Below are 230686 nucleotides of genomic sequence, written 5' to 3'. Positions count from 1 at the left end.
ATTGCCCCAGCTTTGCACACCGCTGCTGACCGACATCCCAATCACACTCCGCTGCTGACTCATTCTGGGACCGCGCACGGTGCACAAGCCCCCAAATCAGCTCAGGACGTGCACCAGCCCGACCCTGTCGCCGCGCCCATCAGGCCAGGGGCAGACTCGCACATTCAGGCACAGATTCTTGCAAGTGCTGGCTATCGCAGCTTCCGCCGCCCGACCACAAACGGCCCGCGCGACGCGGTCCGCGCCTACGCTCAGACACGCCGCCGCCCGGGCGCCGTTTCCGCGGCACCCCGCCTGCAAGCCATCATCTAGGAAAAAGTGTGGAGCGCTGTCGGTCACAGCCCGAAGCGCTCCGATAAAATCAATCAGCCTTGCGGACCGGGGCCAAACGTCATGTCCCGACGCGCCCCGCGAATGGTGACCGAATAGCCCGCGATCACATCGATCAGCGAAATCACCATCAGAATGAAAAAGACCGACGTCGCGGTCTCGCGCACCAGCAGAAACTCGATCAGATACGCCACGAAGAGCAAGGTCGAGAGGATGTGATCGACGATAGACCCCATCCCCGTGCGGGTGGCCTTCAAGATTTCCACAAACAGCAAGATCAGCGCCGCGATAATCATCAGATCGCCCAGCGTCAACGTCCAGCGCGCATCCGACAGCATCTGAACGGTAAAGATCGGCGCGCTCCAGGGATCACCCACCCGCGCTCCCATCAGGCCAAATGCGAAGGCGTTGTAAACAAACAGCGGCGCAATAAGCAGCGGAATATTGAAGAGCATGAAAAACTCCGAAACGTGTCTGACGATGAACGGCCACCAAACATAACAGCAAAAGGTGACGGGAAAGCAACCCCTCCTCATGCTCTGCTGCGAACGCTGTCCTGCTCAAGGCATGCCAAACAGGTCCTTAAGGAAGCGAGCAAACAGCAGGCACAAAAAAAGGCCGGATCACTCCGACCTTTTTTAACTTTTATCGTCAAGGATCTAAAGAGGATTACTCTTTGATTTCCAGAACTTGACGACCACGATACATGCCGGTCTTCAGGTCGATATGATGAGGACGGCGCAGCTCGCCAGAATCCTTGTCTTCGACATAGACCGACTGTTTCAGTGCGTCCGCAGAGCGGCGAAAGCCACGCTTCATGCGGGTCACTTTACTTTTTGGCACAGCCATGGTCAAAACTCCGTCGTCAATAGTCCAGCTTTCGGGGGTGACCCCCGTTGCGGATCGAACTCTAATGTAAGAGATTGCGCGCCTTATACAGAACCCCAAAGCTCTTGACCAGAGCAATCTTAGAAAAAAGACTGCTTTTTCGAGATTCTTTGGGTAAAGCGAGCACGTCCCGGCACAGATAGCGCTTTTTACAACAAAAATCAAAGGCGGAATCGCCCTCGGCGGGCAAATTCGGTGGGAATTTACCTTGAAGAAAGGCTGGTCAGGTCTTCAGACGAATTTTGCCAGATGCTCGGACAACAGGCGAGCATTGTCTTCCATTGCCGACTTGCGCCGCCAGATCATGGCGAGTTCCCGCTCCTTGTTGCGCTCATCCAGCGGGCGAACAATGATGTCCAGGCCATCCACCAGGCCGGTCCTCAACGCAATTTCGGGCAACAGCGTCACCCCCAAACCATTGGCCACCATCTGCACAACGGTCATCAGGCTCGTTGCCACGATCTGCTCGCGCCGGTCTTCGCCGGGCATGAGATCCGCACGCTTGAGACTGGTGAGGATGTGATCGCGGATGCAATGACCATCATCAAGCAGGATCAGAGGCTCCGAGCGCAAATCGAGCGCCGATATCGCCGCCTTGCTGGCAAGCGGGTGATGATACGGCAACGCAACATGGAACTGATCGGCGCCGAGGGACTGCATTCCAAACCCGTCGATCTGATACGGCAGGGCGATCACCGCCGCATCGATCCGCCCCGCACGCACATCATCCAGCAAGTGCCGGGTCAGTGTCTCATACAGATAGAGCTTGAGATCGCGATGCATGTTGCGCAACTCGGGCAAGGCACGCGGCAGGAGAAACGCACCAATCGAGGGAATGACCCCGAGCCGAAACTCCCCCGACAGGGGGTCTTGTTGCTGCTGAGCCAGCGCCACCAGATCATCAGCATCGCGCAGCAGCCCTTGCCCGCGCTCCAGAATCTCCTCGCCAATCCGCGTCAGTCGAAAGGTCTCGCTCTCCCGATCAACAAGTCGGACCAGCAACAACGTCTCCAACTGCTGGATCCCGGCACTGAGCGTAGACTGGGACACAAGGCAGGCCTCCGCCGCGCCGCGAAAGGATTTCTTTTCAGCCAGTGCACAAAGATATTGCAACTGTCTCAAAGTGGGTCGAACCGTCATTTGATTGCCATTTTGAAGGGAATTGATTGTGAATGTTACTCTACACGAGCCAATCGAAAAAATCGATTGGGATATTCGAAATTTGAGGTTTGATTGATCACTCTAAATATGGTTGAACAAAACATCAGATTTTGAATAATTCTAAACTCGGGCAAGTCCTCCCACCTTGCCCGAAGCGAATGGAGAAAAGACATGCTTGGTATTGGCGATAAACTCCCAGAATTTTCCGTCACTGGCGTAAAACCCGGCTTCAACGAAATCGTCGAAAACGGAGAAGATGCATTTGAAGCAGTCAACGAGAAAAGCTTCGAAGGCAAATGGAAGGTCATCTTCTTCTACCCCAAAGACTTCACCTTCGTCTGCCCGACCGAAATTGCCGAATTTGCTCGCCTCAAGGATGAATTCGAAGATCGCGATGCTGTGGTCATGGGCGGCTCCACCGACAACGAATTCTGCAAGCTGGCATGGCGCCGCGATCATCCGGATCTCGACAAACTGCCAATCTGGATGTTTGCCGACACCAACGGCTCGCTGGTTGACGGCCTTGGCGTGCGCCACCCGGACGGTGTTGCCTATCGCTACACCTATGTTGTCGATCCGGACAACACCATCCAGCACGTCTATGCAACCAACCTCAACGTTGGCCGTAACCCCAAAGACACCTTGCGCGTTCTCGACGCCCTGCAGACCGACGAACTCTGCCCCTGCAACCGCGAAGTTGGCGGCTCCACGCTGGGCTAATCGTCCCCAAATGCTCTTGAGGAGGGCGCATAACGCCCTTCTCACCATTGCCCATCCGACAATTCCGACAATCCCCAGCCCTTGCGACCATCCGGGCGCGGCAAGGGGATCCTTATGTCTTAATTCCTCTCTTTCAAGGACGCACCAGCATGACCATTGACAGCCTCAAGTCCCAGATGCCGGACTATGCCAAGGATGTGAAACTCAACCTCTCCAACATCGCCTCCGACGAAGCCCTGACCGACCAGCAGAAATATGGCCTGATGGTCGCCTGTGCCATTGCCAGCCGCAACAGCACCGTGCGTGAGGCCTTCCTGGCCGAAGCAGATGGCAAGCTCTCCGCCGAGGCCCTTGCCGCTGCCAAGGGCGCGGCCACGCTGATGGGCATGAACAACATCTACTACCGCTTCGTGCATCTGGCATCCAACAACGACTACGGCTCCATGCCCGCCAAACTGCGCATGAATTTCATCGGACGCCCCGGCGTCGACAAGGTCGATTTCGAGCTCTGGAGCCTTGCCGTTTCGGCCATGAACGGCTGCGGCATGTGCATCGATTCCCATGAGGGCATCCTGCGCGAAGCGGGCTTGACCACTGACCAGATCCAGACCGCAATCCGCTTTGCCGCCATCATCCAGTCCGCCGCCATTGCAATCGAATCCCTGTAAGGGCAGCACCGGCAGACATGACATCAAAGGGCACCGCAGGATATGCGGTGCCCTTTTTTTGCGTCTCGGGACAAGCCTTTATTACGATCCTCAACAGTGCAGCAATCCTGACATGACCACCCTTTGCTTGTGATTCGGGCGTTTTTGCTTGACGCCTTGATGAAAAAAAGGCATCGCCTCCCTAACCCGTCAAGCAACCGCTCGACCCGAACCAGCGGCCAGGATGATGACCAACAGCGCTTCAGACACCACCACGGCAACAGACCGTTTCAAGACACAACTCGCGCAAAGCGCCGAGATGATCGAAGACGCATTGCGTGCCTATCTCCCCGAGCATCCAGCGCAAGGCGAGGATGAGGCTCCGGCAACCATTGTTGCAGCCATGCGCCACGGCGCGTTGAATGGCGGCAAACGCATCCGCCCCTTCCTGATGATCGAGACCGCGCGCATGCTGGGCCATGACGCGCCCGGCGTCCTCAACGCAGCCTGTGCGCTTGAATGCGTTCATTGCTACAGCCTCATCCATGATGACCTGCCGGCAATGGATGACGACGCTCTGAGGCGCGGCAAACCGACAGTGCACGTGGCCTACGGTGAGGCCATGGCAATCCTTGCCGGTGATGGCCTGTTGACGCTGGCTTTTGAAATTCTCGCCAAGGACGATGTCCATCGGGATCCGGCAGTGCGGGCCGAGCTGGTTCTGGGCCTTGCAAAAAATGCAGGCATCGGCGGCATGGTCGGGGGACAGGTTCTTGATATTGAGGCCGAACACAGAACAAGAACCGAAGAGGAAATCCTGCGTCTTCAGGCCATGAAGACCGGGGCCCTGTTGCGCTACGCCTGTGAAGCAGGCGCCATGCTCGCCAGCGCGGGGAGCAAAGAGCGCGCCATCGTCACACGGTTTGGCACCATCATCGGCCTTGCCTTTCAGCTTGCCGATGACCTGCTCGATGTCACAGCCACCTCGGAACAGCTGGGCAAAACCGCAGGCAAGGACCTGACGTCAGAAAAGGCGACGCTTGTCAGTCTTTATGGCGTTGACGAAACCCGCAAGAAACTGAAGGGACTGATCAATGAGGCCGAAACGCTGCTTTCGCCGTTCGGCAAGAAGGCTGAGGTGCTCATCAGCACCGCCCGCTTCATCGCTGACCGCACCCACTAGAGCGCGCCCGGCTTGAGCGGCAGGCGCGGGGCCAAGCATCAGGCCCCGAAGCGTTTCTCGATATAGTCGAGCACCATGGTGTGAAACTCCTTGGCAATATTCTCGCCGCGCAGGGTGGCTGCCTTCTGCCCGTCAATGAAGACCGGAGCGGCTGGCGTTTCACCCGTACCGGGCAGCGAAATGCCGATGTTGGCGTGTTTGGATTCGCCCGGCCCATTGACGATGCAGCCCATCACCGCGACGTTGAGCGCCTCGACGCCGGGATATTTCTCGCGCCACACCGGCATATTGGTGCGAATGTCGTTCTGAATGTCCTGCGCCAACTCCTGAAACACCGTCGAGGTGGTTCTGCCGCAGCCCGGACAGGCCGCAACAATGGGAATAAAGGAACGGAAGCCCATGCTCTGCAGCAGCTCCTGCGCCACCTGAACCTCGCGGGTTCGATCCCCGCCCGGTTCTGGCGTCAGCGAAACGCGAATGGTATCCCCGATGCCCTGCTGCAACACCATGCCCATCGCCGCCGAAGAGGCAACAATACCCTTGGTGCCCATACCCGCCTCGGTCAGGCCCAGATGCAAGGCATAGTCAGAGCGGCGCGCAAGCTCTGTATTTACTGCAATGAGATCCTGAACCGCGGACACCTTGGCTGACAGGATGATCTTGTCAGCACCAAGTCCCAGTTCCTCGGCCCGGGCTGCAGACAGAAGCGCGGACTGGATGATCGCTTCATGCATCACCTGTTGTGCGGCAAGCGGCTTTTCACTGGCCGAATTCTCGTCCATCAACCGGGTCAAAAGGTCCTCATCAAGCGAGCCCCAGTTGACCCCGATCCGCACCGGTTTGTCATACTGCATGGCCAATTCGATGAGCGTCGAGAATTGTTTGTCCCGACGATCCTTGAAGCCGACATTGCCCGGATTGATGCGGTATTTGTCGAGCGCCTCGGCACAGGCGGGATTGTCGCCCAGAAGCTTGTGGCCGATATAGTGGAAGTCCCCGACAATCGGCACATCGACACCAAGGCGCAAAAGGCGGTCCTTGATCTTCGGAACCGCCTTGGCGGCTTCATCCCGGTCAACCGTGATGCGCACCAGCTCCGAGCCGGCCTTGTGCAGCGCCGCGACCTGGGCCACAGTGCTGTCGATGTCTGCCGTATCCGTGTTGGTCATGGATTGCACCACGATAGGCGCACCGCCACCGACTGTGACGGATCCCACTTTCACCGCCTTGGTGATGCGGCGTGGCAAAGGTGCGGTCAACATGTCCATGTCAAGTCTCTTTCCCTTTGGATGGGCGCGTCATGAGACACACGCGCTCTCCCATTTTTACCGTCTATATGGCAAATGCGCACGTCAGGTGCAAGTTGCCAGCCTGATCCTGCACCGGATCACCGGTCACGAAGTCGGGAGCGCATCACCAAGCTCAACCACGCCTTCGCGACATTCGGCACAGGTGCCGCGAATCTCGAGCACAGGAGCATTGGCCTGAAACTGCACCTTGGCTGCGATGGTCTCGATCAGGCCACTGAGGCTGTCGCTCTGGAACTCGCCCGCCCGGCCACACTTGTCACACAACAGGAAGATCGTAACATCGCCATGTTCGCTGGACTGATGGGAACAGGCAACATAGGCATTGCGGCTCTCGATGCGGTGGATGATTCCGTTTTGCATCAGAAAGTCCAGCACCCGATAAATCGCAACCGGGGCCAACGCAGCCTCACCCCTGTCCTCTCGAATGCGATTGATGCGATCCAGAATGTCATAGGCGCTCGACGGCACATGGCTGGAGGCCAGCACCTCGAGCACAGCCTTGCGCTGATCCGTCAAACGAACTCCACGCTCCTGACAGATCGCCTCGGCTGCCGACAGGACATGGTCGATACAGTGGCTGTGATCATGTGCTTCCAGTTCAAACATCAATCCACCCTTCCATCGCCGGTGAGGTCAAAACCCTTAGCCACCCCACTTTCGGACTAAGCATATCCTTTGGGGCTTGCCAAGGGCCATGCGGCAATTATGCTGCTTTGCAACAAAGTCAAAAACAAGCGATCACGACCATCATTGTCATTGCGCGAACAATCAGGCGCGGACAACCAGAGGAGAGAGAAGTGGCATCTGCCAACAAACTTCATCAGGGACGCACGGTTCTCGTGACCGGCTCGACCAGCGGCATCGGCCTCGGTGTAGCCCGCGCCTTTGCCGCCGAGGGTGCCAATGTCGTGCTCAATGGCCTTGGCGACGCCGATGAGATTGAATCCCTTCGCGGCGCCATCGAACAGGACCATGGCACCATCGCCCGCTACAGTCCGGCCAACATGCTCAACCCGCAGGAAATCGCCCAAATGGTCGCAGAGGCGGAGGCAGAATTCGGCACCATCGACATCCTTGTCAACAATGCCGGCATTCAACATGTCAGCCCGATCGAAGACTTCCCGATCGAGAAATGGGACGCCATCCTCGCCATCAATCTCAGCTCCAACTTCCACACCATCCGCGCCGCTCTGCCCGGCATGAAGAAGAAGGGCTGGGGCCGGATCATCAACATTTCCTCGGCCCATTCGCTGGTCGCATCGCCTTACAAGTCTGCCTATGTGGCCGCCAAGCACGGGGTCGCAGGCCTCACAAAGACCGTCGCGCTCGAAGTCGCCGAACAGGGCATCACGGTCAACGCCATCGCACCGGGTTATGTCTGGACACCCCTTGTGGAAGCCCAGATCCCCGACACAATGGCCGCCCGCAACATGACCGAAGAAGAGGTCAAGCGCGACGTGTTGCTGCTCGCCCAGCCGACCAAGGAGTTCGCCACCATAGAACAGGTCGCAGATCTCGCACTCTACCTGTCCGGTGACAGTGCGTCAGCAATCACCGGGTCGACCATCTCCATGGATGGCGGCTGGACAGCGAAATAAAAAGCTCTCCAGACATCAGCAATACACACCGGGCAATTGCGCCCGCATCCTGCATCACGAGCATCATCCAAGCGAACCAACAATCGATGGCCCCAGCCAGATCAACTCACGGAAGCGTTGCTGGTCGTCTCTTTATCGGATGAAATGGTATTGGTGCCCTTGTCCCCGATATTGAGCAGATTGCGGATATCTCCCTCACGAGACGTGAGGTCAGCCAGCGTGTATTTGTCAAGCGCCTGAAGGAAGGCTTCGAGGGCGTCATTCAGTGCCTGATTGAAGTCGCACATCGACAACAGTGGACAATCATAGCTGCCCTCATCGAAACAATCGGCAAGATGGAAATTCTCTTCCGCCGCCCGAATGATCTGACCAAGGGTGATGTCCGCAGGCTCTTTTGCCAGCTGCAAACCACCATTGCGACCCCGGTGCGTGGTGATGAAGCCGTTTGATACAAGGATCGGCAGAATCTTGAAGAGGTGATATTCGGAAATATCATAGACTCGCGCAATTTCGCTGACTTTGGCGAATTGACCCTTTTTGGCAGCACAATACATCAATATGCGCACCGAATAGTTTGCCTGCTGAGTCAGTCTCATGATTGCACCACCTGTCTGTAGAATTCTTGCCCGTAATCTTCATGAATATATTTGAGCATGGTTTTACTGCTTTTCAACCCTTGCATCAATCCCGCTAATTGTCGGGTTGCGCAAATATCGCAATTCGGGGGACAGCCGTGACAGGTTTGGCAAGGAAAGCCCGCCCGATTTTGTCTCGTCCCATTCCAGAGGTTCGGCGTCAGATTCTCGCTACTGAGCCTAGGATGAAGTCTGGAGCAATTGCCAACATCAACAAAGAGCAATGTGACAGAATGTCGATCATGACCATTCGGCATCGGGCATTTCACCAAAAAACGGCCCTTAAAAGGCCAAGCACGCTCTTTTTTTGTTTTATTACCGGAGCCTATCGTGCATCTTTAGAGAAAAGCCAATATTTGAACCACCCCGCAACCCATAACAAAACCGCACATCCATGTTGAACTATTTGCCTTCCCTCTCAGCTCTGCGCGCTTTCGAAGCAGCAGCAAGACACCTCAGCTTCACCAAAGCGGCCAACGAGTTGGGTGTGACCCAAAGCGCCATTTCGCGCCAGATGCGCACGATGGAGGAACAGCTTGGCCTGCGCCTGTTCGAGCGAACCGGAGCGGGGCTTGTCCTCACCGAAGCGGGCGGCGTCTATGCCCAGAAAATCCGCAGCAAGCTGCAGGATATCGAAACGGCAACCCTTGAGCTTCTGGCCTACCGCGGACAGGGCGGCGAATTGACCATCGCCTGCCTGCCCACCCTTGGCGCGCGCTGGCTCGTACCGCGCCTGACCAAATTCACCACCGCTCATCCCGAAGTTCTCATTCACCTCATCACCAAGATTGAGCCGTTTGAATTTGCCGACAAGGAAATCGACGCGGCCTTTCATTTTGGCGAGGGCAGCTGGGCGGGCGCGCTTACCGATGTCCTGATGCCAGAATATATCGTTCCGCTCGGACATCCTGACCTGTTGACGGAGAAGGACGCCATTGGCCTTCAGGCCCTGTTGCTGAAGTATCCTCTGCTTCAGGCCAGCTCGCGTCCAAACTTCTGGATCCACTGGCTAAGAGAAACCGAATTCGAGCATCCAAGCCCCCACGCCGGCCCGCGCTTTGAACATTTTCACATGGTGATCCGGGCGGCTGCATCAAAAATGGGTATCGCTCTGTTGCCGCGCTTCCTGGTGGAGGACGAAATCCTCGCCGGTAATCTGGTGCCGCTGCATGATCGGTTCGTGCGCTCCAGTGGCGATTACTATTTTGCCTATCCTCAGGCCAAACGCGCCAATCCCAATCTTCAGACCTTCCGAACATGGGTCATGCGAGAGGCCCAGATCACCAAGAAAGAGCAGAACAAGGCCGCCATGGCATAACCGCTCTTCATGGCGATCTGCAAAATTCCCCCACCAAATCACGATAGCCATTACCAATTCTCATGGTGACCTGAATTTTCCTCGCTTTTCACAACGGCAGCACACGTCTAGGATGAACAAAAATGAAAAGGGTCATCCATGGGCCCGTTGCAGAAAAATCGAGGAACCCGGCATATGTGCGCCAAACCAACCTTCACTTGGGACGACCCCTTCCTGTTCAGCCAGCAATTGACCGAAGAAGAACGCATGATCGAGGATGCGGCGCGCGCTTATTGCGACGACCGCCTGATGCCCCGCGTGCTGGAAGCCAACCGTAACGAAAGTTTTGACGTTGCCATCATGAAGGAAATGGGCGAGTTGGGATTTCTCGGCCCGACGATCCCGGAGGAATTCGGCGGCGCAGGCGTCAACCATGTCGCCTATGGCCTCATCGCCCGCGAGATCGAACGCGTTGATTCGGGCTATCGCTCGGCGATGTCCGTGCAGTCCTCCCTCGTCATGCATCCCATCTTTGCCTACGGCACCGACGAGCAAAAAAAGAAATACCTGCCCAAGCTGGCCACCGGCGAGTTGATCGGCTGTTTCGGCCTCACCGAACCGGACCACGGCTCGGATCCGGCCTCCATGGCGACCCGCGCCCGCAAGGTGGACGGCGGCTTCTCGCTGACCGGCTCGAAAATGTGGATCACCAACTCCCCCATCGCCGATGTTGCCATCGTCTGGGCCAAGTCCGACGCCCATGACGGCAAGATCAAGGGCTTCATCGTTGATGCGGACACCAAGGGCTATTCCGCCCCCAAGATCGACGGCAAGATGAGCCTGAGGGGCTCCATCACCGGCGAAATCGTGCTCGACAATGCCTTCGTTCCCGACGCCAACCTGCTGCCCGATGTGCAGGGTCTCGCCGGTCCGTTCGGCTGCCTTAACAAGGCCCGCTACGGCATCGCCTGGGGCGTTCTGGGTGCCGCGGAATTCTGCTGGCATGCCGCCCGTCAATATACGCTGGACCGCAAGCAATTCGGACGCCCGCTGGCCCAGACCCAGCTCATCCAGCTAAAGCTCGCCGACATGATGACCGACATCACCCTCGGATTGCAGGCAACCTTGCGCGTCGCTCACATGATGGATGAAGGCACATGCCCGGTCGAGAATGTCTCGCTCATCAAACGCAACAACTGCGGCAAAGCCCTCAACATCGCCCGCCTTGCGCGCGACATGCACGGCGGCAACGGCATTTCGGATGAATTCCATGTCATTCGCCACATGGTCAATCTGGAGACCGTCAACACCTACGAGGGCACCCATGACATTCATGCGCTGATCCTTGGGCGGGCGCAGACCGGTCTGCAGGCCTTTTTCTGATGTCAGACCGCGCAAGCGAGACGAACGGGGAGACCAACACCGCCTCAAAAGGCGCGCTCTCCCATATGCGCGTGCTCGATCTCTCCCGTATTCTGGCCGGTCCATGGGCCAGCCAGATTCTGGGGGATCTGGGCGCGGATGTGATCAAAATAGAACGTCCGGAAACAGGTGACGACACGCGCGGCTGGGGTCCGCCCTATCTGGATGGCCCCAATGGAAGAGAAGGCTCGGACGCGGCCTATTTTGCCTGCGCCAACCGCAACAAGCGCTCACTGGCCATCGATATCACGTCGAGTGAAGGTCAGGCGCTCATCCACCGGCTTGTTGCCGAGGCCGACGTGGTGCTGGAGAATTTCAAGGTCGGGGGCCTTGCCAAATATGGCCTCGACTATGAAAGCCTGAAGGCGATCAAGCCAGATCTTGTCTATTGTTCGATCACAGGCTTTGGCCAGACAGGCCCGGACGCCATGAAGGCGGGGTATGATTTCATGATACAGGCCATGGGCGGCCTGATGAGCGTCACCGGCCAGCCGGAGGGAACGCCCGGCGGCGGTCCGGTCAAGGTCGGCGTGGCCCTCGTTGACATCATGACCGGCCTTTATGCCACCATCGGCATTCTTGCCGCGCTCGCCCATCGCCAACAGACCGGTGAAGGGCAATATATCGACTTGGCGCTGCTCGACGTGCAGGTCGCAGCGCTCGCCAATCAGGCAACGAACTATCTCGTCAGCGGCAGGGCCCCGACCCAGATGGGCAACAGCCATCCCAACCTGATGCCCTATTCGGCCTTTCCGTCGTCGGACGGCCATTTTATCATTGCCATCGGCAACGATGCCCAGTTCGCCCGCTTCTGCTCACTTGCCGGGCTGGAGGCCCTCGTGGCGGACGAACGCTTTGCAACCAACCGAGCCCGCGTCAAGCATCGAGAGGCCCTCGCTGCCAAGATCGCGGCGGTTACCGTGGATCATCCGGCAAAAGACTGGCTCACCCGTCTCAACCAAGCGGGGATTCCCTGCGGCCCGATCAATTCCATCGATCAGGTCTTTGCCGAACCACAGGTCATCCATCGCGGCATGCACATCGCTCTAGAACGGTCCGATGGAACGCGCGTTCCAAGCGTTGCCAGCCCGATCCGCATGAGTGCAACACCAGCGACATACACAACCGCACCACCACAACTGGGCGAACACAGCCACGCCATCCTTGCAGGAGAGCTGGGATTGAGCGAAGACGATATAGAAAGGCTGATCGCAGGCGGTGTCGTGGGCAAGGAAGGCTCGTGACAAGAACGGGCTGAAAAACAATGGGGAGGAGAAACAAATGAGCCGGACGACAGGGGCAAAGCTACTGGTCCAGAGCCTTGAGCAACAAGGCGCGACCAATATTTTCGGCGTTCCGGGTGAGAGCTATCTCGCCGTTCTTGACGCACTGTGCGACGCGCCATCATTAAGGTTCGTCAACGCGCGACAGGAAGGCGGAGCCTCCATGATGGCCGACGCCCACGCCAAACTCACCGGCGAGGTGGGCCTGTGCATGGTCACGCGCGGTCCCGGCGCAACCAACGCCAGCTCCGGCGTTCACGTGGCGTTTCAGGATTCTACCCCGATGATCCTCTTCATCGGACAGGTCGCCCGCGACCAGCTCGAACGCGAGGCCTTTCAGGAAATCGATTACCGCCGCATGTTCGGCCAGATGGCCAAATGGGTTGCCCAGATCGACGATGCCGCCCGCGTGCCCGAGTTCATCGCCCGCGCCTACCACACGGCCCTGTCCGGTCGCCCCGGTCCGGTCGTTCTGGCTCTGCCCGAAGACATGCTCCGAGACGAAGTGGCCAAACCGGCCCGGTTGCCCGCAAAGGCCAAACCGGCAGACAGCGCCCCCTCACCCGCAGCCCTTGAAGAGATCGGCACGCTGCTAGCCGCAGCCGAGCGTCCCTTGATGATCATCGGCGGTGGCGGCTGGTCACAAGCGGCGCGAGATGCAGTGGTGTCCTTCGCTGAAGCCAATGCCCTGCCGGTCGGCACCTCCTTCCGCTGTCAAGATTATTTTCCCAACCATCACCCCAATCATGCAGGCCATGTCGGCCTTGGCATCAATCCGGCACTGGCAGAGAAAATCAGGCAGAGTGATCTGTTGCTGGTCCTTGGCGCCCGCCTTGGCGACTGCACAACATCGAGCTACACGCTGATTGATAGTCCGGTACCAAGCCAGACGCTCATCCATATTCATGCCGACCCCGAGGAGCTTGGCCGCGTCTTTGATCCCACTCTTGCCATTGCCGCCCGTCATGAGACAGCCGCCATCGCTCTAGCCTCCCTTGGCACGGTGCGCTCCGAGCAGACAGCCGGCTGGGTCAGCGGGCTGCATGAGGATTATGAGGCCTTCTTTGCAGTTCCGGCACGCAAGAGCCCCGGCGCGGTTCAAATGGCCGACGTGATGAAGCATATCGAGGCCCAAACACCTCAGGACACCATCTACACCAACGGTGCTGGCAACTATGCGATATGGGTCCACCGGTTCCTCACCTACGGCGGCTGGCGCAGCCAGCTGGCAGCGACATCCGGCTCCATGGGCTATGGCCTGCCCGCCGCTGTTGCCGCCGCGATTGCCGCACCAGACCGCACCGTGATCTGCTTTGCCGGTGATGGTTGCTTCCAGATGACCTGTCAGGAATTTGCCACCGCCGCGCAGGAAGGCGCATCCATCAAGGTGATTCTCGTGAATAATTCGTCTTACGGCACCATCCGCATGCATCAGGAGCGCACCTATCCCACTCGAGTCTCTGGCACGAACCTCATAAATCCGGATTTCGCGGCCATGGCCCGCGCCATGGGTGGTCATGCCGAAACGGTGACAAAGACCGAAGACTTCCCCGATGCCTTTGCCCGCATGCTGGCCCATGACGGCCCGGCACTCATCGAAATCATCACCGATCCCGACGCCATCACGCCTGTCAGAACCATATCCGATCTCAGGTCTGGCGGCTGATTGCCCTCATTCCTCTCGACAGATCGCGTCTCAAGGCCCATTCTGGACCGGAATGACTGTTTGATTGGAAGGCTGTGCCGTGACGAAACTGGCCGATCATATCGAAACAAGGCAGGACGAGCTGATCGCCCTGACCCGCGACCTTATTCGGTTTCCAACCATCAATCCGCCCGGCGAAGCCTATGAGCCCTGCGCCCGCTATGTTGGAGACCGTCTGCAACGTGCGGGCTTTGACATCAACTATGTCCGGGCCACCGGCACTCCCGGGGACAGTGATCGCTACCCACGCGTCAATCTGATCGCCCGCAAGGAAGGCCGCGCACCCGGCCCCTGCGTGCATTTCAACTCCCACATCGATGTGGTCGAGGTCGGCAAGGGCTGGACCAAACCACCCTTTGACGGTGTCGTTGAAGATGGCAAGGTCTATGGACGCGGGGCCTGCGACATGAAAGGCGGCCTTGCCGCGTCGATCATTGCAGCAGAGAGCTTCATCGCCTGCTACCCGGATTTTTGCGGCGCCATCGAAATCTCCGCCACTTGCGATGAAGAGTCCGGCGGCTATGGCGGTGTCGCCTATCTCGCCGAGCAAGGATACTTCACCCCCGAGCGGGTCGATCACGTCATCATCCCCGAACCGCTCAACAAGGACCGCATCTGCCTTGGTCATCGCGGCGTCTGGTGGGCCGAGATCGAGACCCACGGGGCCATTGCCCACGGCTCGATGCCGTTCCTCGGCGACTGCGCTGTGCGTCACATGGGGGCTGTGCTCGAAAGCTTCGAGCAGCAGCTCTTCCCCGCCCTACAGCAAAAGCGCACCGACATGCCGGTGGTTCCCGAAGAGGCCAAGCAGTCAACGCTGAATATCAACTCACTACACGGCGGCCAGAGCGAGGATTATTCCGGCCTGCCCTCCCCTTGCGTGCCCGACAGTTGCCGCATGGTGATTGACCGCCGGTTTCTGATCGAGGAGGACCTCACCCACGTCAAACGCGAAGTCACGGATCTGCTTGACGCCTTGAAGGACAAGCGCCAGTCTTTCTCCTATGACATCCGCGACCTGTTCGAAGTCATGCCCACCATGACCGACCGCGAGCAGCCTGTGGTCAAGGCCGTCAAACAGGCGATGGGCACCATTCTGGGGCGGGAGCCGGACTATGTCATTTCGCCCGGAACCTATGACCAAAAGCATATTGACCGAATTGGCAAGTTGAAAGATTGCATCGCTTATGGTCCGGGTATACTGGACCTTGCCCATCAGCCCGACGAATATGTCGGCATCCGGGACATGCTCGATTCCGCCAAGATAATGGCCCTTGCCATCCACGGACTTTTAAGCAATACAAAGCATCAAAATTCTTAAAACGAACCCCAAACAGCACAGAACGCCGTTTAATGAAAAGAAACACTGCAATTACCGCAGATCGGGGAGAACCATTATGATCAAGACAGCATTGAAATGGAGCGTCGCGCTCGCTATAGCAACCGGCTTTCTGGCGTCCAGCGCGATGGCAGCTCGCAATGATATTGTCATCGGCGTGCGCCTGGAACCACCACATCTTGACCCCACGGCCGGAGCCGCAGCGGCGATTGACGAGGTGGTCTACACCAATGTCTTCGAAGGCCTCACGCGCATCATCGGCGATGGCTCCGTTGTTCCGGCCCTTGCCGAAAGCTGGACCATTTCCGGCGATGGCCTGACCTACAGCTTCAAGCTTCATGACGGCGTCAAGTTCCATGATGGCACGACGTTTGATGCCGATGATGTGGTCTTCTCGCTTGATCGCGCTCGCGGCGAGGATTCTGTCAACGCCCAGAAAGCCCTGTTCGAGCCGATCGAGACGGTTACCGCCAAGGATCCCCTAACCGTCGAGATCAAACTCAAACGCCCGACCGGCAATCTCCTGTTCAATCTCGCATGGGGCGATGCCGTCATGGTTGCGCCAGAAAGCGCCGAGAGCAACAAGACCGAACCGGTCGGCACCGGCCCCTTCAAGGTAACGAAATGGGTCAAAGGCGATTCCATTCTTCTTGAGAAGAATCCCGACTATTGGGGCGATTCGGTCAAGCTGGACAAGGCCACCTTCAAGGTCGTGCCGGACGCCTCCGCGCAAGTTGCCTCGCTGATGGCAGGCGATGTGGATGCCTTCCCGATCTTCTCGGCCCCGGAAATGCTGCCCCAGCTCGAAGCCGATCCGCGCTTTGATGTGGTCGTCGGCACCACGGAAGGTGAGACGGTGCTCGCAACCAACAACGCGCAAAAGCCTTTTGATGATGTCCGCGTGCGCAAGGCCATGGCCCATGCCATCGACCGTCAGGCGATCATTGACGGCGCCATGTTCGGCTACGGCACCCTGATCGGCTCGCACTTCGCGCCCCACAATCCCGCCTATGTGGATCTGTCCAAGGTCTATGACTATGACCTCGACAAGGCCAAGGCGCTGCTCAAGGAAGCTGGTCTGGAAAATGGCTTCAAGGCCCGCCTGCACCTGCCACCGACCGACTATGCCCGCCGCTCCGGTCTGATCATCGCTTCTGACCTCAAGAAAGTCGGCATCGATCTGGAGATCATCAATGTCGAATGGGGCCAGTGGCTGAAACAGGTCTTCAAGGGTAAGGATTATGACCTGACCATCGTCTCGCACACCGAACCCATGGACATCGGCATCTACGCTCGCGATGACTATTACTTCAATTACAACAATGATGAGTTCAACGCGATCATTGCCGAGCTCAATGCCACCACGGACGAAGCCAAACGCACCGAACTGTTGCAAAAGGCACAGCGCAAACTCAATGATGATGCGGTCAATGGCTTCCTCTTCCAACTCGCCAAAACCGGCGTCTGGAACAAGAAGATCAAGGGTCTTTGGGAGAATGCACCCGTGCAGGCAAACGATCTGACTAAGGTCGAGTGGATGGACTAAATGTCCCATTCACGCTAAAAGACTCAAAGGCATGGCACCCGTCGCCATGCCTTTTTAACATGATCCCTTTGCCGAACCGTTCCGGCGGACAGTCACTTCATGGTCGTTTATACGCTTCGCCGTCTGGCTTCCCTGTGCCTGACACTGATTGCAGCCTCCCTGTTTGTCTTTGCAGTGATGGAAATCCTGCCCGGCGATCCGGCCGAGCTGATTCTCGGCATCAATGCACAGGAAGACACCCTCGCGACCTTGCGTGAGCAGATGGGCCTCAATCTGCCCCTCGTGGAGCGCTACGGTCATTGGATCTGGGGCATGTTCCACGGCGATTTCGGCGTCAGCTATACCTATTCCGTGCCCGTAACCGAGCTGATCGGTGAGCGGCTGGTCATCTCCCTGCCGCTCGCTCTGATGGCTCTGGTCCTGTCCACAATCATCGCTCTACCCCTCGGCATCATCGCTGCGGGCAATCACGGTCGTTGGCCGGACGTCAGCCTCATCGGCGCCACCCAGCTTGGCATCGCCATTCCCAATTTCTGGTTTGCGCTGCTGCTGATCATGACCTTTGCGGTCACGCTACACTGGTTCCCCTCCGGTGGCTTCCCCGGCTGGCAGGAAGGCTTTTGGCCCGCGCTGAAGGCGCTCACACTGCCCGCCATCGCGCTGGCCCTGCCGCAAGCCTCGATCCTTGCACGGATCATGCGCTCTTCCATGCTCGAAGTGCTGCATGAGGATTATATGCGCACCGCCCGCGCCAAGGGCCTGAGCTTCACCGGAACCCTGCGCCATCACGGCCTGCGCAACGCCCTCATTCCGGTTGTCACCATCATGGGCCTGCAGTTCTCCTTCCTGCTGGCTGGCACCGTCATCATCGAAAATGTCTTCTCGCTGCCCGGCCTTGGACGTCTGGTCTTTCAGGCGATCAACCAGCGCGATCTGATCACCGTCAAGGCGATCATCATCCTGCTTGTCGCCTCGGTTATCACGGTCAACTTCCTTGTCGATCTGACCTACGCGCTGATTGATCCGCGCCTGCGCAAGGGGAGGACAGCATGAACAAGCCCCGGCTTTTTGCCCCCTCGCCTGATCGCCAACACGGCTTCTTCCGGCGCGGTCTGAGATCGCCATCCTTTGTCATTGGCAGTCTGATCACGCTGTTTTTCGTGACAATCGCCCTTTTGTCCTTTGTCTGGACGCCCCATGACGCCCTGTCGGTCAATATAGCCGAGCGCCTCAAACCCATCAGCACGACCTATTGGCTCGGAACAGATCACTTCGGCCATGACCTCTTCTCCATGATTATGCTGGGCGCGCGCAATTCCATCGCCGTTGCTCTGGTTGCCGTTGGCATCGGCATGGGCCTTGGCGTCCCCATCGGCACATGGGCGGCAGCAAAAGGCGGCTGGCTGGATGAGGCTCTGATGCGCACCGGCGATTTCATCTTTGCCTTCCCGGCCATCATCTCGGCCATCATGATCACGGCCATCGCAGGCCCCGGCGCAATCAATGCCATCATCGCCATCGGCATCTTCAACATTCCGGTCTTTGCCCGCCTGTCACGTGGCGCAGCCCTCAGCCTCTGGACGCGGGAATTCATCCTCGCCGCCCGCCTCTCCGGCAAGGGCTCGGCTCATATCACCTTTGAGCATATCCTGCCCAACATCGCCAATCTGCTCATCGTGCAGGGCACGATCCAGTTCTCCCTCGGCATTCTGGCTGAAGCAGGCCTTTCCTATGTCGGCCTTGGCACCCAGCCGCCGATGCCGAGCTGGGGCCAGATGCTGTCCGAGGCCCAGACATGGATGGCCCTTGCACCGCAGCTTGCCATCATTCCCGGCCTTGCCATCATCTTCACCGTCCTCGGGCTCAATCTTCTCGGCGACGGACTGCGCGACATGCTTGATCCCAAGACCCGCAGCAGCCTCGACATCGGCGGGAGCAAGATCACATGAGCCTGCTGGAACTGGACAAGGTCAGCCTGTCGATCGCGGGCAAGGAAACCCTCAAGAACGTCAGCCTGTCGTTGGAGGCCGGTCAATGCCTCGGCCTTGTCGGCGAATCCGGATCGGGCAAGAGCCTTACGGCCCTGTCAATCATGCGCCTTCTGCCGCGGCAGGCCCAGCTCACCGGCTCCATCCGCCTCAAGGGCGAGGACCATGTTGCAATGCCCGAACAGGCCCTCTGCGCCCGGCGCGGCAACATCATGAGCATGGTCTTTCAGGAACCCATGACCGCGCTCAATCCATTGAAGCCCATCGGAGCGCAGGTCGCCGAAAGCCTGCAGCTGCACGAGAACCTAACGCGCAAGCAGGCCGAAGAGCGAGCCCGCGCCTTGCTGGATCGCGTCGGCCTGTCGCCCGCAAGCATCAGCCCGGATCGCTTCCCGCATCAATTGTCCGGCGGTCAGCGCCAGCGGGTCATCATCGCCATGGCGATTGCCATGAAGCCCGCCCTCATCATTGCCGATGAGCCGACCACGGCGCTCGACGTCACCAGTCAGGCCGAAATCCTGTCGCTGCTGAAAGACCTGATGGCCGAAGACCATTGCGCCCTGATGCTGATCTCCCACGATCTGGCCGTCGTCGCCGACATGGCCGACAGCATCGCCATCATGCGCGAGGGGGAAATCGTCGAGGCAGGTCCACTGCCCGCGCTCTTTGATCAGCTCCGCCACCCCTATAGCCTCAGCCTGTTCGAAGCCTCGACCCATGTCCCGACCAGAGACAAGCCGCCGCTCTTCTCCGACGATCCGGCGCTCGAACATGAACGCCCGATCCTGCAAACCCGCGCTCTGGTCCGCACCTATCCAATGCCCCGCACCTTCCCCTATCTGGAGCGGCAACATTTCCGCGCTGTCGATCAGGTCGATCTGACGATCCACAAGGGCCAAAGCCTAGGTCTTGTCGGGGAATCCGGCTGTGGCAAGTCCACCCTCGCCCGCTCGCTGCTGGGACTAGAAGCCCCGCAGGAAGGCGCGATCACCGTCGGCAACCACGATCCCTATGCGGCAGGAAAAGCTGATCTTCTCGATGTGCGCAAGGACATCCAGATCATCTTTCAGGACCCCAACGGCTCGTTCAATCCGCGCCACAAGGTGGGCCGCTCAGTCGCCGAACCGCTCCATCTTTATCGCCACGGGCTTGAGAATGAAGAGCGCAACCGGCGCATCGCCGAGAGCCTGAAGCAGGTCGGGCTGGACCCGGATGACGCCGAGCGCTTCCCGCACGAATTCTCCGGCGGCCAGCGCCAGCGCCTTGCCATCGCCCGCGCCCTCATCACCCGGCCCAAGATCATCATTGCCGACGAGCCTGTTTCGGCCCTTGATGTCTCGATCCGCGCCCAGATCCTCGATCTTTTGACCGAGCTGCGCGAGGAGCTGGACCTGTCCTATCTCTTCATCAGCCACGATCTCTCGGTGGTCCGGGCCATCACCGACGAGGTCATGGTCATGTATCGCGGCAAGATCATCGAGCGCGGCAGAACGGAAACCGTCTTTGCCAACCCGCAAGAAGCCTACACCCGCACCCTGATCGCCGCCGCACCCAACCTCGAAGAGACCATCGCCCGGCGGCGAACTGAGGCTATCTAGCGAGCGCCCGAAACGAAGACATCTTGGCAAATTGCGTCAGCCCGTACGGTTCACAGGCCGCCTCTTTGCGGCGCCCCCCCTTTCTGCGCACCTATTCGAGCGATGGCGACAAAGCAAGAAACGGGTGTACGCATATGGTTCCGCCCGATAAACGAGGAGACAGAGCGAAACAAACGACCAAGGGGACGGCGAATGAAAAGCGGAGCGGTACCATCTGGCATCCAAACCAATATGGGATCGATTGAATGGGCCATGCTGCTCAGTCTGTCGCTCTTGTGGGGTGGATCCTTCTTCTTCGTCGGTGTGGCAGTAAAGGCGTTACCCACATTTACCATCGTCGTTTTGCGGGTGGGACTGGCCGCCGGTGCCCTGTGGGTCTATATCTTCATAACTGGCAGGGCAGTTCCCCGACGCGCCCCTGTATGGCTGGCTTTTCTCGGCATGGGAGCCCTGAACAATGTCATTCCCTTCTCGCTGATCGTCTGGGGGCAACAAAGCATTGCTTCGGGACTTGCCTCAATTCTAAACGCCGCCACACCGCTTTTCGGGGTCCTCGTCGCCGGTCTTCTGTTAGCAGATGAGAAAATATCAGCGCGGAAACTGGCCGGGGTCATCATTGGTCTTGCCGGTGTCGCAGTGATGATGGGGCTGGACGCGCTGCACGGATTGGGTGGCAATATCATCGGGCAAATGGCCATTCTGACTGCGGCCCTGTCTTATGCCTTTGCCGGGGTATTTGGACGCCGCTTCAAGGACATGCACATTGATCCGGTGGTAACCGCCGCCGGGCAGGTTACGGCCTCAACTATCCTGCTAGCACCGGTAGCGCTGATTGTTGACGCTCCTCTTTCCTTGCCGATGCCTGCGCTTACTGTTTGGGCGGCGCTTGGTGGACTGGCATTGATCTCCACCGCTCTTGCCTATGTGCTCTATTTTCAGCTTCTCGCACGTGCCGGAGCAACCAATCTGCTGTTGGTAACCTTGTTGATTCCAGCCACAGCCATTCTTCTGGGCTGGTTGTTCTTAAATGAGCGTCTGGGGCTGGTTCATATCGTTGGCATGGGACTGATCGGATTGGGCCTTCTGGTGCTGGATGGCCGGCTTCTGAACTTCTTTTCCAAGGTCAACAGAACCTAGCCGGTTGGTTGCTTCCAATAAAAAAGCCAGCCGGAACAGTCCGGCAGGCTAAAATTTGTCGTGAATGTAAGAAGCGAGACTATTTCGCGCGGTAGGCTTTGAGGCGATCAAGGATCGCCGGATCGCCCTCGCCGCGATCACCGGTTTTGACCGCAGGCGCCAGCTTGTTGGCCAATTCCTTGCCAAGCTCGACCCCCCACTGGTCGTAGGGATTCACGCCCCAGACGACGCCCTGCACAAACACCTTCTGCTCGTAAAGGGCAATCAGACGCCCCAGCATCTTCGGCGTCAGTTCATCATAAAAGATCAGCGAGCTCGGACGGTTGCCTTCAAACACCTTGTGCGGCACCAGCGCCGCGACCTCTTCAGCCGATTTGCCCGAAGCCTCAAGCTGGGCCTTGGCTTCCTCGGCGGTGCGTCCCTTCGCCAATGCCTCAACCTGCGCAAAGCAGTTGGCCAGCAGCAATTCATGCTGATAGTCGTCCGCATCAGTCGGCTTGGCCGCAACGAGGAATTCGCAAGGGATGATGTCGGTGCCCTGATGCAGTTCTTGATAGAAGGCATGCTGGCCGTTGGTGCCAGACGCGCCCCAGATCACCGGGCCACTGGCACGCGCAAGGGAAGAGCCGTCATTGTGAACCGACTTGCCGTTTGATTCCATGTCGAGCTGCTGCAGGAAATCGGCAAAATATTCAAGCCGCTGGTCATAGGGCAGAACCGCCATCGACGCGCAATCCCAGACATTGCGATACCACAGCCCAAGTGCGGCCATCAGCATGGGGATGTTTTCGCGGAACGGAGCGGACGCAAAATGGCTATCCATCGACCGGGCACCAGCGAGAAACTCTTCGAACCCGTCCGCGCCAATCGCGATCATCACGGGAAGGCCAATGGCCGACCAGACCGAATAGCGACCGCCGACCCAGTCCCAGAATTCAAACATGCGATCGGTGTTGATGCCGAAGCCTTCAACGCCTTCCTTGTTGGTCGACAGAGCCGCGAAATGATCGGCCACCGCATCATCCCCAAGCGCTGCCGTCAGCCACGCCTTGGCGGCACGGGCGTTGGTCATGGTTTCCTGCGTTGTGAAAGTCTTGGAAGCGACGAGGAACAACGTGCGAGCCGGTTCCAGTGTCTTCAGCGTGTCGCCCATGTGGGCGCCATCGACGTTGGAGACGAAATGCACGCGCGGGCCATCATGAAAGGCCGACAGAGCGCGGGTGACCATATGCGGGCCGAGATCAGAGCCGCCGATGCCGATGTTGACCACATCGGTGAAGGGCTGGCCATCCTTGGCCGCAATCGACCCGTCACGCACCCCGGTGGCGAATGCATAGAGACGCTTTTTCACGGCGTTGATATCATCCATGATCTTTTGGCCGTTGACCTCAAGATTGGCCGAAACCGATCCACGCAGGGCGACATGCAACACGGCACGCCCCTCCGTGTTGTTGATCGTCGCACCGCCTTTCATCTCGGCAAAGCGCGTCCGGACACCGGCGGCCTCGATGAGTTTTTCCAGCAGCAACATGGTTTTTTCATCAACACGGTTGCGCGAATAGTCGAGCGTCAGGCAGCCATCCATCTCAGTGGAAAAACGCTCGAACCGTGACGGATCGGCAGCAAAGGCTTCGCGCAGGTGAAAGGAATCGAAATCCTGACGATGATGGACCAGATCGGTCCAGATGACTTCCATAGAGCTCATGAATTTCCCCATTCACTTGATGATTAAGACGCATGTGTTTTAGGCGGAGTTTATGGCGGAAGTATATGATTAGAAACATGGAGTTTCCACCTAATGCTGCTTTTCCACCCCTGCCCGGGTCCGCAATCATACCATCAAGACCACAAAGTGAGCCGTTTCAGCGAATAAAACACCGCGCCAACCCAACAGTCGTTTGAAGCCAACCCTGCCATGCGGCTAGAATGAAATTGCTTGATTCGCTTGGCACGATCAGGCGGCGCAGCCCTTCGCGTTATTCAAGGCATGACACCATGGAACACAACAAACGAGAGACTGAATGCGTAACCTTTTGATTTCACTCGTTTCGACCTTGTTTCTGGTGCTTCTCGCGCTGATCGTCGTGCCCTACTTCGTTTCGACCGGATTTCTCAAGGCTCAGGTCCAGACCTTCGTTAAGGATCAGACCGACATGCATCTCGACATCGGAGGTGATGTCTCTCTATCCCTGATCACCGGTTTGAAGCTCTCCGCTGAGAATGTCGCTCTGCGTGATCCTGCCAACAACCCATTGTTTGATGTCGAGCGGATCGACTTTTCCCTCGCCCTCTCGCCGCTTCTTTCCGGCAAGGCGGACATCACCGGCATCACCCTGAACAAGCCCATCCTCACGCTCAGTCAAGCCGCGGCCATTGCCGACGACGTAACCAATGACGGGGCCGAGGCAACGAAGACCACCGAGGCAGAGAGCAGCACAGCACCAACCAGTCCTGAGCCGGGTCACCGCGAGCCGATTGATCTTTCCGCACTCAGCCTTCGTCGTTTGGCCGTAAGCGACGCGCAATTGGTCAGCCGCGATGCCAACGGCACCAGCACAACGCTCCTGTCAGGACTCGATGCCAGCATCAGCATCCCCGATTTCGATGGTCCGGCCACGCTCAGTGGTTCCCTGCCCTATCGGGAACAGGAGCTGGAGTTCAGCGGCGCGCTTGCCAATGCCAGCAGAGCCATCAACGGTGGATCGAGCCGCCTCGATATCAGCCTTGAAAGCCCGATTGTGAAGGCGCGCGTCGAAGGCGAGTTGGCGCTCAAGGGCGAGACGCTGCTTCTCGCGAACTTTGCCGCCAATGCAGGCGATCTCAAGAGCCTCGCCACATGGCTCGGCGGCGCCCCCGCACCGGTCCAGCCCGAAGCCGTCAGTCTGCAGGGGTCCGTAATCGTCGACGCGCGGGAAATCCGCCTGCCCATACTCAATGCCACACTGGGCGAGCAGAGCATAGAAGCAGCGGCCCGCGTCTTCACCAACACCGCGTCGGGACGCCCCCTCATTCGCGTCGCGCTGGATGTCGCGTCCCTCGATTTGAACAAATTGCTCGATCTGAAAGCCATCGAGACGCCCGAAACCGTGGCCACCAGCACCAATGATGAAGCCGGAGCCGCACCCGAGACTGCGAGCGAGCCGGAGCTCTCGGCGCTTTCCACCTTTGACATGACGATTGATGCAAGGGCAGAGACCCTCGCCTATCAGAACGAGGCGGTCCGCAATGCCGTGCTTCTGGGCCAGTTGCAGAATGGCAATCTCGCGATCAACCTCAAGAATGTCAACGTCGCCAAGGGCAGCCTCAAGGCCAGCCTTAACGGATCTATCGCCCAAAAGGTCTGGCAGGGATCACTGGAAAGCCACCAGCTGGACATCACCGATCTCGCCGAACTCGCCGGGCAGGCAAGCCCTCTGACCGGCATGCTCTCGACAAACATCAATTTTGCCGCTCAGGGTCTGACCAGCGAAGACATCCTCAAGAAGGGCAATCTGGCGGGCACCCTCACGCTCAGTGAGGGGGAAATCTCGCACCCGGCGCTGCAGTCGGCCATTCCGACCCGGGAAAGCAGCTCCATTTCCGAACTCACCAGCACCGTCACCATCTCCAGTCTGGATGCGCCGGTGGATGTGAAGGGCTCTTTCTTCTGGAATGGCGAAGTGCTGCGCTACGCCAGCACCCTGGGGCTGGGCCAAGCTCTTGCGGGCAACCCCATACCGACGAGCCTGTCGCTAGATGCGAGCCCCGTCTCCCTTGCCCTCACCGGCCAATTCGATCCCACCAAGACGAGCCTGTCCGGCAGCAAGCTGTCGATCCATTCTCCCTCCAGCCGTGCATTGCTGGCCTGGCTTGGTCAGGAGGTCACGACCGGCACGCCTGATCTGCCGATGCAGCTCACCACGCAGGTGATTCTCGCCCCGCAAAAGGTCGGCCTCAGCGACCTCACAGCATCCTTTGGTCAATCGAAAGGCAAGGGCGATGTCACACTCACTCTGTCCGCTGTTCCATCCGTCTTTGGCAGGCTGACCTTCGAAAAACTCGATGTGACCCCCTTCATGGGCGATGGCACTGCGACAGGGCGCACCACGCAGGCGGCGTCGACCGCCACCAAAGCGCCCGGCAACGCCAATGGCTGGGACACGAGCCCCATCGACTTCACCGGACTATCAAACTTCAATGCCGATCTGCAACTTGCCACCAACTCCTTGGTGGCGCGGGATATCGTCACCGGCCCGGTGACCATCACGGCCAAAGTCGAGAACGGTCAGTTGAACGGCTCACTTGATAAGTTGAGCCTCTACAACGGACAGGGCAACGGTGCCTTCTCGATCAACTCGACCAGCCAGCCGGCGCAGATGACCGCACGCTTCTCGATGGCCAACATGCAGATGAGAGGGTTCCTCAGGGACGCCATCGGGATGAAATCGCTCAGTGGCACAGGCGGTCTCGACATCGATCTCAACACGCGCGGCGCCAGTCAGGCCCAGATCATTCAAGCGCTTGACGGCACAGGGAGCCTTGTCATCCGGGACGGTGCCATTCAGGGCATCAACATTCCTCAGATGCTGCGCAACCTGAGAGGCAATATCTTGCAAGGCTGGGCGTCATCAGACGCACAAAGCACTGACTTTTCCGCCCTCACAGCCAGCTTCCAGTTCGACAACGGTCAAGTGACAAACAACGATCTCCAGATGCTCAGCCCGCTCTTGCGTCTTGACGGCAGCGGCACGATTGATCTACCGAACAAGCGCATCGATTACCGCGCGACACCGAAACTCATTGCCAAGCTGGAAGGTCAGGGCGGACCGGTCGATGCCAACGGTGTTCCCATTCCCATCATCATCCGCGGCAGTCTCGACGATCCGCGCATCTATCCCGACATTCCGGGCATTCTGGAAAATCCGGAAGCCGTGCTCAAGGGGCTCGAACAGATGGGCGGCGCAGGCAAGGCCGCAGCCAAGGGCATCAGGAAAATCGAAAAGAATGTGACCAAGGAGCTCCAGAAGCAGGGCGACAAGCTGGGCATCGATTTCAATAAGGTGCTGAACCCGCAGAACGACAATCAACAGAACAACAACGGCCAGCAAAAACCGCGCAGCCTTGAACAGCAGCTCCTGCAGGGCGTCACCAAAGGCCTGTTCGGCAACTAACACGCATCGATTCGCTCTCACTGACGATCTGCACAATTGCAGCAGCAAATTTGACATTTGGCAGATCATTTTTGCCAAACATAGCCCCTACTCTTTGCCGGCCCGTTCCGCTTATCTCACGCTAGAGCAACTCTCGGGAACACCCGTTCACGAGAATGCAATAACATACTGAGAAATAGCGTTTAAATCTAAACCGGCGACCCGGTTTATCTTCAAAGCGCTCTAACCGGAAACCATCGGCATGAGCAAAAGGGGCCAAGCAGTGAAGACCAATCAAGACATCTCTCCATCCATTGCGATTCTGGGCGTGCCCCTTGAGGACGGCACGCACGAAAAGGGCTGCCTGATGGGTCCCGATGCCCTGCGGACTGCGGGCATCATCGAAACCCTCGAAGGCCTTGGCCACCATACCGCCGACCACGGCAATCTGACCCCAAGACAGGTCACCGCAGCATCAACCCGATCCGGTTCTGCGCGCAATTTCGAAGCCATTGCCGGCTGGACGCAAGCCCTTGCGGACATGGCCTATGCTATGGCGCAGGACACATTCCCCATTTTTCTCGGCGGCGACCATGCCCTGTCCATCGGATCGGTTGCCGGGCTTGCGCGCCACGCCGCCGAATGCAGCCGCCCACTTTATGTGCTCTGGCTCGACGCACATCCTGATTTCAACACCCCCGCAACGTCCCAGAGCGGCAACATCCACGGCATGTCCGTCGCGGCCTTTTGCGGCGACCCGGACTTGGCGGGGCTTTATGCCGAACCACTGCGGCATCCGGTCCATCCGTCCCACGTCCACATGATTGGCATCCGCAGTGTCGACCTTGACGAACGCCTACGGCTTCAGGAGCAACGGGTGCTGGTCAATGACATGCGCGTGATCGATGAAGTCGGCGTCATCCGCCCGTTGCAGCAACTCATCGACGAGGTGAAGGCAACCAACGCCATGTTGCACGTCAGCCTCGATGTCGACTTTCTCGACCCGTCCATCGCCCCGGCGGTCGGCACCACGGTCCCCGGAGGCGCAACCTTCCGCGAGGCGCATCTGATCATGGAACTGCTCCATGAGAGTGAATGCGTCACCTCGCTTGATCTGGTCGAACTCAATCCCTTCCTCGATCACCGCGGCATGACGGCAGAGCTGATGACCGATCTCACCGCCTCGCTGTTCGGACGCAAGATTTTCGACCGCAGGACACGCCACCCCGGACCACAAACCGGACCACAATGATTGCTCCAGATCTGGCCCACACCGCCAAGGTCAGGGTTATGACGGGTGGACAGTCACGGTCCCTTCCATGTAATGTGGTGCAAACATAATCGGGTCGCCTGTTTTCAATCCGATCAATGACTTGCCGGTCATGATACAGACACTCATGATGCAGACAGTCGCGACCGAACAATCGAGGAAATGCATCCATGCAAGAGACCAAGTCCAATCCGAGCGCACCCTTGCGCATCGCCCTTGTTGCCCATGACGCCAAGAAGGACGATCTGATCGAATGGGTCGGTCATCATCTGTCCATGCTGGAAAATTCGGAACTGGTCGGCACCGGAACCACGGGCAGCCGAATCCTCGAAGCCTATCCGACCCTTAATCTGACCCCGCTGTTTTCCGGCCCGCTTGGCGGTGACCAGCAGATCGGCGCAATGATTGCCGAAAAGCGTCTCGACGGCCTGATCTTCTTTGTCGATCCGCTGTCCCCGATGCCGCATGACGTGGATGTGAAGGCACTCAACCGCCTCGCTACCGTTTATGACCTGCCAGTGGCCTACAGCCCCAGCTCGGCCAATTACATCATGCGTGGCCTCATCAAGGATAAACAGAAAAGCATCGCCGCGGCCTGAAGCCTCATCCCGAGAAGGGAAGCGCCGCATCACGCGATCCAACAAAAAAAGGCCGCCCCTAGATGGAGCGGCCTTTTTATTGTCTCATACGAGTGTGGGTCTAGGCCTCCCGGACCACATAGACCGAACAGTTCGAATGACGCACCACGCGCGCCGCGTTCGGACCGATGAGAAATTCCTTCAGGTCCGGCTTGTGCGCACCGATCACGATAAGATCGGTATTGATCTGCGTGGCCACCTCGAGAATCTCCTCATAGGCAGAACCGGTCGCAACGATATGGCGAATGGATGTGTTGCGCTCTAACCCGAGTATTTGTTCCACGCGCGTCTTGAGTGCGCTCTTGGCATCAGCCACGGCCTGCTTCTGGAAATTCTCGTCAAAGAAGCTTCCGACGAGGGTCATGCCGAAGTTTGGCACAACGGTGATGACGTCCAGACGGGCGTCATCCACCTTTGCCAGCTTGTCGGCAATTTCCAGAACTTTGGTATCGTTATCCTGCGAGATATCAATCGCACAAAGGATCGATTTGGTCATGAAGCTGGCTCCTCCTTACGGCCCGCGCGGGCGCGTTGCAGCAAATAGACCAGACCCAGCAGCAAAAGCCCCGGAATAAACAGGAGTTCTTTGGGCAGCTGGTCAGCCTTGACTTGAACCTTCTCGATCGACACCGGCGTATCGCCATAGAAATCGAACGAGCTGAGATCTGTAAAGAACGGTGTGCCGGGGAACGGCTCATCGAGTTTGACAATGCCATCCTCATCCAGAACAGCCAGCCCCATCGCCGACAGGCGTTCCTCACCACCCGTCTCATCACCGGCTTCAAGGACAATCGTCGTGTCCTTCACCCGTCCGCTGGTAAAGTCCGGCCCCGTCAGTTTCACACGCATTTCGTGGCCGGGAGTCAGTTTGGCAAGCGCCTGCGTAATCTGCGCCGGTTCGACCCGCTCATAGGGGGGCTGAATGCGGTCCATGAAGAAATCGGGACGGAACAGCACGAACGAGATCACAATGAGCGCGACGCTCTCGTAAATGCGGTTGCGCGCAACGAAATAGCCCATGGTTCCGGCGGTGAACACCAGAATGGCAATGGTTGCGATCACGGCCACAAGAATCCCCTGGAACCAGGTGACGTCAATCAGCAGAAGATCGGTGTTGAAGATGAACACGAACGGCAGAGCCACTGTCCGGAGCGAATAGAAAAAGGCCGTAAAGCCGGTCTTGATCGCATCGCCCCCTGACACCGCCGCCGCGGCAAAGGAGGCGAGCCCCACAGGCGGCGTCACATCCGCCATGATGCCGAAGTAGAAGACGAACAGATGAACAGCAATAAGCGGCACCACCAGCCCCGACTGCGCCCCCAGTGTGACAACAACGCCAGCCATCAGCGAGGAGACAACGATGTAGTTTGCCGTCGTCGGCAGCCCCATGCCCAGAACGAGTGAGAGCAGACCGACAAAGATCAGCATCAGGACGAGATTGCCGCCGGACATGATTTCGACCAGATTGGCCATCACCTGCCCGATACCGGTCAGCGTGACGGTACCCACGATCACACCGGCGGTTGCGGTTGCTAGGCCAATGCCGATCATGTTGCGCGCGCCATCAATGAGGCCGACGCCCAGATCCATCACTCCCGACTTGAAGGAGTTGACCATCTCGCTTTCACCGCGAAAGATCCCCTTGATGGGCTTCTGCGTCAACAGGATGACAAACAACAGGGAGGTCGCCCAGAAAGCCGACAGGCCCGGTGATTTCTGCTCGATCATCAGGAAGTAGACCAACACAACGATGGGCAGGAGATAATAAAGCCCGGTCTTGTAGATCTCCGACACGTTCGGCAACACGACCTCTTCGGCATTGGGGTCATCCGGCTCGAGATCCGGCGCAGTTGAGGCCAGCTTGAGCAGTGCCAGATAGGCAACGAACACAAGCGCCGCCAATATCCAGCTAGCCCCTTCAGGCACGACCGCCACGATCCAGCCAATGGGAAACTTGATGCCGTAGCAAAGAGCGGCAAATCCGGCAAAGAAGGCGAACATGCTCAGGATGGTGCGCATGGTTGAAACCGAACGGTCACCGATGGTCGGCATGTTCCGTTTCACCGCTTCCAGATGCACGATATAAACCAGCGCGATATAGGAAATCATAGCTGGCAGGAAGGCATGGGTGATCACCTCGACATAGGAAATGCCGACATATTCAACCATCAGAAAGGCAGCTGCCCCCATGACCGGCGGCATGATCTGGCCGTTCACGGATGAGGCGACCTCGACCGAACCGGCCTGCTCCGAGGTAAAGCCTACCCGCTTCATCAGCGGGATCGTGAAGGTGCCCGTCGTCACGACGTTCGCGATGGAGGAGCCGGAAATAAGGCCCGTCGCAGCAGAGCCCACAACAGCTGCCTTGGCAGGCCCCCCTTTAAGGTGACCAAGCGCCCCAAATGCCATCTTGATGAAATAGTTGCCCGCTCCGGCCTTGTCGAGCAGCGCCCCGAACAACACGAAGAGGAACACGAACTTGGTCGACACACCGAGCGCGATACCGAAGACTCCTTCGGACGTGATCCACATGTGGCTCATGGCTTTCTTCAGCGAGGCACCCTTCCAGCGAATGACCTCGGGCATCCATTCGGAAGCGCCAAAGAAGACATAAAACAGAAAGATCGTCGCGATGATCGCCATGGCTGGCCCGAGTGCCCGGCGGGCAGCTTCGAACAGGATCAGCAGGCCAGCGAGAGCGACCCACTTGTCGACATCATCTGCCAGTCCGCCATTGTTGACGATTTTCTCGTAGAAGAAAAAGCCGTAAAGGGCAATGAGAGCCCCCGCCACACCAAGAAGCCAATCCCCCGTGGGGATATGATGGCGCGGGCTGTTGGAGAAGGCCGGATACGCCATGTAGGCAAGGAAAATGGCAAAAGCCAGATGCAGCTGACGTGAGTTGTTGATGAGGTCGGCGGGCAGGATATAGGGGGATACGGGCGAAGCAAGAACGACCTGGAAGACAGACCAGATCAGGGCAACCGCAGCCAGAAACGTTCCAACTGCGCCAATCGGATTGCGCGACCCTGCATCGGAAGAGGCAACAAGATCTTGCAGCTCCTCTTCACTCAGGGGGCGTCCGGACGCATGCTTGTCAGACATCAATAGAGCTCCCGGCCATCACCTTCCAAAACAACAACGTCTTGGCGTGGCCGGAACCGAGCACAGCAACGAGCTGACAAATTGTCCAGAACGGCCGAAGATGGCTTCAAAAATAAAAAAACGTTGATCAGGCCACCGCTTCAATACGAAAGATGCAACGACCTCTGCGAAACAAAAACGGTCTCGGGGCAAGAGCCTCGAGACCGCACATCAATCAAGGCTTACTTGATCCAGCCCTGTTCTTTGTAGTATTTCGCAGCGCCAGGATGCAGCGGAGCGGACAGACCAGCCGTCGCCATTTCTTCAGGCTTCAGGTTTGCGAAAGCGGGATGCAGTTTTTTGAACGCATCGAAGTTTTCGAAAACGGATTTGACCAGCGTGTAGACAGTGTCTTCAGACACAGCCGCAGACGTAACGAAGGTTGCGCCAACACCAAAGGTTTTGGTGTCTTCGTCATTGCCGCGATACATGCCGCCTGGAATGGTCGCGGACCGATAGTAGCTGTTGTCCGAGATCAGTTTGTCGACAGCAGGACCGTCAACGGTCACCAGAACGGAATCACAAGCCGTGGTAGCTTCCTGAATGGAACCGGACGGATGGCCGACGGTGTAGACCATGGCATCGATCTGGTTGTCGCACAGAGCCGCAGATTGTTCTGCAGCTTTCAGCTCGGTTGCAAGAGTGAAGTCATCCATGCTCCAGCCAAGAGCATCCATGAGAACTTCCATGGTGCCGCGCTGACCGGACCCGGGGTTGCCGATGTTGACGCGTTTGCCTTTGAGGTCCTGGAAGTTTTTCACGCCGGAGTCGGCACGAGCCACAACGGTGAACGGCTCAGGGTGCACGGAGAAAACGGCACGCAGCTCTTTGAACGGACCTTTGTCTTCAAACTTGGAGGTGCCGTTGTAGGCATGATACTGCCAGTCAGACTGTGCAACGCCAAATTCCAGCTCGCCTTCGCGAATGGTGTTGATGTTGTAGACGGACCCACCAGTGGATTCAACGGAGCAGCGAACGCCGTGGTCCTTGCGACCCTTGTTGACCAGACGGCAGATAGCGCCGCCAGTCGGGTAGTAAACGCCGGTTACACCGCCGGTACCGATCGTAATGAACTCCTCTGCAAAAGCAGCCGGTGAAAAGGCCACCGTCGCAGCAAGCGCAGTTGCAGTGAGTGTCAGTTTTTTGAGCATTTTTTTCTCCCAGTTTAGCAAGAAAGTTAACAGCTTTTGTTTAGTCCCAGAATTCACCCAACCGGTGATTGCGGGTTTCGATGTTTTCAATCCGATCGCGCGCTAACGTTCCCGTTCGCGCCACCAGCATTCCTACCAATGTTTCAATTAGCACAAGTGTGGCTGCATAAGAAGAAAAGAATTGCGGGCTCTCGGTCGAAACAATGAAATGAGCGGAGGCATGTTCCAGAGCCGGACAGGAATGCCGATCCGTGATAACGATGACGTAAGCACCTGACTCTGAAGCCATTTCTGCGGCAAGTATCGCACGGCGCGCATAGGGACGCTTGGTCAGGATGATCACCGCATCCTCCTTGCCAAGCCCTACGAAGGCAGAACTGATGGACTCCCCCATACGGCCCGCCACTTTCCAGTTCGAGGTGAAATAGCGAGCAAGATAGGCAAAGTATTCTATCAGGCCTGTTGAGCTGAACGCACCGAACAACAGAACCTCACGCGCAGCAGTCAAATGGTTAACAACCGCATTGAGACGGTCGCGGTCCAGATCCTGACCAAGCTTTGATATATTTTCGAGACTTGCCGAAAGTTGCCGCTCGATGAACGGCATGCATGTGCCGTCCTCTTCCTCACTCGACAGCAGTTCAGCGCGCTGAGCAAAGGACATGGCCTGTCGCCCCAGCGCGTCGCGGCACATATCGCGCATGCGTTCATAACTGGAAAAGCCAAGGGCCTGAGACAATCTTGAAAAGGTTGCCGGGGCAAGTCCGGCGTTGCTGGCAACAGTGCGCAGGGAATGGGTCGCGACTTCGATCTCATGCTCGACGATATAGTCCGCAGCTTGCCTGAGACGCTCGCTCAGCTCGCCATATTGGCCCGCAATCCGGTCCTGTATCGTAGAAGTTCCCAGCATGCCCACGCCTCTTTGCGGGTGCCCCTTTTTGGGGTTCTACCCTGACCTATAAAATTCCAATTGTTTTACTCTAAGTCAATACTTGAAACATATGTTTCGATACTGCTAGAGTTCCATCCGAACAGTCCGTTTCTGAGCGGCGCAACCTCCGGAAATCAAACGTTTCACTATAGGCAATTTCATGTCACATTTGTTTCCACGTCATACCAAAGCCCTCCCCCCGACCATTGACCATGGAGAAGGCGTCTATTTATTTGATGTCAATGGCAAAAAATACCTCGATGGATCGGGTGGCGCAGCGGTCTCGTGCCTTGGTCACAGCGACCCTGATGTCCTCAAGGCAATCCACGAACAGATCGAAGTCATCCCCTTTGCTCATACAGGATTTTTCACCTCCAAGCCCGCCGAAGCCCTCGCTGACAAGCTGATCGCCCACGCGCCGGAGGGGCTTGATCGCGTCTATCTCGTATCGGGTGGGTCCGAGGCGGTGGAAGCAGGCATCAAGCTTGCACGACAATATTTCATCGAGATCGGCGAGCCGCAGCGGCACCGCATCATCGCCCGCCGCCAGAGCTATCATGGCAACACGCTTGGTGCCCTGTCTGCAGGCGGCAACATGTGGCGGCGCAAACCCTTTGCCCCCTTGATGATCGAGACCAGCCATATCAGTCCCTGCTACGAATATCGTGATCGCCAGCCCGGCGAGAGTGCGTTTGACTATGGCCAACGGGTTGCCAATGAACTCGAAGCGGAAATAAACCGCATCGGCGCTGATGAAGTCATGGCCTTTATTGCAGAGCCGGTGGTAGGCGCAACCTCTGGTGCGCTGGCCCCTGTCGAGGGCTACTTCAAACGCATTCGCGAGATTTGCGACAAATACGGCATTCTGCTCATTCTCGATGAAGTCATGTGCGGTATGGGCCGCACCGGAACATTGTTCGCCTGCGAGCAGGATGGCATTTCGCCGGACATCCTGACCATCGCCAAGGGACTTGGCGCTGGCTATCAGCCCATTGGGGCGATGCTCTGCACAGGTGCCATCTACAAGGCAATCGAGGACGGAAGCGGCTTCTTCCATCATGGCCACACCTATATCGGCCACCCCACGGCAAGCGCCGCAGCCCTTGCTGTGCTGACTAAGCTCACCGATGGCTGCCTTGCCGAACGCAGCCACGCAATGGGCATCAAATTGCGCGCCGCGCTCAACGAAGCCTTTGGCCAGCATTCCCATGTGGGCGACATCCGCGGACGCGGCCTGTTCATCGGCATCGAGATCGTCGAGGACCGGGAAACCAAAAAGCCCTTCGATCCCTCCCGCGCCATTGCCAAAGCCCTCAAGAAGGCGACCTTCGAAGCGGGGCTTATCTGCTATCCCATGAGCGGCACCATTGATGGCGGCAACGGCGATCACATCCTGCTCGCTCCGGCTTTCATCATCGAAGATGAGCACATCGCAGAAATCGTCGCCAAACTCAAAACCGCGTTCGATCAGGTGCTGCCTTGAGCAACCAAGATTACAGCGCCCTGCCCAAAATCATGGTCGCGCCCAACGGGGCGCGGCGCACCAAGGCCGACCATCCGGCTCTGCCTGTCACCATCGCCGAAACCGTCGAGGACGCGCGCGCCTGCTGGCAGGCCGGGGCCGACGGCATCCATGCCCATGTGCGGGATGCTGAGCAAAGGCACTGCCTTGATGCTGGTCTCTACCGCGAGCTGCTTGCCGAGCTGGCCCGCGCCGTCCCAGACATGCAGGCCCAGATCACCACAGAGGCCGTTGGCCTGTATAGCCCGGAGCAACAACGCAAACTGGTGCGAGACGTTCAGCCGCGTGCCGTCTCCATCGCGATCCGCGAAATGCTGAGCGAGGGAGAACTCCCAGACATAGCGCGCTTTTATCACGAACAGCGGGATCATGATGTCGCCATTCAGCACATCCTCTACTCCGAGACTGATATCGACTGGCTGGCCGATCTGTGCAGCCGCAATATTGTGCCAAGGTCCAGGCTGCAGTTCCTGTTCGTACTGGGACGCTACACCGCCGGCCAGCAATCCTCCCCGGAAGATCTTGATCCCTTCATGGCAGCGCTCGAACGCCTCGAAAACCATCTTGATGTCAGAGCGGATTGGGCCTGTTGCGCCTTTGGTCAGGGCGAGACCGATTGCCTTCTTGACGCGATGCGGCGCGGCGGAAAGGTGCGGATCGGGTTTGAGAACAACCTTCACCATTCAGATGGCCGCATTGCGCACGCTAATGCGGAGCGGATCGCGCAGCTGATCGCCGCGATGAAGGCCTGAAAAGGTTTCCGGCAAGGTTTTGCTAACCCTGAGGTCAGAAAGAGGACGCCCCTGTCCAAAGCCTAGGATTTGGCAAAGTTTTCCGCCCTAGAATGGTGCCTGCAAACCAACCGAAGCGCAGCACCGGACCGGCATGAAATCCTTCGCTCCATACCGATTCTTGGCCATATTGGCAGTTTTCCTCAGTTGCGCCATCGCAAGTGACAATGGGCTTTTCTACTATCTCGATCACTTTCTGGCCGAGAAGCGCATGCTGCTGGATAAAAAACCGGCATCCGGGCGCATCGCCCTGCTTGAAATCGACAACAAAAGCCTCACTGAAATCGGCACATGGCCCTGGAAGCGCTCCGTCTATGGCGAAATCATCGAAAAGACCTTCGCCGCGGGGGCAGAAGAGCTGGCTTTCGACATCGATTTCAGCGCCTCCTCCTCGCCCGAAGAAGACAAGGCCTTCGGGCAAGCATTGATCAACGCCGAAGGTCCTGTGACGCTCGCAATGTTTCAGCAGCACAACACCGCTGACATGAGCTCCGCAGAGGTTAAAACCAATCGTCCCATCGCAGCCCTTGAGGAAAACGCCTGGCTCGCAACAGTCAACATCCTTGCCGACGCGGATGGGGTCGTCCGCAACTTCCCGTTTGCTCAGGAAGTGGACGGCGCGGCTTACCCGTCGCTCTCCAGTCTTTTGGGCGGGGTCAATTCCATCGTTCCGGGCACCTTCATCGTCGATTATGGCATGGACCCCGACACCATTCCGACCTTTTCGGTCATTGACCTTTTGAAAGGTCAATTGCCTCAGGGCGCTCTTGATCAGCGCAAGGTTCTGGTCGGCGCAGGCGCTGTCGAGCTACGCGATATGATGACGGTTCCGGCTCTGGGCATGATCTCGGGGCCGAAAATGCAGATTCTGGCCGCAGAAAATCTGATCAATGGTCGCGCTATGAGCATGGCTCCGTCCTTCTGGACGTCGCTCATGTCGGCGTTTGCCCTCATACCCATCCTCTTTCTCACGCTCAGCCGGCGCGTCAATTCCTATTGGAAGTACGCAGGGCTCATCGGCCTCTCCTTATGCCTAGAGGTGGTCAGCTTCGTCATCTATCTCATTGAGCCGGTTCTCCTGCCAACGGCCATGATGCAGGCGCAGATCATCGGCTCGGCCATTGTTCTGACCCTGTTTGAAATCCGCTTCAAGGACCTGCTTCTCAGCCTGTCCCAACGCAGAAACGCAAGCATCTCGGCTTTCTTGCAAACGATCATCAAGGACAGCTTTTCCGGGATTGTCATCATCACGGAACAGGGACGCATTCTGGAAATCAGCGAGCAGGCCAAGGCCATCCTCCACCGGCTTGGCTATGAGCCAGAAGACGGCCTCTTCATCGATGACTGCATGCCGCTCGAAATGATCGATGTGCTGAATAAGGCACCGATATATTTGGATCTGAACGAACGGGATGAAGCCCTCAAAACCCTTGAGATCGGCGAAGGTGACGACTGTCGATATTTGGAATATTCCATCACCCCATCCGTCGTGACGACCAATCAGGACGAACATACGCGCGACCGGCATGTGATCACGATGATGTTCAACGATATCACCAATGCACACAAGGAGCAGCTGCGGCTGGAATATCTCGCGGACCATGATCCCGTGACGGACCTGCTCAACCAATCCGGCTTCTGCACCGCGGTCGACGAGCGGTTACGAACCCGGCGACAGGGCGATGCACGGGACAACAAAGTGCTTGTCTTCGCCTGTCAGGGCAGCCGCATGCAAAAGATCACGCAATCGCTCGGGCCCGGATATCTGGACGAACTGATGCGCAAGGTCGGTGCCAATCTCGCCCGATTGGAAGGCTTTGAGGTCGTTGGCTGCGCCGATCAGAAGACATTCCTGCTCTGCGCCTTTGGTGCCACGAGCGATCAGGCCGCCCGGTTGGCAACAGCCATTCGCGCCAGCAGTGTCGAGGCACGTTATTCAGTGCGTGGCCACGACGTCACGATCGGTTGCCACATTGGTGTCGCTGACCTGCATCAGAGCGGCATCAACACGGAAGACCTGGTCAGGGCCGCAACAGTGGCTCTGCTGCGCTCAAAGGAAACGGGAGCCGGCCACCTGCTCTACACATCCGATCTCGCCGCTGACGTGCTGCATCGGCGCGAGCTCGAAGGCGAGATCATAGGTGCCCTCGATCGCAGCGAATTCGAGCTGTACTACCAGCCGCAAGTCAACCTCAGAACCGGGGTCACGATCGGCTGCGAGGCCCTGATCCGCTGGAACCATGCCGACCTTGGGTCAATTCGTCCTGATATCTTCATTCCGATTGTCGAGGAGAATGGCATGATCGTTGAACTCGGGCGCTGGATCCTCGAAAGCGCCTGTCGTGATGCCATGACATGGCCCGAGGACGTCACCGTGGCGGTCAACGTCTCGGCGGTCCAGTTCACCCGGTCCAATATCCTTGACGACATCCGAACAGCCCTTGCACAATCCGGTCTTGCGAAGGATCGTCTTCATATCGAAATCACAGAATCCCTTTTCATCGCCGCCCCCGATGCCGTCATTACCCAGCTCAATGCCATCCGGGAAGAAGGCATCAAAATTGCGCTGGATGATTTCGGCACCGGCTATTCGTCGCTGAGCTACATCCACCAGTTCCCGCTCGACAAGATCAAGATCGACCGGGCCTTCGTCAAGGACCTGCCCCGGTCCCTTGATTCCCTCGCCATCATCAATGCGATAGTCGCGCTGGCACGCGGGTTCGACATCACAGTGGTCGCCGAGGGCATGGAAACCGAAGCGCAGGCCGAGGCGGTCAAGATCGCTGGCTGCCAGATCGGCCAGGGCTTTTTCTTTGGCAAACCGATGACCAACGATGACTTCACCGTCCACTTGTTCGATCAGCAGCATACACCCGCCGCGATCAACGTCGGCTGATCCCAAAAAGAATGGCCAGCAACCAAGGGTGCTGACCATGCCATGATCTTCATAAACGTGAGACGGTTTCAGGCACCGCGCCGATGCCCGGCGATCTCACTTTTTGCCAATCTTGATGGCTTTGCCTTTCTTGTAGGACTCCCATGCTGCCATGGCGAGTTCCTGAGCCCTGAGACCATCGATATGGTCCGGATAGTGCTCTTGCTCCTGCCCGGCCACAAGCCGACAGAAGGTCTGCAGCTCTTTCTTGTAGGCCAGTGCATAACGCTCCATGAAGAAATCGAGCAGCGGGTCACTGCGGTATCCTTCGTGGTTGGCAATCGTCACAGCCGTGCCGCGCAAGTTGTTGGCGCGCACCATGCCTTTCGATCCATGCACCTCGACGCGCTGGTCATAGCCATAGCTCGACCGGCGGCTGTTGGTGATCACGGCAATCTTGCCCGACTTGGACTTGAGGGTCACCGCGACGGTATCCAGATCACCGATTTTGCCGATTTCCGGATCCGTCAGCACCGAACCGGTGGCATAGACTTCGTCGATTTCATCATCCAGCACATAGCGCGCCATGTCGAAGTCGAGGATCATCATGTCGACGAAAATACCGCCCGATGTCTTGAGATAGTCGATCGAGGGAGCGGAAGGGTCGCGAGAGGTGATCTGCACCAGCTCAACTTCACCCACTTCACCATTCAGGATGTTGCGCTTGACCGCATCGAAGTTGGTGTCGAACCGGCGGTTAAAGCCCATCATCGCAATGACACCGGCCTTTTCGATTGCCTCTACGCACTCACGCACCTTGCTCAGGTTCATGTCGATCGGCTTTTCACAGAAGATGTGCTTGCCACCATTGGCGGCTTCCAAAATCTGCTCGGCATGATGATCGGTCGAAGAGGCGATAATCACGGCATCGATATCCGGATCGTCGACAATTTCCATGGTTGTGGCGCGGGCAGCCCCGGTCATTGCCTGTACCCATGCGGCAGCCTCGTCGCGCGGATCATGAACAGCGACAATCTCCACCTTGTCAAGATCACTCACTGCTCTTGCGTGCATTTGGCCAATGCGGCCGGCTCCCAGTAGACCGATACGGATCATATTATTTTCTCCAATGCGTACGTACAAATGGTGCGATAGCGTCGCTGCCATCCATGCAGCCAATCATTGCATATCCACCACGACCCGGCACCTATCCTCATAAACGGCCCACAGACCGACAGGACTTCACCTTTAGTCTCACCTCATTTGCACCAAACGCCGCTGTCAGTCAAATTCGTCGCACTTAAATTCCAATCAGACAGGTGGACAAGATGTCACACCCGATGTGAAAAAGGCGCTATTCAAGCGCATTTTTCAACCATATCCAAGAGCAGATCATCTGCCCAACCATCCACGCCGAACCCCTCGACAAAACCGCAATGCCCACCATAGGGGCGCACCTCAAGCGTCAGCCCGTCGAGGTCTGGCAGCAGCGCACTGGTGGCAACCGGAATGATCGGATCATCCCGAACCATAACCACATGACAGGGAGCATCCATTTGGCTAAGATTCTCCGCTGTCAGGGCATAGGCCCGAAAGTAGCTCGCGGCATCAGGATGCTCGGAAAAGCGGGGGATGAAGTCCTCGTGCATGGCATAGATGTCGTGATGTTGCAAAAGGGCCTCATGGGCGCGCAGATCTTCGAAACAGGCCATCTTATTGCGAAACGACTTTTGCCACTTGGCCGTGAAATAGCGATTGTAGACCGAATAGGAACGGATTGAACGCGCGGCGGCCTCCGGATCAATCGGAGGCGAAAAGGCCAAGGCCCCATCAAGCGGGATGGACCACGACCCGCTTACAGCTGCCGCCCGAACAACAAAATTGGCACCCAGCGAATAGCCGCAAAGATAAGTGCGTTCATGAGGAAAGCGCAGATTGATCTGTTCGAGCGCCTCCATCACCTCGTCCAGCCGGATCGCAAGAAAGGGTTCGGCATTGAGATGATGGGTCGGGCCGTGATCTCTCAGATGCAGACGAAAGATCGAATGCCCCTCAGCTTCAAGCCGGATCGCAGCCGACTGCAGATAGATCGACCAGGCAGTGCCCTCCCAGCCGTGGATCAGCGTGATGAGGGACTTTCCCGGGTCGCGACCGGGTGTATAGACACCGTGCAGCCGCACGCCATTTGAACAATCAAGCAAAACCTCATGGCTTCTGGCATTCATTGCCTTGGCGCGGTGTCGGATCAACCACTTACGCGGTCCGTGATTGGCAAGGATCGTGTTCACATGGGCATTGCTGAAGGGAAAGGTCGGTCTTCTGGTCATGGCACTCTAGAAAATCAAAGAAAAGGGCACCCGGCAAGACCGGATGCCCCCTTATACGCTGATACTGATGCGACCGATCAGCCGATGATCTCGTTCAGCGTTTCGCTTGCACGCATCACCGCTGTTTTTTTGCCGCTGTCGGGATGATAGTAGCCACCGATATCGGCAGGAGCACCCTGAACAGCCGCCAGCTCGGAGAGGATCGCGGCTTCGTTGTCAACGAGGGCCGCAGCAATCGGCTCGAAGTGGGTGGCCAGTTCCGCATCATCAGTCTGCTTGGCGAGCGCATCGGCCCAATAGCGAGCAAACCAATAATGGCTGTCACGGTTGTCCGGCTCGCCAACCTTGCGCGATGGCGACTTGTTCTGATCAAGAATGCCCTGAGTTGCCACTTCGGCAGCAGCACCCAGAATCCCGGCCTTCTCATTGCCCTTGCTGTCCGCAAGGAACTTGAGGCTCTCGCCAAGGGCACAGAATTCACCCATGGAATCCCACCGCAAGTGGTTTTCCGCCACCAGCTGCTGCACATGTTTGGGAGCAGAGCCACCAGCCCCGGTCTCGAACAGGCCACCGCCATTCATCAGCTGGACGATGGAGAGCATCTTGGCAGAGGTGCCCAGCTCAAGGATCGGGAACAGGTCGGTGAGATAGTCACGCAACACATTGCCGGTGATGGCGATGCTGTCTTTGCCTGCCGTGATGGTTTCAAGCGACTGGCGGGTCGCCTCGCGCGGTGCCATGATCTGGAATTTGTCTGCAACACCGGCTGCATCAAGCGCCGGGGTGACATACTTGATCAGTTCCGCATCATGGGCGCGGTTGGCATCGAGCCAGAAGATCGCTTCGGTCCCGGTCAGGCGCTGACGGACAATCGCCAGCTGGATCCAGTTTTCAATCGGAGCCTTGTTCACGGTGCAGGCACGCCAGATATCGCCACCCTCTACAGCTTGTTCATGCAAGATCTCGCCATTGGCCAGAACGATGCGGATCGAACCATCGGCAGGCGCTTCGAACGTGGTCGGGTGGGAGCCATATTCTTCGGCCTTCTGGGCCATCAGGCCAACGTTGGCAACGGCCCCGGCAGTCGCCGGATTGAGCGCCCCGTTTTCCTTGAAGAAGTTGATGGATTCGTCATAGATCGTTGCATAGCAATTGTCTGGAATAACGCAGTTGACGTCGCCCTTGGCACCGTTCGCATCCCAGCCCTTACCGCCAGCACGAATGAGCGCAGGCATGGAGGCATCGATGATCACATCGGACGGTACATGCAGGTTGGTGATGCCCTTGTCGCTATCCACCATATAGATCGCCGGGCGCTCTGCTTCAATCGCTGCGATATCAGCCTTGATATCGGCTGCGTTTGGCAAGGATTCGATACGTGCGAGCACATCGCCCATGCCGGAATTGGCACTGACACCGGCAGCAGCCAGAGCGTCACCATATTTCTCGAAGATCGGAGCCATCCACGCCTTGACCGCATGGCCAAAGATGATCGGATCGGACACCTTCATCATCGTCGCCTTCATGTGAAGGGAGAACATGATGCCGTCCTGTTTGGTCTTCTCGATTTCGTCTGAGAGGAAAGCAGAGAGCGCCTTAGCGGACATGTAGGTCGCGTCGGTCACGGTGCCTTCACCCAGCTTCCAGCCGTCCTTGAGAACGGTCACAGAGCCGTCCTTGGCCACGAACTCGATCTTGGCAGCGCCAGCCTGAGCCGCCGTGATGGTGGCGGATTTCTCATTGGCATAAAAATCGTCGCCCGGCATGGACGAAACATGCGTCTTGCTGTCCTTGGCCCATTTGCCCATGGAATGCGGATTCTTCTGCGCGAAATTCTTCACCGCCTTGGCCGCGCGACGATCAGAGTTGCCCTCGCGCAGAACCGGGTTCACGGCAGAGCCCTTGATGGTATCGTAACGGGCGCGGATTTCTTTTTCCTCGTTCGTTTTCGGCTCTTCGGGGTAGGCAGGCAGATCATAGCCTTGTGCCTGCAACTCGGAGATGGCGGCAACAAGCTGCGGAACAGAAGCTGACACGTTTGGCAGCTTGATGACATTGGCGTCCGGCGTCTTTACCAACTCCCCCAATTCGGCCAGATCATCGCTCTGGCGTTGTTCTGCGGTCAGCTTCTCGGGGAACGTGGCGATGATACGGCCAGCAAGAGAGATATCCTTGGTTCCGACCTCGATATCGGCGGCCGCTGCAAAGGAGCGGACGATCGGAAGAAGCGACGCGCTCGCAAGCTCGGGTGCTTCATCCACGATCGTGTAGATGATGTCAGGGGTAGATTGATCGGCCATGTGTTTACCTTTCCGGTTCCCGAATTCCGAATACCCGGCGTCCAACCAACTGGATGCGGGCGTCTTTGCAGCGATGCTGCCAAGCCCCGTATCAACAATCACCTGAAGAGGCGATCAGACGCGGGTGTGTGTAAGTGTATCTGTGCCCTGAAAACCTGCAGATCAATCAAACGATCCGCTTTCAGAGATCAAGCCGCTCGGCCCCCAAAATCGAAGCAAAGAGCAGCTGTTGCGAGCGCACTATGCGAAATCGACCATGGACATTCAAGCAAGGACTGCAAGGAAAGTCCGCGCTGACCAGAAAATTCAACGGTTTCCGCTCGCTGCAGTGTCTTTAGTCCTGAGACGACCCCATTGAAATAGAACATCTGTCGCATGAACCGGCGGGTATCCAGACAACCGTCAAGTTGCGAAAAACGCATCTCACATTCAGCAGATTTGTATCAAGACAAGCCTTCAGCACAGATTTTTAATCTATGTTGCTCAAATATCAATACCAGATCAAACTGAATTCTTGAGTTTCATTTTGAACAATTGTGAAATTCAGAAAAATCACGAACCGAAAATCAAGATGACATCTAACTATCATAAAAAAAATCACGTCAAATTCAGTACTTCCCAGCATCGTCCAATTACGAATACGAGAGAGAAAATTAATATCTCGAATTTACTTCATACCATGAAATAAAAATCCTAAACGCAAACTTGCAATACAAATTTAACAACTAGCCATTAAAAATGAATATATCTTTCTCCGCACAGCCCGTGATGATGGACAAAAGACCATGACATTCTCTCGTATGATGATTACAACAAAAATGCTGGTCGCCAGCATTGCAACCCTGACGATAGTTCTGGCCATTGGCATTGCCGTCATTGCCTGGCAGAGTTCATCGATCACCCAGAACCTGTCTCTTGAGCAAGCAAGATCGATTGCCAAAAGAGAAGCTGCCGAAGTCAAGAACACTCTGGAATACGGGTTGGTTTCCGCCTCAAACATGACCCATGCTCTCGCGGCCCTCAAGGAACAAAAAGATGTATCCCGCGAGGTATGGACAGCCATTCTGCAAAAAACCCTTCAGAACAACAATAAGCTGTCCGGAACATGGGGTGCAGTCATCGGCGACAAACTCGACGGCAAGGACGGGAAATTTATAAACACCGAGCATCATGATGCCAGTGGCATCTGGCGCCCGTACTTCTTCCGCAATCCAAACGGGTCCATCGGTTTTCGCACGATCTCGGACATGGACACAAAATCGGAAGGAGAGCTGGCTTGGTTCTATGGCGCCTATAACAGCGGCAAGCCCTACATGACCGATCCCTACAGCTGGGATATGGGCGGACGCACTGTGGTGGGGGTCTCGATCGGCATTCCCATCAAGGACGGCTCCGGAGACACGATTGGTGTGGCCGGCACAGACCTCATCCTCACAGATCTTTCCGAAATGCTCGCCAGTGAAAAGCCACTTGGCACCGGTTCGGTTCATCTCCTTTCAAAAAGCGGCAAATGGGTTGCCCATCACGATCAATCCCTGTTGGGCAAGGACTGGGCCGAACAACGCGCCTCTGCCGATCTGGAACATAAGAGCGCGGTGCTCAATGCGGTCAAGTCCGCATCCCCTTACAGCTACGAGGGCCATTCGAACACGCTGGGCGAAGACGTTGTCCGGATCATCGAACCGGTCACCTTCGGTGACACGGGGCAAGCCATGGCTCTGGTCATCAACGTCCCCATCAAGACCCTGTCGGCGGATAGCCAACATATCCTCAACGCTGTCCTGCTGGTCGGTTTGGTTCTGATGCTGGCAACTGGAGGCGCCTTGTTCATTGTCGGCAGGTCCGTCATCAGTCGGCCACTGACAACGACGATCGAAAGCATCCGTGCACTGGTCAATCGCGATTACAATGTCAAACTGAGCTACCTTGACCGTCAGGATGAAATCGGACAGATCAACCAGGCTCTGGAAGTCTTCCGTGACAGCTCCCAAAAGGCCGAACAGCTCAGCCATGAACAGGAACAGGAACAACGCGAACAGATCAAAAGGGCTGAACAGGTCAACACGTTGGCCCACGAATTCGACAAGCAGATCAGCGGCCTGCTACAAACCGTTGCCCGCTCCGTCGATGAGTTGACCAGCGCATCGATCACCTTGACCAATGGTGCCGATGACACCTCCAAACGCTCCAACGCCGTTGCGGCAGCCTCAGAGGAAGCAACGACCAACGTCGAGACGGTTGCCTCTGCAGCGGAAGAATTGTTCTCATCGGTCAACGAGATCGACCGTCAGGTCGGCCAGTCGAACCAGATCGCCGAGAACGCGGTCACGCAGGCCCTTCATACCAACGAGAAGATCGAGGGCCTGTCGACCGCAGCCAATCGCATCGGCGAAGTCGTCAGCCTGATCACGGACATCGCGGAACAGACCAACCTGCTGGCGCTCAACGCCACCATCGAGGCAGCCCGCGCCGGAGAAGCCGGCAAGGGCTTTGCTGTGGTTGCTGCCGAAGTCAAGGAACTGGCCAACCAGACATCCAAGGCGACCGACGAGATTTCACAGCAAATTCAGGCAGTCCAGTCCGAAACCAATGGCGCTGTGAACGCGATCAAGGCGATCACCGATACCATCGAACAGATGAACCAGATCGCCACGGCGATTTCCGAAGCGGTGCAACAGCAAGGTCTCGCGACGAAGGAAATCGCGCAGAACATTCAGGAAGCCTCCACCGGCACCAAGGAAGTCTCCAACAACATCGTCGGGGTTTCCAATTCGGCCAACGAGACCGGATCGGCAGCCCGCATGGTGAATCAGTCTGCATCCAACCTGAAGGTCGAGGCCGACAGCCTCAGCCATGACGTTCAGAAGTTTCTCGCGGACATCCGGAATACCGTCAGCGCCGCTTGATCCTTCAAAACGGCCTGTAGACGTGCAATCAGTGAAAAAGCCGCTCTTTGGAGCGGCTTTTTTGTATCCCAAGGCATGATAGCGTCAAAACGAGGCTCTCCGGTTGTCATGGATCGAGATCGACCAGAATGCGCATTCCGCAAGGATTAATGTGACAACACGTCAACAACAAGAACCCGTCCTTGGGCGGGTTTTCTCGTTGCCACCAACAGCCAAACATGCAAGGGAAGAGTTTCCAGCCAACCGGCCGCGAACCTGTCAGGCTAAACCAGCCTTGAAACGCCGCCTCAACCTGTCAGAAAGGCTCAATTCATGAGCGAGCTGCCCCCCTGCCCCCAATGCAACAGCGCCTACACCTATGAAGACGGCGCCCTTTTGATCTGCCCTGAATGTGCCCACGAATGGTCCGCCACAAGCGCCGCAGAAGAAGCCGAAGCCTCGGTGGTTCGCGACGCCAACGGCACGCCTCTCGCTGATGGCGACACCGTCACCGTGATCAAGGATCTCAAGATCAAGGGCACCAGCGATGTTGTCAAAGTCGGGACAAAAGTGAAGAATATCCGTATCGTCGATGGGGACCACGACATTGACTGCCGGATCCCGGGCATCGGCTCGATGGGCCTGAAATCGGAATTCGTCAGGAAAGTCAGCGAATAGGCCCGATCAACACCGGCTGAGAATGAGGATAGGCATGAAATACACCGCGGCGCACTGGGGCAGCTATGAAATCCACGGCGAGGACATCAAACCCCTCTCTGACGATCCAGCCCCTTCACGCATCGGCAAAGGCTGGGTGTCGGCAAGCCGCGATCGTCAAAGCCGTATCCTCAAGCCCGCCGTGCGCCGCGGCTGGCTGGATGGCGATGAGGGTGCGCGCCGCTGTGATGACAAATTTGTCGAAGTCTCTTGGGACAAGGCCGCCAACCTCGTGGCCGAAGAAATAGCGCGCGTAAGCCAGTCCCATGGCAATGGAGCAATCTATGCCGGCTCCTATGGATGGGCCAGTGCCGGACGCCTCCACCATGCCCAGAGCCAGATGAAACGCTTGCTCAATCTCACTGGCGGCTTCGTCACCGCTCGCAACACCTATTCCCATGCGGCTGGTGAAGTGATCATGCCGCACATCACGGGCCTTTCTCAGGGGGCTTTACAGCAGACATCGACCAGTTGGTCACTGCTGGCCAGACACTGCACCCTGCTCGTGTCCTTTGGTGGCCTGTCGGGGCGCAACAGCCAGACATCCTCCTCGGGAACCCTCAAGCATGAAACGGAAAGTTGGCTCGCCAGCATGAATGCCCGCAAGGTGAATGTCTCGCCGCGCAACAGCGACATGTCCGATGCTGACTGGCTGTCTATCCGTCCGGGCACCGATGTCGCCCTGATGCTCGCTCTGTGCCACACCTTGCTGGTCAACAATTGGCACAACGAGGCCTTCCTTGAGACTTACACCAGCGGCTGGCCGGTCCTGCGTGACTATCTGATGGGCATTCAGGATGGCATCGTCAAATCCGCCGGTTGGGCTGCCACCATCTGCGACATCGACGCGGTGGAAATCACAAGCCTTGCCGCCGACATGGCAAAAAGCGAAACCCTGATCAACGTCACATGGTCACTGCAGCGCGGCGATCATGGCGAGCAGGCGGTCTGGGCCGGACTGGCCCTGTCTACTTTGTTGGGACAGATCGGACGCCCCGGAACGGGCTTCGGCTTTGGCTATGGCTGCGTGGGCAATTTCGCCCGCCCCACCAAGCGCTTTGCATGGCCCGGCGTGCCGCAGGGCCAGAATGCCATCAAGGATTTCATACCTGTCGCCCGCATAGCAGACATGCTGCTCAATCCCGGTGGCGAGTATGATTACAATGGCGAGAAGCGCATCTATCCCGACATTCGCCTTGTCATCTGGTCCGGCGGCAATCCCTACCACCACCATCAGGACCTCAAGCGGCTGTCGAACGCGTGGAAACGGCCCGAAACCGTCATTGTCTGCGACCACAGCTGGACGGCGACGGCGCGGCGCGGGGACATCATATTGCCTGCAACGACCCCGCTTGAGCGCGCCGATATCATGATGAACAAGTCCGAACCGGCCCTGATCTACATGAGCCCGCTGTTCGCCACCATGGGCGAAGCCAAGGATGACCATGACGTCTGGCGTCTCGTCGCCAGCAAACTGGGTCTTGAGGATGTTTTCACCGAAGGCCGCAGCAAGGAGGACTGGCTGCGCTGGCTCTGGTCGGAAGCGCAGAAGATCGGCGCTGCCGATGGCCTCGAGCTTCCATCCTTTGAAACCTTCGTTGCCGAGGGTCGCTTCGACATCCCCGATGCTGAACAGGAACAGATCGCCTTTGAGGCCTTCATCAAGGATCCCAAAGCCAATCCGCTCGCAACCGAGAGCGGCAAGTTCACCCTGTTCAACGAAACCATCGCCAAGATGGATCTGATCGATTGCCCGGGTCTGCCAAGCTGGATGGAACCCGTCGAGAGCCTCATCTCGGCCCCCAAAGGCGCACTGCACCTCATTTCCGCTCAGCCCGATACGCGTCTGCACAGCCAGAACGACCGGGGCAGCGAAGCGCTCAGCGACAAGATCGAAGGGCGCGAATGCTGCCAGTTGCATCCGAAAACAGCCGTCAAGCGCGGCATCTCAGAGGGATCAATCGTCCGCATCCACAACAACCGCGGCGCAACCCTCGCAGGGGTCCGTTTCGATGCGGCCCTGAGGCAGGACTGCATCGCTCTGCCCACCGGAGCATGGTTTGACCCGGCGGTGATTGACGGGGAATGGATCGATCTGTCGGGCAACCCCAACGCGGTAACGCTCGATCAGGGCACGTCAGGACTGGCGCAAGGCAACATCGGCCACACGACGCTCGTCTTCGTCGAACCTTGGACGAAGGCTCTACCTCCGCTCTCGGTCAGCCACCCGCCAGAAATTGTCAGCGACTGACACTGCCCGGGCAAACAGGCAGACCCTAGCTTGGATGGTCTTGGATAGTCAAAAAGTCGGGAAATGGGCTCAAAGAGCGAGGGAGTGGCTTATGCCGCCATTGACCTGCAGCACTTCACCGGTCATGCCGCCGGACGCGTCACTGAGCAAAAACTCCACCGCACCGGCAACTTCTTCGGTCGTCACGGCGCGCTTGAGGAAAGACCGTCGGCTCAGCATCTCGTGAACCCGGCTGAAATCGGGCAACACGCGGGATGCAGGTGTCCGGACAGACCCGGACGAGACGATATTGGCGCGGATGCCCCGCTCTCCAAGCTCAGCCGCAACAATGCGGTTGGCATGTTCAAGCGCTGCCTTGGCAACACCAATGGCGTCATAGCCAGGCACGACCTTCTCACCACCAAGGAACGAAAGACCCACGATGGATTTGAGATTGGGATTGCGTTTGACCGCCTCGTTAACGACAGAGATATAGGAATAACAGCTGTCGAGCATCGTCTTGGAGAACTCTTCGCGGCTCGTCTCAAGCAGCCCCTTGGGGGACAAAACGCTTGATTTCGCGATGCAGAAAACCAGTCCGGTGACGTCATTGAGGTTATCAATATCGGCATAGGACTTGGTATAATCAAGCTCACGCACATCATGGCGTTGGGACACTTGCTCGAACTTGTCCTTGCGCCGGGTTGTCACCACGGTTTCCCAGCCATTGTCAGCGAGATGCTCAGCGATGCCGAAGCCGATCGAACGACGCGAGCTGACACCAACCACCAGAGCCTTGCCAACCGGATCAGGCACGTTGCCAGCGTCGACAACGGACTCTTCGATGGCCTCCGGCATGAGGTTCGAGATCACGGAAAGATTGTATCGCTTGTCAAGAAGAGAGCTGTATTTCAAGACGTGTCCTTGCCAACTCATCGCTGTTCAACCCGTTACTTTAAACCACGAAGATGCGTTTCCGGCATGGTTGCTGTGAAACTCGAAATCACTGCTGCCGGCACATCAACAAGGCCGTAGGACTTGGCGTTCACAAACATCAGAGTTTGTTCACCCTTTCCTATAAGATTATCCTTACTATCACGAATCTCATGCTTCAGTGTGACAAATTTTCTATTCAGTGCATCAACACGCACCTTCACAAGCAGCTCTTCGAACTCTCTGGTTTCCCGAATAAACTTGTGTGAAATGCTGCGAGTGAGGATATAAAACGGCGTTTCCTTGAGGTCGAACCCGGGCATGCAGCGCCGGAAAAACAACTCGCGAACCTTCCCTACCCAACTGATATAACTAGCGAAATAGACATTTCCGACAGAATTCGTATCGGAGTAGGTCGAGATCAGCTTGATGTTGAACCAGCGCTCGTCAAACCAGCCTTCGGTCCAGCTGAGCTTGGTCGGATCGGCGCTTTGTGGCCCCGTTTCTGTAACATTCTGGTGCGAAAGTTGATCGGCAAGCACCACGGCAGCGGCGCTTGAAGGCCCCCCAAGCGGTTGAGAAAGCTTCGAATCAACCATCAGGGGCGCCAATGCGTCCGCTCCGTCATCAGAGATCTGTTCAACCACCTCCGGACCACGCGGCAAAAGCGCCAAGAGGGCCACGAAGGGGGACAAGGCAACCAGCAAAGGCGCCTGACCAAGATATCCGGCAGCCAGAAGACACAGGGCCATCATCCCGAACAATCCCGCCTGAAACCCGTGCGCAGCCGACCGCCCAACAAGCAATTCGGAGACAAGGACCACCGAATAGGCAAGAAACAGCGACGCAAAGCACAGCATGTAATATTGCAGATCGACACCAGCAATCAGCCCGGTAGCCGCCAATCCGGCAGCAAGCACGAACAGCGGCGTTGAACTCTTGATCAGCCCTATCGGCAGGAAGGCCGCAAGAGGACCAAGCTTTTCAGCGGCCACTCGCTCCACGAGCCAGTTGAGCGCAAGGCGGCTGCTGTCGAGGGTCGCAAATAGCCCGACAAGACACCAAACGATCAGCGCCGCAATGACCACCGGATCGCCAAGACCGTGCACACTCTGAGCGACGAGTCCCCCGAGGTCCGAGCCGATCACACCCGGAGCAAGACCGCGAGCCAACTCTGGTTGAATGCCCAGCACCAGCGCGCCATTGGCGAGCAGCAGAATGAAAAAGACCAACCCAGCAAGCCCATAGCCCTTGGAAAGCGACAGACCGCGCTCCTCCATGGCCGCAGCCCGCTGCCATTGTTGCAAATCAAGCCAGGGGCCGAACAGCAGCCCCAGCGCAACAGGAGGCAAATAGGCCCAGAAGACCCCATCCTTGACCGCAAGACCGGACGTCATTTCGCCCGACCACGGCATAAAGCTCTGCAAGAGGATATAAGCGAGGACCATTACGAGAAGATAACCCGCATGCAGCCGGACAAGACCGGCCAGTGACATCCTGTCAGCCAGCGTCATAGCAGCGAGCAGCACGCAGACCATCAGCAACATGGGCGCCGGAACATCAAGCGGCACGAAAAGATAGCGCGCCAATGCAAACAGAGTGAGCGAGACGGCAAGAAACTGATACAGCATGAAGGGGCCGAAATAGCGGCTCGTCACACGTTCGGCCAGAGCGCGAAGTTTTGTCTTGTCCTTGCGGCGAGACAGGATGAAGCCAAAGGCCGCAAGGCCGCAAGCATTGGGAATGGCAAAGGCCAAAAGGCCTGCCACGCCATAGCTGGCCGTGAAGTGAAGCGAGAAGAACATCCCCAGCCCCCACAGCCACGCAATCGCACTTGATCCCGACCAGAAAAGAATGGACGTCATGTCACGCTCTCAAAAAACAAGGTTATTCTCCCTGAACGCTTTGAAGGAAGACCGGATCAACCAAAACGCTCAAACTCATTGGTTTGAACAGGCATCCGTCACCGCCAACCGATAACGGCCCGGCGCGACACACCTCAGATTCAAACCATGTAATCGTCACACGACTGTGACAGACGGTGCATTGATCCCCAGCCCACCCAAGAACAAAAAAGCACTGAGACAAGAATACGTTAAAACGGGTCAACACCTCAATGAAAGGCAACGCCAGAGATCAGGAACCAGACTGGCTCCGCAAGAGACGCGCATCCAATGTGACACGCTTCTGACCGCTTTCACGCGGCTCAGTCTACACACTTCCCAGACAATGACACCTCCCAAAGGCGCTATATCCACGTGTGTGAGGCCGTACGTCATAAAAACGCCGGCTAAAGCGGGCAAAGAAGCCCTTTTCAATCATGCATCACTTGCTTTCATGCAGAGAGCTGATCGAAGTCGACAGACTAAAATTGGCGTCTTCCAGCTTCTTGAGCTCTTCGGTCGTGATGTCCACCGCCGCCTGCAATTGCTCTTCACTATGCTCAGCTGTGATAAAGAAGCGCAACCGCGCCTCATTCATTGGCACTGCCGGATAGGTAATCGGGAAGGCATAGATGCCGCGCTCCAGCAGATTGTTGCTCAGCTTCACCGCCCGAAGGCTGTCGCCGACAATCACGGGCACCACACAAAAGCCCTGGCTGAGGCCGGTGTTCAAGCCAGCAGCCTTTGCTGCCTTGAGGAAATATTGGCCATTGGACTGTAGCTTTTCAACCCGCCACGGCTCCCGCTGCATGATTTCGATTGACTTGGAGCCGGCGACACAAAGCGGAGCGGAAAGTCCGACGCTGTACATGAACCCGGACGCAAAGAACTTCAGCACATCGATGAGCGCCTGATTGCCACAGATATAACCGCCGCAGCCGCTCATGGTTTTGCTCATGGTGCCCATCCAGATGTCGATCTTCTTGGGATCGACATTCTGCTCTTCGAACAGCCCCCAACCCGTCGCCCCGAGGATGCCCAGCGAGTGAGCCTCATCAACCATCAACCACGCACCGAAGCGTTCCTTGATGTCAACGAGTCGCGCCAGATCGGGCGTATCGCCATCCATGGAATAGAGCCCCTCGACAACGATCATCACCCGGTCATGCTTGTCGCGGGTTTCGGAAATGATCCGCTCGAGATCGTCAAAATCATTATGCTTGAACGAGCGGCGGGTCGCACCGGACAGTTTGCAGCCCGTGGTCACCGAATTGTGGCTGAAGGCATCAAACAGAACCAGATCCGACGCTCCAAGCAAGTCACCGATCGTTGAGACATTCGTTGCGTGACCAGACACGAACACCAGAGCCGCTTCGCTTTCGTAAAGCTCGGACAACTGCTGTTCCAACATCCCATGAAACGGGCGTTCACCCGACGTGGGGCGAGAGCCGGACACGGATGTCCCGAAGGTGTCAATCGCCTCTTTGGCTGCCGCATGCACTTCATCAAGCCCGTTGAGGCCGAGATAGTCATAGGAGGCAAAGTTGATCATCTCGCGACCATCGACAAGTGTCGTCGCGCCAGCACGCCCTTCATGAACAAGGAAATAGGGATCCCGGGTCTGCAGCAATTCCGCCATATCACGCTGCACCTTGATCTGCTGATAAAGCTCAAGGGTCTTGAAATCGGTTTTGGCGGGATCGACCTTGGAACGCACGCTCCGTTTGGATGCTGCCTTGGCGGGAGACTTCTTGGCCATGGATCGTGACATGTTGAGAATGGCATCGCGATCAACGGGCGACTTTTTCATGAAGGGCTCCAGTTCAGCACCAAATAGCGTGGACACACTGTTAGACATAAGTCTGCAGTCTGCAACGGACATCGCCAGTTACCGTTAAAGCCACGAACAGTCAAGACCCCAAGAGCGCGAAGTGATCAAAGGATCACCAGACATCCGATCTTCAGACGCGTTATACGGCCTGACGCAAATCAGACAATTTGCTCTTCATGCCTTCCACGTCATCATCTCCGCCAACATGCTGATGGATGAGCGTTTCTTCGGTAAAGCTGAGACCTTTGTCCGCTCCCTTGCGAATGCGCTGAACCACACTTCCTGCGATATCCTCAATGGTCGTGCCATCGGCAATTGCACCCATCGGAATTTCGATATCCAGCTTTTGCTGGGCTGCCGAACGCAACTCCATGCCCATCAGGCTATCCATGCCAATATCGGACAGTGACCGATTGAGCTGAACTTCCTCGACCGGCATGCGGAAAATGGCTGCAACTTCCTGAGCCAGAATCTTGGCAATCTCCGTCCGGGCCGTCACATCATCCAGCCCGTCAATCAGACTGGCAACATCCACCGCCTGCTGATCCCGGTTGGAAGATTGTGCCGCCTCGCGGGCGAGCAATTCATAGGCCGGGGTCTTGAGAACCGCGAGGTTGTCACGGGCAAAGCCCCAGTTCATCGGCGCGATGGTAATCGTCGCAGGCTGTGCGTCGGCTGGCTGATCGGCAATGAATTCGACCAGACGATCAAGCGCCTGACGGGCCTTGAATTCGGCCCCGCCGGTGGTCTTGGCAAGGATTTCCGCAGTCTGCGTATCCCGCGCCAGAATACCCACATCGGTGATCGGCCCCCAGCCGATCGAAAGGGCAGGCAAGCCCTCCTTGCGGCGGCGGCGCGCAATGCCATCGAGATAGGCATTTGCGGCCACATAGTTGGCCTGACCGGGGTTGCCCATCAAAACCGAGACTGACGAGAACAGCCAGAAATAATCCAGCGCATCATCGCGGGTTGCCTGATCGAGATTTTCACCACCGACCACTTTGGGCTTCAGGACCGCATCGATCTGATTGTCGCTCATGTTGGCGATGAGAATATCATCCAGAACTACAGCCGAATGCATGATCCCCTTGATCGGAGCCTCTTTGCGCAACGCATCGAGCAGTGTTTCAAGAGCCGTCATGTCCGTGACATCGCAGGCCTTGACGGACAGTTTGCACCCCTTGGCCGCAAGCCGAGCTTCAAGGGCTTTCGCCGCGTCCGTCATCTTTCCTGAACGGCTGGTCAGCACCACAGACTTGGCACCCTGATCGGCGAGCCATGAAGCGGTTTCAAGACCAAAGCCCCCGAGGCCACCAATGATGACATGATGCCCGTTAGGATCAATCATAAGGCCTGCGTCCTTGGCGGGCAGAATGGTCGGCTGCGGTGCCTTGACGACGATCTTGCCGATATGACCGGAGCGCTGCATCAAGCGGAAAGCATCAACAATGTCTTCGCTTTCGAACAGGCGATAGGACAGGAGCGAGAACTGCTTCTGCTCGAACAGGTCCGACAGCTCCGAGAACAGACGCCGCGCCCGCTTGGGCTGATGGTTGAGCAACTGGTCGGCATCAATGCCGAAATAGCTGATGTTACGCCGGAACGGTCTGAGGCCGATCTTGGTGTTGCCATAGAAATCGCGTTTGCCCAGCTCAAGGAACCGGCCAAAGGGCCGAACCAGCTCAAGGCTGCGCTCCATGGCCTCGCCAAACAGCGAGTTCAGCACCACATCCACGCCCTCTTTCCCCGGACCGTCGGCGGCACGGGTGATGGCGCGGACCTCATCGACGAAATTGAGCGACCTTGTGTCAAACACATAGTCCGCACCCAAGAGCTTGAGAAACTCGCGTTTTTCAGGGTTACCCGCGGTCGCGATCACACGTGCGCCGCGCCATTTGGCGATCTGAAGGGCGGCCAGCCCGACAGCACCGGCGGCACCATGGATCAGCACCCATTCGTCCTCTTCAAGCTGCGCCAGATAGTGAAGAGCATAGTAACTGGTCAGGAAGGCAACCGGCATGGTTGCGGCAGCCGTCAGGTCCATGCTGTCAGGAAGTCGAGACACTCCAGTCTCAACAACGGTCACGTGCGACGCGAAACAGGCCGGAGCCAGCGCCATCACCGGATCACCGATCTTGAAACGATCAATTCCCTCGCCAATCCTGACGATGCGGCCGGAACATTCAAAACCGAGCGTCGGCCCTGCGAACCCATCTTCAAGCGCTTCCTCGGGCAAGAGACCCTGCGCCCACATGACATCACGGAAGTTCAAACCCGTGCCGACAACCTCGATTTCCACTTCACCCGGACCGGGCAGACGGCGCTGAACCGGGATCCAGCTCAGACGATCAAAAGACCCGGTGCGCGGATGGTGCAGACGGCAAGCAGCCTCTTCAGAGCGCTCCTGTGGCTTGGCCGCAGGCTTGGCCGCGCCGCGCACGGCCCGCATGGCACGCAGCCCGCTCGTCTCGAGCAGCATTTCGCGTTCTTCGCCCGGCTCCAGAATGGTCTGAGCCAGTCGCACCGCTTGCTGATCGCCGGACAAGGCACTGGCGAAATCCACAAGACGGATGTCCTGATTGCCATATTCGTTGCTCGCGGTTCGGCCAAAGGCCCAGACACCGCTTTGTGCCGGATCGATGGCATGACCGTTGACATGCGGAAAACCGCCCGGAGCGGGGATCCACAAGCGCAGCTTCAACTCGGCCACATCCCGCAATAGACCGGCAAGGCATTTAAGACGTGGCGACAGGACAGCCATCGGATCTTGAGAGCTGTCAAAGGCCCCAGCAAGACAGATCAAATCGAGCGCACCACCCTTGGCGGCTTCGGCGATTGCTGTCACGCGCGCTTCGCGATCCGCGTCACTCTCCTTGGCGGAAAGAGCGATTTGGCGGCCATCCAGATCCCCAAGACCTGTGATCAGTGCCTTGGCAAAGTTTTTCTCCGCCGCGTTGCCCTTGTTCACCAGAATGATGCACTGGCGCTCGCCGTTCTCTGCCCCATTTGCTTCAGGCGCGACGGCTTCAGACTCGGCAGCATTGCAGCCCACCAGCACATAGGCCCCGGTGAGATCGGCATCGCCATCGTTGTTGGCGAAAGGATCGAGCGAGACACCTTTAAATCCGGCGTCCTCAATCCACCCTTTCCAGTCCTCGGCATCAGCATGCGCAGATACCGGCTGGGTCGGATCGAGACCATCGACGAACCATCGATCAGCCATGCCAAAGGTAATGTCCTGAAACACGTTGCTGTCCGACAGGCTGGCAAGCAGCAGACCGTCCCGGCCCACCAATGTTCTGAGCTGCGATATCAGATCGGCACCGCCATCCATCGCCTGCAGACCATTGGCCGACACGACCAGATCAAACGGCTCAAGAGCCGCAAGCTCGGACAGGGCATCCTTGATCGCAAGGGTTTTGAAATGAATGGACTGCGCAAACAGGATCTGCAGTCGATCCACGATCAGCTTGTTGGTATCAACCGAGACAAGCTGCCCGTCGAGGCGCTCAACCATCGGCAGAAGCACCTTGGTCAGGCTCGCACCACCTATACCGAACTCCAAAACACGCAAGGGACGTCCCTCGGGCCAGGCATCAAGCACGGCACCAACCGCACGGGATACCTGCTGAACATGCGCCTCCGCCAACGGCGAGGAGCTGTAATGCTGGTCATATTGATCCTGCGAATAGAGATTCTGCGGCAGTGGGGCCGTGCCGAACGGGCGGTCCATAGCCAACAGAGCATCCGGCAGGGTGTTGAGCGCATGATTGAGCATCACACATTCGGCAGACCATTTCGGGTCTTCGGTGAGCAGCAGCTGCAGCACCATATCCACGTCCGGCATGTCACTTTCGTCGCTGAGCTGCCAGCCCTCGTCAAGCGCCGTGGCGAGACCGGATTGCTCGCAAATCGCTATCAGGGAATGCACCAGTTTCAGGCGATGCTCATTGCGAGCACGCAGATCTTCAGTCGCAGCGTCCGCATCCAGTCCGTCAAGAAGGCCAAGTGCAGAAAGGGCATCCGGACGCAGGACCTTGTCGTCATCGGCCAAACTGAGGAGCACATCATAAGCCCCCCGCCGCGCCGCAGCCTGCAGCAGCAACTGCCCGTCTTCGGCCCGTTGACGATCAGGTTGAGACAGTTCGGCCATCGCAGCCCTGATCGCCTCGATATCGAGGGAAGGCACAGCCACCTGACCGGCAGGAGCTGGCACGCGGATGGAATCATAACTGTATGTCAGGCGATCAAGCCCCTGGCGCTGAACCAGAGCCGAGGAACGGAACCGACCATCACGCAGAGCAGCAACCAAGGTCCCGTCTTCCGCAAACAGATTGATGTCCGCCTGAATACCGCGATTGTTATGCCGGATGACATGAATACGCGCCGAGCGCACCGGTGTGGCCGCCTGATAGACCCGCAAAGATCCGAAGCGAACCGGGATGAAAGCCATCTTGTCCGGACCGGTGTCAAGATCTTCGTACAGACAGTTCAGACCGTGGAAGCTGGCATCAAAATCGAGCGGATGCAGCGCATAGGGCGACGCCACCAGCTCACCCTTGATATCGGTGGGGCCACGCTCATCAAGCACGATTTCGACGTAGTCATCACCATAACGCTCGCAATAGACCATGCGCTGGAACGCCGGTCCGAAATCAAGACCGAAATCCCGGGACGTCTGATAAAGCGCGTCGATCTCAGACTGATCCATGGGGCGATCAAGAACGGGGGCGACAAGGGCGTGATCGGCATTTTCAAGACCGACATTGCCCGGAATCCTAGCAACCCGGCACTTGGTGTGGAGTTGCCATTCGTCGTCCACTAACCGCTTGCGACTGAAAATCTCCACCACGCCGGTCTCTTCATCAAGGCGCGTGCGGACCGAGATAGGTTTTTCATCGGACAGCTGAAGGGCCTGTAACAGATCCATGTCCCTCAACTCGACCTGATCAGACTTGCAGACAATCCGTGCAGCACTCAGGCACATTTCAGCAAAGGCCGCGCCCGGCAGGATGACCTTGCCATCGACCCGGTGATCGGAGAAATAAGGAATGAGCGCGGTATCGAGTTCGGTATCCCAAACATGGTCATCGGGCCGCAGTTGCTGGCCAAGAAGAGCATGGGGAGCAACTGTGCTGTTGAAGATCTCGAAGGCTTCGCTGCTCGAATCGATCTTGAACGGTTTGATCTGCCATGGATAGGGCAGCAGCGACACATCTGGATGCGCCTTGGCTCCGAACACGGTTTCGCGCTCGAAATCGGCACCATTGACGATCGCGCGCCCCACAGCCAGAAGCAATGGATCGGTAACGCCGTCTGTCTTCTGCTGAAGGCTCTCGACAACACTGGCCGAATGGCCTTCGTCCCTCGCAATTTCGGAGACATAGCCCTTGAGGATCGGGCGCGGACCAATTTCAATGAACTGGCTTCGTCCGTCTTTGAAAGCGGACTGAATGGCATGGAAGAAATGCACCGGCTTGCGCACATTGTTCCACCAATAGCCGCCATCAAGCTTGGTGCCCGCCATTTCTGCGCCGGAAACCGACGAGAAGAAGGGAATGCTCGAGTCTGTCGGCTTAACGTCAGACAGATCCTTGACGACCCCCTCTTCGATGGGATCGATCTGTCTGGAATGGAACGGATATTCGATGTCGAGCAGTTTGCCCGGCAGGCGTTTTTTCTTGGCCGTCTTCATGAAGGCCTGCAGCGTCTCCGTCGGACCGGACAGGGTCAGGGAGTTCGCTGTGTTGATCGCGGAAATTTCGACATCGTCAAGCCCGGATTCCTCGATCTGTGCAAGGGCTTCTTCCTTTGACAGCTTGATCACAGCCATCTTGCCGACGCCACGCACCGCTTCCTGATGATGCGAGCGGACATAGATGACCTTGACTGACTGTTTGAGCGTCAACGCACCACACGCCCATGCTGCGGCAACCTCACCGACCGAATGACCGACCACACCGCTGGCACGAACGCCCATTTTGCGCAGAGCGTCAGTAATGGAAACCTGCAAGGCAAACAGAAGCGGTTGGGCAATCGAAGTGCTCTTGAGATCTTCCTTCAGATCGTCGCTGAACAGCTTGTCTTTCAAAGACCAGCCCGCAATCGGCTCGAACAGGGCGTCGACGGCATCAAACTGCGCCTTGAACACCGGATTGAGCCGATAGGCCTCCTGCCCCATGCCCGCGAACTGCGAGCCGTTGCCGGAGTAGACAAAGACCGGATCCTGAGCCGTTCTTGAAGCAGCCCCCGAAACTGTGCCTTCGATTCCCTTGTCAGCCGCAAAACGCGAAAGTCTGTCAGCCAGATCCTCACGAGAGCTGGCGACAACAGCAAGGCGCTCATCCATCAATTCGCGTTGCCAGGCGATGGCATTGCTCCAGTCGGCAACACTGGCGGTCTCATTGTGTTGCACCTGTTGCGCATACCCGCCAGCAAGACTGCGAAGCGCATCGGGCGTCCGCGCAGACACGACAACAAGCCGCGCCTGATCGTCGATCACGGCAGCCTGTCCGGATTTGGCTTTCGTCCTGACGGCCTTGCTTTTGCTGATGGCTTCAACACTGTCAGACACCACAACGTGGGCGTTGGTGCCCCCAAAACCGAAGTTGTTGATCCCTGCAAACCGGATCGCATCACCCCGTTCGAGCGGACGTGCCTTGCGCGTCAGGGACAGGTTGAGCTTGTCAAACGGGATGTCCGGATTGGGTGTCTCGATATGCAGACTCGGCGGCAGGATGTCATGCTCGAGAGCCAACAGGGATTTCAGTACACTCACCATGCCGGAAGCCGGTTCCAGATGGCCAACATTCGACTTGACCGATCCGATCGGCAAGACCGTCGTGCGCCCACCGCCAAGCACCTTGCCGAGCGCAAAGGTTTCGGCCGGATCCCCGACCCGGGTCCCCGTACCATGCGCTTCGATAAAGGCAAGCTGATCGGGCGTTATGGCCGCTGTCTTGTAAACCTTTTCGAGCAATTCAGCCTGAAACTCCGGTGACGGCAGGGCGACACCTGATGTCCGACCATCGGAGTTGATGCCCGCCTCGACGATCCGGCCAAAGCTCTTCTGCTCGCCACTCTTGAAGGCATCGCTGTTCTGCAGCACGAGAACGACCCCGCCCTCGGCGCGCACATACCCATTGGCATTTTCGTCGAACGGACGGCAAAGCCCCTCGGGCGACAGCATGGACGCAGCCGAAAACCCGACAAAAGGAAACGGCGACAAGAGCATATTCACGCCCGCAACAATAGCCGTGTCGATCTCGCCCGCCTGCAATCGTTTCAGCGCCAGATCCAGCGCCACGAGCGAAGAGGAACAAGCGGTATCAACTGTGAAGCTCGGCCCATGCAGATCATAAATATAGGAGATTCGATTCGAGACCAGCGACGTGGTGTTGCCGGTCATCATGAAACTGTCTGAACTCGCCGGATCAAAGAAAAAGCGGTTGGCGTGGTCACTGCCCGAGTTGCCGACGAAGACACCGACGTTGCTTCCAGCAAGGCTGGAGGCAGGAACGCCCGCCTCCTCGAGAGCCTCCCAGACCAGCATCAGCAAAAGCCGTTGCTGCGGATCCATCTGAAGGGCTTCGCGGGGCGAGAGCGAAAAGACGCTCGGATCAAACCCCCACACATCATCGAGAACACCAGCGCGGAAGGTGTAGGACTTGCCTTCCTGACCGGTCAGCGGATGCAAATAGCGAAATGTAGAAAACCGATCCGGTCCGATTTCGTCAACACTGCACGTTCCGGAAATCAGCAGATCCCAGAATTCAGCCACATTATTGGCTCCTGGCAGCCGACACGCGCGGCCGCAGCCGACACGCGCGGCCTATGACTTCGACGGTTTTTCTATTCATATCGTTTTTGCTTTTTTGCTTTCACGGTCCCGAAGACACAATACATCGCACAAAGTGAGCGAAAACTCAAAGTGCCAATTGGCTAGTAACACTTTTTGGACCAAACGAAATGGAAAGAAAAAGCGATCCCGACTAGCCCTTTGCGCGAGTTATGACAGATAGTCAACAACCCATTCCATTTTAGGACGGTTTTTGCTCAACAAGCACCCTTCTAGACATTACCAAGAGAATGATCCAACCACCCTCCAAATCACAGCACCTCATCATCTATTTATGACCAGTCTGCGACCTTTTCTTATTCAAGGCGCTCCGTCCCTCGGTCAGGCCAGATCGATGGAGATGGCCTGTCCTGCAACAGGCACCCGGTGGCCGGAACCAGCCCCTTGGGCGAAAGTCCCGCTCGCAGCCTCACAGCGCTCAATCTAAAAATGACGAGATAACCAAGCTTCTGCAACAAAGCCACCCCGACCCAGCTTTGACAACAAGAAGACGCGGCCTCCCCCCATACGGCCGTTCCGCAGTATCGCAGCGCTATTTTCCTCCACAACAAATTCCCGGCGCCCCACAACCCGACCGCGAAACACGACGGTAGCCCGCAACACCTAAGGAGCAACGAGTCGCTCGGATCGCAGCCAGACAGCCACATCCCCGCGTCCCTCTGAGACTTTTGTCCAAAAGCGCCCGCTCCGAACCGATCCACACATCACGACGCTTAAGCTTAACAAAACGCCAAGCAACCAATTCAAATTGTCAACATTGCATAATTGTCGTGCAACTTTCGACTGTTATCCTAAAAAGCCCTGAGGCCCCTGACAATCCCTACAGTTGCATAGAGTAAAGATGCGGCGCATTTCCCTGTTTAATACGCCGGTTTCCGAGGCATCAAATCACCCAAATTGTTCATAAAACGGATTTCACAAAAAAATTCTCTGGGGTCAATTGAAGCCCGTGAGAGAATTAGGTACAAAGATATCAAGATTTCTTTATATCAGAGAGTAGGTCCGTTGTGTCTAGAGAAGACTATCTTTTTACAAGCGAGTCCGTGTCCGAAGGTCATCCGGACAAGATTTGCGACCGGATTTCCGACGCCATCGTTGATGAGTTTCTGAAGCTGGACCCCTATTCCCGCTGTGCGGTCGAAACCATGGCAACCACCAACAAGGTGGTGCTGGCCGGTGAAGTCCGCGGCCCCAGCGAGCTTGATGCCCACACCATGGAAAAAACCGCGCGACGAGTGATCAAGGACATTGGTTACGCTCAGGATGGCTTCCATTGGGACAAGGCGGACATTGATGTTTATGTGCATGAGCAGTCTGCTGACATTGCACAGGGCGTTGATGAGTCCGAGGGCAAGGACGAAGGCGCTGGCGATCAGGGCATCATGTTCGGCTATGCGGTCAATGAGACCCCCGAGCTCATGCCCGCTCCAATCCTTTATGCACACAAGATCCTGCGTCTGATCTCTGAATCACGCCACGATGGCAGCGAAACCCAACTCGGTCCGGATGCCAAAAGCCAGCTCACGCTTCGCTACGAGAACGGCAAACCGGTTGAGGTGGCTTCGATCGTCCTCTCCACTCAGCATTATGATGGCAGCCTGTCGTCCTCCGACGTTCGCGACATCGTCACGCCTTATATCAAGACCGCCCTGCCAGAAGGCTGGCTGACCGACAACACGGTCTGGCACGTCAACCCGACGGGCAAGTTCGTGATCGGCGGCCCTGATGGAGATGCTGGCCTCACGGGCCGCAAGATCATTGTCGACACCTACGGTGGCGCAGCCCCGCATGGTGGCGGTGCCTTCTCTGGCAAGGACCCGACCAAGGTGGACCGCTCGGCGGCCTATGCAGCCCGCTATCTGGCCAAGAACGTTGTCGCCGCCGGCTATGCCGAACGCTGTTCGATCCAGCTGGCCTATGCCATCGGCATTTCCGAGCCACTGTCCCTTTATGTTGACAGTCAGGGCACCAGCACGGTTGATGAAAGCGTAATTGAGAAGGCGCTGTGGGAATGCATGTCCCTGACGCCACGTGGCATCCGTACCCATCTGGGCCTTAACAAACCGATCTATGAGCGCACCGCAGCCTATGGCCACTTTGGTCGTGAGCCCGAGGCAGACGGCGGGTTTTCCTGGGAAAAGCTCGATCTTGTCGAAAAGATCCGCGCTTCCATCGGCTAGAGCGGATCTGGCAACCACCAGACCTGACACACAAGCGCCCAAAGCAAAGTGCAAACAAGCAAAAACCCCGTTCGGTGAGCCGAGCGGGGTTTATTTATGCCTTCAAGGGCCGGATCTCTTACCGGCTACCCCCGCGCATAGACATCTTCATAGCGAACAATGTCATCCTCGCCGAGGTAGGCACCGGTCTGGATCTCGATGATCACCATGGGTAGCTTGCCGGGGTTCTCCATCCGATGGACGGAGCCAAGGGGGATATAGATTGACTGGTTCTCGGTCATCAGTTTGACCTCATCGCCAACGGTGACCTTGGCCGTGCCCTGCACCACGATCCAGTGTTCGGAGCGATGGAAATGGCTCTGAAGACTGAGCGCCGCGCCCGGATTGACAACGATCCGCTTGACCTGAAACCGGTCCGCCAGAATGAGCGTCTCGAACCAGCCCCACGGGCGATGATCGACCGGGAAGGTCTCGGCCTGACGCACATTCTTGATCTTGAGCGCATCAACCGCCTTGCGCACATCCTGCGCACGCGACATATCAGCAACCAGCACCGCGTCCGGCATGGCAATCGCCATGATATTCTCAAGCCCGACTCCGACCAGTGCCAGACCGCTGTCCTCGGAGCGCAACAGCGTGTTGTTGCAATCGATCGCGGTGGCATCGCCAGACAGGGCAACCTTGTTCTCGGTCTGCTCGCTCTCACGCCAGACCGCATCCCAGCCACCCAGATCGGACCAGCCAGCCAGAAAGGGAACCACCGACAGATTCTCCGCCTTTTCCATCACCGCATAGTCGATGGAAATATCATCGGCCTGGCTCCAGGCAAACGGGTCAAGCCGCAGGAAGCCAAGATCATGCTTGCCATTGGTGACGGACTGCTGAACCGGTTCAAGCAGATGGTTGGCCGAACGCTTGAACGCCTCGATGAGATGGCGCACCGAAAACAGGAAGATCCCTGCATTCCAAAGATAGTTGCCAGAAGCCAGCATGGCCTCGGCATTGGCCAGATCGGGCTTCTCGACAAAGCGGCTGAGCGGTGTTGCGCTCTGCCCCTGACAGGCGGAGGTGCCCTCTACCTCAAGGTAGCCATACCCCGTCTCAGGATAGGTCGGCTTGATGCCGAAGGTGACCAGATTGCCAGAGAGAGCGGCCTCGACGCCAGCACAGACCGCCTCGCGGAAGGCGGGCGCATCCGGGATGACATGGTCGGATGGAGCCACCAGCATCAGCGCATCGGGATCGCTCTGATGCAACCAGAAGGCAGCGGCAAGGATCGCCGGAGCAGTGTTGCGTCCTTCTGGCTCAATCAGGATCGCGGACGGGTCAACACCGATCTCGCTGAGCTGCTCGGTGACAATGAAGCGGAAATCCGAATTGGTCAGGATGAGTGGCTTGCCAAAGGACGACCCACTCAGCCGAAGAGCAGAGGCCTGAAACAGGGTCTGATCGCCAATCAGCGGCGCAAACTGCTTGGGATAGCTCTTGCGCGACAGGGGCCACAAGCGCGTGCCGGAGCCACCACACAGAAGGACGGGTGTAATTTGCTTGTCGGTCATGGTCACTCCTGTACGATCCCGAGCCTTGGCTGCCAGTGTCGGTCTACTTCTCGCGCAAACTGTCGTTGTTATTCAAGAACCAGTCATAGGTTGTGCGGACACCATCCTGCAAATCAATTGATGCCTGCCATCCCATGTTTTTGAGGCGCGACACATCCATCAGCTTGCGTGCCGTGCCATCAGGCTTGGAGCTATCAAACCCGATCCGGCCCTCAAAGCCAGTGACCGTGGCGATCATCGCTGCCAACTCGCAAATAGAAACATCCGTGCCCGAGCCGACATTGATATGGCTGAGCATCGGCTCGGTGTTGGCCTCATAGGTCTCCTTATCGAGATCCATGACAAACAGCGACGCTGCCGCCATGTCATCGACATGCAGGAACTCGCGCTTCGGTGTTCCCGTCCCCCAGATGACGACCTCTTCCAGACCGTCGCGCGCCGCTTCATGGAAGCGCCTGAGGAGCGCTGGCAGGACATGGCTGTTTTTGGGGTGGAAATTATCGCCCGGACCATAGAGATTGGTGGGCATCACCGAGCGATAGTCGGTGCCAAATTGCCGGTTATAGCTCTCGCACAGCTTGATGCCTGCGATCTTCGCAATGGCATAGGGCTCGTTGGTCGGCTCGAGAATGCCCGTCAGCAGCGCATCTTCGCGCATCGGCTGGGCCACCGCGCGCGGATAGATGCAGGATGAGCCAAGGAACAGCAGCGACTGCACCCCCGCCTCATAGGCCTGATGGATGACATTGGCTTCGATCATCAGGTTCTTGTAGATGAAATCCGCCGGATAGCTGTTGTTGGCAAGAATCCCGCCCACCTTGGCCGCCGCCAGAATGACCGCATCCGGGGTCTCGTCAGCAAAGAACTGCATCACCGCCTGCTGGTCGGTGAGATCAAGCTCGGCGTGGGTGCGCGTGATGACCTCTTCGCCCCGCGCCTCAAGCTGGCGCAGGATCGCCCCGCCAACCATGCCCCGGTGTCCGGCCACATAATATCGCATGATGCCTCCCGGCAATTGAAGCATTTCTTCTCAAGAGAAATGCGTGAATTCTTCTGAAGCGATGGCACGTCCCACACAGCTTGGCAGACCAATCTGACGGGATGGTGCGATCAGTTCTCGAGGCTGACCGGCAGGTCGAGCCCATGTTCCTTGAGCAGGGCAACCCGGCGGGCCGCCTTGAAGTCCTCGGCCACCATCTCGGCGCACATTTCCTCGGCCGTGATCTGCGGCACCCAACCAAGCTGCTCCTTGGCCTTGGTCGGATCACCCAGAAGTGTCTCCACTTCGGCAGGCCGGAAATAACGCGGATCGATCTTCAAGATCACATCCCCCTCTTTCAGAGCCGGGGCCATATTGCCCGTGATCGCATCAACGATGCCGATCTCGTCAAGCCCCTTGCCTTCAAAGCGGATTGTGATGCCCAGCTCCTTGGCCGTCCACTGAATAAACTGACGCACGGAATATTGCTTGCCCGTTGCGATGACGTAATCCTCGGGCGCCTCCTGCTGCAGCATCATCCACTGCATGCGGACATAGTCCTTGGCGTGCCCCCAGTCGCGCAGCGCATCAATATTCCCCATGAAGAGGCAGGATTCGAGCCCTTGGGCGATGTTGGCCATACCGCGGGTGATCTTACGCGTGACAAACGTCTCGCCCCGGCGCGGACTTTCGTGGTTGAAGAGGATGCCATTGCAGGCATACATGCCGTAAGCCTCACGGTAATTGACCGCGATCCAGTAGGAATAGAGCTTGGCAACCGCATAAGGCGAGCGCGGATGAAACGGCGTCGTCTCGCGCTGCGGTGTCTCCTGCACCAGACCATAGAGCTCCGAGGTCGAGGCCTGATAGAAGCGGGCCTTCTTCTCAAGACCAAGAAACCGGATCGCCTCAAGCAGGCGCAAGGTGCCCAGCGCATCCACGTCGGCGGTGTATTCCGGCGCTTCAAAGCTCACCGCCACATGGGACTGCGCCCCAAGGTTATAGACCTCGTCCGGCTCGATTTCGCCAATGATGCGCGTCAGGTTGGACGTATCACTGAGGTCGCCATAATGCAGCTTCATCTTGGGGTCGGTATGGTGCGGATCCTGATAGATGTGATCAATGCGCTGGGTGTTGAAGTTCGACGCCCGACGCTTGATGCCATGGACCTCATAGCCTTTCTCAAGCAGAAATTCCGCCAGATAAGAGCCATCCTGACCCGTTATACCGGTAATGAGGGCCTTCTTTGTCATGGGATTTTCCTTGAAATTCCTGCGAGCGAGCCTGTTTCAGGCCCAGACGATCCGCGGTTCCAGTCTGGTGCGTTGTTTCCCCTGCCCGCCCATTTGTCAAGATCAAGCGCGAAAAGGCAACAAATACAGTCTGGAAAAGTAGCAAAAAGGCCATTCCCCGAACCAAATGTTCGAGCAAGGCCTCCAAGCGTCTCCAACCTAGAAATCAAGCGGTGTCAAAAGCGGCTTACCCGCCATCATGGCCTCGATATTCTCAATCACCGTCATCCCCATATGCAAGCGTGTCTCATAGGTGGCACTGCCAATATGAGGCGCGAGCACTGTTTTGGGGCTGTCGATCAGGGCCTGAGGCACCTTCGGCTCCTCGGCAAAGACATCAAGACAGGCCCCGGCGATCTCACCCGCCTCAAGAGCGGCAATCAGATCATCCTCGACAACCAGCGTCCCCCGCGCGACATTGACGAGCAGCCCGTCCGGGCCAAGGCGCTTGAGGACATCCCGGTTGACAATATCAAAGGTTTCCGGCGTTCCCGGTGCAATGAGGATCATCACGCGGCTGTCCTCGGCCAGCGCTTCGATGGTCGGACGATAGCCGTAAGGCAGGTCCGGCTTTTCGCTGCGGGCACAATAGATAACTCTGGCACCAAACACTTCAAGCAGTTCGGCAATCTTCTGACCGATCCGGCCAAATCCGAAAATCCCGACCGTCTTGCCGCGAATGTCGAACCCGAGCGGCATCGGCCCGTCGAGCCAGTCCCCGCTGCGCACGAAGCGGTCCGCTGCAATCAGCTGCCGACTGCCCGCAAGCACCAGACCGATGGTCAGTTCGGCCACCGTATCCGTCAGACTGTTCGAGGTGGTGGCGATGGCCACATTGCGCGAGCGGGCCGCTTCCAGATCCACCTTGTCATAGCCGACACCATAGATCGAGATAAGCTTGAGATTGGGCAGGGCGTCCATCATCGCCGCGTCGACAGCCAGCGTTGCAACGGAGGCAATCGAGGTAATCCGCTCCCTGATCTCGAGAGGAATTGCGTCCACAGACCCGTAGTCGGACAGTTCGTGGACAGGCGCCAAAGCCTGCAGCTGTTCGTTAATGGTCGCAGGCCAGTACCTGGTCAACTGAAGTATGTCGCTCATATCGAAGACTCGCATGATTGAAACCGGTGGGCATTGCCTTCTTCATAGCAGTGCAGTGAAAACCGGTCAAAGCGTCTATCCACCGTTTACAGAGCTTCAACGAACAAAGGGCGCAAAATGCGCCCCTTGCTGCAATCATAGCAAACCTTGGATGTCAGATCTGGCATATCAGATCTTGTCCAGCCGGATCAGTCGGCCAATGCTTCGACCGCTCGCTGCGCCCCTTCTGCAGCAACCTTGACGTAGGCCAGATGAACAGCCGTGCGGAAATCGTCATTGCCAACCAGATCCTTCGGGAAGACCTCATCTAGCGCCAGCAGCGCGTCGACATAATGGGTTGCATCATCACTGAAGCGCGACACGATGTCGGCCAGTTTGCCGGCCATCGGATCGAGCACCTCATAGGACTCACCACCGCGCTTACCCTTGATGTAGTTCATCCAGCCGCCGATCCCCAACACGAGATGACGGTAGCTTGACCCGTTTTCAATGTGCCAACGCACCGAATTGAGCCAGCGCTGCGGCATCTTCTGGGTGCCATCAGACGCGATCTGCCAAGTTCGGTGTTTGAGCTGAGAATTGCTGAAGCGCTTGAGCAGCATGTCCGCATATTCCAGAAGGTCTACATCACCGGGCACATCCAGCGTCGGGCGTTGCTCATCTACCATCAGCTTGCGCGCTTCGGCATGGAACACCGGATCGGCCATGCAGTCGGAGATGGTTTCCTTGCCTGCCAGAAAACCGAGATAGGCGAGGAAGGAATGGCAACCGTTGAGGGTCCGCAGTTTCATTTCCTCGAACGGCTCGACGTCAGCCACGAGCTGGGCACCAGCGGTTTCCCATTCTGGACGGCCAGCCATGAAATTGTCTTCAATCACCCACTGGCGGAACGGCTCGCAAACGATGCAGTTGGGATCGGTCTGACCGCCAAGCACTTCGCTGACAAGTTCGATGGACTCGTCCGTCAGGGCAGGCACGATACGATCAACCATGGTAGAGGGGAAGGAGACATTTGCCTCGATCCAGGCGCCCAGTTCAGCGTCCAGAGTCTTTGCAAATTCCAGAATGGAAATCCGCGTCAGTTTGCCATTGTGCGGCAGGTTGTCACAGGACATGACCGTGAAGGGACCGCGATCAAGTTCGCGGCGCTTGGCAAGCGCGGCAACAATGACACCGATGGCGGATTTCGGAGCGTCCAGATTGGCAAGATCGTGCTGGATCAGTTCATTGTCCGTGTCCAGATGCTCGTTCTTGACGCAATAGCCCTTCTCGGTGATGGTCATGGAGATGATCTTCAGATCTTCTTCTGCCAAACCATCGATGATTGCGGCAATTCCATCCCGGGCCACGTGCTGTGTGTCGCAAAGGGCACCGAGCAGCCGTGTGCTCTTGCCTTCATCGCTGGTCTCGACAAGCGTGTAGAGACGATCATTGGCATCGAGCATATCAAATCGCTCGGGGCTGCCAAACAGTTCGACAGCACGCATGCCCCAGTCACTACCGGTCTCGGCAAGCGTTTCATGCAGATGCATCGCGATATGCGCTCGGGCAAAGGCGCCAAAGCCGATATGGGCGATGCGAGGCTTGAGAGCGGAGCGGTCGTAGGACGGCAGCTCCACCGCCTCAGGCAAGGCATCAAGGTTGAGCGTCACAAAGTCAGTCATAGTCGCTAGTCCAGTCTTTTAGGATTGATCGGACATCTGCCCGGCATCGTCAGCCATGAATGCCCGTCACTTGAAAAAATCAGAATTGCCCTTTGGCCCCATTTGCTTATCGGCCCCAAAGTGCCATTTGCCTGTCCAGACCGGCTCAGCTGATCCATACGGCCATCAAAGGAGCCGAAACTGCAGCGGCGTGCCGATTGCGAGCAGACATCTTTACCATTGACCATAGTCGCTTCGTGAATTTGGTCAACCAATTTCTCTTTTTGTCGACCAATCAAGCGCATTTTTCAAACACCATCCACCGATCACCCCACCGGGAAGCCGCATCCAGAGCATGCATTCGCTTCAAACAGCATAGTTCAGGCCATGCTCTCAGGTCATTTCTCCAGAAGGCTGCGATGGATCTTGGCGACAAATTTGAAGATCTTCATCGGCCCCTCTTCTGTCGCCACCAGCGGCCGGTGCACCTCCCCTGGATAAAAAATCGCAAAATCCATCGGCGCAAGCGTCAGAAGCTTTTCATTCTCGGAACCCTTGGTGAAGGCCACGTCTTTTTCCTTCAATAGGTCTTCGGTGATGCGGGTCGCAGGCGAGTGGCTCCATCCGATGATCTCGGCCCCTTCCGCAAGAACCTGAATATCAAGATAATTCCGGTGAAACTCTGGTCTCCGGTCTGCGAAAGGCTCGGTGTGATCCTCGACAAAATTGACGAAAAACTTGTCTCCGTCGATCTCGTGCCGCCCCAGAGCCGGTTTGCTCTCGACCAGCGCCTTGACCTTGCCGATGATCTCGGCCAGCTCGGGCTGCAGATAGGGGATGATGGACAGGTTGTTCAGATTGGCAGATAGCATATTCATTCCCTTTAGGATTGGATGGCCACAGGCTGTTTGGCGGGATTGCATGGGTTATGGCATGCGGCCGGACCGACAGCAGCGACGCCTTGAAGGTGCGCGGGGACATCCTTCGGGCGAGCCGATTGGCACGTCGATCTCGATCGTATCTGCGCCAGCCACAACCGCTTGTCAATGATCCATCACACAGTGCAAGCCATTTCCAACAAGGCTAAGCAATTGCCCTTAATGAGAATACACGAGCGCCGGGCGAGGAAGGCGAAACGGCAGCGCTTTCTGCCAACGCACCAGACGCCTAGAGCTCGACCGGTTCGATTTTTACCTTCTGCGCAAGCGCGTCAATCACCGAAACATCGGGCAACAGGGGCCCCACCTCGGTCAAAGCCCCGACAGAGCAGGCCGTTGACTGGCGCGCCATGTCTGACAGCGACAGGTCAAGCTGCAGACAATGCATGAGACCGGCAACCATCGCATCCCCGGCCCCGACGGTCGTGCTGACATCGACCTTGGGCGGGCGGGCCCAAAGCGCCTCTTCGCTGGTCACGAACAGGGCACCGCGCTCCCCGAGCGAAACCACCACGAGCGGCACATTGGAGCTGTCAGACAATTCACGCGCGACACGAACGATGTCTTTGGGCTTGGTAAGGGCATTCCCAGTGAGCTCGTTGAATTCATGCAGGTTGGGCTTGATGATATCAGGCCCTTTGAGCACCGCTTCCTTCAGCGCGGGCCCGCTGGTATCCAACACCACCCGTTTGCCCATGGCCTTGAGATGAGCGACGATCTCCGCATAAAGACCCGTCGACGTTCCAGCAGGCAGACTTCCCGCGAAGAGGAAACTCCCTACCCCTTCGGCACACAAGTCATCGATGGCAGCAAAAACGCCATCCACGTCATAGGAGCTCACTGATAGGCCGGGAAAGTTCACATCCGTCACACGGTTCTGAATCGTATCGACAATCTTGACATTGATCCGCGTCGATCCATGCGCCATGACAAAGCGGTTGACGATGCCGCAATCGTGAAACAGGCGCTCGAAAATCGCCGGGTTCCGCGCCCCGAGCAATCCAGTCACTGCAACCTTGTGGCCGAAGTGCGACAGAAAGGACGCCACATTGACCCCCTTCCCCCCCGCATCGGACTGCTCGCCGAGCACCCTGTTGACCCCTCCGGCGACAAAATTGTCGATCCGGATCGTCTGATCAATCGCGGGATTGAGCGTCACAGTGGCTATGTTCACTTTGGCAGACATCGAGCATCCATTTCAGACTGATGGGTTCTGCAGCGCGCCCCCCCCAAATGGCAGACGCAAGAAGCCCATGAAACAAAGTCACTCTTCATTTGGCTCGCCCCGCCGCGGGAGAATTGAAGCATCCCGTACGAGCGACCAGGACCGGCAAATCACAAAACAAAACCGGTTTGCGACTTCCCTATCAGGCACGCGGTCGTGACGAAAGCGATGATCCACTTATGCACCAAACGCTGTCATTCTCCAAACGGCAATGACGGTGCCGCCAACAGCCTCACAAACAAAAACCTCCGACAGGGAAGCACCCTGCCGGAGGTCTGTCAGTCAGGCATACGGAAAGAAACCGTAGCGATGTGAACCGGTCAACCGGCCTTAAGACTTGGAAAGCTCGCCAGCAAAGGCGCCGATCCGCTGATAGTCCTTGTAGAGTTCATCATAGATCTTGTGGGCTTCGGGATTGGGCTCAAAGACCTTTTCCACCGGACTGTGCATGGCATCCTTGGCGGCGTGGATATCGTCATAGGCACCAGCAGCCGTGGCCGCAAAGATCGCCGCGCCACGGGCACAGCACTGATCGGATTCGATCACATAGATGCTGCGGTTCATCACATCGGCACAGACCTGCGAGATCAGGTCGGACTTGCGCGCAATCCCGCCAATCCCGACGATCTTCTTGACCGGAATGCCCTGTTCTTCGAAGCGCTCGACGATCGCCCGCGAGCCAAAGGCGGTGGCTTCGATGAGGGCACGATAGATCGACGGCGCTGTCGAACCCAGATGTAGACCAGCAATGATCGCCTTCACGGTCTGATCGGCGTCCGGTGTCCGGCGACCGTTCAGCCAGTCGAGCGCACGCTCGCCATAGCCTCCCGGCGGCAGAAGGGCAGCTTCTGCTTCCAGTTCAGGCAACAAAGAGCCGGACTTGGCGCTGCTCTTGCGGTTCCATGTCAGAATCCGCTCAAACCATGCAAACACATCACCGAATGACGACTGACCGGCTTCAAATCCGATCGAGTCGGGCATCGCACTGCCCGGAACCTGACCACAGATCCCGCGCACAAGCGTGTCGCCAACCTCTTCGGGTGGCGCAACCAGAATATCGCAGGTCGAGGTGCCCATTACGCGCACCAGCGAATAGTCCTCGATACCAGCACCGACTGCGCCCATATGGCAGTCGAACGCACCGACAGCAACAGGAATACCGGCCTTCAGACCAAAGCGTCCTGCCCATTCCTCGCTCAATCCACCGGCGGACTGATCGGAGGTGCGGGTTTCGGTGAACATCGGATAGCCCAGATTGCCAAGGCATGGATCAAGCGCCGTCATCCATTCAAGGCTCGGCAGCCCATCGAATTCCGGGTTCCACAGGGCTTTGTGGCCTGCCGCGCAAACACCGCGAACAACATTGTTGGCATCGTCGACACCCGTCAGAACCGAGGGGATCCAGTCGCAGAATTCGACCCACGTGGCCGCGGCCTGAAAGACTTCCGGGTTGTTGCGGCCCACATTGAGGATCTTGGCCCAGAACCATTCAGACGAATAGATTCCGCCAACATATTTGGTGTAGTCGGGAAACTTGCCGGAATGACACAGCGTGTTGATGTCTTCGGCTTCCTTGACGGAGGTATGGTCCTTCCACAGGATGCACATGGCGTCCGGGTCGGTCGCGAAACCGTCCTTGAGCGCCAGAGCCGTACCATCGGCGGTCAGCGGCATCGGGGACGACCCGGTGGTATCAACGCCAATCCCGATGATGTCGGGCTTCTGATCTCCCATCTCGGCCAACGCGCCCTTGACGGCGCTGGTCATGGCTTCGAGATGATCTGCCGGATGCTGGCGAAATTGTTGACGGGTCGGATCGCAGAATTTTCCTTCCGCCCAGCGCGGATAGGTCGCGACGGCAGAGGCCAGTTCATCCCCATTTTCGACACTGACAATGACGGCTCTTACGCTGTCGGATCCAAAATCCAAACCCAAAGTGCAGGTCTGCTGATCGGTGGCCATGGCCTCACTCCTCCCTGAATGGCGTGCTTTTCATTGATTTGAAATGGTCAAAACCGCATGGACAATTCTACTTGATCGCCCAATACAGTCCCCCTTTTCAAAGACTCCCATAAAGTTTACAATATGGATGATCCTGATGCTTCACAAGGTAGCAAACCGCTAGACACATGGACGATCATTCTTATTTCAATCCAAGTGAAGATGCTGCCGTTCAGCGCATTTTTCGCAAGCTCGCCTATCGCTCCAACCGGTCGGATGACGACACGCAAGTCGCTCCTCTCTTTCCCGGCTTCGAGTTCGACGTGCGCCTTGTGGCCAGCATCACGCCGATTGAAAAGGACGGCCCGCTCGACTTCTACATTGACCGGCCCGACGGCATGCGCGGCTGGATCATCAACCTGACCGTCGACGGGGTCGGACGTGTCTTTGATGGCAAGAATTCCTTCACCGTCCATCCGGGAGATTTGCTGCTTTTCCCTCCCGGATCAAAGCATTTTTACGGGCGCGACTTCGACGCTGACAAATGGTGGCACCGCTGGATCTATTTCCAGCCCCGCGCCTTCTGGAAACCGTGGCTGCATTGGGAAACCAACATCGACGGCGTCTATCTGATGCGCAAGAATGAAGAGAGCAAGACCAGCGAACTGTTCCGCCTCTTCGTCGAGGTGGAAAAATGGGCTGATTCACCCGGCAGCCTCTCGGTAGACCTTGCCTTCAATCGTCTCGAACACATCCTGCTGCAATGCGCGCGCACCACACGCACCCCCAAAACCACCAGCCGCGTGCTGGACGAACGTGTCCTCGCCGCCTGCTCGATGATTTCCGAAAATCTGGACAAATCTCTGACCGTCAAGGAAATCGCCAGCCACGTCTGCCTGTCGCCCTCACGCCTGTCGCATCTGTTTCAGAAAAACATCGGCACCGGCGTCGTGCAGTGGCGAGATGGCCAGCGCGTGCAATATGCCATGCAGATCCTTCGGGTCACCAACGTCCCCATCAAATCCCTCTCGCAAATGGTCGGATATGATGATCCGCTCTATTTCTCGCGCGTTTTCCGCCGCCACACCGGCATGAGCCCACGCACCTTCCGCGAACGCAGTCTGCCACAAAATGGTGGTGGCCAGACCGACGAAGTGAACAGCGTCATTGGTTCGGATCAAGCCATGGGGCCGGAAAGTCTTTCCAAGCTACCAACATAGAACACTTGCCCTTTAAACAAACAATCCCCGGAAGGTGACCCTTCCGGGGATGCTTGTTGGCAACCATCTGATCTTTAGGCCGGGCAGCTAGGAACAGACAGCAGTCGCCAACTCACTTACCAGATCACTTACCAGATCACTGGCAATCAGGCGCGGATCCCTTTGGCGAAGTGCCAATAGATCTCGTTGTTGCGCAAGGTCTGCTTGAAGGCACCGATTTCGGTATCTTCGTCGATCACGCAAAGCTCGATCCCTGCGATTTCAGCAAAATCTTCGAGCATTTCCGTCGTCACATCATAGCTGTAGGCGGTGTGATGCGCGCCGCCCGCATAGATCCAGGCCGCACAAGCGGTTTTCAGATCGGGCTTGGTTTCCCATACAGCGCGCGCAACCGGCAATTTGGGCAGATCCGGATGATCGATGGATTCAACCACGTTGGCGATCAGGCGGAAACGGTTGCCCATGTCGATAAGGCTGGCATTAACCGCACGTCCTTTACGGGAGTTGAACACCAGACGGACCGGATCAGCCTTGCCACCAATACCCAGAGGATGGATTTCCATCGTCGGCTTGCCTTCGGCAATCGTCGGGCAAACTTCGAGCATATGCGAGCCAAGCACGCATTCCTGACCGTCAACCATGTTGTAGGTGTAGTCTTCCATGAAGGAGCAGGCACCGGTGAGGCCATGGCCCATGACTTTCAAGGCGCGGATGATGGCCGGGGTTTTCCAGTCACCCTCACCCGAGAAGCCAAAGCCCTGCGCCATCAGGCGCTGAGGCGCAAGACCGGGAAGCTGATTGAGCCCATGCAGATCCTGGAAAGTATGGGTAAAGGCCGTATAGCCCCCTTCCTTAAGGAAGGCTTCGATGCCCAGTTCCTGACGCGCAGCATCAAGAAGACTGTCGCGGCGCGCACCGCTCGGAGCCAGTTCCGGCATCAGAGTGTAGGCTTCGTCATACTCAGCCGCGCGGGCTTCAACCTCGGCATCTGAGAATTGCGCCATACGGGCAACCAGATCGCCAACCGCCCAACCGTCAACGCCCATGCCCAGCGCCATTTCTGCCCCGACCTTGTCCCCTTCGGTCACGGCGACATCGCGCATGTTGTCGCCAAAGCGGCAGATCCGGCCACCCTGCCAGTCATTCCAAGCGCGTGCAGCACGCATCCAGGCATCAATGCGGTCCTGAACGTCCGCTTCCTTCCAGTGACCGACGACCACCTTGCGAGCAAGCCGCATGCGAGTATGAATATGCCCGCCTTCGCGGTCGCCATGTGCTGCCTGATGCAGGTTCATGTAATCCATATCGAGGCTGTCCCAAGGCAGGTCAGCCCGATACTGGGTGTGCAGATGAAGGATCGGTTTGGTCAGCAGGTTAAGACCACGAATCCACATTTTTGCCGGGGAGAAGGTGTGCATCCAAACGATGACACCGCCACATTCGGGATCGTTGGAAGCCCGCTGGCAGACATCGGTGATTTCATTGGGCCTGGTGACCATGCCCGCAAATTCGACCGGCAGGACGAGACGCCCACTGTCATTCAAACCAGCCACGACCTCACGCGCATTGGCGCTGACCTGCTCGAGCGTCTCCGGTCCATAAAGATGCTGCGAGCCGCAGATGAACCAGAATTTGAGCGGTTTCAATCCGTACATGATATTGCCCTTTCGAATAAAATGTTCGCCGCTACGATGGCGCGGCTCCCATACTGCCATGCTCCGTGGCACGGAGAGATTTGGCAGGCGTTCGGTTGCGTCAGAAGAAGAGTGCGTCCGGCCTACTGGCCGTACCAGGCGTTTTTGCCGTGTTTGCGCTCATAGTGATAATCGAGCACATATTGCTCCAGCGGCTTGAGAGGGTTGGATATGGTCGCTGTCAGCGTTGCCATATTCGCAATCTCTTCAAGGATCACTGCATTGCGCACGGATTCCGCCGCATCCTTGCCCCAAGCAAACGGCCCGTGACCGGCGACAAGCACCATGGGTACGGCAACCGGATCAATCCCATCGAACCGGCGAATGATAGCTTCGGCGGTCGTGGTCTCGTAATCCCGATTGACTTCTTCTTCCGTCAGCGGCGCAGTGCAGGGCACGGGGCCAGAACAATAATCGGCCTGCGTCGTCCCAAGACAAGGAATGTCCCTGCGGGCCTGAGCCCAGGCGACAGCATGACGTGAATGTGTGTGGGTGACGCCACCAAGGGCGGGAAAGGCTTTATAGAGGGTCGTATGCGTTTTGGTGTCCGACGAGGGCTTCTTGTCGCCCCAGACAACATTGTTCTCGAGATCCACAACGACCATGTCATCAGCGGTCATATCCTCATAGGGAACCCCCGATGGCTTGATCACCACCAGACCCTGTTCCCGATCAATACCGCTTACATTGCCCCATGTGTAGACCACGACACCGCGCTCATTCAATTCAAGATTGGCGCGGAAAACGTCTTCTCGCAGTTCTGCTAGCAAGGCTTTTCCTCCCTTATTGCACCCCGCTCGGACGTTGCCGGACACACGGGATGTTTCCTCATAGAAAGTTTGATCATTTAGGCCAGAATATGCCAGAGGATATCAGGTTAATTATATGGATAATGATGCTGACTTAAACATACACGATATCATTGCCTCACACGGACACTATCTCAGAGGCAAGAACGCACCGAAACGCGAGCTTTCTGGCATTCCCACCTAAAAGACAAAGGGCAGACTGATGTCTGCCCCTTACTGTATTGCGCGCACCACTTGGTGATTTGTCCATGTTTCTTGGGACTATTGCGCTTTGTTTTTGTTGTATACGTCGAAGATGACGGCAGCGAGGAGGACGAGGCCCTTGATGACCTGCTGATAGTCGATACCGATGGACAGGATCGACATGCCGTTGTTCATCACACCCATCAGGAAGGCACCGACGATGGCCCCGATGACCGTGCCGACACCGCCCGACATGGACGCCCCACCGATGAACACCGCCGCGATGACGTCAAGCTCGAAGGTAAAGCCCGCTTTCGGCGTTGCCGTGTTGAGGCGCGCAGCAAACACCAGACCGGCAAAGGCCGCCAGAAGGCCCATGTTGGCAAAGGTCAGGAAGGTCAGCCGTGCGGTGTTGACACCGGACAGCTTGGCCGCCTTCTCGTTGCCACCAAGAGCATAGATGCGGCGACCGATGGTCGTGCGGGTGGTGATGAAGCTGTAGACACTCATCAGAACCGCCATCACGATCAGCACGTTCGGATAGCCCTTGTAGCCAGCCATGATATAGGTCAGATAGTTGATCGCAAAGACGATCAGAACCAGCTTGCCAAGGAAGAAGGCGAATGGCTCGTCAACCGAGGCCACCCTGGCCTGTTCCTGACGACGCTTGAAGCTGGAGTAGAGCAGATAGATGCTGATCGCAGCCCCGAGCGCGATGGTCAGGATATGCGGCCGGCCCGAGCCGATCAGATCGGGAATGAAGCCCGAGCTCATTTTCTGGAAGGCACTGGGGAACGGACCGATCGACTGGCCCTGAAGCAGCGCAAGCGTCAGACCGCGGAACACCAGCATCCCCGCAAGGGTCACGATGAAGGCCGGGATCTTGTAGTAGGCAACCCAGAAGCCCTGCATGGCCCCGATCACAGTCCCCACCATCAGGCAGACAATGACAGTCGGGACATAGTGAATGTCGTAGTTCACGATCATCACGGCCGCAAGCGCCCCGATGAAGCCAACCACAGAGCCGACCGACAGGTCGATATGTCCGGCCACGATCACCAGCAACATGCCGATGGCCATGATCACCACATAGGAGTTCTGAAGCACAAGGTTGGTCAGATTGAGCGGCTTCATCAGAATGCCGCCGGTCATGATCTGGAACGAGACCATGACGAAGATCAGGGCCAGTAGCAGGCCGTATTCACGCAGGTTGGCCTTGAAGTAGCTGCCGATGCTGCCACCTTGAGCGGATTTTTCCGTCTTTTCCATAGTCACATCACCCATTGTTCTTGATGATCATCCGCATGATCTTTTCCTGAGACGCCTCAGCGGTTGGCAGTTCGCCAACAACACGGCCCTCGTTCATGACATAGATGCGATCCGTCATACCCAGCAGTTCAGGCATCTCGGAAGAGATGAAGATGACGCCTTTGCCTTCTTCTGCCAGCTGGTTGATGATCGTGTAGATTTCGAATTTGGCATTGACGTCAATGCCGCGGGTTGGCTCGTCAAGGATCAGAACCTCGGGGTTGGCAAACAGCCACTTGGAAAGAACAACCTTCTGCTGGTTGCCACCAGACAGGTTGACCACTTTCTGAAGGATCCCAGAACAGCGCGTGTTCAGCTTGTCCTTGTATTCAAGCGCGACACGGGTCTCCTCGTTGTCGTCCAGAACCAAGCCCTTCGACACACCATCAAGATTGGACAGCGTCGTGTTGACCTTGATCGTATTGTCAAGAACAAGACCGAATTCCTTCCGGTCCTCGGTGACATAGGCAAGACCCCGATCAACCGCACGGTTGATCGTCGAGACATCAATCGGTTGCCCTTTGAGCAGGACATCCCCCGTGATGCGCTTGCCGTAAGACCGACCGAAGATGCTCATCGCAAGTTCCGTCCGCCCCGCACCCATCAGACCCGCGATCCCGACAATCTCGCCGGCCCGCACCTCAAGGTTCACATCCTTGATGATCTGACGATCCGAATGCACAGGATGGAAGGCATTCCAGTTCTTCACTTCCATCAACGTCTCGCCGATCTTCGGCTCGCGCGGCGGGAAGCGATTGGTCAGCTCACGGCCAACCATGTCCTTGATGATCCTGTTTTCCATCTCCTCGGACTTGTCGCAATCAAGCGTACTGACCGTCTCGCCATCGCGCAGAACCGTGATCTTGTCCGCGACCTTCACCACCTCATTGAGCTTGTGGGAGATCAGGATGGACGAGATGCCGTTGCGCTTGAACTCAAGCAAAAGCTCAAGCAGCGCCTCACTGTCTTGTTCGTTGAGCGAAGACGTCGGCTCATCCAGGATCAGAAGCTGAACTTCCTTGGAAAGCGCCTTGGCAATCTCGACAAGCTGTTGCTGGCCGACACCCAGGTTGGTCACCAGTGTGCCAGTCGTCTCGGTCAGACCGACCACCTTGAGCAGCTGTTCTGCCTCTGAATGGGCCTGTGACCAGTTGATGACCCCGCTCTTGGCCCGCTCGTTGCCCAGAAAGATATTCTCGGCGATCGACAAAAGTGGGACCAGCGCAAGCTCCTGGTGGATGATGATGATGCCCTTGTCTTCACTGTCGGAAATGCCGCCAAAAGACTGGGTATCACCTTTGTAGATGATGTCTCCTTCATAGGAGCCGTGCGGGTAAACCCCGCTGAGGACCTTCATCAGGGTTGATTTGCCTGCCCCATTCTCACCAACAAGGGCATGGATTTCCCCTTCGGAGACGGTCAGGTTCACATCACTCAAGGCCTTTACTCCTGGAAAGGTCTTCGTGATTCCTCGCATTTCTAGGATGGTGTTCATATCAGCCTCAAGGAACCAATCTGTTTGTCGAGCTGAAAGGAGCAGAGGGCGACAACAAAGCCGCCGCCCTCTTTCGGGAGGATCTTACTTGACCTGATCCATCGTGTAGTAACCGCTGTCGATGACGCGTTCTTCCCAGTTCGCTTTCGTGACAGGAAGCGGTTTCAGCAGGTAGGACGGCACAACTTTCACACCATTGTCGTATGTTGTGGTGTCGTTGATTTCCGGTTCGCCGCCTTCCAGAAGCGCATTCACCATACCAACGGTCACACGAGCAAGCTCACGGGTGTCCTTGAAGATGGTGGAATATTGTTCGCCAGCAAGAATGGACTTGATGGACTGAACTTCAGCGTCCTGACCGGTCACGATTGGCATCGGCATGTCGCCAGAGCCATAGCCAACGCCTTTGAGCGAAGACAGGATACCGATGGACAGACCGTCGTACGGAGCCAAAACGCCGTGGATTGTTTTGTCGGTATAGAAAGCAGAGAGCAGGTTATCCATACGGGCCTGAGCAACCGCGCCGTCCCAACGCAGGGTACCGACTTTGTCCATGCCGAACTGACCAGACTGAACAACGATTTTGCCTTCGTCGATCAGCGGCTGCAGAACGGACATGGCACCATTGTAGAAGAAGTAGGCGTTGTTATCGTCTGGCGATCCGCCAAACAATTCCACGTTCCAGGTATCAGCATCGCCATAACGTTCTTTCAGACCGTTGACGAGGTTGGTTGCCTGCAGCACGCCAACCTGGAAGTTATCGAAGGTAGCATAGTAGTTGACGTTACCGGAATCACGGATCAGGCGGTCATAGGCAATGACTTTGATATCATTGTCGGCAGCCAGTTCCAGAGCGCTCGACAGGGTCGTGCCATCGATGGAGGCGATCACCAGAACATTGACGCCCTTCAGGATCATGGTTTCGATCTGGCGCAGCTGGTTTGCGATGTCGTCTTCCGCATATTGCAGGTCAGTGGTGTAGCCGGCTTCTTCGAACTGCTTGACCATGCTCTGGCCGTCAGTGATCCAGCGAGCAGACGACTGGGTCGGCATTGCGATGCCAACAAAGCCCTTGTCGGCGGCGCTGGACGGAGCAACTGACATGGACAAACCCGCAGCCACTGCCAGTGCGCCAACGCTTAGCATTTTAAAGAAATTTCCAAATCTCATTTTGAGATCCTCCCTTAGAAACATGCCTTGACTGTCGTCAAGACCTCCCACTATCCCGCACGAAGCTGGGAAAGTAAATCTGCAAGGACGTCAGGAAAGATGAACAATAGTTGTGCTTTCGTGGCAGAAGGGTGCACAAAAGTGCGCTGCAAACCGTGAATGCAGCTTAGCCAAACGCGCCCAATGAGCTTTGAGCGCGGCCTGAAACCAGATCACAATTTGGCGAAATCCTCCAGCTGGAGCCGCGGCCAACCGACCTCAAGCTCCAATTCTCCCTTAAATCCTCCGACTATCATTGTGCTACAAATTGCGCCGGAAGGAAGACGGCAAACAGTTAAAAATATGGACGATATTGCTTTTCTCTTGCCGCAGGATCAAAAACCGCCCCAGCGAATGCTAATAGATGATTGGCATGGAGCCCATTTCTCGTGCAGCATCGCCTTTGCGGCATGGAATAAACCGGCGCGCGCTTGCAGGCGTTGATAGCGGTGCTAAAGAGCGGGCGAAAAAAGCAAATCCTGCGGAGCCCACCTCAGAGTTTACAATGCCGGTTTCGGAGCATTTTTCGCGCACTTTTTTCATGAAGCGATGGAACCATGATGAGGCATATGCAGTTGTGCCTGAAGATGAAAACCACACGCCATGGTCAAGCGCGGGCGACCCATGATCAGCTTATGTCGACGCGCCGCTCTGGTGAACCAGCACCATTGGATGACGACGACAAGATGACGACGACAACAAGCGCACGTGCGCAACCTGTCGCAGTTCCCTTGTGAGGGCTATGGCAATATCATAGGGTTCCCGTGTCCCCACCGGTCAAAGGGAGAGGATGTCAATTCTTCCCTGATCCGCAGCACCGGAACAACAGAACAATATACATTTGAAAGACCGAATTTGCGCCGCTAAGGAGGGCCAAAATGCAACTCAAGGACAACAGTCTTTTGGAAAACAGGGCCTATATCAATGGCGAATGGCTGAGCCTGCCAGACTCCTTTGATGTGACCAACCCGGCCACGGGCGACCTGATCACCAAGGTTTCTGACTGCGCTCAAGCGGACGTTAAGGAAGCGATCGACTCAGCTTATGTTGCGCAGAAGGAATGGGCCGCCAAAACCGGCAAGGAACGCGCCGGTCTCATGCGCAAATGGTTTGATCTGATCGTCGAAAATGCCGACGACCTTGGCGCCATACTCTGCGCTGAAATGGGAAAACCCTTTGAGGAAGCACGCGGCGAGATTCTCTATGGGGCCTCCTTCATTGAATGGTTCGCCGAAGAAGCCAAGCGCGTCTATGGCGACACCATCCCCGGACACCAGCCCGACAAGCGGATCATCGTCATCAAACAGCCGGTGGGCGTTGTCGGCTCCATTACTCCATGGAATTTTCCCAACGCCATGATCGCCCGCAAGGTTGCCCCGGCGCTCGCGGCTGGCTGTTCCTTCGTTGCGCGACCCGCCGAATTGACGCCGTTGTCGGCATTGGCGATGGCGGTGCTGGCAGAGCGTGCTGGCATTCCCAAAGGGGTATTCAACGTCATTCCCAACAGCCATTCGTCCATGACCGGTGAAGAACTCTGCACCAACCCCAAGATTGCCAAGATCACGTTCACCGGCTCGACCAAGGTAGGCTCGATCCTGATGCGCCAATGCGCAGATGGCATCAAGAAGATGAGCCTCGAGTTGGGTGGCAATGCCCCCTTCATCGTCTTCGATGACGCCGATCTTGATGCCGCCGTTGATGGCGCGATGATCGCCAAATACCGCAACAACGGCCAGACCTGTGTCTGTGCCAACCGGATCTATGTGCAAAGCGGCGTCTATGACGAATTTGCCAAGAAGCTCACGGAGGCCGCCAGCAAGCTCAAGCCTGGCAATGGCTTTGACGAAGGCGTGACCACAGGCCCGCTGATCAACGAAGCCGCGGTTGAAAAGGTCGAAGCCCACCTCAAGGACGCGGTCGAAAAAGGCGCGGAAATCATTCTGGGCGGCTCGCGCATGGAAGGCACCTTCTTTGAGCCAACCGTGATTGCCAATGTGCCCCGTTCAGCCCTGCTCTCCTCTGAGGAGACCTTTGGTCCGGTGGCCCCGCTGATCAGGTTCGATGCTGAGGAAGACGCGATCACCATGGCCAACGACACCGAATTTGGCCTCGCGGGCTACTTCTACTCCAACAATCTCGCACGTGTCTGGCGCGTGGCGGAAGCCATGGAAACGGGCATGGTAGGCGTCAACACCGGCCTTATCTCGACCGAAGTGGCCCCATTTGGCGGTATCAAGCAGTCCGGACTTGGGCGTGAAGGCTCGAAATATGGCATCGAGGACTATCTCGAGATCAAGTATATCTGCCTGGGTGGCATCTGAGGCGCAGCGTACTTGCCAATCAAAACAGAAGGGGCCCGCACTGACACTGGTGCGGGCCTTTTTTCGCATCTTTGGGCCTTTCGCGAATCGGTTTTTGCTTGTCATGCAGCGTGTTTTCCCATGTCACGACAGCAAGAAAATCCAGCTTTTTGCAGACTTGCACAAAATATTCGCCCTCCGGTTGGACAGTTGTTCACCAATTCTATAATGTTGCTGCCACGGAAACGTGAGGATAGCGACAATGCTCAATACGATCATGGTTCCGGTGGATTTGCGTCGGTCATCAATTGACCAGAAGGCGTTGACCATCGCGGCCACCCTGGCCAGGGCCAACGACATAAAAAAAATCCGCGGCCCGCACCAATCGACTGGTGGCGGTGCCCTGTGTCTGATTTGGGACCGGTCATCGCGCGCCGGGCGCATTTTGAATGCATTGCCTGCAATCACGCTCCATACAAGACAGCTAAATTCAAGACAGCAAAACCCATTTGATGACTGAATCGCGGACCTGTCCGCCTTTTTAACGCTGTTGGTTTTCCTGCACACCGGTAATCCTGTACCGGTATCAGGGACTTACAAGAACAAAATTGGAGAACATCGCAATATGTCGACAGAAGACGAAGCAACGGGCATCCCAGCCCCTGAAGGGATAACGGAAATCATCGATACCGATTATGAAATCGGTCAGGACAATGTTGAAGGTCAGGTTGGCCCCTTTGGCTTTGATGTTCACAACCCGGTTTTCATGGTTTCTGGCCTTTGCATTGTGGCGTTTGTTTTTTATGCCCTTGCTCTGCCGGAACAGGCTGCCTCCATCTTTGGCTGGCTGAGGCCTTGGCTTACTTCAACATTCGACTGGTTCTTCATTAGCGCGGCGAATGTCTTTGTTCTCTTCTGCCTCTTCCTGATCGTCAGCCCATGGGGCAAGATCCGGCTTGGTGGCAGGGAAGCCACTCCCGACTTTTCCTATTCGGGCTGGTTCGCCATGCTGTTTGCTGCAGGCATGGGCATCGGCCTGATGTTCTTTGGTGTGCTTGAGCCGGTCTATCACATGGCCATCTCCAGTCCGCTCGGAACCCCCTCACCGTTCGATGCTGATGGCAACCTGATTCCAGCCAATGTAGAATTGGCCAAGGAAATGGGGCTCGCCGGCACTATCTACCACTGGGGTCTGCACCCTTGGGCGATTTACGCCGTCGTGGCTCTGGCCTTGGCCCTTTTCTCCTACAACAAGGGCCTGCCACTGACCATCCGCTCTGCGTTTCACCCGATTTTCGGCGACCGCATCTGGGGCTGGACTGGCCACTTCATCGACATCCTTGCAGTGTTCGCAACCCTGTTCGGTCTGGCCACCTCGCTCGGCTTTGGTGCCCAACAGGCGAACGCCGGTCTCAATCACGTCTTTGGCATACCTGTCGGCATCCCGACACAGGTCATCCTGATCACCTGCATCACCGGTATCGCCCTTGTCTCGGTTCTTCGTGGTCTTGACGGCGGTGTCAAAGTCCTCTCCGAAATCAACATGGGCATCGCAACGCTGTTGCTGCTGTTCGTTCTGCTGGCCGGTCCGACCATGCTCATATTCACCGATTTTGGCGAAGGGCTGGTTGCGTATGTCAAGGATCTCGTGCCGCTGTCCAATCCAATCGGCCGGACCGACGATGCCTATCGTCAGGGCTGGACGGCCTTCTACTGGGCCTGGTGGATCAGCTGGTCACCGTTTGTCGGCATGTTCATTGCCCGCGTCTCCCGTGGCCGCACCGTGCGCGAGTTCATGATCTGCGTTCTGCTGATCCCGTCCCTCGTCTGCGTCCTCTGGATGGCCGTCTTCGGTGGTGTGGCGATTGATCAGGTTCTGACCGATCCGGCAAACTCCGCCGTCAAGGCTCAGGTGATCGACAGCTACAATCCGCCGTTGTCGCTGTTCGCCATGCTCGAAGGCCTGCCGCTGTCCTCCATCACGTCAGTCATTGCCATCGTGCTGGTGATTGTCTTCTTCGTCACCTCGTCGGACTCCGGTTCCCTGGTGATCGATACCATCACCGCCGGCGGTAAGATCGATGCACCGGTTCCACAGCGCGTTTTCTGGGCAACCTTCGAAGGGGCCGTCGCCATCGTGCTTCTGATTGGAGGTGGGCTGACAGCCCTGCAAGCCATGGTGATCTCCACCGGGCTACCCTTCACATTGGTTCTCTTGCTGATGTGCTGGGCGATCCTGCAAGGGTTGCGGTCCGAACCGCGCTAAAGCGATTCAAGGCACCGCCCAATTTTCAAAAAAGAAAGCCCTCCCGGCACCATCGCCGGGAGGGCTTTTGACTATCAGGCTCGGCGCTCGGAGCGTCGCCGGGTCTTATGCCGCCGACTTCTTGGGCTTGCGCAGCAACAGGATCAACGGAATGGACAAGGCGCTCAATACGGACATGAGCAGGAAGTCATCGATGTAACCAAGCATCGCGGCCTGCTGTGTCACCAACGAATTGGCCGTCTGGACAGCGCTGCTGGATCCTGATAGCAACCCCGGCAGATAGGCGTGCACCGCCCCCGAGGTCGAGGTCAGGCGCTCGGCCAGCTCGGCATGGTTGGCCTGTGTCATATGGACAAGAACGGCGGATACCATCGAAACACCGATCCCCTGCCCCATGTTGCGCATCAGCGCATACATCGACGTTCCGTCACCACGCAACTGCGTCGACAGGGTCGAAAAGGCCATGGCCGACAGGGGCACGAAAATGAAGCCCATACCGAACCCTTGCAAGACGCCGGTGACAACAATCAGATTGGAATCCATCTGAAGATTGAACCCGGTCATCATATAGAGCGACCAACTCATGACCACCGCCCCGAACAGCATCATGGCACGGCCATCCACCCGATGGCTGATGCGCGAGACAATCAGCATCGACACCATCGAAGCAATACCGCGCGGCGCCATCAAGGTCCCCGATGCCATAACCGGATAGCCCAGATAACTCTGCATAAGGGGTGGCAACAGCGCCAAGGCCGAAAACATCGTCATGCCGATCAGGAACATGAACACTGCAGCGAGCGCAAAGTTGCGATCCCGGAAAATTCGCAGATCGACAAAGGGAGACTCGGCCGTCATGGAATGGACCAGATAGACCCAAAGCCCGGAAATTACCAGCCCCAGCTCGATCCAGGTCTCGGTGGATTCGAACCAGTTGTTGTCCGAACCGCGGTCAAGCATCAACTGCAAGGCACCGATCCCCAAAGCCAGCATCGCAAAGCCGAAGAAGTCAAACCGCCGGTTTCGCTTATCGCTATTCGGCATATAGACCAGCAGAAGCGCAATGCACAGAATGCCGACCGGCACATTGACCAGAAAGACCCAGCGCCAGTTGACACTCTCGGTCAGCCAGCCCCCAAGGGTCGGCCCGACGATCGGGGCAACCATCACGCCCATGCCATAGATTGCCATGGCCTGAGAGACGCGCTCTTTGGGGTTGATATTGAGGATCACGGTCTGAGCCAATGGCGCGATCATCGCGCCACACAGGCCCTGCAGGATCCTGAAAGCGACCATTTCGGGAAGACTGGTCGCAATCCCGCATAGAGCCGACGCCAGAGTAAACCCGCCAACAGCCAGCAGAAACAGCAGCTTCTGGCCGATGCGATCGCTCATCCATCCCGTCACCGGCGTCGCGATGGCCGCCGCAACGATGTAGGACGTGAGCACCCACGTGATTTCATGCTGCGCCGCTCCGAGCGCTGCGGACATGTGCGGCAGCGCAACGTTGGCAATCGTGGTGTCGAGCACCTGCATCACCGTCGCCAGCATGATCGCAATGGTCAAGAGTGCCTTGTGCTTGACCACAACGGCCGGAGCGGAATCGTCTGGAATCTGTGCCATATCGTTCACTTGTCGGGACGGTCAGCCACAAGCGCCTCCCCGCCTGCTGCTGATCTCATCCGCCTTTGTCTCAAAGTCTGTTGAGAGTTGTCTTGCCGGTATCGATGCTGACAACGGCGCTCATGCCCGACCGCAACCGGTCGGAGAAACTGTCATTCTCAGGTTCGATGCGCACCGGCACCCGCTGGACCACCTTGACCCAGTTGCCCGTGGCATTCTGCGCCGGAATGAGCGAAAACTCGGCGCCGGTTCCCGAACTGATGCTGGCAACCCGGCCCTTGAAGTGCGTCCCCGGATAGGCGTCGAACGTCACGTCAACGGGCATGCCGATACGGATGTTCTCCAACTGGGTTTCCTTGAAGTTCGCGTCCACCCATGTCTTGTTGACTTCAAACAGGCTCGCAACCGCTGTACCCGCATCGATATACTGTCCGGTGTTGAGCTCGTCGATGTGATTGACGATGCCGTCATGGGGAGCCTTGACCGTTGCCTTGGCAAGATTGCGCTTGGCAAGTTTCAACGCCGCATTGGCCTGCCGAACCAACGGATGGTCGTCGGTCGCAATCTTGGGGTTACCGGCGAGAGCCGCCCGCGCCTTGTCGACCGTTTTTTCGGCAGAGGTCACCGCGCTCTTGGCCTGCAGCAAAGAAAGTTTCAGTTCATCAAGACTGTTGTTGGAGGTGACCCCCTTCTTGGCGAGGATCGCACGACGATCATAAAGCTCTTGCTGAACCTTGAGCGTTTCGCGCGAGGCATCCCGCATCGCAGTCGCCGTCTGGTAATTGACCTTGAGCTGTTCCACATCAAGACGGATCTTGCCAAGGGATGCCTCGGCCTGATCCACCGCGATCTGAAACGGCTCGGAATCCAGCTTGAACAGCACATCCCCTGCGCTCACCCTCTGGCTTTCCTCGACATCGACGCTGAGAATGCGGCCCGAAACGTCAGACGAGATGGCAACCTGGGCTTGCTGCGCATAGGCATTGTCGGTTTCCTCGAAGCGACCGCCCGTCAGCCAGAACCAGCCACCACCCACGACAAGCGCCAACGGCACAATCAGCATCAGGGCCAACCGCCCCGTCCGCTTTGATGATGAAGAGGATGCCTCTGCCGTCTCTTCATCATTGGCGGCCTTGGGCGGATTTTCATAATGCTGCGCTTCGTCAGAAACCTCCTCATCTTTCTTGATGAGGGATTTGTTCGCATATTTCACGTTTCTAACACTCATTTTACTTGGTCTCTTTGATCGGGGGACGTTGTGCTCAGTTCATCGCGAATACTGGTCAGACCAAGAAGCAAAGCATCCAGTTGGTCCTCATCCAGTCGGCAAAGGGCTCGATCATGCAGTCGCTTGCCGATGCCATCCGCCAATGCCCGAGCTTTGACAAAGAGGGAAACGCCCTCACTTGTCAGTGTTACCAGTTTGGCGCGGCTGTCCTGAGGATCAGGACTGCGCTCGACCAGATCACGCTTTTCCAGCCTGTCGAGAATACCGCTCAGCGTCATCGGATCACTGTCGATCTCGCGGGCAATGCTGGATTGGGACTGACCGGCCGGGTGCCGTTGAAGAAACCCCATGACCCGCGACTGCTGCAGCGTCAGGCCAAGGCTCTTGGCCTCTTCCTCGAACTGCCGGCGGATCAACTTGGAAACTTCGAAAATCAGATAGCCAATTTGGATTTCACTGGGTTTTTCGGTCATCGGGGGCTTTCACGTCTAACTAAGTACGCTTATTATAAGTACACATATAATAAGCTCACATAACATATTCAACCCGGCTGTCAATCGGTACTGTTACGGTAGAGTTAACAGAATGTTTGCGGCACCTTGAGAGGCAAGCGGAGGGCGCAACCAAGAAGCTTTAAAGAAAAATCGCAGGTCTATACAGGGCTTCGGACCCAACCTAATGTGATCAAAACACAAGAAAAACGATTGGAGGAACCGGCTTGAAGGTCGAGAAAAGAACGAAGGCGACAGAAGGCATCCTGATCATGTGTGTAGGCGTCGTGTGCCTGTGCATCAATGATGCCATCGCCAAGACCCTCACCGATGGCTATTCGCCGCTTCAGATCCTTTTCATGCGCAACGCCATCGCACTGCCTTTTGTCATAGCACTCGTGCTCAAGCTCGGCGGGCCACAAGCCTTGCGCTCCTATCGCCCGATGGCCCATCTGTTGCGCGGCATTCTCTGGCTCAGTGCTGCGACCCTGTTTTTCACCGGCCTGAGCTATCTAGGGCTTGCCGAGGCAACGACGCTGATCTTTGCCGCACCAGTTTTCGTCACAGCCCTCACGGCACTCGTCCTCAAGGAAAAGGTCGGGCTGGCTCGCTGGTCATTTGTTCTGTTGGGATTTCTGGGCGTGTTGATTGTTGTCAGGCCAGGAACCGCAACCTTCCAGATGGCCTCTCTCTTTCCGCTGGCAACCGCCTTCCTCTATGCCCTTTTGATGATCAGTTCTCGCTGGGTTGATCCCCGCGAGAGCGTCTGGACATTGATGCTCTATCTGTCCGGCTTTGGCGCTCTGCTCAGCGCCTTGCTTCAGCCCTTTGTCTGGCAACCGATCCAGACTGAGGATATCTGGCTGTTTCTGGGAATTGCACTGCTTGGCACCCTCGGTGTCACGCTGATCACTCAGGCTTTCCGTTTTGCACCAGCGGCAGTCGTTGCGCCCTTTGACTATACAGCACTCATCTGGGCAACGCTTCTGGGCTGGCTGCTTTGGGATGAAATCCCGGACGGGGTGACCTATATCGGCGCAAGCATCATCGTGCTCAGCGGCATCCTGATTGTTCTGCGGGAGCGAAAATTGGCACTGAAGGAAGAGCAGGAAAGCCCCGCAAGCGCGGAGCTTCAAGATGACCCTCAGTCTTCATAGACCATGGGCACGCCGGCAGCCTTGGCTCTGGCCACTCTTGGCGCCGGATCGACATAGGCTCCGCAACCATTGACCTGATCACCGGTAATCCGGCGGTAGAAGGTTTCCGCCGCCACTTTCTGACCGTCAGGATTGAACAAGCTGCCCTTCACTTGAAGGCTCGCAGCCAGAAGCGAAGCCGTCCATAGAGGCGGTCCTATTTTCTAGACCAGTTTGCGGCCCCAATAAGGTGGATCGGGTTTTCACATCAGGCTGCTAGTCTTTCCATGCCGTTCGTCGTGTCATATGCCTCTCTAGCGATCAAGATACCATGGCACTGAATGCGGACGCTCTGCATTTAAGGCAACCCCTTTGGCGCGCATCACCAAATCACATTGCATGGAGCAAGGTGAATGCGCCTCGCGTCATTCCGCCTTTTGCAAAACGGGCGAACATGAAGTTCTGATGGTCAGGCTGGGGGCGACGCGGACAATGCGCCGCGCTCCGGTATAGTCGCCATCGATCCGTTGCAAGAGCATTTGCGCGGCCTTGGTGCTGATCGCTTCGATATCCTGAGTGAGCGACGTCATCGATGGGTGCCACCCTTCGGCTGGATGAAATCCGTCGAACGAGACCACAGACACATCTTCAGGAACCCTGAGGCCAAGCTTTTCGAGACCGGCCATCGTGCCCATGAGCTGCGCAAGAGAAATACAGGCGATTGCCGTTGGCGGACTGGTTGAAAGCATCAATTGCTGAACAGCAGCATGGGCCTGTTCGGTCTTGTATATGGACCGCTTTACAAGATCTTCGCGCAGCGTGAATCCAGACTTTTGCATCGCAAGGGCAAAGCCGTCAAAACGCTCATACGAGGCGGAAATACCCGGTCGACCGACCAGAAACGCAATATCCCTGTGGCCAAGCTTCAAGAGATAGCGCGCCAACAGTTCTGCGCCTCTCACATTGTCGTCCGTCACCGCATCCAGATCGGCATCGGGCACTTTACGGTCAACGAGAATCGCGGGTGCCTTCACTGCCGCTGACAGGCGCTCGGCATAATTCTCGCCATGACTGGTCGGGGCAATCACCAACCCGGCCACCCGGTGGGCCATGAACAATCCAATTTCGCGGAACTCCCTGTCAGGATCATCATCACTGCTCGAGAACAGCATGTTGTAGCCAACGTCCGACAGGGCGCGTTGCATCGCCTTGGCAAGATGGGCAGCCCATGGGGTCGAAATGTCCGGTACGATCAGACCGATGGTCTTTGACTTGCCCATGCGCAGGTTCCGGGCGATCGGATCAGGCTGATAGCCTGCCTGTTCGATGGCAGCCCAGACCTTGGCTTTCATCTTCTCGCTAACCGGCGCGGTTCCGTTGATGGTTGCCGAAACGGTTGTCACGGAAACTCCAGCAATGCGTGCTACATCCTTGATCGTGGCCACTTTGGTCCTCCAGATTCTCGAAACGCAATTTACACGAAACGTTCCGCGCACGCTAGATAGGTCAAAAGACCGCACGTTTACAGCACGTTTATAGCGCCGATTCTGGTTTCTCTGAACCAAAAGCTATTGATCGATTCCTGAATTCGCGCTATAAACGTAACGTTACGTGTTCAATATCCGATGTTTTATGCAAATTTTTGAGGTGAATTTGCATTTAGCACGAAACGATTTGCGAACATATCAAATGAGCTTGGCTTTCAGGGAGGAAAGAATGAAGCTTTGGAAAACTCTATGCGGTGCCGCATTGGCGGCCCTCATTAGCGCAGCCCCGGTGAGCGCGCAAGAAACGCTTCGCTTGAGGATGAATGGTGACATCAACACCCTTGATCCGATCGCGACGACCAATTTCACAATCCGCAATGCCGCCTATCTGATGTATGACACCCTGTTTGCGCTGGACTCCAATTATGAGCCTCAGCCGCAAATGGCAGAAGGGTATACCCTGTCAGACGATGAGCTCACCTATACCATCACGTTGCGCGATGACCTGAAATTCCATGACGGCACCGATGTGACAGCCGAAGATGTGGTGGCCTCGATCAATCGCTGGGGCAAGGCTGATAGCCTCGGCAAAACGCTGTTTACAAAAGTGGACAGCTTCACGGCCTCCGATGACAAGACCGTTGTTTTGAAAATGAGCAGCCCCTGGGGTCAGGTCATCCCGGCGCTGGCAAAGATCTCGTCCAACATCCCGGTCATCATGCCGGCAGAGATGGCCGCACAAGCGCCGTCCGATCCGATCGCCATTCCAATGGGATCCGGTCCCTATATGCTGGTTCCCGATGAATGGGTACCGGGCAGCATCGCCGTTTTCAAGAAATTTGAAGACTATGTGCCGCGCTCCGAACCTGCCGATATGGCAGCGGGCGGAAAAGTCGCCCATTTCGACCGTGTCGAACTGGTCTATATTCCCGACACCATGACCGCCGTGGACGCGCTCATCACGGGCGAGATCGACTGGATGGAAGAAGTGCCGTCCGATTTATTGGCTCTGTTCGAGGGCGTTGACAGTGCCAAGACCATTGCTGCGCGTCAGTCAGGCAACTCTCTCCAACTCGTTGTCAACCACCTGAACCCTCCGTTTGACAATGTGAAAATCCGGCAGGCGCTGCAATTGTCGCTCGAGCAAATGCCGTTCCTGTTGGCGCAGTATGGCTCCAACCCGGATCTGTATCTGGAATGTGCAGCGGTATTCTTCTGTGACACGCCTTACGAGTCCGATGCCAACACGGATCGCATCCTGAAGCGCGACGTGGCAAAAGCCAAGGCAATGCTCAAGGAAGCCGGATATGATGGAACGCCCGTCTTCATCATGCATGTGACCGACATTCCCGCTCAGGATGCCTCCTATTCGGTTCTCAAACCGATGCTTGAAGAGGTTGGGTTCGTGGTCAAGGAGCAAATGGCCGATTGGGCGACCGTAGGCTCTCGCCGTGCAAGTAAAGAGCCTGTCGACAAGGGCGGCTGGAACGTCTTCTTCACTGGCTGGGGATTTGTTGACCAGTCCAACCCGATGACGAACGTCTATGTTGCAGGTGCTTGCGAAGACGGCTGGTTCGGCTGGGCTTGCTCCGAGGAATTGCAGGAACTACGCCGCAAGTTTGCAGATGCCCAGACACAGGAAGAACGCAAGAAGCTCGCCGAACGGATGCAGATCGTCACCCATGATCTGGTCAGCTACGTGCCTCTTGGTCAGAGCTTCCCCTCTCAAGGCATTGCCACCAATCTTGAGGGATATATTGAAAGCCCCGTGCCCTTCTTCTGGAACTTGAAACGCAAATAGTCCGCGTACAAACGATCGCTTCCCCCCCTCTTTTGCGGGGTGAAGCGTCCCAACAGGAGATCAGTGGTGTTTCGCTATATCGCGGGCCGAATCCTTGCGGCCATTCCAATCATCTGCCTTGTCGCAATCTTTATTTTCTCGCTTGTTCATCTCACCCCCGGTGATCCTGCCTTGTTGCTTGCTGGCGACAACGCCAGCACCGAACAGGTTGACGCCATTCGGGAAAGACTGCATCTCGACCAGCCGCTCATTGTCCAGTTTGGTATCTGGGCTGGCGATGCGTTGCAACTGGATCTGGGAAATTCGATCTATTCGGGACAGCCCGTGACCCGCCTGATTGCACAGCGGATCGAACCCTCGATGATGCTCGCAATCGTGACCTTGATGCTCACGGTTCTCATCGCCATTCCCCTCGGGGTCGTCGCGGCCTGGCGCGCCAACGGCTTTCTTGATCGCGCCATCATGGGATTTGCCGTCCTCGGATTTTCCGTGCCCGTCTTCGCCATCGCCTACATGCTGGTCTATGTGTTCGCCGTAAAACTGCGCTGGTTTCCTGTGCAAGGGTATAAGCCGCTTTCGGAAGGCATTTTGACGACGCTGCATTCCCTTGCGCTCCCGTCTTTCGCACTGGCGCTGGTTTTTGCGGCCCTCATTGCCCGCGTCACCCGCGCGGCCATGCTGGAGGCATTGAGCGAGAATTTCACCCGCACAGCCCGCGCCAAGGGCTTGGGTGTTTTTCGCATTCTGGTGGTCCATGCGCTGAAAAGCGCAGGCGTGCCCGTTGTAACCGTGGTCGGGATCGGTTTTGCCGCTCTGGTTGGCGGCATGGTCGTGACCGAGTCCGTGTTCAACATTCCCGGCGTTGGCCGACTGACAGTGGATGCGATCACACGGCGGGACTATCCGCTCGTGCAGGGCGTCATTCTGTTCTTCTCTGCGCTGCTCATTTTCATCAACCTGATCGTCGATCTAAGTTACGCGCTGTTTGATCCGCGTGTGAGGGGGTAATCATGCTCAAAGCAAAGTCCGCTGCCCCGGGCGATGTCACTGTGACCACGAAAGGCCACGCGTGGTATCAGGCTGACCCATTGACCTATTTCTGCCTTGCCGTGCTCATCGGGTTCATGCTGATGGCGATATTTGCTCCGTTCATTGCCGATGATCCCGTTGCGATCAATCCCGCGCTTCGTTTAAGGGGACCATCAGAGGACGCCTTTCTGGGGCGGGATCATCTGGGCCGGGATGTCTTTGCCCGTGCAATCTTCGGCGCGCGCGTCTCGCTTGCGGTCGGCTTTTTGGTTGCGATCGTCACCACTATCGTTGGCGTAGCAATCGGTCTTTACGCCGGTGTGTCTTCCATTGGCGGCGCCATCATCATGCGTCTCAACGACGCCCTGATGGCAATCCCGGCGGTCCTGCTCGCGATTGCCCTTGCCTCCCTGATGGATGCGGGCGTGACCACCGTCATTGTCGCAATCGCCGTTCCCGAGGTTCCCCGCATGGTCAGACTGGTGCGTTCAGTGACACTGAGTGTGCGCGAACAACCTTATGTTTCTGCTGCCATATCCATTGGCACGTCGGGCATTCCGCTGGTCTGGCGCCATATTCTGCCCAACACATTGGGGCCGGTGTTCGTTCAGGCAACCTACGCCTGCGCCTCGGCGATCATCGCCTCTGCCGTCCTGAGCTTTCTGGGCGTCGGCACATCGCCTGAAATTCCCAGCTGGGGCGGCATGATGGCAGATGCCAGGAGCTATTTCCGTATCCGTCCGGAACTGATGGCATACCCCGGTATCCTCTTATCCTTCCTCGTTCTGATGGTGAATATCCTTGGCGACCGGCTGAGCGACGCCCTTGATCCGCGCAAGCAAAAGAGGGGGGCGCTGTGATGCTTGAAGCACAACAACAAGACCTCGAAAGGCCGGTGTTGGAAGTTGACAATCTGTCGTTGGAGTTTCGCTCGAGCAGCGGCACCGTCAGGGCCCTTGATGACGTCTCACTGTCCGTGGGCAAGGGGGAAATTCTGGCCCTCGTCGGCGAGAGCGGCTGCGGCAAGAGTGTCACCGCGATGACCGTGATGGGACTGCTGCCGCGCCACAATGCTCGCATCCTGTCTGGATCGGTTCAGCTGTCGGGCGAAGAGCTGATCGGGGCGAGTGAAAAGACCATGCGCCAGATCCGGGGCGCGCGGATCGGGATGGTGTTCCAAGATCCGATGAGTTCTCTCAACCCGGTGCACACAATCGGACTGCAGATTTCTGAGGCGGTGCGCGAGCATTGGCAATGGGATTGGAGCAAATCCACGCAGCGAGCCAAAGACATGCTGGATTTCGTGCGCATCCCCGATGCCGCCAGTCGCCTCTCCTCCTACCCCCATGAACTGTCAGGCGGCATGAGGCAAAGGGTGATGATTGCCATGGCATTGGCTTGCGATCCCGAATTGCTCATTGCTGACGAACCGACAACGGCTCTTGATGTCACCGTTCAGGCTCAGGTGCTTGATCTGATCTCTGACTTAAGGTCCGAGTTCGGCATGAGTGTGCTGCTCATCACCCACGATCTCGGCGTGGTTTCCTCCCATGCGGATCGGATGATGGTGATGTATGCGGGCCGCGTGGTCGAGAATGCGCCCATAGAGGATCTGTTCTCACGCCCGTCGCACGGCTACACAGCCGGGCTCTTGGCCTCCTTGCCGGGCATCGGCTCGGCCCACCGTTCGATGTTGCATGAAATCGAGGGCGCTGTGCCCCGCCTTGAAGGGTCACTCCCCAGTTGCAGCTTTGCACCCAGATGTGCCTTCGCCAGCGAGCAGTGCCTCAGCGAGGCGCCCGCCATGCGCCAGATTGCACCGCACCATATGTCGCGATGCGTACATGACGCAGACGTCTTTCAAACCGTTTCGAAACTGGACATCGTGAGGGCCTGGTCATCATGACGGGAGAAGCCTATCTCTTGTTGGAGAATGTCTCCAAAATCTACCATCTCGCCCAAAAGAGATTTGGTGGCACGCGGCGGCAAGTGCATGCCGTAGACAATGTCTCGCTGAAGATGGCGCGGGGAGAAACCCTCGGGCTGGTCGGAGAAAGCGGCTGCGGCAAGTCTTCTCTTGCCCGTCTCATTCTGCGCCTTGAACGCCCGACAGATGGCAGCATCGAAATCGACGGGGTCGACATAGCACGCCTTGAAGGCCGGTCTCTGAAGGCAGCCCGCCAGCGCTTTCAGATGATCTTTCAGGACCCTTACGCCTCTCTCAATCCACGGATGAAGGTTCGCGCCATCATTGGCGAAGCCTTGCGAAATTACCGAGTGGGGACTCGTGCGGAGATCGACAAGAAGGTGGAGGCCATTGCAAAGCTTGCAGGTCTCAGCAGTTACCATCTTGATCGATATCCGCACGAACTCTCCGGCGGCCAATGCCAGCGCATCGGCATTGCACGGGCTATCGCTCTGGAGCCCGAACTGATTGTGGCCGACGAGCCGGTTTCCGCCCTTGACGTCTCCATTCAGGCGCAGATCCTCAACCTGATCATCCGCCTTCAGTCGGAAATGAACCTCTCGTTGATCTTCATCTCTCACGACCTGTCCGTCGTCTCTCATGTCGCTGACCGCGTGGCTGTGATGTATCTGGGGCGGATTGTCGAGATCGGCGACAATGCAACGCTTTTCGCAAAGCCGACCCATCCCTACACGCGAACCCTCCTATCGGCCATTCCACGACCTCATCCTACGGACAGGGGTAAAAAAGCTCAGGTGTCGGGAGAGCTGCCGAGCCCCCTCGCCCCTCCGCCGGGATGTCATTTCAAGCCCCGCTGCCCCTTCGCGCAGGACCAGTGCAGTCAGTCCGTGCCTCCGCTCAGAGAGATCGGCACCGATCACGCTGTTGCCTGCCACCGTGCCGAGGAGATCATCCACCAATTCTCGACAATCCAGCCGATTGCCGAACAGAGCCAATGAGTCAATCTGATGTTAGATCCAATTGTTTTCCTTCCTGGCCTTTTGTCCGGCGCGTCCTCCTGGAGCCTGCAGCTTCCTGTTTTCGGTAAAGATCGCGTCGTCACCGTTCCAAATGGCTATTATGACATGACCTCGATTGAGGAAATGGCAGATTGCATTCTTGAGCAGTGTCCAGAACGCTTTCATTTCGTGGCATGGTCAATGGGCGGCTATGTTGCGCTGCATCTTGCCCCCAAGCTCAAGGATAGACTGCTCAGTCTTGTCCTTGTTTCCACCTCGGCCCGCCCGGAAAATCCCGACAACACCCATCTTCGATTGGCCGGACTTGAGCTGGCCAAAGATCAGGGCATGGCGATCGCCCACGCCAGCTTGATGGAGAGCAGCTGCATTCATCTTGGCAAAGTCCCGGTGCGCATTCTCGGCGCAATCGCTGATGACGCCATCAAAATGGGAGTGAAGGCCTATCAAGCCCAGCTTGACGCCGTTATCGCTCGGCCCGATGGTCGCACCGGTCTCAAGGATATCACGGCACCCACTCTGATTGTCGTTGGCGAGGCAGACACAGTCACGCCGCCAGAAAGAGCACGGGAAATGCATGAAGCCATTCCGGACAGTCGACTTGTTCTGCTGCCGGACTGCTCTCATTGCCCGCCAATTGAACATCCTGATCACTTCAACAGGGTTCTCGATGAATGGGTAACGGAAAAGGCTACGCGGTGCGTTAGCGCCTGATCGAAAAGCTCCGTTGAAAAGAAATGACACGATCCAAGCACCAAAAGGATACAACCATGTCGAAGATTGCAGCTGCATATCTCGTCGCAAGCGGAGACTTGCGCCCCAGTGCAAACGAAACCTGCTGGCCTGCGCAAGAGAAATTCGAGCAGCAGCTGACCGCGATCTGTGAGCGTCTGGGCTGCGCCGTGACCCGTGCACATCCCTTCAAGCCAGAGCAGAAGCACGGTTTCATCACCTGCCAGAAAGAAGGATTGGACGTCTTTGCCAATCTCGACCGCAAGGCCCCGCTGATCGTTGCCGAGGCCGTCTGGCAATATTCGCAGAACATTCTGGCGGGCCTCATCGCCCATGAAGGTCCAATCCTGACCGTTGGCAATTGGTCACCCACTTATCCCGGCCTCGTCGGTCTGCTCAATCTCAACGGCTCGCTGACCAAGGCTGGCGTTCGCTATTCCTCGCTCTGGAGCGTTGATTTCGAGGATAAGTGGTTTATCGAGCATATGACCGAATGGCTCGAAACCGGGCATATCGACCATGACATGAGACATGTTCACCCCTTTGCCGGCACGAACAATGAGCAGGCTTTGTCCATTGCGGCAGACATAGCAGCCGACCTTGATCAGAAACGCTCCATCATGGGCATCTTCGATGAGGGCTGCATGGGCATGTATAATGCCATCATCCCGGACGAGCTCCTGTTCCCGCTCGGCGTGTTCAAGGAGCGCCTGTCTCAATCGGCCCTCTATTACGCAACCACGCAAGTCTCTGACGAGGATGCGCGCGAGGTGTTCGACTGGCTGATCAACAGCGGCATCACCTTCCATTTCGGCACCGACGGCGCAACGGAGCTGGTCGAGGCGCAGGTTCTGCTTCAGTGCAAGATGTATATCGCGGCTGTCCGCCTCGCCGAAGACTTCGGCTGCGAGAGCATCGGCATCCAGTACCAACAGGGCCTGAAAGACCTTCTGCCTGCCTCTGATCTCGTCGAGGGCCTGCTCAACAATGATGAGCGCCCGCCGGTCAAGGACCTTCAGGGAAACGTGCTGCGGGAAGGCAAGGCTGTCGTTCACTTCAATGAGGTGGATGAATGCGCGGGCCTTGATGCGATGGTCACCAACCGCATCCATCGTGCGCTCGGCCAGCCGGTCGAAACGACCCTGCATGACATCCGCTGGGGTGACCTTGATCGCTCCGGCACCACCCACGACTATGTCTGGACCTTCGAGATTTCCGGTGCCGCCCCTGCAGCCCACCATGGCGGCTATGACAAGAGCTCGTCCATGCGCCAACCTGCGGTGTTCTTCCCCTCTGGCGGTGGCACGCTCCGCGGTGTCGCTCAGCCCGGAGAGATCGTCTGGTCGCGCATTTTCATTGAGGACGGCAAGCTGAAAATGGACCTTGGCCGGGGCAAGGCGATCAGCCTGCCAGAGGCCGAGACCGAACGGCGTTGGACCCAGACCGATTATGCCTGGCCTATCATGCACGGCGTGCTTTACGGCGTGACCCGCGATCAATTGATGGCGCGCCACAAGGCCAACCACATCCAGATCGTTTACGCCAATGATACAGAAGCTGCGGATCTGGCCATGACCACCAAAGCCGCCTTGGCACAGAAGCTGGGTCTGGATGTCAGCCTTTGCGGCACCGCCGCCGATGGCGGCCCTCTGGGTCTCTAGGCTTATCATCTCGTCACTCAACCGGCAAACAAGAGCACCTTAAAAAATGACCCCGCCCGAGAAATCGGACGGGGCTTATTGCTTATCCCTCGTTACGGGCGAGGATGAATGGACTGGTGACCTAATCCAGTTGCACCCAAGCCGCATTGGCAGCGGAAGACCGGACACAGGCATCAACAAACTGAACGCCTTTGAGGCCATCCCGTACGGTCGGGTAGATCACTGCCGGATCAAGATCGGTGCCATCGCGCCTCGCCATGATGGCGTTTGCCGCCTCGGTATAGATATTGGCAAAGCCTTCGAGGTACCCCTCCGGGTGCCCCCCCGGAATTCTGGTCACACGGGCAGCCGCATCAATCGCACCACTGCCAGCACGGGTCAGAAGGCGCTTGGGCTCACCCAGCGGCGTATACCACAAATAGTTCGGATCCTCCTGAAACCACTCAAGGCCACCATTTTCACCATAGACCCTGAGGCGCAAGGCATTCTCGTTGCCCGGCGCGACCTGACTTGACCAGAGCATGCCGCGTGCCCCGCCTTTGAAGCGCATCATCACATGGGCATTGTCATCGACAGGGCGGCCATCGACAAAGCTCTGCAAATCAGCAGCGAGGCTTTCAAGCTCCAGATCGGTCACAAAACTCGCAAGATTGAAAGCATGCGTTCCGATGTCGCCGGTTGAGCCTCCCGCCCCGGCGCGGGCCGGATCGGTACGCCATTCCCCTTGCTTGTTGTCCGCAGGGCCGGAAAGCCAGTCTTGCGGATACTCCACCTGCACCACCCGGATGGCCCCCAGCATACCCTTGGTCACGATCTCGCGCGCCTGCCGGATCATCGGATAGCCGGTGTAATTGTGCGTCAGGATAAACAGGGCATCGGATTTTTCCGCTTCAGCAACCAGTTTCTTGGCGTCTTCAATGTTGGAGGTCAGCGGCTTGTCGCAGATCACGTGGATACCGCGACGCAAGAATTCGATTGCAGCGGCATAATGCACGTGGTTCGGCGTCACGATGGAAACGGCTTCTATCCCGTCTTCCCGAGCCGCCTCGGCACTGGCCATCAGGGTGTAATTGTCATAGATGCGATCCGGGTCCAGTCCAAGGGCCTTCCCGGACGCCTGCGCTTTTTCCGGTGTCGAGGATAGAGCCCCGGCAACCAGCGTATATTTGTCATCGATGCGCGAAGCGATTCGGTGCACACCGCCGATGAAGGCATCATTGCCGCCGCCGACCATGCCCAGACGGATCCGCCCGCCCAAGTCTTCGTTGCGTCCTGTGATTGCCATACGTCAGCCCTCCAGCCCCAGCATCTTGCGGTTCATTGCATCATCCGTTCCACCATCGGCGAAATCATCGAACGCTTTTTCGGTCACGCGGATGATATGATCCCGGACAAATTGTGCACCTTCCCGTGCGCCATCTTCAGGATGCTTGAGGCAGCATTCCCATTCGACAACGGCCCAACCGTCAAAATCCATGGCTGCAAGCTTGGAGAAAACAGCCCCGAAATCGACCTGTCCGTCACCGAGGGAACGGAAGCGGCCAGCACGATCAACCCAACTCTGATAGCCGCCGTAAACGCCCTGACGACCGGTGGGATTGAACTCGGCATCCTTGACGTGGAACATTTTGATCCGGTCTTTGTAGATGTCGAGATTATCCAGATAATCGAGGCACTGCAGCACATAGTGCGACGGATCATACAGCATGTTGGCGCGGGAATGATTTTTGACGCGCTCAAGGAACATCTCGAAGGTCACACCATCGTGCAGATCCTCTCCGGGATGGATTTCATAACAGACATTGACGCCGCACTCATCGGCAAAATCAAGGATTGGCAACCAGCGAGCGGCCAGCTCGTCAAAAGCAGCTTCCACCAACCCGGCCGGACGCTGGGGCCACGGATAGAGATATGGCCAGCACAACGCGCCCGAGAAGGTCGCATGATTTCCGATGCCCATATTGCGGGACGCGGCCAAGGATTTTTTCACCTGATCGACAGCCCATTCCTGACGGGCTTTTGGATTGTTGTGCACCTCAGATACTGCAAATCCGTCAAACGCTGTGTCATAGGCGGGATGGACGGCCACGAGCTGTCCTTGCAAATGGGTTGCCAGCTCGGTCACCGTCACGCCGTTCTGAGCTGCGATTCCCTTGAATTCGTCGCAATAGTCCTTGGAGCTGGAGGCTTTTTCCAGATCAATCAGGCGGCCATCCCAAGTGGGCACCTGAACGCCCCTGTAGCCGCAATCTGCGGCCCATTTGGTGATCGCGTCCCAACTGTTGAACGGGGCATCATCCCCCGCGAACTGCGCCAGAAACAGCGCCGGACCTTGTAGAGTTTTCATGGCTTTTCTCCCTGAAACTTGTGTGAGGCGAGAGCGGGCTGATGCAGCGGGAGCGGTCCGCCCTGAAAGGTTTGGTGTTCGATGTTTGGTGTTTGGTGGTCCGATGTCAGGCCCGCGCCGCAGCGCGAACCCAACGCTCGGAGAGTCAGGCACTTGGATCAGAAAGGAGAATCCGGATAGTAGAAGCTCTCGGCATTGTCCTTGGTGATCAGCGTTGCGCCCAGAATGTAACGACCGGCAACCGGACCGTTCGACTTGAACGAAGCGACGGTGACATCCATCGCGGTCGCGATCATTGCTGGCGGATAAAGAACATCGACCGGAACCAGTTCGTTGCCTTCCACGACGCCCTTGATGGTTTCTTTCATACCAGCACCGCCAACAACGAACATACCGTCACCATCACGGCCAGCCTGTTTCAACGCAGCAACAACGCCGATTGCAATGTCGTCATCCTGCGCCCAGACCGCATCGATATCGGGGAAGCGGGACAGGAAGTCCTGCATCACTTCAAAGCCATCGTCGCGGTTCCAGTTGGCATGCTTGTGATCGAGTATATTGATACCGCTGCCATCGATTTCCGCCATGAAGGCATCAAAGCGCTCATTGTCGATCACGGTTGGAATACCGCGCAGGATCACGATGTTGTCGCCTTTTTTCAGACGGGTCTTCATATATTGTGCAGAAACGCGACCCATTTCAGGGTTGTTGCCGGCGACATAGATGTCTTCGATGCCCGGTTGGCTGAGACCACGGTCAACAACAGTGATCAGAGCGCCGGATTTCTTCACATTCTTCACCGGCTCGGTCAGTGGCTCGGATTCGAACGGAAGCACGATCAGGGCATCGATCTGGTGAACCGATACCAGATCCTCGATAGCTGACGCCTGCTCGCTCGGATTGGGTGAGTTGACCAGAATGAGATCCACATCGGGATAAAGGGCTTCAAGGCGTTCTTCTGCCTTTTCAGCATGCCAGTTCATACCGGCGGCCCATGCGTGCGTCGGCGTGGGATACGAGACCCCGATCTTGATTTTGTCGGCGGCCAGTGCCGAACCGGCGAGCATCATCGCTCCGGTCAGCGCGGCCGCGAAAACTGTCTTGCTTCGTTTCATAATTTCCTCCCAAGTTCTAAACGACTTCTGCCTGATCGCGCGATCACGACAGGATTTTGGCCAAGCAGACCCTGCGCTGGTCCCTCCCTGCAGGTTCAGCTTGAGCCAATTCTGGTCTGCCCGGCCTCGCCGAGCAGGCATTCTTTTGGAAAAGAAGCGTTAGATCCTCAGACCTTGGCTTCCTTCTTGCGGCCAAAGTTGCCGCGCTGGAGCCATACAGCGGTGATGATGATCAGTCCCTGCATGGTGCCATTGAGATAGTTCGAGATCAGATCCGTGAAGTTCAGGATGTTGCCGATTGTCGTCAGGATCAAAGCGCCCAATATGGTGCCACCGATCCGGCCATAACCGCCCTTGAGCATGGTGCCGCCAATGATCACCGCAGCAATGGCTTCCAGCTCCCACAGCACCCCTGTCGAGGAGGACGCGGATCCCAAACGCGGCACATAGATGATCGTGGCAAGTGCAACACAGATGCCCTGAATGATATAGGTCCAGGTCTTGATGCGGTCGACTTTGATGGCCGAGTATTTCGCGACGCTCTCGTTGGAACCGATGGCGGTGCAATAGCGCCCGAAGGACGTCTTGTTGAGCAGGATCCAGCCTATGATCGCAACGCTAATGAACACCCAAACCGGCACAGGCAAACCCAGAAAGTCGCCATAATAAACCGGCCCATAAGTGCCGCGAATGTCATAGTTGAGCGACAAGGTGCCGCCGTCGGCAAAATAGGTCACCAGCGAGCGGAAAATACCCATCGTGCCCAAGGTAACGATGAAAGCCTCGATCTTGCCCTTTGTCGTCAGGAAGCCATTGACGAACCCTGCACTAAGACCAAGGAAAATTGCCGCCAAGCAGCCGATCACGACCGTTGCAAGGCCCGTGCCCGAGGTCTCCACCAGCGCGTTCATGATGATGATCATGACGCCGGAAATCACGGCGGCCATGGAGCCGACGGACAGATCAAGCCCACCGGCGGTGATCACGAAGGTTGCCCCCACGGCGATAATGCCGATGAAGGCCGAGCGGGTCAGCAGGTTGGTGATATTGCCTTCTGACAGGAAGGCCGCGTTCAGCGAAAACCCGACGATGCACAGAAGCAGCAAGGCGACAGCCGGACCCAATGTCTTCAGATCGGTAGAAAAGGGCAAGGATTTCATAGTTTTGCTCGCAGTGGTGTCCGTCATGATGTGGCTTCCTCCTTCAAGCCTGCGGCGAAGCGCACAATTTCATTTTCGTTGATGGCATCTCCGGTCAGTTCACCCATGACACGCCCCTCACGCATCACGATGACCCGGTGAGAGATGCCAATAATTTCCGGCATTTCAGAAGAGATCACCACGACAGACATGCCCTCTGCAGCCAGTGCTGCAATGAAATGGTAGATCTGTTGTTTGGTGCCAACATCGATCCCGCGGGTCGGCTCATCGACAATCACGATTTTCGGATCGATTTCCATGACCTTGGCGAGCAGCAGTTTCTGCTGGTTGCCGCCGGACATCTCACTGACCTTGCAGTTTTCGTCCCGCGCCCGAATGTCAAAGCGGCGAATGCCGCGCTTGAGAGCATTTTCTTCCGCTGACTTGTCCAGAAGCAGGTGCCTGACAAATTTAGGAAGGGCAAACAGCGTCTGATTGGGCTGCATTTTCTGCTCGACCAGTAGCCCTTTGCCTTTCCGGTCCTTGGTCAAATAGGCGATGCCCGCGTCCCTTGAATCGGCCGCGGTATGAAAATGCGCCACCTTCCCAAACAGCTTGACCCTGCCTTCCTTGATCGGGCGAAGGCCGCAGATGGCCTCAAAAACTTCTGTTCGTCCCGAGCCGATCAGACCGGAAAACCCGAGCACTTCCCCTTTTCGAAGCGAGAAGCTGACATTCTTGGCCAGATCTGTCGCAAGACCCTCGACCTCCAGCACGCGCTCGGCGTCTATGTCGGCCTCCACGATCGGCGGGTAGAGATCCGAGAGCTCGCGCCCGACCATCATCTGCGCCATGGTATCCAGAGTGAAATGCGCCGCCGGCTCGGTCGCGATCCACTGTCCGTCACGCAGGATCGTGATGCGGTCGGCAATCGCTTTTATCTCGTGCAGCTTGTGCGACACGAACATAATGGCGGTACCGCGTTCTTTCAGCCGTTTGACCTGTTTGAAAAACAGCTTGGTTTCTGCCTGAGAGAGCACAGCTGTCGGCTCATCCATGATCAGGATGCGCGCATTGCGGCTCATTGCCTTGATGATCTCGACCATCTGCTTCTGGGCAATCGACAACTCCGAAATGCGGGCATTGGGGGAAATCGACAAACCGACATCCTGCAACATGGCCAACACGCGGTCATGCATTTCGGCCTTGTTGAGAAAGCCACCCTTCTCAAGTTCCCGCCCCAGAAAAATGTTTTCCTCGACGGTCATTTGCTCGGCAAGGTTGAATTCCTGATGAATGAGGACGATGCCCAGATCTTCCGCCTGTCCATTCGGCGGCAGGATGATCGGTTTACCATCCAACTTGATCGAGCCGGACGTGTAGGGATGAAACCCTGACAGGATCTTCATCAGGGTGGACTTACCCGCTCCATTCTCCCCGATCACGGCATGCAGTTCGCCTGCATGAATGTCAAAGTTGACGCTGAATAGCACAGGCACGGTGCCAAAAGATTTGCTGATCCTCTCGGCCGATAGAATCGGCACAGCTTCGGCGCTGGTGTCCAACAAGTCACAGTCTCCTCCCAAGAGATTCTATGGGCCTCCCAACCCATTTTTTCAAAATGTAAACCTTTTCATTCTCGATGTAAACCTTTTCATTTGCATGTCGAAGGCGTATATTTCATGCATGGAAAGGACTGCTTTTGTGGAGTCCGTCGCGGTCGTGTCTTTGGACCATGACGGGATTTGCGCCACATTGCTGTATTGATCATTTGGAACATATCGGAAAAAAATCTGCAACCATCGAAGATGTTGCCAAGCTTGCTGGCGTATCCATCGCGACGGTTAGCCGCGCTATCCGGACACCGGAAAAGGTCGCCGAGAGCACCCGTAAAAAGGTCAATGCGGCCATTGCACGCACAGGTTATACGGCCAATGCCATGGCACAAAATCTGCGCATGCAACGATCGCAGATGGTCATGATTCTGGCGGAATCCATTTCCGATCCCAACTTTCCCGGCATCCTTATTGGCCTGGAGAAAGCCGCAAACGAACGCGACTATGGCGTCTTGATCGGCAACACCGAAGGCAATATCGCGCTCGAAGAAAAGTACATGCGTTTCCTCTCGACCGGCATGGCCGATGGCCTTTTGTTGCTGACCGGTCACCTGCCGGTTGCCGGCTGGCCGCAGTCTCCGGCCTCGTCCTATCCGCCTCTGGTCTCAGCCTATCATCCGGTCAACCGCGAAGATCTCTCTTATGTCGGCGTTGATGACGTCGCAGCGGCAAAAATCGCCACGGAATATCTCATCTCACTGGGCCATAAGCGCATCGTCTATATTACCGGGCCAGCGGGCAGTGCCACGTCGGAACTGCGATACAAAGGCTATTGCGATGCCATGCTGGAAGCCTATGACAAGCCCGAAATCTGGCGAATCCGGGCAGACGGAACCAGCGAAGGGGGGCGCGCGGCGGTGGAGCTTCTGTTCATCCGCGACACTTTGCCGACAGCATTTTTCTGCTTTAACGATGACAGCGCCATCGGGGTTATCAGCGCGCTGCAATCCCGCCGCTTCGATGTGCCAAAGGACTTTTCAGTTGTCGGCTTTGATGATGTCCCGATCGCAAGCCACGTGACCCCCTCTTTGACGACCATCCGGCAACCGAGAAACCGGATTGGTGAAATGGCAATGAAGCACTTATTGGACAATTTGCCATCCCGGTCGATCCCAACCCAAACCAGTCTGCTGCATGGCGATCTGATCGTGCGAGGATCATGTGGAGCGCCCAATCCTCTGAAGCAATAATCAGCAGCATGGCATCGCCGTTATCTGCGTGATGGCCCCTTCCAATTCAGGTGACGTATCAGGCAGGCAACTCTGGCGATCTGCGAATATGAAACGTTTCATTTATTGTATCTCCGACTGTTCAAATCTGCTATAAACAGCACCAGATTTTTAGTTCTGAATGAGGAGGAAAGCAGATGCTAAAAGGGATTGATCACCGGCTAAACAGCGATGTTCTGGGAACATTGAGGGCCATGGGGCATGGTGACACGATTGTGCTCGTCGACAGAAATTTCCCGTCGTCCTCAATGGCAAAGAGCACCGTCCATGGCTCCCCTTTGTTTATGGAGAACCTCTCTGCAGCAGATGTGGCAAAAGCCATCCTCTCTGTCATGCCTGTCGACAATTTCGTTGATGATTACGCCCTCGCCATGGAAGTGGTGGGCGCGCCAGACGAAACGCCAGACGTTCAAAAAGAAGTCGAAGCTGCACTGAAAACGGCGGAAGGATCAGACAAGGCGCTGACAAAGATTGAGCGATTTGCCTTCTATGAAGCTGCCAAGAATGCCTATGCAATCGTTCAGACCGGCGAAACCCGGTTCTATGGCTGCTTCATTTTCAAGAAAGGCGTGATCGCTCCGGATCAGCTATTCGAAGTGTGAATCAGTCGGGCGCCGGTGCAGTGGATGTGCGCACGATCAAACTGCAACTGGCGTCCAGACCGCCGTCTTCCTGAGCAATGTCGCACACGCGCCTCACCGCCATTTTTGCCATGGCTTCAATTGGCTGGCGAATGGTCGTAAGCCTTGGAACAATGATATTCGCCAATGTAATATCATCGAACCCAACAATCGACAGGTCATCAGGCACCGTCACGCCGATATCGCGCGCTTCCCTAAGTGCTCCGATTGCCTGCTGATCACTGGCCGCAACAATCGCGGTCGGCCGATCCTTGCTGTCATTGCCGAGCACGTCACGGGCCACTCTTTCCCCTGTTTCATAGTCAAAAAGACCGGATCTGATTTCCAGCCTGAACGATGGGTCACCTTGGCAAAGCTCCGTGATCCGGTCTTTGAAGCCTCTCTGACGAAGCTCTGAAACCACCGTTCCTTCGGGCCCCGAGATATAAACAATGTTCCTGTGGCCCAACGCAAACACATGATCAGCGGCCAGCGATGCGCCAGCTTCCTGATCAGCAAACACACCCTCGGATTCGCCTTTGACAGGTCGGTCAATTGTGATGATCGGGACATCGTCCGGCTTTTTGAAGAACCGCTCGTCGCCTGCAGGAATCACGATGATGCCCGTTGGAGCGCGATCCAGAATTGCATGAACCCGCCGGGCTTCCTTTTTGGGATCATCGAAAGAACTGGCAAGAATGACAGCAAGCCCATGCCTTGAGGCTTCCAGCTCTATTTCCTTGGCCAGTTGGGCAAAGAATGGATTGGTAATATCCGGAAGGACCAGGCCAAGAACCTGATCCTTGTTGGCCCTGAGGGCACGTGCTGCCAAGTTGGGCTTGTACCCCAAGGCCTCTATTGAGTGATTGACCCGAATGAGCAGAGGTTGCTTCACCGTCTCATTCTTGGAAAGAACACGGGAAACTGTGCCGACCGAAACATTTGCGTGTTTTGCTACATCTCTGATTGTTACGTTTTTTTTTCGTTCAGCCATGGGGTCATCAATTATCCATTCTATCGTGCAAGAATGTTCTTACACTATGGAAACAGCAATCAGCCACTTTTTTCCATGAATTCCCTGACCTCGTCTAGAGACGGAAGTGAACTCACGGCCCCTTGCCGGGTCGTTGACAAGGATGCTGCGTGAGAAGCAAACCGGATGGCCTTTTCATAGCTGACACCATCGCACAACGCAAAGGCGAAGGATCCATTAAAGCAATCTCCTGCCCCGACCGTATCAATAGCGTCCACTTTCGGGCATTCCATTTCTCCCGCACATCCCTGCAGATGCCAGGCGACACCCAAGTTGCCCATGGTCACGATCGCGCCAACCCGGCACAGGTGCGCCAGATCTTTGGCCGCCTTGGCAGCGTCTTCCAGTGTTCTGACGTTTCGATCCAGGATTGCACCCGCTTCACCACCATTGGGCGTGAGAATATCGAACGCGGCAAGCACGTCCCTGCCCCACGCAGGCGTTGGAGCAGGCGCGGGATCCATAATCGAAATCGTTCCGACAGCATGTGCCGTCTTGGCCGCAGCAACGGACGCTTCGACCGGAACTTCATTCTGAAGCAGCAGATAACCAGCCTTCTCGATCGGCTCGGACCGACTTGCGATGTCACTTGTATCCAGCGCCCCGTTGGCGCCAGCGGCGATGCGGATGATGTTATCGCTTTCAGGACCGACATCAATAAACGCCATACCGGTTGAATGATCATTCTTGACGATAATGGCAGTCTGCACGCCGATCTCTTCCAGAGTCTTTACGCACCCCCGCCCGAACTCATCATCGCCGATGGCACCGATCATCGTTACCGCTCCACCAAGCTTGGCAGCAGCGCAGCATTGGTTGACCCCTTTGCCGCCAATACCGATTTTGGTTTCGCGGGTTTTGATCGTCTCGCCTTTTTCTGGCCATCGGTCCAGATAAGCGGTCAGATCAAGGTTCACACTGCCGACAACGGCGATTGATTTTATCATGATGGTCCTCGCAGTCTTGAGCGGGCAATTGCCACAGTCCTATCCGGCAAACTTGGCGCGGTAATAATCCAGCACGACAGCGACGATGATGACAACGCCGGTGATCATCTGGCGCATAAAATCATTCAGGCCAAACAGGATGAGACCGTTCGCAAGCACGCCGATGATAAAGGCCCCAAGCAAGGTGCCGATCACCGAACCGCGACCGCCGAACAGGCTGGTTCCGCCGATAATCACGGCAGCAATGGCATTCAACTCAAAGCCAATCCCCGCGATTGGGCTGGAGATGTTCAAGCGCGCCATATAGATGATCGCTGCAACCCCTGCGCAAAGACCGCATATGACAAAGGCTGCGACCTTGTACCAGAACACCGAATGACCCGCGAGACGAACAGCTTCTTCATTGCTGCCGATGCCATAGATCAGGCGTCCAAACACCGTCTTGTTCAACACGAACCAGGCGACCAGAACCAACAGCATGGCCAACATGAACACCACCGGAATACCGTAGACCTGAGCGGAACCGAACTCCTCAAACGCAAAGGGGAAGGAGAAGATTGTCCGTGCTTCAGAAATATGAAGCGCAGCCCCTCGGGCAATGTTGAGCATGCCAAGCGATATGATAAAGGAAGGCAGCCCCCAATACGCACTGATGACACCGTTGAGCATGCCGCAAACCACACCGGCGAGCACCGCGGCAGCGGCGGCAAATGCGATTGCTTCCCCCGGGCCAATGCCCGCCGTCGTGATCGCCTTGCCCGCAACAACGGCCGCAAGGGCCATGACAGACCCGACCGACAGATCAATGCCACCGATCAGGATCACGAATGTCATGCCCACGGCAAGCACCAGATTGATTGTAATCTGGGTGAGAATGTTGGTGATGTTGTTTGGCGTCAGAAAATGCTCTGTCGTTGTCGCAAAAAAGATGACAAGTCCCAGCAGTGCCAGACCGATACCGGCCTGATTAATGACGTCTTTCAAGGTCAATTTTTGTTTTGCCACTTCACTCATTTTCGTTCTCTTCCCGTGGTCCCGTGTCCTGCTGGTAGGCAAGCTTGAGAATTCTCTCTTCGCTGAAGTCCGCACGCTGCAGGCTTCCTTGAATCTGGTGATTTGATAAGACCAACACGCGGTCGCATAGACGCATCAATTCAGGCATTTCAGACGACACGACCAACATCGCGACGCCGCTTTCCGCCAGGTCCCGCAAGATCGCATAGATCTCCGCTTTCGCTCCCACATCGACACCGCGCGTCGGCTCATCAAGCATGAGAACCGATGGCTGTGTGGCAAGCCATTTGGCCAACACGACCTTTTGCTGGTTGCCGCCAGACAGGCTGGACGCTGCATCGGCAATGGCACCATATTTAAGGCGCAGCTTGTCGCCGCCCTCGATGGCCAGATCATTCTCTTTTGCGGCGGAAAGAATGCCGCCATGAGAGACCTTTTCCATATTCGGGTAGGCGATGTTGGCCGAGATCGACATGGAAAGGATCAACCCCTCGTCTTTGCGATCTTCCGTCACAAAGCCGATACCGGCCTTGATGGCATCGGACGGCCCCTTGATGACAACATCCGTGCCATTTCTTTGAAGCGTCCCGGACAAGACGTCATTGACACCGAAAATGCCGCGCAAGATTTCGGTGCGGCCTGCGCCGACCAATCCAGCGATACCAACGATCTCGCCATACCGCAGATCGAAAGAGACACCTTCTTCATGCGGGCAATCGACCACCCGCAGATTTTTCAAGCTAAGAGCAATCTCACCTTTTTCCGGTCGCTCATCATTGAGGTCAACCGTATCAGACAGGCTGCGCCCCACCATATGGCGCACGACCTGCTCCGGCGTCGTGTCGGATATTTTCTCTGAAACGACCGTTTTGCCATTTCGGAAAATCGTCACCCGATCACAAATCTCAAACACCTCATTGAGATGATGGGTCACGAACACAACTGTGACGCCTTCTTTTTTGATCTCTTCAACGATCCTGAACAGCCTCTCCGTTTCCCGCTCGGTCAACGTGGCTGTCGGTTCGTCCAAAATCAGAATTTCACTGTCGGATTGCAGAGCACGGGCGATCTCGATCAATTGCCGATGCGCAACACCAAGGCTGTCCACAGTGGTGCGAACACTCACGTCGGTCAACCCGATTGCATCAAGGGCCACACGGGCGCGCTGCTCCATTTCCTTGCGATCCAGAAGCCCGAATTTGGTTCTCGGGAACGCTTCGATCGCGATATTTTCGGCCACACTCAAATGGTTGAGCAGGTTGAATTCCTGATGAACAACCTGAACGCCGTGGACCTTTGCGTCGTTCGGTGTGGCTGGCTTGTAGGGGCTTCCCTTAAGAAGGATATCGCCCACTTCGAACTCATACACGCCGGTCAGAACCTTGATGAGCGTGGATTTTCCGGCCCCGTTTTCTCCGACCAGCGCATGGACTTCGCCCGCTTCGAGGGAAAAATCAACACCATCCAGAGCCTTTACGCCACCAAAGAACTTCTTGAGACCAGAGACGCTCAATATCTGATGCGCATGGTCTGAAGATTGAGAGGAAACTGCCATTTGAAATTGCTTTCTCAGAGCGAGTTGCCCGGCCTTCGGCAGGCGATGGCCGAGCGTTTCTCTTCACTTATTTTTTGGTGACAAGCTCAATGGGTGTTTTGACCCAGCCTTTGAGCTCTTTGCCGGTTTCAGCAACTTCAAGAGCCAGATCGATTGAGTTGGCAGCCATGTCGGTGCCGAACTGATCAACGGTGGCATAAAGACGGCCGTCTTCGATCATTGGTCCCACTGCGGGAATGTTGTCGAAGCCGACAACAACAATGTCGTCACGACCAGCAGCTTCCAGCGCACGGACAACACCGATGGCCATGGAATCGTTGGCCGCCATAACGCCTTCGACATCCGGATGTGCCGTCAACATGTTGGAAAAGACGGTGTTGGCTTCTTCGGTTTCCCAATGGGCTGTGCGGCTATCGAGCAGATCAAGATCGTATTCTTTGACCGATGCTTCAAAGCCAAGGCGACGTTCGGTTGCGTTGTCAGCACCCGGGTTGCCCTCAATGATGACAACTTTGCCCCCTTTGCCGATCTTCTCGGCCAGAGCATCGCCTGCAAGCTTGGCGCCACCCCGGTTGTCAGGGCCAACAAAGGCCAATTCCAGACCCTGTTGTTTTTTCGCTCCTGCATCCAGAGCCACGTCGAAGTTGATAACAACGATACCCGCAGCAATCGCTTTTTTCACCGGGCGGACCATGGCTTTGGAATCAGCCGGAGCAATCACGATGGCGTCGACGCCTTGGGTAATGAAGTTTTCAACGGCGTTGATTTGAGATTCAAAGTCGGTTTCGTTTTTCATGCCGACCGCTTTGAGCACGTAGTCGCCGCGCTTTTTCTCGTGCGCTTTTGCGCCTTCCATCATGTTCTGGAAGAATTCGTTTGCCAGAGACTTCATCACCAGCCCGACGACTGGCTTGTCGTCTGCAAAAGCAGAGCCAGTCATGATCAAGCCGCCCAATGCAGCAGCAGCAATCGTCTTAAGAATTGTCATAATATCCTCCCTATATGACCTCGCTGGATTTAGTCCGAACTCCTATTGGACTAACCGCTCCAGAAACCTTAGCAGATGAAAAGCATCAGTCAATATGAAACGTTTCATTTTTTTAAATCGTTTCATTTAACGCGCCATTCTGGATACTGCTTTGGTTGTAAATACTGTGAAATCGCTAAGGTTTACGATGAATTTCAAGGGCAAAATACACTGGGGGATAGGCTTCTGAGCCACCAGGATTCTGTCTATTCAAGGCGTATCACTACAGAGAGCAAGACGCTTGATGCGAATTGCATCAGAAGTTTTCAACGGATGATTTCTGGATTTTCTCGGATAAGGAAGCAATCAGAACGAACCGGCTGAATCGATCGGCAAACGATCCTGTTGCGTCTGGATTATGATTTCTTTTCAAGGGGCTACATTGCTGCCCGAATGATTGCACAAGGATTTGCATGCTCCGTCCCTTTGGGAACTGACACCGCTAGCTTCGTAATTTCTACTCAGGCTTGTTGGAATTCGTCCTGCGAAATGCACTCATGCCTCATTGACAAAAGGCAAAACCCAATGCATTTTTAATTTGCGCAAACGGTAAACCAAGCGTGAGCAAACGTTTTCTCATTGCGAATTAGCGTGTTTTGCGCGAGGTGGAGGACAAGGTGGTTGTAGAAAAATGGTCGCGGCCCGGGGGAGTGGTTCATCGCACCACCATTCGTGATGTCGCGGCAAAAGCGGACGTAAGCGTGACCACCGCATCACGGGCCCTTAACGGGACTGGCCGGATGTCGGAGGAGACCCGGTCACGGGTTGAACGGGTTGCAAGAGAACTGGATTATCGCCCCAACTACATGGCGCGCGGTCTGGTACAGCAGCGCTCCTTCACGCTCGGCCTTCTGACCGATGACACCTATGGCCGCTTCACGCTGCCGGTTGCGGCAGGGCTTTCATCTGCGATGACGGATAAGGGGGTGTCGGTCTTCCTGAGTGCTGGCGAGCATGAAGCCCATCGACTGGAACTCAACCTCAGGGCCATGGAAGAAAAGAGAATTGATGGACTTGTCATTTCAGGCAAGAGAATTGATCGGGGACTTCCCATTGATGTGTCGTCTCTCGGGATGCCCGTCGTTTACGTCTACTCCCTTTGTCCTGAAGACGCCGTCGGCTTTGTACCAGATGACATCAATGCAGCCAGAACGGCGGTCCAGCATCTGATCGGTTTGGGCCGGCGCAAGATCGCTCACATTGCCGGGCGTCCGAGTTTCGAGGCATCCCACTTGCGAGAAACCGGATGGCGCATGGCGCTCGAAGAGAATGGCCTCACACCGTGTGGTGAGGCGCTCTATTCCAACTGGACCGAGGCGCACGGCTATGAAGCTGCGTTTCATCTCATCGCGACTGCAGGGGAGCGTCCTGACGCGATCTTTTGCAGCAACGACCAGATTGCCAGAGGCGTGATTGACGCCTTTGTGCAAATGGGGATCAAGGTTCCCGACGATATTGCGATTGTCGGGTTCGACAATTGGGAAGTTTTTGCCAAGGCGACACGCCCTCCCCTAACCACGATGGATATGGAGCTGACGGGCCTTGGCAAGAGTGCAGGATTGGCATTGCTGGATATGATCGAGGGAAAGCCGATTGAGGTCGGTGTCAGAAAAACCCCCTGTCATCTCGTCGTGCGAGAATCTTGCGGTGCGGGGAAGCCGGAATAAGACGGCGGAACAAAACCCAAGGGTGAGAAGAATTTGGTCTTGGGTACAGTCGGCGCAAACAGCGCAAACGTTATCTCAAAGACTCGCCTGCGTCTGACTGGCAGGCAAACTGGAGGAACTGAAATGAACATCAAAGCACTATATGGAAGCGTCGCGCTTGCGGCCTTTATCTTGCCAGGTATCGCGCAAGCCGAAACATTTTCCCTTTGGGTTCGGTCCGATGGATCCGAATTCATGCCCAAGCTGGTGAAAGCGTTCAACGCCAAGGGCGAAGACAAGGCCGAACTGCAGATCGTTCCTGTCAACGAACTGGTTCAGAAGTACGCCATCGCCGCAGCGGGTGGCTCGCAGCCTGATGCACTGTCGCTTGACCTGATCTACACGCCGTCCTTTGCCATGGCAGGCCAGCTCAAGGATCTCACCGATTTTGCCAAAGGTCTGCCCTACTATGAGCATCTGTCCAAAGCCCATTTGAGCGTTGGCACCTATGAGGACAAGATCTACGGCATGCCATTTTCTGCCGATGCGTCCGTTCTGATCTGGAACAAGAACCTTTTCGAAAAGGCTGGGCTGGATCCAGACAAGGCGCCCACCACTTGGGATGAAATCCGCAAGGATGCCGCAGCGGTCGCCGCTCTTGGCGACGAGACCTATGGCTACTATTTCTCCGGCAACTGCGGTGGCTGCAACATTTTCACCTTCACTCCGCTGATCTGGGCGTCGGGCGGCAATCTGCTTGAAGATAAAGGCGCAAAGGCGACGGTTAAAACATCGCAGATGAAGGATGCCATCGAATTCTACCGCGGCATGGTCAAGGATGGCCTTGTTCCGGCAGGCTCGCAGACGGATGCTGGCGTCAACTTCTTTGCAGCCTTTGCTGGCGGCAATATTGGCATCGCACCCTCTGGCTCCTTTGCCATCGGTGCCCTGAACAACCAGTATCCCGATCTCAAATATGGCGTGACCTATCTGCCCGGCAAGGATGGCGACTGGTCTTCCTTTGCAGGCGGCGACAACATTGTCGTTTCAGCCGCGACCGATGATGCGAAAATGCCAGCCATTCAGGCCTTCATCGACTTCGCCTATTCCGCTGAAGGTCAGACGATCCTTGCCAAGAACGGCTCTCTGCCGGTGCGCGCCGACGTTGCCGAAGTGGCCCTTGAAGGGCTCGATTCCCGCTATCTGATCGCAGCCAAGGCAATGGACAAGGGCCGCACGCCATTCAGCCCGGTCTTCAATGATCTCATCAACTCGCAGAATGGTCCGTGGATCACCATGCTCAACAAGGCCTTCTTTGCCGATAGCAGCGAAGAAGTGGATGAAGCAATGGACGAAGCTCAAGAAGAGATGCAGTCCATCATAGATAGCTCCCGGTAAGATCCTCCAAATCTACCGCTAGCAGCGCCCGCCGGCTGATATCAAGACGTCAGTCGGCGGGCATTCGCAGACCACTGCTCCAAAGGATCACTCCATGACTGACAGTCTCATGGCAGACCCCGAGACAGCTTTGCCGAAAAGGCGCAGGCGCCGCCGGCATACTCAATGGAACGGACTGCTTTTCGTTCTTCCTGCCCTGCTCCTCGTCATCGTTTTCTTTCTCGTGCCTCTCGGCATGGCGGCCTGGATGTCTCTCCACAAATGGCCGCTGATGGGGTTCCCGCGTTGGGTCGGGCTTGACAATTATGAACGCCTCTTGACCGACAAGAGCTTCTGGTCGTCTCTTCTTTTCACGATGCAATATACCATCGTTATCACCATCGGGCTGCTGGGCACTGCCATGGCACTCGCGCTCATCGTCCAAGGTCAGAGCAAGGCGATCTCATTCTACCGAACCGTCTTTTTCCTGCCGGTCGTCACGGGCTTTGCCTCGGCTGCTTTGTTGTGGGTTTGGCTGTCCAACGTGGATACGGGCCTGTTCTCACCTCTTGCGCAGGATATCGGGCTAACGTCGGGACGGGTGAACATTCTGGCCAATTTCACGCCAGCTTTCTGGTCGGTCATCGTCATGGTGATCTGGAAAATGGCGGGCTTCTTCATGGTGATCCTGATGAGTGGATTGCAGGCCATTCCAGCCGATTATATCGAGGCCGCCCGCATCGACGGGGCCAAATGGAACCAGAGGTTCCGCTACATCATCATGCCGCTCATCCGCAAACCCTTCGCCCTCGCGCTCATTCTGTGCATCTCGGGCTCGATGCTGGCCTTTGACCAGTTCTACATCATCCTCAACGGCGGGCCACAAAACAGCACGGTCACGGCCGTCTACAAGATCTTCAATGAAAGCTTCATTTCCTTCCGTCTCGGATATGGCGCCGCGCTCTCTATCGTGCTGCTCCTCATCCTGCTGGTTCTCAGTGTTATCCAACTCACGCTTCTGAGCGACAGGGGGCCGAAAGAATGAACGCCATCACCACTGAACATCATTCTGTTGCAGCGTCTGCGCCAACGGCTCGCAAAGGCCGGTATCGCTATCACAAAGTGATTTTTCATGTCACGGCAACGCTGGTGTCGCTGTTGTTCCTCGTGCCCCTTGTCTGGGTCGTATTGTCGAGCTTTCGCTCACCTATCGAATCCACGACACCGCCCCTGCCCCCTTGGCCGCGCGACGGTTTCAGCATCGATAGCTACGACAGGCTGGAGAATTTTGGCCAGTCGGTTCTGCATTATGCCGGAAACTCGCTCTTTGTTTCCGTCGGCACCTCCGCTCTGACGATCGTCGTTGCGCTCCTCGCTGGCTATGGCTTCTCGCGCTACCGGTTTCCCCTCAAAGGCTTCATTTTCGTTCTCATCCTGTCGACGATGATGATCCCCTTTCAGTCGATCCTGACACCCCTGTTCCTGCTTTTGGCAAAGCTGGGCCTTCAGAACACCCTCATCGGCCTTGTGTTGATCTACACGACACTGCAATTGCCCTTCTCGGTTTTCATGATGCGCAACGCTTTTGACGCGGTGCCCAAGGAGATCGAGGAAGCCGCCCGCATGGACGGGGTAAAGGGTTGGCGCATGCTTGTGCAGGTGATGGGTCCGCTGGTTCTGCCCGGTGTTGTCACAGTTGGCCTGTTTGCCTTTCTCAATGCGTGGAACGAGTTTCTCGCCGCTCTCGTGCTGCTCACGGACCAAAGCAAGTTCACCATGCCGGTGCTCATGACCGCCGTCCGGTATGGGCGCTTCGGATCTGTCGATTGGGGAGCCGTTCAAGCCGGCGTCACCTTGATGATGATCCCCTGCATGGTCCTCTTTCTCATTCTTCAACGATCCTACATTCGGGGTCTTACGGCTGGTGCCGTCAAATAGATTTCATCCTGCCCAAGGACAAGAAAATGAACGAATTCAACAAAACCATGATTGCTGACGCCATGCCGCCAAAGGCCAAGTTCCGTCCACTTGCGGTGAATCAGATCAAGGTCGACGGCTTCTTCGGACCCAAGATCGATGTCATAGCGACGACCACAGCCAAGCTTTTATTCGACCGCTGCATCGAAGCGCGCATGCTCGAACAGGTCGATCCCGATCTGCCCAATCCGGGGATCGTCATTCCCTTCCAGCACAACAACACCGTAACCACCCAGATGTTCTGGGACTCCGACTTTGGCAAAAGCATCGAAACAGCCGCCTATGCGCTCAATCGGCATCGTGATGCAGAGCTTGAAGCACGAGTGGATGACGTCATCGATGCCTATGGCCGCCTGCAAGCCGAGGATGGCTATCTCAATTCCTGGTATCAACGCATCGAGCCGGGCAAACGCTGGACCAACCTCCGGGATCGGCACGAGCTCTACAACGCCGGCCATCTGATCGAAGGGGCAATTGCCTACTTCCATGCGACCGGTAAGCGCAAGTTTCTCGATATCCTGTGCCGGTATGCCGATTGCATCGATGCGACGTTCGGCCCTGAAGAGGGCAAGAAGCGCGGCTATCCGGGACATCCTGAGCTGGAACTGGCACTTGTCAAACTGGGCCGCGTCACAGGTGAGCAACGCTATCTTGATCTGGCCAAATTCTTCGTCGACGTGCGCGGTGAAGACCCGAACTACTTTGACAAGGAGGCTATGGCGCGGGGCGAGACACCGGAGGATTTCCACTTCTCGACGCTGGAATATTGTCAAGCCCACAAACCGGTCCGCGAGCAGCGCGAAGTGGTCGGCCATGCCGTCCGTGCCGCCTATCTTTATGCCGGCATGGCGGATGTGGCGACCGAATTTTCTGACGCAACTATGGATCCGGCGCTAGAAGCGCTCTGGTCCCAACTCACGGATCGCAATCTTTACGTTACCGGCGGATTTGGCCCTTCCAAGGAAAACGAAGGCCTGACCTTCGACTATGATCTGCCCAACGACAGCGCTTATGCCGAGACATGCGCCTCTGTCGCGCTCGTCTTCTGGGCAAGCCGCATGCTCGGGCGCGAACCGGACAGCCGCTTTGCCGACGTCATGGAGCGGGCACTTTACAATGGCGTTCTGTCCGGGCTGTCGGCAGATGGAACGCATTTCTTCTATGACAATCCGCTGGAAAGCCACGGGCATCACCATCGCTGGCGGTGGCATCGCTGCCCCTGCTGCCCACCCAATGTGTCTCGTCTGCTCGCCTCGATCGGCACCTATTTTTATGGGGTCTCCGAGGATGAAATCGCCGTGCATCTTTATTGCGACAACAAGGCTGATCTGACTTTGGCCGGAACGAAGGTGACCCTCAAGCAGACAACAAGCTATCCTGCCGACGGGTCCATTGCCTTTGCCATCGAGCCGGAGAGTCCTTGCAGTTTCACGCTGTCCTTGCGTATTCCGCAATGGGCGAAGGGCTTCACGCTGATGCTCAATGGCGAGGCGATTGATGCCACAGCCGAGAAGGGATACCTGCGGCTCAATCGGTCCTGGCAGGCCGGCGATCACCTCACGCTTGAGCTTGATATGCAGCCGCTTCAGCTTTTTGCCAATCCAAAGGTGGCATCCGATCAGGGGCGCACCGCACTGCTGCGCGGCCCGTTCGTCTATTGCCTCGAGGAGGCCGATCATTCCGCGCCGCTCAACAGCTACCTAATCAAGGATGGAGCGGCGATCGAAACGACCAGTTTTGGCGCATGGCCTGACACTGTGGCATTGAAGATCAACGCCGAGGTCGAAGGTCGTGCCGATAACGCTCTATATTCCGATACGCCACCATCACGGGAACCGGCAACACTAACGGCCATTCCCTACTACCTCTGGGACAACCGCGAGCCGGGCGAAATGCTGGTCTGGCTGCGCAGGGAGGCAATAAAATGAACGAGCAAGTGAACCTTCAGCGCGTCCAGAGACAGGCCGGATTGTCTTTGCGCGGCGTCAACAAGACATTTGGATCGGTGCAAGTGATCAGGAATGTCGATCTCGATATCGAAGGCGGAGAGTTTGTCGTGTTTGTCGGGCCTTCCGGCTGCGGAAAATCAACGCTCTTGCGCCTGATCGCCGGTCTTGAAGAGGTAACGGCAGGAGATGTCCTCATTGCAGGAGTGGACGTTACGGAAGATGATCCGTCCGACCGCGGCATTGCCATGGTTTTTCAGACCTACGCGCTTTACCCGCACATGACGGTGGCTGAAAATATGGGCTTCGGGCTCAAGGTTGCTGGCCGCACCAAAGCCGAAGTTGCCGAGAAAGTCGGTCAAGCAGCAGACGTCTTGCAGCTCAACGATTATCTGGATCGCCGTCCGGGCCAATTGTCCGGGGGACAGCGCCAGCGCGTTGCCATCGGTCGGGCCATCGTCCGGGATCCGGACGTGTTCCTGTTCGATGAGCCCTTGTCAAACCTTGATGCCGAATTGCGGGTCGATATGCGCATCGAGATCGCCCGTCTGCACCAGAAGCTTGGCAACACAATGATCTATGTAACCCATGATCAGACCGAAGCCATGACCCTTGCTGACAAGATCGTGGTACTGCGGGCCGGACGCATCGAACAGGTGGGCTCCCCTGCCCAGCTCTATGACGATCCTGACAACATGTTCGTCGGCGGGTTCATTGGCAGCCCCAAGATGAACTTTCTGGACGGCATCATCCGCCCCGATGGGGTCGAAGTGGCGGGTATTATCCTTGAAACCCGCACCATCCAGAACCGCCCCGCGAATGGTACGGCGGTTCGCGTGGGCATCCGCCCCGAACACTGGCGATTGGCCGAAGACGGCCAAAAAGCAGTGCCCTTCACGGTTGGTTTCTCCGAATTTCTGGGCGGCGCGAGTTATCTCTATGGAACGATAGGAGAGAAACGCTGCACGGTGGATGTGGACCGTGAGACAATCTCCCAGCCTGGCTCCGTGCTCCATCTGACCGTCGATGAAAACCATATCTGCCTGTTCGGAGAAGACGAACAGCGCATCCGCTAAAGCAACAAAGCCACACCCGCATATGCGGGTGTGGCGATTTGACAGTCTCCTGAACTCCCACATCCAGCCAGTGAATTGAAGTTCGGTCCGCGTTAACGCATGGTTGCTTTATGTTGAGCGTAACGCTCGGAAGGCGCGCGCCGCGACAAAATCAGATAGCAAGAAGCACATGATCCAAACAAAGTTGGTGACGGGCTATTTTGTAAGAACACCAACCGTCTGGGATGTATCGCGGGTCTTTGTGGACACGACGCACTGTCCTTGCTTTGGATCTTGAATCCGGTCTGTTGAAACAGGTCGCTCGACAGTCTTCCCTCTACAGACAGGAACTTGAGTTACGGTGTAGCCCTTCCGGCGGAGGCACTGATTTATAAGGTCGTCTCGCAGTTCCTGATTGGCATCATAGGTGTATACGTCGCCACCTGTCACTTGCCCACCATAGCTATTGCAATAACCGCCAGAACAGTATGTGGTTGCGGGCGTGACGTAAACTGGCGTTGAACCGACACGCGTATTGCTGGGAACACGCTGTGCTCCTTGAAGCTTGCATTCAAGGAGGGCGTCCGCCTTCGTGCCGTAACTCGTATTTGGTTTGTACATATAATCTGTTTGCGTGACGCATCCAGATAATGCAATCGACATGAGTGCAGCGCTCATTGCCCCAAGATTTTTCATGATTATATCCGCAGTGGTTTGTTCGCCGCGAACATAATTTTGTGCTCTGAACAATGTCAATTCGCGTAAAAACGTAAGCATGAGAGTCGTGGCACCCTCTATAATTCAGCCAAGATTTCAACCAACAACCGACTGAACTAAAAGAAAAACTTCATTTTGCAAATTGGCTGGGGCAATGAAATCGGCTGATATTCAGGGCGATCTCAAAAGGTGTTTGCAATTGCATTCTGCATCCGTGGCTGACCAGAATTTGGCGTTCCCACAGTTCAAAAGACGGCATGAAAAGCTGCCAATCAATATAACTCATTAAAATCAATTAGATGAGAGAATTTATGGCGGAGAGAGAGGGATTCGAACCCTCGGAACGCTTGCGCGCTCAACGGTTTTCGAGACCGCCCCGATCGACCACTCCGGCACCTCTCCGCAACACTTTTCGGCGGCCAAGTCGTTTGCAAGCGCCTGAAAAGGTGGGCGGACCATACACAGACCGCCTCCCAAGCTCAAGCCATCAAACTGAAAAATCCCCATCCTCGCTCACTCTGCGGGGAAAAACCTGCCACCGTGCGCAGTTACGCCGAATGAGGCAGAGGATCACAAGACGGAAAAGCCCACCAGACCAAACAGAATGATCTGCGCCAGCACACCAACCATGAAGAAATAGCTCCGCAGACTGGGATTCTTGCGCGTCGCGACGAGATAATAGGTGATCATGTGCGCCAGTCGCGCGGCCAGATAGACCCACATCAGGATAGCCAACCACCCTGCATCCATGGCCACGAACATCGCGATGAACGCCAGCGCGACCATCAAGGGAACAGTCTCCAGCGAGTTCATGAATGTGCGGTGGCTGCGGAAGACGAAGGATTCCGGCCCCAGATTCTCATCAACGATGCCGGGCACATAGGATTCTTGCTTCCGATGCGCCCCGGCAGCAATAATCGCCTGAAGAAACACCATCAGCAGCAGAAGATAGATGGCAACAATCGCGAGTGAATAGTCTGGCAAGAACACGTCCAAGCGCCTTTCGTTCCGAACAAGGGGTCAATTAATTATTGCGCTAACGAATAGCACGACACAGCACGTCGGATCAATCACCCGCTTCGGTTTCTTCGGCCGGCCCGATCAATGGTCGCCTTTTGCAAAAGCACAACAAGTCAAGCAAATCCGCACCAAACGCCCTGTTTCCGCTCAGCTTTTCCTTGACAGCTCAAGCGTCCTGACTATAGTGCGCAGGAAATCTGGGCGTGGGGTCAATCCCGCGCCTCTTTGCTTGTTTCTCGCTTATCCTTCAATTCATTGAAAGATAAGTGAATTTCTCAAGCTCAACCCACTGACTGAAAAAAGACGGACCTGTCGGCCAAGCCGCGGAGCCCGGACGGAACGGAGAAAAAAATGTTCGCAGTCATCAAAACCGGCGGTAAGCAGTATACTGTTTCCCCCGAAGATATCATCAAGGTCGAACGCCTCGAAGGCGAAGCTGGCGAAACCGTTGTCTTTGACAGCGTTCTTCTCGTTGGCGGCGAAGGCGACGCACAGGTCGGCGCTCCTCTGGTTGATGGCGCAACGGTCGCAGCCGAGATCCTCGATCAGGGTCGCGGTCGCAAGATCATCATCTTCAAGAAGCGTCGTCGTCAGAATTCCCGTCGCCGCAATGGCCATCGCCAGCACTTCACCTCTGTCAAGATCACCGAGATCCTGACCGGCGGCAAGGCTCCGGCGAAAGCAGCCAAAAAGGCAGCACCGGCCAAGGCTAAGGAAGAAGAAGCACCTCAAGCCGCCAAGAAAGAGGCTCCCAAAGCAGCCAAGGCCGCCGAAGGCGAAACCGCGCCGCTCTTCACCGCGCCTGCCGAAAAAGACGATTTGAAAAAAATCTCTGGCGTCGGTCCGGTTCTTGAAGGTAAACTGAACGCACTGGGTATTACCAGCTTCGCTCAGATCGCAGCCTTCTCTGAAGAAGACATCGCAAAAATCGATGACGCCCTGAACTTCAAAGGCCGCATCGACCGTGACAACTGGCTTGAGCAGGCATCTGCTTTCGCCGCTGAGAAATAAGTCATGATCACCCGGCCGGAATGAGAATGAAGGCCGACAAACTGATCACAATGGAAAATCTCAGGGCATCATCGCGCTGAACAGCGGCGAGATGCCTTCGATGAGGAGACACCAAAATGGCACATAAAAAAGCAGGTGGTTCGTCCCGTAACGGTCGCGATACAGCAGGTCGTCGTCTGGGCGTTAAAAAATTCGGCGGTGAAACCGTAATCGCCGGCAACATCATTATTCGCCAGCGCGGCACCAAATGGCATCCGGGCGACAACGTCGGCATGGGCAAGGATCACACCATCTTTGCAACCACAGGCGGCAACGTACAGTTCAAAGCCAAAGCCAACGGCCGAACATACGTGTCCGTGCTCCCGGTGGCGGAAGCGGCAGAATAACACTGGCATGATAAAAACGATTTGCCGGTGTCCCAGACCCCGGTAAATCGAAAAGGCTCCTTCTGGTAAGGGCCAAAAGATTTCAAGGGGAGATGGGACACCATCTCCCCTTAACTTTTGACCCAACGATCAACCAACATTGTTGATCCGACCACACCAAACGAAGGAGGATCCGATGCCGGATATAGAAAAAGGCATACAGGAAACCGAGCCCGACTGTAGAACGGGTTCGGAAAGCAATTTCATCTTGCGGCGCCCGACCCGTCAGGACCTTGAGGCTCTTGTGGTCATGGCGAGCGATCCGCACATGGTGGCAAACCTGTGCACCAATTGGCTGCCCAGCACCATGCGTGCCGCCGACCTCTGGCTTGACGCGCTTCTGCAAGAGAGCAATCCAGACGCTTTTCCTTTTGTCATCAGTGACATGAAAGGCCGAGCAATGGGTGCTGCCTGCATCGTGCTTTTGGAGACCCCCGGCAACGCCGAGATCAGCGTGCTGGTTGAGCACAAGCATTGGTCCCAGGGCATTGCGACGCGGTCCATGCAGGCACTGGCCGATTTTGCTTTTTCGAACCCGACAAAAACACACAGCAAACTGGACAGCATGACCGCACGCTGCCGTGTATCCTGCGGTCGCTCCCGACGTATTGTCGAGAAAAGCGGCTTTCAGTTCTGTGGCTCCGGCATGGCCCACTCGCATTTTCAACGGGGCATGATCCCGATCGACCGCTATCGCCTCGATCGCAGCACCTGGCACGCCCTGCGCCACTGGGCGGGCGTCAGCCTGCTCGAGGCAACAGCAAACAAGAACAAAGAGGACCCCAGTGATCTAGACGTGAAAGGAGCAGCCTGATGCGCAGTCCAATACTCAGAAGCAAACGTCTTGTCCTGCGCATGCCGCAGCCACAGGATGCACCGGCCCTTGAACACTATCTCAGTGCCTATGAGGTCAGCAGCTATCTGACCGAGGTGCCCCATCCCTATCCGACCGGATCGGCGGTGGACTGGATCGAACGTCAACATAAGGGTATCTCCGGGCTCAACCTTGTCATCACGTTGGACTCCCGGCTGATCGGCGGTATCGGGCTCAAACCGTCGAGCCAGCGCGAACTGGGGCTCTTTGCACCGTCGATTGGCTATTGGCTTGCACCCCCATTCTGGGGTAAAGGCTTTATGCAGGAAGCGGCGCGCCGCCTGCTCGACTGGTATATGCCACTGGAGCCGACCGAACGCATCAGCGCAGCCGCCTATGAAGACAACAAACGGTCGCTGAAGGTTCTCTCCGGTCTGGGTTTCTGCGAAGTCGGACGCGGCGTGGTCTACAGCCCGGTCCGCGGCATCGAAGTGCCTCGGATCGAAATGGAACTGACCGCCGATATATATCTCGGACAGAGCGCGGCAGCATGAAGCGCCGCTCTGCACACACTAGACCTCATGCCGGCTGGCGCACCATGGCGCGTGCGTGGCAGGCATGGGGATCATGGAGCATTGCATGAAATTTCTTGACCAGGCCAAGGTCTACGTCCGCTCCGGCGATGGCGGGGCGGGCTGTCTTTCCTTTCGGCGCGAAAAATACGTCGCCCTTGGCGGCCCTGATGGCGGCGATGGCGGCAAGGGTGGCGATGTCATCGTGGAATGCGTCAATGGCCTGAACACCCTTATCGACTATCGCTTCAAGCAGCATTTCAAGGCCGAGACCGGCATCCATGGCATGGGGCGCAACCGAAACGGACACAACGGCAAGGACGTGATCCTCAAGGTGCCCGTCGGTACACAGATCCTTGATGAGGACAACGAAACCATTCTGGCCGATTTCACCGAAGTGGGCCAGAGCTACAAGCTCTGCAAGGGCGGCAACGGCGGCTTCGGCAACACCCATTTCAAATCCTCGGTCAATCAGGCACCACGGCGCGCCAACCCCGGCCAAGAGGGCGAGGAACGCTGGATCTGGCTGCGCCTCAAGCTGATTGCCGATGCTGGTCTGGTCGGCCTGCCCAACGCAGGCAAATCCACCTTTCTGGCGTCCGTCTCCTCGGCCAAGCCAAAGATCGCGGATTATCCCTTCACAACGCTTCATCCGAACCTTGGTGTTGTGGGCATCGATGGCCGCGAATTCGTCATGGCCGACATCCCCGGTCTGGTTGAGGGCGCCCATGAAGGCGTCGGAATCGGCGACCGCTTTTTGGGGCATGTGGAACGCTGCCGTGTGCTTTTGCATCTTGTCGATGCAACACAGGACGATTTCCTCGACGCCTATCGCGTGATCCGTGGCGAGCTGGAAGCCTACGATGAGGGTCTGAGCGAGAAGGACGAGATCGTGGCACTGACCAAGATCGACTCGCTGCTTGATGAAGACATCGCAGAACGCCTCAAGGCGTTTGAAAAGGAATTTGGCTTCAAGCCCTTTGTCATCTCGGCAGTGGCCCGCACCAACATGGACGACATCCTGCGTGCCATCATCGGCAAGGTCGAGGATGAAAACCGGCGCGAGGCAGAAGACCAACAGGAAGAAGAGGCCTGGCGCCCCTGAGCAGGGTGCCGGAAGCACATCATGACAAGCAAGATGAAGCTGCAGGATCAAAAGAGGATCGTCGTCAAGATCGGCTCGGCGACATTGGTGGATGCCAAGACCGGAAGACTGCGCGCCGCGTGGCTTCAGACCCTTGCCGATGACATCGCCATGCTCCGCAGTCGCGGTAGAGAAGTGCTCATCGTCTCCTCAGGTGCAATCGCGCTCGGACGGCGCAAGACCAATCTGCCTGCCCACGGCAAGCTCAGGCTGGAGGAAAGCCAGGCCGCAGCCGCCATCGGGCAGATTGCTCTGGGTGAGGCCTATGCCGATGCTCTGCACAAGGTCGATCTGACGGCGGGCCAGATTCTTCTCACCCTCGGGGACACCGAAGAGCGCCGACGCTATCTCAATGCTCGCGCCACGCTCTCAACTCTTTTGCAGCTTGGCTCTGTGCCCATCGTCAACGAGAATGACACCGTGGCAACCTCGGAGATCAAATATGGCGACAATGATCGCCTCGCGGCGCGCGTCGCCACCATGATCAGCGCCGACTGCCTCATTCTGCTCTCCGACATCGACGGTCTTTATACCGCCCCTCCTGCCAACAATCCCGACGCCCGACATATCCCCCTTATCGAGCATATCACGCCCGAGATCGAAGCCATGGCCGGCAGCACCGGCTCTGAATTCGCCAAGGGTGGCATGACGACCAAGATCGCCGCAGGAAAGATCGCCGTCAATGCCGGTACCTCGATGATCATCGCCAATGGCGGCGTCTACAATCCGCTCAAGTCCATCATGGATGGGGCCAAATGCAGCTGGTTCGTGGCCAATTCCAACCCGATCACCCAGCGTCGCCGCTGGATCAATGGCCATCTCGAACCGCACGGATGCCTGACGCTTGATGACGGGGCGGTTCGAGCCCTGCACAGCGGCAAGAGCCTTTTGCCTGCCGGGGTCATGTCGCTTGAGGGGAACTTTGCCAAGGGCGATGCTGTCATCTTGCGCGCGCCCAATGGCGAGGAGATCGCGCGCGGCCTGATCGGCTATGACCATTTCGAAGCCGAGAAGATCAAGGGGTGCCGGTCCAACCAGATCACCGAGATTCTGGGCTATGATGGCAGACCGGAACTCATCCACCGCGACGACATGGTTCTGCGTGACACCGAACCGGCCGAGCATTCGGAACATGCCGCGCAATGAGCGCTTGACCGGACCGGAAATTTACACCATATCCAATAACCACGGGCCACGGCCACACGCCTGAAACACGGAAATCAGGACGACAAAGGCCAGCAAAACGAAGGCCCGCAAGAAGGGGAAAAGCCATGAATGAAATGACGCGACCTGTCGCTGATGTCATGTCCGATCTTGGCGTGCAAGCACGTCAGGCGTCGTATGCGTTGGCCAATGCCCCGACCGAAACAAAAAATCTGGCGCTGAGTGAAGCAGCCAAGGCCCTGCGTGCCGATATCAATGGCATTCTGGAAGCCAATGCCAAGGATGTTGCCAAAGGAAAGGAAGTCGGCATGAGCGCGTCCTTTCTGGATCGCCTGACGCTGGACGCGGACCGCATCGAGGCCATGGCTGCCGGGCTTGAGGCCATTGCCGAACTCCCCGACCCCATCGGCGACATCATGTCCGAGTGGGATCGCCCCAACGGCCTTCATATCGAACGTGTCCGCACCCCGCTTGGTGTCATTGGTGTGATCTATGAAAGCCGCCCCAATGTCACCGCCGATGCGGGGGCCCTTTGCCTCAAATCCGGCAATGCCTCGATCTTGCGCGGCGGTTCGGACAGCTATCATTCGTCCCGCGCCATTCATGCCTGTCTCGTCAAGGGGCTGACGGCTGCAGGCCTGCCGGCCAGCGCCATCCAGATCGTGCCCACCACGGACCGCGCGGCAGTGGGCGAAATGCTCAAGGGACTTGGCGGCAATGTCGACGTGATTGTCCCGCGCGGTGGCAAGGGCCTTGTCGGACGGGTGCAGAGCGAAGCGCGCGTCCCCGTCTTCTCCCATCTTGAAGGCATCTGCCATGTCTATGTCGACAAGGCGGCAGACGCTGACAAGGCCAAAGCCATTGTCGTCAACGCCAAGATGCGCCGCACGGGCATTTGCGGAGCCGCAGAAACCCTGCTGATCGACCGCTCAATCGCTCAGACCATCGGCAAGGATGTGCTTGCCGCCCTCAGCGAGGAAGGATGCAGCATCCGAGGCAGCGCCGACGTGCTCGCCCTCTGCCCGGCTGCGGACGCAGCCAATGAGGATGACTGGTCGACCGAATATCTCGACAGCATCATTTCGGTCTGTCTTGTCGATGGGGTTGAGGGCGCGATCAGGCACATCGCAACCTATAGCTCGAGTCATACCGAAAGCATCATTACTGAAGACGCAGCGGCTGCAGATCGCTTCTTGAAGGAAGTGGACAGCGCCATTGTCATGCACAATGCCTCGACCCAGTTCGCCGATGGCGGCGAATTTGGCATGGGAGCGGAAATCGGCATCGCCACGGGCCGGATGCATGCGCGAGGACCAGTGGGCCTTGAACAGCTCACAAGCTTCAAGTATCGCGTCCACGGCACTGGCCAGACACGCCCGTAGAACGATTGGAACCAAGAGCAATTGCGCGATGTGCATCGCATCGAGCAGCGGCAGGAACAATGACCAGATCCAGACTTTATCCTCTTGACCTGCCCCCTGCCTCACCCGGCATGACAATCGGTCTTTATGGCGGCAGCTTCAACCCTGCCCATGCGGGCCACCGGCACGTGGCGCTGACTGCACTGAAACATTTCCAGCTTGATCGGATCTGGTGTCTGGTCACGCCGGGCAACCCATTGAAGGATACAAAGAATCTCCCTTCCCTCGAAACGAGACTGGAGGGAACGGCTTGTATGATGGATCATCCGCGCATCGACGTGACGGGTGCCGAGGCACGAGCCGGCACACGCTTCACGGCCGAGACCCTCGAATGGCTCGACAAACGCACGGTCGGAATTCGCTTCATATGGATCATGGGGGCTGACAATCTGCCCCAATTCCACCGTTGGCAGCGATGGCAGTCAATTCTCGAGCGCATACCGGTCGCCATCATAGACCGACCGGGGCACAGCCTCTCGGCCCTGTCTTCACCGGCCGCCCTGCATTATGCATGGGCACGCCTTCCAAGCCACAAGGGAGCTGCGCTTGCACGCATGAAAAGTCCCGTCTGGAGCTTTCTGCATGGCCCCAGAAGCAACCTTTCGTCAACGTATTTGCGTAGCAATACGACAACACAACCAAATGAAGTTGGCCAAAAGCCTTGAAAATGTCATATAGGATGACGTATTTTAAAAAGGCGGAGGTCTGACGACCAAATCAGTCATTCCCCTATCCATGTCTATCCATCATTGGAAACATGTGATGGATTGGCGAAAATGCCGGGCTTTGGCTCGGCGCATATTATCTACTCAGAAAGAGGTAAATTCCTGTCCACCGCAACCCAAATGGAGATGATGCCTGAAGGCCCTTCTCCGATGAGCCTTGTTTCGGATCGCATGGATCCTGAACAGGCCCTTGAGCTGATCCTCTCGAGCCTCGACGAAGCCAAGGCAGAGGACATCCTGTCGATTGATCTTCGCGGCAAGTCTTCCCTTGCCGACTTCATGATCATCACATCCGGTCGCTCCCATCGTCATGTCGGCGCCGTTTCCGACCGTCTTCTGAGAGATCTCAAGGACAACGGTTTTGGCAACGCGCACGTCGAAGGTCTGCCCAATTGCGATTGGGTGCTGATCGACACTGGCGACCATATCGTTCACATCTTCCGCCCCGAGGTCCGCGAATTCTACAATATCGAGAAAATGTGGGCTGCCGAGTCTCAGGACGACGTCTGAGATAGCGCGGCCAGTCACCCGACGGCACAGGACCTGATCCCAGCCCGACCGGTGACAGATGGAAAAGAACGATGAAGCTTATCATGGCAGCCATCGGGCGGCAGAAAGCCGGCCCGGAGACGGAGCTTGTCGCTCGTTACCAGGACCGCGCCGTCAAGGCAGGAAGAGCATTGGGACTATCCGGACCCGACATGGTCGAGTTCGCGGAAAGCCGCGCCCGCAATGCCAATGAACGCAAGGCGCAGGAAGCCACCCAGCTTCTTGGAGCGATCCCGAGCGGTGCCTTCATCATCGCGCTGGACGAGCACGGCAAGAATCTGTCCAGCGAGGCGTTTGCGCAGCTGGTGGACAAGGAGCGCATCAACAGCACCCCCGCGATGGCCTTTGTGATCGGCGGGCCCGACGGCCACGGACAGGACTTATTGCAAAAGGCCGATCTGAAAATCGCTCTGGGTGCCATGACCTGGCCACATCAGGTTGCCAGAATCCTTCTTGCCGAACAGATCTACCGCGCCATCACCATTCTGACAGGGCACCCCTATCACAGGGTTTAGCTGGCACAGGGTATAACTGGCACAAGGTGTAACTGGCCCAGAGGATGAATGGCTCGCGGGCATGACAGGACGGCAATCCGCCGTTTCTGCGTGAGGGTTTGCACAGCAGCAGGCAGAGAGCAAGTCGAAGCGGGACAACCGGCGCGTTCCTTGCCTTTTCCTCAAGCGGTGGATTCCACCGGCAGGACCCATGCACTACATTTCACCTCAACCCCTTTTCAAAGGTGATTCGGGTGCCCGTGAACCAATCGAAGCGATCGATGCCGAACAAACGCAATGCCATCAGCATCCTTGCCTTCGCGTCCCGCGTTCTGGCTGTTTGTTTCCTCGCTTTTTTGACCGTTACACCGGTGCAGCGCCCCGCTCTGGCGCAGTCAGATCCAGCATCTGAAGACGCGCCCGATCCCGCTCCTGAAATGTCGGAAGCCGAAGCCCGTGCCGCGCGCGCACTGGAAGCGCGTCTCAAGGCCAGAACGGATCAGGAAAAGGCGCTTTCGACCATCGAACAGTCGATCGCCATGTCGGAACAACGCCGCGACGAGCTCAGCCAGGAAATCGCCCGCCTCAAAGCAGACCGCCAGACAATCCAGACGGACCTGATTGACACAGCCAACCGCATCCAGACCCTTGAAAGCTCCATTTCAGAGCGTGAAGCCCGGCTCAAGATCCTGTTCGCCGACCAGACGGAGCTTCGGGTTTCCCTCGCCGAGCAGCGCGATTCCCTGTCGAAGGTTCTCGCCGCCCTGCAACGCATCGGCCGCAACCCGCCACCGGCCCTTGCCGTTCGGCCCAATGAGGCCCTTGATGCGGTCCGCTCGGCCATTCTTCTCAGCACCCTGGTGCCGGAAATCCGTCTCGAGGCCACCTCCCTTGCCACTCAGCTCGAGGAACTCATTCGCCTGCACACGGAAATTGAGGACGAAAAGGGCGCCCTTCAGGGAGGGCTGGCCAAGCTTGAGGAAGAGCAACAGCGCCTTGATCTTCTGATGCAGCGCAAAGAGAAACAGCAGAGCACCACTGCGCGGGCCGCTGAAGACGAGCAGAAAAAAACGGCCGAATTGGCGGCAAAAGCGGAAAGCCTTCAGGACCTCATCGAAGGCATGGAGAAAGAGATAGAAGCCGCCCGTCTTGCCGTTAGAGAGGCGAAGGATGCCGAAAAACGGGCTCTGGAGCAGAAGATTGAAACGAAAAAGCAGAAGATTGCGGCATTGAAAGATGCAGCGCGCCTTTCTCCTGCCATACCTTTTGATAAGATGAGAGGACTCTTGCGCCTCCCGGCGAATGGAACGATTCTGAAGCAATTCGGAACTAGTGATGGCTTTGGAGGCAGAATCAAGGGATTATCGATTGCGACGCGCGCCGGCGCTCAGGTAACGAGCCCTGCGGATGGCTGGATTGTGTATGCGGGTCCATTCAGATCCTTTGGCAAGCTCTTGATTATAAATGCCGGAGATGGCTACCATATCGTTCTGTCAGGTCTGGACGAACTTTTTGCGGAAGTGGGAAGTTTTGTTCTGGCCAATGAACCAGTCGGGACGATGCAAAAGACACGATTGGCGGCCTCGGATCTTTTAGATGCAGGAACCTCCAAACCGGTGTTATACATGGAATTGAGAAAAGATGGTGTTGCAGTTGATCCAGCACCATGGTGGACAGCAGTTTTGAAGGAAAAGGCAGACGGATGATCCGTAAACTTTCACTTATGTTTCTAGGTGCCTTGATGGGCGCAAGCCTCGTCATCACCTTCGCGGTGGCACCGTGGGAAACAACCAGCCCGGCGCACGCCGCTGGCAGCGACACCTATCGTAACCTGAGCCTGTTCGGTGATGTGTTCGAGCGGGTCAAACGAGAATATGTTGAACAGCCCGAGGACGAGGAACTGATCGCCTCCGCCCTCAACGGCATGTTGAGCGCACTCGATCCACATTCCAGCTATCTCTCCCCGAAGAATTTCGAGGATATGGCGGTGGAAACATCCGGCGAGTTCGGTGGGCTTGGCATTCAGGTCACCCTCGAGGATGGTCTGGTCAAAGTGATCTCGCCCATTGACGACACCCCGGCTCACAAGGCAGGCATGCTCGCCGATGATTTCATCACTCACCTCGATGGACAGCCAGTACGCGGCCTCACGCTTAATGAAGCGGTTGACAAGATGCGTGGCAAGCCTGGCTCCAAGATCGAGCTGACGGTGATCCGCGAAGGCATCGAGAAACCCTTCAAAGTGGAAATCACCCGCGAAGTCATCAAGCTCACCTCGGTTCGGTCCAAGGCCTTCGATGATATCGGCTACGTCCGCATCACCCAGTTCAACGGCCAGGCCTTTGCAGGGCTGAAAGACGCAATCGGCGAACTCGAAAAGGAAATCGGAGCCGACAAGATCAAGGGCTTCATTCTCGATCTGCGCTCCAACCCGGGCGGTCAGCTCGACCAATCGATCGCCATTTCCGATACCTTCCTCGATCAGGGTGAAATCGTATCCACCCGCGGTCGCAACAAGGAAGAGGACAAGCGCTTCTATGCCCGTGCTGGTGACATGCTCAAGGGTCGCCCGATGATTGTGTTGATCAATGGCGGCTCTGCCTCGGCATCGGAAATTGTGGCAGGGGCACTCTACGATCATGGACGCGCCACGCTGATTGGCTCGAAGAGCTTCGGCAAGGGCTCCGTTCAGACGATCATTCCGCTTGGCAACAATGGCGCCATTCGCCTGACCACAGCCCGTTACTACACTCCGTCGGGCAGGTCGATTCAGGCCAAGGGCATCGTGCCGGACATCTTCGTCAAGCAGGAGCTACCCGAGGAACTGAAAGATATGTTCCCGCAGGCCTCCACGACAGAAGCCACCCTCAAGGGGCATCTGGAGAATGAAGAAGACGTGGCCGACACTGAAGCAGAAAAGTCTGTAACCGAGGGTGATACCGAGGAAAAACTGCCCTACTCGCCGTCTTATGTGCCGGTAGAGGCGGAAAAAGACACTCAGCTTCAATATGCGCTCAAGCTGATCCATGGCGAGGAAACCAATGAGGCCTATCCTCCCAAGGTCAAGAAGAGCATCTAAAGATTGATGGCAGGCCCCGACATGGGGCCTGCCTCTTCCTCTTACAAAAGTCCGGAGCGGATCATGGCGGCGAATGATCTGAACAAGCCCCTTGGGCAAACGAACAAGCCTTCCCTTCGCAAAAGCCAGATCTTTATGTTGGGATCCCTTGCTGCGCTTGCCGTTGTCATAACTGGCCTTGCATCCTGGGTTTTCCTCGTCGATGACCCCTATGGCGGCTACGCCACCAAAGTCGTCGATCTATCCGGTGCCATGAATTCAGGCACCCAGATCGGGATCGAAGGCATTCGCCCCGGCCTCAAACCCGGCATACCCGAAACCAACATCGATGGTCAGCCCGACCCCGACGCTGACATGAACGGCCTGACCGAGCTCACGCCCGACGATCAGCTCGCCTCGACCGAGACCGACACGTTGGGCAATGGCGAGGTGCGCGTGCTGGATCCTTCGGACCCGACGCTCAATTCGGCCACCTCGGACATCAGCAAGGCTCCCTATCGATTGAATGCACGGGAAGTAAACAGCGACGCCATCGCTGGCCTGCCCAAGATTGCGATTATCGTCGATGGACTTGGACTGTCACAGACCACGACGCAGGAAGCGCTCAGCCTGCTCTCGCCCGACATCACTCTTGCCTTTGCTCCCTATGGCAATTCCCTTGCACGCTGGACCAGAAAAGCACGCGGCCAAGGCCACGAACTGCTCATTCAGGTGCCGATGGAGCCGTTCGACTATCCCAACAACGACCCCGGCCCGCACACCCTGCTGACCTCGGCCGATGCCAAGACCAACAGCGCCAGCCTGAACTGGGTGCTGGGACGCTTTGATGAATATGTCGGCGTGGTCAATTACATGGGGGCCCGCTTCTCGACCGATGAAATGGCCGGAACCGATTTAATGCGCGAAATGAAAGCCAACGGCTTGATGTATGTCGAGACGGGCGCATCAGGGCGCAGCCGCCTCAACACCCTCGCCAGCAATCTGAATGTGCCCAACCTGCGCGCCGATCTCATCATTGATGCCCGTGGCCGAGCTGCCGATATCGAAACCCGGCTCATCCAGCTCGAAACGATTGCACAGGAAAAGGGCGTCGCGCTCGGTGTGGCCTCGGCCTATCCCATATCCATCAGGTCCATATCGGACTGGACCCAAAATCTCAGACAGCGCGGCTTTGCGCTCGTTCCTGTCACAACACTCCTGCAACAATAGAGCCGTTCTCGCGCGCACCGGCTCCTGACCACGCGCAAAACGGCTCTGCTGAAGCGTCAGAATTGAATCCGGTCCCCCGGTTTGTATTCAGGGCGCTCCATCCAAACAGCAAGGCATCAAGACATGGTTTCACGTGAGGATCTCCCCTACCGCGATTGCGTTGGCATCTGTGTGCTGAACAAGGACAACAAGGTCTGGATCGGCGATCGCTATGGCTCCACCGAACTCGCCACAAGCCAGTTCACATGGCAAATGCCTCAGGGCGGTATCGACAAGGGCGAAGATCCCCTTGACGCGGCAAAACGCGAGCTGTTCGAAGAAACCACCATTCACAACGTCTCGCTTATGCGCGAAGCCCCGGACTGGTTCTACTACGACCTTCCCGACGATCTGTTAGGCATCGGGCTGAAAGGCAAATTCCGTGGCCAGCGCCAACGCTGGTTCGCCTTCCGCTTCGAAGGAGACGACAAAGAGATCAATATTCTCACCCCCGGCGACGGCAAACAGCATCAGGAGTTTCAGAACTGGCGTTGGGAAGAGCTTGCCAAAGTGCCTGACCTCATCGTACCGTTCAAACGGGACGTCTATACAGAGGTCGTCAAGGCTTTTGAGGACCTCATCGACTAAGGGGTCTTATATGCTTTTCCGGCGTCCTTCAGACACCGGCCATAGAAAAGGGCCACTTGCCACCCAAGCAAGTGACCCCACGCTCCGATCAGGACACAACCCCTATCCTGCCCTGACCTGAGTGACAAACTTCGCAACCTCCTCTTTCAGGAACGCCGACTGCTGCTCAAGCTCCGCTGCTGCGGACCGCACCTGCGCCGAGGCCGCGCCTGCATCCTTGGAGGCCGAGGAAACCGCCGAGACATTCTCACTGACCAGTTGGGTTCCTTCTGCGGCCTGATGAACGTTGCTGGCAATTTCCTGCGTAGCACTGTTCTGTTCTTCCATCGCGGAGGCAATCACCGCAGAAATCTCATTGACCGTCTGGATGACGTGGCTGACGTCCTCCATTGATGACGAGGCTTCTCGCGTCGCCGACTGGATTTCGTTGATCTTGGCTCCGATATCGCTGGTCGCTTTGGCGGTCTGCCCAGCAAGCGCCTTAACCTCGCTGGCAACCACCGCAAACCCGCGCCCGGCGGCCCCTGCACGCGCTGATTCGATCGTGGCATTGAGCGCCAGAAGATTGGTCTGCTCGGCGATGCCAGAGATCATTTCGACCACTTCGCCGATTTTGGTGGAGGTTTCGGCCAACCATTGGATCTGACCGTTGGTTTCTCCAACCTTCTCCACCGCATCCCGGGCGGCGTTGTTGGCCTGAACCACCTGCTGACTGATGTCGGCAATCGTGCTGGTCATCTCTTCAGTTGCAGACGCAACGGACCGCACATTGCTCGATGTCTGCTCGGAGGCAGCCGATGCCCGCGTCGCCTGGCTTTCGGTTTCGATTGACACATCTGCCATCGCCTTGGCCGTTGCACTAAGCTCTGTCGACGCCGTGGAGACCGCATTGACGATGGATCCGACATGAGCATCGAATTCGTCGGCCATCTTGACCATCAGCTCATGCTTTTCCTTTTCAGCCTCGATCTTCGCCTGCTTCTGCTCCTCTTCAAGCTGCCTTGTCCGGATCCCATTCTGCTTGAATATCTCAACCGCTTGCGCCATTGATCCGACCTCATCGCCCCGTTCACGCCCGGTGACAGAAACCGTAAGGTCATTGTTGGCCAATCGAACCATGACACCGGTCAGGGACACCACCGGTTTGGTGATGCTGCGCGCGATCAGGAAGGCAATAACAAGCCCGACGCTTGTTGCGATAATGCCCACAAGCATCATCATCAGCCTCAAGTCGTCAATCTGCTTGTTGACCCGTTCCTGTGTCGCACCTTCATCCTTCTTGGCGGACACGGTGATTGCCCGGGAGGCGGCGAGGATCTCTGTGGCTTCCGTATCAAGCACTTCCTGTCGCAGCCGGAAGGTTTCCTGGGTGGCCTCATGAAGACGCTTGAAGGCGTCCAGATAGTCCTTGGTATCGCGATTGGCGTCGCGCAGCGTGGACTTCTGCGCGGTGCTTATAACACTGTCTTCCAGCTGAACCAGCTTGTCTTCAAGATGCCTGAGGTTTTTCTCGACTGTTTCGGCCTCGGCTTCGCTGGTCGATGATTGATACTTCATCACGTTCAATCGAGCAAAAAGCAGATATTCCTGGGCCTCGCTGGCATAGCGTGCCGAGACGAGGTCAGCACTGGAGAAGGCTGCATCCCGGATGTGGCTCAGTTCATCCTTGATCCGATTGCCCTGCTCCGCCATTTCCACGCCGGCAAGGCGCTGCATCTCACTACGGTGGTTAGTGATGTCCAGAAACCCGTTCTTGTAGCTTTCCAACCGGGCATCAATTTGTTTCAGCAGGGCTACCCGTTCCGGCTTCTGCAATTCGCTTCTGGCAAGCTCAACATTCTCAAGCACCTTGGCAAAACTGTCTGAGAAGTCTTTCTTTCTGGCTTCCGCCGCCTCCTTTGTCACGGTTGCCAGATAAGCACGGGCCTCAAGCTGCGTCGCGACCACTCTGCGTTGCAGATCAGACAACAGCAGTGCATCTCCTGCCTTGTCGCCATAAAAAAGGATCCTGTCTTCAAGGTCTTTGAGATTGAGCGTTCCGTAGGTCGTCAGACCGACCAGCAGGAGAAGGATGAAAGCAAAACCCAAATAGATCCTGTGACCAATCCTGAGGTGGGACAGCAAGGATCGTTGAGGCTTGTCATGAAGAACGTGACCAGAATCCGGAGTTGTAGCGTCCGTATCGGGAAGGGTTGTGGCGGTGTTCATAATAGGGACCGTAAAACCTTTGGGTGTAAGTCAAAACGCGAATTACAACCAACTTTGTAAACCAAGGTTAACAATCCATTAAGTACAAATATGAATGAAATGGATTGAAGCTTAATTATTTGATAACTAAAAGAGAAAATCGGAACGAGAAAGGAATGAATTTATTTTGATTGGAGCGACCCAAAAGTCGTTTTTTACTCGGATCGTGCAAATGTGATTCTATACAACCATGACTATAGGCAAGTCAGGTATCTCACAGGCTCTATTCACAAACATTTCAATACTATGCACTTATAGAGAGAGTAAACCAGAATAGGGTTCGGAGAACGCAATCCCTTTTTAGGGAGAGCGAAACCTCCGCGCTCGACTGACTGCGTTCACGGTGCGCCCTGTCTCGATATAAAACAAAAAGGCCGCAGCAAATGCCACGGCCTTTCTATTCAATTCCTTAACAAACGAGCTTATTTCGTCGTCGCCAAACGCAACTTCTCGAGACGCGCAAGGCGGAGTGCCGCCTCATTCAAGACCTCGTCAGTTTCGGCATCTGCGACATCTTCCTCAGCATCCTTGATGAGCTGTTGCACCCGCTCAAGATCCAGCTCTACAACCGGCAGCGCCTGTTCAACCAGAACCTTCAGACTGGACGGCGTGACATCGGCAAAACCGCCACGGATATAAATATCCTGTTTGCTGCCATCCTCCAGTTCGGCTTCAAGAACACCAGGAGAAACGGAGGCAATCACCGGCGCATGGTCTTTCAGGACGGTGAAAAATCCGTCCATGCCCGGCACAACGACTGAGCGACAAGCGGCTGAAAGAACCAGTCTTTCCGGTGATACAAGTTCAAAGCTGAAAGCTTCGGCCATGTTGGATATCCTATTTTCTCAGGGCGTTGACGTCGCTTAAGCGGCGTCTGCTGCGAGTTTCTGAGCCTTCTCGATTGCTTCGTCCATGGATCCGACCATGTAGAAAGCAGCCTCTGGCAAGTGGTCATACTCACCTTCAACAAGACCCTTGAAGCCCTTGATCGTGTCTTCCAGAGAAACCAGCTTACCGGAAACACCGGTAAAGACCTCTGCCACATGGAACGGCTGGCTGAGGAAGCGCTCAATCTTACGAGCACGGGCAACCGCCATCTTGTCTTCTTCAGACAGTTCATCCATGCCGAGAATGGCAATGATGTCCTGAAGAGCTTTATAGCGCTGCAACGTTTCCTGAACACGTCGAGCGACATCATAGTGTTCTTGCCCAATGATGCGCGGGTCAAGCATACGAGACGTCGAGTCGAGCGGGTCCACTGCCGGATAAATCCCCTTCTCAGCAATGGCACGGTTCAACACGGTGGTTGCGTCCAAGTGAGCAAAGGAAGTAGCAGGCGCCGGGTCAGTCAAGTCATCGGCCGGCACGTAAATGGCCTGAACAGACGTGATCGAGCCCTTGTTGGTGGTGGTGATGCGTTCCTGCAGCAAGCCCATATCGGTTGCCAGAGTAGGCTGATAGCCCACGGCAGACGGGATACGACCAAGAAGCGCGGACACCTCGGAGCCTGCCTGAGTGAAGCGGAAAATATTGTCCACAAAGAACAAAACGTCCTGACCTTCATCACGGAAATGCTCAGCAACGGTCAGACCGGTCAAAGCCACACGAGCACGCGCTCCCGGTGGTTCGTTCATCTGGCCATAAACCAGGGCACATTTGGAGCCCTCGCCGCCGCCTTCTTTGTTCACGCCGGATTCGATCATTTCCCAGTACAGGTCGTTACCCTCACGGGTCCGTTCCCCAACACCGGCAAAGACGGAGTAGCCGCCATGCCCAAGAGCAATGTTGTTGATCAACTCCTGAATGAGAACCGTCTTGCCAACACCGGCGCCGCCAAACAGGCCAATTTTACCGCCACGGGCATAAGGAGCCAGCAGGTCGACAACCTTGATGCCTGTTTCCAGAATCTCAGCTTCGGTGGACTGATCCACGAAAGACGGAGCAGGCTGGTGGATTTCGCGGGTCTGGGAGCGATCCAGATCACCGGCTTCGTCAACCGGCTCGCCAATCACGTTGACGATACGTCCCAGCATGTGCTCACCAACCGGCACAGCAATCGCGTAACCTGTGTTTGTCACAGGCTGGCCACGAACAAGACCTTCGGTGCTGTCCATCGCGATGGTGCGAACAGTGTTCTCACCCAGATGAAGAGCGACCTCAAGCACAAGGCGCTGGCCATTGTTGTCGGTTTCAAGTGCGTTCAGAATGGGTGGAAGTTCACCCTCGAACTGGACGTCCACAACAGCGCCGATAACCTGCGTGACACGTCCGGTAGCTGCTTCATTTGCTGCCATTCGTCTATCCTCATCAATCGCCGTCAGAGCGCCTCAGCACCCGAGATGATCTCAATCAATTCATTCGTGATCTGTGCTTGTCGTTGCCGGTTGTATGACATTTCAAGTTTACCGATCATTTCACCAGCATTGCGTGTCGCATTGTCCATCGCGGACATACGAGCACCCTGCTCAGAAGCACCATTTTCAAGAAGCGCCCGGTAAATCTGAACCGACACGTTCCTTGGCAGAAGATCCGCAAGGATTTCCTCTTCACCCGGCTCATATTCATAAATGGCACCGGATTTTTTCTCACCGTCGGCCTTTTCTTCAAACACAGCCGGAATGATCTGCTGCGCGGTCGGCACCTGTGTCACCACAGACTGGAACCGGGCATAGAACAGAGTGCAGACATCGAACTCACCCTTCTCGAACTTGAAGAGAAGAGGCCGCCCAACACGCATTTCGGCGTCGTTGAAACGCAAGTGTTTCACATCGCGCATATCAACAACATCAATGATGTCATCGCCGAACTCATTCTTGAGTACGTCAAAGCCTTTCTTGCCGACGCACAGAATTTTGACTGTCTTGCCCTCAGCCTTGAGAGACCGGGCATGAGCGCGCGCAAGACGCGCGATCGAAGAATTGAAGCCGCCGCAAAGACCGCGTTCAGCAGTGCAGACCAACAACAGATGGTTCTGATCGGAACCAGTCCCGGCCAAAAGGGCCGGCGCTGAATCGTCACCAGCAACACTGGCCGCCACGTTGGCGAGAACCTCGTCCATGCGTTCGGCATAGGGCCGCGCATCCTCCGCCGCGCTCTGGGCACGACGAAGCTTTGCAGCCGCAACCATCTGCATGGCCTTGGTGATCTTCTGTGTCGCCTTAACCGAGGCGATACGATTCTTGAGGTCCTTAAGGCTTGGCATTCTTAGCCTCCGTTCCCCGTCAGTCGGGTTTTAAGCGAAGTTTTTCGCAAAACCGTCGACCGCCGCCTTCAGTTTCGATTTCAGATCGTCATCGAGAGATTTCTTCTCACGGATGGCATCCAGCACATCTTTGTGCTCGTTGCGCATCACAGCCAGAAGACCCTCTTCAAACGCGTGGACCCGGTTCACTTCGATGGTATCGAGATATCCGTTCACACCGGCATAGATCACAGCAACCTGTTCTTCCACGCGAAGCGGCGAGAACTGGGGCTGCTTGAGAAGCTCGGTGAGCCGCGCACCACGGTTGAGCAACCGCTGTGTGGTGGCGTCAAGGTCGGAGCCGAACTGCGCAAAGGCAGCCATTTCACGATACTGAGCCAATTCACCCTTAATCGGACCAGCCACCTGTTTCATGGCCTTGACCTGAGCGGCAGACCCAACGCGGGACACCGACAGACCAACGTTCACCGCAGGGCGCACCCCTTGATAGAACAGATCGGTTTCAAGGAAGATCTGACCATCGGTGATCGAGATCACGTTGGTCGGAATGAACGCAGACACGTCGTTGGCCTGAGTTTCAATCACCGGCAAAGCGGTCATGGAACCCGAACCATTGTCTTCATTCAGCTTCGCCGCACGTTCCAAAAGACGGGAATGCAGATAGAAAACGTCACCAGGATAAGCTTCACGCCCAGGAGGACGACGCAGCAACAAGGACATCTGGCGATAGGCAACAGCCTGTTTGGTCAAATCATCATAGACCAAGAGGGAATGCATGCCGTTATCGCGGAAATACTCGCCCATGGCGCAACCGGCAAAGGGAGCCAGATACTGCATCGGAGCAGGATCGGACGCGGTTGCCGCGACAACGATGGAGTATTCCAGAGCGCCGTTTTCTTCCAGCGTTTTCACGAACTGGGCAACGGTAGAGCGTTTCTGACCGATGGCAACATAGACGCAGTAGAGCTTTTCGCTTTCCGAACCGGTGTCGTTGATCGACTTCTGGTTCAAAATGGCATCAAGCGCAATTGCGGTCTTGCCTGTCTGACGGTCGCCAATGATCAGCTCGCGCTGACCACGACCGATCGGGATCAGAGCATCCACGGCCTTCAGGCCGGTCTGCATCGGCTCATGAACCGATTTACGTGGAATGATGCCCGGAGCCTTCACGTCAACGCGTCGGCGTTCGGTAGCCTCGATCGGGCCTTTACCATCAATTGGGTTACCAAGCGGATCAACGACACGGCCCAGAAGACCTTTGCCGACAGGTACGTCAACGATAGCGCCGGTACGCTTTACGATATCGCCTTCCTTGACGCCGCGGTCGTCGCCGAAAAGCACGGCACCGACGTTGTCCATTTCAAGGTTGAGCGCCATACCGCGCATCCCACCAGGGAATTCCACCATCTCACCAGCCTGAACATTGTCCAGACCGTAGATGCGGGCGATACCATCACCAACAGAGAGAACCTGACCAACTTCGGAGACTTGAGCGTCGGAGCCGAAGTTTTTGATCTGCTCTTTGAGGATTGCGGAAATTTCCGCGGCCCGAATATCCATCAGCCGACCTCTTTCAGTGCAATCTTGAGCGAGTTGAGTTTAGTGCGCACAGAGGAATCTACCATCTGCGAACCTACTTTTACGACAAGGCCACCCAGAATGTCTGCATCGACCTTGGCATCAATTGCAATATCCTTGCCCAATGCATCCTTGAGCGACGCTTTGAGCGCCTCCATTTCAGCATCATCCAACGGGCGGGCAGACGTGACGTCAGCCACTTGCTCACCACGCTGAAGAGAAAGAATTTTGCGGAAACCTGTAATCATCCCCGGCAGCGTGAAGAGCCGGCGATTGGAAGCAACGACACGGACGAAATTACCAACAATGCCAGTGATTTCAGCCTTGTCTAGAATAGCGGAAACAGCAGCGAGCTGTTCATCGGCGGTGAAAACAGGGCTATGAACAAGCCGCCTGAAGTCTTCACTCTCATTCATCATCGCTTCGATGCTGCCAAGCTGAGTCTCAGTTGCATCAAGCGCATTTTCTTCGGAAGCGAGGTCGAACAATGCACGCGCATAGCGTTCGGCCACTCCTGAAACTTCTGAATTGTTATCCGTCACCTGGTCGCTCTCTGACATTAGGAGATTACCCTACATTCGCAGCGTATTCCCACTTAGGAACCGCCATCTTCTAAGGGCGTCCGTATCATCCACCCGGGAGCGTCTCACTCCTAGGTCGATGCTCGTCTAGCACATGCCTTCCGACTGCGCAACATTACCTTCATGGCTATAAGTCGTAAAAGCCGTTTATACTGCGAAAGACGGATGAATGAATCTGTTTTTATTAGACAAAAGATACCGGATCGACATCAATTTGTACACGCAAAGAACCACTTGGCTTGGGACAAGCGGCCAACCAGCGCCGCAACCAGGGCGATAGGGGAAAGGCTCTTGGGGCGGCCACAAGCAGGCGAAACCGATAACGCCCCCGCAAAACGGAAAGCGGCGCTTCCGCCGGCCCCAACACCCGCACATCCTCCTCGCGCGGTACGCAGCGAACCATCTCCCGACCGTAGGACAAGGCAGCCTCACGATGCTCGGAAGACAGGATCACGGCGGCAAGGCGCCCGAAGGGAGGCATCATCGCCCGCTGACGCTGCTCCAGCTCATAGGTGTAAAACCCCTGACGGTCGCCCACCGCAAGGGCATTGATCACGGGATGATCCGGCGCATAGGTCTGAAGCAAGCCGCGCCCCTGCCCCTTGTGCCGTCCTGCCCGGCCCGTGACCTGAGCAAGGGTCTGGAACACCTTCTCCCCGGCCCTCAGATCCCCGTGGGCCAGCCCCAGATCGGCATCGATCACCCCCACCAGTGTCATTGAGGGAAAATTGTGCCCCTTGGCGACCAACTGTGTCCCGATCACGATATCGGCCTTGCCTGAGGAAATCAGCTCAAGCTCGGCCTTGAGCTGCTGCACCCCGTGGATGAGATCGCTTGACAGAATAACGATATGCCGGTCCGGCCAGAGGCTCGCGGCTTCCTCTGCGATCCGCTCCACTCCCGGTCCACAGGCGACGAGACTGTCCTCATTACCGCACTGCGGACAGGATGGCGGCACCGGTTCGCAATGGCCACAGTGATGGCACACCAGCTGCTTGCGGAACCGGTGCTCCACCAACCATGTCGAGCAACTGGGGCATTGGAAGCGATGGCCGCAGGTTCGGCATAGGGTCAAGGGAGCGTAGCCGCGTCGGTTGAGGAACAATAGGCTCTGTTCCTTGGCCTCCAGAGTCTCATTGACCGCATCGACAAGAAGCGGTGAGAGAAAGTTGCCGCGCTCGGGCGGATTGACCCGCATGTCGATAAGTTTGATATCCGGCATGGACTGTCCGCCGAAGCGATCAGGCAGACAGATATGCTCATACCGTCCCTGATCCGCATTGTTGCGGCTCTCGACCGATGGCGTGGCGCTGGCCAAAATCACCGGAAAGCCGCTGAGATGCCCGCGCACCACCGACATGTCCCGAGCATTATAGATCACGCGGTCTTCCTGTTTGTAGGCCCCGTCATGCTCCTCATCCACGATGATCAGACCCAAAGCGCGGAAGGGCAGCATCAGCGCGGAGCGCGCGCCCACGACCACGTCGACCTCACCGGTCGCCACGCCGCGCCAGATCTGGTTCTTGTATCTTTGCGACTGGCCGGAGTGCCATTCGCCCGGACGGGTTCCGAATCGGGCTTCGAATCGATCAAGAAACGCACTGGTGAGCGCAATCTCGGGCACCAGAATAAGGATCTGACGTCCCTGGCGCAGCGCTTCGGCAACCGCTTCAAAATAGACTTCCGTCTTGCCCGATCCCGTCACCCCATCAAGAAGGATGCCTGAGAACCGGGATTGGGCGACCGCATTGCGCAGCTTTTCGCCAGCCTCTTCCTGAGCCTTGGACAAAGCAGGTGGGGCATGATCGGCGTCGGGACGCTCCATCAGCTTGGGCGGGGGCAGAAGACAGGCTTCAAGCGTTCCGGCCTTTATGAGACCATCGATGACCGAGGCCGAAACACCGGATCTCTCAACGATTTCGGACTTTGTCTCGGCAAGCCCCCCTTCCATCGCCTCAATGACCCGCGCACGGGCCTTGGTCATGCGCTCTGGTGCAGGCCCCGTCAGGCGCAAGGCCGGTGTGGGCTTTGGCGGCAGAAGCGCCTCTTCCCCGCGCAAGACCATACGCAACACCATGCCCCGCTGTGCAAGGGTATAGCTGGCGATCCAGTCGACAAAGCGCCTGAAATCCTCGGACAGCCTCACCCCGTCATAGACATGCTCGATATCCTTGATCCGGGATTCATCCTTGAAGTCGCTTTCATCGTCCCAAACCACACCGATCACCGAACGCGGCCCCAGCGGCACACGCACAACCTGCCCCGGCTCAAGGTGCCCGAAGTCAGGATCCTCGCTGCCCAGAAGACTGGGAACCCCATAGCTATAGGTGCCCCCCGCGAAAACGGGGACCAGAACCGACACGATCTGACTAAACGAAGACACAAAGATCCCTTTATTTTAGACTTCTCGACAGAGGAAACGACTTTTCGCCATTCAGGGGGGCTGACGGATGGCCAACTTTGGTTTAAGGAACATATGCAAATCTGTCAGCGATTTCCATTCCGGAATTGGCGCAGGTTTGGCCGGGGCATTAATCGCGAAAGCATAACCCGATTCGATGCCACCGGGTTGACCAGGTAGATCAACATTTCTGCTTTCAGGCGGGCAGCTGAAGAAAATTTGATCTAGAACATTTCGCGCAAGCCCTCAAATGCGAGAAGTGTACAACCATTGAAACAGCGCGTTATCCTGTCGTCGTTACGAAGCACGACACAGTCCCGCGCGAATGGACTAGGGAGCACCGATTCCAATGAAATTCTTCGTCGACACCGCTGATACCAACGAGATCCGTGAACTGGCCGCTACCGGCCTGATCGATGGTGTCACAACCAACCCGTCCCTCATCGTGAAATCCGGTCGTGACTTCAAGGAAGTCATCGCAGAGATCTGCGAAATCACCGACGGTCCCGTTTCCGCCGAAGTTACCGCGCTGGAAACCGAAGCCATGCTCGCAGAAGCAGCAGAGCTGCTCAAGATCGCGAAAAATGTCTGCATCAAGCTGCCCCTCACCATTGATGGCCTGAAAGCTTGTAAAGCGCTGACCGATCAGGGCCACAAGGTCAATGTCACCCTCTGCTTCTCGGCCAACCAGGCCCTGCTTGCAGCCAAGGCTGGCGCGACCTTCATCTCTCCGTTCATCGGTCGCCTTGATGATCTGAACATCGACGGCATGGAGCTGATCGAAGAAATCCGCACCATCTATGACAACTACGGTTTCGAGACCGAAGTTCTGGCAGCCTCCATCCGCGGCGCGAACCACGTCAAGGAATGCGCTCTGGCCGGTGCCGATGTGGCAACCATGCCGCCAGCCGTCATCAAGGGCCTTTCCAAACATGTCCTGACTGACAAAGGACTCGAAGCCTTCTTGGCCGACTGGGCGAAAACCGGTCAGAAAATCGTTTAAGGCTCCACGCGATATTAAAATCGCGTTTGAAAGATCGATCGCATCGATCGGCCTTAAAAAAGGGTTAATCCTTATCCCCGATGCTTGGCAACAGGTGTCGGGGTTTTTGATTCGCTGAAGTCATAGTGCCGCTTGCCCCGCCCGACGACAGGAGACCCCGATGGCCCGCTCAAGTCAGGCTGCCACCAAGCCCCCCCATGCCCTGATCATTGCCACGAGACCCTTGCGCAAGGCTCAGGAGCAGTGGCTAGAAGGGCTGACGAACGAACGGCGGCTCTCTGAGGCAACCTGCGAAGCCTATGACCGGGATCTCGACCAGTACTTTGCCTTTCTGACCGATCACATGGGCGAGCCTGCCGACCTGTCCCATTTCCCGTCCCTGCGCCCCGCAGACGTGCGCTCCTATATGGCACGGCGCAGACAGGATGGCGTATCCTCGCGCTCACTCGCACGAAGTCTTGCTGGCATCCGGTCTTTTGTGCGCTATCTTGAAGAGCGCGGTCAGGCAACCTCAGCGCCCTTCAAAGCGGTCAAGCCGCCCAAATATTCGCGCTCCTTGCCAAAACCGCTGACGGTTGAAAAGGCGCAGCGGCTGGTGAACCCGTCGGAATCGCTGGCGACGGAACCATGGGTTACGGCACGCGACAGCGCCGTCTTTCTTTTGCTCTATGCGGTTGGCCTTCGCATCTCCGAAGCCCTCGCACTGACATTGCGCACGGCCCCCCAGCCCGGCCAGAACGCCATGACCGTGACCGGCAAGGGCAACAAGCAGCGCCGCCTGCCTGTGCTGCCGGTGGTCCAGACCGCTCTTACGGACTATATCGACCGTTGCCCGTTTGAACTGGACCCAGACGAACCGCTCTTTCGCGGTGTGCGAGGCGGCCCCTTGAGCCCGCGCGTGGTGCAGAAGACAATCGAGCTGCTGCGCGGTGCCCTTGGCCTGCCAGACAGCGCCACGCCCCACGGCCTGAGGCATTCCTTTGCCACGCATTTGCTGGCCAATGGCGGCGATCTAAGGACCATTCAGGAGCTACTGGGCCATGCCAGCCTGTCAACAACCCAGAGCTACACCGAGGTCGAAATGTCCGAGTTGATGTCGATCTATCAAAAAGCCCATCCCCGCTCCTGACAGTTTTTGCAAGAAATCAGCATAAATCCGCGTGATTGGCTCGGACTATAAGGGTTTACTTAACGAGCACGTAACGCATTTTTGTTACCCTTATACTTATCAAACCGTTGCGGTTTGGCGATCAACGGGCTTTCGGATTGAAAGCAAGCGCTCTTTTGAACGTTCTCTTGCGACCGCAAGAGCAAAGCATCGCAAAACCGGATCCGGCTTCGAAGATCGGGAACGGCCTGTTGCCCAGACCGATCAACAATGCGGAGAATTGGATATGGCATCCCTTCTTAAGGCGACCCTGCTCTTGTTCGGCCTTATGGGCCTGATGACAACATCCGTTGCGGCACAAAGCGAATCTTGTGTTCAATCGCGAACGATCGGCAATTGGGAGAATCCCTTTGCAGGCAATCGCTCTGACCTGACCAAGCTGGAAGTTCGCGCAATCTGCAACGATCAGACGGTTCCACACATCCAGATCAAGGCCTACACGGCTTGCGCACCCCGCGATTGCACGTGGGGGCGATCAATCGCTCATCGTTTCGACGACACCAGCTTTCAGGTGAGCTACCGCACCTTTTTTGCCAAACGCACAGTGACCGTTTCGATCAACGGCAAGCGCATGGATGCGCAGGTGTTTGACGACTATCATGATCGCCGCAAGCCCGACGAGATGCGCAAGTTCGTGCTCTGGAAAAAATAGCCCGAAGCGGGCGGACAAAATAAAAACAGGCTGCACGATGACAGCCTGTTGCAATGCTCATCCCGGCCCTCAAGGTTGAGCCGGGCAACTCCGGCCCATCACATGTGGATCGGACGCTTGTCGACCGCGAGCGCGGCTTCCTTGACCGCCTCAGACAGGGTCGGATGCGCATGGATCGTGCGTGCAAGATCCTCGGCAGATCCCGAGAAGGCCATCAGAACCGATGTCTCATGGATCAACTCGCCAACGCCGCCACCAATCATGTGAACGCCCAGCACCTGATCCGACGTCTTGTCGGCCAGCACCTTGATAAACCCGTCCGTGTGGCGCTGCGCCTTGGCGCGACCATTGGCCGAGAAGGGGAATTTGCCGACATTATAGGCGACACCCGCTTCTTTCAGCTGCTCTTCGGTTTTCCCAATCACCGCGATTTCCGGCATGGTATAGACAACGCCCGGCACGAGATTATAGTCAACATGACCAGCCTGACCGGCGAGGATCTCGGCCAAAGCAACCCCATCATCTTCGGCCTTGTGCGCCAGCATTGGACCCTCGATCACGTCACCAATGGCATAGACGCCGTCCACATTGGTCTTGAAATGCCCGTCGGTCTTGACCCGGCCCCGATCATCGAGCTCGACACCAACTGTATCAAGGCCCAGCCCGTCCGTGTAAGGACGGCGACCAATTGCAACCAGAACCACATCCGCTTCAAGCTCTGAAGCATCGCCGCCAGCCGCAGGCTCGGTCGTGATCTTGAGACCCTTCTTGGTCTTTTCGATACCGGTGACCTTGGTCCCCAGCTTGAAGTCAAATCCCTGTTTCTTGAAAATGCGCTGGGCATTTTTGACCACTTCGCTATCCATGCCGGGCAGAATGCGGTCAAGAAATTCGACCACAGTCACCTCGGATCCGAGACGACGCCAGACAGATCCAAGCTCAAGCCCGATCACGCCGGCACCCACGACAATCATCTTGCCCGGAACCTTGTCGAGCTCAAGACCACCAGTGGACGACACCACCTGTTTCTCGTCAATCTCGATGCCCGGCAGGTTCGCAACGTCCGAGCCGGTTGCAATCACGATGCCCTTGGCTTCGACGGTCTGCACGTCACCCTCGTCGGGAGTGACTTCAACCTTGCCCTGCGCGACAATCTTGCCTGCGCCATGGAACACATCAATCTTGTTTTTCTTGAGCAGAAACTCGACACCGCCAACGTTGGAGTCGATCACGTCCTGCTTGTGTTTCATCATATCTTTGAGGTCAAGCTCGGGCTTGCCGACCTTGATGCCCATGTTGGCAAAATCGTGCCCGGCTTCATCAAAAAGCTCCGAGGCATGCAACAAGGCCTTGGACGGGATACAGCCAACATTGAGACAGGTGCCACCGTGGGTCTTGCGTTTTTCGACCACAGCAACCTTCATGCCCAATTGGGCGGCGCGGATCGCACACACGTAGCCACCGGGGCCTGTACCAATCACCACAAGATCATAAGACATTTCATTCACTCCTGAAGGATTCCGGATCGAAAGAGCGTGTTGTGTTTCACCCAGGAAAAAATCACCACACTGAGACCGCACATCTGCAGAATCGCAAGATTGCGCACGCTTTCAAGATTGTTAAATTGAGAGGCAAGAAAACCGCTCGCATAGAGCCAGCCGATAAGAATGAGTTCAAGCGCTAACCACAGCGCAATCACTCGAAAGAAGGTCCGGCGCGACAAGACAAGAGTCACCGCGCCAACCACACCGATTGCCGATACAACGGCGCGAAAGGGCCAAAAGGTAGCAGGGATCAGATCAAGACCCGGCACCGTCCCCCCGGCATTGTTGGACAGGGCATTGGTTACCAGAAATCCGCCGACCAGCCAGACGATGGCCGAAAAAATCATGAAGATGGCACAAAGCCAGCTTCCAATTTTCAACGCGACGGCCAACGGCATCTCTCCTTGGGGTTCCCCTCATCGGGGGACCTAGAGCGTTTTTAAGACGATCCGGCTTAGCGGATGGGTTTGAAACGATGCTTTTCGGTGCTTTTTATGCATTTCTGCGAACAGGGTTCATGCCTTGCCCATATCATGCATCAGGCCTAAACGGAATTGGTCAATGGACGCCCAACCCCGGACAGGATGCAAATGGAAACGGGGCACACATGGCCCCGTCACCGAAAAGAGCATTCAACTCTAGAGATCCAGAACGAGACGCTGCGGATCCTCAAGAGCTTCCTTGATGCGCACGAGGAAGGTCACGGCTTCCTTGCCATCGACAACACGATGATCATAGGAGAGCGCCAGATACATCATCGGACGGATGACAACCTGACCATCGCGAACCACCGGACGCTCTTCAATGCGGTGCATGCCCAGAATACCGGACTGCGGTGCGTTGAGGATCGGCGTGGACATCATCGAGCCATAAACACCACCGTTGGAAACGGTGAAGGTGCCACCCTGCATTTCGTCCATGGTCAACTGACCATCCCGCGCCTTGCGGCCGAACTCACCGATTGCCTTCTCGATTTCGGCAATCGACATCTGGTCGGCATCGCGAACCACCGGCACCACAAGACCGCGCGGCGAACCGACGGCAACGCCCAGATGGACGAAGTGCTTGTAGATGATATCCGTGCCATCGATCTCGGCATTCACTGCAGGAATTTCCTGCAGCGCGGTGCAAACAGCCTTGGCAAAGAAGCCCATGAAGCCGAGACGAACGCCATGTTTCTTCTCGAACAGGTCTTTATATTCCTTGCGCAGGTTCATGACCGCCGACATGTCCACATCGTTGAACGTGGTCAGCATCGCAGCCGTGTTCTGGGCATCTTTCAGGCGGCGAGCGATGGTCTGGCGCAGCTTGGTCATGCGCACACGCTCTTCGCGTGCAGCATCATCCGGCTTCGAAGACGGACGCGCAGCCGCTGAGGGAGCCGATGCACCGGCCGGAGCCGTCGCACCCGATGCGATTGCATTGATCACATCGCCCTTAAGCACCTGACCGCGCACGCCAGAGCCCGAGACTGCGTCCGGATCGACCTTGTTCTCGGTCATCATCTTGGAAGCGCTCGGAGCGGGCGGCATGGAGGTCGACTTGGACTCTTCCTTGGCTGCTGGAGCGGGGGCTTCAGCAGGTTTTTCTTCCTTGGCTGGAGCCGAGGAGGAAGCTGCCGGTGCTGCGCCAGCCCCATCCCCTTCGTTCAGCATCGCAAGAAGAGCGCCCACCTCGACGGTCTCTCCTTCTGGCGCGACGATATCACCCAAGGTACCAGCAACAGGTGCCGGCACTTCGATCGTCACTTTGTCGGTTTCCAGTTCAACCAGCGGCTCATCGGCCTGAACGGCATCACCGGTTGCCTTGAACCACTGACCAATGGTTGCTTCGGTCACTGACTCGCCCAGAGTTGGGACTTTGATTTCCGTTGCCATTTTTCTTCTCACATTTCATTAAAGTCAGTCAGCCGTTTACTCGGCAAACGCATCGTCAAGAAAGGCCTTCAACTGAGCGAGATGTTTGCTCATCAGACCCGTTGCCGTAGCAGCGGATGCCGGACGACCCACATAGGACATTCGCTTGGTTTTCGCATCAATCTGATTGAGAACCCATTCCATGTAAGGCTCTACGAAGAACCAGGCACCCTGGTTCTTGGGCTCTTCCTGACACCAGACCATTTCTGCCTGCTTGAAGCGCGACAGCTCCTTGATCAGGGTCTTGGCGGGGAAAGGATAGAGCTGTTCGACACGAAGCAGATAGACATCGTTGATGCCGCGCTCTTCACGGTCTTCGTACAGATCATAATAGACCTTGCCCGAACACAGGATCACCCGACGGATCTTGTCGTCAGTGGTGAGCTTGATTTCCTGATTGGGCCGGATCTCCGCATCGTCCCACAGAACCCGGTGGAAGGTGCTGCCTGCACCCAGTTCCGCAAGGTTCGAAATCGCCCGCTTGTGACGCAGAAGGCTTTTCGGCGTCATCAGGATCAGCGGCTTGCGGAAGCTGCGTTTCACCTGCCGGCGCAGAATATGGAAATAGTTGGCCGGGGTCGTGCAGTTGGCGACCTGAATGTTGTCCTCGGCACAGGATTGCAAGAAGCGCTCCAGACGTGCCGAACTATGCTCGGGTCCCTGCCCTTCATAGCCATGAGGCAACAGAACAGTCAGACCAGACGCGCGAAGCCACTTGCGTTCGCCCGAGGTCAGGAACTGGTCAAACACCACCTGTGCGCCATTGGCAAAGTCGCCAAACTGGCCTTCCCACAAGGTCAGACCTTTCGGCTCGGCCAGCGTATAGCCATATTCAAAGCCCAGCACAGCTTCTTCGGACAACATGGAGTTGATCACTTCATAGCGGTTCTGGTTTTCATCGATATGGTTGAGCGGAATGTAGCGATGCTCGTCCACCTGATCATAAAGCACCGTATGGCGCTGAGAGAAGGTGCCTCGTTCGCTATCCTGACCGGACAGACGAACGGCATGGCCTTCCTTGACCAAAGAGCCGAAAGCCAGAGCCTCAGCGGTTGCCCAATCAATGCCCTCGCCCGTATCCATCATTTTGGCGCGGTTCGTCAGGAAGCGCTTGATGGTCCGGTGTACATTGAAGTCTTCAGGGATATCGGTCAGCTTCTTGCCGATTGCCCGCAGCTCGTCAACATCAAGACCGGTGTTGCCGGACCGGCGATCATCTTCGGCTGAAGCCGTCGTCAAACCCGCCCAGCGGCCATCAAACCAATCCGCCTTGTTTGGCGAGAAGCTTTGGCCTGCCTCGAATTCCTCATCCAGCGTCTTGCGCACATCCGCACGCATCTGTTCCAGATCATCAGGCGTGATCACACCCTCACCGATCAGCTTGTCTGCATAGAGCTGCAGGCTGGTCGGATGAGACCGGATCTTCTTGTACATCAGAGGCTGGGTAAAGGCCGGTTCATCGCCTTCGTTATGACCGAAGCGGCGATAACAGAACATGTCGATAACGACCGGCTTGCCGAACTTCTGTCGGAACTCGGTTGCGATCTTGGCAGCAAAGACGACAGACTCAGGATCATCACCGTTACAATGCAGGATCGGAGCCTCAATCATCTTGGCAAGATCAGACGGATACGGCGACGACCGCGAGAAACGCGGGTTCGTGGTAAAGCCGATCTGGTTGTTGATGATGAAGTGGATCGAACCGCCGGTTCTGTGGCCTCTCAAGCCCGACAAGCCCAGACATTCGGCCACGACACCCTGTCCTGCAAAGGCCGCATCTCCATGCAGCAACAGCGGCAGAACCGTTGTGCGCTGCACGTCTGTCGTCTCAATGAAGGTACCATTCGCGGTAGATGCATGCTGATCCTGCTTGGCGCGCGACTTGCCGAGGACGACCGGGTTCACGATCTCGAGGTGAGACGGGTTAGCGGTCAAAGACAGATGCACATTGTTGTCATCGAAAGAGCGATCCGAAGACGCGCCAAGATGATATTTCACATCACCCGAGCCTTCCACATCGTCGGGGGTATAGGACCCGCCCTTGAACTCATGGAAAATGGCGCGGTGCGGCTTGCCCATCACCTGACTGAGCACATTGAGACGTCCGCGGTGGGCCATCCCGAACACGATTTCCTTGACGCCAAGAGCGCCACCACGCTTGATAATCTGCTCAAGCGCCGGAATGAGGCTTTCGCCACCGTCAAGACCGAAGCGTTTCGTGCCGGTGTATTTCAGGTCGAGAAATTTCTCAAAGCCTTCTGCCTCGACAAGCTTGTAAAGGATGGCTTTCTTGCCCTGTTCGGTAAAGGCAATCTGCTTGTCCGGCCCTTCGATGCGTTCCTGAATCCAGGATTTTTCTGCCGGATCCGAAATCTGCATGAATTCCACGCCAAGGGTGGAACAATAGGTCCGCCGCAAGATCTCGAGCATTTCCGGGATGGTCGCAAATTCAAGCCCCAGAACATGATCAATGAAGATCTTGCGATTGTAGTCCGCCTCGGTGAAGCCATAGGACGTCGGGTGCAATTCTTCGTGATCTTTGGCTTCGGCAAGGTTCAGCGGGTCAAGATCAGCATGCAGATGGCCACGTGCGCGGTAAGCACGAATCATCATCAGGGCACGAACCGAGTCGCGAGTCGCCTGCTGAACAGCCTCGTCGCTGAGCTCGACGCCCTGCTCCTTGGCCTTGGTCTTGAGCTTGTCTGTGAGCTTCTTCTCGTCAACGAACTCGCCACCAAGAGCGGACACCATATCGCCGGACGCAGGCACCGGCCAATCAGGCCGTTTCCAGGACGCACCGCGCGCATTGGCGATCACTTCACTCTTGTTTTCTTGGAAATCCTTGAAGAACGTGTGCCATTCTTCGCTCACCGACGCGGGGTTTTCGAGATACCTTGCGTAGAGATCTTCGATGTAAGACGCATTGCCCCCATAAAGGAAAGAGGTCAATGCGAACGCTTCATTCGCATCCTGACGTGCCATCGCCACCTAACCGGGCTTTCACCCGGTGCTCTAGTTCATTAACCGGCACCATTGCCGGAGGATAAGGATTGGCGGCAGAAAGGAGCACCTTTCTCGCCGCCGTGTCACAATGTCGCGCTTTTACTTGCCGTTGAGCAAGTCAACCAAAGTGGTACCCAGGCTCGCTGGCGAGGGGGACACGCGAATGCCGGCATCTTCCATCGCGGCAATCTTGTCCTCGGCACCACCCTTGCCGCCGGAAATCACCGCACCGGCATGACCCATGGTGCGACCCGGAGGCGCGGTCCGGCCAGCAATGAAGCCGACCATCGGTTTCTTCCGGCCCTTTTCGGCCTGTTCCTTCAGCCACGCAGCGGCATCTTCCTCGGCGGACCCGCCGATCTCACCGATCATGATGATCGACTTGGTCTCGGGATCGTCTAGGAACATATCCAACACGTCGATGAACTCGGTGCCTTTCACCGGATCACCGCCGATGCCGACAGCTGTCGTCTGGCCCAGGCCTTCATTGGTCGTCTGGAACACTGCTTCATAGGTAAGTGTACCGGACCGGGAAACAATACCGACTGAACCTTTCTTGAAGATTGAGCCAGGCATGATACCGATCTTGCATTCTTCCGGGGTCAGGATACCGGGGCAGTTCGGGCCGAGAAGACGCGACTTGCTGTCTTCGAGGCGGCGCTTCACCTTGACCATGTCGGCCACGGGAATGCCTTCGGTGATGCAGGAGATGAATTCAACCCCTGCCTCGATGGCCTCGATGATGGCAGCACCGGCACCTGCAGGCGGCACATAGATGACGGACGCCGTGGCACCCGTGGCATCTTTGGCTTCTTTCACAGACGCGAAGATCGGCAGTTCGGCTCCGCCGTCCAGACCGCTGGACCAGGTTTCGCCACCTTTTTTGGGGTGAACGCCGGCCACCATCTGCGTACCGTAGTAGGCCAGAGCCTGCTCGGTGTGGAAGGTTCCGGTCTTGCCGGTCAGGCCCTGAACGATGATTTTGGTGTCTTTGTTTACAAGGATTGACATCGTTACGCCCCCTTCACTGCAGCGACGATCTTCTGCGCTGCATCGTTCAGATCATCGGCAGGAATGACGTTGAGGTCGCTTTCCTCAATCAACTTCTTGCCTTCCGCGACGCGCGTGCCTTCCAGCCGCACGACGAGCGGCACACTCAGGCCGACTTCCTGGACAGCCTGCAGAACGCCCTGCGCAATGATGTCACAGCGCATGATGCCGCCAAAGATGTTGACGAGAATGCCTTTGACGTTCGGATCGGACGTGATGATCTTGAAGGCTGCGGTCACTTTCTCGGTGGTGGCACCACCACCCACATCAAGGAAGTTGGCAGGCTCTGCGCCATAGAGCTTGATGATGTCCATGGTCGCCATGGCAAGACCGGCACCATTCACCATGCAGCCGATGTTGCCATCAAGCGCCACATAGGCCAGATCATGCTTGGACGCAGTGATTTCCTTCTCGTCTTCCTCGGTGAGGTCACGCAGTTCCATGATCTCGGGATGACGGAACAGAGCGTTGCCATCGAAGGACACCTTGGCGTCGAGCACGCGCAGACGACCATTTTCCATGACGATCAGCGGGTTGACCTCGAGAAGCGCCATGTCCTTTTCGACAAAGGCCTTGTAGAGAATGGGGAACAGCGTCATGCCATCGTCGCGCGCAGCACTCTCGAGCTTCAGCGCATCGCAGATCTTGGACGCATCCGCTTCGGTGACGCCTGCTTCGGGATCGATCGGCAGGGTCAGGATTTTCTCGGGCGTTTCTTCCGCAACAGCCTCGATGTCCATGCCGCCTTCTGTGGAGACAACAAACGCCACACGGCCACAGGAACGATCGACCAGAAGCGAGAGATAGAGCTCGCGATCAATGTCCGCACCGTCCTCAATATAAAGACGGTTCACCTGTTTGCCTGCGTCGCCGGTCTGGTTGGTCACCAGCGTGGCTCCGAGCATCTGACCGGCAAATTCGGTCACTTCCTCTTTCGAGGAGGCAAGGCGCACACCACCCTTTTCACCAGCTGACGATTCTTTGAATTTTCCTTTGCCGCGGCCGCCCGCATGGATCTGGGATTTCACAACCCAGAGCGGACCACCTAGCTTATCTGCAGCGGCAAGCGCCTCTTCTGCCGAAAAAATGGCGACACCGTCTGAGACTGGTGCACCATATTCCTTCAGAAGCGCCTTTGCCTGATACTCATGAATATTCATGGGAGCTCCCCTAAAAAAACAAATCTGCGCGGCGGTCGAAACGTGAGCGCGATCGACCGCCGGCTGATCTTCTTCTGTAGACTCAAAAAACCTGCCCCCGCATTCGGGCCAACGAAATAAGGCGGGGATCAGGTTTTCTTAGCCTATTACTCGGCCAGTTCCGGAGCGATGCGCTGGCAGGCTTCGATGAGGCCTTTCACGCTATCGACAGAATGGTCGAACTGAGCTTTTTCATCCTTGTCCAGTTCAATCTCGACAATACGCTCGATGCCGCCAGCTCCGATCACGGTCGGAACGCCGCAATACATGCCTTCAACGCCATACTCACCGGAAAGATGAGCGGCACATGGAAGAACACGCTTCTTATCTTTGAGATAGGACTCAGCCATCGAGATTGCCGAGGTAGCCGGGGCATAGAATGCGGAGCCGGTTTTCAGCAGTTTCACGATTTCAGCACCGCCATCGCGGGTACGCTGCACGATTTCGTCCAGACGACCCTGCTCGATCCAGCCCATTTTGACCAGATCGGTCAGCGGGATGCCGGCAACGGTGGAGTAACGGGTCAGCGGAACCATGGTGTCGCCATGACCGCCAAGAACGAAAGCGGTGACGTCCTGAACAGACACATCAAATTCGTCTGCGAGGAAATGACGGAAACGGGAGGAGTCAAGAACACCAGCCATACCAACAACTTTGTTGGCGGGCAGGCCGGAGAATTTCTGTAGAGCCCAAACCATTGCGTCGAGAGGGTTGGTGATGCAAATAACAAAGGCATCGGGAGCGTATTTGCCGATGCCTGCGCCAACCTGCTTCATGACTTTGAGGTTGATTTCAACCAGATCGTCGCGGCTCATGCCGGGCTTGCGTGCCACACCAGCGGTCACGATTACAACATCGGCGCCAGCGATCGATTCATAGGACTGCGTACCGGAGAGCTTGGCATCAAAGCCGTCGACCGGGGACGATTCCGCGATGTCGAGCGCTTTCCCTTCAGGAGTGCCTTCTGCGATATCGAAAAGGACAATGTCGCCCAGTTCATAGAGACCAGCCAGATGAGCCAGCGTGCCACCAATCTGGCCCGCACCAATCAGAGCAATTTTCTTCCTCGCCATATCAGGTATTTCCCTAAACGTTAGGTTCTCCCGGGCACTCGGCAGTGTCGGGAATGGATGGCTGTGAGTAACGCGAATCCGCTGCTCTTTCAAGTCTCACAAAGTTTTAAATCCCTAAAAAAGGCCAGACTTTTGGTGCACTTAACGATAACGTCAACGTAAGGATACGGCATCATCCTGCGACAAATAGTCACGTGACTGCATTTCTACTAAGCGCGACGCAGTGCGATGAAACTCGAAGGCTTCGGTCCCATTGTCATCCGTATAAAGATCAAGAGGTGACGCTGCGGCAGTTGCTATCAATCTGATATGATTATCATAAAGGGTATCAATCAGAATAATGAACCGTTTGGCCTCATTCCGGTTAAATCGGCCTAAGAGCGGAATCCCTTCGATAAACACGGTGTGATAGAGAGAACACAGGCGTAGATAGTCAGACGCACCCAACGGATTTGCGCATAAATCACCAAAATGAAAGCGCGCCATTCCGTGCCAGGCCTCAGGCACGTGAATGCTGCGTCCCTGATGAGCGACAGAGTCGCTCGCCGCCCGCGGAGCCTCGATCAGACTCTCCCACATGGCCTGAAACCGGCATTTCGCACTGTCATCATCCGGGTACAGAAAAACCTCTTCACCGCTCAGCTTTTCCATTCGGAAGTCCGTACGGGCGTCGAGGCAGACAATTTCACACTGCTGTTTCAAGAGCTCGATAAAGGGAAGGAACAACTGACGGTTAAGGCCATCCTTGTAAAGCTGGGATGGTTCCACATTGGAGGTGGCGACCACCACCACGCCTCGCTCGAACAGGCGCGTGAACAGCCGCCCCAGAAGCATCGCGTCCGCGATATCCGTCACGGAAAACTCATCAAAACACAACAGTTTGAGCTCATCCGCCAGATCATCAGCCACGGGCCGGATCGGATCCTCACCCTTGATCACCCCTGCCTTGATATCAGCCCGGGCGACCTTGATCCGCGCGTGCATATCGCGCATGAATTCATGAAAGTGGAACCGCCCCTTGCGCTTGACCGGTGCAATCTCGAAAAAGAGATCCATCACCATGGTCTTGCCGCGCCCCACGGCTCCCCAAACATAGAGACCCTTGACGATTTCCGGCGGTTGGCGCTTCGCAAACAGCCAGCCAAGGGACGAGGTCTTGCGTGACAGGCGCTTCTGGCTCACACGTTCCTGCAGACGGTCAAAGCGCTCGGCGAGGGCACGCTGCTGCGGATCGCCCTCTATCTCGCCATGCTCAACTTTGCTGTTGTAGAAATCCGAAACCGAATAAACGCCAAACTCGCTGCCCACAAAGTCATCCTTCTGTTACCTAAGCCGCAGGACGACACACACTCACGCAACCGCCCAAGACAGAATGCCCGGTTGCTGCAAAAAGCATCCGTCAGCCATATCGTCAGCGTCCTCTAACCCGCAAAGCCGATCCTACGCAAGCCCGCCAATGGAGGCATCCGGAGACAAGCCGCAAGAATGGGAAATTTTATCGGAACAGGGAAACCGCCCGGCCGTCCTGGCTTGCCAAACCGTCAAAGCGGGCAGGAGACGAGGAAAAGAGCTGTGCAATCGGCGTCGCACCGTCCTCGGCCAGCAAGACCACTTTTCGGCCTTCCAGCTTCCACGCATTGATGCGCTGCAGATCAGGTGATGCGCAGCCGCGCGTCGACGCACGATAGCCACCGGTCCAGTTTGTCAGATTGACATTCAGCTTGCACTGCTCGGCCCCCGACGCCAGCGTCCAGGCACCGAGAAGATCCGTGCGCTTGAGCTGTCGGGCTGTGGCAGGTGTCGCCATGTCGCCGGAAATCTGCCCCGGCTGGGTGATTTCGGCCTCGGCACCAAGGGCGTTGTTGATCGGCTGCCCTTGCTGGGTGTTGGCATATTGCTCATTCGGGATGAGAGGACTCAAGCTCTGGCTCTCGACAGGCGCCGTCGGCGCCGGATTAAGCCGCGTGTTCTGGCTGCCACCAAATCGGTCAAACCCGCCGGTTGAACAACCAGCCATCACCAAACCAAGGCAACCAAGTACGCAATACCGAATCATACCACTCTCCATTCGACACCCTGCCCTAAGTTTTGAATCTTCTGCAAACTTTATCAAGTCGATAAATGGCCCTAGAGGGTAATCAGATCAATTCACGTGATAGCTCAATCACGACAACTCCGCAAGCACCATGACTGCGGATCGCTTGGCAGGTGAAGAAGCAAACGGATCAAGCCGCCGCCTCATTGCCATCACTCAGGATTTTTCAAAGACATAGGTCGTGCCGTCCCGGCTCACGCCAACCCATATACCGGCCTCGCCGGAGCGCAACTGCACGATCTCATCCCCCATATGGTCCTTGAGCACAAGCCTGCCCTCAAAAGCCGCCCAACTATCAAGCATGAACAGACCGGTCGGGCAAGAAGAATTGCCCTTGGCCTTGTGGCCCGTTGCCCCCTCTTCTGCGGCCTCAAGCACCAAAACACACGCATCAGAAGGGGCTGCGGTTGTCCCGATTGTCCCGGCGGCTTTCACTTTGGGCGGTTTATTCAGCGTCCAGCGCCCGACAAACGGCTTGAGGTCAGCATGTGTTGTGGTGATCGCGGGCTGCTCCACCTGCGTTGCAGCAGCATAGGCCACCTTGTTCGCCTCAATCTCTTCTGGCCCATCAGTCTTGGCGACGACCTTGACGGCTTCAGTTTCGGAATGTTGGAATTTGCCCGAAGAGGCCACTTCATCAGCCGGCTCTACAATGGCAGGAAGCGAAGGCAGCTCCGCGCGGGACACCACCGGCTGTGTGTCTTTGCTCTGATCAAGGCCGCCGGACACGGCACAGCCACCAAGAACGAGAGCCATCATCGCAGCGGCAAGAGACCGCCGTCTCCCGAGAAACCTGAAGCCAAGCGCCAGTCTCTGACAGTCCAAAGTGGTACCCATACAAATCTTTTCACCCATAATAACAACATACCAAGAGCGCGCCATCATAGTCAGACAGCCCGCTTTCAGTGATACCAGCGCCCCCGGCCAAGAGCAAAAGCTTTTGCCGGTGGCATACGTAGCATCCCCGCAATGCCCCGTTTCCTTGTCATTCTTACGGATCAATGAGACAAAAAGAAGGGCCTGCAGGAAAAAATACCCACAGACCCCAACCAATTACAGGATGTGCAAAAGCTTACTTGCTGGCAACAGTTTTGCCAACAGAGCCCAGATCCTTCATGGCTTCTTCGACGCGGGCTACCATGCCCAGTTCGCCAGAACGCAGCCATTTGCGCGGATCGTAGAATTTTTTGTACGGAGTTTTGTCATCCGGGTCGACCTGATGGATGAAGGCAATTGCCTTTTCATTCATCTTCGCAGCAACCGCTTCAGCAAAGGCAAACTGGATGTCGGTGTCGACGTTCATCTTGAACACGCCATAACCGACAGCTTCTTCGATCTGCTCCTTGGAGGACCCAGAACCGCCATGGAAAACGAGGCTGAGAGGCTTGTCGCCGCCGCCGCGTTCCTTGGAAACCAGCGCCTGAGAATGCTTCAGGATTTCAGGACGCAGTTTGACGTTGCCCGGTGCATAGACGCCATGAACGTTGCCGAAGGAAGCAGCCACGGTGAAGTGACCGATCTTGGACAGCACGTCATAGGCATAAAGCACATCTTGAGGCTGGGTGTAGAGGTTCGGATTCTCAGCATCGCCTTCTTCAAGCTCTTTACCGATGCCGTCTTCTTCACCGCCGGTAACGCCAAGCTCGATTTCAAGGCTCATGCCCATCGGAGCCATGCGTTCGAGATATTTCGCACAGGTCTGAACGTTGTCTTCAAGGGATTCCTCGGACAAATCGATCATGTGGGACGTGTAAAGCGGGCGACCATGGGTCTTGTAGTAGGCTTCGCCATGATCCAGCAGACCGTCAACCCAAGGCAGAAGCTTGCGGTTGCAGTGGTCGGTGTGCATGACAACGCAGATGCCATAGGCCTCGGCGAGCAGATTGACATGCTGCGCGATGGAAACAGAACCGAGAACACGGGCCTGCATCGCATCTGGAGCACCCTGGCCAGCATAGAACTGTGCGCCACCGTTGGACATCTGAATGATGATGTCGGATTTTGCTTTGGCAGCAGCTTCCATCACCGCATTGAGACTATTGGTACCGGTGACATTCACCGCAGGCAGCGCGTAGCCACCTTCTTTGCAGGCTTCCAGAAGCTGCAGATATTCTTCGCCGGTGACGACACCTGGACGCAGTTTGATTCCGCTCACGGCTCAATCTCCTGTATCTTGAGATGGTAAGAGTCTTGCTATTCGAATAAAGCATTCCCTTTGCCCAGTCCAGCCAATAGGGCCGTCAGCAAAGGTTGAAATCCATCTTTTATTTAAACGCGTTGCCTGTATATCAGGCACGTGCTGACAAACGTTGATCACTATCAAAAACAGGCCGCCTAAAAGGCGCACTTTGCACGCACGCCCCATGGTTGCACAGCTGGGCCCGGATGAAAAGACTGCCCGACAGAGTAAACGACCAGCGGCAGACCATGAAATGCGCTCGTGAATGGTGCGATCAGGAGCAGCCGTTGAGGAAACAGATTCCGATACCCCTGATCATACTGCCTTTGCAAATCAGGCAGCTTGGGAACTGGGCAGCAGTCCCTTGGCCTTTGCCCGATCAATTGCCAGACCGACGTCGGCATAGCAGTCTCTGATGGCGCGTTTGCGCGCAGCTCCTTCGAACCCGCGATCAAGTGCATCCACCATCAGCTGAAGACTCGATGGATGATGCGGCAACATGGGAAGCCGCGCTCGAGTGTTTCCTGACCCGAAACCGACCACAAGATCAATTCTGGGAGAATAGGGCTGCAGAAAAATGTCGATGGGTTTCGGACAATAGTCATCGGGACGGATTCCCTTCTCGCGCATCACTTCATAGACCGCACGATCCAACTCGACATCCGGGTTCACGCCCGCACTGAAGGCCCTGACACTGATATCGCGACCCTGATTGAAATAGGCCTCAGCCAGAATGCTTCTATCATTGTTGGCCTCATCCACGAACAAAATGTTCGTCTGCAACATGTGAACCTCCCTCTCAGGTCAAAGATCCTCCTGCGAACTATCTGATCTTTCTGACACAGCCGTGACATTCGGAAAGTAACAAGCACTTACTCACCAAATCCATTTCACCCAACTAAGCGCTGCCATACACCAAGCGCGCGTGCGCGCTTTTCAACTGTGTAGCTTTGAACTTTTAATTAGGAATCAAATGTGGCGTCCGCAAGCCCCGTCGCAATGACGACTTTGTTATCGGGAGGGCGCACCACCCGCGTACGGCGTCATCAGGCACAAAAAAACCGCTCTCCAGAAAGACCCGGAAAGCGGTTTTCGTTTCTTCGGCGGATCGCTTTTGCGAACCGGTCGGAACGCTCTAGATGGCGCGTTCGACCATCATGCGTTTGATCTCTGCAATGGCCTTGGCCGGGTTCAGACCTTTCGGACAAACCTTGGTGCAGTTCATGATCGTGTGGCAACGATAGGCACCGAACACGTGATCGAGATGATCAAGGCGTTCGCCGGTATATTCGTCGCGGCTGTCGATGATCCAGCGATAGGCCTGCAGAAGGGCAGCAGGACCAATATACCGCTCACCATTCCACCAGTAAGACGGGCAGGAGGTCGAGCAAGAGGCACAAAGAATACACTCGTAAAGACCATCAAGCTTGGCGCGGTCTTCACGGCTTTGCAACCATTCGGTCTCCGGAGCCGGCGTGTCGGTCTTCAGATAAGGTTCGATCGAAGAATGCTGAGCATAGAAATTGTTCATGTCAGGGATAAGATCCTTGACCACTTTCATATGCGGCAAAGGATAGACCTTGACGACCTTGGACTTGCAATCGTCCATACCAAAGGTACAGGCCAGCGTATTCGCCCCGTCGATGTTCATCGCACAGGAGCCGCAAATGCCTTCACGGCAGGATCGGCGCAGGGTCAGGGTCGCATCAATCGTGTCCTTGATGTACAGAAGGCCATCAAGAACCATAGGGCCGCAAGCATCGCGGTCCACAAAATAGGTATCGATCTGCGGGTTTTTGCCGTCGTCAGGATTCCAGCGATAGATGCGGAATTCGGTCAAGTTGGTCGCGCCTTCAGGCTTCGGCCAGGTCTTGCCTTCTTTGATCACTGAGTTCTTCGGCAGCGCAAGTTCAACCATCTTTTCGCTCCGTTCATTCGGGTCTCGCCCGTCCCGCTGGTCTGGCGGTCATCCGGGCATCCAATTCGGAAAAGGTCGGACAGCTTGACGCTGTCCGACAACAAGGGCTGTTAGTAGACGCGGGCTTTCGGTGCAATTTTCGCCGGATCGATCCCACCTTCTTCAAGCGTGGTAAGCGGATCCAGAACCACCGGACGATAGTCGAGACGGACATCACCATCTTCGGCTACCCAAGCCAGCGTATGCTTGCGCCAGTTATCGTCGTCGCGACCACCCAGAGGACCATCTTTAAAGTCCTCACGAGCATGGGCACCACGGCTTTCCTTGCGGGCCTCGGCCCCGACAACGGTCGGAAGAGCGTTGATCATCAGGTTCTGAAGCTCAAGGGATTCCATCAGATCGGAGTTCCAGATCAGGGACCGGTCGGTGACTTTCATGTCAGCCATGTCGCCCCAGATGTCTTTCATCTCCTTGCAGCCCTGCTCGAGGGTTTCCTGAGTGCGGAAGACAGCTGCGTTGTTCTGCATGCTCTTCTGCATTTTCAGGCGCAGGTCAGCGGTCGACGTGCCACCATTTGCATGGCGGACCTTGTCGAAGTTTTCCATGACCTTATCGAAGCAGGCAAGGTTCGGTGTCGGCATCGCCGATTCGCGGTCGATGATGTGGCCCGCCTTGATGGCTGCGGCACGACCAAAGACCACAAGGTCGATGAGCGAGTTGGAACCAAGACGGTTGGCACCGTGAACCGACGCACAGGCTGCTTCACCAACAGCCATCAGGCCCGGAGCAACCGCGTTGGGATCTTCTGCTGTCGGGTTGAGCACTTCGCCCCAATAGTTGGTCGGAATGCCGCCCATATTGTAGTGAACGGTTGGCAGAACCGGAATCGGGTCCTTGGTCACATCCACACCGGCGAAGATTTCAGCTGATTCGGAAATACCCGGCAGACGTTCTGCCAGAATGTCCGGATCAAGGTGATCCAGATGCAGGAAGATGTGATCCTTGTTCGGGCCAACACCGCGGCCTTCACGGATTTCGATGGTCATGCAGCGCGAGACAACGTCGCGGGACGCAAGGTCCTTGGCGCTCGGTGCATACCGCTCCATGAAGCGTTCGCCTTCGGAGTTGACGAGATAGCCGCCTTCACCGCGAACACCTTCCGTGATCAGACAGCCTGCGCCGTAGATACCGGTTGGGTGGAACTGAACGAACTCCATGTCCTGCAGAGGCAGGCCGGCACGGGCGATCATGGCATTGCCGTCACCGGTGATGGTGTGGGCAGAGGTTGCCGAGAAGTAGGCGCGGCCATAACCACCGGTGGCCAGAACGACCATTTTGGCGTTGAAGCGATGGATGGTGCCGTCATCAAGGTTCCAAGCCACGATGCCTTCGCAGACACCGTCTTCGCTCATCATGAGGTCCATCGCGAAATATTCGATGTAGAACTCGGCCTTGTGGCGGATCGACTGACCATAAAGGGTGTGCAGGATCGCGTGGCCGGTCCGGTCAGCAGCAGCACAGGTGCGCTGCACAGCAGGACCTTCACCGTAGTTCTGCATGTGACCACCGAACGGACGCTGATAGATCTTGCCTTCTTCGGTACGCGAGAAGGGCACGCCATAATGCTCAAGTTCGTAAACAGCCTTGGGCGCTTCGCGAGCCAGATATTCCATGGCATCGGTATCGCCGAGCCAGTCCGACCCCTTGACGGTGTCGTACATGTGCCACTGCCAGCTGTCCGGCCCCATGTTCTGCAGGGAAGCAGCGATGCCGCCCTGTGCAGCCACGGTGTGCGAACGGGTCGGGAAAACCTTGGTCACGCAGGCCGTACGCAGGCCCTGTTCGGCCATGCCGAGCGTTGCACGCAGACCGGCGCCACCGGCACCGACCACAACAACGTCATGATAATGGTCGTGAACCTCATAGGCCCGACCGTTGATAGTGTAGGTATTGGCCATCGGATCATTAACCCCCAAAGGACACTTTTAGCACCGCAAAGACACAGGCGGCACAGGCAAACAGCGAGAAGATGGTATTGCCGATCTTCGCGAGGGTACGAAACAGCTGATTCTGCAGATAGTCCTCGGTGATGGTCTGAACACCTGAGTGCATGTGAAACCCGCCGACAACGAAAAACAGCAGCAGCAGCACAGCGACAATCGGATTGCCGACCAGCGCACGCGCGCTTTGATAATCAGAGCCAAGAGCGGAAATGATGATAAAGATGAAGGCAATGACGAGCGGCACGAGAAGCACGGACGTAATACGCATCATCCAGTGATGTTCGGTACCGTGGTGCGTTGTACCAAGGCCTCGAATGATTTTGGTTGGTGTTTTCATTTCTCTCTCCCGCCTACATTACCGAGTAACCGATGATCCAGATAAGCACGGTCAGAACCACGCCACCGATCACGGTTGCAAGATAGAGGAATTCGATCTGCGGCTTTTCCATCATCGCGGGGATATCCCAGATGAAGTGGCGCAGGCCACCCAGAAGGTGGTGTACCAAAGCCCAGGTGAAGCCGAACATCACGAGACGACCGAGGATAGAACCCCAGAGCATCTGCGCCGTTTCGAACGCTTCGGGGCCGGTCGCCAGAGCGAGCAGCCAATAGGCAAGAAAGAGTGTACCAGCATAAGCGGCCGAGCCGCTGAGACGATGGCTGATGGATACCGCCATCGACATGGTGACCTTATAGGCACCGTGCTGAACGTGAGGGGAGATCGGGCGTTTGCCCTTCAGGTCGACGTCTGTCATAATTTTTCGGTCCTCGACAGGTGACGCTTGCGAAAAGGTAACCAAGGATCTGGTTCGCATGCCTGTTGTCATAACGGCAAATTGACTCATGGTCAAAGCCATCGGCGAGTGAAATCAGGGAACTTCACCTAAAGTACCCCTAAGAACGAGACGCCCACTTAACGCCCCGTAAATCAAGCAAATGGTTAGTCCATACTATCAACGGGAAACATACCAGAACGCGGCGGATAGTAGGGTCTGTTATCTGGTCACGATATGACATTTCGCAAATCTGGCAGGCATTTTCACAATTGTCTCGCTTTGCGATCCGTGACGCTCGGCGGTGCTTGCCATCGCGCCCGTCTGCCGATCAGCGCGGCAGCAACACCCACAGATCCAGATCCAGAACAACAGAAGAATCAAAACCATCATCCGATTTATAAGGGAAACTGTCGCACGGATGGTCCTTCGTCGCAATCAAACGGAGGCGAAGCGCCCCGACATCTTTTCGAGCAGGCAGCTCTGCCTTGTCCAGAATCTCCGACCAGGCAAAGACCGTGTCTCCGGCAAACAGGGGCGCGACATGTCGTCCTCCATTGATGGCAGCAACATGGAAAGCATTGCCAAGCCCATTGAAGCTGAGTGCCCGGGCCAGCGAGATGACATGCCCGCCATAAATAAGACGGCGCCCGAACCGTCCCTTACCTTCCGTGAAATGGTTGAAATGTACTTTCGCCGTATTCTGGAACAGGCGCGTCGCCATCTGATGCTCGGCTTCCTCCACCGTCATGCCATCAACATGATCGATCCGTTCGCCAATCTCATAATCCGCCCATTTGAATAAGGAACCGGACAGATCCGTGTCATAGCCCTCCTTATCAAGCACCGGCACGGCATCGCCAAGTCCGTCTGCCTCAAGCGCAGCAGGCAGGACCGGAATTTCATCGTGACCGGTCGGCGCCGCCGGATCCTTCTTGCGCACCATCACCCAGCGCACATAGTCCAGCACTGTCTCGTCGCGCTGATTGACCCCATGGGTCCGGACATAGACAACACCGGTCTGACCGTTGGAATTCTCCTTCAGCCCGATAACGTCCGAGATCGCCGTGAGACTGTCGCCGGGAAACACCGGCAACAGAAACCGGCACCCCGCATAGCCCAGATTAGCCACGGCATTGAGCGAAATGTCGGGCACAGACTTGCCGAACACGATGTGAAAAACCAAAAGATCATCAACCGGAGCCTGCTCATAGCCGATGCCTTGCGCAAAGGCGTCCGAACTCTGCACGGCAAACCGCGATCCATAAAGCGCAGTATAGAGAGAGACATCGCCAGCAGTAATGGTCCGCGGCGTCGCGTGCCGGATCTCCTGTCCAATCGAAAAATCTTCGAAATAATTGCCCGGATTGGTCTTGCTCATGCTATTCCCCCTTGCGCCCGCTGCCATCGTTATTGTTCTGGCAAGCGCTCCATTGCCCCACAATATTGCAGCGCAGCATAGCTGTCATTTGGAGGAAAGGATGAGGCCACAAAAAAGCGGCCATTGGCCGCCTTAGATTTTAAGAGCTCTGATCTGAAAGATGGCTAAGCTACTTCTCGCCCAACATCACGTCGCGGCTGTAGTCGAACGGCTCGACATATTTGACGACCGCCTGCCCGCATTTCATCACGCCCGCAGTCCCGTCATAGGCCAATGAGGGCGAGCCATGCAGCTCCCACCCCTTGGACAGCGCCTCGGTGACCCGATGACAGAAGTCGGCATCATCCACACCTGTGAGAAACCGATAGATCTTTTGTTTTTCCTTCATGACTATTGCTCATCCCGCTTCGTGATGGCCTCGGCGATCTGAACCACCCGGCGCGCCATGTCCGCATGCAGTCGCTCGACCATCTTGCCGTTGATCGTCATGACATTCTTTGACAGATTTTCCGGCGCATCGAAAGCGGTAATGACTTCGCGGCTCCATTCAATTTCCGCTTCGTCTGGCGAGAAAATGCGGTTGCAGTCCGCGGCCTGTTTGGGATGGATCACGGTCTTGCCGTCCATGCCCATCTCGGCGCCCTGCTCGCATTCGGCAACAAAACCCTCAAGGTCGCTGAAATTGTTGTAGACGCCGTCAAGGATGTCGAGATCATAGGCGCGTGCCGCGGCGAGGCATTGCATCAGCCACGGCATCATTGGGGCACGTCCGGGCACCATCCGGGCGCGGGACTCCTTGGCCAAGTCATTGGTTCCCATGACAAAACAGGATAGACGACGGCCATGATACTCCATTGTTGCCCCGGCGATTTCAGCCGCTCGCAGCATCGCTCCGGGGGTCTCCATCATGGCCCAGATTTTCAGATCCTGCTCCGCTCCGGCGTCGTTCAGCTTGCGTCCGATGACATACACATCTTCGGCACTGCCGACCTTGGGCACCAGAACCGCGTCGGGCTTGGCCTTGATGATCGTTTCCAGATCGGCCTCCCCCCATTGGGTATCCATGCCGTTCATCCGGACAACAACTTCGCGATAGCCAAAACCACCGGACATCACCGCATCTGCAACCTGCTCTCGCGCTTCGTCCTTCTTGTCGGGCGCAACCGAATCCTCAAGATCAAGAAGCAGGACGTCCACATCGATACTACGTGCTTTTTCGAGTGCCCGCGCGTTAGATCCGGGCATATAAAGAGCAGTGCGGCGCGGTCGGAAGGCCATTGAAATTTCTCCAATCATCAAGACAATAGACGAGCGCGATTAGATAACCAACAATCTCGCCTTGAACCACCCCCCCTTTTAGGCCAATCACAGAACGTCAATCACCTAATAATAAGACGAACCAACAACAGAGCGGACCAAGAAAAACAATGACAAAAGCAGATCTGGTCATCATCGGCGGAGCCATCATGGGCTCGTGCCTTGCCTATTTTTTGAAAAAAGACCTCGGCTTTACGGGTTCGGTTGTGGTGGTGGAAAAAGACCCCACATACGCCTTCAGCTCGACAACGCTCTCGGCTGCGTCAATCCGCCAGCAGTTCTCGACCCCCGAGAATATCCTTCTCTCCCAGTTCGGCCTCAAGTTCATCAAGCAATTGAAAGAACGCTTCGGACCGGAGGCTGACATCGGTTTCCACGAAGGCGGCTATCTGTTGCTGGCCAGTGAAGCGGGTGTGCCGATCCTTGAAGGCAACCACAAGACCCAGATCGAGATGGGGGCAGATGTCGCTCTGCTCTCTCCTGATGACTTGAAGTCAAAATATCCATGGCTCAACACGGATGATCTGGCGGCGGGCAGTCTGGGTGTAACCGGCGAAGGCTGGTTCGACGCCCACATGCTGCTCGATCTGGTCCGCAAGGGCGCAATTGCCGCAGGCGCGACCTACATCAAGGATGAGGTGGTCGGCATTGAAAAAGAAGGCAACAAGGTCACCGCGGTCAAGCTTGCCTCCGGCGACACCATTGCTTGCGGTGCTGCAGCCAACTGCGCCGGCCCAAACGCCGGTCGTATCGCCGCCATGCTCAACATCCCATTGCCGATCGAAGCGCGCAAGCGCACGATCTTCGTGATTGACTGCAAGACCCCGCACCCCGGCATGCCACTGCTGGTGGACCCGTCCGGGCTTTATATCCGGCCAGAGGGCGACTATTTCATCTCAGGCATCGGCCCGGGAGCGGATCGCGATCTCGCCGTTGCCCTTGACGATGTCGATCCGCACTATGACCTGTTCGAAGAAGTCATCTGGCCAACGCTTTACGAGCGCATGCCCGGCTTTGATGCCATCAAGATGGTCAACGCGTGGGCCGGCCACTACGAATATTGCACCCTTGATCAGAACGCCGTGATCGGTGCTCACCCCGAAATCTCCAACTTTTATATCGCAGCCGGCTTTTCCGGTCATGGACTGCAACATGCACCAGGCGTGGGCCTCGCCGTTGGAGAACTGTTCCTGCACGGCGAATATCGCTCGCTTGATCCCTCGATTTTCGGTTATGAAAGGGTAGCAAACAACAAACCGGTCAAGGAACTCAACGTCATCTGAACGTCTTCCGTCCGGGCATCAAGACGGGTATCAGCATGATCGAAGGTCCGGACGCGGTGGGCAATCCGAACGGGAAACAAGGACAAGGGCCAGAACCAGCAAAGGCGGTTCTGGTCATCTCTTCCCATGTCATGACCGGTGCGGTGGGCAATCGCGCCACGGCCTTTGCCCTCGAACGACTGGGCCATCCGGTCTGGGAAGTGCCCACAGTCATCATGCCGTGGCATCCCGGCCATGGCCCGTCCACCCGCCAGCACATTGATCCCGCGCTATTCGCCCAAGGTCTTGAAGATCTTGGCAACCATCCCGACTTTGCTGATCTAGGAGCAATCTTGACCGGCTATATGGGATCGGTCGAACAGGTAGAAGCCACGGCAACCCTGATCGATAAACTCAAGGCCGCCAATCCGAACGCCCTTTATGTCTGTGATCCGGTGATGGGCGAGGAAAACGGTCTTTATATCCCCCAGCCGATTGCCGAGGCTATTCGCGAGCTTTTGATCCCGCGCGCCGACATCATCACCCCCAATCGCTTCGAGTTCAACTGGCTGACCGGCAGCGTTGAGGCCAACAACGACGGCCTTGCCAAACAGGCCGAAGCGCTGGGGCGTGACACGACGCTGATCACCAGCGCCTTCGCGCTCATGCGCAACGCAATGGCCAATCTTCTTGTGCGCAAGAGCGATGGGGACAAGGCGAGCAGCGTTTTGATGTGCGAACATCCGGCCATACCCAATCCACCGAGCGGCACCGGCGATTTGATCGCGGCCCTCTTCCTTGCTGGCAAACTCGCAGGTCGGAGCGACGAGCAGGCCCTCAAGAAGGCCTCCAGTGCCATTCTCGAAGTGGTCTCCCGCTCTGCCCGCAACGGCTACCGCGATCTGGAAGTCGCCCGCTTCTCCGATCGCTTCTGCCAGCCGATGGCGATGGTCCACATGCGCACCATCGGCGCGGGCCCAACCGTTACGACCCTGCGCAGACCACCCAAAAGCCACAAAAAGTAAACTGACCAGACGATGCACACACTTCCCACCCCCGACGATATCCGCAAGGCCTACGGGCTGATCCAGTCCCATATCCGCAAAACGCCCGTTATGGCGGTTGACGCCAACCACTATGGTGCAACGCAGCCAGTGACCTTGAAACTTGAAATGCTCCAGCACGCCGGATCCTTCAAACCGCGCGGGGCCTTTTTCAATCTCTTGAGCCGGGACGTCCCCGCCTCGGGTGTCGCCGCCGCATCAGGCGGCAACCATGGCGCGGCGGTTGCCTATGCCGCCAGCAAACTTGGCATCAAGGCCAAGATCTTTGTGCCCGACATCTCCTCCCCCGCCAAAATTGACCGCATCCGGGACTTTGGTGCCGAGGTGGTGGTCAAGGGCGAGCGCTTTGCCGATGCCCTCGAGCTTTGCACCACCTATCAGCAGGAAAGCGGCGCGATTGGCCTTCATGCCTACGACAGCTTCCACACCATTTGCGGACAAGGCACCCTCGGCCTCGAGCTGGATGAGCAGATGGGCGCGAACCTTCCCGACACTTTGCTGGTCGCGGTTGGTGGCGGCGGCCTGATTTCCGGCATCGCAAGCTGGTTTGCTGATCGGGTCAAAATCATCGGGGTCGAACCGGAGAATGCCTCAGCCCTCGCCACCGCCCTCACCCAAGGAAAGCCTGTTGATGTGCCTGTCAGTGGTGTTGCGGCCGACTCCCTTGGCGCAAAACGCACCGGCGATCTGGTCTTTAGCATCGCGAGCGAAACAGTGGACGGCATGATACGGCTCCCCGATGACGCCATCCTCAAGGCGCAGGCCGCGCTCTGGAGCGATTACCGCCTTGCCACAGAAGCCGGCGGTGCCACAGCCTTTGCGGCTCTGATGAGCGGTGCTTACAAACCGGCGAAAGGGGAAAGGGTCGGGGTGATCCTGTGCGGTGCCAATGTCGAGCTCAACAAGCTGGCAGACCTCTCCAATCAGGTCTGAGGCATCCCCTCAGGCCCTCTCTTGTGGCTCTCCGCCTGTTTGGAATGCGCAAATGATGCTATTTTGAGCACTTGGTGATATCAACTTGATATCAAACTCTCTGCCGCAGTGCAGCATAAAGCCTTGAAATTTATCCCAATCCGAGCGACATCAGATGTTGGGAATAGAAAAACAAGACAGAGAGACAAGAGGTTTCAATGGTTCAACTGCCAGAAAGACTTTTGAAGGGCTACGACAACTTCAAATCCGGACGCTTTGAAATCGAACGCGGGCGCTATGAAAAACTTGCCGACACCGGGCAGAGTCCAAGGATCATGCTGGTTGGTTGTTGCGACAGTCGCGCCGCGCCGGAAACCATTTTCGATGTGGGCCCCGGCGAGATTTTCGTGATGCGCAACGTTGCCAACCTTGTCCCCCACGCGACATCGCAAGACATGGGTGTCCATGGCACAACCGCAGCCCTCGAATTCGCGGTCAATGGCCTCCATGTCGACCATATCGTGGTGATGGGGCATGGCCGTTGCGGCGGTGTTAAGGCCTATATTCAGGACGATTCCGAACCTCTCTCCAAGGGGGATTTCATCGGCAAATGGTCCGCCCAGCTTCAGGGCGCCGACAATCCGATCCGTTACAAATCGCTCAACCGACCGGAGCTTGATCATTGCGGCCTACTCGAGCGGTCCTCGGTGATCCTTTCGCTCGAAAACCTCTATTCCTTCGATTTCGTCAAGGATGGGATCGCACGCAAGGCATTGTCCCTGCATGGCTGCTGGTTCGACATCTCAACCGGAGAGCTGGAATATTACGACGAGGAACAAGGCACCTTTTCCAAAGTGTGAGCCGCGTTTTATTCGCATCACAACGAGCATAAAAAAGCCGGTCTGGGAGCCTTCCAGACCGGCTTTTTCACATCAGCTCAAACCCCGGCGATCAGCCTTCGGAGCGCGGCTTGATCAGCCCCTTGTTGACCAGAGCCTCGGCAATCTGAACGGTGTTCAGAGCAGCGCCCTTGCGCAGGTTGTCAGAGACAACCCAGATATTGAGGCCATTGTCGATCGTCGAATCCTCACGGATACGCGAAATATAGGTCGCATCTTCGCCAGCCGCATCGACCGGCGTGATATAGCCGCCGTCTTCATGCTTGTCGACAACCAGACATCCCGGTGCTTCGCGCAGAATATTGGTCGCTTCTTCAGCAGAAATCGGATTTTCAAATTCGATATTCACTGCTTCCGCATGAGACACGAACACCGGCACACGCACAGCCGTACACGTCACCTTGATCTTCGGATCGAGTATTTTCTTGGTTTCGACGACGACTTTCCATTCTTCCTTGGTGGAGCCGTCATCCATGAATTTATCGATATGCGGGATCACGTTGAACGCGATGCGTTTTGGAAACTTATTGGCCTCGACCGGATCCGTGACAAACACCGCGCGGGTCTGGGTGAACAGCTCGTCCATCGCATCCTTGCCAGCGCCGGAAACGGACTGATAGGTGGAGACAACGACGCGCTTGATGGTCGCGGCATCATGCAGCGGCTTCAGCGCAACCAGCAACTGCGCGGTCGAGCAGTTCGGGTTGGCGATGATGTTGATGCGGTCTTTTTTCTTGGCCCACTCTTCAAGCACATGAGCGTTGACTTCCGGCACGATCAGCGGAATGCGCTCGTCATAGCGCCACTGGGAGCTGTTATCGACAACGACGCAGCCCATTGCGGCAATCTTGGGCGCCCATTCGGCAGACAGCGATCCACCGGCAGACATCAGGCAGAAATCGGTGTCGGAAAAATCATAATGATCCAGCACCTTGCATTTCAGCGTTTTGTCACCGTAGGACACTTCCCTGCCCTTGGACCGGCTGGATGCCAGCGCAACAACCTCATCGGCGGGGAAACCGCGCTCGGCGAGAATATCCATCATCTCGCGGCCAACATTTCCCGTTGCCCCGACGACTGCGACTTTATAACCCATTGTATGTGATCTCCTGATCTCGGCTCCCCCAAGCACCGCCATCGTTCGCTTTCGCTCCGACACGCGGCTTCGCTCCCCTCACAACCCTGGGGGAAGCGATCAGGGAGCAAGAGGGGCTTAAATCTTGGTGGTAGTAGTGGATGGTGTCAGTGTGACCAGGCCAGCAGCCGATGCACCGGTCGTGCGACCAATGATCGAAGTCTTCAGGATGGCTGCAACAGCAAAGGTCATCTTTAGCACATCTAAAGGCAAGGACTGCCTAACCCTCTCGGTTCCAAAGCATCAGCCCGACACCTGAAAATATCTGTGACAAGGCAGCTTTCTGGGTTGGTTTTTTGATCGAAGCGTGCGGGCAAGTCAAGACAAATCCGCAATTCCTGCTCAACTAAAGCACCACTCCACCCCGATGGACACACCATGGCCTTCGTTTTTCTTCGTATATACTTGAAAGCAGTCGAATTTCCGGGTTAAAGAAACAACCATGGCAGATGATCACAACCAGACACCGCAAACACGCCAAGACGCCCGGCAGAAAGAGGCCGAGCAGGTGCTCCGGCGTGTCGAGATGGAAGGCGAAGCCATCGGGATGTCCTCCTTTGCCCGCACGGCCAACAAGGCCAAGGATCATTTCGCCGCTGGCGATACCGATGCGGATGACCCAATTGAGAAATGGGGTACACGGATCGGGCGCGGCGCGGGAGCGATCTTTGCGATTATCCTCGTTATCTGGCTGGTTGATCATTTCACCCGATGACAAAACCGCCCCTTTGCTGTAATCAGAGGCCCAATTCTGGAAACAGAGCCGATACACACAGCGGCTCGGATCCTGACAACCAAGCAAGTTCACAGACAAGTTCACAGGCAAGTTCACAGGCAAGTTCACAGGCAAGTTCACAGGCAAGTTCATGAGCGCAAAAATCTTCATCGATGGCGAAGTCGGCACCACGGGACTACAGATCCGGAACCGCCTTGAGGGCCGCGACGATCTTCAATTCCTGCGCCTGCCGGAAAATCTGCGCAAGGATGCAGAGGCCCGCGCCCAGATGCTGAACGAGGCTGACATCGCCATTCTGTGCCTGCCCGACGCAGCAGCCATCGAGGCCGTTAGCCTCATTGAGAACCGTGACACCCGCGTCATCGATGCCTCCACCGCGCACCGGACCGCCAAGGGCTGGGCTTACGGTTTTGCTGAAATGGCCCCCGGACAGCGCGCCGCCATCGCCAGCGCCAAGCGGGTCGCCAACCCGGGCTGTTATCCGCAAGGCTACATCGCGATCATGCGTCCACTCGTGGAAGCAGGCCTCGTCCCGGCCACCTTCCCGGCTACGCTGAATGCCATTTCGGGCTATTCGGGCGGCGGCAAGGGCATGATCGGTGAGTATGAGCGCGAAGAAAATCCCGTTGATGTGCCCTTCTGGCCCTATGGCCTCAGCCTTGGCCACAAGCATGTGCCCGAAATGACCGCCTTTGCAGGTCTCGAACACCCCCCTGTTTTCCAGCCGGCCGTCGGCAAATATGCGCAAGGCATGATAGACGCCATTCCGCTCAATCTGTGGGCGCTCGACAAGAACCCGAGCCTTGCCGATCTGCATGCCTGCCTGTCAGACCGCTACGCGGACGAAATCTTCGTCAAGGTCGCGCCGCTGGAGACAGCAGGCAAGCTCGAGGCGATCACGCCGGAGCGCCTCAATGGCACCAATTCACTTCATATTCATGTCCATGGCAATGACGAGACCGGACAGGCCGTCCTGTTCGCCGTCTATGACAATCTGGGCAAGGGCGCGTCGGGCGCGGCCATCCAGAATATGAACATCATGATGGGAATCGACGAGACCACGGGTCTCACCGTCGCTTCGCTTTAACCTGAAGGACCGCATAGAGAATGGAAAAGTTCACGACCCTGACCGCCGTCGCGGCACCGATGCCCCTGATCAACATCGACACCGATATGATCATTCCCAAGCAGTTTCTCAAAACCATCAAGCGCTCGGGACTTGGCGTCAATCTGTTCCACGAAATGCGGTTTGAAGAGGATGGTTCCGAGAACAAGGACTTCGTCCTCAACCAGAACGCCTACCGCAACGCCGAAATTCTTGTTGCCGGTGACAACTTCGGCTGCGGCTCCTCCCGCGAGCATGCGCCCTGGGCCCTGAAAGACTTCGGCATCAAGTGCATCATCTCCACGAGCTTTGCCGACATCTTCTATAACAACTCCTTCAAGAACGGCATTCTGCCGATCATCGTCAGCGAAGAAAATCACGCCAAACTGATGGACGACGCCTCGCGCGGCTCCAACGCCACCCTGACCATCGACCTTGAAAATCAGGTCATTAAGGGCCCGGACGGCGGCGAAATCAGCTTTGAGCTTGATCCCTTCAAGAAAAAATGCCTGATCGAAGGTCTCGATGACATCGGGCTGTCGATGGCAAAAATCGACAATGTGCAAAAGTTCGAAGACAAGATGGCCAACGATCGCCCTTGGGTCTAGGTGTTTTGCTCCGCAAAACACACCAGAAGGCGCCACAGGCCGAGGCTTCGCAGCGACAGGTGCATTTTTCAGCACGCTGAAAAATCACCGAAAGCCTGACGCCTAGCGCGTCGCAAGACGCGCGGCGGTCTCGCCACTTGAGCTGACCATGCAGCGACAGGTATCTTTCTCAAAGAGAAAGTACCGAAAGCCTGAAGAGAGTTGAACGAGCGCCCTTATCAATCAGCCAGACCAACCGGTCTGGCTTTTTCATATCAACTGACCGTCTCAACCCTTTGATTGACTGCTTGGCCCTTGCATTCCACCGGCTTGAGTATTAATCGACTGGTCAGCGATCTCTTTCTTTTCGATCCATGCGCAACAGGCGCGGATCGACACGACTTGTTACCTAAACTGGAATCCTAATCATGTCCCATAAGCTCTTTCTTCTGCCCGGCGACGGCATCGGCCCTGAAATCATGAACGAAGTAAAGCTGATCATCGACTGGATGAACAGCAATGTCGACGTCACCTTCGAATGCGATGAAGGTCTGGTGGGCGGCTGTGCCTATGACGCCCATGGCGTCGCGATCTCCGAAGAAGACATGGCCAAGGCCATCACCTCCGACGCGGTTATTTTCGGCGCCGTTGGTGGTCCCAAATGGGCCGATGTTGCGTATGAAGCGCGGCCTGAAGCAGGCCTTCTGCGTCTGCGCAAGGATCTGGGCCTGTTCGCCAACCTGCGTCCGGCCCTGTGCTATCCGGCCCTTGCAGAAAGCTCTGCCCTCAAAAGGGAACTGGTCGAAGGCCTCGACATTCTCATCGTGCGCGAGCTGACCGGCGGTGTTTATTTCGGCGAGCCGAAAGAGATCGTCACGCTGGAAAACGGCGAACAGCGCGCCGTCGACACCCAGATCTACACCACCTCCGAGATCAAGCGCATCGCCCGCGTTGCCTTCGAGCTGGCCAAAACCCGCTCCAATCGCGTCGCATCCGCCGAGAAGCACAATGTAATGCGCTCCGGTGTGCTGTGGAAACAGGTGGTCAGCAAGATCGCTGCCGAGGAATATCCCGGCACCCCGCTCGAACATGTGCTGGCCGACAATTGCGCCATGCAGCTTGTGCGCAATCCCAAGCAGTATGATGTCATCGTCTGTGACAACCTGTTCGGCGACATCCTCTCCGACGTCGCGGCCATGCTGACCGGCTCGCTTGGCATGTTGCCATCCGCATCCCTTGGTGCACCGGACGTGGTCACCGGCAAGCGCAAAGCCATGTACGAGCCCGTACACGGATCCGCACCGGACATCGCTGGCAAGGGCGCAGCCAACCCGATCGCCATGATTGCCAGCTTCTCCATGGCTCTTCGCTACAGCTTCGAAATGATCAAGGAAGCCGAAATGGTCGATACCGCCATCGCCAACGTGTTGGAAAAAGGCCTCAGAACTGGCGACATCGCCAAGGCCGGCGACACCGTCGTCTCCACCAAGGAAATGGGCGCTGCGGTGATCGCCGAACTGAATGCCCTGAAATAAGGGCAAGGCTGAAATCATCATCAGCCCCTTTGAAATGCATAAAAGCCGGATGGATCCCATCCGGCTTTTTTCGTCTGTTCCGGCTGCGATAGGACCAGAAAGAGACAAACACTTCGATTGTTTGATTGAACGAAAGCGTCGCCTGTGTTCCCTTGATTGCAGAAAATGATTGCAGAAAAATGCACCTTGGTCTCACCGATTGCCAGCCCGTAAAGGCGGGCATCCTCAGACCACAAGGAACCAAGGCTGGCCGGAAGGGGTCTCACAATGACGCTGCTAACACGTTTGGTCGGTCTCTCTATCCTTGCCTGCCTGTCCCTGCTACCGGTCCAGCGCGCACAAGCACAGAACGTGAGCGACCTGCAACTCTGCATCTGGGCCTGCCTGTCCAACTCCCCCGGAGCAGCAAGCCAGCAATATAATACCTGCGTCGAGAGGCGATGCAGCGAAGTGTCCGACGAGATCCCCTCTTCCCCCCAAAAAGGCTGGTCCTTCACCCGTCTCGCACCCAACGATCCACCCTATCTTGACGGGGCAGCGGTAAACGCCGATGCGACCGATGGGCGGCTGGGTCTGAGCTACATTTGCGGGCGAGATGGTGCCAGCTATCTGAGCTTCGCAGGAACGATGGTTGATGGCTTGCGCCTCAAAGTGGCACAACAACAGCCTGTCTGGATGCGGATTGACAGACATCCAGGTTTCAAGGCCAGCTTTGGCGAGTATGAAGGCGCGCTGATCTCGTCGAAGATCTCTCCCCGATCGAAATTTATGGCGCAAATGCACAAGGGCACTCAGCTCAGCATCCGTATCGGCAACGATTCGGTTCGAATCATGCTCTCCGGATCGTCTCGCGCTCTGGGAAAATCGCTTGATTATTGCAACTAACCAGCGGATGCGTCAGGCGCTGCGTAAGCAATTGGACCAAGTCACGGCAATTTCAGGGAAATTTCAGAGCATGTCGCCATATCGTGACTTTTCACTGCCACACCCGTGCCCTACGATCATTGTAAAAATACGCAAAGCATTTGGCTTCTCTTTACTCAATTTGCCCTACTCTATTCTTTCCGACACAGAAGGTGGCAGGAATCCGGCTCATAAGGGCAGCAACTCACGACAAAGCGAAGCAGACAAAGATCAGGCTCGCTTGGAGGAAATGGCATGGCAGCGGAAAAGGACACCGGACACGAAAAACGGATGGCAGAGGCAAAGGCCCTTGCCGCCAAGAACAGCGAACTGGAAGCGGAGTTTCTCGAGCGGTTTTTTGCCATGGGCGACAAGGAAGATCTGTCGCGTTATTCGGCAACCGAAATCGCAGCGATCACACACCATTCCTTCGAGCGTTTTGCGGCCAGTTTCGACGGCAAGCATCGTGTCGAGTTGACCGATCCAACTTTCGCCAAAGACAAGAATGCCCTGCTCAACCAGATCACGGTTATCGAGCTGCACAATATCAACAAGCCCTTCCTTGTCGACTCGATCATGGGCGAGTTGCAGAATGCTGGCCTTGAAATTCATCTCGTGCTGCATCCGGTTCTTAATCTTGAACGCTCGGAAAAAGGCGAGCTGGTCGGCCTCTTTGACCGGCTAGACGTCCAGACCAATCCGAAAATCCGCCGCGAAAGCCTTATCCATGTCCACGTCTCGCGTCTGTCGAGCGAGGAAAGCCGCGCCGAACTGCTCGGCAACATCGACAAGCTGCTGGATGATGTCGATTCGGTCGTCGACGACTGGAAATCGATGTTGCTCCGCCTTGAGGAAACCATCGCCATCTACAAGATCACTCCGCCGCCCCTGCAGCAGGACGAGATCGACGAGACGGTGGAATTTCTACGCTGGCTGGTGAACAACAACTTCACGCTGCTTGGCATGCGCGAATATGCCTTTGACGGCTCCACCGAGGAAGGCGAACTCACACGCAGTCAGCGCCCCGGCCTGGGCCTCCTGCGCGACCCCGACGTCCGCGTCTTGCGCCGCGGCGACCAGATGGTCACCATGACACCGGAGATCAAGGAATTCCTGATGCGTCCGGAACCGTTGATCATCACCAAGGCCAACGTCAAGACCAACGTTCACCGCCGCACCTACATGGACTATATCGGCATCAAGCTTTACGGCGATCATGGTGAGTTGACCGGTGAGTTGCGCATCGTGGGCCTGTTCACCTCCACAGCCTACAACCGTTCGGCAACCAACATCCCCTTCCTGCGCCGCAAGGTGAAAAACACCCTTGAGGCCGCCGCCGTCGACCCGTCCGGCCATTCGGGCAAGGCTCTGCTGAACGTGCTTGAGGGCTATCCCCGCGACGAACTGTTTCAGGTTGATATGGAAACACTCCTGACCAACAGTCAGGAAATCCTGCGCCTGCACCAAAGACCACGCGTGCGCATCCTTTCGCGCGTCGACAAGTTCGACCGCTTCGTCTCGATCCTCGTCTATGTGCCGCGCGACCGCTACAACACGTCCATCCGCGTGCGCATCGGCGACTATCTGCACAAGGTCTATGATGGCCGCCTGTCGGCGGTCTATCCGGATTTCCCGGACGGACCTCTGGCCCGCGTCCATTTCATCATCGGCCGCTCGGAAGGCAAAACACCGAACCCATCTCGCACCGAGCTTGAAAATGCCGTCAATACCATTGTTCGCACATGGGCCGACGGTCTGATGCAGGCGGTGCGCGACACCCATAAGCTGAGCAAGGCATCGACGCTGATCAATCGCTATTGTGAAGCCTTCTCCTATGCTTACCGCGATACGTTCGAGCCGGAAATCGCCCTGCATGATATTTCGATCATGGAAGGGATGACCGGTTCAACCTCCACAGCGATCCAGTTCTACCGCAAGGAAGATCAGAACGAAAAGCATCGGATCACCCTGAAGATTTTCCATAAGGATACGCCGATTCCGCTGTCCGAGCGCGTGCCGATCCTTGAGAATATGGGTTTCCGGGTGATCGACGAACGCTCCTACGACGTCACACCGCTCGATGGCGAGAGCACCTACTGGATGCACGACATGGACATCGAGCGCGCCACTGGCGAGCCGATCGACATCAAAGCTCTGGCAGACAAGCTGCATGACTGTTTCCTTGCAGTCTGGAATGGCAACGCCGAGAATGATGGCTACAACCGGCTGACCATCGCGGCGGGCCTGCCGTGGCGCGACATCACGATCCTGCGCACCATCTCTCGCTATCTGCGCCAGATCCGCATCCCCTATGATCAGGACTACATGTGGGATACCCTCAACAGCTATCCCGATCTCGCGGCTATTCTGGTTGACCTCTTCCATGCCCGCTTCGATCCCGATCACAAGAAGCGCGAGGCGGAATGCACACGTCTTGAAAATGGCATCCTGACCGCATTGGAGCAGGTGGCCAACCTTGACGATGACCGCATCCTGCGCAAATTCCTGACTGTCATCAGGGCATCCTTGCGCACCAATTTCTACCAGCGCATGGAGAATGGCGACTTCAAACCGGGCTTGTCCGTCAAGCTCGACCCGCGCGCCATTGATGACATGCCTGAACCCAAGCCGTTCCGTGAGATCTTCGTCTATAGCCCGCGGGTCGAAGGCCTTCACCTGCGCTTTGGCATGGTCGCTCGTGGTGGCCTGAGGTGGTCGGACCGGCCGCAGGACTTCCGCACCGAGGTGCTTGGTCTGGTCAAGGCCCAGCAGGTCAAAAACGCGGTGATCGTGCCCGTCGGATCCAAGGGCGGCTTCGTGCCCAAGCACCTGCCCACCGAGGGCGGCCGGGAAGCCTTCATGGCCGAAGGCATCACCTGCTACAAGCTGTTCATTTCGTCTCTGCTCGACGTCACCGACAATCTCGATGGTCAGGAAACCCTGCCGCCACTTGATGTCATCCGCCACGACGAGGATGATCCCTACCTGGTGGTCGCAGCCGACAAGGGCACGGCAACCTTTTCCGATATCGCCAACTCGATCTCCGAGGACCGCGAATACTGGCTTGGCGATGCTTTCGCCTCGGGTGGCTCGGCCGGGTATGACCACAAGAAGATGGGCATCACCGCGCGCGGCGCATGGGAGGCGGTCAAGCGCCACTTCCGCGAAATGGATCGTGACATCCAGACCGAGCCCTTCACCGTGGTGGGTGTCGGCGATATGTCCGGCGATGTCTTTGGCAACGGCATGCTGCTGTCCAAAGAAACAAGGCTCATCGCTGCCTTTGACCATCGCGATATCTTTATCGATCCCGATCCGGACCCAGAAACCAGCTGGGAAGAACGCAAACGCGTGTTCGATCTGGGCCGCTCCTCCTGGCGCGACTATGACGAAAAGCTGATCTCGAAAGGCGGCGGCATCTTCTCGCGCAAGGAAAAATCCATCAAGCTGAGTAAGGAAATCCAGACTGTCCTTGGCATGAAGAAGGCGAGCGTGACGCCGCAAGAGCTGATGAAGGCCATCCTCATGGCACCAGCCGATCTGCTCTGGTTCGGCGGCATCGGCACCTATATCCGCGCCTCGAGCGAATCCGATGCGGATGCCGATGATCGCGCCAACGACGCCATTCGCGTCACGCCCAAAGACCTGCGCGTCAAGGTGTTGGGCGAAGGCGCTAACCTTGGGGTGACCCAGCGCGCTCGCATCGAGTTCAACCATCTGGGTGGCCGCAGCAACTCCGATGCCATCGACAATTCCGCCGGCGTCAACAGTTCGGACATGGAAGTCAACATAAAGATCGCTCTGGGCACTGCGGTGCGCGAACAGCGTTTGGACATCAAGGCCCGCAACAAGCTCTTGGCATCAATGACGGACAATGTCGCCAACCTTGTTCTGCGCAACAACTACCTGCAGACCCTGTCCATCTCGCTCACCGAACGCCGGGCGATGGAAGACTTCGGCTATCAGATCCGCCTGATGGAACGGCTGGAGGATGCAGGCGAGCTGGATCGCAATGTCGAGTTCCTGCCCGACAAGGAAGCGCTCACCGAAATGCGCAAGAAGGATCAGACCTTCACCCGTGCTGAGATCGGCGTGCTTCTGGCCTATGCCAAGAACACACTCTATGACAGCCTGCTCGAAAGCAGCCTGCCCGATGATCCCTATCTCGAACAGGAACTGGTGCGCTACTTCCCCGACAAGATGCAGGCGCCCTATGCCGACGAGATCGCGAGCCATCGACTGCGCCGGGAAATCATTTCGACAGCCGTCACCAACTCGATGATCAACCGCGGCGGCGCCACGCTCGTCCCGCGCATCGCGGACAAGACCGGTGCCACCTCGGCGGATATCGCCCGCGCCTATGTCGCTGTGCGTGAGTCCTTCGACATGCGCGGTCTTCATGATGCCATCGATGGCCTCGACAATGAGGTCAATGGCGAGGTTCAGCTGGAACTCTATCAGGAAGTCCAGCAACTGGCACTGACCGAGATTCTCTGGTTCATGCGCAACGTGCCCTCCTCGAACAGCATCAATGACACCGTAGCCCTCTATCGCAAGGGCATCACCGAGCTATCGACCAAAATCGACAAATTCCTGCCGCCCTATCTGTCGCAGCGGCTGAAGGAAGAAACCGATCGCTATGTCGAGCACAATGTGCCGGAAAAACTGGCGGCCCGCATTGCCCATCTGCCGCTGATCGCTCGCATTCCTGACATTGTTCAGGTTGCCGATCAGGCCGGCAAGAGCCACGAGCAGGCAGCGGAAACCTATTTCGCCGTTGCCGGGCACTTCAAGATCGGTCGCATTGATGCACTCGCAGAAAGTCTTGATGTGATGGATTATTATGAAGGGCTGGCACTCGACCGGGTGCGCGATTCGCTCTCGGCGGCGCACAGCCAGATGACCGTCAGCGTTCTCGCTCTTGCCACCGACAAGGACAACGGCCTTGAGAGTTGGCTCGAACAGGAAGGCGCTGCCGTCGACAGGACCCTCAAGTCGGTCGACACCATCACCTCCAGTGATTCCCTGTCGGTCTCCAAGCTGGCCGTTGCGGCCGGCCTGCTCTCGGACCTTGCCCGCGACGTCTGACTGAGCAAAAGACCGGGCAAAAGACCGAAGACACCAAAAAAGCTATCCCCCGGAGAACACATCGGTCTCCGGGGGATTGTTGTTTTCCTGCCATGACACTCGATCATGCAGATCGGACAAATAATCGCCCGCCAAACCCTTGCCTGATGACCGGTGCCGGCGCATCCTGATCAACACTTCGACGCTTCAAAGCCGGTTCCCGTCCGGCGCGCCGGAACAGGCAACCCATACATTCCCAATCCAATCCATCGACACATCAGCGCCAAAGCGGCAGCAAAAGTTAAAACTGCCTTAACCAACACACCGGTAAAATGCGAGCTGATTTATCGATGCGATTCATACGCTCGGAAAGGCTCATTGCGCGCATGCAAGACGAACGATCCCCCTTCCAGAAATTGGCAGATCTTCTGTGCGATATCGTACCGGCAAACCACGACCGTACGGCTCCGATCAACATGACGATCGGCGAGCCCGGCCACGCCTATCCCGCTTTCATTCCCGACGTGATCATCGACAACAAGGCCGATTTCGGGCGTTACCCGCCGATGCGCGGCACCGATGACTTCCGCAAGGCAGTAGAAGACTGGCTCAACGGGCGCTATGACCTTGGCGGTCTGCCCCTTGGCGAGAAAAACATCCTCCCGCTCAATGGCACCCGTGAAGGCCTGTTTCATGCAGTGATCGGCGCCCGCGACTGGGCCCGGTTCCATTTCGGCAAGCGGCTCGTCAATCCGGCGGTTCTGCTGCCCAACCCCTTCTATCACACCTATATCGGTGCAGCCCGTGCGATCGAGGCGGAACCGGTGTTCCTCAACGGCACCCCCGAGACCGGGTTCCTGCCCGACCTTGATGCTCTGGCCGAGGACACCAAACTGCTCGACCGCACAGTTGCCTTCTTCTATGCCTCACCGGCCAATCCGCAAGGCAACGCGGCCGACATTGCAACATGGAAGAAACTCATCGCCCTTGCGCGCAAGCATGATTTCCTCATCCTTGCCGACGAATGCTATTCCGAGCTTTATCGCGAAACGCCTCCGGCGGGGATTTTAGAGGCCTGCGAAGGCGATTTCAGCCACGTCGTCACCTTCCATTCCCTGTCCAAGCGCTCCAATCTGCCCGGACTGCGCTGCGGTTTTGCTGCCGGTGATCCAGCCTTCCTCACCGAATGGACGAAATATCGCAATCTCGTTGCTCCACAGGTATCCATGCCGTTGCAGGCCGCCGGAGCCGCCGCTTACCGCGACGAAGAGCATGTCATCGAGAACCGGCGCCTCTACAACGAGAAATTCGATTGTGTCGACCGCATTTTGGGCAAGGATCTGCCCCATGACATTCCGCTGGCCGGATTCTTCCTCTGGCTCGACGTGAGCGCCTTCGGCGATGATGTCAGCGTGACGGAGAAGCTCTGGCGCGAGGTTGGTGTACGGGTGATTCCCGGCTCTTATCTGGCCCGCCCGGATATCAGCGAAACCAACCCGGGCGATGGTTTCCTGCGCATCGCACTGGTTGGTACGCTCGAAGAGACCAAGGACGCGATGACACGCCTCCGAGCCTGCCTGATCGGTTGAGATCAGTCAGGTGCAAAGCACAGGCAAGACCGAGAGAAAAGCGCGACGAGACGTTAGGAACAGGGTGAAAAGACACGTTGCGACAACAGGTTAAATTGGAACTGAAGCACACATGACCGCATATGACGACTATGGTGCTGCGCCACGCGCACGGCACGCCAGCAGAAGACAGGCCAAGGACAGCGCCTTGCGCCAGGCTCTCAGACGCAATGTCTTTGCGGCCACGGGCCTGTTTGGCCTGTTGGTTTGCGCTGCCGTGGCAGCAAGCCTTGTAACCTGGCACGTCGGCGATCCCAGCCTGTCCAATGCGGTGGATCACGCGCCGCGCAACATTCTGGGCCGTCCCGGAGCGATTCTGTCCGACCTGCTCATTCAGGGGTTCGGTCTTGCCACCGCCTTCCTGCTCATTCCGCCCGTGGTCTGGCTGTGGCGTCTTGTGCGCTTGCTGCCAACTGGTATCACCAGAAACCGGGCCATGGCATGGTTTGGTGGGCTCGGCCTGATCGCCATCGCCTTTGCTGCCGTTCCCGCACCCAACAGCTGGCCCCTGCCGCTCAGTCTGGGTGGGATGATCGGTGACAGTTTCCTGTCCATTGTGGCTCGTTTCAATCCGACATTCATGAAAGGCCTCGGTGCCATTGGTGTTGCTGCCGTGGCTGCAATCGCAGGCCTTGCGATGCTGCTCAATGCATCCAATGCCAGCCTTTCAAGCCTCATGCTGAAGCGCAAACGCGCCGAGGTGCAGATCCACGATGATGCGGACACCGAGACCGCAGACGAGGATTGGGACGAAGAGGATTATGAGGACCAACAGGACTTCGACAGCGGAGCCGACCCCGAAGGGGCGCTTGATCGCACCAAGGGTCCAAACACCCGGCGCTCCTCAATCCTGTCAATTCCGCTTGGCGCTCTTGGCCACTGGTTGCTGTCGCGCAAAGCCAACAAGCTGCGCCGCCGCAAGCCCGCAGTTGCAGATGAGGCGCTCAACCATGCGCCGCCACCGATCCAGCCCAAACCGCGCAAGAAGGGACTTCTGACCAGCCTGCTCGGCGAAGATGACGACGGCCTCGATGAATTGGCCAATCGCCTTGAACCGCGCTTGGACGTTGCTAGTGCGCCCTCCTATCAGCAGGGCACAGGACTGCACAACCCCAGCTCAAGCGAGCTTGGCTACGCCGGGCCGGATGACTTTGCACCGCACCATCCGCAGAACGCAGGCGATGACTATGACACAGCACCGGTCTGGGAGGTCGAGGACGATTACGCGGATGCGCCATTGCTGGCGCACGGCCAATCCAAAGGCCAACCGCGCGGTCAGGCTGTCGGCATGGCCCCGCGCGAGATCGATCGTGCCACACAGGATCCGCAGCACCGCGCCATGACCAATGAAGGCGCGGAGACCAAACCCGTTGCCGCTGGCAAGAATTCCAAGCGCATGGTGCGCTCCGGTCAGGGCAATGTCTTCACCCGCAAAGATCCCTATCAGCTTCCGACCCTCGAATTCCTCGCCCAGCCCGAAACGCTCGGCCCGAATGCGGGTCTGACGCCCGATCAACTCGAACACAACGCCCGCCTGCTAGAAGGGGTGCTGTCCGACTTCGGTATCCGCGGCGAAATCATCAAGGTGCGCCCCGGCCCTGTGGTAACGCTTTATGAGCTTGAACCGGCACCGGGGATCAAATCCTCGCGCGTCATCGGCCTTGCCGACGACATCGCCCGATCCATGAGTGCCATCTCGGCCCGTGTGGCGGTGGTTCCGGGCCGCAACGCCATCGGTATCGAGCTGCCCAACGCCCGCCGCGAGACGGTCTTCCTACGCGAGATCCTGGCCTCCAAGGACTTCGACAAGTCCAAGGCCAAGCTACCGATTTGTCTGGGCAAGAACATTTCCGGCGACCCGGTGGTGGTCGACCTTGCGCGCATGCCGCACGTGCTCGTGGCCGGGACCACTGGTTCGGGTAAGTCCGTGTCCATCAACACCACGATCATGTCCCTGCTCTATCGTCACAAGCCGGACGAGTGCCGCCTGATCATGATCGACCCGAAAATGCTCGAGCTGTCCATCTATGATGGCATCCCGCATTTGCTGACCCCTGTGGTGACCGACCCGGCCAAGGCGGTGGTGGCCCTCAAATGGGCCGTCCGGGAGATGGAACAGCGCTACAAGAACATGTCCAAGATGGGCGTGCGCAACATCGACGGTTTCAACAAGCGCGTGCGGGATTCTCTAGCCAAGGGCGAGCATGTCACCCGCACGATCCAGACCGGCTTTGATCCCGAAACCGGCGATCCGATCTACGAGCAGGAAGAGCTCCATCTCGAGCCGATGCCCTACATCGTGGTCGTCGTCGACGAGATGGCCGACCTGATGATGGTCGCCGGCAAGGACATTGAAGGGGCGATCCAGCGTCTTGCCCAGATGGCCCGTGCCGCTGGCATCCACCTCATCATGGCCACCCAGCGCCCATCGGTCGATGTCATCACCGGCACGATCAAGGCAAACTTCCCGACCCGCATGTCCTTCCAGGTCACCTCCAAGATCGACAGCCGCACGATCCTTGGCGAAATGGGTGCAGAACAGCTGCTCGGTATGGGCGACATGCTCTATATGGCTGGTGGCGGGCGCATCCAGCGCGTCCACGGCGCCTTCATTTCTGATGAGGAAGTCGAAGAGATCGTCAATCACCTCAAGCGGCAAGGCACACCTGACTATCTCGAAGCGGTGACCGAGGAAACCGATGATGATCCGGTCGCCGGTGCATCAAGCGGTGGCGGTGGTGGCGGCAGCGACGCCGAGACCCTATATGACAAGGCGGTCGACATCGTCATCCGCGATCGCAAGGCCTCGACCAGCTACATCCAGCGTCGACTGTCCATTGGCTACAACCGGGCCGCGACCCTTATCGAGCAGATGGAAAATGAAGGGGTCATCAGCGCCGCCAACCATGCCGGCAAGCGCGAGGTTCTGGTCCCAGAAGAAGGCGCAACGATGTAGGCAACTGTACGCGAGGCCAACACAAAAACGTCATGGACCCATCGCCTTTTTGCCGTATTGGGTCGCTAGGGTCAGTCAAGCGTTGAGCATCCGGGTGCCATTTGCCGGTGCTCGCCAGTTCGAAGAATACGAGGAACCGCATAATGCAAACCCCAAGCCGTTCGAAGGCTCTTGCCAAATCCCGCGCTGAGCAACAGGCTCGTTTCCTGCCACTGATGCTTGGCAGTCTTCTGCTTGTACTGGCCCTTCTTGTCGCAAGCGCAGCAAACGCCATGACGAATGACGAAAAAAAAGCGCTCGACAAGATCTCGAAAGACTTCAACACCACCAAGACGATGAATGGCGAATTCATCCAGACCGCCCCCAATGGCGATACCCTGCAGGGCTATTTCTTCATCGAACGGCCTGGCAAGATCCGCTTCTACTATTCCAAGCCGTCCTATACCGACATCATCTCGGATGGGAAGACCCTGTCCATCGAAGACCGCAAACTCAAGACACAGGATATCTATCCCCTGTCCAAGACTCCCTTGCGCGTTCTTCTATCGGACAATCTCAACCTTTCCACGGACAGCCGCGTCAAGCAGGCCGTTGTCGCCGATGACATCATCAGCGTCGTTGTCGAGCAGGAAAGTCTCTTTGGCGATGGCATCCTGACGCTGATTTTCGACCGCGAGACATCCCTGCTCCGTCAGTGGACGATCATTGACGCCAACAACAACGAGACCACGGTTACCGTCTTCAACGTCGAATCCGGGCGCCCAATCAAACAATCCCTGTTCAAGATCAAATATGATGTCGGGCCGGGCAGCAGGAACTAGGCTGCCCTTACTGACCGGTTCCCCGACCGACCAAATGGCCAAGGCATCACGAAGCGCTCGTGATGCCTTTCTTGTCTGGTAGCCTGTTCGGTGTATTCTTTGCGCCCCACCGCCCTGAAAACTGATGATTGCCGCGCTTTGCAGAGATTTTCCTGCAGGAAAGGTCTCGAAACGGGTTCCAGCCTGATGTAAGGAAGGATAAGCTGAGTCCCGACAAAGCCCGTCGTCCTTTCCTTCCACATCGCTCACCAAAGAGATTTCCGTGCCGATCACCATTGCCACCTGGAACATCAACTCCATCCGCCCCCGCATGCATCATGTCGACCAGTTTTTTGCGGATCGGGCGCCCGACATTCTTTGCCTGCAGGAAACCAAGGTCATGAATGACAAGTTCCCCGGTGCGGCACTCAAGAAGATGGGATATGTCCATCAAGCCATCAATGGACAGAAGAGCTACCACGGCGTGGCCACCCTTTCGCGCCTGCCGCTGATCAATGTCGAGATGCGGGAATTCTGTGAAAAAGGCGATGCCCGTCACCTCGAGGTGACCGTTGAAACCGACGCCGGCCCTTTGCGCATCCACAATTTCTATGTCCCTGCGGGCGGCGACATTCCTGATCCGGCCGTCAACGACAAATTCCAGCACAAGCTTGATTTCCTCAATGAAATGAAAGCCTGGCTGACCGGAGATGAAACCAAGGGGTCTTCCATTCTGGTTGGCGATCTCAACATCGCCCCGCATGAGAATGACGTCTGGAACCACAAGCAGCTCATCAAGGTTGTTAGCCACACGCCCCGCGAGTGCGCGCTTCTCAATGAAGTACAGGCCGCCGGTCCCTGGCAGGACGTGGTGCGCAACCACATTCCTGTCGATCACCCCCTGTTCAGCTGGTGGAGCTATCGCTCGCCCAACTGGGACGCTGCGGACAAGGGACGGCGGCTGGACCATATCTGGGCCACAGATGCCATCGCCGACAAGGTCGACCATATCGAGGTCTATCGCACCGCTCGCGGATGGGAAAAACCCTCCGACCACGCGCCAATCATTGCGCGCCTCAATGTGAACCCGGTGCATAGTTAACCGCTCGCTAATGCCAACGCTTGCAACATTGCCCCCAATATGATCTAAGGCCGCGCCATGACAGAGAAAAATTCGAATGCCCCCAAAAAAAGCGGCATGGCGGCCCGTGCCGGGGCGCTTCGTCTCATTCACGCGGTCCTGAGCGACAACGCCTTGCTCGACGACGCTTATCGCGATGAAATCTCCAACGGCCCCTTGCGCAAGCTCACCGGCAGCGATCGTGCCTTTTCCAAGCGTATCGCGATTACCGTGCTGCAGCACCTTGGCGAAATCGACACGCTTTTGGCGCGCTTCATGGACCGAGGCATGCCGAAAAAATCAGGCCCCTTGCGCAACATCCTGCGCATCGGTGTCGCCGAGCTGATATATCTGGAAACCCCGCCTCACGCCGTTGTCGACTGTGCTGTGTCCCACTATCGCACATGGCGCAAATATGCCGGCTTCAAGGGCCTGACCAATGCCATTCTGCGCCGGGTTGCAAACGAGGGCAAAGAAGAGCTTACGAGCATCGATCCCGCCCGTGCCAATCTGCCCGATTGGCTCTATCGCGCCTGGTGCAACAGCTATGGTCTTGACGTCACCAACGCCATGATGGCTGAGTTTCTCAAGCCCCAGATCCCGCTTGATCTGACGCTCAACCCCACCGCCGACAAGGCCCACTGGGCCGCAGAGCTAGGCGCAGTGGAAACACCGACCGGATCCTTGCGCCTCATCGAGCACGAACGGGTTGATCGCCTGCCCGGCTTTGAAGAAGGTGTCTGGTGGGTTCAGGATGCCGCTGCGACTGTCCCCGTCACCCTGTTGGGTGATGTCAAAGACAAAGAGGTTCTGGATCTGTGCGCCGCTCCGGGTGGCAAGAGCTTGCAGATGGCAGCCAACGGTGCCCACGTCACCGCCGTCGACATATCCGCCAAGCGCCTTGAACGGGTGAGCGAGAACCTTGAGCGCACCGGCCTTACGGCCGAGCTTGTGACCGGAGATGTCTTCAAGCATGACTTTGGCCGTCAATGGCCGCTCGTTCTGCTGGATGCCCCTTGCTCGGCGACCGGCACCGTGCGCCGTCACCCCGAACTCATCCACCAGCGCTTTGCCGAGGACATCGCCCACTTTTCAAAACTGCAGACAAGAATGCTTGATCGGGTCGCCGGTCTAGTCGAGCCGGGCGGCATGATGGTCTTTTGCACCTGCTCACTCCAGCCTGAAGAAGGCCCCGACCTCATTGCCGACTTCCTGATGAGCAACCCCGAATTTGGCATCGAGCCGGTCAAACCGGGTGAATTTGAGGGCCTTGATCCCTTCATCCAGCTGGATGGCTCCATCCGCACCCGCCCCGATATCTGGGCCGAAAGCGGAGGCCTTGATGGCTTCTTTGCGATCCGCCTTAAACGCATGGGCTAGAGACAACAACAACAAGAAACGCGAATATACGCTTGGATCCGGATAGAGCTTGTTAACCCTGATTTGCTAAAATTCTAATCAGTATGCTTACCAAGATCACGGCTTTTCGGATCTGGACGGGATCCCAATCCTATTCGGCGTAATTCTCTCAATAAGACGGATAGAACCCGCGTGTCAGAAAAATGGCAAAACATTCAGTTGCATATGGCAACTCTGTCGCGACGCGCAAAGGCAGTCCGGATCCGGCGCCCCAACTGCCACAAGCGATACGTGCCCGGCTGTCCGGGACGTCTTCTGATTGCACCGCAGGATCTCAGAACCGCAGACCCAACCATAGCAGAAGACATTTATGCCGGACATTATGTCTTTGCCGGGCAGGTTGAAAACTGCGAGGGACGGTCGCCATTCCGGGTTTTGCCCCCCAGCAAAGAATGGTCCCGCGAGCTGCACGGCTTTCGTTGGCTAAGACATTTGCGCGCGTCGGAGGCAACACTCTCGCGCTCGAATGCGCAAAATCTCGTTGAAGACTGGATTCAGCAATCCACCCGCCTCGGTCAGGATGCGTGGGAGTTGCCCGTTGTGGCCGACCGGGTCATTGCCTGGCTCAGCAATTCCCCGCTGATCCTGCAACATGCCGACCACGATTTCTATCGTAATTTCATTCGCGCGCTCTACTTGCAGGTGCGTTATTTGCGCGCCTCTCAGGCTTTGATGCCCAAAAACGCCAACCGCCTTTATATGTTGATTGCGGAACTGGCTGGCTGGCTCTGTCTTTCCGGCAAGGAACGCTACATTCGGTCGACATCAAAGCGGCTCGTCAACGAACTTGAAGCGCAGATCCTTCCAGATGGCGGCCATGTTTCGCGCAATCCCATTGTCATTCTGTGGTTGCTGCTCGACTTGCTTCCCTTGCGCCAGACTTTTCTGTCCCGCGACATGGTGCCGCCTGAGGGCATGAATCGCGCCATCGAACGCATGATGCCGATGCTGCGTTTCTTCCGTCATCACAATGGTGCCTTTGCCCATTTCAACGGCACCGGTGCAACGCCCGCCGACCAGATGGCCACCATTCTCGCCTACGATGATACCCGCGGCACCCCGGTTGCCAACGCGAGCTTCTCGGGCTACCAGCGCATGGAAGCAGGGTCCACCCTGTTGATCATGGACACGGGCGACTGCCCACCCGTCGAACAATCGGTGCAGGCTCATGCCGGAACCCTGTCGTTTGAGCTGAGCATTGGCGCGGCCTTTTTCGTCGTCAATTGCGGCTCCCCCTCCTGTCGCCACGCAAGTTGGCGCGAGCTCGCACGCAGCACTGCGGCCCATTCGACCCTGTCGGTTCAGGACCGCTCGACCTGCACGGTAGCACCCAAGTCATTTGATCTGGGTGGCCGCCCACTTTTCTGTTCAGGGCTGAAAACCGTGGTTGACCGCTCCATGGATCAGGCACAGGAAACCATCATTACCAGCCACGAAGGCTATGGTGCGACCTATGGCATTCGCCATCAACGTCAGCTCTGGATGGCCATCGACGGGCGCAGGCTTGATGGTCATGACGAGTTGAAATCCATCGGCAAGGGCATCAGAAAAGGTCAGGACAGCTACGCCATCCGCTTCCACCTCCACCCCTCCGTCCAGATCGAAACCAGCGATGATCGCGATATGGTCTATCTTGGTCTGTCCAATGGCGAAATCTGGTCTTTCTCAGCCACGGAAATGGAAGTGACCATCGAGGACAGCGTCTTTTTGTCCGACATTCACGGCATCCAGCCCACCAAACAGCTCGTGCTCTATGGCTACGCCAGCCACATTCCCTCAATCAACTGGATGTTCGAGCGGGTCGCATCTGCCGAATAGCCCGCACGTACGCCGCTGCCTCACGCCACCATTTAATGCCAAAATAGCATCAATATGATGCCATAAACTGCAAAATGGATTGTTCCCCTAGCGGTCAAAACATGATATCGCCATGGCAGTCTTTCCCGAATAAACACCGCAGGATTTCCGATGTCTGTAGCTCCGCTTTCCGTCGACGCGCCGGAGGTTTCCCCCGTCAAACGCGCCCTTCTTTCCGTTTCCGACAAGACTGGCATCATCGATTTCGCCAAGGCCCTTCACGAAAAGGGCGTCGAACTGGTGTCCACCGGTGGCACCTGCAAGGCCATCGCCGATGCAGGCATCCCGGTCAAGGATATCTCTGAGATCACGGAATTCCCGGAAATAATGGATGGCCGCGTCAAGACCCTGCACCCGCGCGTGCACGGCGGTCTGCTCGGCGCCCGCTCTGTCGAAGCCCACACCTCCGCCATGAAAGAGCACGGCATTCCCAACATCGACCTGCTTGTGGTCAATCTCTACCCCTTCGAGGAAACCATCCTCAAGGGTGCCGACTATGCCACCACGGTCGAGAATATCGATATCGGCGGCCCGGCGATGATCCGCGCCGCAGCCAAGAACCATGCCTTCGTGACAACCTTGGTCGACCCGTCCGACTATGCCGAAATCATCACGCTTTTAAATAACAAGGGCGGCATTCCGCTTGATGCCCGCAAGGCGTTTGCTGCCAAGGCCTATGCCCGCACCGCAGCCTATGATGCAGCCATTTCCGGCTGGTTCGCAGCCGAGCTTGAGCTGCCCTCCCCGACCTATCGCGCCTTTGGTGGCGAACTGGCAGAAGTCATGCGCTATGGCGAGAACCCCCATCAGGCCGCAGGCTTCTACAAGACCGCCTCTGCTCGCCCCGGCGTCGCCACAGCGACTCAGGTGCAGGGCAAAAAGCTCTCCTATAACAACATCAACGACACCGATGCAGCCTACGAGCTGGTCAGCGAATTCGACCCAGCCCTCTCTCCAGCCGTTGCCATCATCAAGCACGCCAACCCTTGCGGTGTGGCCACGGGCGTGAGCCTGAAGGATGCCTACGAGAAAGCGCTATCCTGCGATCCGGTCTCGGCCTTTGGCGGCATCGTCGCCCTTAACGGCACGCTCGATGAGGAAGCCGCTGAGGAAATCACCAAGATCTTCACCGAGGTGATCATCGCGCCGGACGCCACCGAAGGCGCCAAGGAGATTGTCGCCAAGAAGAAAAACCTGCGCCTTTTGCTTGCTGGCTCCCTTGCCGACCCACGCGAGGAAGGCGTCACCGTCAAGTCCGTCTCCGGTGGCCTTTTGGTCCAGAACCGCGACAATGGCAATGTCGATGATCTTGATCTGAAGGTCGCGACAAAGCGCCAGCCCAGCGAGCAGGAACTGGCCGACCTTAAATTCGCCTTCCGCGTTTGCAAGCACGTCAAGTCCAACGCCATCATCTATGTCAAGGACGGTGTGACCGTCGGCATCGGCGCAGGCCAGATGAGCCGCGTGGATTCGGCCCGCATCGCTGCCCGAAAGGCAGAAGACGCTGCCGAAGCCATGGGCCTTTCCGAGCCGCTCACCAAGGGCTGCGTGGTTGCCTCCGATGCCTTCTTCCCCTTCGCTGATGGTCTTCTGACCGCCGCCGAAGCCGGTGCCACGGCTGTCATCCAGCCCGGCGGCTCCATGCGCGATGATGAAGTCATCAAGGCCGCCGATGAGGCAGACCTCGCCATGGTCATGACCGGCATGCGCCACTTCAGGCATTAGGAGCGCTTGACGCGGTCAAGCGTTCCTTATGCCTACCGACCGCGCCATACGCACGACGCCCTCAGCGAAAGGTGTCTTTTTCGCAGAAAAAGCACCGACAGCCTGCACCAAAACAAAAAGCCCGAAGCAACAATGCTCCGGGCTTTTTTGGCAATTCGTCCTTAAAAAAATCCGGCCATTGCCAAAGTTTGGCACCCGACCAGTCCGATCAAGATAACCTGACCTAGCTTGCTTTTGAGCCGATATTCCCCATATCAAAGGCAACAGAAAGGTTGGGGAAGCATAGATGGCAACCAAGCACTACACCGAAGATGATTTCGAACTGCTGCCGCCAGAGAAGGCCGCCGAAGACGAGAGCGGCCATCGCGACAAGGGCACGGCGAAGAAGGCCGCCGATGTGCGCAGGAAGTTCTGGACCGTGGTCAAGAAGGCCGCTCGGCAGATCCCGATCATCGAGGACGTCGTGGCCGGCTACTATTGCGCCTTTGATGCCAACACGCCCTTTCGCGTGCGCCTGACGCTCATCGGTGCGCTTGCCTATTTCGTCCTGCCTTTCGATGTTATCCCGGACATGATCATGGGTGTTGGTTTCACCGATGATCTGGCACTGCTCGCCTATGTGCTCAAGACCGTTCACGCCAACATCAGTGACGAACACCGCTTAAGAGCAAAGCAGGCCCTGTCCGAGCATGATATTCACGTCGAACGGTAAGGCCTAAATGGTGATGATCACCTTGCCGCGCACGTCCCTGTTGGCAATGGCGCGAATGGCCTTGGCCGTCTCTTCCAGCGGATAGCGCCGGTCGACATGAGGACTGAGCTTGCCTTCTTCCACCCACCCCATGATCAGGGCCATATTTTCGGCGTGGCCAACCGGATCCCGCCGGATCGCCTCGCCCCAGAAGACGCCGAGCACATCGACGCTCTTGAGCATCACCAGATTGAGCGGCATTTTGGGGATCGTCCCCGAGGCAAAGCCGATGACGAGAAAACGACCACACCAAGAGGTTGCCCGCAGCGCCGCCTCTGCCAAATCGCCGCCAACCGGATCATAGACCACGTTCACGCCGCGCCCGTCTGTCAGGCCCTTGAGCGTCGTCTTGAGATCCTGATCGGAATAAGTGACCAGCCTGCCCGCCCCGTGTGACTGGCAAAGAGCAAGCTTGTCATCAGACGAAGCGCAGGCGATTACATCCGCCCCCATGAGATGTCCGATCTCGACCGCCGCCAGCCCGACGCCACCCGACGCCCCCAGCACTGCAAGGCTCTCGCCAGCTCGCAAATTTGCCCGACTGCGCAAGGCGTAGATCGTTGTGCCATATGTGATCATCAGGCCCGCCGCCGCCTCGAACCCAAGCCCCTGAGGCATCGGCAGGGCCTCATCCGCAGGCACCACCACAGCCTCGCGCGCGCCGCCCCAGCGCACATAACTGAGCACACGCTCCCCGATCCGGGCAGCATCCACCCCCTCACCGACCGCATCAATCACGCCTGCAATTTCACCGGCCGGTGAGAAAGGCAAGTCAGGTGTATATTGATATTTGTTCTGGATGATCAGGGTGTCGAAGAAATTAAGCGCAGCGGCGGCAACCTTGATTCGCACCTCGCCCGGACCGGGCTCTGGCGTCGCAATCTCGGCCAGAACCAGATCCTCCGGCGGCCCGAACCTTTCACACAAAATAGCGCGCATCCCATCTCCTCCCAAGATATTCCGTAACGCATTGGCAGCACATAACCTGCCAAGAGAGCTACCATGCCGGAAAGGCCGCGAGAAGCAGGATCAAGTCAGCTTGCCGGAAAGTCGAAGCCCCATTCGCGCGAAAGACACGATCTTTTCCACCCCCGGAAGGTTCCCTTCGCCGCAGGCTTGGGCTAGAAAGGCGCAATTCAGAAGACAACAGCAATCAGGAAAGACAGCAATGCGCGGTTATTTCGCTATCGGCGTGGAGGGCCTGTCCAAGGAAGGCAATTTCGGCAATCTGGTGCGCACCGCTCATGCCTTCGGCGCAAGTTTCTTTTTCACCATCGCGGCAGAGAAGAGCTTTGCCCAGCCGGGCACCGACACGTCTAACAGTTCGGATCATCTGCCCTACTATCCATGGGCCTCGGGCGATGCCATGCAGCTACCCCACGATTGCCGGCTGGTTGGCGTCGAACTGACCGACGATGCGGTCGATCTGCCCTCATTTCGCCACCCCACCAAGGCCGCCTATATTCTCGGACCGGAACGGGGCAACCTGACGCGGGGCATGCAGGACCGCTGCGAATTCATCATCAAGATCCCGACCCGCTTCTGCCTCAATGTGGCAACAGCGGGAGCCATCATCATGTATGACCGTGTTCAGTCGATGGGCGGCTTCACCGAGCGCCCCGTGCGTGTCGGCGGCCCGAAAGAGCCCCGCGTTCACACCCACGGCTCACCAAAATTCCGGGCCGATATCCCCCAAGCACTCAAGGGATAAAAAGCTTTGCACCGCCTTGGGAGCAATGCCCTGCTATTGCCGCATTTGCCGACAATTGTGCAAACAGCAGGCCCGAACGGGCCGCCGAGACCTGCCAAACAGCACGAAAAATCAAGAAATTTCCCAAAATTCCTGATAGTTTCACGGTTTGGTAACCCCGATCTTGGTAAATGTTGAATGAATCAACTGGAGCCCATGGCTCCTTCTGGCATCCAGTCCAACAGCGACAGGTAGAGATGAAAAGCGTAACAATCCTTAGTGCAGCCACCCTTTTCGCACTTTCCGCCACCGCCGCCTTCGCGCAAGGCGCAGCAACTCGCGTTGAACAATACAAAGACTGGGGCGCTTACGTCTTCAACGATCCCCAGCGTGGCAAAATGTGCTTTGCGGTGAGCCAGCCGAAAACAACGGCTCCCTCCGGCGTCAATCGTGACCCGATCTATTTCTTCGTCACCACCCGTCCGCGGGAAGGTGTCCGGGAAGAAGTCAACGTGATTACCGGCTATCCCTACAAGGAAGGCTCCAAGACCACGATTCAGGTCGGCTCAGATAATTTCACCCTTTACACGTCCGGTGATGGCGCGTGGCTTGAGAATGCCGCCGAAGAGGCCCGCCTTGTGAACGCCATGCGCCGCGGTGCAACCATGACCGTAAAGGGCACGTCCCGTCGCGGCACCGTGACCACCGACACATATTCCCTGTCGGGCATTACGGCAGCCACCCGTCGCGCCAGCGATGAGTGCAAATGATCGATCGCCGAATAGGGCAGATCGCGCATCAGATACAGCGCCAATTGCAATGAAGAAAAAGCGGCTGACACAGCCGCTTTTTTGCTTTATACACCCCCACTCAACGCACCGATCCCGATGGCCGCGCTCAAAAGAGCGATGATGCCCCGGATTGCGTGCGGTAGAAAACAGATCAGAACACAACAATCGGATCACCCCCTGATGGCCACGCGCTAAAGGGCAAGGATCATGGCCTCGACCTGTCCGGCAGGCGTCGCGGTCGTTCCCGAATGGTGATCTTGCAAGGATTGCACCCCGCGCAATCGCCTTGAAAAGAGGAGACTGCAGTCAACGCTGCAGATGAATGCCATGGAACAGGCGACTCTCGTCGACACGTCCGAAAATGCTGTGACAGAAGCAGTCACAGAAGCCCCTGTAGAACAGGCTGAAATCTCCATCAGCCACGGCTATAGCTGGCCAGCGACAGATCCGGACAAGATCAACCTTGTCGGCATGGATCGCGCCGAGCTGGGTGAGGCCATGCGCCGTGTCGGTGTGGCGGATAAGCAGGTCCGGATGCGCGTCAGCCAGCTGTGGCACTGGATCTATGTGCGCGGCGCCACCTCGTTCGATCAGATGACCAACGTCTCCAAGGATCTGCGCGCCAAGATGGAGCTTGTTTACTCCATCACGCATCCCGAATTGGTCGCCGAGCAGATTTCCGTTGATGGCACCCGCAAGTGGCTGTTGCGTTTCCCGCCCCGCGGTGCAGGTCGCCCGGTCGAAGTTGAAACGGTCTATATTCCCGACGCGAACCGCGGCACCCTTTGTGTGTCCTCACAGGTCGGCTGCACCCTCAACTGCACCTTCTGCCACACAGGCACCCAGAAGCTGGTGCGCAACCTCACCTCCGAGGAAATCGTCGCCCAGCTTCGCGTTGCCCGCGAAATGCTGAACGACTTTCCCGAGCGTGAACCGGAAACCGGTGCCATCGTTCCCAAAATGGGCCGCTTTGTCACCAACGTGGTTATGATGGGTATGGGCGAGCCTCTGTTCAACTATGATCACGTCAAGAACGCCATGCTGATCATGTCCGATGGCGAAGGCCTGTCGATCTCCAAGCGCCGCGTCACGCTCTCCACCTCGGGCCATGTGCCCAACATCGAGCGCATCGGAGCAGAGGCTGGCTGCATGCTCGCCATCTCGCTGCACGCAACCAATGACGAGTTGCGCGACGAACTGGTGCCGATCAACAAGAAATGGCCGCTCAAAGAGCTGCTCCACGCCTGCAAGACCTATCCGGGCGTCTCCAACGCCAAGCGCATCACCTTTGAATATGTGATGCTCAAGGGCGTCAACGACAGCCTTGAGGATGCGCGCCAACTGGTCAAGATGCTGCGCGGCATTCCCGCCAAGATCAACCTCATTCCGTTCAACCCCTGGCCGGGCACGCAATATGAATGCTCTGACTGGGACCAGATCGAGATCTTTGCCGATTTCATCAACCGCGCCGGCTATGCCTCGCCAGTGCGCACGCCGCGCGGCCGCGACATCTTTGCGGCCTGTGGCCAGCTCAAGTCCGAGACCGAGCGCCTGCGCAAGGTCGAACGCGACAAGCTCGAGGCCGAACTCGCCGCCCTTGAAAGGTTGCGCCTTGCCAACCTTGCAGGCGACGGCCATGATGACGATATGGAAGAGGATGAATAGGGTGCAAGAAGCCTGCCCGATCCCCTCGCCTTTACGGAGTATAAAGTGAGCCTGTCCCGAATTCTCGCCCGTCTCATCATGGTGCCGGTGGGTTTGGCCTTTGCCATTCTGGCAGCCAGCCTTTTCCTCAGTTTCGCAGTTCTGTCGATGGAGCCGACCACGGTCGGAGATCCGGTTCTTGAGAATGTCTTCACGGTCTTCTCAGGCATCGCTCTGGCGAGCATCTTTGGCTCGGCGGTCTTCTACCCCACCATTCTGGGGCTCATCATCGCCGAGATCTTCTCCCTGCGCAGTCTCTGGCTCTATCTCATCTGTGGCCTTGGTATCGCCATGCTGGCAACCCGCGCCCCCGGTGAACCGATGGACCAGATTGCCATCGGCCTTGATATCCGCGCCCTTGCCTCGGGTCTTGTCGGCGGTCTTGTCTATTGGATCATCGCAGGCCGTGGAGCCGGCATTGTCAAACGCACACTCGACAACAAGCCCAAAAGCCTTTAGCCGAAAGCGCCTGCCCTAGCTGGCCTTACTCGGCCTCGCCAGCAAACAACTTCGTATTGTCAGAAAGAAGCGTTGAGATCCGGTCCAGCATGGTGCGGATCTCGGTCCGGTGGCGGTCATCATCATTGACCACGAGATGAAGCCTGACCGTCAGGTCTTCGATCACATCGCTCGCCCGCACCAGATCGGGCGCCGCGTCGCCGAGAAAACAGGGAAGCACACTGCGACCCTGACCGGCGCGGATCATCTGAAGCAGCACATGCGGGCTGTTGGTCCAGCCATAGATCCCCAGATCATAATGCTCAAATACCCAGCGCTCGGGCGGGAAATGGGCTTCTTCTTTCCCCAATGAGACCCACGGTCGATCCTCATCCCAGCCAAGATCGGGTGACTGATAGACCGCATAGGCCGCGCAAACCGAAGGGCGCACGGCGAAATTGCCTGTTTGCGGCGGATTGCTCAGGATCGCAATGTCGCTGTCGCGGTTGATCATGCTGAGGCCGTCCTGCGCATCAAAACAACAAAAGCGGAGATCCCCTGGACCGAATGACAAGACCTTGTTGTTTTGCGCCAGAAACATCGCCAACCACGAATCCCCGGCGATACCGACGAAGGGATCGGCAAAGGCACCGCTATGCCAATCGGTGATCTGTCCGGAAATCTTAGACATCTCACGCACACGCTCAAGCAGGCATATCCCGTCCGCAGCGAGCACATAACCGCGCCTGCTGCGCTCAAACAGAATCCGGTTCATCGTCCGCTCAAGCGTCAACATCCGCCGCCCGATGGTCGGAGCGGAAATGCCCGTGCGCACGGATGCCGCCGACAGGCCTCCGCCCTCGGCAACAATCAAAAACAGTTTCAGATCATCCCAACTTGCTTCCATAACCGGCATATTCGTTACCAAACGCGCTTTTTTCAACGCACACCAATGAAAAATATCTTTCAATCCATCCTCTACAGCATCATTGGGACAAGTGCTAGATTGCATGAAGACGCGGATGATGACGGCACAGAGACCGCATCGACGCCGACCCATTCTCTGGATAGATAAACCCCGCCCATTCCAAGGTTCCCTGCCAAAATCGCAGCGAGCCAATGATGAACTTTTGCAATCGATCAGGACAACACCCGTTCAACCAACCGGGTGAGCGGCCTCTATGTGCCTAAACAGGATAGGAGAAAGCGCATGCCAACCAGTGAAGCTCTGCTGCTATGGAACAGCAAAAAAACCGAAGGAACCAGAAAAGACGCCTTTGCAGATCCCCTTGAATCCGCCGAATGGCAACCATTTCTGCCATGGCTGAAAGCCATCGGTCTGCTCAAAGGCCAATGAGCCAATCACAATGAAGACAACAAGGCGGGGCTGATCACCCCGCCTTTTTCATATCCTTTTTCGCTTTCCCTGATCCGATTGCCCGCTTCCCTTTGGTGCAAAAATCAGCTACGACCGCCTTCAACCCGATGGCTCTCATGGCCAGATGCGACATGTCAGAGGAAGACCACCGCGAATGCTCGACGCCATAACGAAACAAGCTCGTCAGCGCCCGATCTATCTTGCGACCCTGCTCACCGCCCTCATCACGATTCCCTTTCTGATCGCCCCGGAACTCGACATCTGGGTCACGAGCCTGTTTCATGATGCAGCCGACGGCTTCTGGCTGAAAAGTCTATATTTTCCCTATCGCCTGCGCCGTCTGGGAATCGCCTCCTCTCGAATCATCATCATTCTCTTGGTACTGTTCGTGCTCGCGCGCCTGTTCTGGCCCGACCTCAAAAAGCTCTTCTCCCTCAAGCCCGTCCTCTATCTGATCGCAGTTGCGGGCATCGGACCGGGTCTCATCGTCAACGGCTTGCTCAAGGCCGGTTGGGGCCGCGCCCGTCCGGTCCAGACCGATCTGTTCGGCGGCGCATGGCCCTATTCCGAGGTCTGGGTCGTGGCTGGAAATTGCCAGAACAATTGCAGCTTCGTTTCCGGTGAAGGCGCCATGTCCTTCTGGATGCTCGGCCTCTTGCTGCTTGTCCCTCTGGGTTGGCGCAAGGTCTCTTTCTGGATCCTTGCCGCCTTCGTCATCGCCATTTCCTTCAACCGCATCATCTTTGGCGGCCATTATCTCTCGGACATTCTCCTGTCGTGGGCGATCACAGCCTGGACGATGGCACTTCTGTCGGTTTTCCTGCGCAAGCACAGCCCGCTTTATATCGACAATGCGCACCTTGAAATGCTTTGGGACAGATGGGGCGCGTCACTGCGTCACCATCTGCAACCGGCTCTCTCAGATCTCGCAAAGGGCCTTAAGGATAGCTTCAAGGCCATCTGGGGCTTCTTTGAAGGCGAGCTCACCGACATCCGCAATGCACTCGCATCCAGACGCAATCCAGACCAAAACGAGAAAAGAGAAGAGGATTGATGCCTGTTTGCAGCAGGATTTACCGCAAATCCCTCTTGCACAGGATATAAGACCGCCTATAGTGCCGCCAGATACATCGAGAGAAAACACTCTCTCTCCACCCTTCCGGACGCCCGGCGATCACGGCGTCCCTCAAGCTGATCAGGTGAAATCGCATGTCTAAAAAAGGCGATATCAAAAAGGTCGTGCTGGCCTATTCCGGGGGCCTCGATACGTCCATCATCCTCAAATGGCTCCAGACCGAATATAACTGCGAAGTGGTGACCTTCACCGCCGACCTCGGTCAGGGAGAAGAGCTGGAACCGGCGCGCAAGAAGGCCGAAATGATGGGCATCAAGGACATCTATATTGAAGATGTCCGCGAAGAATTCGTCCGCGATTTCGTCTTCCCGATGTTCCGCGCCAACGCACTTTATGAAGGCGTCTACCTGCTTGGCACCTCGATTGCCCGCCCACTGATTTCCAAGCGTCTCGTCGAGATCGCCAAGGAAACCGGCGCCGATGCCGTCGCCCATGGCGCAACCGGCAAAGGCAACGATCAGGTTCGTTTCGAGCTGGCAGCCCGTGCGCTGAACCCGGACATCAAGGTCATCGCCCCGTGGCGCGAATGGGATCTGACGTCCCGGACCAAGCTCTTGGAGTTCGCCGAGCAGAACCAGATCCCCATCACCAAGGACAAGCGCGGCGAAGCGCCCTTCTCGGTCGATGCCAACCTGCTGCATACCTCCTCTGAAGGCCGCGTGCTGGAAGACCCGGCTGTGCCTGCCGAGGAATATGTCTACTCGCGCACCCTCAGCCCGGAAGACGCCCCGGACAAGGCCACCATCATCGAGGTCGGCTTTGAAAAAGGCGATGCGGTCTCCATTGATGGCGTCAAGATGACCCCGGCGGAAATCCTGACCAAGCTCAACGAGCTGGGCCATGACAACGGCATCGGTCGTCTTGATCTGGTCGAGAACCGCTTTGTCGGCATGAAATCCCGCGGCATCTATGAAACGCCGGGCGGCACGATTCTCCTCGCAGCCCACCGCGGCATCGAATCGGTCACCCTTGATGGCGGCTCCGCCCACCTCAAGGACAGCATCATGCCGCGCTATGCCGAGTTGATCTACAACGGCTTCTGGTACAGCCCCGAGCGCGAAATGCTGCAGGCATTGATCGACAAGTCACAGGAATATGTCACCGGCACTGTCAAACTGAAGCTCTACAAGGGCAACACCGACGTCATCGCCCGCGACAGCAAATACAGCCTCTATTCCGAAGACCTTGTCACCTTTGAAGAAGGCGCGATCGATTACGATCACAACGACGCCGCTGGCTTCATCGAGCTGCAGGGCCTGCGCCTTCGCACCATCGGCTACCGCAACCGCAAAGCCAAAGGCTGAGCAACCGATTGGTCTGCTGCAAGACGCTAAAGACAGACTATGAGGCGGGGCTTTGGCTCCGCCTTTTCTTATCGAAAACGCGACAACAAACCGTTTTGAGCCGTGAATGAGCCATGAACAAGCTGATAGTCAGGGAAAACTTTACCGCTGAGGGTAAATCCTTTGCGATCTATTCGCCCTGCGAGACCTACCGCTATGCCCTCGAGCGGACATGGAATGACGGCGCGCCAAAGCTTCTCTACATCATGCTCAATCCATCGACCGCAACAGAGCTGAAAAACGACCCCACCATTGAGCGCTGCGAACGACGCGCCCGCACCCTTGGGTACGGCTCTTTTCGCGCCTGCAATCTGTTTGCCTACCGGGCGACCGATCCGCGCGACCTCAAGCGCGCCAAGGACCCCATCGGTCCGGACAACCTCTCCCAGATTCTTCAAGCAAGTCGTTGGGCCGACAGGATTTTATGCGCTTGGGGCACTCATGGCGCCCATTTGGGTCTAGGGCTTGCTATCAAGTCCCTTCTTCTCTCCGAGAGCCATGTGCTGCATCATCTGGGCCTGAGCAAGGAGGGGCATCCGCGCCATCCGCTCTATGTGGGCTACAGAACGGCGCCCGAACCCTGGCCTTAAGGGTATAAACCACCTCCAAATGCTCTGATAATTCAGCCTGAAGATTGGCCTATCCTCCTTCATTCCAATGTCACAGGACCCCTGTAGTCAGCTAACCAAGACTTGAATTGGACGGCAAAGGGGCCGAAGCGGCGCGAAACAAGGCTTTTCAAGCCGACAAAATTCGTATAGAGCTTTCGCCAACTCCCTAGCATGACACGGGCCATTGCGGCTGTCCGGTCCTGACCGGATCGGTTGTCGCTGCCTATTGTGGCGCCCGCACAGACAAGAGACAAACACATGAATTTGCGCAACATTGCGATCATTGCCCATGTTGACCACGGCAAAACGACCCTGATCGATGAATTGCTCAAGGCTTCCGGACTGTTCCGGGAGAACCAGCAGACCGAAGAAAGAATGATGGATTCCAACGATATCGAGCGCGAGCGCGGTATCACCATCTTGGCCAAGGTTACATCCCTTGAGCACAACGGCACCCGCATCAACATTGTGGACACCCCGGGCCACGCCGACTTTGGCGGCGAGGTGGAGCGTATCCTGCACATGGTTGATGGCGTGATCGTACTGGTCGACGCAGCTGAAGGGCCGATGCCCCAGACCAAGTTCGTGGTCTCCAAGGCCCTCAAACTTGGCCTCAAGCCCATTGTCGCGATCAACAAGATCGACAAGCCCGAACAGCGTGCCGACGAAGTGCTCGACGAAGTCTTCGATCTTTTCGCCAACCTTGACGCCAACGAAGAACAGCTCGATTTCCCCGTTCTCTATGGCTCTGCCAAGAACGGCTGGATGGCCACCGAGCCTGAAGGCCCCAAGACCGACATGGAGCCCCTGTTCGATCTGGTCGTCAAACATGTGCCAGCCCCGGTTGTCGAAGAGGGCGAATTCCGTCTCCTTGCCACAACCATTCAGGCCGACAACTTCCTTGGCCGCATTCTGACCGGTCGTGTCATCGCTGGCGAAGTCCGCCCGAACATGTCCATCAAGGCCCTGGACCGTGATGGCAAGCTCATCGAAAATGGTCGCATCTCCAAGGTGCTTGCCTTCCGTGGTCTTGAACGTCAGGCGATTGAAGTGGGCGAAGCAGGCGACATCGTCTCCATTGCTGGCCTGCAGAAGGCAACCGTCGCGGACACCATCTGTGCTCCATCTGTGACGGAAGCGATTCAGGCCCAGCCGATTGATCCACCGACCCTGTCCATGACCTTCCGCGTCAACGACAGCCCGCTCGCCGGCACCGAAGGCGATAAGGTCCAGAGCCGCGTCATTCGCGCCCGTCTGCTCTCCGAGGCAGAAGGCAACGTTGCCCTCAAGGTCGAGGAAGCTGTCGATACGGACGCTTTCATCGTCTCTGGCCGCGGCGAGTTGCTGCTCTCGATCCTCATCGAAAACATGCGCCGCGAAGGTTTCGAGCTTGGCATCGGCCGCCCGCAGGTGGTGATGCAAAAAGACGAGAACGGCAAGCTGCTTGAGCCGATCGAAGAAGTCATCATCGACGTGGACGATGAATATTCGGGCGTCGTGGTGCAGAAGATGCAGGAACGCAAAGCCGACATGGTCGAAATGCGCCCCTCTGGCGGCGGCCGCACCCGTTTGATGTTCCATGCTCCGACCCGTGGGCTCATCGGCTATCAGTCCGAGCTGCTCTCGGACACTCGCGGCACAGCAATCCTCAACCGTCTCTTCCACGGTTATGCCCTCCATAAGGGCGAAATTGCCTCGCGCAACACCGGCGTACTGCTGTCCAACGGCAATGGCGAAGCGGTGGCCTATGCCCTGTGGCAGCTCGAAGATCGCGGCCCGATGATGGTTTCTCCGGGTGCCAAGGTCTACACCGGAATGATCGTGGGCGAACACACCCGCGGCAACGACCTTGAAATCAACGTGCTCAAAGGCAAGCAGCTGACCAACATCCGCTCCTCGGGTAAGGACGATGCCGTGAAGCTGACCACGCCGCTGAAACTGAGCCTTGAAGAGGCACTCAGCTACATCTCCGACGATGAGTTGGTTGAAGTCACACCCAAGTCCATTCGCCTCAGAAAGATCTTGCTCGACCCCAACGATCGCAAGAGAGCCGAGCGCGCGTCGAAAAAGGCAAGCTGAGCCAGCAATCAAGACAAACCAAAAAGGGACGCATCGCGTCCCTTTTTTTATGTCGGCCAACTCCCGGCCATCGAACAGTCGTTGAGATCGACAGCCAGATGGAAAAGACACCCCAGCCCAATCGCCCGCACGCTGCGCACAGGTGCCAGCATCAGGACCAGATAGAGCGCCGCCGCCCAGCTTGTGTGCAGGGGATGAAAGCCGATGGAGCAGCGATTGGGATCAAAGATCGGATCGGCCAGGAGGTGATCAAGATCGATGGCGATGGTTGCGACCATGATCAGGCCCATCTGCCACCAGTGCTCCCGGCCAAACACCAGACGCGCCAGAAGAAACGGCAGCACGAAGTGCCCCGAATAATGCACCAGCGGGCGCAGGACGTCGTTGATGGCTGCAAGATCCAAAGCAGGGCTCCGTTGTACCTGATCACCCAACCATGATGCGACCGGACACGTCCGGTCAAGGCCGGACGACAATCGCCCGGCCCTTAATTGCTATTGTCAGCCAGCAAAGACGGCGGACACCCCGATGACAAGCGAAATGACCGAAAGAACGCACATCAGGTAGAACCAGAAGCGCAGCGGTATAAAGAAGAAGTTGTCACCGCGCTTGAGGAGGACCTCCTCGCCGCTTTCCTTGTCAATCACGACTCGACCCTTGTCGGTTCGTGCCAACAGGCGCATGACGACATAGGCACCAACTGTACCGAAGATGGTGACGATGGCTGGCATGAGTGCGTTGCTCTGCGGCCCCAGCACAGAGGTCGCCACAAGCATACCGATAAACGCGCCCAAAAAGACGCCCAGCGGGAGCAGGATGCCCCAGCCTCTCCAGATCATAAACATGCTGATTTCCTTATTTTCCATGCCGCTCCGTTCAGGAGCATGGTTGCTCCGGGCGGCATGATTTTGCGGGAGTGATGCAGCGGGATAGCAAACCAGCTCCGGTGAGGAAACAGCAAGAGGAAAATCCCTTGGGGAGAATTGTCAAAAACCAAGAAAAACCCGGCTGCAAGAGGGCGAGCGAAAACCCCTGATGGAATTGCCAAGGATGGAAGGGGCAAGAGGTGCGGGCTTTTGCAAGATCACTGGAAAAAGGTACCTGACCGGGTTTACCCCCAAGGCCCTTCCGGCTCGTCCCGGTTACCAGAGGGCGTGGAACCCCACGGGCCATCGTCCTCTACTTGCTGACGGCGCTGATTGGTGCCAAGCGTGCCCCCGTCACTGACCTTAAGCGGGCCATCGCCGCCATACCATTCCGCCTGAAGCACCTGCAGCGCATCGATACGGTTCTGGGTATCCGGATGGGTCGAGAAGAGATTGTCCATCTTCTGCCCACTGAGCGGGTTGATGATGAACATATGCGCGGTGGCGGGGTTCTGCTCGGCGGTGACATTGACAGTCCGGCCCGCCGCATTGGCGATTTTAGCAAGCGCCGAAGCAAGCCAGATCGGCTGGCCACAAATCTGTGCGCCCACCTTGTCCGCCTCATACTCCCGCGTCCGGCTGATGGCCATCTGCACGACGGAAGCAGCCAGAGGCGCCAGAATCATCAGGGCAATCGTACCGATAATGCCAAGCCCGCCACCTTCGCGATCCCGCCCACCACCAAAGAACAGGGCAAAGTTCGCCAGCATCGATACGGCACCGGCGAGCGTCGCCGTGACCGTCATGGTGAGAATGTCGTAATTCTTGATGTGCGCCAGCTCATGGGCCATCACCCCGGCCACCTCTTCATAGGTGAGGCGATTGAGCAGGCCGGTCGAAGCGGCCACTGCCGCATTTTGCGGATTACGCCCCGTCGCAAAGGCATTGGGCTGCTCGGAATTGATCACATAGACCTTCGGCATGGGAAGTTGAGCCTCAGCCGCAAGCTTCTGCACGATCTCATAATATTCCGGTGCAGAGCGGGCATCGACTTCCTGCGCATTATGCATGCGCAAGACCATCTTGTCGGAGTTCCAATAGCTGAAGACATTCATGCCAAGGGCAACAACGAAGGCGATTATCATGCCCCCCGAGCCACCGAGCAAATAGCCGATGGCCATGAACAATCCAGTCATGCCAGCCAGCAGCAACGCGGTACGGAAGAAATTCATGCCCTTATTATCCTCTCGATCAGTTTCATGCTTTGGATCGCGATCCAACTTCCTATATGTTAGGCGTGAAAATAAGATTTCAAGACGAAACAGGATCCGTCATGTCCGATCAGGAGAAAGACACCAAGGGCCCGGTCTTCCGCACCGCCGTGGACCACATGCCCCCCGAGCCGGAAACCGAGGAAAAACCGCGCCGCCGGTTTGAGGATTTGCCGCCTGCTGCCCAGCGCGCCTTGCTTGAGGCCGAAGAGCGCCGCAAGGAACGCGATGCCCTCAAGGTGAGCGCGGATCGTCCCGCCGAGGTTGGCGGCAGAGGCGGTCTCGATCCCTCGCGCTATGAAGACTATGAAATCGGCGGTCGCGCCATCGATTTCTAAGCGATGTTAAGGACAAAAAAGAGCGGACAACACATGTTGCCCGCTCAATCCAAGCTCTGACTGTTGCCATCCCGCCCCTAGAGGTCGGAAGACTTGGCCCAGATGTTGATATCTTCATCCTGCGCATATTGATCAATCTCGGCCAGCTCTTCAGCCGTGAAGTCGAGATTCTCGATCACCTTGGCACAATCCAGAACCTGTTCCGGTCGGGACGCCCCGATCAATGCGGTGGTGATGCCTTCATCGCGCAGCACCCAGGCAATGGCCATCTGAGCAAGGGTCTGACCGCGCCGCTTGGCGATGTCATTGAGCTTGTTGAGATTGGCAATCGCCTGTTCCGACACCATGGTCGGCTTGAGCGACTTGCCCTGTGTCGCCCGCGAGCCTTCCGGAATGCCTTTAAGATATTTATTGGTCAGCATCCCCTGTGCGAGCGGCGTGAAGGCGATCGAGCCGACGCCCAGCTCCTTGAGCGTGTCCTTCAGACCATCGCGCTCGACCCAGCGATTGAGCATGTTGTAGGCGGGCTGATGAATGAGACAGGGGGTGCCCAACTCATTGAGGATCCGCACCGCTTCCCGCGTCCGGTCAGATTTGTAGGACGAGATACCCACATAGAGCGCCTTGCCCTGACGAACCAGCGTATCAAGCGCACCCATGGTCTCTTCCAAAGGCGTATCGGGGTCGAAACGATGCGAGTAGAAGATGTCGACATAATCGACGCCCATGCGTTTCAAGGACTGTTCGCAGGACGCGATGAGATACTTACGGCTGCCCCATTCCCCGTAAGGTCCTTCCCACATGTCATACCCCGCCTTGGACGAGATGATCATCTCATCGCGATGCGCGGCAAAATCGGTACGCAGCAGCTCACCGAACGCAGACTCGGCTGAGCCTTTGGGCGGGCCGTAATTGTTGGCCAGATCAAAATGGGTGATGCCACTGTCAAAAGCCGCCCGGCAGATCGCCTGTTTGGTTTTATGCGGTGTATCATCACCAAAATTGTGCCAAAGCCCCAGCGAAACCACAGGAAGTTTCAGGCCTGACTTTCCACAACGGCGGTAAATCATCGTGTCATATCGTTTTTCGTTTGGAACATATGTCATTTGACCGTCCTTTATCTTCCGTGTGTTCGATCATATTGGTTCTTGGCTGGCGATGACCAGCCCTCTAGCGCATCATCCCGAGGCTTGTAGACCTCCATCAACAGCGGATGGCAGTTGGCTGTATCGCTTGAATGTTCCGATGAGCAATCGCCGCCCGGACAGGCGCTCATGACCGCCAGCAGATCAATCTCGGCAAACAGCTCGAGATAGTCGCCAGGGCGCACCGGGCTCTGTTTCATGAAATATTGACCCGTATCGCGCGTGAAACCTGTGCACATGAAGACATTGAGCACATCATGCACCAGCACCTCGGCTTCGATCACACCGAGACCAACGGCATCGCTGAGCGAGCGGATCAGGTTGGAATGACAGCAATGGTGATAATCGCGCCCATTGAGCAGGCGGCCGGTGTAGGGATCACATCGCGTGCCGATCACATCATGCACGGAGGCGCCAAATTCATCGATGCCATACCAGTCAAGCGTGTCCGCAACGATGGTGGCCATGGGCCGCATATAGGGAAATGAGGACCATAGCTGATCCCCGGTCGTCACGTGCGTGCCATGCAGCGCCCGTGTCTTGCCCGAATAGAAGCGCTCGGCAAGATCGGAGCCGCTGAATAGATTGAGATCGCCAACCTGCGGCCCCTCAATGCTGACAATCCTCAGGAAATGCCCTGCCGGGACCTCGATATAGGCGGCTTCACGCGGCGGCACCACCACGTCGCCCACTTTCGTAAGGCCCGATCGCGCTGCTTCATAGAGCGCCATGTCTGGCTTGGGCAGGGTGTCGGTCGGATAACAGATCACCGGTTTGACGGCACGCCGGGCGTCGGCGTCGACGGGGGCAATTTGGGTCATTGCAATACTCTTGAAAGGGAAATCGAAGCTGGAAGGTACTACATTCAGTGTCGCAAAGAACAGCACGAAAATGCAACACCTATCCCGGCACTCAAGACTTGAGCGCCGGGCAAATCATCGTCTAGCTCTTTGGCTCGTACGTCAGTTGGAGCAGAGGGAAGCCAGAATTGGGGTCAGTCACCTGCTTGTTGCCCGTAAACCCATAAGCGGCATAAAACCCGCGACCGATGGAATTATCGACGAAGACTTCAACAACCAGCGCGCCTTTCTCTTCGACGCCCTTGTCAACGAGGGCGCGTCCGATCCCCTTGCCGTGATGCAGCGGGTCGACGAAAAGGCCACCGACGAGATTGTCGAGAAGACCGATGAAGCCAACGACCTTGCCATCGATTTCATAGACCCAGGTTTCGGCCAGATCGAGATAGGTATCGCGGGTCAGCCGCTCGGCCTCTTCCATGAAGTCTGCAGGCAAAAAGGAATGCGCCAGATCACTGGCAGAGCGCCAAAGCGCAATTGCCGCGTCTTTGTCTTCTGATGTAAATTTTCGGATCATTGTATGATGTCCAGACAGTGCCGGAAGGCGCATGGCCAACCGGGCTCGTTATCTTTAAAACTGGGCGCACAGAAACACCCCGCTCGCGACCGGCGCGACCGGATCTTACGTGTTTCATGCCATTGGAAGCGCTTTTGGCTTCGCTCCTCAGCGGGACATCAAAACTCCTGTTTCTTCATCACTGCCTTATTTCATGCACCCTGACACAAGCCTTGTCAACAAACACAAAAACCCGGCGCGAAAGCACCGGGTTTCATGGATTGCAATCAGGAATGCCTACGACGCCAGATCCCTCAGCACATAGTGCAGGATGCCGCCGTTGCGATAATAGTCGAGCTCATCCTCGGTATCGATCCGGCACAGGGTGCTGATTGTCTTCTCGGACCCGTCAGCGAACTTGACGTGGACATCCACATCCTGCCGGGGCTTGAGTTCGGAAAGCCCCAGAATGGTAATCTCCTCATCGCCCTTGATGCCGACCGACTGCCAGCTCTCATCATCCTTGAACTGCAGCGGCAAGACGCCCATACCGACAAGGTTGGAGCGGTGAATGCGCTCAAAGGATTGAACCACCACGGCGCGGACGCCAAGCAGGTTGGTACCCTTGGCCGCCCAGTCACGGGAGGACCCGGTGCCATATTCCTTACCGGCAAAGACGACGAGCGGCGTGCCTTCATCCTTGTAGGCCATGGCGACGTCATACATCGGTTTGACCTCACCATCCTTCATCGAGAAGCCGCCTTCCGTGCCCGGAGCCAGCTGGTTCTTGATGCGGATATTGGCAAAGGTGCCGCGCATCATGATCTCGTGGTTGCCGCGCCGCGAACCGTAGGAGTTGAAGTCCTTGGGTGCCACTTGACGCTCGGTGAGATACCGGCCTGCCGGGGTATCAGGCTTGAAACTGCCCGCCGGAGAAATATGGTCCGTGGTGATGGAATCAAGGAACAGCGACAGAATGCGCGCGCCCTTGATGTCCTCGACAGGTTTGGGCTGCGGGTCCATGCCTTCAAAGTAAGGTGGGTTCTGGACATAAGTCGAAGAGCTATTCCAATTGTAGGTTTCGCTCGGCTCGACTTCGATCTGCTGCCACTTCGGATCGCCCTTGAAGACATCGGAATAGCGGCTCTGGAACATCTCGCGGGTCACGGCCTCGCGCACGATGGTGGCGATTTCCTCGTTGGTCGGCCAAAGGTCCTTGAGATAGACCGGATTGCCCTTGGGATCTTCGCCAATCGGATCCTTGGTGATGTTGATGTTGAGTGAGCCCGCAAGCGCATAGGCCACAACGAGCGGCGGCGATGCTAGGAAGTTCGCCCGCACGTCCGGGTTGACGCGGCCTTCAAAGTTGCGGTTGCCCGAAAGCACCGAGCAGGCCACCAGATTGTTGTCCTGAACCGCTTCGGAAATCTCGGGCGGCAGAGGGCCGGAGTTACCGATACAGGTCGTGCAGCCATAACCAACAAGGTTGAAGCCAAGCGCATCAAGATCGCCCTGCACGCCCGCCTTTTCCAGATAGTCGGTTACAACCTGCGAACCCGGTGCCAATGAGGTCTTGACCCAAGGCTTGACGGAAAGGCCTTTCTCCAACGCCTTACGCGCCACAAGGCCAGCGCCGATCAGAACGGACGGGTTCGAGGTGTTGGTGCACGAGGTGATGGCAGCAATGACCACATCGCCATTGCCCAGATCATGATCACGACCCGCAACCGGCACCCGCTTGTCCAGCTCGTTCGGCTGATTGAACTCGCTCTCCATAGCCTTGGCAAACGCAGTGTCGGCCTCGGTCAGGGCAATACGGTCCTGCGGGCGTTTCGGACCCGAAATGGAAGGAACCACATCGGCCAGATCCAGCGACAGCGTGTCGGTGAAGCTTGGCTCAACGCTGTTTGCGTCGCGGAACATGCCCTGCGCCTTCGAATAGGCCTCGACCAGAGCGACGCGATCACTGTCGCGCCCCGTGACTTCCAGATATTTCAAAGTATCTTTATCGACAGGGAAGAAGCCGCACGTGGCACCATATTCGGGTGCCATGTTGGCGATGGTCGCCTGATCTTCAAGGCTGAGATTATCAAGGCCCGGGCCATAGAATTCGACGAATTTACCAACCACACCCTTTTTGCGCAGCATTTCAACGATGGTGAGCACAAGGTCAGTTGCGGTGGTTCCTTCGGTCATCTCACCACTCAGGCGGAAGCCGACCACTTCCGGGATCAGCATGGTCACCGGTTGGCCGAGCATCGCAGCTTCGGCCTCGATACCGCCAACGCCCCAGCCAAGAACCGCAAGCCCGTTGACCATGGTGGTGTGGCTATCGGTCCCCACAAGGGTATCGGGATAGGCGATGACTTCGCCGTCCTCTTCCTTGGTCCAGACGGTCTGGGCCAGATATTCAAGGTTCACCTGATGGCAAATGCCGGTTCCCGGCGGCACAACGCGGAAATTGTCAAAGGCCTGCTGGCCCCAGCGCAGAAACTCGTACCGTTCGGCGTTGCGCTCATACTCAAGGTCCACATTCTGTTTGAAGGCAAGCGGATTGCCGAAATGATCAACCATCACCGAGTGGTCGATAACCAGATCGACAGGCACCTGCGGGTTGATCTTCTGCGGGTCGGACCCGAGCGTCTTGGAGGCGTCGCGCATCGCGGCAAGGTCAACAACCGCGGGAACGCCAGTGAAGTCCTGCATCAACACGCGCGCCGGACGGTAGGAAATCTCGGCCGAAGATTTGCATTCGACAAGCCATTCAGCACAGGCGCGAATGTCATCGGCGGTCACGGTCCGTCCGTCTTCGAAACGGAGAAGGTTCTCAAGCACAACCTTGAGCGAAAAAGGGAGCTTTGAAACGCCTTCAAGGCCATTCTTTTCCGCCTCGGGCAGGCTGAAATAGGTATAACTTTTGCCATTGACCTCAAGGGTCTTTCTGGCGTTGAAACTGTCGAGAGATTTGGTCACGGCTGATCCAGTCCTTTTGCTTAAACTTGAAACATCAAGGGTCTGTGTGTCGGTCTATCGGGGCAATGCCGACCAGCATTTTGTCAGAGGCCTGCCGGGAAAGACAGCCATACTTTCTAAGGCTGTGCTCAGGCCGCAAGAGCCTCGCAGACGGTCATATTTCTGAACTTCATATAAGGATTGTGCGCGAATTATAAAGTGGCGACAAGAGAATCCCGATCAGACGTGCCCTTGATCGATAGGGCTATCGGCGGGCGCCCTTGAAGCAAAAACGCCTAATAATGCAAGGCCGCACCCCAAAAATGAAAGAGGCGCTGGCCCTACATAATAGGGACACAGCGCCTCTCATTTTCGATATAGACTTTGGGAGCAGATCCCTAGAAGTGAACCGATCTGGCAGCCGCAGGTTTTTCCAGCGGTGGCGAGAATTTCGTCAGATTAATCCCCTCAACGGCGGCCTTATACTCGGTCATGTTCGGTGTCCGCCCAAGGATTGCAGACAGAACCACAACCGGGGTCGACGCGAGCAGGGACTCACCTTTCTTCTCCGAGGAATCCTCCACGACACGGCCCTGGAACAGGCGCGTAGACGTCGCCAGTACGGTGTCGCCCTTTGCTGCCTTTTCCTGGTTGCCCATGCAGAGGTTACAGCCCGGACGCTCCAGATAGAGAATATTCTCATATTCCGTCCGCGCGGTGCTCTTTGGCATCATGTCATCGAACTCGAAGCCCGAATAGTGCTGCAGGATTTCCCAATCACCCTCTGCCTTCAACTCATCAATGATGTTGTAGGTCGGCGCTGCGACCACCAGAGGCGCCTTGAATTCAACCTTGCCGCTTTCCTTTTCGAGATTCTTGAGCATCTGGGCGACGATCTTCATGTCACCCTTATGCACCATGCAGGAACCAACAAAGCCAAGATCCACCTTCTTGTCGCCACCATAGAAGGAAACAGGACGGATGGTATCGTGGGTATAGCGCTTGGATACATCGGCGTTGTTCACATCCGGGTCGGCAATCATCGGCTCGACGATCTGGTCCAGATCAACAACAACTTCGGCGTAATATTTCGCATTGTCATCAGGGGCCAGTGCAGGCTTTTCGCCAGACCGGATCTCGGTGATCCGTGCATCAGCCTTGTCGATCAGACCCTGAAGCGTGCCTGCGTCATTTTCCATGCCCTTGTCGATCATGGTCTGGATGCGGCTCTTGGCGAGCTCCAAAGACCCGATCAGCGTTTCGTCCTGCGAGATGCAGATCGAGGCCTTGGCCTTCATCTCCGCGGTCCAGTCGGTGAAGGTGAAGGCCTGATCGGCAAGCAAGGTGCCGATATGCACTTCGATCACCCGGCCCTGGAAGACGTTCTCGCCAAACTGCTTGAGCATCTGGGCCTGCGTCGCATGCACAACATCGCGGAAATCCATGTAATCGGCCATGGAGCCCTTGAAGGTCACCTTGACTGACTGAGGGATCGGCATGGTCGCTTCACCGGTCGCCAGCGCAAGCGCCACGGTTCCGGAATCGGCCCCAAAGGCAACGCCCTTGGACATGCGGGTGTGCGAATCGCCGCCGATGATGATCGCCCAGTCATCCACGGTTATGTCGTTGAGCACCTTGTGGATCACGTCCGTCATGGAGTGATAGGAGCCCTTCGGGTCACGCGCGGTGATCAGACCAAAGCTGTTCATGAATTTCATCAGCTTCGGAATGTTCGCCTGCGCCTTCAAGTCCCAGACCGATGCCGTGTGACAGCCGGACTGATAGGCACCATCAACCGTTGGTGAAATCACCGTTGCGGCCATCGATTCCAGTTCCTGCGCGGTCATCAGACCGGTTGTATCCTGAGAGCCGACAATATTGACCTTCACGCGCGCATCGGACCCGGCATGCAGCACAGTGTCCTTGTCCACGCCAACGGCATTGCTGTTAAAGATCTTCTCGACCGCCGTCAGGCCCTGCCCTTCGATGGACACCTCTTTGGACGGAGCGAACACAGGCGCTGCCTCAACGCCAAGGGTTTCAGCGGCAAACGTCTGCAGTTTCTTGCCAAAGACCACCGGGTAGGAACCACCAGCCTTCATGAACTCGACCTTCTGCGGCGTGAAGGACGCAGAAATGTCAGCCAGCTCATTGTCGCCTTCATACAGCGTCTTGGTCTTGGTGTTGATGGTCAGAACCTTGCCGGTTTCGACGGAATAGACCTGCTCCAGAACCGGATCGCCGCTCTCATTGAGCACGACCTTGCCGTCGGAATCAGTTTTCTTGACCCAGTTCTTCAGATCAAGCCCGATACCGCCCGTCACATCGACCGTGGTCAGGAAGATGGGCGAAATGCCGTTGGTGCCGGCAACGACCGGCGCGATGTTGACGAAAGGAATGTAGGGGCTAGCTTGTTTGCCTGTCCAGAGCGCCACGTTGTTGACACCAGACATGCGCGAAGACCCGACACCCATGGTGCCTTTCTCGGCGATCAGCATCACACGCGCTTCGGGATGCTTTTTCTGCAAGGCCTGAATCTCGGCCTGCGCTTCAGGCGTAATCATGCACTTGCCGTGCAATTCGCGGTCAGAGCGGGAATGCGCCTGATTGCCCGGCGACAGAAGGTCGGTCGAGATGTCCCCTTCAGCAGCGATATAGGTGACGACTTTGATCTCCTCATCAAGCTCTGGCAGCTTGGTGAAGAATTCAGCCTTGGCATAGCTTTCCAGAATATCTTTGGCAATCGGATTGCCGCCCTCAAAGGCCACCTTGATGCGGTCCATGTCGGCTTCATACAGATAGACCTGCGTTTTCAAGACTTCGGCAGCCTCAGTCGCAATCGAGGCATCATCGCCAAAGGCAAGATCGATCAACACCTTGATCGAAGGACCGCCCCGCATGTGAGCCAGCAGCTCAAAAGCAAAGCTTGGCGTGATTTCCTTGACATCGGCCTTGCCAAGAATGATCTCTTTGAGGAACTCGGCCTTCGCACCCGCCGCACTGGTCGTGCCCGGCAGGGTATTGTAGATGAAGAAGTTGAGGGACTCGGCCCGATGCTCGTTGTCCTGATCCCTGATTTGAGCAATGATCTCGTTCAACAGCGCTGCATCATCAATGGGCTTGGGGTGCAACCCCTGAATTTGCCGAGTTTCGATCTCGTCTAGATAGTCTGTATATAAGCTCATGTTGGTCCCGACCATTGGTTATCCATTCAGCCTGACATCCGAGCACGCCGGTTTTTTGCGAGCAGAAACAGGCCATTTGGCTGTCGTCGTAAATTAAATCATGACGACTTGCAATATATTCTACAGTAGCAGGCTGGTTGGACCAGCCCGGCGCCCGGCCGAAAGTGCAGCAAATCTGCCACGTCCATCTGGCGTGGGCCTGAGAAGGCATCGCGATAAGCTTAGCACGCCAACGAGGATAGTCTGCAAACTTCTTTTGCCTTTGCGCCCCATCGACGATAGAGATAAAACCATCTCGGAACAGGGCCGTCGAATGCTGCCAAAACCAGCCAAGGGCAAATCGCCATGCAGTTGATCGTTGAGGGATTGGGATGCACAAGGAGCGGCAGGCCCGTGCTCGACCACATCAGCTTTACGCTTGATGCGGGCAAGGCACTCGTCGTCACCGGCCCCAACGGTATCGGCAAGTCATCCCTGCTGCGAACCCTGGCCGGGCTGGTCCGCGCCCATTCTGGCGGCATGCATCTTGAAGGCGGAGACGGAGAACTCAGCGTCGGCCAGCAAGCCCATTATTTCGGCCATGCCGACGCCATCAAACCCGCCCTCAGTCTCAAGGAAAATCTCCATTTCTGGCGCGCATGGTACGGCAATCCCGCAAGATCTCCCTTTCAGGCCCTCAAGGAAGTGCACCTGGAGGATCTCATCGACATGCCTGCGGCCTATCTGTCGGCAGGTCAGCGCCGTCGCCTGTCGCTGGCCAGACTTTTGGTCTGCCACCGTCCCCTCTGGCTGCTCGATGAGCCCACTTCAGCGCTCGACACTGCCTCTGAAAAGAGGCTCGAGATTCTGATGGCCGAGCATTTGCAGGAAGGCGGCATGATCATTGCCGCAACCCATGCCCCGCTTGGCCTCATCAACCCCGACAAGCTCCATCTTGGTCACCACGCCTCTGAAGACACGGGCGAAGATCACGAGGAGACGATCCAATGAGCGCAATGGGTGCACTGTTCATTCGTGACATGAAGCTGTCTGTCCGCGTTGGTGGCGGCGCATTGATGGGCGTGCTCTTCTTCCTCATCGTGGTCACCGTCTTCCCCTTTGCCGTTGGCCCAGACCTCAATCTGCTCGCCCGCCTTGGCCCGGCCATTCTCTGGATCGGCGCCCTGTTGGCAACGCTTCTGAGCCTCGACCGTCTTTTTCAGGCCGATCAGGAAGATGGAACCCTCGACCTTCTGTTGCTTGGGGATCATCCCGTCGAGTTGATGGTACTGGTCAAATGTGCCGCGCAATGGGTCTCCACCGGACTGCCGCTCGTCATTGCCACCCCGGTTCTCTCGCTGTTCCTCAATCTGGAGCCGATTGGCGTAGCAGCCGTGACCGCCACCTTGCTGGTGGGAACTCCGGCGCTCACCCTGATCGGTGCCATCGGTGCCGCGCTTACTGTCATTCTGCGTCGCGGCGGACTGCTTCTGTCCATCCTCATTCTGCCGCTGACCATCCCGATCCTGATTTTCGGCGTCAGCGCGTCGGTTGGCGCGATCACGGACCCGGCTCCCTTTGACACACCGTTCTACTTTCTTTGCGCCATCTCCCTGTTGTCGCTCATTCTGGGACCGGTTGCCGCAGCAGCCGCCCTTCGCAGCGCACAGGAATAGCCCGGAAAGACCGAGACTTCGGGAGCCGTTGCTTACGAAATCGTAATCTCCCAAACTGAAAACTCGTGATATTGGTCAAGGCAACCTGCATGCTTACGCCATAATCATGTGTCACTTAGCCAGCCTGTCGCTGACCAGACCGCCGGACCGTGTCACAAAAGGCGAAACACAAAGCATGCGTTGCGCCGCTGGGTGCAACTGACCAACTGAATGTCGAGGACAGGGCATGAGTGCCACAGAGAAAAAATCCTTCAGTCTTTGGGATCTGGCAAACCCAACCCGCTTTCTGGCGATTCTCGACAGGGTGATGCCCTGGTTGATCGGCCTGACGGTTCTGCTCTTTGCCATTGGGCTTTATCTGGTCTGGTTCAAAGCGCCGGACGACTACCAGCAGGGCGCGACCGTCAAGATCATGTTCATCCATGTCCCCGCCGCCTGGCTGGCCATGTTTGCTTATATGATGATGGCCATTTCCTCGCTCGGAACCCTCGTCTGGAAGCATCCTCTCGCCGACGTTTCGGCCAAATCGGCTGGTCCCTTGGGCGCTGCCTTCACCTTCATCTCGCTGGTGACCGGTAGCCTCTGGGGCAAACCGATGTGGGGCACCTATTGGGTCTGGGACGCGCGCCTGACGTCGATGCTGATTCTTCTCATCATCTATCTGGGACTGATGGCCCTGTGGCGCGCCATCGAGGATCCGATCCGCGCAGGCAAGGCCGCTGCAATCCTGACGCTGGTAGGCACCATCATCATTCCGATCATCAAATTCTCGGTGGACTGGTGGAGCACGCTGCATCAACCGGCCAGCATCATCACGATGGAAGGCCCCAAGGTCCACATCTCGATCCTGATACCGCTTCTGGTCATGGCGGTCGCCTTCACCGCACTGTTCACCACGCTGCATCTCAAGGCGATGAAAAACGAGATCCTGCGCCGCCGCATTCGTTCCATGCAGATGCAGGCCGCCCGCAAGGGTGCTGGCAGCAAATCCGCATCAGGCAGCAAGATCTCTGCAGGGCAAAGCCCTGTGGGAAGCCAGTAGGCACCAGAAGGGAAAAGATCATGGAACACTACACAGGCTTCATCCTCTCTTCCTACGGCATGACCGCTGCCGTCGTCGCAATCCTCATCATCTGGGTGATCTGGGACGGCAAGCTTCAGGCCCGGGCGCTGGCCGAACTGGAAGCGCGCGGTATTCGCCGCCGCTCCGAGAAACCGGCAACACCATCAGACAAGGGCGCAACCGACCCCTCTGCCAACTGATATCAGGACGATACATCCATCATGAGTGACACACCCAATCCCTCTTCCACATCCAACGACTCGCAGGATGCCGGGGATGAAGAGACGGAAACGAAGAGCCGCTTCAACGTTCTGATTCTGCTTCCGCTGGTCGTTTTTCTCGCACTGGCCGGTCTGTTCATGTGGCAGATGGCGAGCGGCACGAACCCGAACCTCGTCCCGTCCGTTCTCATCAACAAGCCCGCTCCGCAGTTCGACCTTGAGCCGCTGGATGCCAGCTTCGGCATCCGCACGCCCGATGGCGGCCCCATATCCGGCTTCGACACCGAAAGCTTCAAGGGCAACGTTTCCGTGGTCAATGTCTGGGCCTCCTGGTGTCCGACCTGCCGAGACGAGCATCCGCTGCTGCTCAAGATGACCGAGGACAACCGCTTCGATCTGATCGGGCTTGCCTACAAGGACGAACAGGCCAACTCGGCTCGTTTCCTTGAGAACCACGGCAATCCGTTTGACAAGGTGGGGATGGACATCTCGGGCCGTGTTGGCATCGACTGGGGTGTTTATGGCGCACCAGAAACCTTCATCGTCGACCGGAACGGCATCATTCGCTACAAGCACATCGGTGCCCTGACGCCTCAGTCTCTGCAAGCATCCTTTTTGCCCAAGCTTGAGGAAATTCTCGCCGAGAAATGAATGCGATACCCACACCGATTTAAATCAGAAGGGCCCACAGAGGGCCCTTTTTCTTTGAACCGACCGCGCTCCAACCGCGTCCAATGACAAGACACCAAACGCGCACTGGAGCTTCGCATGCGATCGATTCTGCCCATCGTCATCTGTCTGGGATGTCTCCTTGCCATCACCTACCCCGCCTTTGCCATGGACAAGGGGAAGCAGCCGAAAACCACGATCAAGCGCTGCATCAAGGCCGACAAGCAAAGCTGCACCCAAAGGGCCGGTCAACGAAAATCCCGTGGCCAGCTCTATGAATTGGGCCAGATCTATGAATTGGGACTGCCAAAAGGCAACAGGGATGGCCGCACGCGAAAACGCATCAAGATCAAGTGATGGCGAACCGCCTACTCGTCATCCGGTGCATAGCGGGTGAGCAGCGGCATCTGGAACGCCCCGAACACCATGGTCAGGGGCATCACGCCGAAGACCTTGAAATTCACCCAGATGTCGGTCGAGAAATTCCGCCAGATCACCTCGTTGATGAGCGCCAGCACAAAGAAGAATACCCCCCAGCGCATGCTGAGAATCCGCCAGCCTTCCGCATTGAGCTGAAAGACCGAATCGAACACATAGCCCAAGAGGCTCTTGCCGAAAAACAACCCGCCCAGAAGGATTGAACCAAACAGCAGATTGACGATCGTTGGCTTCATCTTGATGAAGGTGTCATCCTGCAGATAGAGGGTAAGACCACCAAAGATGCAGACCACACCCCCCGAGACCATGGGCATCACCGGCAGCTTGCCGAACTTGATGCGCGACAGGACCAGCGAGATCAGCGTCGCAACCATGAACAGGGCCGTGGCGATGAAGATCGACTTCATGCCCTCCAGAAAGGGCACCCATCTGGCAATCATGTCCCCTTTTGCGTTGGCAAAGAAGAAGACTGCAAGAGGCCCAAGCTCCAGCGCCAGTTTCAGCACCTGCCCCTTTTCGAGTTGAGGCTCGGCGGATTGATCAGTGGACTTTTCGTTCGGGCTCATGAAACTCTTCACCTTGGCAAGCTTGGTGCAAATAAACGTCCCGGCTCCCGGGCCATCAACGGCATGAATTCGGTGTATATCAGGCGTCCGCCAGACCAGCAATCGCGCGCGCGAAATCTCTCGACTGGAACGGCTCCAGATCCTCGACCCGCTCGCCCACGCCAATGAAATGAACCGGCACCTTGTGCTTGGCCGAAATGGCGACCAGAATGCCGCCGCGCGCCGTGCCATCAAGCTTGGTCATGACCAGCCCCGTCACGCCCGCCATCTTGGTGAAGACCTCCACCTGATTGAGCGCATTCTGGCCCGTGGTGGCATCAAGCACCAGCAACACCGAATGCGGCGCCTCCGGGTCGTGCTTCTTGATCACGCGCACGATCTTTTCCAGCTCGGCCATCAGTTCGGTCCGGTTCTGCAAACGGCCAGCAGTGTCGATCATCAACACGTCCATGCCCTGCGCCTTGGCATCCTGCATGGCGTCATAGGCAAGCCCGGCAGCATCCGCTCCCACGTCGCGCGCGATCACCGGCGCCCCTGTGCGCTCGCCCCAGATCTTGAGCTGGTCGATGGCAGCGGCCCGGAAGGTATCTCCTGCGGCCAGCATCACCTTCTTGCCCTCGTCACCGAGCTTTTGCGCCAGTTTGCCGATGGTGGTGGTCTTGCCCGCACCATTCACCCCGATCATCAGAATCACGTGAGGGCCATTGTCGGGCTTGGTAATCTCAAGCGGCTTTGCAACAGCGGACAGCACCTTGTCGACCTCATCGGCGAGAATCTCCTGCACTTCGAGATTGCTGACTTCCTTGTTGTAACGCCCCTCAGACAGACGATCCGTGATCGTCATGGCCGTTTCAACACCGAGATCAGCCTGAATGAGGATGTCTTCAAGCTCTTGGATCGTGTCGTCATCAAGCTTGCGCTTGGTAAAGATCGAACTTATGCCCTCACCGAGCGCCCCGGATGAGCGTGATAGTCCCTGTCTCAGTCGCTCGAACCAGGACAGTTTCTTCTCAGGCGCAGGTTCAGGTTCCGGCTGAGAAACCGCTTGGGTCAGCGGCTCCGGCTGAGGCTCTACCACGACGGGCGCATCAAAGGCTTCAGCCTCGATCGCATCATCAGACGGCGAGTCTTCGGACACGGCATCCTTCACCAAAGCGTCCTCTAGAACCGGTTCCGACAAGGATTGGGACTTAGGCTCAGAATAGGACTCGGGCTCAGAATGGGACTCCGGCTCAGCCTCGGCAACAGAAGAGTCCTCGGCCTTTTCTTCCTCGGCTCCCTCGGGCAATGCATCGTCCGGCTTGGTCTGTGCTTCGTCTTTCGAGGATCCGAACAGAAAACGCGATAACCGTCCCTGTTTAGCCATGATCCTGCTCCTTTCAATTCGAGCAATATCCGCGATCATTCAATCGCGGCAATAGTATGCGCCACCAGTGCTAAGCGCCATCCGGTCATTCCTCAAACCGGCCCGAACAAAAGTTCGGCGGCGTCTCAAAGCCCCACGGCCATCAAATGGCGATGGGTTGCGTCGACGATGCGGGCCGGTACGATCTCACCCGGCGCTCCGGTCGTGATTTCGGTCAGCGTGAACTGCTCGGTGCGGGCAAGACCGTTGCGCTCCACAAGCAATTGCACCTTCTGGCCCACCTGATCGTTGAGATGACGGGCAAGTGCCGCATCCCCTGCTTCGCGCAGCCGCGCAGCCCGCTCGCGGATCACCGGTCCCTTGACCGCAGGCATCCTTGATGCCGGTGTACCGGGTCTGGCCGAGAATGGAAAGACATGCAAATGGGTCAAGCCGCATTCCTCGACAATATCGAGGCTGCGCTGGAACATCTCTTCGGTTTCCGTCGGAAAGCCAACGATAATATCCGCCCCGAACACCATGTCGGGCCGCAGAGCACGAACATCATTGCAGAATTTGATCGAATGATCCCGGTCATGCCGCCGCTTCATGCGCTTGAGGATCAGATTGTCCCCCGACTGCAAGGACAGATGCAAATGCGGCATAAGACGCGCGTCATTGGCAATCGCGTCCATCAGATCGGGATCGGCTTCGACCGAGTCGATGGACGAGATACGCAAGCGCTCAAGCGCGGGCACATGTTTGAGGATCGCCTTGACCAGAGCACCAAGCTTCGGCGTTCCGGGCAAGTCCGCTCCGTAGGAGGTGATATCCACCCCGGTCAGCACAACCTCGCGATAGCCATTGTCCACGAGCTTGGCGATTTGATCGACAATCGGCCCCATGGCAACAGAGCGGGAATTGCCCCGCCCGAAGGGAATGATGCAGAAGGTGCAGCGATGATCACAACCGTTCTGGATCTGAACGAAGGCCCGCGCGCGACCCTCCAGTCCGTCAATCAGATGCAGCGCTGTCTCGCGCACGCTCATGATGTCATTGACGCGGATCTTCTCTGGCGCGGGAACGCCAAAGTCCGGCACGGATTTGTAGCTTTCCGATTTCAGCTTGTCGTCATTGCCAAGAACCAGATCCACCTCGTCCATTTCGGCGAATCGTTCCGCCTCGGTCTGGGCGGCGCAACCGGTGACGATGATCCGGGCATCGGGATTCTCGCGTTTGGCCCGGCGGATCTGCTGGCGCGCCTGACGCACCGCTTCTCCCGTCACCGCGCAGGTGTTCACCAGAATGGCGTTCTCAAGGCCAGCTTCGCCAGCCTGCTTTTTCATGACTTCGGATTCGTATGTGTTCAGCCGACATCCGAAGGTTAAAACCTTGATGGTCATATCCGCTTACCCCGCACTGCCGTCTGGAAGCCTTAGCCAGCTCAGATCATCAAGATTGATCTGGCCAGCATATTCAAGCTCCGTTCCACCGGTCATCAGAATATGATCGTCGCCCTCGCGCCATTCGATGGTGAGATCCCCACCCGGCAAATGCACCAGAACCGTCCGATCACAAAGCCCGATCCGATAGGCCGCGACCGCCGCCGCACAGGCCGCCGTGCCGCAAGCCCGCGTCAGACCGACACCCCGTTCCCAGACCTTCAGAGTTAATTCACCCTTGTTGTGGATCTGAGCCAGCGAGACGTTGGCGCGCTCGGGAAAGATCATGTGATTTTCCAGCATCGGGCCGTTCAGCTCGAGCTGATAGCTCTCGACATCATTCTTGACCCAGAAAATCGCGTGCGGATTGCCGACATTGACCACAGACGGAGTATGAAGGATCGGCGCATCGATCGGCCCGATCTGCAACTCGATGGCGCGCGTATCCTCGAAAGGCTCGGCCAGAGGGATATCCTGCCAGCCGAATTTCGGCACGCCCATATCGACGCTCACCCGATCAGGGTGACCGGTATCACGCGCATTGAGGATGCCGACAACGGTTTCGATGGAGACCGCCGGTCGGCCGGTGTCATCCATCAAAAGCCGCCCGATACAGCGCGTGGCGTTGCCGCAGGCTTCCACCTCGCCGCCATCCGCGTTGTGAATGCGCATGAAGACATCCGCCCCACTGTTTGATGGCTCAAGCGTGATGAACTGATCGCATCCCGGCCCTGTCTCATGGCTAGAAAGCACGCGCACGGCATCGGCCCCCAAATGGGGCTTGGTCTTTCGGGCATCGATCACGATAAATTCGTTGCCAAGACCATTCATTTTCAGAAACTGCACATGCGAGGCCATCGAAGCGAGCCAATCCGGTATTTCGCGTGAAGGGTGAAAGAAATGTCGCGTCCATTCGCGCCATCATTCGCCCTATATGGCGAAGTTCTGCGCAAATTTCCAGCCTTTTCGGCAGAT

The 230686-nt window shown here is 56.9% G+C and carries 186 protein-coding genes, 1 tRNA gene and 1 pseudogene (1 of these 188 only partly in view); 97 read left to right on the top strand and 91 right to left on the bottom strand.

Annotated features, from left to right (window positions below; all coding sequences use genetic code 11):
- On the top strand, window positions 1-312 hold the 3' portion of the coding sequence (locus CPH65_RS04805) for a hypothetical protein (protein WP_096172371.1). The gene continues 15 nt to the left of window position 1, outside the view; only the last 312 of its 327 coding nucleotides appear in the window; its start codon lies beyond the left edge, outside the window; the stop codon is at window positions 310-312.
- A 53-nt stretch (window positions 313-365) separates the two neighbouring features.
- On the opposite strand, the gene CPH65_RS04800 is transcribed toward CPH65_RS04805, so the two are convergent.
- The 3 genes from CPH65_RS04800 to CPH65_RS04790 form a co-directional block, all read right to left on the bottom strand.
- On the bottom strand, window positions 366-785 hold the full coding sequence (locus tag CPH65_RS04800) for a hypothetical protein (protein WP_096172370.1): 420 nt from the start codon (window positions 783-785) through the stop codon (window positions 366-368).
- Window positions 786-999: 214 nt separating this feature from the next.
- Window positions 1000-1179, bottom strand: coding sequence for a 50S ribosomal protein L32 (rpmF, locus tag CPH65_RS04795; protein WP_096172369.1), 180 nt, complete (start codon window positions 1177-1179; stop codon window positions 1000-1002).
- Window positions 1180-1449: 270 nt separating this feature from the next.
- Complete coding sequence (locus tag CPH65_RS04790; RefSeq protein WP_096172368.1) at window positions 1450-2358, bottom strand: hydrogen peroxide-inducible genes activator; 909 nt, start codon at window positions 2356-2358, stop codon at window positions 1450-1452.
- Between the two features lie 192 nt (window positions 2359-2550).
- Here CPH65_RS04790 and CPH65_RS04785 point away from each other — a divergent pair, with 192 nt between their 5' ends.
- From CPH65_RS04785 to CPH65_RS04775, 3 genes are all read left to right on the top strand, one after another.
- Complete coding sequence (locus tag CPH65_RS04785; RefSeq protein WP_096172367.1) at window positions 2551-3099, top strand: peroxiredoxin; 549 nt, start codon at window positions 2551-2553, stop codon at window positions 3097-3099.
- Window positions 3100-3248: 149 nt separating this feature from the next.
- Window positions 3249-3767 (top strand): carboxymuconolactone decarboxylase family protein, encoded by a 519-nt coding sequence (locus CPH65_RS04780; protein ID WP_096172366.1) that lies wholly within the window; start codon window positions 3249-3251, stop codon window positions 3765-3767.
- Between the two features lie 226 nt (window positions 3768-3993).
- The gene (locus CPH65_RS04775; protein ID WP_244574542.1) at window positions 3994-4929 is read left to right on the top strand and encodes a polyprenyl synthetase family protein; all 936 of its coding nucleotides are present in this window, start codon (window positions 3994-3996) and stop codon (window positions 4927-4929) included.
- Window positions 4930-4967: 38 nt separating this feature from the next.
- Here the strand turns inward: CPH65_RS04775 and ispG are convergent, their stop codons facing one another.
- Together ispG and CPH65_RS04765 are read right to left on the bottom strand one after the other, a co-directional pair.
- Complete coding sequence (gene ispG, locus CPH65_RS04770) at window positions 4968-6197, bottom strand: flavodoxin-dependent (E)-4-hydroxy-3-methylbut-2-enyl-diphosphate synthase (protein WP_371359433.1); 1230 nt, start codon at window positions 6195-6197, stop codon at window positions 4968-4970.
- Between the two features lie 126 nt (window positions 6198-6323).
- The gene (locus CPH65_RS04765; RefSeq protein WP_096172365.1) at window positions 6324-6845 is read right to left on the bottom strand and encodes a Fur family transcriptional regulator; all 522 of its coding nucleotides are present in this window, start codon (window positions 6843-6845) and stop codon (window positions 6324-6326) included.
- A gap of 191 nt (window positions 6846-7036) precedes the next feature.
- On the opposite strand from CPH65_RS04765, the gene CPH65_RS04760 reads away from it, so the two are divergent.
- On the top strand, window positions 7037-7837 hold the full coding sequence (locus CPH65_RS04760) for a 3-hydroxybutyrate dehydrogenase (RefSeq protein WP_096172364.1): 801 nt from the start codon (window positions 7037-7039) through the stop codon (window positions 7835-7837).
- A gap of 101 nt (window positions 7838-7938) precedes the next feature.
- On the opposite strand, the gene CPH65_RS04755 is transcribed toward CPH65_RS04760, so the two are convergent.
- Window positions 7939-8433, bottom strand: coding sequence for an Rrf2 family transcriptional regulator (locus CPH65_RS04755; RefSeq protein ID WP_096172363.1), 495 nt, complete (start codon window positions 8431-8433; stop codon window positions 7939-7941).
- A 433-nt stretch (window positions 8434-8866) separates the two neighbouring features.
- On the opposite strand from CPH65_RS04755, the gene gcvA reads away from it, so the two are divergent.
- The 10 genes from gcvA to CPH65_RS04705 all read left to right on the top strand — a co-directional run bounded on the left by gcvA (window position 8867) and on the right by CPH65_RS04705 (window position 21787).
- Window positions 8867-9790, top strand: coding sequence for a transcriptional regulator GcvA (gene gcvA, locus CPH65_RS04750; RefSeq protein WP_096172362.1), 924 nt, complete (start codon window positions 8867-8869; stop codon window positions 9788-9790).
- 174 nt (window positions 9791-9964) lie between these two features.
- The gene (locus tag CPH65_RS04745; RefSeq protein ID WP_096176242.1) at window positions 9965-11152 is read left to right on the top strand and encodes an acyl-CoA dehydrogenase; all 1188 of its coding nucleotides are present in this window, start codon (window positions 9965-9967) and stop codon (window positions 11150-11152) included.
- The gene (locus tag CPH65_RS04740; protein ID WP_096172361.1) at window positions 11152-12435 is read left to right on the top strand and encodes a CaiB/BaiF CoA-transferase family protein; all 1284 of its coding nucleotides are present in this window, start codon (window positions 11152-11154) and stop codon (window positions 12433-12435) included. Before CPH65_RS04745 ends, CPH65_RS04740 begins: the two co-directional genes overlap by 1 nt.
- A gap of 37 nt (window positions 12436-12472) precedes the next feature.
- Window positions 12473-14140 carry a thiamine pyrophosphate-binding protein gene (locus tag CPH65_RS04735; RefSeq protein WP_096172360.1) on the top strand — a complete coding sequence of 556 codons (1668 nt, stop codon included), beginning with the start codon at window positions 12473-12475 and terminating at the stop codon, window positions 14138-14140.
- A gap of 79 nt (window positions 14141-14219) precedes the next feature.
- On the top strand, window positions 14220-15500 hold the full coding sequence (locus CPH65_RS04730; RefSeq protein WP_096172359.1) for an acetylornithine deacetylase/succinyl-diaminopimelate desuccinylase family protein: 1281 nt from the start codon (window positions 14220-14222) through the stop codon (window positions 15498-15500).
- A gap of 76 nt (window positions 15501-15576) precedes the next feature.
- Window positions 15577-17064 (top strand): ABC transporter substrate-binding protein, encoded by a 1488-nt coding sequence (locus CPH65_RS04725; protein WP_096172358.1) that lies wholly within the window; start codon window positions 15577-15579, stop codon window positions 17062-17064.
- A 99-nt stretch (window positions 17065-17163) separates the two neighbouring features.
- Window positions 17164-18117 carry an ABC transporter permease gene (locus tag CPH65_RS04720; RefSeq protein WP_096172357.1) on the top strand — a complete coding sequence of 318 codons (954 nt, stop codon included), beginning with the start codon at window positions 17164-17166 and terminating at the stop codon, window positions 18115-18117.
- Entirely contained in the window at window positions 18114-19013 is a 900-nt protein-coding gene (locus CPH65_RS04715) for an ABC transporter permease (protein ID WP_096172356.1), read from the top strand. Before CPH65_RS04720 ends, CPH65_RS04715 begins: the two co-directional genes overlap by 4 nt.
- Complete coding sequence (locus tag CPH65_RS04710) at window positions 19010-20650, top strand: ABC transporter ATP-binding protein (protein WP_096172355.1); 1641 nt, start codon at window positions 19010-19012, stop codon at window positions 20648-20650. The genes CPH65_RS04715 and CPH65_RS04710 overlap by 4 nt, the downstream gene beginning before the upstream one ends.
- A 192-nt stretch (window positions 20651-20842) precedes the next feature.
- Entirely contained in the window at window positions 20843-21787 is a 945-nt protein-coding gene (locus CPH65_RS04705; protein ID WP_244574541.1) for a DMT family transporter, read from the top strand.
- A gap of 79 nt (window positions 21788-21866) precedes the next feature.
- On the opposite strand, the gene pgi is transcribed toward CPH65_RS04705, so the two are convergent.
- Complete coding sequence (gene pgi / locus CPH65_RS04700; protein WP_371359432.1) at window positions 21867-23504, bottom strand: glucose-6-phosphate isomerase; 1638 nt, start codon at window positions 23502-23504, stop codon at window positions 21867-21869.
- A 304-nt stretch (window positions 23505-23808) separates the two neighbouring features.
- Between pgi and CPH65_RS04695 the strand changes: the two genes are divergently transcribed.
- The 3 genes from CPH65_RS04695 to CPH65_RS04685 all read left to right on the top strand — a co-directional run bounded on the left by CPH65_RS04695 (window position 23809) and on the right by CPH65_RS04685 (window position 28785).
- Complete coding sequence (locus CPH65_RS04695; protein ID WP_096172352.1) at window positions 23809-26937, top strand: AsmA family protein; 3129 nt, start codon at window positions 23809-23811, stop codon at window positions 26935-26937.
- Window positions 26938-27199: 262 nt separating this feature from the next.
- Window positions 27200-28168 (top strand): arginase, encoded by a 969-nt coding sequence (rocF, locus tag CPH65_RS04690; RefSeq protein ID WP_371359431.1) that lies wholly within the window; start codon window positions 27200-27202, stop codon window positions 28166-28168.
- Window positions 28169-28356: 188 nt separating this feature from the next.
- The gene (locus tag CPH65_RS04685) at window positions 28357-28785 is read left to right on the top strand and encodes a methylglyoxal synthase (protein ID WP_096172350.1); all 429 of its coding nucleotides are present in this window, start codon (window positions 28357-28359) and stop codon (window positions 28783-28785) included.
- 100 nt (window positions 28786-28885) lie between these two features.
- Here the strand turns inward: CPH65_RS04685 and CPH65_RS04680 are convergent, their stop codons facing one another.
- The 4 genes from CPH65_RS04680 to CPH65_RS04665 all read right to left on the bottom strand — a co-directional run bounded on the left by CPH65_RS04680 (window position 28886) and on the right by CPH65_RS04665 (window position 34029).
- Window positions 28886-29320: a universal stress protein gene (locus CPH65_RS04680; protein WP_096172349.1), complete on the bottom strand. Its 435-nt coding sequence runs from the start codon at window positions 29318-29320 to the stop codon at window positions 28886-28888.
- Window positions 29317-31929, bottom strand: coding sequence for a TRAP transporter permease (locus tag CPH65_RS04675; protein ID WP_096172348.1), 2613 nt, complete (start codon window positions 31927-31929; stop codon window positions 29317-29319). The genes CPH65_RS04680 and CPH65_RS04675 overlap by 4 nt, the downstream gene beginning before the upstream one ends.
- Before the next feature lie 221 nt (window positions 31930-32150).
- Complete coding sequence (locus tag CPH65_RS04670) at window positions 32151-33119, bottom strand: TAXI family TRAP transporter solute-binding subunit (protein WP_096172347.1); 969 nt, start codon at window positions 33117-33119, stop codon at window positions 32151-32153.
- 40 nt (window positions 33120-33159) lie between these two features.
- On the bottom strand, window positions 33160-34029 hold the full coding sequence (locus CPH65_RS04665) for a MurR/RpiR family transcriptional regulator (RefSeq protein WP_096172346.1): 870 nt from the start codon (window positions 34027-34029) through the stop codon (window positions 33160-33162).
- A gap of 181 nt (window positions 34030-34210) precedes the next feature.
- On the opposite strand from CPH65_RS04665, the gene CPH65_RS04660 reads away from it, so the two are divergent.
- From CPH65_RS04660 to CPH65_RS04650, 3 genes are all read left to right on the top strand, one after another.
- Window positions 34211-35533, top strand: a complete 1323-nt coding sequence (locus CPH65_RS04660) for an aspartate aminotransferase family protein (protein WP_096172345.1) — start codon at window positions 34211-34213, stop codon at window positions 35531-35533.
- Window positions 35530-36324, top strand: a complete 795-nt coding sequence (locus CPH65_RS04655) for a 3-keto-5-aminohexanoate cleavage protein (RefSeq protein ID WP_244574539.1) — start codon at window positions 35530-35532, stop codon at window positions 36322-36324. Before CPH65_RS04660 ends, CPH65_RS04655 begins: the two co-directional genes overlap by 4 nt.
- Before the next feature lie 160 nt (window positions 36325-36484).
- The gene (locus tag CPH65_RS04650; protein ID WP_172891452.1) at window positions 36485-39259 is read left to right on the top strand and encodes an EAL domain-containing protein; all 2775 of its coding nucleotides are present in this window, start codon (window positions 36485-36487) and stop codon (window positions 39257-39259) included.
- A 96-nt stretch (window positions 39260-39355) separates the two neighbouring features.
- Here CPH65_RS04650 and iolG read toward each other — a convergent pair whose 3' ends face one another.
- The 3 genes from iolG to CPH65_RS04635 form a co-directional block, all read right to left on the bottom strand.
- Window positions 39356-40354, bottom strand: coding sequence for an inositol 2-dehydrogenase (gene iolG / locus CPH65_RS04645; protein ID WP_096172343.1), 999 nt, complete (start codon window positions 40352-40354; stop codon window positions 39356-39358).
- A 242-nt stretch (window positions 40355-40596) separates the two neighbouring features.
- On the bottom strand, window positions 40597-41565 hold the full coding sequence (locus tag CPH65_RS04640) for a YheT family hydrolase (RefSeq protein WP_096172342.1): 969 nt from the start codon (window positions 41563-41565) through the stop codon (window positions 40597-40599).
- 77 nt (window positions 41566-41642) lie between these two features.
- The gene (locus CPH65_RS04635) at window positions 41643-43865 is read right to left on the bottom strand and encodes an NADP-dependent isocitrate dehydrogenase (RefSeq protein WP_096172341.1); all 2223 of its coding nucleotides are present in this window, start codon (window positions 43863-43865) and stop codon (window positions 41643-41645) included.
- Window positions 43866-44650: 785 nt separating this feature from the next.
- On the opposite strand from CPH65_RS04635, the gene CPH65_RS04625 reads away from it, so the two are divergent.
- From CPH65_RS04625 to CPH65_RS04615, 3 genes are all read left to right on the top strand, one after another.
- On the top strand, window positions 44651-46771 hold the full coding sequence (locus tag CPH65_RS04625) for a methyl-accepting chemotaxis protein (RefSeq protein WP_096172339.1): 2121 nt from the start codon (window positions 44651-44653) through the stop codon (window positions 46769-46771).
- 312 nt (window positions 46772-47083) lie between these two features.
- Window positions 47084-47428 carry a zinc ribbon domain-containing protein YjdM gene (locus tag CPH65_RS04620; RefSeq protein WP_096172338.1) on the top strand — a complete coding sequence of 115 codons (345 nt, stop codon included), beginning with the start codon at window positions 47084-47086 and terminating at the stop codon, window positions 47426-47428.
- A 34-nt stretch (window positions 47429-47462) separates the two neighbouring features.
- Entirely contained in the window at window positions 47463-49718 is a 2256-nt protein-coding gene (locus CPH65_RS04615; protein WP_197703960.1) for a molybdopterin-dependent oxidoreductase, read from the top strand.
- A gap of 69 nt (window positions 49719-49787) precedes the next feature.
- Here the strand turns inward: CPH65_RS04615 and CPH65_RS04610 are convergent, their stop codons facing one another.
- The 5 genes and pseudogenes from CPH65_RS04610 to CPH65_RS04595 all read right to left on the bottom strand — a co-directional run.
- Window positions 49788-50612, bottom strand: coding sequence for an enoyl-ACP reductase (locus CPH65_RS04610; protein ID WP_157747503.1), 825 nt, complete (start codon window positions 50610-50612; stop codon window positions 49788-49790).
- A 35-nt stretch (window positions 50613-50647) separates the two neighbouring features.
- Window positions 50648-52495 carry a thioesterase family protein gene (locus tag CPH65_RS04605; protein ID WP_096172335.1) on the bottom strand — a complete coding sequence of 616 codons (1848 nt, stop codon included), beginning with the start codon at window positions 52493-52495 and terminating at the stop codon, window positions 50648-50650.
- Window positions 52496-52955: 460 nt separating this feature from the next.
- Window positions 52956-54323 (bottom strand): aminotransferase class I/II-fold pyridoxal phosphate-dependent enzyme, encoded by a 1368-nt coding sequence (locus tag CPH65_RS04600; RefSeq protein ID WP_157747502.1) that lies wholly within the window; start codon window positions 54321-54323, stop codon window positions 52956-52958.
- 160 nt (window positions 54324-54483) lie between these two features.
- Window positions 54484-54984, bottom strand: coding sequence for an acyl carrier protein (locus CPH65_RS24820; protein ID WP_256385219.1), 501 nt, complete (start codon window positions 54982-54984; stop codon window positions 54484-54486).
- A 171-nt stretch (window positions 54985-55155) separates the two neighbouring features.
- Window positions 55156-62145: pseudogene (locus CPH65_RS04595) on the bottom strand (SDR family NAD(P)-dependent oxidoreductase); the annotation flags it as partial.
- Window positions 62146-63209: 1064 nt separating this feature from the next.
- On the opposite strand from CPH65_RS04595, the gene metK reads away from it, so the two are divergent.
- Entirely contained in the window at window positions 63210-64382 is a 1173-nt protein-coding gene (metK, locus tag CPH65_RS04590; RefSeq protein WP_096172332.1) for a methionine adenosyltransferase, read from the top strand.
- A 125-nt stretch (window positions 64383-64507) separates the two neighbouring features.
- Here the strand turns inward: metK and CPH65_RS04585 are convergent, their stop codons facing one another.
- The 9 genes from CPH65_RS04585 to CPH65_RS04545 all read right to left on the bottom strand — a co-directional run bounded on the left by CPH65_RS04585 (window position 64508) and on the right by CPH65_RS04545 (window position 75081).
- Window positions 64508-65941 (bottom strand): mannose-1-phosphate guanylyltransferase/mannose-6-phosphate isomerase, encoded by a 1434-nt coding sequence (locus CPH65_RS04585; protein WP_096172331.1) that lies wholly within the window; start codon window positions 65939-65941, stop codon window positions 64508-64510.
- 43 nt (window positions 65942-65984) lie between these two features.
- Window positions 65985-66941, bottom strand: coding sequence for a GDP-L-fucose synthase (locus CPH65_RS04580; RefSeq protein WP_096176240.1), 957 nt, complete (start codon window positions 66939-66941; stop codon window positions 65985-65987).
- A gap of 110 nt (window positions 66942-67051) precedes the next feature.
- On the bottom strand, window positions 67052-68173 hold the full coding sequence (gene gmd / locus CPH65_RS04575) for a GDP-mannose 4,6-dehydratase (RefSeq protein WP_096172330.1): 1122 nt from the start codon (window positions 68171-68173) through the stop codon (window positions 67052-67054).
- A 198-nt stretch (window positions 68174-68371) separates the two neighbouring features.
- On the bottom strand, window positions 68372-69313 hold the full coding sequence (locus tag CPH65_RS04570; RefSeq protein ID WP_157747501.1) for a 2-hydroxyacid dehydrogenase: 942 nt from the start codon (window positions 69311-69313) through the stop codon (window positions 68372-68374).
- A gap of 188 nt (window positions 69314-69501) precedes the next feature.
- Entirely contained in the window at window positions 69502-70977 is a 1476-nt protein-coding gene (locus CPH65_RS04565; protein WP_096172328.1) for a mannitol dehydrogenase family protein, read from the bottom strand.
- A gap of 5 nt (window positions 70978-70982) precedes the next feature.
- Entirely contained in the window at window positions 70983-71261 is a 279-nt protein-coding gene (locus CPH65_RS04560) for a hypothetical protein (RefSeq protein WP_096172327.1), read from the bottom strand.
- 93 nt (window positions 71262-71354) lie between these two features.
- Entirely contained in the window at window positions 71355-71828 is a 474-nt protein-coding gene (locus CPH65_RS04555; RefSeq protein ID WP_157747500.1) for a YhcH/YjgK/YiaL family protein, read from the bottom strand.
- Between the two features lie 295 nt (window positions 71829-72123).
- Entirely contained in the window at window positions 72124-73080 is a 957-nt protein-coding gene (pfkB, locus tag CPH65_RS04550; RefSeq protein WP_096172325.1) for a 1-phosphofructokinase, read from the bottom strand.
- A gap of 369 nt (window positions 73081-73449) precedes the next feature.
- Window positions 73450-75081 carry a ribulokinase gene (locus CPH65_RS04545; RefSeq protein ID WP_096172324.1) on the bottom strand — a complete coding sequence of 544 codons (1632 nt, stop codon included), beginning with the start codon at window positions 75079-75081 and terminating at the stop codon, window positions 73450-73452.
- A 167-nt stretch (window positions 75082-75248) separates the two neighbouring features.
- Here CPH65_RS04545 and araC point away from each other — a divergent pair, with 167 nt between their 5' ends.
- Window positions 75249-76280, top strand: coding sequence for an arabinose operon transcriptional regulator AraC (gene araC / locus CPH65_RS04540; protein WP_096172323.1), 1032 nt, complete (start codon window positions 75249-75251; stop codon window positions 76278-76280).
- A gap of 146 nt (window positions 76281-76426) precedes the next feature.
- On the opposite strand, the gene araA is transcribed toward araC, so the two are convergent.
- From araA to chvE, 5 genes are all read right to left on the bottom strand, one after another.
- Window positions 76427-77935 carry an L-arabinose isomerase gene (araA, locus tag CPH65_RS04535; RefSeq protein ID WP_096172322.1) on the bottom strand — a complete coding sequence of 503 codons (1509 nt, stop codon included), beginning with the start codon at window positions 77933-77935 and terminating at the stop codon, window positions 76427-76429.
- A 122-nt stretch (window positions 77936-78057) separates the two neighbouring features.
- Window positions 78058-78744 (bottom strand): L-ribulose-5-phosphate 4-epimerase, encoded by a 687-nt coding sequence (locus CPH65_RS04530; protein WP_096172321.1) that lies wholly within the window; start codon window positions 78742-78744, stop codon window positions 78058-78060.
- A gap of 300 nt (window positions 78745-79044) precedes the next feature.
- Window positions 79045-80250, bottom strand: a complete 1206-nt coding sequence (mmsB, locus tag CPH65_RS04525; protein ID WP_096171612.1) for a multiple monosaccharide ABC transporter permease — start codon at window positions 80248-80250, stop codon at window positions 79045-79047.
- Window positions 80243-81769, bottom strand: coding sequence for a multiple monosaccharide ABC transporter ATP-binding protein (gene mmsA, locus CPH65_RS04520; protein WP_096171613.1), 1527 nt, complete (start codon window positions 81767-81769; stop codon window positions 80243-80245). The genes mmsB and mmsA overlap by 8 nt, the downstream gene beginning before the upstream one ends.
- Before the next feature lie 84 nt (window positions 81770-81853).
- The gene (gene chvE / locus CPH65_RS04515; RefSeq protein WP_371359430.1) at window positions 81854-82939 is read right to left on the bottom strand and encodes a multiple monosaccharide ABC transporter substrate-binding protein; all 1086 of its coding nucleotides are present in this window, start codon (window positions 82937-82939) and stop codon (window positions 81854-81856) included.
- A 403-nt stretch (window positions 82940-83342) separates the two neighbouring features.
- Between chvE and CPH65_RS23735 the strand changes: the two genes are divergently transcribed.
- From CPH65_RS23735 to CPH65_RS04495, 4 genes are all read left to right on the top strand, one after another.
- A complete protein-coding gene (locus tag CPH65_RS23735; protein ID WP_157747499.1) occupies window positions 83343-83606 on the top strand; it encodes a hypothetical protein in 264 nt (87 codons plus the stop codon).
- 250 nt (window positions 83607-83856) lie between these two features.
- Window positions 83857-85299, top strand: coding sequence for an NAD-dependent succinate-semialdehyde dehydrogenase (locus CPH65_RS04505; protein ID WP_096172318.1), 1443 nt, complete (start codon window positions 83857-83859; stop codon window positions 85297-85299).
- Between the two features lie 241 nt (window positions 85300-85540).
- Entirely contained in the window at window positions 85541-85798 is a 258-nt protein-coding gene (locus tag CPH65_RS04500) for a hypothetical protein (RefSeq protein ID WP_096172317.1), read from the top strand.
- A 105-nt stretch (window positions 85799-85903) separates the two neighbouring features.
- Entirely contained in the window at window positions 85904-87544 is a 1641-nt protein-coding gene (locus tag CPH65_RS04495) for a BCCT family transporter (protein ID WP_096172316.1), read from the top strand.
- Between the two features lie 105 nt (window positions 87545-87649).
- Here CPH65_RS04495 and CPH65_RS04490 read toward each other — a convergent pair whose 3' ends face one another.
- From CPH65_RS04490 to CPH65_RS04480, 3 genes are all read right to left on the bottom strand, one after another.
- A complete protein-coding gene (locus tag CPH65_RS04490; RefSeq protein ID WP_096176239.1) occupies window positions 87650-89167 on the bottom strand; it encodes a DHA2 family efflux MFS transporter permease subunit in 1518 nt (505 codons plus the stop codon).
- A gap of 70 nt (window positions 89168-89237) precedes the next feature.
- Window positions 89238-90395, bottom strand: a complete 1158-nt coding sequence (locus CPH65_RS04485) for an HlyD family secretion protein (RefSeq protein ID WP_096172315.1) — start codon at window positions 90393-90395, stop codon at window positions 89238-89240.
- On the bottom strand, window positions 90392-90868 hold the full coding sequence (locus tag CPH65_RS04480; protein ID WP_096172314.1) for a MarR family winged helix-turn-helix transcriptional regulator: 477 nt from the start codon (window positions 90866-90868) through the stop codon (window positions 90392-90394). The genes CPH65_RS04485 and CPH65_RS04480 overlap by 4 nt, the downstream gene beginning before the upstream one ends.
- A 245-nt stretch (window positions 90869-91113) precedes the next feature.
- On the opposite strand from CPH65_RS04480, the gene CPH65_RS04475 reads away from it, so the two are divergent.
- A complete protein-coding gene (locus CPH65_RS04475; protein ID WP_244574538.1) occupies window positions 91114-92043 on the top strand; it encodes a DMT family transporter in 930 nt (309 codons plus the stop codon).
- Here CPH65_RS04475 and CPH65_RS23730 read toward each other — a convergent pair.
- Window positions 92031-92195, bottom strand: coding sequence for a hypothetical protein (locus CPH65_RS23730; protein ID WP_172891451.1), 165 nt, complete (start codon window positions 92193-92195; stop codon window positions 92031-92033). The genes CPH65_RS04475 and CPH65_RS23730 overlap by 13 nt on opposite strands.
- Window positions 92196-92447: 252 nt before the next feature.
- Window positions 92448-93467: a LacI family DNA-binding transcriptional regulator gene (locus CPH65_RS04470; RefSeq protein ID WP_172891450.1), complete on the bottom strand. Its 1020-nt coding sequence runs from the start codon at window positions 93465-93467 to the stop codon at window positions 92448-92450.
- A 271-nt stretch (window positions 93468-93738) separates the two neighbouring features.
- Between CPH65_RS04470 and CPH65_RS04465 the strand changes: the two genes are divergently transcribed.
- From CPH65_RS04465 to CPH65_RS04435, 7 genes are all read left to right on the top strand, one after another.
- Complete coding sequence (locus CPH65_RS04465) at window positions 93739-95310, top strand: ABC transporter substrate-binding protein (RefSeq protein WP_157747497.1); 1572 nt, start codon at window positions 93739-93741, stop codon at window positions 95308-95310.
- Window positions 95311-95376: 66 nt separating this feature from the next.
- Window positions 95377-96318, top strand: a complete 942-nt coding sequence (locus CPH65_RS04460) for an ABC transporter permease (RefSeq protein WP_096172311.1) — start codon at window positions 95377-95379, stop codon at window positions 96316-96318.
- Between the two features lie 2 nt (window positions 96319-96320).
- Window positions 96321-97199 (top strand): ABC transporter permease, encoded by an 879-nt coding sequence (locus tag CPH65_RS04455; protein ID WP_096172310.1) that lies wholly within the window; start codon window positions 96321-96323, stop codon window positions 97197-97199.
- Window positions 97199-98245: an ABC transporter ATP-binding protein gene (locus tag CPH65_RS04450; RefSeq protein ID WP_096172309.1), complete on the top strand. Its 1047-nt coding sequence runs from the start codon at window positions 97199-97201 to the stop codon at window positions 98243-98245. Before CPH65_RS04455 ends, CPH65_RS04450 begins: the two co-directional genes overlap by 1 nt.
- Window positions 98242-99264: an ABC transporter ATP-binding protein gene (locus CPH65_RS04445; RefSeq protein ID WP_096172308.1), complete on the top strand. Its 1023-nt coding sequence runs from the start codon at window positions 98242-98244 to the stop codon at window positions 99262-99264. Before CPH65_RS04450 ends, CPH65_RS04445 begins: the two co-directional genes overlap by 4 nt.
- A 9-nt stretch (window positions 99265-99273) precedes the next feature.
- Window positions 99274-99996, top strand: a complete 723-nt coding sequence (locus CPH65_RS04440; protein ID WP_096172307.1) for an alpha/beta fold hydrolase — start codon at window positions 99274-99276, stop codon at window positions 99994-99996.
- 56 nt (window positions 99997-100052) lie between these two features.
- Window positions 100053-101675, top strand: a complete 1623-nt coding sequence (locus CPH65_RS04435) for a fucose isomerase (protein WP_096176237.1) — start codon at window positions 100053-100055, stop codon at window positions 101673-101675.
- A gap of 121 nt (window positions 101676-101796) precedes the next feature.
- On the opposite strand, the gene CPH65_RS04430 is transcribed toward CPH65_RS04435, so the two are convergent.
- The 5 genes from CPH65_RS04430 to CPH65_RS04410 form a co-directional block, all read right to left on the bottom strand.
- Window positions 101797-102960, bottom strand: a complete 1164-nt coding sequence (locus tag CPH65_RS04430; RefSeq protein ID WP_096172306.1) for a Gfo/Idh/MocA family protein — start codon at window positions 102958-102960, stop codon at window positions 101797-101799.
- A gap of 3 nt (window positions 102961-102963) precedes the next feature.
- Window positions 102964-104022, bottom strand: a complete 1059-nt coding sequence (locus CPH65_RS04425) for a sugar phosphate isomerase/epimerase (RefSeq protein ID WP_096172305.1) — start codon at window positions 104020-104022, stop codon at window positions 102964-102966.
- A gap of 158 nt (window positions 104023-104180) precedes the next feature.
- On the bottom strand, window positions 104181-105137 hold the full coding sequence (locus tag CPH65_RS04420) for a substrate-binding domain-containing protein (RefSeq protein WP_096172304.1): 957 nt from the start codon (window positions 105135-105137) through the stop codon (window positions 104181-104183).
- Between the two features lie 167 nt (window positions 105138-105304).
- On the bottom strand, window positions 105305-106324 hold the full coding sequence (locus tag CPH65_RS04415) for an ABC transporter permease (protein WP_096172303.1): 1020 nt from the start codon (window positions 106322-106324) through the stop codon (window positions 105305-105307).
- Entirely contained in the window at window positions 106321-107841 is a 1521-nt protein-coding gene (locus CPH65_RS04410) for a sugar ABC transporter ATP-binding protein (protein ID WP_096176236.1), read from the bottom strand. The genes CPH65_RS04415 and CPH65_RS04410 overlap by 4 nt, the downstream gene beginning before the upstream one ends.
- A 206-nt stretch (window positions 107842-108047) precedes the next feature.
- On the opposite strand from CPH65_RS04410, the gene CPH65_RS04405 reads away from it, so the two are divergent.
- Entirely contained in the window at window positions 108048-109082 is a 1035-nt protein-coding gene (locus CPH65_RS04405; RefSeq protein WP_096172302.1) for a LacI family DNA-binding transcriptional regulator, read from the top strand.
- 176 nt (window positions 109083-109258) lie between these two features.
- On the top strand, window positions 109259-109723 hold the full coding sequence (locus CPH65_RS04400) for an RbsD/FucU family protein (RefSeq protein WP_096172301.1): 465 nt from the start codon (window positions 109259-109261) through the stop codon (window positions 109721-109723).
- 1 nt (window position 109724) lies between these two features.
- On the opposite strand, the gene CPH65_RS04395 is transcribed toward CPH65_RS04400, so the two are convergent.
- From CPH65_RS04395 to CPH65_RS04375, 5 genes are all read right to left on the bottom strand, one after another.
- Window positions 109725-110735, bottom strand: a complete 1011-nt coding sequence (locus tag CPH65_RS04395; protein WP_096172300.1) for a LacI family DNA-binding transcriptional regulator — start codon at window positions 110733-110735, stop codon at window positions 109725-109727.
- 59 nt (window positions 110736-110794) lie between these two features.
- Complete coding sequence (locus CPH65_RS04390; RefSeq protein WP_197703958.1) at window positions 110795-111721, bottom strand: ribokinase; 927 nt, start codon at window positions 111719-111721, stop codon at window positions 110795-110797.
- Window positions 111722-111760: 39 nt separating this feature from the next.
- On the bottom strand, window positions 111761-112735 hold the full coding sequence (locus CPH65_RS04385) for an ABC transporter permease (RefSeq protein ID WP_096172299.1): 975 nt from the start codon (window positions 112733-112735) through the stop codon (window positions 111761-111763).
- The gene (locus CPH65_RS04380) at window positions 112728-114290 is read right to left on the bottom strand and encodes a sugar ABC transporter ATP-binding protein (protein WP_096172298.1); all 1563 of its coding nucleotides are present in this window, start codon (window positions 114288-114290) and stop codon (window positions 112728-112730) included. Before CPH65_RS04380 ends, CPH65_RS04385 begins: the two co-directional genes overlap by 8 nt.
- A 67-nt stretch (window positions 114291-114357) precedes the next feature.
- Window positions 114358-115278 (bottom strand): sugar ABC transporter substrate-binding protein, encoded by a 921-nt coding sequence (locus CPH65_RS04375; RefSeq protein WP_096172297.1) that lies wholly within the window; start codon window positions 115276-115278, stop codon window positions 114358-114360.
- A gap of 656 nt (window positions 115279-115934) precedes the next feature.
- Between CPH65_RS04375 and CPH65_RS04370 the strand changes: the two genes are divergently transcribed.
- From CPH65_RS04370 to CPH65_RS04345, 6 genes are all read left to right on the top strand, one after another.
- Window positions 115935-116984 (top strand): LacI family DNA-binding transcriptional regulator, encoded by a 1050-nt coding sequence (locus CPH65_RS04370; RefSeq protein WP_244574537.1) that lies wholly within the window; start codon window positions 115935-115937, stop codon window positions 116982-116984.
- A gap of 129 nt (window positions 116985-117113) precedes the next feature.
- Window positions 117114-118361 carry a sugar ABC transporter substrate-binding protein gene (locus tag CPH65_RS04365; RefSeq protein ID WP_371359447.1) on the top strand — a complete coding sequence of 416 codons (1248 nt, stop codon included), beginning with the start codon at window positions 117114-117116 and terminating at the stop codon, window positions 118359-118361.
- A gap of 94 nt (window positions 118362-118455) precedes the next feature.
- Window positions 118456-119385, top strand: a complete 930-nt coding sequence (locus tag CPH65_RS04360; protein ID WP_096172295.1) for a carbohydrate ABC transporter permease — start codon at window positions 118456-118458, stop codon at window positions 119383-119385.
- Entirely contained in the window at window positions 119382-120278 is an 897-nt protein-coding gene (locus tag CPH65_RS04355; RefSeq protein WP_096172294.1) for a carbohydrate ABC transporter permease, read from the top strand. The genes CPH65_RS04360 and CPH65_RS04355 overlap by 4 nt, the downstream gene beginning before the upstream one ends.
- A 26-nt stretch (window positions 120279-120304) precedes the next feature.
- Entirely contained in the window at window positions 120305-122245 is a 1941-nt protein-coding gene (locus tag CPH65_RS04350) for a glycoside hydrolase family 127 protein (protein WP_096172293.1), read from the top strand.
- Window positions 122242-123339, top strand: a complete 1098-nt coding sequence (locus CPH65_RS04345; RefSeq protein WP_096172292.1) for an ABC transporter ATP-binding protein — start codon at window positions 122242-122244, stop codon at window positions 123337-123339. The genes CPH65_RS04350 and CPH65_RS04345 overlap by 4 nt, the downstream gene beginning before the upstream one ends.
- Before the next feature lie 1008 nt (window positions 123340-124347).
- On the opposite strand, the gene CPH65_RS04335 is transcribed toward CPH65_RS04345, so the two are convergent.
- Window positions 124348-124437: transfer RNA gene (locus CPH65_RS04335), tRNA-Ser, on the bottom strand.
- 168 nt (window positions 124438-124605) lie between these two features.
- On the bottom strand, window positions 124606-125019 hold the full coding sequence (locus tag CPH65_RS04330; protein ID WP_197703957.1) for an MAPEG family protein: 414 nt from the start codon (window positions 125017-125019) through the stop codon (window positions 124606-124608).
- Window positions 125020-125406: 387 nt separating this feature from the next.
- On the opposite strand from CPH65_RS04330, the gene CPH65_RS04325 reads away from it, so the two are divergent.
- From CPH65_RS04325 to CPH65_RS04260, 14 genes are all read left to right on the top strand, one after another.
- The gene (locus CPH65_RS04325) at window positions 125407-126066 is read left to right on the top strand and encodes a 50S ribosomal protein L21 (RefSeq protein WP_096172290.1); all 660 of its coding nucleotides are present in this window, start codon (window positions 125407-125409) and stop codon (window positions 126064-126066) included.
- 116 nt (window positions 126067-126182) lie between these two features.
- Window positions 126183-126452 carry a 50S ribosomal protein L27 gene (gene rpmA / locus CPH65_RS04320; protein WP_096172289.1) on the top strand — a complete coding sequence of 90 codons (270 nt, stop codon included), beginning with the start codon at window positions 126183-126185 and terminating at the stop codon, window positions 126450-126452.
- Between the two features lie 175 nt (window positions 126453-126627).
- Window positions 126628-127305: a GNAT family N-acetyltransferase gene (locus tag CPH65_RS04315; protein ID WP_096172288.1), complete on the top strand. Its 678-nt coding sequence runs from the start codon at window positions 126628-126630 to the stop codon at window positions 127303-127305.
- A complete protein-coding gene (locus CPH65_RS04310) occupies window positions 127305-127859 on the top strand; it encodes a GNAT family N-acetyltransferase (protein ID WP_096172287.1) in 555 nt (184 codons plus the stop codon). Before CPH65_RS04315 ends, CPH65_RS04310 begins: the two co-directional genes overlap by 1 nt.
- Before the next feature lie 85 nt (window positions 127860-127944).
- Window positions 127945-128982, top strand: a complete 1038-nt coding sequence (gene obgE, locus CPH65_RS04305) for a GTPase ObgE (RefSeq protein WP_096172286.1) — start codon at window positions 127945-127947, stop codon at window positions 128980-128982.
- A gap of 18 nt (window positions 128983-129000) precedes the next feature.
- Window positions 129001-130167, top strand: a complete 1167-nt coding sequence (gene proB, locus CPH65_RS04300) for a glutamate 5-kinase (RefSeq protein ID WP_197704037.1) — start codon at window positions 129001-129003, stop codon at window positions 130165-130167.
- Window positions 130168-130292: 125 nt separating this feature from the next.
- Window positions 130293-131567, top strand: a complete 1275-nt coding sequence (locus CPH65_RS04295; protein WP_244574536.1) for a glutamate-5-semialdehyde dehydrogenase — start codon at window positions 130293-130295, stop codon at window positions 131565-131567.
- A 59-nt stretch (window positions 131568-131626) separates the two neighbouring features.
- The gene (locus CPH65_RS04290; protein WP_096172284.1) at window positions 131627-132271 is read left to right on the top strand and encodes a nicotinate-nucleotide adenylyltransferase; all 645 of its coding nucleotides are present in this window, start codon (window positions 131627-131629) and stop codon (window positions 132269-132271) included.
- A 189-nt stretch (window positions 132272-132460) separates the two neighbouring features.
- A complete protein-coding gene (rsfS, locus tag CPH65_RS04285; protein ID WP_096176232.1) occupies window positions 132461-132841 on the top strand; it encodes a ribosome silencing factor in 381 nt (126 codons plus the stop codon).
- A 71-nt stretch (window positions 132842-132912) separates the two neighbouring features.
- Window positions 132913-133395 carry a 23S rRNA (pseudouridine(1915)-N(3))-methyltransferase RlmH gene (rlmH, locus tag CPH65_RS04280; protein ID WP_096172283.1) on the top strand — a complete coding sequence of 161 codons (483 nt, stop codon included), beginning with the start codon at window positions 132913-132915 and terminating at the stop codon, window positions 133393-133395.
- Window positions 133396-133655: 260 nt separating this feature from the next.
- Window positions 133656-135080, top strand: coding sequence for a murein hydrolase activator EnvC (locus CPH65_RS04275; RefSeq protein ID WP_096172282.1), 1425 nt, complete (start codon window positions 133656-133658; stop codon window positions 135078-135080).
- Window positions 135077-136453 carry a S41 family peptidase gene (locus CPH65_RS04270; RefSeq protein ID WP_096172281.1) on the top strand — a complete coding sequence of 459 codons (1377 nt, stop codon included), beginning with the start codon at window positions 135077-135079 and terminating at the stop codon, window positions 136451-136453. The genes CPH65_RS04275 and CPH65_RS04270 overlap by 4 nt, the downstream gene beginning before the upstream one ends.
- Before the next feature lie 63 nt (window positions 136454-136516).
- Complete coding sequence (locus CPH65_RS04265) at window positions 136517-137662, top strand: divergent polysaccharide deacetylase family protein (protein ID WP_157747496.1); 1146 nt, start codon at window positions 136517-136519, stop codon at window positions 137660-137662.
- 123 nt (window positions 137663-137785) lie between these two features.
- Window positions 137786-138289: an RNA pyrophosphohydrolase gene (locus CPH65_RS04260; protein ID WP_096172279.1), complete on the top strand. Its 504-nt coding sequence runs from the start codon at window positions 137786-137788 to the stop codon at window positions 138287-138289.
- 102 nt (window positions 138290-138391) lie between these two features.
- On the opposite strand, the gene CPH65_RS04255 is transcribed toward CPH65_RS04260, so the two are convergent.
- The 7 genes from CPH65_RS04255 to CPH65_RS04225 form a co-directional block, all read right to left on the bottom strand.
- Complete coding sequence (locus CPH65_RS04255) at window positions 138392-140497, bottom strand: methyl-accepting chemotaxis protein (RefSeq protein WP_096172278.1); 2106 nt, start codon at window positions 140495-140497, stop codon at window positions 138392-138394.
- A gap of 461 nt (window positions 140498-140958) precedes the next feature.
- Complete coding sequence (locus CPH65_RS04250) at window positions 140959-141363, bottom strand: F0F1 ATP synthase subunit epsilon (protein WP_096172277.1); 405 nt, start codon at window positions 141361-141363, stop codon at window positions 140959-140961.
- A gap of 36 nt (window positions 141364-141399) precedes the next feature.
- Complete coding sequence (gene atpD, locus CPH65_RS04245) at window positions 141400-142830, bottom strand: F0F1 ATP synthase subunit beta (RefSeq protein ID WP_096172276.1); 1431 nt, start codon at window positions 142828-142830, stop codon at window positions 141400-141402.
- Window positions 142831-142853: 23 nt separating this feature from the next.
- On the bottom strand, window positions 142854-143738 hold the full coding sequence (locus tag CPH65_RS04240) for a F0F1 ATP synthase subunit gamma (RefSeq protein ID WP_096172275.1): 885 nt from the start codon (window positions 143736-143738) through the stop codon (window positions 142854-142856).
- 30 nt (window positions 143739-143768) lie between these two features.
- On the bottom strand, window positions 143769-145298 hold the full coding sequence (atpA, locus tag CPH65_RS04235; RefSeq protein ID WP_096172274.1) for a F0F1 ATP synthase subunit alpha: 1530 nt from the start codon (window positions 145296-145298) through the stop codon (window positions 143769-143771).
- Window positions 145298-145858 carry a F0F1 ATP synthase subunit delta gene (locus CPH65_RS04230; protein ID WP_096176231.1) on the bottom strand — a complete coding sequence of 187 codons (561 nt, stop codon included), beginning with the start codon at window positions 145856-145858 and terminating at the stop codon, window positions 145298-145300. Before CPH65_RS04230 ends, atpA begins: the two co-directional genes overlap by 1 nt.
- 223 nt (window positions 145859-146081) lie before the next feature.
- Window positions 146082-148280, bottom strand: a complete 2199-nt coding sequence (locus CPH65_RS04225) for a primosomal protein N' (protein ID WP_244574535.1) — start codon at window positions 148278-148280, stop codon at window positions 146082-146084.
- Window positions 148281-148647: 367 nt separating this feature from the next.
- Between CPH65_RS04225 and fsa the strand changes: the two genes are divergently transcribed.
- The 3 genes from fsa (at window position 148648) to CPH65_RS23725 (ending at window position 151121) form a co-directional block, all read left to right on the top strand.
- Window positions 148648-149301 carry a fructose-6-phosphate aldolase gene (gene fsa, locus CPH65_RS04220; RefSeq protein ID WP_096172272.1) on the top strand — a complete coding sequence of 218 codons (654 nt, stop codon included), beginning with the start codon at window positions 148648-148650 and terminating at the stop codon, window positions 149299-149301.
- Window positions 149302-149461: 160 nt separating this feature from the next.
- Window positions 149462-150430, top strand: coding sequence for a tyrosine recombinase XerC (locus tag CPH65_RS04215; protein ID WP_096172271.1), 969 nt, complete (start codon window positions 149462-149464; stop codon window positions 150428-150430).
- Window positions 150431-150695: 265 nt separating this feature from the next.
- Window positions 150696-151121 carry a hypothetical protein gene (locus CPH65_RS23725; RefSeq protein ID WP_157747495.1) on the top strand — a complete coding sequence of 142 codons (426 nt, stop codon included), beginning with the start codon at window positions 150696-150698 and terminating at the stop codon, window positions 151119-151121.
- Between the two features lie 98 nt (window positions 151122-151219).
- Here the strand turns inward: CPH65_RS23725 and lpdA are convergent, their stop codons facing one another.
- The 19 genes from lpdA to CPH65_RS04115 form a co-directional block, all read right to left on the bottom strand.
- Window positions 151220-152620 (bottom strand): dihydrolipoyl dehydrogenase, encoded by a 1401-nt coding sequence (gene lpdA, locus CPH65_RS04205; protein ID WP_096172269.1) that lies wholly within the window; start codon window positions 152618-152620, stop codon window positions 151220-151222.
- A gap of 5 nt (window positions 152621-152625) precedes the next feature.
- Window positions 152626-153057: a hypothetical protein gene (locus CPH65_RS04200; RefSeq protein WP_157747494.1), complete on the bottom strand. Its 432-nt coding sequence runs from the start codon at window positions 153055-153057 to the stop codon at window positions 152626-152628.
- A gap of 246 nt (window positions 153058-153303) precedes the next feature.
- Window positions 153304-154542 carry a 2-oxoglutarate dehydrogenase complex dihydrolipoyllysine-residue succinyltransferase gene (gene odhB / locus CPH65_RS04195; protein WP_096172267.1) on the bottom strand — a complete coding sequence of 413 codons (1239 nt, stop codon included), beginning with the start codon at window positions 154540-154542 and terminating at the stop codon, window positions 153304-153306.
- 36 nt (window positions 154543-154578) lie between these two features.
- Window positions 154579-157563: a 2-oxoglutarate dehydrogenase E1 component gene (locus CPH65_RS04190; RefSeq protein WP_096172266.1), complete on the bottom strand. Its 2985-nt coding sequence runs from the start codon at window positions 157561-157563 to the stop codon at window positions 154579-154581.
- 120 nt (window positions 157564-157683) lie between these two features.
- Complete coding sequence (gene sucD / locus CPH65_RS04185) at window positions 157684-158595, bottom strand: succinate--CoA ligase subunit alpha (protein ID WP_096172265.1); 912 nt, start codon at window positions 158593-158595, stop codon at window positions 157684-157686.
- 2 nt (window positions 158596-158597) lie between these two features.
- Window positions 158598-159794 (bottom strand): ADP-forming succinate--CoA ligase subunit beta, encoded by a 1197-nt coding sequence (gene sucC, locus CPH65_RS04180; protein ID WP_096172264.1) that lies wholly within the window; start codon window positions 159792-159794, stop codon window positions 158598-158600.
- Between the two features lie 146 nt (window positions 159795-159940).
- Window positions 159941-160906: a malate dehydrogenase gene (mdh, locus tag CPH65_RS04175; protein ID WP_096172263.1), complete on the bottom strand. Its 966-nt coding sequence runs from the start codon at window positions 160904-160906 to the stop codon at window positions 159941-159943.
- 153 nt (window positions 160907-161059) lie between these two features.
- Window positions 161060-162214 (bottom strand): cell division protein ZapE, encoded by a 1155-nt coding sequence (zapE, locus tag CPH65_RS04170; RefSeq protein WP_096172262.1) that lies wholly within the window; start codon window positions 162212-162214, stop codon window positions 161060-161062.
- A gap of 187 nt (window positions 162215-162401) precedes the next feature.
- Complete coding sequence (locus tag CPH65_RS04165; RefSeq protein ID WP_157747493.1) at window positions 162402-162962, bottom strand: AprI/Inh family metalloprotease inhibitor; 561 nt, start codon at window positions 162960-162962, stop codon at window positions 162402-162404.
- Window positions 162963-163157: 195 nt separating this feature from the next.
- Window positions 163158-163838: an AprI/Inh family metalloprotease inhibitor gene (locus tag CPH65_RS04160; protein WP_157747492.1), complete on the bottom strand. Its 681-nt coding sequence runs from the start codon at window positions 163836-163838 to the stop codon at window positions 163158-163160.
- Window positions 163839-164073: 235 nt separating this feature from the next.
- Window positions 164074-165156 carry a class II fructose-bisphosphate aldolase gene (fbaA, locus tag CPH65_RS04155; RefSeq protein ID WP_096172259.1) on the bottom strand — a complete coding sequence of 361 codons (1083 nt, stop codon included), beginning with the start codon at window positions 165154-165156 and terminating at the stop codon, window positions 164074-164076.
- A gap of 357 nt (window positions 165157-165513) precedes the next feature.
- Complete coding sequence (locus tag CPH65_RS04150; protein WP_096172258.1) at window positions 165514-165966, bottom strand: low molecular weight phosphatase family protein; 453 nt, start codon at window positions 165964-165966, stop codon at window positions 165514-165516.
- 349 nt (window positions 165967-166315) lie between these two features.
- Complete coding sequence (locus CPH65_RS04145) at window positions 166316-167098, bottom strand: succinate dehydrogenase iron-sulfur subunit (RefSeq protein WP_096172257.1); 783 nt, start codon at window positions 167096-167098, stop codon at window positions 166316-166318.
- A gap of 110 nt (window positions 167099-167208) precedes the next feature.
- Window positions 167209-169056, bottom strand: a complete 1848-nt coding sequence (gene sdhA, locus CPH65_RS04140; RefSeq protein ID WP_096172256.1) for a succinate dehydrogenase flavoprotein subunit — start codon at window positions 169054-169056, stop codon at window positions 167209-167211.
- Window positions 169057-169063: 7 nt separating this feature from the next.
- The gene (gene sdhD / locus CPH65_RS04135; RefSeq protein WP_096172255.1) at window positions 169064-169438 is read right to left on the bottom strand and encodes a succinate dehydrogenase, hydrophobic membrane anchor protein; all 375 of its coding nucleotides are present in this window, start codon (window positions 169436-169438) and stop codon (window positions 169064-169066) included.
- Between the two features lie 13 nt (window positions 169439-169451).
- Window positions 169452-169856: a succinate dehydrogenase, cytochrome b556 subunit gene (sdhC, locus tag CPH65_RS04130; RefSeq protein ID WP_096176230.1), complete on the bottom strand. Its 405-nt coding sequence runs from the start codon at window positions 169854-169856 to the stop codon at window positions 169452-169454.
- Between the two features lie 349 nt (window positions 169857-170205).
- Window positions 170206-171255, bottom strand: a complete 1050-nt coding sequence (locus tag CPH65_RS04125; RefSeq protein WP_096172254.1) for a MaoC family dehydratase — start codon at window positions 171253-171255, stop codon at window positions 170206-170208.
- Window positions 171256-171424: 169 nt separating this feature from the next.
- The gene (locus CPH65_RS04120; protein ID WP_096172253.1) at window positions 171425-171643 is read right to left on the bottom strand and encodes a DUF1737 domain-containing protein; all 219 of its coding nucleotides are present in this window, start codon (window positions 171641-171643) and stop codon (window positions 171425-171427) included.
- A gap of 2 nt (window positions 171644-171645) precedes the next feature.
- Window positions 171646-172533 carry a CoA ester lyase gene (locus CPH65_RS04115; RefSeq protein ID WP_197703956.1) on the bottom strand — a complete coding sequence of 296 codons (888 nt, stop codon included), beginning with the start codon at window positions 172531-172533 and terminating at the stop codon, window positions 171646-171648.
- Between the two features lie 149 nt (window positions 172534-172682).
- On the opposite strand from CPH65_RS04115, the gene CPH65_RS04110 reads away from it, so the two are divergent.
- The 4 genes from CPH65_RS04110 to CPH65_RS04095 all read left to right on the top strand — a co-directional run bounded on the left by CPH65_RS04110 (window position 172683) and on the right by CPH65_RS04095 (window position 176670).
- Entirely contained in the window at window positions 172683-173855 is a 1173-nt protein-coding gene (locus tag CPH65_RS04110; protein ID WP_096172252.1) for an FAD-binding oxidoreductase, read from the top strand.
- Between the two features lie 35 nt (window positions 173856-173890).
- Complete coding sequence (pdxY, locus tag CPH65_RS04105) at window positions 173891-174859, top strand: pyridoxal kinase (RefSeq protein ID WP_096172251.1); 969 nt, start codon at window positions 173891-173893, stop codon at window positions 174857-174859.
- Window positions 174860-174871: 12 nt separating this feature from the next.
- Window positions 174872-175831, top strand: coding sequence for a threonine/serine dehydratase (locus tag CPH65_RS04100; protein ID WP_096172250.1), 960 nt, complete (start codon window positions 174872-174874; stop codon window positions 175829-175831).
- 197 nt (window positions 175832-176028) lie between these two features.
- Window positions 176029-176670 carry a carbonic anhydrase gene (locus CPH65_RS04095; protein ID WP_096172249.1) on the top strand — a complete coding sequence of 214 codons (642 nt, stop codon included), beginning with the start codon at window positions 176029-176031 and terminating at the stop codon, window positions 176668-176670.
- A gap of 91 nt (window positions 176671-176761) precedes the next feature.
- On the opposite strand, the gene CPH65_RS04090 is transcribed toward CPH65_RS04095, so the two are convergent.
- On the bottom strand, window positions 176762-177805 hold the full coding sequence (locus CPH65_RS04090) for an aspartate-semialdehyde dehydrogenase (RefSeq protein ID WP_096172248.1): 1044 nt from the start codon (window positions 177803-177805) through the stop codon (window positions 176762-176764).
- A gap of 481 nt (window positions 177806-178286) precedes the next feature.
- On the opposite strand from CPH65_RS04090, the gene CPH65_RS04085 reads away from it, so the two are divergent.
- From CPH65_RS04085 to CPH65_RS04015, 14 genes are all read left to right on the top strand, one after another.
- Window positions 178287-178559, top strand: coding sequence for a hypothetical protein (locus CPH65_RS04085; protein WP_096172247.1), 273 nt, complete (start codon window positions 178287-178289; stop codon window positions 178557-178559).
- Window positions 178560-178710: 151 nt separating this feature from the next.
- Window positions 178711-179667 carry an N-acetyl-gamma-glutamyl-phosphate reductase gene (argC, locus tag CPH65_RS04080; RefSeq protein WP_096172246.1) on the top strand — a complete coding sequence of 319 codons (957 nt, stop codon included), beginning with the start codon at window positions 178711-178713 and terminating at the stop codon, window positions 179665-179667.
- A 20-nt stretch (window positions 179668-179687) separates the two neighbouring features.
- Window positions 179688-180293, top strand: coding sequence for a 3-isopropylmalate dehydratase small subunit (gene leuD / locus CPH65_RS04075; protein ID WP_096172245.1), 606 nt, complete (start codon window positions 179688-179690; stop codon window positions 180291-180293).
- Between the two features lie 407 nt (window positions 180294-180700).
- Entirely contained in the window at window positions 180701-181807 is a 1107-nt protein-coding gene (gene leuB / locus CPH65_RS04070) for a 3-isopropylmalate dehydrogenase (RefSeq protein WP_096172244.1), read from the top strand.
- A gap of 267 nt (window positions 181808-182074) precedes the next feature.
- A complete protein-coding gene (locus tag CPH65_RS04060) occupies window positions 182075-182692 on the top strand; it encodes a hypothetical protein (protein WP_096172242.1) in 618 nt (205 codons plus the stop codon).
- Between the two features lie 273 nt (window positions 182693-182965).
- Window positions 182966-187798 carry an NAD-glutamate dehydrogenase gene (locus CPH65_RS04055; protein WP_096172241.1) on the top strand — a complete coding sequence of 1611 codons (4833 nt, stop codon included), beginning with the start codon at window positions 182966-182968 and terminating at the stop codon, window positions 187796-187798.
- Between the two features lie 329 nt (window positions 187799-188127).
- A complete protein-coding gene (locus tag CPH65_RS04050; RefSeq protein ID WP_096172240.1) occupies window positions 188128-189366 on the top strand; it encodes an aminotransferase class I/II-fold pyridoxal phosphate-dependent enzyme in 1239 nt (412 codons plus the stop codon).
- Window positions 189367-189478: 112 nt separating this feature from the next.
- On the top strand, window positions 189479-192361 hold the full coding sequence (locus CPH65_RS04045; RefSeq protein ID WP_096172239.1) for a DNA translocase FtsK: 2883 nt from the start codon (window positions 189479-189481) through the stop codon (window positions 192359-192361).
- 143 nt (window positions 192362-192504) lie between these two features.
- Window positions 192505-193182, top strand: coding sequence for an outer-membrane lipoprotein carrier protein LolA (locus tag CPH65_RS04040; protein ID WP_096172238.1), 678 nt, complete (start codon window positions 192505-192507; stop codon window positions 193180-193182).
- 262 nt (window positions 193183-193444) lie between these two features.
- Window positions 193445-194263 (top strand): exodeoxyribonuclease III, encoded by an 819-nt coding sequence (gene xth, locus CPH65_RS04035; RefSeq protein ID WP_197703955.1) that lies wholly within the window; start codon window positions 193445-193447, stop codon window positions 194261-194263.
- 57 nt (window positions 194264-194320) lie between these two features.
- Window positions 194321-195661, top strand: a complete 1341-nt coding sequence (locus CPH65_RS04030; protein ID WP_096172236.1) for an RsmB/NOP family class I SAM-dependent RNA methyltransferase — start codon at window positions 194321-194323, stop codon at window positions 195659-195661.
- 204 nt (window positions 195662-195865) lie between these two features.
- Entirely contained in the window at window positions 195866-197518 is a 1653-nt protein-coding gene (locus CPH65_RS04025) for a heparinase II/III family protein (protein WP_096172235.1), read from the top strand.
- A 150-nt stretch (window positions 197519-197668) separates the two neighbouring features.
- Entirely contained in the window at window positions 197669-199282 is a 1614-nt protein-coding gene (gene purH, locus CPH65_RS04020; protein ID WP_096172234.1) for a bifunctional phosphoribosylaminoimidazolecarboxamide formyltransferase/IMP cyclohydrolase, read from the top strand.
- A 286-nt stretch (window positions 199283-199568) separates the two neighbouring features.
- Window positions 199569-199994: a YkvA family protein gene (locus CPH65_RS04015; RefSeq protein ID WP_096172233.1), complete on the top strand. Its 426-nt coding sequence runs from the start codon at window positions 199569-199571 to the stop codon at window positions 199992-199994.
- Window positions 199995-199997: 3 nt separating this feature from the next.
- Here CPH65_RS04015 and CPH65_RS04010 read toward each other — a convergent pair whose 3' ends face one another.
- Window positions 199998-200972, bottom strand: coding sequence for an NADPH:quinone oxidoreductase family protein (locus tag CPH65_RS04010; protein ID WP_096172232.1), 975 nt, complete (start codon window positions 200970-200972; stop codon window positions 199998-200000).
- A 229-nt stretch (window positions 200973-201201) separates the two neighbouring features.
- On the opposite strand from CPH65_RS04010, the gene CPH65_RS04005 reads away from it, so the two are divergent.
- From CPH65_RS04005 to CPH65_RS03990, 4 genes are all read left to right on the top strand, one after another.
- Window positions 201202-201744 (top strand): RNA methyltransferase, encoded by a 543-nt coding sequence (locus CPH65_RS04005; protein WP_096172231.1) that lies wholly within the window; start codon window positions 201202-201204, stop codon window positions 201742-201744.
- A gap of 236 nt (window positions 201745-201980) precedes the next feature.
- Complete coding sequence (locus CPH65_RS04000; protein WP_096172230.1) at window positions 201981-202493, top strand: invasion associated locus B family protein; 513 nt, start codon at window positions 201981-201983, stop codon at window positions 202491-202493.
- Window positions 202494-202841: 348 nt separating this feature from the next.
- The gene (rlmN, locus tag CPH65_RS03995; RefSeq protein WP_096176228.1) at window positions 202842-204179 is read left to right on the top strand and encodes a 23S rRNA (adenine(2503)-C(2))-methyltransferase RlmN; all 1338 of its coding nucleotides are present in this window, start codon (window positions 202842-202844) and stop codon (window positions 204177-204179) included.
- 45 nt (window positions 204180-204224) lie between these two features.
- The gene (locus CPH65_RS03990) at window positions 204225-204677 is read left to right on the top strand and encodes a hypothetical protein (RefSeq protein WP_096172229.1); all 453 of its coding nucleotides are present in this window, start codon (window positions 204225-204227) and stop codon (window positions 204675-204677) included.
- Window positions 204678-204702: 25 nt separating this feature from the next.
- On the opposite strand, the gene CPH65_RS03985 is transcribed toward CPH65_RS03990, so the two are convergent.
- Window positions 204703-205572 carry a LysR family transcriptional regulator gene (locus CPH65_RS03985; RefSeq protein ID WP_157747491.1) on the bottom strand — a complete coding sequence of 290 codons (870 nt, stop codon included), beginning with the start codon at window positions 205570-205572 and terminating at the stop codon, window positions 204703-204705.
- Between the two features lie 294 nt (window positions 205573-205866).
- Between CPH65_RS03985 and CPH65_RS23720 the strand changes: the two genes are divergently transcribed.
- From CPH65_RS23720 to typA, 5 genes are all read left to right on the top strand, one after another.
- Window positions 205867-206013: a hypothetical protein gene (locus tag CPH65_RS23720; RefSeq protein WP_157747490.1), complete on the top strand. Its 147-nt coding sequence runs from the start codon at window positions 205867-205869 to the stop codon at window positions 206011-206013.
- A 175-nt stretch (window positions 206014-206188) separates the two neighbouring features.
- The gene (locus CPH65_RS03980) at window positions 206189-207088 is read left to right on the top strand and encodes a phosphatase PAP2 family protein (protein ID WP_157747489.1); all 900 of its coding nucleotides are present in this window, start codon (window positions 206189-206191) and stop codon (window positions 207086-207088) included.
- A 155-nt stretch (window positions 207089-207243) separates the two neighbouring features.
- On the top strand, window positions 207244-208473 hold the full coding sequence (locus tag CPH65_RS03975) for an argininosuccinate synthase (RefSeq protein ID WP_096172226.1): 1230 nt from the start codon (window positions 207244-207246) through the stop codon (window positions 208471-208473).
- A 113-nt stretch (window positions 208474-208586) separates the two neighbouring features.
- Complete coding sequence (locus CPH65_RS03970; RefSeq protein ID WP_096172225.1) at window positions 208587-209102, top strand: DUF1643 domain-containing protein; 516 nt, start codon at window positions 208587-208589, stop codon at window positions 209100-209102.
- Window positions 209103-209381: 279 nt separating this feature from the next.
- The gene (gene typA, locus CPH65_RS03965) at window positions 209382-211202 is read left to right on the top strand and encodes a translational GTPase TypA (RefSeq protein ID WP_096172224.1); all 1821 of its coding nucleotides are present in this window, start codon (window positions 209382-209384) and stop codon (window positions 211200-211202) included.
- A 47-nt stretch (window positions 211203-211249) separates the two neighbouring features.
- On the opposite strand, the gene CPH65_RS03960 is transcribed toward typA, so the two are convergent.
- From CPH65_RS03960 to htpX, 3 genes are all read right to left on the bottom strand, one after another.
- Window positions 211250-211606, bottom strand: a complete 357-nt coding sequence (locus tag CPH65_RS03960) for a DUF6122 family protein (protein WP_096172223.1) — start codon at window positions 211604-211606, stop codon at window positions 211250-211252.
- Between the two features lie 96 nt (window positions 211607-211702).
- Window positions 211703-212047, bottom strand: a complete 345-nt coding sequence (locus CPH65_RS03955) for a hypothetical protein (RefSeq protein ID WP_157747488.1) — start codon at window positions 212045-212047, stop codon at window positions 211703-211705.
- A gap of 266 nt (window positions 212048-212313) precedes the next feature.
- Window positions 212314-213300 (bottom strand): zinc metalloprotease HtpX, encoded by a 987-nt coding sequence (gene htpX / locus CPH65_RS03950; RefSeq protein WP_096172221.1) that lies wholly within the window; start codon window positions 213298-213300, stop codon window positions 212314-212316.
- 158 nt (window positions 213301-213458) lie between these two features.
- On the opposite strand from htpX, the gene CPH65_RS03945 reads away from it, so the two are divergent.
- On the top strand, window positions 213459-213677 hold the full coding sequence (locus CPH65_RS03945; protein WP_197704032.1) for a DUF1674 domain-containing protein: 219 nt from the start codon (window positions 213459-213461) through the stop codon (window positions 213675-213677).
- Between the two features lie 77 nt (window positions 213678-213754).
- Here the strand turns inward: CPH65_RS03945 and mgrA are convergent, their stop codons facing one another.
- The 5 genes from mgrA to CPH65_RS03920 form a co-directional block, all read right to left on the bottom strand.
- Complete coding sequence (gene mgrA / locus CPH65_RS03940) at window positions 213755-214783, bottom strand: L-glyceraldehyde 3-phosphate reductase (protein ID WP_096172219.1); 1029 nt, start codon at window positions 214781-214783, stop codon at window positions 213755-213757.
- 11 nt (window positions 214784-214794) lie between these two features.
- Window positions 214795-215643, bottom strand: coding sequence for a DUF1989 domain-containing protein (locus CPH65_RS03935; protein WP_172891448.1), 849 nt, complete (start codon window positions 215641-215643; stop codon window positions 214795-214797).
- 121 nt (window positions 215644-215764) lie between these two features.
- Window positions 215765-216196, bottom strand: a complete 432-nt coding sequence (locus CPH65_RS03930) for a GNAT family N-acetyltransferase (protein WP_096172218.1) — start codon at window positions 216194-216196, stop codon at window positions 215765-215767.
- Window positions 216197-216472: 276 nt separating this feature from the next.
- Window positions 216473-219148, bottom strand: coding sequence for an aconitate hydratase AcnA (gene acnA, locus CPH65_RS03925; protein WP_096172217.1), 2676 nt, complete (start codon window positions 219146-219148; stop codon window positions 216473-216475).
- Window positions 219149-219525: 377 nt separating this feature from the next.
- Window positions 219526-222312, bottom strand: a complete 2787-nt coding sequence (locus tag CPH65_RS03920; protein ID WP_096176226.1) for a bifunctional aconitate hydratase 2/2-methylisocitrate dehydratase — start codon at window positions 222310-222312, stop codon at window positions 219526-219528.
- Between the two features lie 345 nt (window positions 222313-222657).
- Between CPH65_RS03920 and ccmA the strand changes: the two genes are divergently transcribed.
- The 6 genes from ccmA (at window position 222658) to CPH65_RS03890 (ending at window position 226277) form a co-directional block, all read left to right on the top strand.
- Window positions 222658-223302, top strand: coding sequence for a heme ABC exporter ATP-binding protein CcmA (gene ccmA, locus CPH65_RS03915; protein WP_096172216.1), 645 nt, complete (start codon window positions 222658-222660; stop codon window positions 223300-223302).
- A gap of 5 nt (window positions 223303-223307) precedes the next feature.
- Complete coding sequence (ccmB, locus tag CPH65_RS03910; RefSeq protein ID WP_096176225.1) at window positions 223308-223967, top strand: heme exporter protein CcmB; 660 nt, start codon at window positions 223308-223310, stop codon at window positions 223965-223967.
- Between the two features lie 226 nt (window positions 223968-224193).
- On the top strand, window positions 224194-225009 hold the full coding sequence (locus CPH65_RS03905) for a heme ABC transporter permease (RefSeq protein ID WP_096172215.1): 816 nt from the start codon (window positions 224194-224196) through the stop codon (window positions 225007-225009).
- 20 nt (window positions 225010-225029) lie between these two features.
- Window positions 225030-225230, top strand: a complete 201-nt coding sequence (gene ccmD, locus CPH65_RS03900) for a heme exporter protein CcmD (protein WP_096172214.1) — start codon at window positions 225030-225032, stop codon at window positions 225228-225230.
- Window positions 225231-225251: 21 nt separating this feature from the next.
- Window positions 225252-225902: a DsbE family thiol:disulfide interchange protein gene (locus CPH65_RS03895; protein WP_096172213.1), complete on the top strand. Its 651-nt coding sequence runs from the start codon at window positions 225252-225254 to the stop codon at window positions 225900-225902.
- 117 nt (window positions 225903-226019) lie between these two features.
- Window positions 226020-226277 (top strand): hypothetical protein, encoded by a 258-nt coding sequence (locus tag CPH65_RS03890; protein WP_096172212.1) that lies wholly within the window; start codon window positions 226020-226022, stop codon window positions 226275-226277.
- 11 nt (window positions 226278-226288) lie between these two features.
- Here CPH65_RS03890 and CPH65_RS03885 read toward each other — a convergent pair whose 3' ends face one another.
- The 4 genes from CPH65_RS03885 to dapF form a co-directional block, all read right to left on the bottom strand.
- Window positions 226289-226924, bottom strand: coding sequence for a septation protein A (locus CPH65_RS03885; protein WP_096176224.1), 636 nt, complete (start codon window positions 226922-226924; stop codon window positions 226289-226291).
- Window positions 226925-227003: 79 nt separating this feature from the next.
- Window positions 227004-228290, bottom strand: coding sequence for a signal recognition particle-docking protein FtsY (gene ftsY, locus CPH65_RS03880; protein WP_096172211.1), 1287 nt, complete (start codon window positions 228288-228290; stop codon window positions 227004-227006).
- A 125-nt stretch (window positions 228291-228415) separates the two neighbouring features.
- A complete protein-coding gene (gene mtaB / locus CPH65_RS03875) occupies window positions 228416-229672 on the bottom strand; it encodes a tRNA (N(6)-L-threonylcarbamoyladenosine(37)-C(2))-methylthiotransferase MtaB (RefSeq protein WP_096172210.1) in 1257 nt (418 codons plus the stop codon).
- Between the two features lie 6 nt (window positions 229673-229678).
- Window positions 229679-230569 (bottom strand): diaminopimelate epimerase, encoded by an 891-nt coding sequence (gene dapF / locus CPH65_RS03870; protein ID WP_096172209.1) that lies wholly within the window; start codon window positions 230567-230569, stop codon window positions 229679-229681.
- Between the last annotated feature and the right edge of the window lie 117 nt (window positions 230570-230686).

The organism is Cohaesibacter sp. ES.047 (genome assembly GCF_900215505.1).
GTDB lineage: Bacteria > Pseudomonadota > Alphaproteobacteria > Rhizobiales > Cohaesibacteraceae > Cohaesibacter.
The sequence above is the reverse complement of the archived record's forward strand: the minus strand, read 5'-3'. Positions and strand labels throughout refer to the sequence as shown.

Bases quoted from the DNA above. Each gene is read 5' to 3' on its own strand.
- CPH65_RS04800 (WP_096172370.1), bottom strand. From the start codon at position 785: ATGCTCTTCAATATTCCGCTGCTTATTGCGCCGCTGTTTGTTTACAAC.
- rpmF (WP_096172369.1), bottom strand. From the start codon at position 1,179: ATGGCTGTGCCAAAAAGTAAAGTGACCCGCATGAAGCGTGGCTTTCGC.
- CPH65_RS04790 (WP_096172368.1), bottom strand. From the start codon at position 2,358: ATGACGGTTCGACCCACTTTGAGACAGTTGCAATATCTTTGTGCACTG.
- CPH65_RS04785 (WP_096172367.1), top strand. From the start codon at position 2,551: ATGCTTGGTATTGGCGATAAACTCCCAGAATTTTCCGTCACTGGCGTA.
- CPH65_RS04780 (WP_096172366.1), top strand. From the start codon at position 3,249: ATGACCATTGACAGCCTCAAGTCCCAGATGCCGGACTATGCCAAGGAT.
- CPH65_RS04775 (WP_244574542.1), top strand. From the start codon at position 3,994: ATGACCAACAGCGCTTCAGACACCACCACGGCAACAGACCGTTTCAAG.
- ispG (WP_371359433.1), bottom strand. From the start codon at position 6,197: ATGGACATGTTGACCGCACCTTTGCCACGCCGCATCACCAAGGCGGTG.
- CPH65_RS04765 (WP_096172365.1), bottom strand. From the start codon at position 6,845: ATGTTTGAACTGGAAGCACATGATCACAGCCACTGTATCGACCATGTC.
- CPH65_RS04755 (WP_096172363.1), bottom strand. From the start codon at position 8,433: ATGAGACTGACTCAGCAGGCAAACTATTCGGTGCGCATATTGATGTAT.
- gcvA (WP_096172362.1), top strand. From the start codon at position 8,867: ATGTTGAACTATTTGCCTTCCCTCTCAGCTCTGCGCGCTTTCGAAGCA.
- CPH65_RS04745 (WP_096176242.1), top strand. From the start codon at position 9,965: ATGTGCGCCAAACCAACCTTCACTTGGGACGACCCCTTCCTGTTCAGC.
- CPH65_RS04740 (WP_096172361.1), top strand. From the start codon at position 11,152: ATGTCAGACCGCGCAAGCGAGACGAACGGGGAGACCAACACCGCCTCA.
- CPH65_RS04735 (WP_096172360.1), top strand. From the start codon at position 12,473: ATGAGCCGGACGACAGGGGCAAAGCTACTGGTCCAGAGCCTTGAGCAA.
- CPH65_RS04725 (WP_096172358.1), top strand. From the start codon at position 15,577: ATGATCAAGACAGCATTGAAATGGAGCGTCGCGCTCGCTATAGCAACC.
- CPH65_RS04720 (WP_096172357.1), top strand. From the start codon at position 17,164: ATGGTCGTTTATACGCTTCGCCGTCTGGCTTCCCTGTGCCTGACACTG.
- CPH65_RS04715 (WP_096172356.1), top strand. From the start codon at position 18,114: ATGAACAAGCCCCGGCTTTTTGCCCCCTCGCCTGATCGCCAACACGGC.
- CPH65_RS04710 (WP_096172355.1), top strand. From the start codon at position 19,010: ATGAGCCTGCTGGAACTGGACAAGGTCAGCCTGTCGATCGCGGGCAAG.
- CPH65_RS04705 (WP_244574541.1), top strand. From the start codon at position 20,843: ATGAAAAGCGGAGCGGTACCATCTGGCATCCAAACCAATATGGGATCG.
- pgi (WP_371359432.1), bottom strand. From the start codon at position 23,504: ATGGGGAAATTCATGAGCTCTATGGAAGTCATCTGGACCGATCTGGTC.
- CPH65_RS04695 (WP_096172352.1), top strand. From the start codon at position 23,809: ATGCGTAACCTTTTGATTTCACTCGTTTCGACCTTGTTTCTGGTGCTT.
- CPH65_RS04685 (WP_096172350.1), top strand. From the start codon at position 28,357: ATGCAAGAGACCAAGTCCAATCCGAGCGCACCCTTGCGCATCGCCCTT.
- CPH65_RS04680 (WP_096172349.1), bottom strand. From the start codon at position 29,320: ATGACCAAATCGATCCTTTGTGCGATTGATATCTCGCAGGATAACGAT.
- CPH65_RS04675 (WP_096172348.1), bottom strand. From the start codon at position 31,929: ATGTCTGACAAGCATGCGTCCGGACGCCCCCTGAGTGAAGAGGAGCTG.
- CPH65_RS04670 (WP_096172347.1), bottom strand. From the start codon at position 33,119: ATGCTCAAAAAACTGACACTCACTGCAACTGCGCTTGCTGCGACGGTG.
- CPH65_RS04665 (WP_096172346.1), bottom strand. From the start codon at position 34,029: ATGCTGGGAACTTCTACGATACAGGACCGGATTGCGGGCCAATATGGC.
- CPH65_RS04660 (WP_096172345.1), top strand. From the start codon at position 34,211: ATGTCACATTTGTTTCCACGTCATACCAAAGCCCTCCCCCCGACCATT.
- iolG (WP_096172343.1), bottom strand. From the start codon at position 40,354: ATGATCCGTATCGGTCTACTGGGAGCCGGCCGCATTGGCCAAATGCAC.
- CPH65_RS04640 (WP_096172342.1), bottom strand. From the start codon at position 41,565: ATGACCAGAAGACCGACCTTTCCCTTCAGCAATGCCCATGTGAACACG.
- CPH65_RS04635 (WP_096172341.1), bottom strand. From the start codon at position 43,865: ATGGCCGATCAATCTACCCCTGACATCATCTACACGATCGTGGATGAA.
- CPH65_RS04625 (WP_096172339.1), top strand. From the start codon at position 44,651: ATGACATTCTCTCGTATGATGATTACAACAAAAATGCTGGTCGCCAGC.
- CPH65_RS04620 (WP_096172338.1), top strand. From the start codon at position 47,084: ATGAGCGAGCTGCCCCCCTGCCCCCAATGCAACAGCGCCTACACCTAT.
- CPH65_RS04615 (WP_197703960.1), top strand. From the start codon at position 47,463: ATGAAATACACCGCGGCGCACTGGGGCAGCTATGAAATCCACGGCGAG.
- CPH65_RS04605 (WP_096172335.1), bottom strand. From the start codon at position 52,495: ATGACGTCCATTCTTTTCTGGTCGGGATCAAGTGCGATTGCGTGGCTG.
- CPH65_RS04600 (WP_157747502.1), bottom strand. From the start codon at position 54,323: ATGAAAAAGTCGCCCGTTGATCGCGATGCCATTCTCAACATGTCACGA.
- CPH65_RS24820 (WP_256385219.1), bottom strand. From the start codon at position 54,984: ATGAACTGGGGCTTTGCCCGTGACAACCTCGCGGTTCTCAAGACCCCG.
- CPH65_RS04585 (WP_096172331.1), bottom strand. From the start codon at position 65,941: ATGACCGACAAGCAAATTACACCCGTCCTTCTGTGTGGTGGCTCCGGC.
- CPH65_RS04580 (WP_096176240.1), bottom strand. From the start codon at position 66,941: ATGCGATATTATGTGGCCGGACACCGGGGCATGGTTGGCGGGGCGATC.
- gmd (WP_096172330.1), bottom strand. From the start codon at position 68,173: ATGACAAAGAAGGCCCTCATTACCGGTATAACGGGTCAGGATGGCTCT.
- CPH65_RS04570 (WP_157747501.1), bottom strand. From the start codon at position 69,313: ATGAGCGACATACTTCAGTTGACCAGGTACTGGCCTGCGACCATTAAC.
- CPH65_RS04565 (WP_096172328.1), bottom strand. From the start codon at position 70,977: ATGACTGACTTTGTGACGCTCAACCTTGATGCCTTGCCTGAGGCGGTG.
- CPH65_RS04560 (WP_096172327.1), bottom strand. From the start codon at position 71,261: ATGCGCTTGATTGGTCGACAAAAAGAGAAATTGGTTGACCAAATTCAC.
- CPH65_RS04555 (WP_157747500.1), bottom strand. From the start codon at position 71,828: ATGCTATCTGCCAATCTGAACAACCTGTCCATCATCCCCTATCTGCAG.
- pfkB (WP_096172325.1), bottom strand. From the start codon at position 73,080: ATGTCTGCCAAAGTGAACATAGCCACTGTGACGCTCAATCCCGCGATT.
- CPH65_RS04545 (WP_096172324.1), bottom strand. From the start codon at position 75,081: ATGGCCACCGATCAGCAGACCTGCACTTTGGGTTTGGATTTTGGATCC.
- araC (WP_096172323.1), top strand. From the start codon at position 75,249: ATGGACGATCATTCTTATTTCAATCCAAGTGAAGATGCTGCCGTTCAG.
- araA (WP_096172322.1), bottom strand. From the start codon at position 77,935: ATGTACGGATTGAAACCGCTCAAATTCTGGTTCATCTGCGGCTCGCAG.
- mmsB (WP_096171612.1), bottom strand. From the start codon at position 80,250: ATGGGTGATGTGACTATGGAAAAGACGGAAAAATCCGCTCAAGGTGGC.
- mmsA (WP_096171613.1), bottom strand. From the start codon at position 81,769: ATGAACACCATCCTAGAAATGCGAGGAATCACGAAGACCTTTCCAGGA.
- chvE (WP_371359430.1), bottom strand. From the start codon at position 82,939: ATGAGATTTGGAAATTTCTTTAAAATGCTAAGCGTTGGCGCACTGGCA.
- CPH65_RS23735 (WP_157747499.1), top strand. From the start codon at position 83,343: ATGATTGGCATGGAGCCCATTTCTCGTGCAGCATCGCCTTTGCGGCAT.
- CPH65_RS04505 (WP_096172318.1), top strand. From the start codon at position 83,857: ATGCAACTCAAGGACAACAGTCTTTTGGAAAACAGGGCCTATATCAAT.
- CPH65_RS04500 (WP_096172317.1), top strand. From the start codon at position 85,541: ATGCTCAATACGATCATGGTTCCGGTGGATTTGCGTCGGTCATCAATT.
- CPH65_RS04495 (WP_096172316.1), top strand. From the start codon at position 85,904: ATGTCGACAGAAGACGAAGCAACGGGCATCCCAGCCCCTGAAGGGATA.
- CPH65_RS04490 (WP_096176239.1), bottom strand. From the start codon at position 89,167: ATGGCACAGATTCCAGACGATTCCGCTCCGGCCGTTGTGGTCAAGCAC.
- CPH65_RS04485 (WP_096172315.1), bottom strand. From the start codon at position 90,395: ATGAGTGTTAGAAACGTGAAATATGCGAACAAATCCCTCATCAAGAAA.
- CPH65_RS04480 (WP_096172314.1), bottom strand. From the start codon at position 90,868: ATGACCGAAAAACCCAGTGAAATCCAAATTGGCTATCTGATTTTCGAA.
- CPH65_RS04465 (WP_157747497.1), top strand. From the start codon at position 93,739: ATGAAGCTTTGGAAAACTCTATGCGGTGCCGCATTGGCGGCCCTCATT.
- CPH65_RS04455 (WP_096172310.1), top strand. From the start codon at position 96,321: ATGCTCAAAGCAAAGTCCGCTGCCCCGGGCGATGTCACTGTGACCACG.
- CPH65_RS04450 (WP_096172309.1), top strand. From the start codon at position 97,199: ATGCTTGAAGCACAACAACAAGACCTCGAAAGGCCGGTGTTGGAAGTT.
- CPH65_RS04445 (WP_096172308.1), top strand. From the start codon at position 98,242: ATGACGGGAGAAGCCTATCTCTTGTTGGAGAATGTCTCCAAAATCTAC.
- CPH65_RS04440 (WP_096172307.1), top strand. From the start codon at position 99,274: ATGTTAGATCCAATTGTTTTCCTTCCTGGCCTTTTGTCCGGCGCGTCC.
- CPH65_RS04435 (WP_096176237.1), top strand. From the start codon at position 100,053: ATGTCGAAGATTGCAGCTGCATATCTCGTCGCAAGCGGAGACTTGCGC.
- CPH65_RS04430 (WP_096172306.1), bottom strand. From the start codon at position 102,960: ATGGCAATCACAGGACGCAACGAAGACTTGGGCGGGCGGATCCGTCTG.
- CPH65_RS04425 (WP_096172305.1), bottom strand. From the start codon at position 104,022: ATGAAAACTCTACAAGGTCCGGCGCTGTTTCTGGCGCAGTTCGCGGGG.
- CPH65_RS04420 (WP_096172304.1), bottom strand. From the start codon at position 105,137: ATGAAACGAAGCAAGACAGTTTTCGCGGCCGCGCTGACCGGAGCGATG.
- CPH65_RS04415 (WP_096172303.1), bottom strand. From the start codon at position 106,324: ATGACGGACACCACTGCGAGCAAAACTATGAAATCCTTGCCCTTTTCT.
- CPH65_RS04400 (WP_096172301.1), top strand. From the start codon at position 109,259: ATGCTAAAAGGGATTGATCACCGGCTAAACAGCGATGTTCTGGGAACA.
- CPH65_RS04395 (WP_096172300.1), bottom strand. From the start codon at position 110,735: ATGGCTGAACGAAAAAAAAACGTAACAATCAGAGATGTAGCAAAACAC.
- CPH65_RS04390 (WP_197703958.1), bottom strand. From the start codon at position 111,721: ATGATAAAATCAATCGCCGTTGTCGGCAGTGTGAACCTTGATCTGACC.
- CPH65_RS04385 (WP_096172299.1), bottom strand. From the start codon at position 112,735: ATGAGTGAAGTGGCAAAACAAAAATTGACCTTGAAAGACGTCATTAAT.
- CPH65_RS04380 (WP_096172298.1), bottom strand. From the start codon at position 114,290: ATGGCAGTTTCCTCTCAATCTTCAGACCATGCGCATCAGATATTGAGC.
- CPH65_RS04375 (WP_096172297.1), bottom strand. From the start codon at position 115,278: ATGACAATTCTTAAGACGATTGCTGCTGCTGCATTGGGCGGCTTGATC.
- CPH65_RS04360 (WP_096172295.1), top strand. From the start codon at position 118,456: ATGACTGACAGTCTCATGGCAGACCCCGAGACAGCTTTGCCGAAAAGG.
- CPH65_RS04355 (WP_096172294.1), top strand. From the start codon at position 119,382: ATGAACGCCATCACCACTGAACATCATTCTGTTGCAGCGTCTGCGCCA.
- CPH65_RS04350 (WP_096172293.1), top strand. From the start codon at position 120,305: ATGAACGAATTCAACAAAACCATGATTGCTGACGCCATGCCGCCAAAG.
- CPH65_RS04345 (WP_096172292.1), top strand. From the start codon at position 122,242: ATGAACGAGCAAGTGAACCTTCAGCGCGTCCAGAGACAGGCCGGATTG.
- CPH65_RS04325 (WP_096172290.1), top strand. From the start codon at position 125,407: ATGTTCGCAGTCATCAAAACCGGCGGTAAGCAGTATACTGTTTCCCCC.
- rpmA (WP_096172289.1), top strand. From the start codon at position 126,183: ATGGCACATAAAAAAGCAGGTGGTTCGTCCCGTAACGGTCGCGATACA.
- CPH65_RS04315 (WP_096172288.1), top strand. From the start codon at position 126,628: ATGCCGGATATAGAAAAAGGCATACAGGAAACCGAGCCCGACTGTAGA.
- CPH65_RS04310 (WP_096172287.1), top strand. From the start codon at position 127,305: ATGCGCAGTCCAATACTCAGAAGCAAACGTCTTGTCCTGCGCATGCCG.
- obgE (WP_096172286.1), top strand. From the start codon at position 127,945: ATGAAATTTCTTGACCAGGCCAAGGTCTACGTCCGCTCCGGCGATGGC.
- CPH65_RS04295 (WP_244574536.1), top strand. From the start codon at position 130,293: ATGAATGAAATGACGCGACCTGTCGCTGATGTCATGTCCGATCTTGGC.
- CPH65_RS04290 (WP_096172284.1), top strand. From the start codon at position 131,627: ATGACCAGATCCAGACTTTATCCTCTTGACCTGCCCCCTGCCTCACCC.
- rsfS (WP_096176232.1), top strand. From the start codon at position 132,461: ATGCCTGAAGGCCCTTCTCCGATGAGCCTTGTTTCGGATCGCATGGAT.
- rlmH (WP_096172283.1), top strand. From the start codon at position 132,913: ATGAAGCTTATCATGGCAGCCATCGGGCGGCAGAAAGCCGGCCCGGAG.
- CPH65_RS04275 (WP_096172282.1), top strand. From the start codon at position 133,656: ATGCCGAACAAACGCAATGCCATCAGCATCCTTGCCTTCGCGTCCCGC.
- CPH65_RS04270 (WP_096172281.1), top strand. From the start codon at position 135,077: ATGATCCGTAAACTTTCACTTATGTTTCTAGGTGCCTTGATGGGCGCA.
- CPH65_RS04265 (WP_157747496.1), top strand. From the start codon at position 136,517: ATGGCGGCGAATGATCTGAACAAGCCCCTTGGGCAAACGAACAAGCCT.
- CPH65_RS04260 (WP_096172279.1), top strand. From the start codon at position 137,786: ATGGTTTCACGTGAGGATCTCCCCTACCGCGATTGCGTTGGCATCTGT.
- CPH65_RS04255 (WP_096172278.1), bottom strand. From the start codon at position 140,497: ATGAACACCGCCACAACCCTTCCCGATACGGACGCTACAACTCCGGAT.
- CPH65_RS04250 (WP_096172277.1), bottom strand. From the start codon at position 141,363: ATGGCCGAAGCTTTCAGCTTTGAACTTGTATCACCGGAAAGACTGGTT.
- atpD (WP_096172276.1), bottom strand. From the start codon at position 142,830: ATGGCAGCAAATGAAGCAGCTACCGGACGTGTCACGCAGGTTATCGGC.
- CPH65_RS04240 (WP_096172275.1), bottom strand. From the start codon at position 143,738: ATGCCAAGCCTTAAGGACCTCAAGAATCGTATCGCCTCGGTTAAGGCG.
- atpA (WP_096172274.1), bottom strand. From the start codon at position 145,298: ATGGATATTCGGGCCGCGGAAATTTCCGCAATCCTCAAAGAGCAGATC.
- fsa (WP_096172272.1), top strand. From the start codon at position 148,648: ATGAAATTCTTCGTCGACACCGCTGATACCAACGAGATCCGTGAACTG.
- CPH65_RS04215 (WP_096172271.1), top strand. From the start codon at position 149,462: ATGGCCCGCTCAAGTCAGGCTGCCACCAAGCCCCCCCATGCCCTGATC.
- CPH65_RS23725 (WP_157747495.1), top strand. From the start codon at position 150,696: ATGGCATCCCTTCTTAAGGCGACCCTGCTCTTGTTCGGCCTTATGGGC.
- lpdA (WP_096172269.1), bottom strand. From the start codon at position 152,620: ATGTCTTATGATCTTGTGGTGATTGGTACAGGCCCCGGTGGCTACGTG.
- odhB (WP_096172267.1), bottom strand. From the start codon at position 154,542: ATGGCAACGGAAATCAAAGTCCCAACTCTGGGCGAGTCAGTGACCGAA.
- CPH65_RS04190 (WP_096172266.1), bottom strand. From the start codon at position 157,563: ATGGCACGTCAGGATGCGAATGAAGCGTTCGCATTGACCTCTTTCCTT.
- sucD (WP_096172265.1), bottom strand. From the start codon at position 158,595: ATGTCAATCCTTGTAAACAAAGACACCAAAATCATCGTTCAGGGCCTG.
- sucC (WP_096172264.1), bottom strand. From the start codon at position 159,794: ATGAATATTCATGAGTATCAGGCAAAGGCGCTTCTGAAGGAATATGGT.
- mdh (WP_096172263.1), bottom strand. From the start codon at position 160,906: ATGGCGAGGAAGAAAATTGCTCTGATTGGTGCGGGCCAGATTGGTGGC.
- CPH65_RS04165 (WP_157747493.1), bottom strand. From the start codon at position 162,962: ATGATTCGGTATTGCGTACTTGGTTGCCTTGGTTTGGTGATGGCTGGT.
- CPH65_RS04160 (WP_157747492.1), bottom strand. From the start codon at position 163,838: ATGGGTACCACTTTGGACTGTCAGAGACTGGCGCTTGGCTTCAGGTTT.
- CPH65_RS04150 (WP_096172258.1), bottom strand. From the start codon at position 165,966: ATGTTGCAGACGAACATTTTGTTCGTGGATGAGGCCAACAATGATAGA.
- CPH65_RS04145 (WP_096172257.1), bottom strand. From the start codon at position 167,098: ATGGTTGAACTTGCGCTGCCGAAGAACTCAGTGATCAAAGAAGGCAAG.
- sdhA (WP_096172256.1), bottom strand. From the start codon at position 169,056: ATGGCCAATACCTACACTATCAACGGTCGGGCCTATGAGGTTCACGAC.
- sdhD (WP_096172255.1), bottom strand. From the start codon at position 169,438: ATGAAAACACCAACCAAAATCATTCGAGGCCTTGGTACAACGCACCAC.
- sdhC (WP_096176230.1), bottom strand. From the start codon at position 169,856: ATGACAGACGTCGACCTGAAGGGCAAACGCCCGATCTCCCCTCACGTT.
- CPH65_RS04125 (WP_096172254.1), bottom strand. From the start codon at position 171,255: ATGAGCAAGACCAATCCGGGCAATTATTTCGAAGATTTTTCGATTGGA.
- CPH65_RS04120 (WP_096172253.1), bottom strand. From the start codon at position 171,643: ATGAAGGAAAAACAAAAGATCTATCGGTTTCTCACAGGTGTGGATGAT.
- CPH65_RS04115 (WP_197703956.1), bottom strand. From the start codon at position 172,533: ATGGCCTTCCGACCGCGCCGCACTGCTCTTTATATGCCCGGATCTAAC.
- CPH65_RS04110 (WP_096172252.1), top strand. From the start codon at position 172,683: ATGACAAAAGCAGATCTGGTCATCATCGGCGGAGCCATCATGGGCTCG.
- pdxY (WP_096172251.1), top strand. From the start codon at position 173,891: ATGATCGAAGGTCCGGACGCGGTGGGCAATCCGAACGGGAAACAAGGA.
- CPH65_RS04100 (WP_096172250.1), top strand. From the start codon at position 174,872: ATGCACACACTTCCCACCCCCGACGATATCCGCAAGGCCTACGGGCTG.
- CPH65_RS04095 (WP_096172249.1), top strand. From the start codon at position 176,029: ATGGTTCAACTGCCAGAAAGACTTTTGAAGGGCTACGACAACTTCAAA.
- CPH65_RS04090 (WP_096172248.1), bottom strand. From the start codon at position 177,805: ATGGGTTATAAAGTCGCAGTCGTCGGGGCAACGGGAAATGTTGGCCGC.
- CPH65_RS04085 (WP_096172247.1), top strand. From the start codon at position 178,287: ATGGCAGATGATCACAACCAGACACCGCAAACACGCCAAGACGCCCGG.
- argC (WP_096172246.1), top strand. From the start codon at position 178,711: ATGAGCGCAAAAATCTTCATCGATGGCGAAGTCGGCACCACGGGACTA.
- leuD (WP_096172245.1), top strand. From the start codon at position 179,688: ATGGAAAAGTTCACGACCCTGACCGCCGTCGCGGCACCGATGCCCCTG.
- leuB (WP_096172244.1), top strand. From the start codon at position 180,701: ATGTCCCATAAGCTCTTTCTTCTGCCCGGCGACGGCATCGGCCCTGAA.
- CPH65_RS04060 (WP_096172242.1), top strand. From the start codon at position 182,075: ATGACGCTGCTAACACGTTTGGTCGGTCTCTCTATCCTTGCCTGCCTG.
- CPH65_RS04055 (WP_096172241.1), top strand. From the start codon at position 182,966: ATGGCAGCGGAAAAGGACACCGGACACGAAAAACGGATGGCAGAGGCA.
- CPH65_RS04050 (WP_096172240.1), top strand. From the start codon at position 188,128: ATGCGATTCATACGCTCGGAAAGGCTCATTGCGCGCATGCAAGACGAA.
- CPH65_RS04045 (WP_096172239.1), top strand. From the start codon at position 189,479: ATGACCGCATATGACGACTATGGTGCTGCGCCACGCGCACGGCACGCC.
- CPH65_RS04040 (WP_096172238.1), top strand. From the start codon at position 192,505: ATGCAAACCCCAAGCCGTTCGAAGGCTCTTGCCAAATCCCGCGCTGAG.
- CPH65_RS04030 (WP_096172236.1), top strand. From the start codon at position 194,321: ATGACAGAGAAAAATTCGAATGCCCCCAAAAAAAGCGGCATGGCGGCC.
- CPH65_RS04025 (WP_096172235.1), top strand. From the start codon at position 195,866: ATGGCAACTCTGTCGCGACGCGCAAAGGCAGTCCGGATCCGGCGCCCC.
- purH (WP_096172234.1), top strand. From the start codon at position 197,669: ATGTCTGTAGCTCCGCTTTCCGTCGACGCGCCGGAGGTTTCCCCCGTC.
- CPH65_RS04015 (WP_096172233.1), top strand. From the start codon at position 199,569: ATGGCAACCAAGCACTACACCGAAGATGATTTCGAACTGCTGCCGCCA.
- CPH65_RS04010 (WP_096172232.1), bottom strand. From the start codon at position 200,972: ATGCGCGCTATTTTGTGTGAAAGGTTCGGGCCGCCGGAGGATCTGGTT.
- CPH65_RS04005 (WP_096172231.1), top strand. From the start codon at position 201,202: ATGCGCGGTTATTTCGCTATCGGCGTGGAGGGCCTGTCCAAGGAAGGC.
- CPH65_RS04000 (WP_096172230.1), top strand. From the start codon at position 201,981: ATGAAAAGCGTAACAATCCTTAGTGCAGCCACCCTTTTCGCACTTTCC.
- rlmN (WP_096176228.1), top strand. From the start codon at position 202,842: ATGGAACAGGCGACTCTCGTCGACACGTCCGAAAATGCTGTGACAGAA.
- CPH65_RS03985 (WP_157747491.1), bottom strand. From the start codon at position 205,572: ATGCCGGTTATGGAAGCAAGTTGGGATGATCTGAAACTGTTTTTGATT.
- CPH65_RS23720 (WP_157747490.1), top strand. From the start codon at position 205,867: ATGCCAACCAGTGAAGCTCTGCTGCTATGGAACAGCAAAAAAACCGAA.
- CPH65_RS03980 (WP_157747489.1), top strand. From the start codon at position 206,189: ATGCTCGACGCCATAACGAAACAAGCTCGTCAGCGCCCGATCTATCTT.
- CPH65_RS03975 (WP_096172226.1), top strand. From the start codon at position 207,244: ATGTCTAAAAAAGGCGATATCAAAAAGGTCGTGCTGGCCTATTCCGGG.
- CPH65_RS03970 (WP_096172225.1), top strand. From the start codon at position 208,587: ATGAACAAGCTGATAGTCAGGGAAAACTTTACCGCTGAGGGTAAATCC.
- typA (WP_096172224.1), top strand. From the start codon at position 209,382: ATGAATTTGCGCAACATTGCGATCATTGCCCATGTTGACCACGGCAAA.
- CPH65_RS03955 (WP_157747488.1), bottom strand. From the start codon at position 212,047: ATGTTTATGATCTGGAGAGGCTGGGGCATCCTGCTCCCGCTGGGCGTC.
- htpX (WP_096172221.1), bottom strand. From the start codon at position 213,300: ATGAATTTCTTCCGTACCGCGTTGCTGCTGGCTGGCATGACTGGATTG.
- CPH65_RS03945 (WP_197704032.1), top strand. From the start codon at position 213,459: ATGCCCCCCGAGCCGGAAACCGAGGAAAAACCGCGCCGCCGGTTTGAG.
- mgrA (WP_096172219.1), bottom strand. From the start codon at position 214,783: ATGACATATGTTCCAAACGAAAAACGATATGACACGATGATTTACCGC.
- CPH65_RS03935 (WP_172891448.1), bottom strand. From the start codon at position 215,643: ATGACCCAAATTGCCCCCGTCGACGCCGACGCCCGGCGTGCCGTCAAA.
- CPH65_RS03930 (WP_096172218.1), bottom strand. From the start codon at position 216,196: ATGATCCGAAAATTTACATCAGAAGACAAAGACGCGGCAATTGCGCTT.
- CPH65_RS03920 (WP_096176226.1), bottom strand. From the start codon at position 222,312: ATGAGCTTATATACAGACTATCTAGACGAGATCGAAACTCGGCAAATT.
- ccmA (WP_096172216.1), top strand. From the start codon at position 222,658: ATGCAGTTGATCGTTGAGGGATTGGGATGCACAAGGAGCGGCAGGCCC.
- ccmB (WP_096176225.1), top strand. From the start codon at position 223,308: ATGGGTGCACTGTTCATTCGTGACATGAAGCTGTCTGTCCGCGTTGGT.
- CPH65_RS03905 (WP_096172215.1), top strand. From the start codon at position 224,194: ATGAGTGCCACAGAGAAAAAATCCTTCAGTCTTTGGGATCTGGCAAAC.
- ccmD (WP_096172214.1), top strand. From the start codon at position 225,030: ATGGAACACTACACAGGCTTCATCCTCTCTTCCTACGGCATGACCGCT.
- CPH65_RS03895 (WP_096172213.1), top strand. From the start codon at position 225,252: ATGAGTGACACACCCAATCCCTCTTCCACATCCAACGACTCGCAGGAT.
- CPH65_RS03890 (WP_096172212.1), top strand. From the start codon at position 226,020: ATGCGATCGATTCTGCCCATCGTCATCTGTCTGGGATGTCTCCTTGCC.
- CPH65_RS03885 (WP_096176224.1), bottom strand. From the start codon at position 226,924: ATGAGCCCGAACGAAAAGTCCACTGATCAATCCGCCGAGCCTCAACTC.
- ftsY (WP_096172211.1), bottom strand. From the start codon at position 228,290: ATGGCTAAACAGGGACGGTTATCGCGTTTTCTGTTCGGATCCTCGAAA.
- mtaB (WP_096172210.1), bottom strand. From the start codon at position 229,672: ATGACCATCAAGGTTTTAACCTTCGGATGTCGGCTGAACACATACGAA.
- dapF (WP_096172209.1), bottom strand. From the start codon at position 230,569: ATGGCCTCGCATGTGCAGTTTCTGAAAATGAATGGTCTTGGCAACGAA.